The organism is Labrenzia sp. PO1 (assembly GCF_012273635.1).
Lineage (GTDB): Bacteria > Pseudomonadota > Alphaproteobacteria > Rhizobiales > Stappiaceae > Roseibium > Roseibium algicola.
On the sequence record NZ_JAAXCR010000004.1, the window covers coordinates 1 to 225,952 of the forward strand.

The following is a 225,952-nucleotide window of genomic DNA, read 5'->3' on the forward strand; positions in this document are numbered from 1 at the left end:
CTAGGACCAATTTTCTGGAATTAAGGTCACAAAACCCTGTCGCCAGCGACGTTGCCGCCGTCGATGAACCGGGTTATACGCAGACCAACCCAACCCGTCAACACCGGTTTTCGAAAAAAATCAAAAAAAGCGAAAAAACTTTCATCAAACGCAAAAAGTCGTAACTTTTCAGATACTTAATAGTTATCCACCTTTGCGCACAGCAGGCGAAACCACTATCCCCGAGCCTAGTCCACCAGCTGCCGCAATGAGCGCCATGCCTACGTTCCGGGCACCTTCCGCAGGGGTCTCCTTGCGTGTCAGCACTTCAAACAGGTGCACAGCCAGAATTGCGCCTGATGCGCCGATCGGATGCCCTCTTGCAAGTGCGCCGCCCATCCGGTTCAGACCTTCAGATTCAAGACCCAGGTGCGCTGCTGTCGCCATTGCCTGAACCGCATAGGCTTCCATGAGTTCTGTAGCAGCCAGCTCCGTCGCATCCATACCCAGTTCTGCGAACATGGCCTTCGCCACCTCTATCGGAACCAGAGCCGGTTCGGCGGGGTTACCGCCGGCACTTCGGCTCGCAAGTATTTTCAGGCCTGACTTCCGGCTCTCACTTGAATTCAAATGAAAGCGTTCTTGAAAGGCTCCCTCGGACATCAGCAATACGGCGGCAGCGCCGTCTGCTTCGCAGGCGATCGTTGCGGCACTGAGACCGGTTTCGTGATCGCCGTTCAGAAGCGGTGCCCTGAGGGCTGTCTTGAGCGACAGGTGTCTCGTGAACCCGTCCTCTTCCGGAAGTCTCCCTCCGGCATTGACCAGACGTCCGCGAAGATAGCCCCTTGCCGACCTCGCCTTGTCGTGTGAGGTGACAGCAAAGACCGCCTGATCTTCCCGCGATGTTCCCGTTTCAGCGGCAAGCCTGGCAGCTGCATCTGCAAGATCCGGGTCGCCGAATGGCGCGGGCGCGAAAGCAGGACGGTCGTAGGCAACGGGCGGTACTGCCGGATCGACAGGTCTGGTCATCCGGATCGGCGACCGGCTGAAGCTTTCCGCTCCTCCTGCCAGAACAATGTCCGCCGCACCTGCCTCGATCAATCTTGCGCCCATGACGATCGCATCAAGTCCCGAGCAGCACTGCGTATCGATGGTGAGAGCGGGAACCGTTTGAGGCAACCCGGCGCGAAGCGCGGCAAGGCGGGCCGGATTGCCGCCACCATAAAGAGCATTGCCCAGAAAGACGCAGTCGACCTCTTCTGGCTCTATTCCGGCGTCAACGACAAGCTGTGCAAGAACGGGTGCGGCAAGCTCGTCGGCCTGCAACAAGGCAAGTGCGCCACCGCGCGGGCAAACCGCCGTCCGCCGTGCTGCTGCGATCACTGCCTTGCGTGTCTGCGTCACCCGCTGCCTCCGGTTTTCGCCAAATCGGCCACGACCTTCCGAATATCCGGCTTGCCCCCTGGCGTCAGCGGCATCTTTGCCCTGATGTGAATATGCCTCGGCACCTTGCCGGGTGCGAGACGTTCGCGGCAATGGCGCAGCAAGATCTGCTCTGCACCCGCCAAAGGCGCACCCAGCTCAACCACCGCCTCCAGCCGGTGACCGCGCACCTGATCCGGTAACCCAGCGACGACTGCAAGGACAACGGAGGGATGTTCGGCCAAGACAGCCTCAACCTCTTCCGGATAAACATTCAGTCCGGAAGTGATGACCATGCGGTTTTCCCGTCCTGTCAGAAACAGGAAGCCTCGCTCATCGAGAAAACCGTGATCGCCGACGGTGAGCCAACCGTCCCGCCAGAGCGTGTCCGGCGATGTGCCGCTTATATAGTGCGAAAACAGCAGACCGCTCCGCACCCAGATCAGCCCGGCCCGGCCAGGGACAGCGGGGGACGAAGGGTCACCGATCACGATGTCGACCCCTTGCGCGGCACACCCGACCGAGCCTGCGGGGACATTGTCCTCAGGTGAGGACAGCGTGATGAAGCTGGTTTCCGAAGCCCCGTAGAATTCGAAAAGGCGTGCCTCGGGGAAAACCGACTTCAAGGCCTGCCGGTCGGCTTCACGCCATTTGGCCCCGCTCGCGAGAACCTGTTTCACCGCAGCGATGGGACCGCTGCGCCGGGCAGCCTCGGCCAGAAAGTGCAGCTGGGTCGGCGTTGCATAAAGGACAGAGCCTTCAGGGGCGCTGCCAAGTTCCCTCAGGACGACGCGCGGATCGAACCGCGGCGTGAGCACCACGTGTTGGCCGCAGGCGAGGCCGCAGACAGCGCCATAAAGGTGAAGTGAATGCGTGAGCTGCCCGGGCAGGACGACGCGGCTACCTTTCGAAATACCGAAGGCCTGTGCCGACAGCTTGAAGCTTTCGAGCCACGATCTGTGAGAGCGCACATAGCCCTTGGGAACACCGCTGGAACCGGAGGTGAAGCCTGCATAAAAGAGGTCGTCTTCGTCCGGCAGGATCTCAGGTGGAGTTTCCGGTGACCTTCGTGTTTCAGTGGAACCGGTATCAGCCGTCAACAACACCGGCAGGGACTGGTCATCGATGACGAGGTCTGGCCCGACCGCTTCCAGAACTGCTGATGCCTGGGCTGAAGGCCAGTCCGGGTCCATGACCGTGGCGACACGCCCGGTGCGGGCGCAGGCAAAGAAGCAGACGACCAGGTCCGCAGGGTCCCGAAGACGCAGAACCACATAGCTTGCATGGTCGGTCCGCTCACAAAGCACTGCCTCGATCCGGTTGATCCGGACTGCAAGCTCCTGCCAGGAGAGAGAATTCGGACCGCATGTGAGTGCGGCCCCAGTGGCTTTCTCACTGGCAAACCGGTCGAGACTGTCGCCGACAAAGGCCATGATGTGGCCTTGCTGGATCTACGGAATTAAGACCGGGACAACACGGCACCCGGCAGGCCGCGTGCGACGGTCTGAACGATGAGCGCCGTAAGTGCGACCTTGACCAGGTCACCGGGAATATAGATTGCGCTGCCAAGCGCGGCTTTCGGAAGGGAAAGTCCGGCCATGATGGCAACGCCCGGGATGCCGAAAGCGTAGACCACAAGAATGCCGCCGACCGCAGCCGCTATTGCCGAAGACACCAGAATGTTCAGCTCGCGGGTCGACTGCATGATCAAGCCGGCCACGAGAGCTCCGACCGGCCAGCCGATCAGAAAACCGACAGACGGACCCATGAAGACGCCAAGACCACCGCGGCCGCCGGACAGGAACGGCAAGCCCAGCGCGACGAGAAACAGGAATAGCAGCACGGCAAGCGCACCGCGGATGGGGCCGAGCATGACACCGGCCAGCATGACACCGAGGGTCTGCGCCGTGATCGGCACACCGCCGAGAAAGGCGATCGCCACCGGCGGAACCAGCCCCAGGGCGGCAATCAGCGCGGCATAGAAAGCAACGTGCACAAGAGACCTGTCAGCCATGATGAAATCGACCTTCTTCTCGTTAACAAGGGTGCTGCCGTTCAACCTCGCGCGGATCTTACCACATGAGGGTCAGGCAACGTCATCTGTGGGCGGGATATCCCAGTTTTTGGCCGAATGCCAGCCATATGGAGCTTCTTTTCGGTCATCTTGACAAGCCTTCCGAGCCGCCCCGCGCCTTCAATGCCTCGGCAACGTGATCCGACATGCTCAGGGACTGAATGGCGAAAGGCGCCAGCAGACGCCACGAATTTCGCGTGCCTGTTCGCGCCTGCCAGGCTTCGCGCAACTGACCGAAAACGACGAGCATGTAAGGCGCGAAGCGAAGCACCAGTGCAACGCCCAGCGCCGGTTTGCGAGGAGAGAAACCGAGGAACTCGAGCGGCCTGAACAGCGGCTGGACGGCATTCAGCATATCGTCCATGCGGGTGGTCACCGATACGAAATTTGCAGCCAGGATCATGATCGCAAGCCGCAGGATGATCGTAACCCCTTCCAGAAGACTTCCGGACACCCAGTGAAGCGCCAGCAGCACGGCAAGCAGAAACGACATTGCCCGCAGGAGCTTCAGTTGCGCCAGTCCCTCGCGCCCGAGGGAGGCATAACACAGGAGAACACCTGCAAGAGCCGGCAGCAGAACCCAAAATGATGTGTATCGCAGCAGCAGCAGGCTGGCGACGGCAACAGCCAGAAGCTTCAGGCCCGCGGGCATCCGGTGGGCCCAGCTGTTGCCCTGGAGATAGACCGACATCATAACTCGGCAACCTCCACATTCATGCCCTGCCGCGAGACGACGTCTTCCTGGAACGCCGCCCGAACCACATCCGGCGCGCCATCCATGCGCAAACGTCCGTCCTCCAGCCAGAGCAGTCTGTCGAAACCGTCGAACTGGCTGAGATCGTGACTGACGAGAACGATCTTCTGCGGCAGTGACAGGATTTTCTGGCGGATCCGCACTGTCGTCAGTGCATCGAGGCTGGCCATCGGCTCGTCCAGCACCAATAGGCGCGGCTCCATGACCAGAACCGCCAGGATGCAGACGAGCTGTTTCTGACCGCCGGAAAGTTCCGTGATCGGTTTGCCGGCCAGCCCCTCACAGCCATGCAGGGCGAGAAACGCCCGCGCGCGGCTGCGGCTTTCTTCCTTGCCGGACCCGAGTTGGGTGAGGCCAAAGGCGATCTCTTCTTCCACCGTGGGAAAAATGGCCTGATGATCCGGGTTCTGGAACACGAAGCCGACATGACGCGGCAACTCCAGTTCCGCCTCGGCGGAGGGGGCTCCAAAAAGCGTGAGGTCGCCGCTCGTCGGCGTACGCAACCCGTTCAACAGGCGTACAAGAGAGCTCTTGCCGGACCCGTTCAGGCCGATAATGCCGATCCGGTCTTCGGCAAGCTGCAAGGTGAGATCCTGCAGGATATGCTCTTTGCCGACACTCAGGCCAACCCGATCGAAGACCGCGTAAGGACTGGCGTCGGGATTACAGACACTGGGCCTGTCCTTGAGTTTCCTGCTTTTGGGCCAGAATGCCATGTCACCTCGTCGCGGACGGCACTCCTTGCAAGGGCCGGTCCTGTTTTGCGCGCAGCTTATCGGTCGGATCTGCCGGCTTGTCAAAGACTGACAGGTGCCTGGCAAAATCACACATTACCGCAAGGCCTTACCCTACCGGGCGGGTGAGATCGGGCAATTCGGCCAATTGGCCGATGGTGGATCTGATGCGCTGGAGGGCCCAGCGGAAGCGGTCGTCGGACTGTTCGGATCCGAAGGTCAGGCGCAGATAGGGCGCCGGCTGGTGGTCCTTCGCCTGAAAATACCGGGATGACAAAACCGAAATGCCCTGGTGTCCGAGCGCGTTCTGAAGCGCGTCGGGATCGACGGTTTCCGGCAGGCGCAGCCAGCCGAACACCTTGTTGACGTCGCTCTGCAGGAAATGCGGCGCGAGCAGGTCACGCGCCGCCAGGAACCTCGTGCGGTTTGCCTTGCGCTTCAGGCGCAGCGTCTTGAACAGATGTCCCTCACGCACCCAGCCGGCAATCAGTTCTGCCGTGATGGGGGAGGCCATCCAGGTGCTTTCACCAATCTTGTTGCGAATGCTGTCACCGAAAGGCCCGGGCACATGGACGAAGCCAATCCGGCTTCCGGGTGAACAGACCTTGGAGATACTGGCGATTGAGGCCGTGCGCTCCGGCGCCAGCGCACCGAAGGCGGGCAGGGCTTCCGGAAGAAAAGGCGTATAGGGATCGTCCTCGACAATCTTCAGGTCGAATTGCCGGGCAACCGCCACCAGATCCTGCCGTTCTTCGACAGACATGGTGTGGGTGGTCGGGTTCTGCATGTTCGGCATCAGGAACACGCCTTTGACACCATGCGTCTTCGCGGCCTGGGCAAGCGCTGCCGGATCCATGGCGCCGAAGCCGCCATCGGCCCGTATCAATGCGGGCAAAGGCACCGGCTTCAGGCCGATGCTGGCAAAGGAACTGAAGATCGACGGGTATGTGAACCGGTCGACGGCAACCGCATCGCCCGGGCGGAACAGGGCCTGGCAGGTGACCTGAATTCCGTGCTGCGCGCCACAGGTAACCGCGACCCGGTCCGGATCGGCTTCCAGACCGTAGTCCTTGAAGACGAGAGCCCCGGTTTCGCGATGCGCCTTGAGCCCTTCAGACGGTACGAACCCGTTCAACCGGTCGATCCCCACCGTGCGCGCCATCCGCGTCAGCCCGTCGGAAAGACTCGGGTTGAGATGCGGATAGGCAAAGTTTCGCGCCAGATCGCAGGTTTCCGGCTCGTCTTCCTTCGGGGCAAGGGGCGAAACCTTCTGGGTTTCAGAGGCAATGTAGGTGCCCCGTCCGGTTTCTCCCTTCACCAGCCTGCGCCGCTCGGCTTCGCCGTAGGCACGGGTGATGGTGCCGAGCGTCACGCCAAGCTGATAGGCAAGTTCACGCTGTGGCGGCAGCCTATCGCCCTGGGCAAGCGCCCCGGTCTTGATGTCGGCTTCCAACGCGTCGGCGATCGCCAGATAGATCGGGCCACCGGCCGCTTCGATGTTCGGGATCCACATTGTCATGAGAACAATGTTATCATTGACTGATACAATACCTCAAGACAATTAGTATCTCCGCTATTTTGTATCGATTGTATCGAAACACTCGATGCTGTGTCTGGAGATACCCATGGATTACGCCACGTTTCTCGCCTTCGCGGTGTTCGTCATCGTCATGACCGGGACACCCGGTCCGGGCAACCTGACCTTTCTGGCCATCGGCGCATCCGCAGGGTACCGCACCGCCTTTCCCGTGATTGTCGCCTCGCAGATCGGATCTTTGCCGCTCAAGCTCAGCGTTGCCTATGGCCTTGGCCATGTGATGGCCGGAGGCGGCACGGTGGTGACTGTCTTCAAGGTGCTGAGCATGGCCTATATGACCTATCTTGCCTGGCGGATCGTTTGTCTCAGCGTCAAGCCGAAGGGCGAGGTCGCGCTGCCCAGTTTCTGGGAAGGATTGCTGATACACCCGCTCAGCCCGAAAACCTGGGCCATGAACCTGGTTGCCTTTTCAACCTTCCTGGCCGGCAACGGGCTCGGGATCCACGAAAACGCGATGATCCTGGTGGCGGGCTTTACCCTTGGCGGGATGGTGTTTCATTCCCTTTGGGCCCTGGTTGGCGTGTCGATCCTCGCCCTGATCGGCGAAGGCCCGCTCATGCGAGCCATTACGGTGACCATGGCAATCGCCATGTTGGCGGCGACTGTTTGGGCACTGCTGATCTGAGGCTGCGTGTCAGTCAATAAACAAACGGGATGAAGTTGTGCGTGCGGGCTGCGTAGGCGTCGAATTGTGGGCCATATCTCCGCGAGAGATAGGCATCGAGCGCCGGGATATGAAAGACCACAAAGGAAACCGCCATGAATGCCGGCACGGCAAGCGCCGCAAGATTGTGGGTGAGCAGAGCCCAGCCTGTGAACAGCACCGTGTCGCCGAAATAGTTGATATGCATCGATGAGGCGAAGAGGCCCCCGGTGTAGCATTGCCCGTGATGGGCGGGATCACGTTTCCACCACTTGCGCTGCAGTTCCGACCAGCTGTTGAGAAACGAACCGCCGACCACCATTGCAAGCGCCACACCATCGAGAACAGAGAAGGGTACGGCGACCTGCCGAAAGGCACCGCTGCCGAGCAACAAAAAGCCTATTTCGAAGAAGGCGATGAAGGCTCCCAGTCCAAAGACCTCCGGAAAAGCCACCTTCCGGGCAAGCAGGTAGAACAGGGTCAACAGATGGCGGGCAAAATAGAGCAGAGTGCAGGCAAGCAGGAGCAGACCACGCTGCGGATCGGCGAGGGTGAGTTCCAACCCGAACCAGGCACCGACCCGTACCCATCCACCGCCCAGAAGAAGCCAGATGCTTAAGAGCACACAGATGAGGTGAAGTGCTGCGAAGACACATTTTTGCAGCAGGGACCTTTCGTGCTTGCGACTCACGCCTCCGGATTGCGCCATGAATACTCCTTCGATCCGACAGCTCGATTTTTGGAGCTTGTGGACCGTCAATTTATTTTCGTCCAACTGGACTAAAAAGAGATCTAGACGACGCACCATCAGGTGGTCAATATGTTTATCGACCAACTGGACGAAATAATGCCGAAACAGATCGATCACGAGGCCTACCGGCTGGAACTTGCGCGCAAGGCTGCGCCGCTTTTTTCCGAACTCGGCTACTCCGGCCTTGGCATGCGCCGCGTTGCGGAAGCCCTGGGATTGTCGAAAAGCGCGCTCTATCACTACTTTCCAAACAAGAAGAGCCTGTTCCTGGCCTGCACCGAAACAGTCATGGCGCAGATGACGTCAGAGGCCGGCGCGAATGATGCTTCACAGGTGCCCGCGTCAGCACTGGTTGACTTTGCTCGGAGCCTGGAGCCTGGATTTGCAGCCGAAATCTCGCTGCTGTTCGACTACCTGCGCGGCAAGACGGGGGAAGAAATCGCCAGTGACCCGGCAATGAAGCTCGCCAACGACCAGCTGCGCGGGCACGTTCAAAGCCTGGCGGGGAGCGAGGCGGCCGACAGCGTGCTGTGCCTTTTGATGGGCACCTTGCTGATGCGCCATTTCACCGGCGGCACACTGGATTATGAGACCATTCTGCCGGCGCTCAAGAAACTGACCTGACCGGAGGCACTGCGTGAAGCGAGACAGATCCAGCAGCATGCGTCTGCCGGATCTGCCCGACCGGCCACAGGGGAGACCGCGGCCGGGTGAAGGTCAGGCAACGGGTAAACTCTACCGCTGCAGGTCCTTCAGTTCCTTTTGCCAACGCGCCTCGAACGACGTTTCATGCGGGTTGGGGCCAAGCCCGATATCCCGGCGCAGCTCGTCCGGCAGATGAGCCACGTTCACACGCTTGCGGCCTCGGGTTGCCATCCTTGCGAACAGAGAACCGATAAGCGACCTGAATGAAAAGCCCAAGTCTTGCTGATGGGTCGCGCAGCCCGATTTCGTCTGGGAGAGCCTGAACACGTCTATAACTCCTGTTTCTTGTGAGTTACATATCGGCGGGTTTCGGTTGTCTTACCAACGAAAATTCAATAGACATGCATAAGGGAGACTTATGTATGTCAGTGAATTTGCCACCACTTTCCGCAATCCGGGCCTTTGAAGCTGCAAGCCGGCACCTGAGTTTTACCAAGGCCGGCGACGAGTTGGGCATGACCCAGGCGGCTGTCAGCTACCAGATCAAGATCCTGGAAGATCGTCTCGGCTTTCAACTGTTCACCCGCAAGGCCCGCAAGATCGAGCTGACCGACAATGGCGGGCAACTGGCGGCGCGGGTGGTGGATGCGTTCTCCTCGCTTCGCAGTGCCTTCGAGGATATTTCCGAAAAGAACGCCGGCCAACTTGTCGTCTCCAGCAACACCACGTTTGCGGTCAACTGGCTGTCAAACCGTCTGTTCGAGTTCCAGATGCAGAACCCGGACGTGGGCGTGCGCATCGTTCCCTATGGCCCGCATGCTGAACCGGAGTTCAACGAATCCGACGTCGTGATCTCCGCCTGCAAGGCCCCTCCGAAAAACTGGCTCGCCCATGAAATCGTGCGCGCGGACTTTACACCGATGCTGAGCCCGAAGCTTGCGGACACGATCGGCGGCGTCAAAAAGCCCGAGGACATTCTGAAATTGCCGCTGGTCGATCCGCAGGACCCGTGGTGGCAGATGTGGTTCGAGGCAGCGGGACTGCCGAATGTCGACCTGAGCGGTCACCCTAGCTCGCGCATGGGGTCACAGGCGCTCGAGGCCAACCGGGCGATCGCAGGACAGGGCGTCGCAATCCTGACCCCTTATTTCTGCAAGACCGCCCTTGAAAACGGCCAGTTGATCCAGCCGTTCAAGCTGACCTGCCATGCCGATGACGAAAGCTGGTACATGAGTTACCCGCCCGCCCTGCGCACCAGCCGCAAGGTCCGCCTGTTCCGCGACTGGGTTCATGCGGAACTGAAGCGCGACGGCATGCCTGTCACCGCGCCGATGGCAGTGGTTGCCTGAGGACACCCGGCCCCCAACCCAAGCTTCCGGATCATGAAAAAGCCCCGGCCATCCATCGGACGACCGGGGCCAATTGCTTTTCGGGCACCAAGGCTTGCCTTACGGCGTGAACACAATGGTCTTGTTGCCGACGATCATCACCCGATTTTCCAGGTGGTATTTGACGGCACGGGCCAGCACGCGGGATTCGATGTCGCGGCCACGGGCGACGAAATCGTCCGCGGAGAGCGCATGGCTTACCCGTTCGGCGTCCTGCTCGATGATCGGGCCTTCATCGAGATCCGGTGTCACATAGTGAGCGGTGGCCCCGATCATCTTGACGCCGCGAGCATGCGCCTGGTGATAGGGTTTTGCACCCTTGAAGCTCGGCAGGAAGGAGTGGTGGATGTTGATGATCTTGCCGAACAGACGCTTGGAAAGGCTGTCGGAAAGCACCTGCATGTAGCGGGCGAGAACCACCAGATCGGCTCCGGTTTCCTTGACCAGCTTCAGCAGTTTCTCTTCCTGCTCGGCCTTGTTTTCCTTGTTCACCGGCCAATGGTGGTACGGAATGCCTTCGTGCTCGGCCGTGCGCTGGCTGTCGGTGTGGTTGGAAACGATCGCGACCACTTCGGCATCCATCCAGCCGACGCGGATCTGGTAGAGAAGGTGCAACATGGCATGGTCGAATTTGGACACCATGACGATGACCTTCGGCCGTTTGGCCGTGTCGACCAGTTTGGCCTTCATGTCGAAACGGCTGATGACCGGGTCAAGCGCCCTCTGAACGCTTTCCAGGGTCACGCCTTCCGGAGCCAGAATGGCAATACGCAGGAAGAACTGGTTGGTTACCCGGTCCCAGAACTGGTCACTTTCGGCAATATTGGCGCCAAAATCTGCCAGTTCCGTCGTGACTGCCGCCACAATGCCAGGCTTGTCCGCGCAGGACAGCGTCAGAACGTAAAGGCTATCCGCCATGATTTTCCAGTCTCCAACCTTGAGGGCCGCAGCCCGCTGATTTTGCTTCGTGCCGGATGCCGGCCCGAACGATCAGGCAGGCATCAGACTGTGTTCCTTCAGGGCCGATACCAGATCGCTGACCCGGTCGGCATTGTCTATCGCGCGTTCTCCGGTCCTGTTCCACAGGCCGTTTTCAAAACCGATCCTGGCCTTGCCGCCTCGCTGGACCGCCTCCACCAGACACTCCGTCTCGCGGTGTCCGAAAGCGCAGGCCGCCCAGTCCAGCGACTGCCCCTTGCCGCGTTCCGCGAGCTTTTCCAGAAACGGCACCAGATCTTCCGGTGCGCTTTCCTGGTCTGCCGCATAGCGCCCCAGAACGAACAGCAGCTGATGGCTTTCCCCTGCCAGGGTGCCGGCTGCCGCCAGGTCGAAAAACCGGTCCAGATCATCCGCGCTGTAGACGATATGCTGGACCGCACATTCATGGTCGAACGCCCAGTGGTAAAAGGCTTTTGCCTGGTCTTCCCCGCCTTCCGGAACCATCTCCCGGATCGCGACGGAGACCGCATCCGGCTTGACCTCGTAGACCAGTTCGCGTTGCTCTTCCGGAGTGTATTTTCCAACAGCTTCCGTGGTGATTTGAACCTGCATTTGCGGCACCGCAACACGCATTTCCGACAAGAGTTCACGATAAAGCCCGGCGTCAAGCACATGGGCACCGGTAAGGTCGCGTACGTGGGCATGAAGCGCACCGGCTCCAGCCTCAAAACACGCCTTTGCCGCCACCACCGTTTCGGCGATGGTCATCGGCAGGGCGGAATGATCCGCCTTGGTCCGGCGGGCACCGTTGGGAGCCACCATGATCAATGACAAAGGCGACGGAACAAAAAGCGCACTCATGTTCAGAAGACCGCCTTGAACGCCTGGTTGAGCTTGTCGGTGATCTCTCCGATATGGCTGTCCTGGAGAATGAAAGGCGGCGCCAGCAGGATATGGTCGCCCCGCACCCCATCGATCGTCCCGCCCATCGGGTAGCAGATTAGACCGGCCTCGAATGCTGCCTTCTTGAGCGCCTTGTTGATGCCCCTCTTCGGATCAAACGGCGCCTTGCTGGCCCGGTCCTCGACGATTTCGATGCCCCGGAAAAGTCCGCGGCCGCGAATATCACCAACATGCGGGTGCTGACCGAAAGCATCGTTAAGTGCCGTCGTCAGTTTCTCGCCCATCGGCATCACCCGGTCGGCAACGCCGCCGGTCAGTTTCCTGAACACGGCGAGCGCGGCGGCGCAGGCGGTCGGATGGCCGATGTATGTGTGGCCATGCTGGAAAAAGCCCGATCCGGTCTCGATGGCTTCGTAAATGGCAGCGGTGCACAGCATGGCACCGACCGGCTGATAGCCGGCTCCGAGCCCTTTCGCGATGCATAGAATATCCGGCGCGACACCATCCTGCTCACAGGCGAACAGGGTGCCGGTGCGGCCCATGCCGCACATGACCTCGTCCAGGATCAGAAGCACGCCGTAATTATCGCAGATCTCCCGGATCCGCTTGAAATAACCTTCGACCGGCGGCAGGGCACCCGCCGTCGCACCGACAACCGGTTCGGCAACGAAAGCCATGACGTTTTCCGGCCCGAGCCGAAGGATTTCCGCTTCCAATTCGTTGGCGATCCGCTGACCGTAGTCGAAGGCGGTTTCCCCCTCGCGGCGGTCCCGATACTCGTAACAGGGGGCAATATGGGTGGTATCGATCATCAACGGTGCAAAAGGCTCCCGCCGCCACTGGTTGCCGCCGGTTGCCAGCGCACCAAGCGTGTTGCCGTGGTAGCTCTGCCTGCGGGCAATTACCCGGTGCCGTGACGCTTCACCTTTCTCCAGGAAGTACTGACGCGCCAGCTTCAGCGCCGCCTCCATGGCTTCCGATCCACCGGAGACGAAATAGACGCGGTCCAGATTGCCTGGTGCTTTCCCGATCAGGAGATCCGCCAGTTCCTCTGCAGGTTCGCTGGTGAAAAAGCCTGTATGGGCGAAGGCGATCCGGTCCACCTGGGCCTTGATGGCAGCGATCACATCCGGATCGCTGTGCCCGAGACAGGAGACCGCGGCGCCGCCGGATCCATCGAAATATTTCTTTCCGGACCGATCGAGAATGTAGCAACCGTCCCCTGTTACTGCGACGGGGAGATCGGCTTTGGTGTGGCGGGGAAAAACATGAGACATGGCAAACGCATCCGACAACTGACGGGACAGCCCACATTGGGTTGACGCATTTGTATCAGAAAACGTCAGTGCCTGAAACATTTGTTTCGAAGGCGCGTTAACCACGTTTTTCATTAGAATTTTAATAAAATTCAATCAGCCTGCGCGCGGGGGACGAGATTGTAATCAGTAACCGAAGGCCGCCCGTCATGCGTCAGCGCCTCACCGCCTGGATCGTATTCCTAGGATTGACTGTCACACTTGCCGGCTGCGGAACCGTCGCCGGTGTTACCGGCATGGGCTGGATGACCGCATCCCACAATTCCATCGACTATAACGACAGTTCCTGGTGCGTGCCGCGCAAGCTGAAGAAGGTTCTAAACCGGGTTGCATCCCGCTATGGCAAAGTGACTGTCAGCTCGACCAAGCGCTGGTGGCTTGAGAACTGGTGGAAGGGTGGCGCCAGGGATTCCTATCACCTCAACTGCCGGGCGGTCGATTTTTCGGTCCGTGGCAACCCGTCGTCCGTCATTGCCTTCTTGAAATCACAGCCGGAAGTTGGCGGATACAAGCACTATTCTTCCGGCCACTACCACATCGACACCGGCCCGCGCCGGACCTGGTAACCGCCTGGCAGGCAAAAGCCCGGCCCGGTATCTACCGGGCCTGATTGGCCAGTGGCGGCAAACGCTACTTCAGTTCGCCCAGTTCCAGTGCCATTTCCCAGGCGACAGGGTCAAAGCCGACGAAATTCTTGGTTTCGCCTGCCACGATCGGCCTTTTGATAACGGACGGGTTCTCGATCATCACGTCGAGCGCGCTCTTGGCGTCGACAACGCCGTCCTGTGTTGCTTCGTCCAGGCGCCGCCACGTGGTGCCGCGCTTGTTCAGGATAGACTCCCATCCGAATTCACCGACAAAGCCGGCCAGTCGATCGGCATCGACGCCATCCTTCTTGTAGTCGTGGAACTCATAAGGCACGCCGGCCTCTTCCAGAAACTTCCGCGCCTTCTTGACGGTGTCGCAGTTCTTGATGCCGTAGACCTTCATCGCCTCTTCCCGGTTGTTGGATGTCCGGCCCGGAATGTGCCGACTGACGCCCGGGATGCAAGGTCATAGCCGAAGAAAACCCGAAATTTTGCGAAATTTGACCTGACAGTGCTCGCATGCCGAGGAGTTTTCCACGTTGCGCGTGCCTTCACGGGCAGTTCACCGCATTTCCTTTTTGCCTCCTTGACCTCGGCTGCCCCCCGCGCTTCAAGTGGCAATTGACAGGGCAGACCGGCAGAAGGCCGGAACGGCCAGACCGGAGACTGAAAATACATGCAGGAAGAGGCCCCCGGCACAAGCCGGCCGAACAGGCCCGCGACGGCCGCCAAATCTTCTGAAAAGTCCGCTTCGGCGGCAAGACCGGGCAAGAAGTCCGACAGTGTCATGGTCGCCGGAGGGAACTGGCGTCAGCGGCTCCGACTGTGGAGCGGCCTGATCCTGTTCACATTCTGCCTCAGCCATTTTTCAAATCACGCCCTCGGCATCATTTCCTTCCAGGCCATGGACCAGGCCTCGGTCTGGCACTACTGGGTCTGGAGAAGCCCGCTTGGCGAAACTGTCCTCATCCTCGCCGCGCTGACCCATGTGCTGCTCGCCTTGTGGCGGACAAGCAAACGGCGAACGTTGAAGATGTCCCGTTGGGAGCTTCTGCAGCTCGCCCTCGGTCTTTACATTCCCTGGCTCCTGATACCGCATGTCACCACGACCATGGGCGTTGCCAAGGAGTTCGGCTTCCTGCCGCTCTACGAGCAGATGCTGACGCTGCTGTGGCCGAATGCGGCGGTCAATCAGTCTATTCTGCTGCTCATGGTGTGGACTCACGCCATGATCGGCCTGCACTTCTTCCTACGCCTTTATCCGGCTTACCAGAGGCTGAAGCCGCTGGCGGCCGGGTTTGCCTTTGCGATGCCGGTGCTTGCCATCTGGGGCTGGATTGAAGGTGCCCGCCGGCTGGCCCTCAGCCGTGACGTAACCCTCCGAATCACTCCGGACCAGCAATTGTGGGCCAGCGAGGTCGTCGTTCAGTTCCGTGCGGTTGTGTTCGGCCTGATTGCCGTCAGCCTGTTGGCCATCCTGATCCGTTACCTTCTCAGCCTGAAAGCGCGCAGCCTGACCGTGGTCTATCCAGGCGGACTGACGGTGAAGGCGCAACCGGGCGCAACGCTGCTGGAAATCAGCCGCATGAACGACATACCGATCGCATCGGTGTGCGGCGGGCGGGCGAGATGTTCCACCTGCCGGGTGAAAATTCTGGAGGGCGGCGAAACCTTGCCGAAACCAAGTGTTGCCGAAGCTGCGGTGCTGACACGGATCGGCGCGGGAAGCGACATTCGGCTGGCCTGCCAGGCGCGCCCGGAAAGCAACGTGGAAGTGCAGCCCCTTGTACCGGTCAAGGCCAGTGCAATTATCGGCGAACACCTGAAGGACGCCTATTACTGGGGCGTCGAGCAGGATGTGGTGGTCATGTTCGTGGACCTGCGCAATTTCACCGGCATCACCGAAAGCCAACTCGCCTATGACGTGGTTTATCTGCTCAACAGCTACCTGGACCAGGCCTCAGCCGCGATCCGGGAGGAGGGCGGCTATGTCGACAAGTTCATTGGTGACGGCATCATGGCAATCTTCGGCATGGACAGCAACGCGGAAACCGGCGCCCGGCAGGCTCTTGCCGCCTGTCGCCGTATCGAAAAGGTCATGAAATCGCTCGACAAGGAGAAGGGTCCGCAGTTTCGCGATCCGATCCGGCTCGGCATTGGCCTGCATCTGGGGCCGGCCATTCTCGGTCGCATCGGCGCCGCCGGAACAGCAGGCAAGCGCGGTGGGCTGACTGCGCTTGGCGACGTGGTCAACACCGCCAGCCGGCTGGAAACGGAGAACAAGAACCACGGCAGCTTCATGGTTGTTTCCAAAGCTGTTGTCGATGCGGCAAGCGCGCGGATCGACGGTGCCGAAGAGGCCGAGATCAAGGTGCGCGGCAAGGAAATCCCCTTGCAAATCCTTGCGGTGAAAAGCTTAGATGGTCTCCATCTCGCTGACGCCGTTCCCGCCTGAGACCCATCCTCCCTGTCACAAAACCTCTGGAGACCACGTGAGCCGGACCTACACGCCTCGGGAAATGCTGGAGAAACTGATCTCCTTCAACACCGTTTCGGATCGAAGCAACCTCGATCTGATCACCTTTGTCGAAGACTATCTCAGCCAATGGGGTGTCGCTTCAGGGCGGGCGCTGGATGAAACGGGTCAAAAGGCCGCTCTTTATGCCCGCATCGGTCCGGATATCAACGGCGGAACGGTCCTGTCCGCCCACACCGATGTCGTTCCGGTGGCGGGCCAGAACTGGTCTCACGATCCTTTTTCCGCCTGGGAGGAAAACGGCCGCCTCTACGGCCGTGGCGCGGCGGACATGAAAGGCTTCGCGGCAACTGTGCTTGCCAAGGTTCCGGATTTTCTGAATGCACCGCTCAGACGGCCCATCCATATCGCGCTGTCCTATGACGAGGAAACCGGCTGCGACGGGGCCAGGGTGCTGATCCCTGAAATGCTGGCAAACGGCCCGCGCCCTTCGGTGGTGATTGTGGGCGAACCGACCAGCATGAAGGTCGTCACGGGCCACAAGGGCATTACAGTACTGAAGACGCGCATCCAGGGGCATCCGGTCCATTCCAGCCAGTTGCACCGGGGTGTTTCGGCGATTTCGGTAGCGGCCAGGCTGATCGGATGGCTGGATGCCAGAACCGCGGAGAACCGGGCCAAGGCCGATCCGGACTGCCCGTTCGAACCGCCCTACACCACCTTGCATTGCGGTACCATTTCCGGCGGCCAGGCACACAACATCACGGCCCAGCACTGCGAATTCGTGACCGATATCCGGCTGCTGCCGGGTGAACACGCGAAGGACTGGGTCGCCGCCTACCGGGCCTTCATCGAAAATGAGGTTCTGCCGGGAATGAAAGCGATCTCGCCGGACTGCGCCATCGAGGTGAGAGAACTTGCCTATGTGCCCGGGCTGGGAGAGGAACAGGAAGGGTTGGCGGAAACGACCGCCAGGCGTCTGACCGGCGACAACAGCCGCAACGTCGTGGTCTATGCCACCGAAGGCGGGATCTTCCAGGATCACGGACTTTCGACCGTGGTTTGCGGTCCCGGTTCCATCGATCAGGCCCATCAGCCCGACGAATTTATCGAGCTTTCCGAACTCGACCGCTGCGCTGCCTTCCTCGACAAGCTGATTGACAGAATGTCGCAATTTGACAGCTAAACGGGTTTGAACACAGAGATTTACGATGTCATAGTCGTTTTTGACAACATGGCCGCATGGTCCTGGCAGGGGGGTGCGGCCGTGGAGCAAAGCCGAAACCGGAAAACGAGGGGACTATGAACAAAAGAAAAATTGTCATCGCCGCAGCGCTGTTTGCGGCGGGAACGGGGACTGCTGTTCATGCTGAAACGCTGAAATTTGCCTTTCAGGGTGCACTGAACGCGCTTGATCCCTACAGTCTCAACGAGACCTTCACCCTGTCGTCGCTCGGCAATACCTATGAAGGCCTGACGCGCCGTGGTCCGGACCTGGCCATTGAACCGGCCCTGGCCGAGAGCTGGGAAATCGTCGATCCGAACCGCTGGCGTTTCCACCTGCGCAAGGGCGTAAAGTTTCACAACGGCAGCGATTTTACTGCCGAAGACGTTGCCTTTTCCGTCGACCGCGTGCGCTCGGAAGGGTCTGACCTGACCACCCGCGTCCCGGCTGATGCCAAGGTTGAGATTGTTGACGACTACACGGTCGATTTCGTTCTCACCGGTCCGAACCCGATCCTGCATTACGAGTGGGACACGTTCTACATCATGGACAAGGAGTGGACGACGGAGAACGACGCGGTGAAAGTCACCTCGGCGTCCGACACTTCTGCGAACCATGCCGCGCTCAATGCAAATGGCACCGGACCGTTCAAGATCGTCAGCCATGAAGCCGGCGTGAAGACCGTCTATGAAAAATACGACGGCTGGTGGGACGAAGCCAAGCACAACATCGACACGGTGGAATTCACGCCGATCGGTTCCGATGCAACGCGCGTTGCCGCGCTGCTGTCCGGCGAGATGGACATGGTCTACCCGATCCCGGTGCAGGACATCAAACGCATCAACGACAATGCGGGAACCAAGGCGCTGACCGGCCCGGAACTGCGCACGATCTTCCTTGGCATGGACCAGATGCGCGACGAGCTGCTCTATTCCGACGTCAAGGGCAAGAACCCGCTCAAGGATGCCCGGGTGCGCAAGGCCTTCTACCAGGCGATCGACATCGAGGGGATCAAGAAGAAGGTCATGCGGGACCTGTCCAACCCGTCTGCCCTGATGGTTTCGCCGCTGCTGTTCTCCAAGTCGGCCGATTTCGAGCGTTATCCCTATGACCCGGAAGCCGCCAAGGCACTGCTGGCCGAAGCCGGCTATGCAGACGGCTTTTCCATCGGCATGGACTGCCCGAATGACCGGTACGTCAACGACGAGGCGATCTGCCAGGCGGTTGCCGCCATGCTGGCCCGTATCGGCGTGAAGGTGAACCTCAACGCCCAGCCAAAGGCGAAATACTTCGCCAAGATCCTTGCTTCCGGTGGTTACGACACGTCGTTCTACCTGCTTGGCTGGACCCCCGGATCCTTCGACAGCTGGAACGTTCTGGACAACCTGATGAACTGCCGCGACGAATCCGGCAAAGGTTCGCCGTTCAACAACGGTGGCTTCTGCGACGAGAAGATCGACCAGCTGACCGATGAAATCCTGGTCGAGATCGATCCGGAAAAGCGTGATGCCATGATTGCTGAAGCCTTCCGCATCAGCCACGAGAACGCCTACTACCTCCCGCTGCACCAGCAGAGCCTGGCATGGGGTGTTTCCGACAAGCTGGACCTTGTCCAGCGTGCCGACAACCAGTTCCAGTTCCGCTTCGTGACCAAGAACTGATCCTGAAGCACAGCAAATGACGCTCCCGGCAACTCCGCCGGGGGCGTATTTTCATGACTAAAGCATTCAAAGAGCCGAAATGATTGGATTTGCAACGCGCCGCATCGTGCAGGCGATGATTGTCATGCTGGTGGTCGCCCTTCTCGCGTTCACCATGTTCCGCTTTGTCGGCGATCCCATAAACCAGATGGTCGGCATCGAAACCTCGATCGAAGAACGGGAGGCCCTGCGCGAGCGCCTGGGTCTGAACGACCCGGTTCCGGTCCAGTTCTTCCGTTTCGTCACCAAGGCCGCGCAATTCGATTTCGGCACGTCCTACCAGTTCCGTCAGCCGGTTTCCGAGCTTTTCGCCAAGCGCATACCCGCCACGCTCGAACTCAGCTTCGCGTCTGCGGTGTTTGCGCTCGTTGTCGGCATTCCCATGGGCATCTACGCCGGGCTCAATCGGGAATCGCCCGTTTCCAAGCTGTTTCTGTCAGTTTCACTGATCGGCATCTCGCTGCCGACGTTCTTCATCGGGATTCTGCTGATCTTCCTGTTTTCCGTTACCCTGCAGTGGCTGCCGAGCTTCGGACGCGGCGAGACCGTGCAGATCGGATCCTGGTGGACGACCGGCTTTCTGACCATCTCCGGCCTGAAGGCGCTGATCCTGCCCTCCATCACGCTCGGCCTCTACCAGATGACCCTGATCATGCGGTTGATCCGGGCCGAGATGCTGGAAGTCATCCGGACCGATTACATCAAGTTCGCCCGGGCACGCGGTCTGCCGGACAGGCTGGTGAACTTCCGGCATGCCCTCAAGAACACGCTCGTTCCGGTCATCACCATCACCGGGCTGCAGCTTGGCGCGATCATCGCTTTCGCGACCATCACCGAGACCGTTTTCCAGTGGCCAGGCATGGGCCTGATGTTCCTGCAGGCCGTGCAGAACGTCGATATTCCGATCATGTCCGCCTATCTGCTGCTGACTGCCTTCCTGTTCGTGACGATCAATTTCATCGTCGACATCCTTTACTTCTTCATCGATCCGCGTCTGCGGGTCGGTCGGCCATAAGGGAGACCGACGCCATGCCTTTCGTCACCAACGAAGAAGCAAAATCCAGCGTTCAGGACAGGGCGGCACCGGTCAAGGAACCGGGGCGGATGGCCCGCGCTCTCGACAGCGACCTCTTTCATTCGTTCCTGAAATCGAAGGTCACCGTTGTCGCTGCCACCGGCACGGCAATCCTGTTCCTCCTTGCGTTCCTGGCGCCGTGGATCGCTCCACATGATCCGTTCGACCTGGCGTCGATTTCCATCATGGACGCCCGCGTTCCACCGGTCTGGATGGAATATGCCGATCCCCGCTTCCTCCTGGGAACGGACGATCAGGGCCGCGATATGCTCTCCGGTATCTTCTACGGCATGCGGATCTCGCTGATCGTTGGCTTCTGCTCTGTTGTCGTCGCCGCCTTCATCGGCATCTCGCTGGGGCTGGTCGCGGGCTACATGGGTGGGCGGGTAGATGCGATCATCATGCGGATTGCCGACGTTCAGCTGACGTTTCCGGCCATTCTGATCGCCCTTCTGATCGACGGTGTCGCGCATGGCATTTTCGGCGCGATCGACCGGGAGGTTTTCGCCTTCTACATTCTGATCGTGTCGCTGGCGCTGTCCTTCTGGGTGCAATATGCGCGCACGGTTCGCGGTTCCACCATGGTTGAGAAGAACAAGGAATATGTTCAGGCCGCCCGCGTGATCGGCATTCCCTCGGTCATCATCATGGTGCGCCATATCCTGCCGAACGTCACCGGACCGGTGCTGGTGATCGCGACCATCAACCTGGCACTTGCCATCGTGACCGAAGCGACGCTCTCGTTCCTGGGCGTCGGCATGCCGCCTACCCAGCCGTCCCTCGGCACATTGATCGCCATCGGCAACGATTTCCTCTATTCGGGGGAGTGGTGGATCGCGATCTTCCCGGGCCTTGCACTGGCCCTGCTGGTGCTGAACGTCAACCTTCTGGGCGACTGGCTGCGCGACGCCCTCAACCCGAAACTCAGGTGAGGCCGGTATGAGCGTTCTCGATATCAAGGACCTGAGGGTCGAGTTTCCGGGCCGAAAATCCGTCTTCGTCGCCGTCGATGACGTTACCTTGAGCGTCGATGCCGGCAAGGTTCTCGGCGTCGTCGGAGAATCGGGTGCAGGCAAGTCGACAGTCGGCAATGCGGTGATCGGGCTGCTGCAGGAACCCGGACACATAGCCGGCGGTGAAGTCTATCTTCACGGCAAGCGCATCGACCAATTGCCTTACAAGGAAAAGCGTCGTTTGCGCGGCCGAAAGATCGGCATGATTTTCCAGGATCCACTGACGTCTCTCGATCCGCTGCAGACGGTGGAAAGCCAGCTTGTGGAGACGATCCGCACCCATTTACCGCTCTCCGGATCGCAGGCCCGCCAGCGCGCGATCGAACTGATCGAGGCCGTGGGCATTCCAGATGCGCCCGAACGCATCAAGCAGTATCCGCATCAGTTTTCCGGCGGCATGCGCCAAAGGGTGGTCATCGCGCTTGCGCTGTGTGCGGAACCTGAACTGGTGATCGCGGACGAGCCGACAACCGCGCTCGACGTTTCCATCCAGGCGCAGATCCTTGAACTGATGAGGAAGCTGTGCCGGGAGCGTAACGTCGCCATGCTGGTGATCACCCATGACATGGGCGTGATTGCCGACATCACGGACCATGTGGCGGTGATGTACCACGGTGAACTGGTGGAATACGGCGAGACGACCCAGGTGCTGGGCGCTCCGGAACACCCCTACACCCAGAGCCTGATTTCCGCCGTGCCACGCCCTGATATCAAGGTCGAGCGGTTTCCCGTGGTCAACTACATCGAAAAAGCCGGCACGCCACAGAAGCAGATCGACATCGCCACACACTGGCTCGGCAAGGCACGCGACTATGAAAAAGTGTCCGGCCCGCTGGTCAAGGCAACGGACCTCGACATGCGGTTCGAGACCCGTGGCTCGATCTTCCCGTCCAAACGCAAATACTTCCAGGCGGTCAAGAAGGTCAGTTTCGACATCAACGAAGGCGAGACCTTCGGCCTCGTCGGCGAGAGCGGGTCGGGCAAATCGACCATCGCGCGCCTGATCACCGGCCTCTACCAGCCGACCGGAGGGTCGATCCTGTTCGGCAAGACCGAGCTGACGTCGCTCAAGAATCGCAAGGACGTTCTGGCGATGCGTCGCCAGATGCAGATGATCTTTCAGGATCCCTATTCCTCGCTGAACGCCCGCATGCGCGTCAGCGACATCATCGCGGAACCGATCAAGTTCCACCGTCTGGCGTCAAGCAATGCGGAAGTGCGCCAGATCGTCGATGACCTGCTCGATCATGTCGGTCTGGGCGCGGCGGCCGGCAGGAAATTTCCGCACGAGTTTTCCGGCGGTCAGCGCCAGCGCATCTCCATCGCACGGGCGCTCGCGACGCGGCCCAGGTTCCTGATCTGCGACGAGCCCACCTCGGCACTCGACGTGTCGATCCAGGCGCAGATCCTGAACCTATTGAAGGATCTTCAGGAAGAACTTGGGCTGACCATGCTGTTCATCAGCCACGATCTGGCCGTGATCCGGCAGATGTGCAACCGCATCGGCGTCATGCGCCATGGCGAGTTGTGCGAGGTGGCAGACTGCGACCAGCTCTTCGAAGCGCCGCAACACCCCTATACACGCGAACTCCTGAACCTGATGCCGTCACTGGAGTTGCTGTCGCGGGCAAACCTCGCAACGGCCTGAAGGAACCGGCGGCGTTGTCGCCGGCCTTCCCAAGTCTTTGAAGATGAGTCTTTTTTCGGATTCGGCCGAGTCGCTGACTTGACTCCAAGCCCCACCCCGATTCTCCGGTGACCGCAAAACGTTAGTCACAATCCAGTCCGAACCGGGCAGTTTTTGCCGCCCAGGGCGCCACTACGATCTGCACCCAAATAGATTCATTCTGATTTTCAGTCCGGACCCGATTGTTAACAGATGTTAACCATGTTTTTCCGGCGCACCCAAACGTAAAAGGGAGAGCCTTTCGGCTCTCCCATTAATATACCACACCCCGAAATAATCTTCGTCCAGAGGACTATTAAATACAGGCCCTCAATACTTGCAAGCCGTTTAAAAAATTACCCTTTTATACTACCCGCAATTCAGTTTCGCTCAAGTTCCACGCTGCACAAATGGTCAGCACCCATTCCGATGCACTGCGACTGGGACAGGCAACATGCTTACCGAACTGACTCTGCGGCATTGCCTGTCTCCGGCCGCTCCCGCATTTTCAGACGGTCCCCAGGGCGTGCCGTTTGTATCTCCAGTTGGCCCACGACCCGGTTCCAGCAGAAGAATTCCAGATACGAGAGCCGACCGGCTATGCCGAAAACATCATTGATTTCAGTTCTTTGGGCGTTTTTTCTTGTCATTGCCGTAGTGTGCCTTGTTCTGGCTCTGGCAACAGCAGGCGGAGAACCCTCTGACGCCGCAACGTCAGTTTTGGTTTTCGGTTCCTACAGCGCCTTAATTTTCAGCATGTTTTCCGCGATTTTTTCGCTTCTCGGCCTCTCTTTTTCGCTCAACACCTCTGTCGGCCGGCCCTTGACGCTTTTCACGGCGCTGGTCAGCACCGGATTGCTTGCCGTTTCGACCGGCCTCCTCCTGTCCGGTCCGACATCGCCCCAGTCCAATGCACCTGCCCTTGCCGCAGCTTTCCTGATGGTGCTGCGGGCGTTCGGTGTGGTTCTGCTGCCACCAAGGGGTGACCTCAGCGGAGTGCCACAAGCGGCATGGTCTGTCCTGTTGGCGCTGCTGGCTGCCGGTACCTGGTGGTGGGTCCTCGACAGGACCGAGGCCCCGGCCGCTCTTGCCGCCGCGCTGCTTCTTTCCTGGCCGCAACTGATCGACGGAATCAACGCATTCGCGGACAAGGTCTTTCACAAGGCAGCACTGGCGGCAGGCGCCCGTGACATTGCCCCCGGCGCCTTCACCAAGGTCGCTCATGCCCGCGATATCCTCATCGACAAGGCTGCCGTGATGTCAGGACCCAACCTGATGGTGACCAATGTCATGGCCTTCAACAACGAGCCGAAAACGCTCCTGGCCGTTGCCGCCTCCGCTGAGGCCGGATCATCCCATCCGGTCGCCCAGGCCCTGCGCGAACTGGCCAGCCAGTGGCAAGTCGCCCTCAAGATGCCGGACCGGTTCGAACCGACACCTGGTTTGGGTGTCGTTGCGCTGCTCGGCGGACAGACCGTGGTGATCGGCACGACGGACCTCCTGAAGCGCCTCAAGATCGACAGTTTTACCGCCGACGCCATTGCCCGGTCGCTGGAAGCAGACGGCAAGACGGTGCTGCGTGTCGCTGTCGGGGGACGCGTCGTGGGTGTTTTAGGTCTGGAAGGCACATTGCGTCAGGACGCCGGCGTTGCGGGGATGGCCCTGCGCAAAGAGGGCCTCGTGCCGTGGCTGTTTAGTGGTGACAGCCCCAACACACGCAGCGCGCTGGCGGGCATGCTTGGCCTAGAGCTGACCGACGATCCGAAGCCGGGAGAAACCGCGCCCGAGGCCGCCTCCCGCTGCTTTCCGGACATGCCCCCCCTTGTCCTGACCCTGTCGCAGGACCGTATGGCGCTGGAACTGCGCGAAGGCGCCACGCCCGGAAAGGACGGGACAGATGCAAGGCATTCCCCTCTTGCTGTCAGCGACACCGACGACATTGGAGCCTTCCCTGCCCTGAAGGCGCTGGCCATGCGCCGCAATCTGCTGGCCGTGCACGCCCGCCGGCTGCTGTCAGGTCTCTGGCTTTTCGCCGGCCTGTGCGGTGCCTTGACCCTTCTTCCGCTGTCGGCCGCACCCGTTCTTTTTGCTATCTGTCTTGCCGTCCTTTGGACATTTGCCCGGTTTTCCATTGCAGATACGCTGCACCGGAATTCATGACGGGCGTATTCTCAGATTGTGGAACCGAAATCGGGTTTCAGCGCCTTTACAGCCTCATGGAGCTGGTGTTTATCGGCTTTTGACACTTTGTGAGTGCATTGAGGGATGAGGCGACATGAGCGACACCAAAACACCGAAACTGCGGTCCGCCGCCTGGTTCGACAATCCCGACAATCCGGGCATGACCGCGCTCTATATCGAGCGTTACCTGAATTTCGGCATCACGCGTGAAGAGCTGCAGTCGGGCAAACCGATTATCGGCATCGCCCAGACCGGCTCTGACCTTTCACCCTGCAACCGCCACCATCTGGAGCTGGCAAAGCGTGTGCGCGAAGGTATTCGCGACGCCGGTGGTATTGCCTTCGAATTTCCGGTTCACCCGATCCAGGAGACCGGCAAGCGCCCGACCGCAACACTGGACCGGAACCTGGCCTATCTTGGTCTCGTCGAACTGCTGTATGGCTACCCCATCGACGGCGTGGTGCTGACAATCGGCTGTGACAAGACCACACCTGCCTGCCTGATGGCCGCCGCAACGGTGAATATTCCGGCCATCGCGCTGTCCGTCGGTCCAATGCTGAACGGCTGGTACAAGGGCGAGCGCACGGGCTCCGGCACCATCGTCTGGAAGGCCCGCCAGATGCTTGCCGCAGGCGAGATCGACTACAAGGGCTTCATGGACCTCGTCGCCTCCTCCGCGCCGTCCGTCGGTTTCTGCAACACCATGGGCACGGCAACGACTATGAACTCGCTGGCAGAAGCCCTGGGCATGCAGCTTCCGGGGGCGGCCGCCATTCCGGCGCCTTACCGTGAGCGCGGTGCAATTTCCTACGAGACCGGCAAACGCATTGTCGACATGGTGCGCGAGGATCTGAAACCCTCCGACATCATGACCCGCGAAGCGTTTGAAAACGCCATTGTCGTCAACTCGGCCATCGGCGGTTCGACCAATGCACCGATCCACCTGAACGGCATTGCCCGCCATCTGGGTGTTGAACTGGACAACGACGACTGGCAGGAGATCGGCCATGACGTGCCACTGCTGGTCAATCTGCAGCCGGCCGGAGAATATCTCGGCGAGGATTACTTCCACGCAGGCGGCGTGCCTGCTGTCGTCGCGGAGCTGATGCGAAACGGCAAGCTGCCGCATCCGGGCGCGCTCACCGTCAACGGCAAGGGCATCGGCGACAATTGCGACGGTGTCGTCACAGACCTGCCGGACGTCATCAAGCCCTTCAACAATCCGATGAAAGACAAGGCTGGTTTCATCAACTTGAAGGGCAACCTGTTCGACAGCGCCATCATGAAGACCAGCGTGATCTCGGAAGAGTTCCGCGACCGCTATCTCTCCAATCCGGACGATCCGGAAGCGTTTGAGGGTCGTGCCGTTGTGTTCGAAGGGCCGGAAGATTACCACGACAACATCGACAATCCGGACCTTGAGATCGATGAACACTGCATGCTGTTCATCCGGGGCACCGGCCCGATCGGTTATCCGGGCGGTGCCGAGGTGGTCAACATGCAGCCACCCGCAGCCCTGATCAAACGCGGGATTACATCCCTGCCCTGCATCGGCGACGGCCGTCAGTCGGGCACATCCGGTTCGCCGTCGATCCTGAACGCATCACCGGAAGCTGCCGCCATGGGTGGACTCGCGCTTTTGAAAAGCGGGGACCGTGTGCGCATCGATCTGAGGAAAGGCACTGCCGACATCCTGATTTCCGATGAGGAACTTGCGCAACGACGCACGGACCTGGAAGCGGCGGGCGGCTTCAAGATTGCGGAGAGCCAGACACCCTGGCAGGAGATCCAGCGCGCCATGATCGGGCAGTTCGACAAGGGCATGGTTCTGGAGCCGGCGGTTAAATACCAGGACGTCGCGCATACCAAGGGGCTGCCACGGGACAATCATTGATCTGACGATCCTGTCAGTTGGATTGCCTCTGGCACCGCGAAATGTTGAAATTCTCCGTCATTGCCGGACTTGATCCGGCAATCCATGCGATGATCACGGCGGCCGCGCTGCCGGTGAAACGAATTGGATCCCATGGTCAAGCCATGGGATGACGGAGCGTGTGGCGAAACGCTCCCGGCGGCGCATCTCTTTCGACACAGATTTCTACTTGACGATTACGTAAACGTCATGCTTCAAGAGGGCAAAGACGGGCTCCGGCCCAATTCAAACGGGAGAAAACGACATGTCCTTGGAACAGCTTACCGAAGGTGTCCGCGCAAAGGTTGCCGATGGCGGCATTGAAGAATCCGTCAAGTTCGATCTTGGGGAAACGGGTATCATCTTCTTGCAGGGCTCCAGCGTTTCCAACGAAGATGACGAGGCAGACTGCACCATCAAGATGTCCGCCGAAGACCTCGGTGACCTTCTCTCGGGTGATCTGAACCCGACGGCTGCCTTCATGGGCGGCAAGATGCAGGTGGAAGGTGACATGAGCGTTGCCATGAAACTCGGCAGCATCGTCTAAGCAAGCCTTTACAGCAGACCTTTTCAAGCCGGTCCCAACAGGGCCGGCTTTTTTTGTTCCACGATCTCCACTCCCACCTCCCCCATTCCCATCAGTCTCATCCTGAGGAGCCCGGTACAGCCGGGCGTCTCGAAGGATGGGCCACTTGTTTCGGAGTGTGCCGCCCATCCTTCGAGACAGGCCTTTGGCCTTCCTCAGGATGAGGTGGCGGGGATGAGGCCCGGTGAAGGACGTGAAGGCTCCCTCCCGGGTCCGGCAAACAAAAAAACGGCGGGCAAGGCCCGCCGTTCGAGTTTCTGGATGGTCCGGGTCGTTACCGGTTTGTGATGATTTCCGGTCCCATCAGGCTGTAGGGCAGCCAGGTGGACAGGGCCGGGACGTAGGTGACGAGGATGAGGAACAGGAGCAGGATGAGCACGAACGGCGCTGCCGCCTTGACCACCTGCACCAGACTCATCCCTGTTATCCCCGATGTGACGAACAGATTGAGCCCGATTGGCGGCGTGATCATGCCGATTTCCATGTTCACGACCATGATGATGCCGAGGTGAACCGGATCGACGCCAAGTTCCATGCCGATCGGGAAGACCACCGGCGCCACGATCAGAAGCAGGCCCGACGGTTCCATGAACTGACCACCAAGCAGCAGCAGCAGGTTGACTGCGATCAGGAAGGTGAACCAGTTGAAACCGGCTCCGACCATCCAGTCGGTGATTGCCTGCGGAATCCGCTCCGATGTCAGCACGTGGGCAAACAGCAGGGCGTTGACGATGATGAACATCAGCATGATGGTCGTCTTCGCCGCATCCACCATCACCTTCTTGGTGTCCTTGTGGAACATGGCCGGAAGAAACTTCCAGACGATCAGTCCGATATTCCGACCCCAGATCTTTGCGCCGATACCATAGATGGACGGCAGCTCGGCAGGGCTGACACGGCCACGCAGAAGCGGATAGCCAATCAGCGCAGCCAGCAGGACAATGGCACTGTCGATGCCGTAGAAACCCTGTCTGTCCGTGACCATGCCGGCGATGCTCGACCAGGCGAACATTGCAGCAAACCCGTAGGTGATGGTCTTGAAACCGGCCAGCCCCAGAGGGCCGTCCTGTTCCTGCACCCAGCGAATGCCACTGAGCGGGCCCATGTCGCGATAGACGAAGAGTGCCACCAGACAGGCGTAAACGGCCGCCACTGCCGCAGCTTCGGTCGGGGTGAATATACCGCCGTAGATGCCGCCCAGGATGATAACCATCAGGAACAGGCCGACGGCCGCTTCCATCATGGCATGCCAGATTTCCTTGAAGCCCGGCCACGGCTGGGCCGGCAGGTTCTTGACGCGTGCCATGACATAGATGGCGATCATCAGCATCAGACCGGCGATCAGCCCTGGAACCACACCGGCAAGGAACATGCGGCCAACGGAAACGTTGGTTGCAGCCGCATAGACCACCATGACGATGGAAGGCGGGATCAGGATGCCGAGCGTACCGGCATTGGCAATGACGCCCGCGGCAAACTCCTTCGTGTAGCCTGCCTGCCGCATGCCGGCGATGGCGATGGTACCGATCGCGACCACGGTTGCGGGCGACGAGCCTGACAGCGCAGCGAACAGCATGCAGGCGAAGACGCCGGCGATCGCCAGACCGCCCCGGATCGCACCGACGGACGCGATCGAGAAGCGGATGATGCGCTTGGCAACACCGCCCGTCGACATGAAGGCCGATGCCAGAATGAAGAAGGGAATCGCCAGGAGTGTGTAGTTCTGCGACGCCGTGAACAGCTGCAGCGCCACCGACGAGATGGAATCGTTGGAGAAGATGGCAATCGCCAGAACGCTGGACAAGCCGAGCGAAATGGAGATCGGAACGCCCAGGAACAAGAAGCCGAGGACGAGAATGAAGAGAATTGCTGCTTCCATTGCCCCGGCCTCAGTCCTTCAAGACGTCTTTGTTTTCAGCGACGAGGTCTTCCGCCTCATGCGCGGCGATCATCATCTCGCGCTCGCCGGTAATGATCTGCCAGGCCGCCTGGATGCAGCGAAACATGAACAGGAACAGGCCGATGGGCAGGATCAGATAGGCGATCCAGCGTTGAACACGCTCTTTCGTGCCGAAGGTTTCAATGATTGCGTCGGGATAGCGCAGATCGTCGAGACCGATGCCGATCTTGTACATCTTGGACCAGTAGTCGATCGCGCCGCCTCTGGTATCGAGACCGAAGATGTGCAGCCATTCCGACCAGAGCAGCGTCAGCGCATAGACAACGCCGCAGAGCGCACCGAAAACGGCAACAGCCCGGAACACCGGCTTGGGAAACAGGCGGATGACCGCATCAACGCCCAGATGCGAGCCGATTTTGACGCCATAGCTCATGCCGAACAGGATCAGCCAGGCGAACAGGATACGTGTGAATTCCAGGGCACCGGTCCAGCCGGAATTAAAGCCGTATCGCGCCACCACCTGGGTGAAGGATACGATGGTCATGGCGGCCAGGAGAAAGGCGAGTACACCTTCCTCGAAGCGCGTGACCCAATTGTCGACGCGTTGCATGCGTTTCCCCCGAATTGGCCTCTTGGTTATCAGCGTGTCCGCCGGCATGGTTGCGCGGGCGGCCGCGGGACCTTGGCAGAAGGGCCGGACGATCCGGCCCTTCCAGGAGTTGTTTCAGGTCAGCCTTAGCTGGCGTTGTTGGAAGCGACGGCGGAGTCGATCAGGTCCTTACCGATATCGCCTTCAAACTTGTCCCAAACCGGCTTCATGGCGCCAACCCATGCCTTGCGCTGCTCCGGGGTCAGTTCACGAATGGTGGAACCGGCATCCAGAACGTTCTGGCGGTTCTGGGCTTCAGCAGCTGCCACGTTACCGTTTGCGGTTGCAGTGACTTCTTCCACGATGGTCAGGAACTGGTCACGAACTTCCGGATCCAGGCTGTCCAGCCACTCGTCGGAAGTGACGAGCAGGTAAGCAAGCAGCTGGTGGTTGGTTTCGGTGATGCCGTCCTGCACTTCGAAGAACTTCTGGGTGTAGATGTTGGACCAGGAGTTTTCCTGACCGTCCACAACACCGGTCTGCAGTGCGCCGTAGACTTCCTTGAAGGCCAGCTTCTGAGCGTTGGCGCCCATGGCTTCGATCATGGCAACAGCCACGTCAGAGGTCTGCACGCGGAACTTCAGGCCTTTTGCATCGTCCGGAACCAGCAGCGGCTTGTTGGCGGAGAACTGCTTCAGGCCGGAGCTCCAGTAGCCGAGGCCCTGGAAACCGTAGTCGGTCATGGAGTTCAGGAGTTCCTTGCCGTTTTCACCGGTGGTGAAGCGCTCGACGGCGTCCAGATCCTGGAACAGGAACGGCAGGTCGAACAGGCGGAACTTCAGCGTGTAGGCTTCGAACTTGGAAAGCGACGGCGCAGCAAGCTGAACATCGCCGAGCAGAAGGGCTTCCATTACCTTGTCGTCGTCGAACAGCTGAGAGTTCGGGAACACCTGCATGCAGGCCTTGCCGTTCATCTCGTCGTTGACGCGTTCCGCCAGCAGCGTGGCAGCGTCGCCTTTCGGGTGGCCGGTTGCGGCAACCACGTGGCTGAACTTGATGACGATTTCACCGTCATTGCAATCGTCAGCCGCATAAGCGTTCGCAGACAGGGCCAGAGACGCCGCGGTAGCTGCGGCGAGAGCGAATTTTTTCATCGGATGTCCTCCCAGACATTTCAGTATGACGGCCATTCGGGCCGGACAGCGTGGTGGCTGGTCGGCACCCTATTGGCAAAGTCCGTGCCAAGTGCCGGAAGAGCAACAAAAAGCGCCGATTTCTGCAGGTTAACAAAAAGTTTCAAATGAACCTGGTCGGGAGAGACTTTCGTTTATGGGTCGAGTCAGACACATGGCATGAAACCGGATGTGTCGAAACCGACACATTTCCGGCCTGCTACATCATATTTTAAGCCGTAAAGCGCCGAATTATCAGTGCCAGATAGCGCCTGAAGAACGGTCGTGGCGCAGCTTGACCTTCAGGCGTGCCAGCTTGTCCGGATTGCGCATGTTGTAGATACGCTCCAGCCGCCCATCGGCGTCATAGGCGAACATCACGGCTGTCACGATCTCGTCGCCGTAGAACATGACGAGGCCACGTGTTCCGTTCAGATCCAGTATCTTGATCTGGCAGGGCTCCCAGAGGCGGCCAAGAATAAGAACCGCGTAGCGAGCGACCTCGTCCGCGCCTTCCAGGATCCGGCTCATGGCCGTTGCCTTGCCGCCACCATCGGACTGGAGTTGTACGGTTTCGGCGAGAAGGCCCGTCAGGTGGTCCGTGGATCCTGTTTCAATTGCGGTGAGAAAGGCAGACAGGATCCGGTCCTGATGATCGGCTGGAGGAACAAAACGGGAGGTCGGACCCTGCACATGTCTGCTTGCGCGGGACACCAACTGGCGGCAGGCCTGTTCGGTAACCCCCAGAGTTTCGGCAACTTCGTCATACGGCTTTGCGAAAATCTCGCGCAGCAGGTAGGCGGCGCGCTCCTTCGGGCTGAGGCGCTCCAGCAGCAGGAGGAACGCTGTCGTCAGGGATTGTGCCCTGTCCAGGTCGGTCTCCGGGTCCGAGCCACTTTCGAACTGAAGCGGTTCGGGGATCCACGGGCCGACATAGTCGACCCGTTTCCTGTGAGCGGCCTTGAGAGTGTCCAGGCAGCAATTGGTGCAGACCGTGGTGAGGAATGCTTCCGGATTCAGGATGCCGGCACGATCCGTGGATTGCCACTTCAGGTATGTGTCCTGCACCGCATCCTCGGCATCCGCCATGGAGCTGAGCATGCGATAGGCCAGCCCCATCAGCTTCGGGCGTACCGTCTCGAAAACATCGATGCCTGGAGCGTCACTCATGTCAGTGGTTCGATACCTGGACCCGGTTCCACAGATTGATCATCGCGACCGCGGCGGTGATCGCACTGATCTCGGCGTCATCGAAGTGGCGGCGCAATTCACCGCGCAATGCCTCATAGTTCGTATCGACCTGAAGACTGGTCAAGGCTTCCGTCCAGGCAAAGGCAGCCTTCTCCGCCGGCGTGTAGTCATCAACGTGCCGCCAGACCGTCAGGCGCTGCAAACGCTCCTGGGTCTCGCCCGCGTCGAGTGCTTCCTGGGTGTGCATCTTCACGCAATAGGCACACTGGTTGATCTGCGATGCACGCAGATCGATGAGATGCCGCAGTTTCGGCTCCAGCCCTGCCTTGCCGATCTCACCGCTGGCAGCGACGAAACGCTTCACGATATCGGGGACATTTTCGTAGTGATTGATGGCATTAGAGGTCGTCATTGGCGTGTCTTCCATTCAGGTTTCAGGGTGTGACACAGGGTTGACGACCGGACGCAGCGATTTGTGACACCGGCCCGAACTTTTTTTCGGCCATGCGTTTTGCCAACCCGCCCAGCGAGCCGGGACGGCAAGGAAATCAGGTCATTGTCAGACGGAAAGCGCTTCGTCCTTGCCGAGACCGTATTTGCGCATTTTCTCGTAAAGCGCCTTTCGCGAGAGCCCAAGGTTCTCGTAAGTGGGCTTGATGGCACCGTCGTTGCGCTTGAGTTCGGCGACGATCAACGCCCGTTCATATGTCGCGACCTGTTCGAACAAGGTGGATCCGGCCCCGCTGCTGGGCGCGTTGACCAGCTCGACACCGAGCACGAAACGGTCGGCGACATTGCGCAACTCGCGGACGTTGCCCGGCCAGTCCCGCGCCATCAGCTCGGCGAGGTATTCCTCGTTGATGTCCGGGATCTCGCGCCGGTAGCGTGCCCGGGCTTCCACCGCCAGATGCCGGAACAGGAGGGGGATATCCTCCAGCCGGTCGCGCAACGGTGGAATGGCAACATTGACGACATTGAGCCGGTAGAACAGGTCCAGCCGGAACCGGCCTTCCTTGCCGGCGGCCTCAAGGTCTTCCTTGGTGGCCGCAATGAAGCGCACATCCAGTTCGATCGCCTTGTTGGAGCCGAGCCGTTCGATTGTCCGGGTCTCGATCACGCGCAGCAGCTTGACCTGCAGTTCCAGCGGCATGGATTCGATTTCGTCCAGAAACACGGTGCCCCCATGGGCATGTTCCAGCTTGCCGATGCGCTGTCCGCTGGCACCGGTAAAGGCGCCCTTCTCGTGGCCGAAGAGTTCAGATTCGATGATTTCGGCAGGAAGCGCCCCGCAATTGAGGGCGACGAAAGGCTTTTCCTTGCGGGGTCCTTCGTCATGCAGTGCCCGGGCGACCACCTCCTTGCCGGAGCCGGTCTCCCCCAGGATCAGCACATCGGCATCGGTTGCCGCCAGGGCCGTGACATTGCGGCGAAGCAGTTCCATGGCGGCGGTGCGCCCCACGAGACGGCTTTCCAGGCCCGTTCGGTCTGCCAGTTCCTCGCGCAGCTTTCGGTTTTCCAGCACCAGCCGGCGCTTGTCGAGCGCGCGTTCCACCACGGAGGCAAGGCGCGAAACGGAAAAGGGCTTTTCCATGAAATCATAGGCACCGGCGCGCATGGCCTCGACCGCCAGAGGCACATCGCCATGGCCGGTGATCAGCACCACGGGCAGGGCGGGATCGATCTCGAAGGCCCGCTTCATGACCTGGAACCCGTCCGTCCCGGGCATGCGAATATCTGTAACAAGCACGCCGTAGAACCCGCGGTTGACCCGTTCCAGGGCTTCTTCCGGCTCGCCGGTCGCAAACACCGCCTGGCCGGACAACTCCAGCCCCTGGCTCAAGGAGCCGCGCAGGTCCGCTTCATCGTCAATCAGTAGGACGGTCGCCTGATCCATTAACGCCTATCTCATTTCATTCCGCTGCAAGGACATGCTCATCGGCCACCGGCAGGCGCATGGTGAACACCGCACCGCCACCGTCGCGATTCGCCGCCTTCAGCGATCCGGAAAAGTCATGAACGATCTTGTAGGCAATCGACAAGCCCAGCCCGAGCCCGGCGCCGACATCCTTGGTGGTGAAAAACGGGTCGAAGATCTGTGGCAGCACATCGGCATCGATGCCTGTGCCGTTGTCACTGACTGTCAGCACCGCTTCGCTGCCTTCCTGCCTCAGTTCCAGCCGCACTTCAGGCATGGCAAGCGATGCGGCGTTGCCGCTGACAGCATCCAGTGCGTTGGACAGGAGATTGATGACCACCTGCTCCAGGCGGATGCGCCCGCCCTTGACGATGATATCCTCTGTCGGCAGCGCCAGATCGAGACGCACCTTGCTCTGCTTGATATGTGGCTGCAAGAGAAGCGTTGCCTCGTCGATCACCTGGCGCAGGGACACCGGCTTGATGTCGGTGCCCGACTTGCGCGTGAAGCCTTTCAGCGTCTTGGCGATTTCGGCCATGCGGCTGACCATGCCTTCGATCCGCGAGAGATTGCCGAGCGCTTCGTCCGCACGCCCCCGCTCGATCAGCATGCCTGCCACTTCCGCATCGGAACGGATAGCTGCCAGTGGCTGGTTGTACTCGTGACTGAGAGCCGCAGACATCCGGCCGAGCGTTGCCAGCTTGGCTGCCTGCACGAGTTCGGCCTGGGCCAGACGCAAATCGGCTTCAGCCTGTTCGCGCTCACGCACTTCCTGTTCCAGAAGGACGTTGGTGCGGCGAAGATCCGCAGTCCGTGATTGCACACGGCGCTCCAGGCGCAGCGCGCTCGCCCGGTTGCGCCGTTCCTGGCGCACGAATTCTTCCCGCCTGACAATCAGGATGGCGATACCACCGGCGGCGATCACACAGACCAGAAGCGCGACCAGCATGGCCCAGCCGGATCGCTGGCGGGCATCCTCGATCGTCACAAGCGTTCTGACCTGCCAGCCGAGAACGGCCAAGTTCTCCGTCAATTGCAGGTAATAGTAGGGAGACGGCGTTGCCGGCAGCAGGACCTCGATGCGTTCCGCCACCGACATATCGGCGATATCCCGGCCGACAGAAAGCTCGTCCATCCGCTTGCCGCGCCATGCGGGAACATTGGTGACCACAATCCGGCCACTGCCATCCAGCGCGACCAGCGGTTCCTTGCTGAGTGCCCAGGCTTGCTCGACGTCTTCCAGACTGACCCGGACGGCAATCACGCCGACGATGGAGCTGCCCCGGCGCAACGGCGAGGCGAAGACATAGTTCGATGCGGCCTCTGGCGTACCGGGAATGAGCTGCCGGCCGAGCTGGCCCTGTAGGGCCTGTTCGAAGGCATGTCCGATGCGTTCCGCCCCGCCGAAGGAGCCCGTCGGCACACCACCCTGGCTGGAGACCACGACATTGCCTTGCCTGTCCATCAGCCAGATCTCTTCCGCGCCCGACATGCCGGCAGCGATCGCGGCGATGCCAGGGTCTCCAGACCTGCCGGTGCTCATCAGCAACTGACCGATATCCGGACCACGTGCCAACAGGGGCGACAGCAGGCGGAACTTGTCGAGAAGTCTTTCGAGAACGGCTGTCTGAACCGCAAGATTGGCCCGCGCACCGGTTTCCACCTCCGCAAGCGTGATCCGCAAGCTGGCAAGCCCGGTCAGCCACATCAGTGCGACCGTCGACAGGATCGCCGCCGCTCCGATACCGATCTTCAGCCTGCGCCAGGTCCGGCGCTTGGTCTTGCGCAACATCGCGTCAGTATAAACAAGCCGCGCGCCGCGTGAAGCGGGAGCCTTATCCAGCGAATTCCTCCCCGGTAGCCGTGTCCGACAGGGCCGGTGCACGCTGGCGCCGGTCGATGGCAACGCTCTTGATCAGAACCGTGACGTCCTTGCCTGTGTGGAGATCAAGGTCGGCAACGGACGCGCGGGTGATGCGGGCACGCAGCACCTGTCCGCTGACGGAGCAAAGGATTTCCGCATAGGGACCGCTTTCACTTGAAATACTGCGGATTGTCGCCGCGAAGGCATTGCGGATGGACAGGCCCTCAGGCGGCTTGACCGCCAGGGCAACGTCCCTGGCCCGGATGCGCAGGCGCACCGCATCGCCCGGCACGGCTGCCATATCCGGTATCTGCAGTGTGGCTCCGCCGATATCGACATCGGTCAGGCCCCAGTCCGGGTCACATCTGGTGACGGTACCTTCCAGCAGCGCACTGGCCTCGTGACGGCCGGTTGCCCGGCCCAGATCGGTCCGCGCGAGCATGTCGGCTACCGGTCCAAAGGCGGGCGTGCGTCCATCCGACAGGATCACGAGCGTGTTGGACAGGCGCGCCACCTCCTCGATGGAATGGCTGACATAGAGGATCGGGATTCCCGCCTCCACGCACAGACGGTCCAGATACGGAAGAATGTCGTTTCGCCGCGCCTGATCGAGATTGGCCAGCGGCTCGTCCATGATCAGGAGCCGCGGGTCCGACAGAAGCGCCCGCCCGATGGCCACCCGTTGCCTCTCGCCGCCAGAAAGAGTTCCGGGCTTTCGCTCCAGGAGCCCGCCCAACCCCAACAGATCGACCACTTCGGCCATGTCCCGGGTCCCAGGCCTGCGGCCCGCCCAGCGCGCATAGGTGAGGTTCGAGGCAACGCTAAGATGCGGAAACAGCCGGGCATCCTGAAAGACGTGACCGATCCTGCGTGCCTGCACCGAGAGGTTGATACTCTTGTTCGCGTCAAAGAGGGTCGTGCCGTTGACGGTGATATGTCCACTGAGCGGCTTGATCAGCCCGGCGATCATGTTGGTGAGAGTTGTCTTGCCGGCGCCCGACTGGCCGAAAAGCGATGTCACCCCGCCCCGGCTGTTGAACCGGGCTTCAAGATCGAGTTGACCGACACGGCCGGTGATGTCGACATCAAGCATGACCGCCCCCCATGCGCGCGCGCAATCGGCGCGCCAGTGCTTCCGAGGCGATCAGCGCCGCGAAGGCGACAAAGGCCGCAATCAGCGTCAGGCGGAAGGCAGCCAGTTCTCCACCAGGGGTCTGGGTGGCGGTATAGAGCGCCAGAGACAGGGTTCTTGTCTCCCCGGGAATGTTGGAGACGAAGGTTATGGTGGCACCGAATTCGCCCATGGCCTTTGCAAAACCCAGGATCGCGCCACCGAGAATGCCCGGCAGGGCAAGAGGCAGGGTGACCGTCAGAAAGGCGGTCAGGCGATGGGCACCGAGAGACTTGGCCGCTTCTTCCAGTTTCGGGTCCACGGCTTCGAAGGAAATTCGGATCGGCCTGACCATCAACGGAAAAGCCATCACACCGGCAGCAAGCGCTGCACCGGTCCAATTGAAGGCGAAGGTGACACCGAAGACACTGTCCAGAAACGATCCGACCGGCCCCTTGCGGCCAAAGGTCAGCAGCAGCACGTAGCCCGTGACCACCGGTGGCAAGACGAGCGGCAGATGCACAAGAGCATTGACGGCGCCGTGGCCGGTGAACCGGTAGCGGGCAAGCACGAAGGCCATCAGAACGGCAAGCGGCAGCGCGACAGCGAGGGCGGCAGAAGCGACCTTGAGGGTCAAGAGAAGGGCCTGCCATTCCCCGGGCTGGAGATTGAAAAAATCCACGTCTGCTCAGTCTTCTCGTTCCGATACGCGGCCGAATTTTCTCAGCCACCTGCCGTTATCGGTTAGAACACCGCAGGAACGCAAGATGTCGTTTGTCTTGAGCCTTCAATGCAAAGCAGCGTGCCTGGGGTCAACAGCCCCTTGTCCGGCTTGAGCATGTCTATTCCGATGGCCAGCGCCGGTGCGATCGGCTAGGGTCGCGTTCCCTCCTTGTTGCAGCCGATTCCAGGACACTGCATGACAATCTCGCTGAAGACCCAGGTCCCCGACATCGATACCTATTTGCGCCTGCGGGTCGATTCCGGGCTGAGCGGCTACGGCAGGGACGCGGCGGAAATCGGGCTGAAGAACAGCCTGTTTTGCGTGATGCTTTATGACGGCGATGAAGCGATCGGCATGGGGCGTCTCATTGGTGACGGCGGCTGTTTTGTCCAGGTGACGGATATCGCGGTTTTGCCCGCCTACCAGGGGCAGGGCCTTGGCAAGCGCATCATGGCAGCCCTGACTGCCCATATCGAAAGCGCATTCCCCCCCTCGACCTATGTCAGCCTGATTGCCGATGTTCCCGCCAATGCGCTTTATGCCCAATTCGGCTTTGAAGAAACCGCGCCGGTTTCCCTGGGTATGGCACGCCGGGCAGGTGTCAAAAACCCGGCCTGACAGACCGGCAGCGCAAAAATATATTCCCGCTCGCAAATCGGGTCGTTTGGGCGTTTTGCGCCGCCTAGGGTCTTCTCACAACCATTGAGGAGACAACACCATGTTTCAGATCGAGCCTCTTCCCGCCACCGAGTTTGCACATTTGAGCAGCCTGAGTGACACGGAACTCGCGCAGAAGGGCATTCAGGTGCACATTTCGGACGGCGCGTTTCCCTGCCGTGTGTCACTTGCCGATGCAGCCCCGGGTACCCGGGTTTACCTGCTCAATTTCGAACATCAACCTGGCGAAACACCCTACCGCTCCCGGCATGCGATCTTTGTCGCCGATGGCGCGAAGGAAAGCCACCCGGACCCGGACACGATCCCGGAAGTCGTGGCAAAGCGCCTGCTGTCGGCACGAGCCTTCAACCGGGCCCACGAGATGATCGACGCGGAAGTCGTTGAAGGCCGCGAGCTGGAAGGCGTCATCCGGACGTTCTTCGACAATCCGCAAGTCGACTATATTCACCTGCATTTTGCTCGCCGCGGCTGCTACGCGGCAAGGGTTTCACGCACCGCATGGACCTGATCAATAAAGCCTGAGCAAGCCTTCGGAGGTGGCTTCTTCCAGAAGCGCCTCCGGGGTCTGTTTCAGCTTGCCATGCCGGATCATCGCATCGCCGATGTCGCCCAGGTCATCAGCGTTGCGCCAGCTTTCCGGTTGCCAGATCTTCGAGCGGACCATGGCCTTCGGGCAATGCATGAATGCCCGGGTGATCTCCACTGCCAGCGCCATCGCCGGCTGTTTGCCCTCCACCTGCGTCCGCTCCAGCAACCAGGCATCCCGAACAATGCGGGCTCTGCCCGACACCCTCAAGGTCTCGCCCTTGCCCGGGATCAGGAAAATAAGACCGACGCGCGGGTCCTTCAGCAGATTGTGGTAGCTGTCGAGGCGGCGGTTTCCGGGACGGTCGGGGATCGCCAGCAATGTGTCGCTCAAGACGGTGACAAAACCGGCCGGGTCCCCCTTGGGACTCACATCGATCACGCCCTCCGGATCAACCGTCGCGATCAGGCAGAAGGGGGATCGTGCAATGAACTGCCTGCACAGGTCGTCCAGTGCCTTGATCTCCTTTACCCTCACCTTTTCGGGCGCGGTTCCGGCATGGGCTTCGAGCTGGTCAACCGTTGTTATCGGGTCGTTGAAATCTGAAAGTGTCGTGGGATCTTCCGGCATGGCAACCTCCCTGGATCTGCCTGCTGGCGCTATCACCATCAAACGGCGCTGCGAACGCAAAGACAAGGCGTTTCGCTGGAATCACGGTTTTTCCAAACTGGCGCCCCGATTCTGGCTAAACTGGATCTTACCTGAGCAACATCGCACCCATCATAAAGGGATCGCATTGCCGATTTAAACTTTAACGGTAGTCTTTGCGAAATACACCTCAAGGGAGATCCGGCCATGCCGACCGCAGCCAAACGCCGTGCCGCCTTCAAAGCTCTTCACGAAAAAGGGCGTGCTTTCCTGATGCCGAATCCCTTCGATATCGGTACAGCCCGCATTCTGGACGGGTTGCGGTTTGACGCATTGGCCACGTCCAGCGCCGGATATGCCTGGACGCAAGGCGTGAAGGATGCCGAAGGGCTGATCACGCGCGACGATGCGCTCGGACATGCCGCCGACATCATTGCCGCGACCAGCGTGCCGGTGAACGGTGACCTGGAGAACGGGTTCGGCGACAGCCCGGACGATGTGGTGGCAACGGTCAAGGGGGCGATCGAGGTCGGCCTCGCCGGCTGCTCAATCGAGGATTACACGACCGATCCGAAACATCCCTACTACGATCTGGAGCTGGCGGTGGAGCGGATCAAGGCGGCGGTGGATGCCAAGAACCGGCTGGCGCCGGATTTCGTTCTGACTGCCCGCAGTGAAGGGCCCGTCCAGACGCAGCATGAACTTGACGAGACGATCAAGCGCCTTAACGCCTTTGCAGAGGCGGGTGCCGATTGCGTCTATGCACCGGAGCTGAACGACAAGGAACAGATTGCCGCCGTTCTGGCCGCCGTGAAAGCGCCGATGAACGTCCTGGCCGGGCGCAAGAACTTCCACCTGACCCGCAAAGAACTGGGCGACATGGGCGTTACGCGTGTCTCCATCGGGGCAGGTCTGGCACGGCTTGCCTACCGCGCCTTCATTGCTGCTGCCGAAGACATGAAAGACGGTGGCACGTTCGGCTGTTTCGACAGGACCGAAACCATGCCGGAAGGAATTCCCGATTTCGAATCCTTCATGAAAACAAGGCCCTGATCCGTAATGGACGCCCAACAAGTTTCCGAAGGCTTTGACCTGGCGAACCCGGGTGATGCAGTCGCAATGACCGAACTCGCCCGGCGGGCCTATGCGCATTATATCCCGGTCATCAACGCCGTGCCCGTGCCAATGACCGCCGATTATGCCGCGCATATACGGCAGGACGACGTCTGGGTGCTCCGCTCCGGCAACTCTCTTGCCGCCAGCCTCGTTCTGATCCGGCATCCGGACCATCTCCTGATCGAAAGCATTGCCGTTGATCCGGAAGAGCAGGGCAAGGGCCGTGGCAGGCAGCTGCTCGACTGGGCGCGGCGGCGGGCAGCGGACATCGGGCTGAGCGAAATCCGGCTCTATACCAACGTGCTCATGACCGAAAACCGGGCCTGGTACCAGCGTGCGGGCTTCGCGGAAACCCATCAGGAACAGCGCGGCGACAAGCGGATCGTCCACATGCGGCTGACTTTGTGACCAAGCTGCTTGCCAACTCCGGGTGCGCTGGAAAGCATTGATCCGGGGCCAGGCAGAGCCCGGCCCCGGATGTCAGCAGCTACGTAAGCCTTGGCCTTCCAGACCCGCTACTCCAAGCCCCAGGTTTTCTGCTTCTTCTGCTTCATGACACTTCGAACCATCTTGCCGAATGCCCGGTCCTTGGACCTGCGCTCCGCCAGACTTGCAGAGTTGAAGGCTTCTTCCGCCTTCAGCTTTCGCCACCTGTTCAGCCGGCCAGGTTCCAAGGTGCCCTCCTCCAGCGCGGCCTGAACAGCGCAACCGGGCTCCGTCTCGTGCCGGCAGTCAGTGAAGCGGCAACGGGATGCCAGTTCGTTCAGATCCGAGAACAGATCATCGATCCCGGCTGCCACATCCGTCAGCTGCAGTTCACGCATGCCCGGTGTATCCAGCACCAGACAGCCGCCTGGAACCACGTGGAGTTGCCGGTGGGTCGTCGTGTGACGGCCCTTGGCATCGTCTTCGCGAATAGCCTGCGTGGCTATGTCCTCGGTGCCTGAAAGCGCGTTGGTAAGCGTCGACTTGCCGACGCCCGAAGAGCCAAGGAAGGCAACTGTTTTGCCCGGCTTGCACCAGGCCGCGAGTTTCAGGCCCGGCTCATCGCCGCGCGCGTCCAGCGTCACGACCGGAACCGAATTCGAAATCGTCCGAGCCAGATCGACATAGTTTTCCGGATCGCTCGCCAGATCCGACTTGGTCAGGACGATCACCGGATCGATACCCGCCTCGAAAGCAAGGGCGATGTACCGCTCCAGCCGGGCGATATTGAAGTCCTGATTGCAGGAAGACACCACGAACACCGTGTCGATGTTGGCTGCGATCAGCTGGATCTGTCGATCGGTTCCGGGTGCACGGCGCTTGAGCAGGCTCTGCCGCTCCAGCACCCGGCTTGATGGCGGATGAGCGCGGTCCAGCAGCAACCAGTCGCCTACCGTGGCGTTCCTGACAGGCAGGATCACTTCGTCAAGCCCTTCGCCGACCACGTGAAACGCGTTTCGATGGACCTCGACAACACGGACGGGCGGTGTTGCCGTCAGCTCGTCGGAGCTGATCTGTTGTGCAAAATAGGGCCGCCAGCCAAGTGAAAGAAGCCGTGAAGTGTTTTTGTCCGGCCCATCGTTTCCGGGGCGTGCGGGAAAAAAGTCGGAATAGTTCCGTACCATTGGATTGTCTCGTGAATTAAACACACGTCATCAGGCGCCCGCCAAGGCACCGGTTCATGTATTCAAGGCTCTCTGATCTTCAGAGAGCCTGCTCACGCAATCTCTGACATCCAATCTCCATGGGACGCACCTCGAAGGTGCCCGTTACAAGTAGTCGCAAAGACGCCCCGATACAAGCATCCCGCAGATGTGACCAGGCTTATTCCGGTCGCTCGCCGACATAGGCGGCCCGAGGCCGGATCTGTTCCGGCGCCGCATATTGCTCCAGTGCATGAGCGATCCATCCGGTCATGCGGGCAGCGCAGAAGATGATCTTGCCGGCGTCCTTCGGCAGGTCATAGGTCTTTTGTGTGGCCGCCAGGGCAAGATCGATGTTCGGCGCTTCGCCAAACAGGTCACGCGCAACCGTAATCAAACCCGGCAGACGCTGAACGAAGGGATGCGCGGGCTCGCTGCGGTAAAGCACGTCGAGCAGGCAAGCGGCGCGCGGATCCGGACCCCGGTAGATTGTGTGACCGAAGCCGGGCAGGGGCTCGCCCCGGCTCAACCGGTCCGAAAGCAGGGTTTCTATGTCGGTGTCCGGCCCGACATCGGACAGCCATGCCGTTGTCCTGTCGGATGCAGCACCGTGGCGCGGACCGGCAAAGGCCCCCAGACCGGAAATGAGCGCCGCGTGAAGGGGCGCCCGGGTGGAGGCAGCGCAGCGCGTCGCGAAGGCACTGGTGTTGAGCTCGTGATCGGCACACAGGATCAGCGCCGCCCGGATCACGTTCTTCGCCGAAGACGACACGCCGAAAGCGTTGGCAATCTGCGTGTGGATCGGCACGTCGACCGGATCTGCGTTGAGGAGAGCTGCAACCGCGTAGCGCAGCAGGGCAGCGCCTTTCACCTGCAGAAGCTTGGGTGCCTGGGTGTAGGCCGCCTTGTCCTGCAGCGGCCAGGCGGCAAGGGCGACCATCAGCCGGTCCAGCGGCGCAAGCCCTTCCGGCAGGTTGGGCGGGGGCAATGGAGCGCTTTCGGCAAACGGGTCTTCCTGCGACGCCCAGAGCAGGGTCGCCACGGTTTCAAGCGTGGAGGTTTGCGCCAGATCGACCGCCGGCCGGCCACGATAGACCGGACCGGCTTCCGAAATCAGCGTCAGTTCGGTTTCAAGCACCGGGTCGCCGGTCAAGGGCCGAGCACCGGAGTAGTCGTCGGCAGCCTTGCGGCCTTTCATGCGGCGCACATCCACCGCGTCGTAGCGGCGCTGCTTGCCCGGGCCGGCAACGGAATTGATCAGCCCCCGGCTGACGTAGGCGTAGAGAGTCGCGGGCTGAACACCAAGTTCGGCAGCGGCTTCTCGGGCGGACAGGTAGATCGGCTTGCTCATACATTGATTTTAATTATCAACATTGATCAATGCAATCTTCTCTTTCTATCTGACCGGGAAAGAAAAGGAGATAGCCATGACCGAAGCGCCGAACCCCGCCCGGATGACGCCGGACCCGATAGCCGGTTTGGAGGGCGTTGTTGCCGCCACCACCATGCTCAGCCATGTCGACGGCCAAAAGGGTGTCCTCATCCTCTATGGCCGCCACATCGAAGATCTGGCCGGCAAGCTGAGCTTCGAGGAGGCCGTCCGGCATCTGTGGCAGGATTTCCAGATGCCTGAGGCCTCGTCCCTGCGTGAGGCTTTCGGTGAAGCCCGGCGGGCCGCCTTTGCCGTCATGCCGGTTCTTGAAGCTGCCCCTTCCAGCCTCGGCGTTTATGAACGCATGCAGCTGGGCCTGGCTGCCTTACCGATGTCCACCGGCTTGCCCGACGCGATTGCGATCAGCGGCGCATTGCCCGTCTTTCTGGCTGCGTCTCACCGGATTGCCAGGGGACAGACGCCGATCGCACCGGACAGCACCCTGGAGACCGCAACCGATCTTCTGCGCATGCTGACGGGCGCGCTGCCACCTGCCGACCATGCCGCCGCGCTCAATCGCTATCTGGTGACAATCCTGGATCACGGGCTGAACGCTTCCACCTTCACGGCACGCGTGATCGGCTCGACCCAGGCGAACCTGAAACAGGCCGTTCTTGGTGCGATGGGCGCCCTCAGCGGGCCGCTGCATGGCGGCGCGCCAGGCCCTGTGCTGGACATGATCGATGCTATCGGCAGTCCGGAAAACGCAGCTGCCTGGATCGGCGAAGCCTTGGCACGCAAGGAGAGGTTGATGGGATTCGGTCACCGGATCTACAGGACAAGGGATCCGCGCGCGGACGTCCTGAAGGCAGGGCTGCGCCTGCTTGGGCCTGACAACCCGAAAGTGCGTCTGGCGGAGGAGATCGAACAGGCAGCGCTTGCCGCACTGAAAACTGCCAAGCCCGACCGCCCGCTGGAAACCAACGTGGAGTTCTATACCGCCGTCCTGCTGGACGCGATCGGCATCGACCGGACCCTGTTCACGCCGCTGTTTGCCGTCGGCCGGACACCGGGCTGGTGCGCCCATGTTCTGGAACAGCAGGAAACCGGCAAGTTGATCCGGCCATCGTCGCATTATGTGGGACCGAGCCCCGCATGACGGAGACCAGCTGAAAGCTTGTTACCGCGAGATACCCAGCCCGGAAGACGGATCATCCGCCTTCCGGGTTCGTGTGTTCAACCGGTAGACCATGTCGCGCACCCACATGTGCAGCGGTGCGCGGTGGTTGAGCGTGGTCCACACGAGGCTGATCGTCACCGACGTTTCCACCGGGCAGGGAACCACATGAAGTCCATCCGCAACTGATCTGGACAGCCGTTCCGGCACCGTGGCGACGAGGTTCGATCCCGCGACCAGACGCTCCAGCCCGGCCGGGCTCGGCACGCGCAGGGCGACTTTCAAGTCCTTGTTCATGCGCTCAAGCTCGATGATGTAGCGCGACCGCCATTGACCACCGTAGGTGACGAGCACATGGTCGAGATCCAGATAATCGTCCAGGCTCAGTGCCGCTCCGGCTTTCGGATGCTCCGGATCGAGCAGGCAGACGTAGCGATCCTGATAGAGGTCGCGCCTGTAGAAATGCGGGTCCGACCGTTCGAACGGACCAAGCAGGAGATCCGCCTCATTGCGCAGCAGGCGCTCGTGACCGATCCCCGACGCATCGATGATCTCCAGGTCCAGGTTGGGCGCTTCGCGCTTCAGAAAATGAACGATTTCCGGAATGATCAGCACGCGTTCATAGAAGTTGCAGGCGATAGTGAAGGTCTGCGCCGCCGTCTTCGGATCGAAATCCGGCGGAGCGACCAGTTGCCGGAACTCGGCCGTCAACCGTTTGGCCTGATGGACGATATCTTCGCAGCGTTGTGTCGGGTGGAGCCGACGAGCCTGGCGGACGAACAGCGGATCCTGAAACACGTCCCGCAGCTTGTTGATCGTGTAGCTGACCGCTGACTGATTGACGCCGAGTTCTTCCGCCGCACGCGTGAACGAACGGAGCTGGTGCACCCAGACCAAGACCTGCAGCGCCCGAAAATCGACTTCCAACGGATCGCCCGGCATCGGCAATTTCCCCCCGGATCCGGCAAGAACACTCGCCACGATTTGTAAAATCAAAAAATTCGATGACAACTATAAAGTCAATCGTATTGCCTGATTTTATTCTGCCCGCTTAACCTGCCGTCAGTGCCGGATTTGGGAGGAGAAGGCAGATGGCGGTCGCACCTGTCGACGAAACGCTGACGCTTGCGGACCTGACGCGCGACCCCTATCCGATCTACAAGCGGATGCGGGCCGAAACGCCGATCGTTCAGGTTCCGGCGGCAAACCGTATCTTTCTGACCAAGGCGAAACACACCAAGATGGTGAAGGACGATCCCGAGCTTTACAGTTCGGACGATCCTGTCACACCGATGCGGCGCGCCTTTCTGGCCCACACGCTGATGCGCAAGGACGGCGAGGAACACCGGCGCGAGCGCATGGCCATGCAGCCGGCTTTCTCGCCCAAGGTCATCAAGACAGACTGGGCCGATCTCTACCGCAAGATTGCCGCGGAGTATCTCGACCGGCTGCCACGAGGCGAAACGGTCGACCTTTTCACTGACCTTTGCGGACCGGTGGCGGCACGGATCCTCGCGCACATCCTGGGTCTCGACGAAGTCGGCGACGCCGACATGCAGCGCTGGTCGCAGGTGCTGATCGACGGCGCCGGCAATTTCGGCTTCGCGGATGAACCGTTTGCCCGGTCCGATGCGGCCAATGCCGAAATGGATGCCGTGTTCGACAGCCTGATTGCCCGGCATCTGGCAGAGCCCAACAACTCCGCGTTCTCCGTCATGCTGAATGCCCGAGACCCGATCCCCAGAAGCCAGATCTACGCCAACATCAAGATTGCCATCGGTGGCGGCATCAACGAGCCGCGCGATGCGCTGGCAACCATCATCTATGGCCTGCTGACCAATCCGGACCAGCTTGAGGAAGTGAAGCGGCAGGACGCCTGGGCGGATGCATTCGAGGAAGGTGTCCGCTGGGTCGCGCCGATCCAGGCGTCGTCTCGCCGGGCGACGCGGGATCTGGAAATCGACGGCATCGACATTCCCGAAGGCGTGACGCTGATGACCATCCAGGCCTCGGCCAATCGCGACGAGGATCTCTACGAAGACGGCGAATCCTTCAACGTCTTTCGAAAGAAAGCGCCGCATCAGGCCTTCGGCAGCGGCCCGCACCATTGTGCCGGCGCCCATATCTCGCGGCGGACTGTCGGGGAAATCATGCTGCCGATGCTGTTCGAACGGTTCCCCGGCATGAAGCTGGACAAGCCCGAAGACGTTGTTTGGAGCGGTTTCGGTTTCCGTGGGCCCCTGAACCTGCCCGTCAAACTGAGCTGACAAAAAGAAACCAACCGGGCCGGGTCAGAGCCGGCTGAAAGGAAAACCGCATGGTGCAGATCACCTTCGTCCAGCCGAACGGCAGCCGGAAGACCATAGAAGCGAGCGAAGGGGCGAGCGTCATGGAAACGGCTGTCAGCCATGGGGTCGACGGCATCTTTGCCGAATGCGGCGGCGCGATGATGTGCGCCACCTGCCATTGCTACGTGGACGAGGCGTGGAGCGACAAGACCGGCGCGCGCACGGACGGCGAGGAAATCATGCTGGAATGCGCGGCCGCCGACTTGCGCGAAACATCCCGCCTGTCCTGCCAGATCAGGCTGACCGGTGCGCTCGACGGACTGGTGGTGCATCTGCCGGACGAGCAGGCGTGAGGAAACGATTTCGAACAAGGGAGGAAACCATGTCGAAGTACCGGATGATGAGATCGGTGGCCGCAGGTGCGCTCACCGTGGGAGCGGTTGCCGTGGCCGCGCTTTCACTGAGCCTTACGGCGGGCCAGGCCGTGGCAGCGGAGGTCACGCTGCGGCTGCACCAGATGCTGCCGGCGCAAGCCAGTGTGCCGAAGAACATCCTTGAACCGTGGATGGCCAGGATCGAGGAAGAATCGGGCGGGCGGATCGAGTTCCAGCATTTCCCCGCCATGCAGCTTGGCGGCAAGCCGCCGGAACTGGTCGACCAGGCCATCGACGGCATCGCGGACATCGTCTGGACCTTGCCTGGCTATACGCCCGGCCGCTTTCCAAGGACGGAAGTCTTCGAACTGCCCTTCGTCATGACCAATGCCGAGGCCGTGTCGCGTGCCTTCTGGCAACTGGCGGAAGAAACCATGCTGGACCAGGACTTCAAGGACATGAAGGTTCTGGGGCTCTGGGTGCATGGACCCGGGCTGATCCACTCCAAGGACCCGATCGACTCGCTCGACGACCTGAACGGCGTGAAGCTGCGGGCCCCGACGCGGGTGACCAACGACATGTTCAGTTCACTCGGGGCAACACCTGTCGGCATGCCTGTACCGGCGGTTCCGGAAGCCCTGTCCAAGGGCGTTATCGATGCCACCGTTGTGCCGTGGGAGGTGACCGGCGCGCTCAAGATCAACGAACTCGTCAGCAACCACACGGACTTCGGTGACGATGCTCTTTACACGGCAACCTTCGTGCTGGGCATGAACCGGGCAGCCTATGACGGACTGCCCGACGACCTGAAGGCGATCATCGACAAGAACTCCGGTCTTGAACTGTCCGGATTCGCAGGTGGCCAGATGCAGCGGGACGATGCCAAACCTCGCGACGAAGCGATCGAGAAGGGGGCGACGATGATTGTCCTTCCACCGGAAGAAGTTGCCCGCTGGAAGGAAGCCTCGGCACCAACGATTGAAAAATGGGTGGCCGAAATGGACGAAAAAGGCATGGACGGCACAGGGCTTTACAATCGCGCCATCGAGCTGATCGAGGAGAACACCGGGAAATAGCCGGCCAGGGGTGGTGTGCGGCTCCCCCACAGGGCTGCGTGCCTTTAGGCTCGCTTCGCGGCTTGCCTTTTCGACGGCCGCGCGGCATGTGCCGGTTATTCAGGGCGTCCCGTGATCTGTGGTCACGGGACGCCCGATTTTATTTACGCTTTACTGATGGTCATCCCGCCATCTGCGCTTCGCGAACGGCGTATTCGATCTCCTGAACGAGGCCGTCCTCCAGACCAAGCCGGGCAGCGAGCATCTGCAGGTAGGCCTTTTCCGCCGGATGATCCGGATCGATGGCAAGACGCGACGCGGCGTATATTTCGGCCGCAGTCTCCTCACAGGTTGCACTGGCCACGACCTTGTCCAGATCAAGCGGCGAGCGCAATTCGTCCATCAGGAACGCCTTCGCCTCGCTGTCCAGTCCGGCCTCGTCGATCTTGTCGAAAATCCGGTCCTGTTCGTCGCGATCAATATGACCGTCGGCCTTTGCGGCGGAGATCATTGCCGTCAACAAAGCGATTGCGGCCTGATGTTCGCCGCCCGGATGCTCACACGGATCGAAGGCGGTGCCGCGCGGTCCTTCCAGCGGGATCGGATCATCGGCCGGATACTGTGGGCGCGGCGCGTTCTGCTGATTGGCCTTGTGGCCCTGGTATGCCTTGTAGGCAAGGCCGGCAACCAGTGCGAGGCCGCCGTAGGTGACTGCCTTCTTGCCGAGCTTGCGTCCGCTCTTGCTGCCAAGCATGAGACCGGCCAGGCTGCCGAGTGCCAGACCGCCACCCTGGGACGACAGAAAATCCTTGCCCTGGGACAGGAGATCACCGGATCCACCCTTGCGGGCAGTCCCGCGCTGGCCGGATTGACCACCGCCCTGGGTCCCCAGAAACTGATCCAGCAAGGATTTTGCGTCGAACATATTCGGCTCCTTAAAATTGCCGCGTGAAGCGGTTTAAATCACGGTTGCACTATCAAATGGGATTTTCTGCAAGGGACGCAAGTTTGCGTTACACTCGGTCACACTTCTCCAATCCACAATGCTTGTCTTACAGGCAACAACGAGAACAATCTTGAACTTCCTCGCCTCAGTCCGCAGTCTTTCCCTACGATGCTGCCTCATCGCCGGGACTTTGGGGAGCGGGAGTGCGCATGCCCTGTCGCTGAACGACGAGGCCGATACCTACCGCAAGATCTGGCAGGAGGATCTGCTGAGCGCCTATTCGCGCACGCTTGCCGATGCAGGCGAAAGCACGACCGGCAATCTTTATGCCTTCAACATCAAGGGCTGCTCGCGTGAAGACGCGCCCGGAAGCCTGCTGTACATCCATGCGATCCAGGACCGTGGCCAGCCGCGCGGCAGCGAGTTTCCGACCTATGTGTTCACCTCGGGAACAAGGCAGGACAAACCGGAACTCGCATTCAAGACCTTTGCGGGAAAACGGATCTATCTCTCCGACACGATCACCTGTGAACCGGAGCGATGTCTTCTCTCGGGCAAGACCGGGTTTTCCGATGTCTGCCTGGCGGACCCATACGGCAACCCGGCACCGGATCTCAAAGGCCTGCGCAAGGATTTCTGGACCGATCTCATGGGCTGGCTGGGGCTTTGAGCGGTCATTTCAGCGGCAGCAGATTGTCGTCCTTCAAGGTTTCCATGGCAATGGACGAGCGCACATGATGGACCGCCTCCTGAGGCAGTAGCTCGTCGTTGATGATGTGGCTGAGCGCCTTCAGGTCCGGCACCACGATCTTCAGCATGTAATCGACATCGCCGGTCAGCGTGTGGGCCTCCTGCACTTCCGGCATGGCGGTCACCATGTTGCGGAACTTGCGGGCGTTTTCCCTGGAATGCGCGCCAAGCGTCACGCCGACATAGGCCGTCACCATCAGACCCAGGGCTTCCGGATCCAGTGCCGCCCGATACCGGCGGATGATACCCGCTTCTTCCAGTTTCTGCCGCCGCCTGGAAACCTGGCTTGCGGACAGGCCGATCACGTCACCCAACTCGGCATTGGTGAGGGCGGCATTGTTCTGCAAGGCGGCAAGCAACTTCACATCAAAGCCATCCAGCGCAATGGTCATGCGTCACTCCGAAATATCCTGCATGTTTCGTGCATCATCTTACGCGAAAACACGTGGATTGCACACACACTGCGCGCCCTTCACGGCATTCTGGCTGCAATGACCCGTTTTACCGAGGAGGACTTTCATGGGACCGTTCCCGCACGACGCGCCGCCGGCACAGATCACGTCTGAAAATCCGGCAGGGACCGATGGCTTCGAATTTGTCGAATTCGCCCATCCGGAACCGGAAAAGCTGGACGAACTGTTCCGCAAGATGGGCTACCTCCCCGTTGCAAAGCACAAGAGCAAGAACATCACGCTCTATCGCCAGGGTGACGTCACATATGTGCTGAATGCCGAACCGGGCAGCTTCGGCATGAAGTTCGTGGACACGCACGGCCCGTGCGCGCCTGCCATGGCCTGGCGCGTCGTCGATGCGCAAAAGGCGTTCGAGCATGCGGTTGCCAAAGGCGCGACGCCTTATGAAGGCGACGACAAGACCCTGGACGTTCCGGCAATTGTCGGCATCGGCGGCTCGCTGCTTTATTTTGTGGATACCTACGGCGCCAAAGGCTCGGCCTATTCCAGGGAATTCAACTGGCTGGGCGAGTTCGACCCCAAGCCGCAGGGCGTCGGCTTCTACTATCTCGACCACCTCACCCACAACGTCTATCGCGGCAACATGGACAAGTGGTGGGACTTCTATCGCGACCTGTTCAACTTCAAGCAGATCCATTTCTTCGACATCGACGGGCGGATCACCGGTCTCGTCAGCCGCGCGATCACCAGCCCTTGCGGCAAGATCCGTATTCCGCTGAACGAATCCAAGGACGATACCAGCCAGATCGAGGAATACCTGAAGAAGTACAACGGCGAAGGCATCCAGCACATTGCTGTCGGCACGGACAACATCTACCAGAGCACGGACCTTCTGGCGGACAACGGCCTGAAATTCATGCCCGGCCCGCCGGAAACCTATTACGAGATGTCCCATGCCCGGGTGAACGGCCACGACGAGCCGATCGAGCGGATGAAGCGCCACGGCATCCTGATCGATGGTGAGGGTGTGATCGACGGCGGCATGACCAAGATCCTGCTGCAGATCTTCTCCAAGACCGTGATCGGCCCGATCTTCTTCGAGTTCATCCAGCGCAAGGGTGACGAAGGATTTGGCGAAGGCAATTTCCGCGCCCTGTTCGAATCGATCGAGGAAGACCAGATCCGCCGCGGCGTCATCAAGACTGAAGCAGCCGAATAATCCCACTTGCAGGTTGCTTCTGAAAGGCCGCTGTCCTTCGGGAAAGCGGCCTTTGTTTTGCCCTGCGGTCCAGATTTTTCTTTTTCCGATGCAGCAAAGCCCGGACCTGGCTCAGAACTTGATCTTGTTTGCACGGCCCGAAGGAGTGGCCGCCCTGCCAAGCGACATGCCCCGGGGGAGCACGAAAAGTCACGCCATTTCCGGGTGTTGCGCCTCGCTGACAGCGCGATCCGGGGTTTCAGCGGGTATCAATGGAAAAAAATCTTGAGCGTCCTTGGCCGGATTAATCCCGTCTTTTCAATACGATAACGACACCCTGAAGTAGAAACTTGAAAAATTTCACGTGAATCACGTTTTTCCAAGGAACGATTCCATGTGGAACGGGTTTTACATACAGAGGCTGCCGAGTAGGCCCTCTGTTGCATTGTCTAAGCACAAACTCTTTATACCTCCGCACCCCCATGCGGAGGTTTTTTTTGCCTTGGCGCGGGCGGTACGCGCGACCTCCGCATGCGGGTATTCCCTTTCGTACCGTCAGACATCAGACAGCGTTCATGTTCGCCATGACCGCCTTTGCACCGATTTGCTTCAGGAAGGCCTGCGGGTCGAACGCGACCTTGCGGTATTCATCGGCAATCCGGGCTTTTGCCTCCAGAAAGACCTCTTCGTTCTGCCATTCGACAAAGGTGACGAATTTTGCCATCCCCTCGCCGGAAGGCTGCTCAAGCACAAGGTTCTGGCGGCACCCTTCGATGTTCTGAAGCAGGCCGCGAATGACATTGAGCCGTTCCAGCAGAACGTCTCGTGCCTCGAGCGGCACTTCAAAGCGGTCGACGCGGTAGATAGGCCGGGATTCCGTGTCCGATTTCATGCCTTTTCTCCTTGGGATTTGAAAGGAGAGAAAGCTCTACAACCTCAACTTAAATTGAGGTCAAGCGGATATTCGAACTGGCTGGCGGGAAGGGCTGCTCAGCCCTTCACCTTCGCTTCCAGCACGTCCCAGACCATGCCAGCCACATCCGGTCCGCCGAGATTGCGGATGGCGCGGATGCCTGTGGGGGCGGTGACGTTGATTTCTGTCAGGTTGCCGTCGATGACATCGATCCCCACCAGGATCAGGCCCTTCTCCTTCAGCGAAGGCCCGAGGCGCGCACAGATCTCGCGTTCGCGCTCGGTCAGCTCACTGTCGGTCGGCGCACCGCCCCGCACCATGTTGGAGCGCAGGTCGCCCGCGGCCGGAACGCGGTTGACCGCACCGGCGAACTGGCCATCAACCAGCAGGATGCGCTTGTCGCCGTGCTTCACATTGGGCAGGAACTGCTGGATGACCCAGGGCTCGCGGAAGGTCGCGGCAAAGAAGTCGTAGAGCGAACCGTAGTTGAGGTCGTCCTGGGTGATGCGGAAGACGGCCGCGCCACCATGGCCGAACAGCGGTTTCATGACGATGTCGCCGTATTCCTTCCGGAACAGATCGATTTCCGACTTGTCCTTGGTGATCAGGGTCGGCGGCATCAGGTCGGCGAATTCGGTCACGAACAGCTTTTCCGGCGCGTTGCGAACGGCTGCAGGATCGTTGACCACCAGAGTGTCCGGATGGATCTTTTCCAGAATGTGGGTCGCGGCGATGTAGGAGAGGTCAAACGGCGGATCCTGGCGCATCAGCACCACGTCCATCTCGCGCATGTTGAACCGGCTCTTTTCACCCAATGTGAAGTGATCACCCTTCACATCGCGCACTTCGATCGGCTCCAGCGCGCAGAACACTTCGTCACCGCGCATCGCCAGACGGTCGGGCGTGTAGTGATAAAGTTCATGTCCGCGAGACTGTGCTTCCAGCATCATTGCGAAGGCGCTGTCGCCGGCAATGTTGATGGACGAAACATGGTCCATCTGGACCGCAACTTTCAAAGCCATGAGGCAACTCCCGGCGGGCGGCGCCGCTTGAGCGCCTTTGGGATTTTCAGAACGATTGGTCCAGATATGCGGTGCGCAGTCGGCTTTGTCCAGAGGGGGAGGTCAGAAGGATCCGAGTTCGGTTCCCGTCATTCCAGAGACCGGCAAATGAGGTGAAGTCTCTCGGCCATAGTCAGCGTCACCCCGGCGACCGACGGGAGACCCGGGGCCTGCTCGTTTCAAGAGCGCTCGCAAGGTGGCGCAAACATTCGGGACATTGAGACCACTGTGAGCAAGCGGGTCAGCGAGCAAGCCCCGGATCTGCGCTGCGCTTGTCCGGCGTGACGCCGAAGGTGAATTTTCTCGGCAGCCGAAAAATTGCGCCCCGAACTACTCCCAGGCCTGAAACGCATTCACGATCCGCTCGGGCAAGGCGCGGGGCCGGACGACGATAATATCGAAGCGCAGGGTGAAGAACCCGGCCTTGGGGTGTTCCGTGACGAAGATCTTCGCGGCACGCGAGATGCGCTTCTGGCTGGCGGGCGTGACGGCTTCCAGCGCCGCCTGCCGCGATTTGCGGGCCTTGACCTCGATGAAGGCGACTGTCTTGCGCCGCTTGGCGATGAGATCGATCTCGCCAGCCTTTGTCTTGTAGCGGCGTTTGAGAATGCGCCAGCCGGTGAGGCGCAGGTACCAGGCGGCAAGGGTTTCGGCAGAAAGGCCCAGGGCATGTGCCCGGCGGCGGCGATCGGTTTCTGCCGGTTGCCTTCCGGCTCCGCCGGGACGACGTGCCATCAGGCGTCGTCCGCCTTCAGTTCCAGCGCGCGCTTATAGACCTCGTTGCGGTCAAGCCCCGTCGCTTTTGAGATTTTCTTGGCCGCGGCACTGACCGGCATTTCGGTGAGTGCCTCACTCAGCAAGGCATCCAGATCGTCCACCTCGGCTTCCGGCTTGTCTTCCGGCGGACCGACGAGAATGACGATTTCACCCTTGACCTGCCGGCCCTCGAACCGGGTGCCCAGATCTTCCAGAGTGCCACGCTCGAAGGTTTCGAACCGCTTGGTCAGCTCGCGCGCGACGACGGCTTCGCGGCCGGGGCCGAGCAGTTCCGCCATCAGCGCCAGGGTCGCGGCGGTGCGGTGGGGCGATTCAAAGAAAATCAGCGTCGAAGGCACCTTGGCCAGCTCTTCCAGCCGCCGGGACTTCGGGCCTCCCTTTTGAGGCAGGAAGCCGGCGAAAAGCACCGTATCGCTCGGCAGACCCGCGGCGACAAGGCCAGCCAGCGGGGCCGACGCACCGGGGATCGGGATGACTTTATGCCCTTCTGCGACCACATCACGCACCAGCCGGTAGCCCGGGTCGGAAACCAGGGGCGTGCCAGCATCGGACACCAGCGCCACGGCGCGGCCTTCCGCCAGAGCTTCCAGGATCTTCGGCCGCTGCTTGTCGGCATTGTGTTCGTGATACGGGAGAAGCGGCGTTTTCAGCGAAAACCGCTGGGTGAGCGTTGCCGTGACCCGCGTATCCTCGCAAGCGATTACGCTTGCTGCAGCAAGCGTTTCCAGGGCCCTGACGGTAATATCGCCGAGGTTGCCGATCGGCGTGGAGACGATGTAGAGCGCGGGTTCCAGATTGGGTGCAGTGAAGACATTTTCGGAGAGGCTGTAGCGGTTCTTGTCCGCAGCCGGCCCGGCTGTTTCCTTGACCATGTCGCCTTTCCTCTTGTCCGCCGCGAATTGCAGCATCGGCCCCGTTTGCGCCCTTGCGCTAGCCTTTCAATACAACCGATGCAAGGCAAATCCACCGTTGATCGGGCCGATATGCCATTGAAAGGCCACTAAATCTTTACAGGCCTGTAGCGAATACGTAAGTCTTTCCCAAAGGGTGAACCAACAAATATGGCAAGTGCAAGACGGGGCGACATCGTGCAACAGCACAGACGTGTTTTCTTGAAAACGGCGCTGGCTGGAGCCAGCACGATGTTGCTGGGTGGCTGCATGGGGTCCACGCTCGGTTCTCTGCCGGGTGACCAGATCCAGCCAAGTGCCCAGCCGCAACCGACTGGTGAAATCATCGGCACGGGCGGGGTGCGCATCGGATTGCTGTTGCCATTGGCAAGCTCCGACGGCAATGCCTCCATCGGTACGGTTTTCAAGAACGCCGCCTCTCTGGCGCTGCAGAACTTCCCGAGCGCGGATGTGCAGTTGCTGGTGAAAGATACCGGCGGCACGTCCGAAGGCGGACGCGCGGCAGCGCAGGCTGCGATTTCGGAAGGCGCGGAACTGATCCTTGGCCCGGTGTTCTCACCAGCGGTATCCGGCGCTGCGCAGGCTGCGCGGGCAACCGGCGTTCCGGTCATTGCCTTCTCTACCGACACCTCCGTCGCATCCCGGGGCGTCTATCTGCTCAGCTTCCTGCCGGAAAGCGACGTGAAACGGGTCGTTGGCTATGCCAACAGCCAGAAGAGACATTCCTATACCGCCCTGATCCCCGAAGGCTCCTATGGTGCAATCGTCGAGGCGGCGTTCCGCCAGGAAGTCGGCCGCGGAGCAGGCAGGATCGCATCGATCCAGCGCTATTCCATGAACGGATCGGACACATCCGATCTTGTTGCCAAGACCACGGCGCTGAAATCGGTTCTGAACAATGCAGACGCCCTGTTCGTACCGGCCGGGGGCGGTGTGCCGGCAGTTGTCGTGCAGACCCTGGTCAGCCAGGGCGCCAATCTGGGCAATGTGAAATTGCTCGGGACCGGACAGTGGGACTCTCCCCAGGTCAAGAACAACCCGGTGCTTGCCGGTGCCTGGTTCGCCGGGCCGGAGGACAAGGGTTTCCTGGCCTTTGCCCAACGCTACCAGAGCATCTATGGCTCCGCACCGCCGCGCAATGCCAGCCTGGTCTATGACGGTGTCACGCTGGCCGCGGGCCTGATCCGCTCCGCCGGACAGCAGCGCTTCCAGCAGAACATCATCACCAACCGCGATGGCTTCATCGGCATTGACGGATTGTTCCGCTTCCAATCCAATGGCCTCAACCAGCGGGGCCTTGCCGTCTACCAGATCACCGGGCAGGGCACACAGGTGATTTCTCCGGCACCACGGGATTTCCGCACCGGATTCTGATCTTATCCGCCGACACCCTAGGAGTGCTGAGTTAAGATGCTGAGCGGCAAACAGATCGTCCTGATCATCAGCGGCGGTATCGCTGCCTACAAGTCCCTTGACCTGATCCGCAGGCTGAAGGAACGCGGCGCCCGGGTGATCCCGGTGATGACGAAAGGCGCGCAAGAATTCATCACGCCTCTGGCTGCCGGGGCTCTGGCCGCGGAAACCGTCTTCACCGACCTGTTCGACCGGCAGGCCGAGCACGACGTCGGCCACATCCGCCTGGCCCGCGACCACGACCTGATCCTGATAGCGCCTGCCACCGCCGATCTGATGGCCAAGATGGCCCACGGGATTGCCGACGATCTGGCGACAGCGGTTCTGCTGGCAACCGACAAGCCTGTTCTGGTTGCTCCTGCCATGAACCCGAAGATGTGGCAGCATGAGGCGACCAAGCGGAACCGGACGATACTCAAGGCGCGTGGAATTGCCTTTTGCGGCCCAGCATCCGGCGAAATGGCGGAAAGGGGCGAAGCCGGCACCGGCCGGATGAGCGAGCCGCTGGAGATCGTGGCAGCTGCCGAGGCCGTGCTGCGGGAAGAGGCGATCCGGGCCGGCAGTCTGCCGCTTGCCGGAAAACATGTTCTGATCACCTCAGGCCCGACCCATGAGCCGATCGACCCCGTCCGCTACATTGCCAACCGGTCTTCCGGCAAGCAGGGCCATGCGCTGGCCCGCGCCGCCTATGAAGCGGGCGCTCGGGTAACGCTGGTGTCCGGCCCGGTAACACTGCCGGACCCGGCCAATATCCACGTCATCCACGTGGAGTCCGCTTCCGCGATGCTAAAGGCGGTGGAAGGCAATCTGCCGGCGGATATCGCCATCATGGCCGCCGCCGTCGCCGACTGGCGTGTCGCAAGCGAGGGGGCCCAGAAGATCAAGAAGGATGGGACCGGCAAACCGCCCGCGCTGGAGCTGACGGAAAACCCGGACATTCTGGCGACTGTCGGTCATCATCCGGACCTGAGGCCAAAGTTGCTGATCGGCTTTGCCGCCGAGACGCAAAACCTGATCGACAATGCTCGTGGCAAGCTGGAACGCAAGAAGGCCGACTGGATCATCGCGAACGACGTCAGTCCGCAGACAGGCATCATGGGCGGCGACGCCAACACCATTCGCGTCGTCAGCCGTGACGGCGTCGAAGACTGGCCGGAAATGGACAAGGGTGAGGTAGCCCGCAGGATCATCGCCCGCGCAGCCGAGGCGCTCGGCTCGGACTGAGCTGAGCCAAACAATTTCACAAACCTACGCGATGAAGGGCTGGTGCTTCTGACCGGCAGCTTTCTGCCTTGTTTCACCGAAACCGTTCTGCAAGCCTGCGCCCCTGCCGGAGCAAGGGCGGTCGATGGGGCTGGTCAGGCTGCGAAGCGGAAGTAGCTCATGCTGATGGAACCGTACTCGTAGCTTCTATGGAGAAGCTGGGCCTTTGCATCCGTTCCGCCTGCGCCAAAGGCGAAGAACAGCGGCAGAAGGTGCTCGTCCGTCGGGTGGTTGCGGCGAAAGTTCGGAGCGCTCTGGATATCGTCGAAATATCCGATCGATCCGGACTTGAGGCCATCGTCCAGCCAGCGGTCGAAATCAGACGCCCACACAGGCGTTGGCGAGCCTTGCGGCCCGAATTCACGCAGGTTGTGCGTGGTGCTGCCGGACCCTGCCAGCAACACGCCCTTGTCCTTGAGCGGTGCCAGCGCCTGGCCGAGCGCATAGACGGATGCGGGCGTGCTGCCGTGCGGCAGCGACATCGCCACGACCGGAATGTCGGCATCCGGATAGGCAAGCGACAGCGGCACCCAGGCGCCGTGATCAAGCCCCCAGTGACTGTCGAGTTCCACATCGTGGCCGGCAGCTTCCAAAAGGCGTGCCGCTTCGTCGACGTGATCCACATCGGCCTTTGCGGGATAGGAGATCTCGTAGAGCGGGCGCGGGAAACCGCGGAAGTCATGATAGGTCCGCAGCGGTCCCGGCGCCGACAGTTTCAAACCGTCTGTTTCCCAATGCGCGGACAGGATCAGGATTGCCTTGGGGCGTGGCTGGCTTGCGGCAAAACTCTTCAGGAACCGGCTGGCAGCGGTGTCTTCAAGTGCCAGGGTTGGCGCACCGTGAGCAAAAAAGACGGGCGAAATACGGTTTGGTGTAGCCGTCATGGGACCACTCCTCGGGAGAATTGTTTCTACCCGAGAAGATAAGCTATTCGACCGGAAGGATTAGACCAGAAAGGGAAGAAGGCTCGTTCGACACATGTGAACAATCCCTGCCTTCGATTTCCACTGTTCAGTCATACCGCTTCCGCTTACGGGAGCGGTATGTGTCCTTGCTTGCCGGTATCAGGCGGGCTTCAGAACGCCTGGCCCAAACCCGCCCGAGTGGCCGTTACCTGTAACCCAGGTTGATCAGCTGAACGCGCCGGTTGATGGCGGCATCCGGCTTGGACGGATCGCGCAGCTGTTCCTCACCCAGGCCCACAGCGAACAGATAGTCGCCCGGTACGCGGAATGTGGTCACCAGTGCTTCACGCACCGCCTGCGCCCGTTTCAGCGAAAGTTCCAGGTTATATTCGCGTGCACCCTTTGCATCCGTGTGACCGACGATGAAGAAAGTCTGCCCCTGCAGATAAGGCGTGTGCAGGGCATCCGCGATAAGGCCAACGGTTTCATAGGATTCCGGGCGAATGCGCGCGCTGTCGAAATCGAACGTGATTTCCACGTTGAACTGGCGCAGAGAGGCCAGCTTGTCGGCAAGCGGCAAGGTGTTGGGAGCATTTGCACCCGGATATTTCTGGATATTTTCCAGCGCTGCTTTCTGCAGTTCATCGGCCGTAAGATCGACCTTCTGCTGGGCCCCCTGCAGGGAGTTGATGATCTCGTTGCGGCTCAGCTTGGTCTGGGCTGCAAGGCCCGAAGCGGACACGGCGAGAAAGGCGGCCGACAAACCGGCCAGAAGTATCTTGTTCATGAAAAATCTCCCGGTGCCGAGTTAGCGGTAGCCGGCCAGGTCAATGGCCGTGTTGCATTTTTCGCTGACGGAAGGCTGGGCCTTCAGCAGGCAGCGCAGAAGATGGCCCGCACCGGCCTTGACGCCCTTGCAATATTGCGCGGCATCGCGCTGGCACAGTTTGGGCGCTTCCGCCTGGGCCGCCAGCCGTGCCTGAATGAGTGAAGTCACGACCAGACGGTCGGCGTTACACTTTTCCGAAACCTTGGACTGATTCTGTTCAAGACACTGAGTGATGCCGTTGTTGGCCAGTGTCGCGGACTTGCAATAGGATTCGATGTCCTTGCCACAGCTGGCGGCCAGGATCTTGATGGCGTCGGCATAGCCGACGGTCTGGGCGAAGGCAGCCGGTGCGGCGACCAGCATCAACCCGGTGGTAAATGCAAAAATCAATCGTCTCATGTTGCCAATCTCCCAATCGCTGGCACGTTACGATGCGTCAGAGTGTTTCAGGTGAAGATTACGACTTCAAGTAGATATCTGATTTTTATGCGAAGTTTCGTGAATGTCCGCCAGCCTTGACACGGACCGGCGAATATCGTCACTCGCCAGCAACGCTCACTGCCGGACACTTTCAATGCCTGTTACCCTGGAACTGAAGCGACTGGAGCACGGTCGCGATCTGCCACTGCCCGCCTATCAGTCGGTGCTGGCCGCCGGACTTGACCTTCTGGCAGCCGTTGACGGCAAGATAACCCTTGCACCTGGTGCCCGTGCCCTGGTGCCAACTGGTCTTGCCATGGCTCTGCCCGCGGGTTTCGAGGCTCAGGTTCGCCCCCGGTCAGGCCTTGCCGCCAAACATGGCGTCACCGTCTTGAACACGCCGGGCACCATTGATGCCGACTACCGCGGCGAGGTGAAGGTGATCCTGATCAATCTCGGTGACGACCCCTTCGAGATTTCACGGGGAGACCGGATCGCCCAGATGGTGATTGCACCTGTTCTGCAGGCGGACATTGTCGAAGTCGAGGTTCTCTCGGAGACCGAGCGCGGGTCCGGCGGTTTCGGTTCGACTGGCCGCGCGTGATGTCCGAGCTGATCATATTCGATTGCGACGGCGTTCTGGTCGATACGGAACGCATGGCCAACGCCAACATGGCCGCGATCATCAGCGAGCTTGGCGTTCCGATGACCGGGCCGGATTGTCAGCGCAGGTTCATGGGACGGACACTGGAAGACGTCCAGTCCATGATCGAAGAGCTGACAGGTCAGGTGTTGCCTGCCGACTGGCCGGACCAGGTTCGGCTGCGCGATCTGGAGAGCTTCAAGGCGGGTGTTCCGGCGATCGAAGGCGTGGCCGGCGTGCTGGACGAACTCGACCGGCGCGACGTCGCCTATTGCGTCGGGTCTTCCGGCAAATATGAAAAGATGCGCACAACGCTCGGCAGTTCCGGTCTGCTGCCCCGGCTGGAAGGCCGGCTGTTTTCCGCACAGGACTGCGAGCGCGGCAAGCCCGCGCCGGATGTGTTCCTGCTGGCAGCACGCACCATGGGCCACGCCCCGGAAAACTGTACCGTAATCGAGGACAGCCTGCCCGGCGTTCTGGCAGCCCGGGCAGCGGGCATGGGCGTCTATGCCTTTGTCGAGGATCCCGCCTGCGACCGCGAGGCCATGCAGGGGGCCGGGGCCGTCCTGTTCGAGGCAATGGCGGATCTGCCGGACCTGCTCTTTTCCAAGACCTGAAGCTTTTCTGGAAAAAGGTTTTACCCGCAGGATCGCAAAGGTGCTTTCGGCCCCTTATAACTTGCCGAAACCCGTACTATCTTATCGCTCCGATAGTCGAACGATGCCGGCGGAAGAAGATCCGGCCAACTTGGGAGACCTGCCATGACGATCAAGACCAGTGGTCGCGGAAAAATCTATTCCTCCATCACCGAGACCATCGGCGATACACCGATCGTCCGGCTGGACCGGCTGGCCAAGGCGCACGGTGTCAAGGGCAACCTCCTGGCGAAGCTTGAGTTCTTCAACCCGATTTCCAGCGTCAAGGACCGGATCGGCGTTGCGATGATAGAAGCGATGGAGCAGGCTGGCCAGATCGTTCCGGGCAAGACCACGCTCGTCGAGCCGACCTCCGGCAACACAGGCATCGCGCTGGCATTTGTCGCTGCCGCCAAGGGCTACCGGCTTATCCTGGTAATGCCGGAGACCATGTCGGTGGAACGCCGCAAGATGTTCAAGATCCTGGGCGCCGAGCTGGAATTGACCGAAGGGCCAAAAGGCATGAAGGGCGCAATCGCCCGCGCCGAGGAACTGATCAGCGAAATCGACGGTGCGGTGATGCCGCAGCAGTTCGAAAACGCCGCCAACCCTGAAGTCCACCGCAACACCACCGCGGAAGAAATCTGGAACGATACCGAAGGCGGCGTTGACGTCTTCGTCTCCGGCATCGGCACCGGCGGCACCATCACCGGCGTTTCCCAGGTGCTGAAGGATCGCAAGCCGGGCCTTCATGTCGTTGCCGTCGAACCGGCCGACAGCCCCGTTCTTTCCGGCGGCCAGCCCGGTCCGCACAAGATCCAGGGCATTGGTGCCGGTTTCGTGCCGGGCGTGCTCGACACCTCCGTCTACGATGAAGTCCAGACCGTCGCCAACGAAGACGCCTTCGCCATGGCCCGGGAAGTGGCAAAGACCGAAGGCCTGCCGGTGGGCATTTCTTCCGGCGCCGCGCTCACCGCTGCCATCCGCGTCGGTCAGCGCGAAGGCATGGAAGGCAAGAACATCGTGGTGATCATTCCGTCCTTCGCAGAACGGTATCTTTCCACCGCTCTGTTCGACGGCCTCTGAGCATCCAGTCGCGAAATTTCACCCCGTCGGCCGGTTCACTCCGGCCGGCGGGGTTTTTCATGTCTTGCGGTGATGCAGAACCCTGCCGATGGTGTTCATGAGAACCTGTGCCGCAAGGGTGCTTGTGGAACCGGTCGGGTCATAGTCCGGCGCAACTTCCACCAGATCGATGCCGACGATGTCGCCCTGTCTTGCCAGACCGTCGAGCAGCTCCAGCACTTCATAATAAAGAAATCCGCCGTGGCTCGGCGTGCCCGTGCCCGGTGCGATGGACGGATCGAAAGCATCGATATCGAGCGTCAGGTAATAGCGCTTGCCGGCCGGTATCCGGGCCAGAAGCGCCTCGGTGCCGAGCTTGCGGGCCTGCCGCACGGACAGGATGTCGGAGCCCATCCTGCGGGCGTCCTCGTAGCCATCGCGCGAGGTGGAGGAGACGTTGCGAATGCCGATCTGCGTCAGGCCGGTGACATAAGGCTTTTCCGCCGCGCGGCGCATCGGGTTGCCATGGCCGTAGCGAACGCCATGACGTTCGTCGACGAAATCCAGATGCGCATCGATCTGGACGACGTGGATCGGGTCTTCGCCATCAAAGGCGTTGATGCAGGCAATGTTGACCGAATGATCGCCGCCCAGCACCACCGGCAAGGCACCGGCCTTAAGGATCTTGCGTACGCCGAATTCGATGCGTCTGTGGCTTTCAATCGTGTCCGTATGGACGATATCGGCATCACCCAGATCGACAATGCGGGTGGTTTCCGCCGGCAGGTAGGTGATGTCGTCCTCGAAATCATAAGCACCCGCATGGCCGAAGGAAAACAGCGTCGAGGCCTCCCGGATCGCACGCGGCCCCATACGCGCGCCCGAACGCCACTGGGTGCCAAAGTCGAACGGAGCCCCCATGACGGCAACATCCGCATCGATGGCGTCCCAATCCGGCTGATAGGGAAACTTGCCGAAGGTGCAGATGCCGACAAAGGGCAGGTTCAACCGCCCGCTTTCATAACCGTGTGAGGACATTCAAAGGCTCCTGTTGGGGACCGGCCAACTAGAGCATCATTGCGGAAGGGGGGAAAGGGCGGGGTTGAGGCAACCAAAAAACTACTGGCTCTGAACCTGGCTGAACTCCCTAAACCTGCTTTTCCATACGTGTCGCGGAGGAAAAACCGAACAGAAGTTCGAGAAACCCGGTCTTTTCTTCCCCAACCGCCTTGAACCCCGAGCGCTCGTAAAGAGCTTTTGCCCTTGGGTTCGTGTCGATCACATCCAGCCGCACACGGGTGAGCGAGCGCTGGCGTGCTTGTTCGCCAATGGCTTTCAGCAAGGTGCCGCCGATGCCGCGGCCGCGGGCGCTTTCGGCCACAAAGATGCCGTCCATCAGCAGGCAGTCCGGCTCGATCCTGCGCTCCAGAACTTCCAGTAGAAGTCCGCGCCAGAGGCCGCCGAACGTGCCGTAAACCGCCGTCATGTCGGCGAGGCTGCCGCCGACAAGAGCTCCGTCCCGGGTCTTGTAACCGGCAAGGCCTAACAGTCGTCCCTCCCGGTCGAGAGCGCTGATGGCAAAATCCGGGTTGAGGATGCGCTCGACAAGTCGAAGCGCTTTTTCTTCCGGGGCCAGTACCTTGCCGAGCTTGCCGGAAAAGGCTTGCCAGAACAGGCGGGCGGCAACCGGCCGCTGGTCTTCCGGGAAGCCGGGAGAAATGAAAATGTCGGATGACATGACAGGATCAGCGGATGAAGACCGCGGTCCCTGTGGCGCTGACCATCAGCATGGAGCCGTTCTGGCCTACGGTTTCGTAATCGAGATCGACGCCGATCACTGCATTGGCGCCCATTGCCTGGGCCTGCTGGCACATTTCGTCGATGGCGATCTTGCGCGCCTTGCCAAGCTCTTCCTCGTACGCACCGGAGCGGCCGCCGACAATGTCACGGATGCCGGCAAAGAAATCCTTGAAAATATTCGCGCCGAGGATCGCCTCGCCCGTCACCAGACCCTTGTAGTCCAGATCCTTGCCCTGAATGGTGTTGGTGGTGGTGACCAGCATGCATTGTCTCCCTTTTGAACCGATGTTCGAGACATGGGTTCGTCCTCGTGGTTTTGCAAGAAACGGCGTGAATGGCAGAGGTTAGCCGGCGACAAGTCCTGCCATCACCTTCAGCAAGGCCTCGCCCTCCTCTTCCGTTCCAATGGAAATGCGCAGCCAGTTGTCGATGCGGTCCTTGTTGAAGTGGCGCACCAGAATGCCCTCATCCCGGAGGCCTGTCAGAAGCTCCCGTGCTGCCCTTGTTTCATGCGAGACGAACAGGAAATTGGCTGCCGACGGCAGCACGTTGAACCCGAGAGAGCGCAGGCCTTCCGCCATCCGCTGCCGTTCCGTGATCACAAGGCGCCGGGTCTCCTCGAACCAGGCGGTGTCCTGCCAGGAGGCTTCTGCTCCCGCGAGTGCCAGGCGGTCGAGAGGGTAGGAATTAAAACTGTCCTTGATCCGCTGCAGCCCCTCGATCAGGTGCGGCTGACCAAGAGCAAATCCGACACGCAGACCCGCCAGGCCGCGTGACTTGGAAAAGGTCTGTACCACCAGAAGATTGTCGAACTCGGGAACCAGACGAGCGGCGCTCTCCGCGCCGAAATCGACATAGGCTTCGTCAACCAGCACCACCACATCCGGGTTTTGCTCAAGAACGCTTCGCACCGCTGCAAGATCAAGCGCAATGCCGGTCGGAGCGTTCGGATTGGCAAGCACGATGCCACCACACGGCCCACCCAGGCTGGCCGGATCAATCCGGAAATCATCATCGAGTGGCACAGAACGGTGGGAAATGCCGTAAAGCTCGCAATAAGTCTTGTAGAAGCTGTAGGTGATATCGGGGAACAGCAGCTTGTCCTTGCCACTGAAAAAGCCGTGAAAGGCATGGGCCAGGATTTCGTCCGAGCCGTTGCCTGCAAAAACGTGATCCACACCCAGACCGAAGCTTGCCCCGATCGTTGCCCGCAACGCACCGGCTGACGGATCGGGATAGAGCCTCAGGCTGTCTTCGGTAGCTGCGCGGATTGCCCCGAGCGCGATAGGCGACGGGCCATAGGGATGCTCGTTCGTATTCAGCTTGATGAAGCTGCGGTCCTTTGGCTGCTCACCCGGCGTATAAGGCACCAGCTTGCTGACTATGGGGCTCCAGAACCTGCTCATGGACCGTATCCTGACGGGAATTGCTGTGGTTTTTTTCGCACAATAGGCGCCAAACCGGTGCGGTAAAAGTGATTTTGACGTTGTTCTTTTCCGGCGTTGCCGAAGCTCTTATACGCGCTGAGACCGGTTCGTCTCGGGGCGGGAAAGGTTCAAGCCTTCGGTGGGGTAGGGAGACGCTGTTCCAGGGCCTCTCCGCACTCGTGAAATGGTAGGCCGCTTTCCAAGCAATTCTGTCACCAACCTCACGTCGTCTTCCCGGCCAAGCGAAGCGCGAGCCGGGATCGGGGAGGCACGAACGTTTCGATATGGACGCTAACCTGTTGCAGCCACGCGTTGGTGGTTCCCCGGTCCCGGATCTTCGCTGCGCTACGTCCGGGATGACGATGGTGAGGGTGTGGGTGAAGGTGTCGTGAAAAAGGAAAGAGCCGGCGGACATTTCCCCCGGCTCTTCCATTTGGTCAGGTCCTGTCCGCGTTTCCGGTCAGGACAGGTGATGCACCTGCTGCAGGCCGTAGACCGGGGTCGGCAGGCCTTCCATCCGCGCCTTCAGCTGTAGCGCCAGATACTGGGAGTAATGGCGCGACTGGTGCAGATTGCCACCGTGGAACCAGAGCGCTTCCTGCTGGGTCGGTTTCCACATGTTCCGCTGTTCGCCTTCCCAGGGGCCCGGGTCCTTGGTGGTGTCGGAACCAAGGCCCCAGACCTTGCCAACCCTGTCGGCCATGTCCTGGCCCATCAGGTCGGCAACCCAGCCGTTCATCGAACCGTAGCCGGTGGCATAGACGATCACGTCCGCTTCCAGTTTCGTGCCATCGTCCAGAATGACACCGTCTTCCACGATCTCGGTGACCTGGCCACGCTTCAGCTTGATCTCGCCGTCGATGATGAGCTGGCTGGCGCCGATATCAATGTAGTAGCCGGAGCCCCTGCGCAGGTATTTCAGGAAAAGGCCGCTTTCGTCGTCGCCCCAGTCCAGCCAGAACCCGGCTTTCTCCAGCCCTTCGTAGAAGTCCGCGTCCCGCTTCTTCATCTCGGCATAGGCGGGGATCTGGAACTCGTGCAGGATCCGGTAGGGCAGTGAGGCGAAGATCAGGTCCGCCTTTTCCGTCGTCACACCAGACCGGACCGCCTCTTCCGAGTAAAGCGCGCCGAGGCCTACGTCCATCAGGGTGTCGGAGCGTACGATATGGGTGGAGGACCGCTGCACCATGGTCACATCGACATCATTTTCCCAAAGCGCCGCGCAGATATCGTGCGCCGAATTGTTGGAGCCGACCACGACCGCCTTCTTGCCGCGATACTGATCCGGCCCCGGATGTCTGGACGAATGATGCTGGTCGCCCTTGAAGGTGTCCATGCCGGGAAATTTCGGAACGTTTGCCTTGCCCGACATGCCGGTTGCCATGACCAGCTGTTTCGGTTTCAGAACCACTTCCTCACCGTCACGATCCACGACGACTGTCCATTCCTTCTTTGCTTCGTCGTAAGTTGCGGATTTGGCAACGGTCCGGGACCAGTAGTTCAATTCCATGACCTTGGTGTACATTTCCAGCCAGTCGCCAATCTTGTCCTTGGGGCTGAAGATAGGCCAGTTTTCCGGGAACTTGATGTAGGGCAGGTGGTCGTACCAGACGGGATCATGCAGGCAGAGGGACTTGTAGCGGTTGCGCCAGCTGTCGCCGGGCCGGTCATTCTTTTCCACGATGATTGTGGGCACACCAAGCTGCCTCAGGCGCGCGCCGAGCGCGATGCCGCCCTGGCCGCCACCGATGATCAGGCAATAGGGCTGGGTCTTGTAACCGAGGTCCGCCAGTTCACGCTCGCGCTCCTCCTTCCAGCTGGTGCGGTGCTTGCTGGCGCCGTGCTTGGCCCCCAGCGGCCGGTTGAAGCCCTTCGGCTCCTCATGGCCCTTCAGCTCGGCCATGGTTGTCAGCAGGGTCCAGATCTTGCCGCCCTTCAGCCGGATCAGGCCGAAGCAGCGGGCCCGTTCGGTATCGAACTGAATCCAGGCCGTGACGACATCGCCCTCTTTCGTCGGTATTTCACCTTCCGCGATGCGCCAGTTGCTCGGCCCGGTGGAGGCCAGTTGCTTTTCCAGCATGTCGCGGACCTGATCCTTGCCCTCGACGGTCTTGATGTTCCAGGTAAAGGCAATCAGGTCCCGCCAGTAGCAATCGTCCAGGAACATGTCCGTTGCAGCGTCGATCTTGCCGTCTTCCAGCGCCTTGCCGAAAGTGTTGAGAAAAGTCTCGGTCTCGTGAACCAATGGTTTGTCGAGCATTCCAGTTCCTCCCTGTTTATGGAGGAAACAATGCAGAGCGCCCCTGCATTTTTCCATGGAACGCCCGTCAATTGATGACGTTAAGGGGCAGAAACTCCGTTTGCTGTTGCGCACGCAACAGGACGCAACAGATAGTCATGCACGCGGCTTGGGGTGTGGCTCCAGGCCGAGAGAGCGCATCCGCCGGAGCACCGTCGACCGATTGACGCCAAGCCTTCGGGCGACCTGCGACATGTTCCAGCCACAGGCGTCCAGAAGTGCTTCCAGATCCTGTTTCGGGTCGGTTTCGACGCGTCTGGACAGGGACGCCTGCGGCAGATCGGTAAGGTCGATCACATCGGTTTCTGCAAGCGCTGTCGCGACATCCAGCAAGGTCGCGAGTTCACGGATGTTGCCCGGCCAATGCCGGCCGCTGAGTTCGGCGCGTGCCGAAGGTGACAGGCGCAGGTCCCGCGGAGAGCGTCGCAGCAGACGATCGACCAGCCAGTCGAAATCCTGGCGATGCCGGAGCGGCGGGATCCGGATGAGAGACCCGGCAAGCCTGAAATAGAGTTCCGGCCGCAGTGCGCGGATGCTTGTGGAACCTGCCGGATCCTGCCGCGTGGTGGCGACCACGCGAAGGTCACTTCGATGTTCCAGCAAGGCAAGCAAGGCAGCCTGGCCCGCTACGTCAAGATCTTCGATCCCACGCAGGAACAGCGTTCCGGCTGCAGCATCAGACAAGGCGCCGACCTTTTCCGGTTTCAGAGCGGAACAGCAGAGCGTATGGAACGACCGGTCGGCCGGACCCAGAACATGGATGGCCCTTGCCAGATATTCCTTGCCCGTTCCGGTTTCGCCAGACAGCAGGATGGGAACCTGCGTTGGTGCGAGCCGGGCAACTTTCGACACCACCTGCGACAGCGTCGCATCCTGCCCGCAGATGCCGCGCAGCGGCGTGGGCAAGGTCCCGGAAACGGGGCTGCGTGCTATGCGAGCGGCTTGCGGAGCGATGGCATGACCGTATAACCCACCACCGTCGCGCCGGCGCAGAACCCGATCTTCCGCCGGGCGGCCTCGCATCAGGGATGGCAGATCATCGACATCCAGGTCCAGGTACATGTCGATCCGGCTTCCTATGAGGTCTGTGGAGCCGGTCGGGGCCAGACAGGCGAGCGCGCCGTGCGTCATTCCCGTTATCCGTCCGCTGTCGTCCAGGGCGATGGCGGCTTCCGGATCGACTTCCAGAAACTCCGGCGATGTCGAGAAGCGCAAGACCCATTCCTTGCGCGTGGTCGCCATCAGGTTGGCCATCTCGACCCGGCGGGTGGAAGCCTTCACCAGGTTCATCGCGAGGTTCTGGCTCGATTTCGGGCTTGGGGAGCGCAGGAGGGAAATATCCAGAACCGCCGCCAGCTTGCCGCAGGTGTCGTAGATGGGGGCCGCCGTGCAGGACAGCGGTGTATGCGACAGCCCGAAGTGATCGCTCTGGTGGATCGTGACAGCTTCCCCCGTCACGATGCAGGAGCCGACACCGCAGGTTCCCGCAAGATCCTCGGACCAGTCGGACCCGAGATAAAGGCCCGCCTGCCGGAGATCATCCTCGAACCGCGGATCGCCGAAGAAGTCGACGCACACACCCTTGGCATCGGCCAGCAGCAGCACGTAGTTGTGCCCGGCCACCTGCTTGAACAGGGTGCGCAGGCCGGAACGAGCCGTCGCGATCAACCGCTCGGACTGCTCCTGATGTTCGCGCAGTTGCTGCTCGGTGACGATATGTGCCGGTTCCGGACGCGCCGGATCCATGCCGTACGTCTGGACACAGCGCCGCCAGCTTTCCGACACCAGCCCATCCCTGCCGGTCTCGTACCCCTTCAATACGCGGTCGATTTCACTCACATGTTCAAGGTCGCGCATGTCATCCTCCCTTGACACAGCACTTCACGATAGCCTTTCGGGCAGGCTTTGCAAATTTTGCCGGCGCAATTCTGCGTTCGTAAAGCCTGTGCAGCGGGGAAGCCCGGCCAGGAATATCAGCCTGGCCAGGTCAGAAGCGTGTCCTTGTTGATGGTGAAATTCGCATTCGGCCTTCTGGCGTTGGCGGCAACGTTGAGATCGACAATGTTTTGGAAGGTGGACGTCGCCTCGATTTCCGTCATGCCATACTCGGTGAAGACCTCCGGACCGAAGATATTCTTTGCCAGAAGCGGGTTCGTGAGTGCCTGGGAGAAGGCGTCGGACCCGACCATGGCCAGAAGCAGGGGCGGCAGGGGGCGCGCCCGCATCTGGTCTTCTGCCAGCAGTCCGATGGGAAGATCGACCCGGTCGATGCCGCGCACGCCGTTCCAGTCGGGATAAAGCGCCTCCAGCTCTCCCGCCAGACCGGCGTCGCCTCCGGTCAGTTCCAGGAAACTGTCGTAGGGACGCAGCTTCCAGGAGGCGCGGTAGGCGTTGAAGGGGGCGAGCCGGAACCTGCGGGCAAATGCCAGCGTGCGCTCTTCCGCGCCTTGCAGGAAGAACGGGGTGTTGTGAAGGGTCAGCTTGCCTGCCCGCTGGCTCGCCGCCGCATCGATGACCGCCTCGACCCCGTGTTTTTCGATGATCGTGTTGTTGAAGCGGAAATTCTCGTTTTCCAGTACCTCGCCCTGGAACAGGAACCGATCCGGAACCATGGCATGCCAGCGGTAAAGCAGGTCGAATTCCAGCGAGATCCGGTTGGTGCGGTACCACAGGCGCTTGTCCGCATCGCCAGGCTCCACGAAGATCTTGAACGGCGAATTGGCAAGGTGGTTGATATAGTCCTCGATGATGACCTTGAGCAGCTTGACGATGTTTATGTTGCGGGCCGTTTCAAAGACGCGGTCCGGACCGAAGTGCGGGTTCCGTTTTCCGATCTCGCGCGCGAGACGATTGTGCTCGCGCAGGAAGATCGTGTTGAGCGCGCTGTAGAGGATCGTGGAATTGGCCCGTTCCAGGCCGGCCGCATAGTGGCATTTCCAGCGCTCCGGCGTGACGGCCCAATCCCCGATACCGGCCAGGAGTTCCCGAAGCTTTTTCGCCGCGCCCCATTCCGGATCGGCCCCCAGGAAGTTCGTTGCCCACATGGGCATGAAATGAATGCCGGCAAACTCGGCTTTGACTGCCAGATCCGGGCCCGCGAGCAGCGGCGGCAGCTCGCCGACGGGTGTCTGCCGGGACTTCAGAAAAGCGCCTTCCCGTAAAAACGAGGTCGTTTCCTCGCCAAGACCGTAGATCTGGCAAAGATCGATTTCGTGGTTCGAGGTGTTCAGCCGTTTGTTCAGCGGGTGAGTGCGCAGGAAACTGTCGGTGAACCACTGGGCAAAGAAGCAGAACAGCGTGCTGGTGTCGCTCTCGACCATCGCCTTGCGCCGGTAAAGTTCCGCCACCCTCGGCACTTCCGGCAGGGCATCGACAAAATCCTGATCAACGGGTGGCAGGTGCCGGCCGGTGTAGCGGCGGTCAACCAGACCCGGCCAGCTGGCGAAGGTGCTGGTGGTCTTTTCCGGATCCTTTGGGCCCGCAACCATTTCCAGATGCGTTTCCGGATCATGCGGTGTCCAGAGGGAGAGCGGGAGCGGACGACCGGGTGGCGCGTTCGAGATGCCGTTGATGACAAGACGGTTGATCACCCGGCTGAGCGGACCGCAACGCTTGACCAGCCGGACGAGGGCGGGAAAGGCCTCGGCCAGTTTCAGTGCTTGGCCGCCGATGAAACCGAGGATCCGCTTGTGGAGCGGCGGATCCCGCAGAACGTCCCTCTCGGAACGGGCGCCGAGCTGATCCAGAAACGGCACGAACACCAAGGCGTAGAGGATATGCGGCCAGACGTGGTGGTGCCAGACATCCTGCAGCACGAATATGAACACAAAGGCGACGACCACATTGCCGCCTATGAAGATCCAGTAACCGATGCGCAGCCTCCGGAACATGAGCCAGTTGGCATAGGCACCGGCCCCCAGCGCCAGCCCGAGGACCATGTGGATCGGATCGAAATCGTAGCGGAAGAATTCCTCGACGCCGCGATAGGCCATGATCGTCCCAACGAGCAGGCAGATGATGTCGAGAAACGTTCCCTTGAAGGATGCGCTAAGCCTCATGACCGCCCCGCATATTGCTTGGATTTGAGATATTCGATCAGTGCGGATTTCTCGCCGTCCGGAAGACCGGTGCCGTAAAGATGTCCACCATTGCCGTTGCCGGTCAGCTGCGTGTCGAACAGGAAGCCACTTTCGCAGGCAAAGCCGACGTCCACCGGATCGAAATCCGTGCAGCCGCGATAGAAGGTCGCCGGACGGTCTTCCGGCAGTGACAAAAGCGCCCGAAGCGTCGGCACGGAACCATTGTGGAGATAGGGCCCGCGTGCCCAGATGGCGTCCAGCGGCGTGTTGGCATAGCCGTCCGTTGCCCGGTAGTGCGAGAACCGCCAGGTGTACCCCTTGCCGATATCGCCGAAGCGGCTGACGAAGGCTTCGTCGAAGAGGTCAGATCGTGCCGGGTCTGTCTGAAGGTCCGAAAGCGGCGTGACCTGCCCGAAGCTCTCGCCTCCTGGGTCATGACACGTGCCGCAGCCTTCCCTTTCGTATATCGCGGCGCCGTCTGCTGCCATCTCAGCATTGACTGGCAAGGGGTAGGCCGGCGGCGGCAGGTCCCGCAGCCATTCCGCCTGGGCATCGATCAGCCCGCGTTGCAGCAGCCATTCTTTGGCGCCGCCGGCAAGGGCGGCGGAATAGTTGCGCTCGATCAGCGAATTGTTGTTGCCGTCCCAGTGGAACCAGCCGCCCTCGCGGATGCCCTGGTTCCAGACCGAGGGAAAGTCGACCGTTCCGACAGCCTCGTCCTTTTCCGGGCCATAGCCCCAGCGCGCGCGCCAGTTGTTGCCCGCGTCCGTGCGCCCGGGGCCATGCTGCGGTTTCACCTTCATCCAGCTGAAAGCGGTCGCCAGTCCATCGGCCTGGTCCTTGATGCCAGGCACCAGAATGGTGCGCACCAGAAGACGGTCGATTGGGCCCAGAGGTCTGCCGGCCTGCGCGGCGCTTTCGATCACCGCATCCGCCGTCAGCTTGTCACTGGCGGCAACGTAGCCAAGGAACAGGATGTAGGACTGGATATCGAGCTTTTCCGCAGGTGCACCCAGCAACAACATCGTGTTGCCGCCTGCGGTGACTTCCACGCTGTGGCAGGTGGCGCAATTGAAGCCGACCCTCGGCACACCGACGCGCCGGATGCTGAAGCCGATCGGAAGTTCCTGTCCCGGTTCCTCGATGAAGCCGAATGTGCGCCAGCCTTCGGGCAGCTCGTCCTTGAAAATTGCCGGCAGTTCGCGCCAGACCATATAGGGGAAACCGTCCCATTCGGCGCCGATGGAACCGTATTTGAATTCGGCGACCGGATTGTCAAAGGTCTGTGGCGGGCCCGGCTTGATGGTGAGGCGCTTGCCTTCCAGGACCAGGCAGGCGATCAGCAGCAGCGCCGCGACAATCGCCAACCAAAGCGGCATGCCGTCGTTTCTGGGCGATACGGAGGGTTGTTGCATCTTGTAGCTTTCCGGAATGCCGGCAAAGACGGGTGGAACAACGCCATTGACTTCATGCCGCTTGCAAGCGGCACTCTCATAGGCTTGTCGCCGGGCAAGGTTGATGGCGCCGACGGGCTCGTGCGCCGGCAGGCTGTTCCAGGGTGAAAAGGCGATGTTCTCCGCCAGTGGGGCGTGTTGATCGACGTCCTGCTGAAAGATCTCCAGCGTCGCCAGCTTTTCGTGACGCGCGCCCGGCGCCCCCGACCAGGCAATCGACGGATCATCAACCGGCTGCGCGGCCGGATCTATCTGAACATCGACGCCGAATTCAAAAGTGACCGGGCAACGGATCAGTGTTTCCCTCAGCGCGACGCCCAGTTGATCGCGTCCGGACCGGACCTCAGGCGGATCCACCGGCACCGGCCTTGGCGTTGCGGTATATTTCACCAGAAGATCGCCAAGCCGATAAGGCGTGGTGCTGAAGTATCGGCTTGCAAGCGGAGACACCGGGCGATGAGAGACAAAGGCCCGGATCCTGCCGAAGAGATAGAAGCCGGTGAACAGAAGCCGGGACAGGGGCTTCAGGCGGGCAAGACCGCGTTTCAGCAGCAGGGTGTTGATGTCGTCGTAGTCGCCGAGGTCACCGGTGAAAAAGGTTTCATGGTCGACGAGAATGAAGTCCTGCACCCTGCCGTCCGGGTTTTCAGCCGACAGCCACTCCCTGTCGATGCCCAGCACCTTGATGGCCATGCCGTGGGCATCCCGCTTCCGGTCATCCAGTTGGCGGCCGTTGGAAAACCGGACAAGGGCGTCATATGTGCCCGGAAAGGCGAAGAGACCGTGACGCAAGTCCTCCGGCACTTCGCCGATACTGAAGCGCGCGCGGACACAGCCGTGATGTTTCGGGTGCTGTGGGCGTCGCGCCAGACCGGGAACCGTGCAAATGGCCTCGGCATTGGTACGGGCGATGCTGTCGATCAGCCCCGCGTCTCCACCGGTTTCCGATTTGCCCGGCCGTGCCGGTTCTCTCGAGGCCATTCAGCCCGCCCTCTCGCGTTGGTGGGTCAAACGCATGGACCGGCTCTTCAACTGCCGATGCGTTTAATTACCTTACGTAAGGCTAGCTTTTATTTTCAGGGAAGGGAAGGTTTCCGGCCGTTGTCCGTCACGGTGGTGTGACGGCATCCTTTTGAAATACAACCTGATTTGGTCACCGGGTTGTATTTCTTCGTTCCGGCAATCATTTCTGCTCCGTGCCAGACGCTCGGGACGGCAAGGTGGCCCGGGTCAAAACTTTTGATCCGGGCCCTGTTGCCTCACAGGAGTTCAGTTGGAACTGAGGTCGACATCCGTTCCGTAGATCCGGGCGATGTCCCGAAGCATTGCGCGGGCTGCAAGAATGCCCTGCGACGTTGCCCAGACACCGTCATCGACCTTGTGGGCGTTTCCCGCCTTGACGACTTCCAGATTGGCCCAGAGAGGGTCTTTCAGCGTCTCGCCCTCCAGGGCCGTGCCCTCCCCATTGCCGGTGTCATATGTCAGGTAGAACATCCGGTCGGCTTCCATGTTCGGGATGCTTTCCTTGCCCACGGCAAGAGCCAGACCGTCCTGCGCCTGTACCTCGGGCCGCTTGAAACCGATGTCGTTCAGCACAACACCGGAGAAACTGTCATGGCGATAAACGTAAAGCTGGCCGGGCACGAAACGGACGACGGAAACCGTGTCGCCGGCATTCTCGCCGAGGGCGGCGCGCAACCGGGCAACGTCGGCCTCATAGGCGCTGACGAGCGCTTCGCCTTCCGCTTCCATGCCGACCGAGCTGGCATAGAGCTTCATGTTGTCCTTGAAATCCGTGGCATTGACCACGAACACCGTGGGCGCAATGGCGGAGAGCTGAGGATAGATTTCCTCGTGCCGCTTCTTGCTGCCGAGGATCAGATCCGGTTCGAGCATGGCCAGCCGTTCCAGGTTGACCGCAAGCTCCGTCCCCACAACTTCAACTCCGGCCATCCGGTCGCCCAGATGCGGGTACCAGGGATCGCCATACCAGGATGACGCAGCCCCAACAGGCGTCTTGCCCAGCATGAGAATTGCCTCGGTGCCTTCGTTGGTGAGAACGACAATCTTCTGCGGAGTGTCCGGCACCTCGGTGGTGCCCATGGCATGGGTAATCTCGGCAGCGGACAGGGCGCCGGGCAACAAGGTTGGCAACAGGGCTGCGCAAAAACAAAGGCTGGATAGAAAACGCAAGGGGTATCTCCGGCATTACAGGTTATCTGGCTTGCCGAACCCCGACTGGCTTGAGGAATTTTTTCCTGGAAATTGCCGTCTTTGTCAAATGAAGAAGATCAGGCCTGCAGGAACCGTCCGGGTGCAAGCTGGTCCAGTGTGATACCGCAGGCGGACAGATCACCCGGCAGGTCCCGACCGGCAACGAGGGCCGCCAGTGCCCTGCCCATCGCCGGGGATGTCAGAACCCCGCATCCGCCCTGGCCTGCGCTGACAAAATAACCCGGATGATCGGGAAATCCGCCGCAGACTGGGTTTCGGTCAGGCGCAAACGTCCGCAATCCTGCCCAGCTTGCGGATGGACGCGGCACGGCCAGCTCGGTGTCGATGCCGATATGATGGATCGCCTCTGCAAGGCGAAGATCATCTGCATAAACCTCTCCCGGAGAAACTGGATCAGCCTCTGCCGGTGACGCCGTGAAGCCGTGCGGCTGCGGATGGACGTACCAAGTGTAATCAGCCGTCGTGACATGTGGCCAGACACCGGCGTCCTGACGGTGAAGCGGAAACGTGAAGGCCGAACGGCGGAAGGCGTTGAGGCCAAGCGCCGGGACACCGGCAAGATCCGCAATCCGGTCCGCCCAGGCCCCGGTTGCATTGACCAGAACGGGCGCCGACACCGTCCGGTCTCCGGCCGTCACCTGCCATGTGTCGGCAATCCGCCGGATGGAAGTGACCTCCGCCTCGCAGACGAAGCGAGCGCCATTGGCAGCAGCCGCCTTGCGATAGGATTGCAGCAGCAGATCGACATCGATATCCATCGCATCCGCTTCGAAAACGCCCGCATGAACCCGTTCCGGCCGGAGGGCCGGAAACAGGGCCAAAGCCTCTTGTCTGCCGACAAACCGGCAGTCCGACCCGGCCTCCTGCAGCCTTGCCATCAGCCTGTCCAGAACAGGCCGATGCTCCTCACGCCCAACCGTCAGGCAGCCGCGGGGCACGACAAGCGTCTGCTCGCAAAATCCCGGCGGCGGCACCTGAAAGAACGCACGGCTTGCCGCGGCCAGTGCGCGCATTGTGTTGGCGGAAATGCCGGCCGTGAATTGCCCTGCCGTGCGGGCTGAAGACTGCGTTGCCAGTGCCGGCTCGCGCTCCAGAAGCGTTACTTGCGCAAACTCGGACAGAAAACAGGCCGCGCTCAGCCCGGCAACACCGCCGCCGATGATGATGACGTCTGCTGTCATTGCGTCAGACAATCCCTCGCGGTGTCACGATCAACGCTTTCACGCCGCCTTGCGGGACATGTCTTCGCCGCGATAACTCAAGGCCTCCGCCAGGTGAATGCGGCCAACCTGATCCGCACCGTCCAGATCGGCCAGCGTGCGGGCGAGTTTGAGGACGCGGTGATATCCGCGTGCACTCAGGGCAAGACGCTCGGCAACATCGCGCAGGAAAGCGAGCCCCTTGTCATCTGGCCGTGTCATGGTTTCGACAATCGATGCAGGTGCCTGGGCATTTGTGCGGCAGGCAAGGCCAAGTTCCAGGAAGCGTTCTGCCTGGATGCTGCGCGCTTCAGCGACCCGAGCGGCCACGACGGCGGACGGTTCGCTGGCCGCAGGGCCGATCAGGTCTGCCGCCGTTACGGCCGGAACATCGATCCTGACGTCGATCCGGTCAAGCAGCGGTCCGGATACCCGGGCCTGATAGTCGGTGACGCAGCGCTCGCCCCGGCGGCACTGGTGGCCCGGCTCGCCCGCATGGCCGCAGCGGCAGGGGTTCATGGCCGCCACAAGCTGGATGCGGGCCGGATAGGTAACCCGGTGGTTCGCGCGGGCAATCACTGCTTCGCCCGATTCCAGCGGCTGGCGCAGACTGTCGAGAACCTGCGGATTGAACTCGGGAAGCTCGTCGAGGAATAACACTCCGTTATGGGCGAGCGAGACCTCACCGGGCCGGGCGCGCATCCCGCCACCGACCAGGGCGGCCATGGAGGCGGAATGATGCGGCGCGCGGAAGGGACGTCGATCGGTCAATTTGCCTTCGGCCAGCTCGCCCGCGAGCGAGGCGATCATGGACACTTCCAGAAGCTCGCGCGGGGTCAGGGCCGGCAGGATGGACGGCAGGCGCTGCGCCAGCATGGATTTGCCGGAGCCGGGAGGACCGGTCATCAGCAGGTTGTGCCCGCCGGCAGCGGCGATCTCCAGCGCCCGTCTGGCGCTTTCCTGACCCTTGACCTCGGCAAGATCCGGCAGCACACCGGCATTGCCGCGCAGCCGGGCCACCGGCCGGGAGAGCACCTGTGTTCCCTTGAAGTGATTGGCAAGCTGGATCAGCGAGCGAGGCGCGAGAATGTCCATGTCTGCGTCGGCCCAGGCAGCCTCGCCGCCGCTGGCTTCCGGGCAGATGAGGCCCTTGCCGATGCCGTTGGCACCCATGGCGGCCGGCAGGACACCGGCAACAGGCGCAAGCGTGCCGTCGAGACCAAGCTCGCCCAGAACAACGTAGCTTTCCAGAAATTCAGCCGGTATGGCGCCGATGGCGGCCATAACGCCCAGCGCGATCGGCAGATCGTAATGCGAGCCTTCCTTGGGCAGGTCGGCAGGGGCGAGATTGACTGTGACGCGTTTGGCCGGCAGGGCCAGGCCTGAAGCGGCGAGCGCCGCGCGAACTCGTTCCCGACTTTCTGCAACGGCCTTGTCCGGCAGGCCGACGATGGTGAAGGCAACCATGCCCGGCCCGACATGCACCTGCACGTCTACCGGAACTGCCTCGATGCCCCGAAACGCGACCGTCGTGATCCGGCTGACCATATTCACCTCTACTTACAGATGCAGGTCAACGAAGCATATGTCGATAAAAGACGCAAGAACAAATATGGAACAGACGAGGTCTGCCCGGTCAGGAGACCAGCACGCGTAGCTTGCTTCCGCTGGCAACAGTGAAGTTGGCACGGGTCAGAACTGCATCGAGATAAGCGGGCACCTTAAAGTCTTCACTCGGCTGCAAACCGTTGGTTTCCAGCCAGTCGGACACAAGTTCAAGGAGTCGGTCCGGGTCTTTTTCATAGAGGGCCCGACACAGCTCCATGTCGAGCTTTGCCCCGGCGGTGTTGGCGGCGGTGAGTATCATCGATCCAATCGCATTCTGTTCATCAATCATAGCGTGCTGCCAACATGCTTGCAATTTCCGGGAAAGGCCAGCACATAGCGGTTATGTGGGCGTTGGCCACCATAACCCGCTGTTATGGTCTGACCCCTTCGGCCTGCCTTCCGGCCGCAACGCCCGCCAGGCCGCAGCACAGAAGCCCGGCTGCGAAGAAAAGCGCCGAATGGCCGACAACCGGAATGAGAAAGCCGCTCAGCACGGGCCCGACCCCCTGCCCCAGGGAAATCAGGAAGAAGGTAAAGCCGAACCCGATGGACGGTGCCTGCCGGAACAGCCTCATGCTCCACATGCCGAAAAGGGCGGTCATCACGATGAAACCGACGCCGAAACAGGCCGCTGACACGTAGATCCCGAGTCTTGTTTCCACCAGCAGGGGCAGAGTGCCGATTGCGGTCCCGACCAGAACCGCCAGGACACGATAGGCAGCCTGCAAACCCCAGCGATCGACAAGACCACCGGCGAAGCAGCCGGTAACGCCCGAAATGCCCAACACGATCCAGAACAGGATTGCGTCTCGAGGATTGCCCGTCAGCATGGTCAGGAGTTCGACGGCATAAGTCCAGTAGACGGCGGTGACGATGCCGAAAAGAAATGCCGCGACAAACAGTCCGCGCGCTGTCCGATCCATAAGGATCCAGACGGACACCCTGGGCCGGGCATGTTCCAGATGCACGCTGCGCCTGGGCAAGGTGGCTGCGTTCCAGATGGTTACACTGAAGGCGATAACCGCGAAAACCAGCCAGGCGAGCCGCCAGTCACCACCGGCGAAGAGTGCCAGCGGCCCGGCAAAGGCAACACCGAAACCGGTGCCGGAGTTGATCCAGGCATAGACGCTGTTCTGCCGGCTGAGTTCCGTATGACGCACGATGACATCGGAAAAGGGCGGATAGGAAAGGCCCGGGCTTGCTCCTGCAACGAAGACGCCAAGCGCCAGTATGAACGGCGTCTGTGCCAGGGCGATCATGGCCATGCCTGTTGTGGCCGCGAGGCCGCCAAGCAGGATCGGCAAGCGCGGTTCGAACACCGTCGACAACCAGGAACCGACGAAAGTCGCCGCCAGATAGCCCAGATAGGACAGACCGGCGATCAGGCCGACCGTTTCCGGCGACAGCGCGAATTCCTGACGGATTTCCGGCAGGAACAGGCCAAAACAATAACGTGCCAGTCCGTAGGTGACAGCGACGATGGCCAGGCCCGCGGCAGTAAGACCGCGGGTCTGTGCCAAGGTCATCTCAAACCCGGCGGGAGAGCTGGAAGTGAAGTGTCTGGTCATCCGTGTAGCTCTCGCCGAATATTTCGAAATGGCCACCCTCCTGCCGGTACGAGCGATACTGATCGCGCGTGAGTTTCAGGCAGAAGTTGGAAACATGCAAGTTTCTTCCGCTGATTGAATGCGCGAATTCTTCGGCCAGAATGGCCACTTGCGCACTCTGGCCATCTTCGAACACGACAGGCAGCAAAAAGAAGCGATTCAGCGTCGGCAAACTGCGGTCCACCGCCCGTTCGAACGCGATGCGCGAAAACCGCTGCATGGCCGGGTGGGCGTAAAAACCGGAGATCTTGTCGGTCTGTTCGATGGTGTAGAGCTGGCTTTCGGACAGCAGCAGGTCTCCTGGCCGGGTAATGTCCCGCAGCCAGCCGTTGACCACTGCCGGATCGTCATTGCCTTCCTGAAAACCGAGCATTGTCACGAGGGCGGGCGGCGCACCGTCTTCGATCATGTCTTCCAGGCGGCAGGCCTCGAAAGGCGCGGTGACAAACTCAAGCGGAGTGTCCGGCAGGATCCCCGCGAGGGCTGCCCGCATCGGCGCAGCCGACATCGGATTGATGTCGACGGCGATATAACGATCTATGATGACGCCCAGGCCCTGCAGTGTCTTGAGAATGAACCCGGTCTTGACCGGCTCCGGCCCCAGTTCGACATACACCAGCCGCTCACCTGCAAGCTCGGTTGCAATCCACCCGCAGCTTTCTTCCAGCGCCGCCCGAAAAGACCTGCCGTCTTCATGAATTCGGCCAAGCGTGTCCGATGCGATGCCGGTCTCGTTCAGCTGGCGCATCAGCTGAAACACCTCGTCCAGAGGACCGGTTGCGGTCTCCGAACTGCCTTCGTTTGTGTATTTCACCCGGTTGTCCTGGGTCAGGATCGTATCGAGACTGAATTCCGTGTGGCAGGCAATTGCCCTGTGAACTCTTTGTTGCAGCGAAAGGGGGCCGGTCGTCTGGTGATCTGGCCCATGCTCCGGCTGGCCATAGGAAAGCGCTAAAGTCATGGCGGATACCTGTTTTGACAAAAGAGACTCTCGGATTACGGGATTTTTTACCGACCCTTAAATTTATAATTGAAGCGCCCCATAATGGAACGTTATGCTTGTGTGGCGCTGGACCGGCGGAAAACCGCATAGGTCGTCTTGCGCTAAAACGGAGGCAGGGACATGACCATAGGCCGTTTTAATATCGAGTTGCTGGAAGCCTTTGTGGCTGTTGCAGAAGCAGGCAACGTCACACATGCGGGATCTCGGTTGAACCGCACACAACCCTGCGTCAGCACTCAGCTGCGGCGTCTGGAGGAACGGGTCGGCAAACCGCTGATCGAGCGCAGTGCCCGCACAATGAACCTCACGCCCGCCGGGCGTATCCTCTATCAGCACGCCACGGAAATCCTGCGCTCACACGAGGAAGCCAGGCTGCGCCTGTCTGCGCCGGAACTGACCGGCACGGTGCATGTCGGCCTGCCAGAATGGTATGCGACCGGCCAGCTGCAATCGATCTTCTGCAATTTCGTGCGCATTCACCCCAACGTGAAACTTGAGATGACGGTCGCCGACAGCGCCACACTGCACGAAATGCTGTCCAACAACGAAATCAACCTCGCAATAGCCCTCGTCTCGTCAACCAAGCAGATGCCGGTCGAGATTTTCGAGGAACCGCTGCACTGGGCGGTTGGCGACAACTGCCCGCTAACCGATCCGCTGCCATTGATCATGTTTCCCGAGCCCTGCCCGTTCCGGGAAATCTCCTTCGGTTCGCTCGCCCGCGCAGGACGGCAGTGGTACGAGCGCATCACCACCACCAGCGTTGCCGCCGCCCAGGTAGCCGTTCTGTCGGGTGCAGGCCTTTGCTGCCTGCCGTCGGGAGCCATTCTGGAAGGCTTCAAGATCCTGAAGGAGCAGGATGGTTTTCCGAAGCTTCCGGCAACACAGCTCGCGATCTACACCCAGTCGACAACGCAATCGCCCATCGTCGATTACCTGGAAGAGCATCTCAACGACCTCCTGCAGAACGCCATCGCGCCGCGCTCGGCGCTGGCGGGCAAGATACAGCCGGATTTGCGGGTGGTCTGACGGCCTGAAGCCTCAGGCCCGTTCTGCCAGGATTTCCAGCAGCTTCCTGTGCGCCTCGACCGGTTTGCGGTCGACGCGCCAGACAAGATAGGTGACGGTTTCGCCGAAAGGCGGCGGGAGCGGGGTCGTCGTCAACTGGTCGGCATTGCGAAAGCCCAGGACAGCGCTTTCCGGAGCAACCGTGAAGCCGAGACCGGCCTCCACACAGCCCAGAATTCCTTCCAGCGTGCCCATTTCCGTTACTTCCCTGTCGCTCTGGCCGATACTGCCGAGCCACGCCTGCGCCGCCGCCCTATAGCTGCAACCATGGCGAAAGGCCAACAGCGGGCCCTGCTCCGAAGTGGCCGGACCAATGGCGCAGACAAGCTGTTCGCTGAAGGCATGAACCGCCTGAAACCTGGCCTTGTCGACAGGCCCGGCGACAAAGGCGGCATCGATCTTCTGATCCCACACCTTTGACAGCAGGTCTGCGGTCGGGCCGGTCGTCAGGGAAAGCGGTGCTGCGCTTTTGTCCCTCAGACGCTTGAGAAGAGCGGGCAGGCGAACGGCCGCCGTTGTTTCCATGGAGCCGAGCCTGAGCGGCGCACCTGCCCCGGCAGCTTCCAGAAGATCGCGCTCGGCCGCCGCAAATTGTTGCAGAAGCACGATCGCGCGCGCATGAACCTGTTCACCGAATTCCGTCAGCCGGGCCCCGGCCTTGCTGCGCTGGAAGACCTTCTGGCCGAATTGTTCCTCAAGACGCCGAATACGGGAGGTGACGTTCGACTGCACGCAATTCAACGCCTGGGCAGCCCCCGAAAAGGAGCCTGTCTCGGCGACTGCCATCAGTGTTTTCAAAAGCACGATGTCCATACTATTCAAATTAGAGATATCAAATTCCTTCTTCAATCATTTTTCCTGAAATGATTTTCATGGCAGCGTGTCTGCATGAAACAGCTGCTCGACACGCCCTTTACCCGCCGCTTTGCCGTTTCCCATCCGGTCGTGCTGGCGCCGATGGACAGGATTTCGGACGGCCATCTGGCCGCTGAAGTCAGCCGCGCCGGTGGCTTCGGTATTATCGGCGCCGGTTACGGCGACCCGGACTGGATCGACGCTGCCTTCGATGCGGCCGGCGACCAGCGGGTCGGTCTTGGTGTCATCACCTGGAGTCTTCTGAAAAAACCGGCACTCGTGGATCGGATCCTCGACCGCAATCCGGCGGCCCTGTTCGTTTCCTTCGGTGACGCGCAGCCGATCGTAAAGGCCGCCAGGGAGCGCGGTATTCCCACAATCTGGCAGGTGCAACGACTGGACCAGGCCGAACAGGCCCTGAGGGCCGGAACGGACGTCCTCGTCGCCCAAGGCCAGGAAGGCGGCGGTCACGGCATGGACCGCGGCCTGTCCGCCCTTCTTCCTGCGGTTCGCGATGCCGCCGGCAAGGAGTCAATCGTGTTGGCGGCCGGCGGGCTTGCGGACGGGCGCGGACTGGCAGCAGCTCTCATGCTGGGCGCGGACGGTGTCATGATGGGAACCCGTTTCTGGGCAAGCGTCGAAGCGAACGGATCGGAGAAGGCCAAGGTTGCCCTGACCAAGGCGCACGGGGACGACACGGCCCGGTCCAGTGTGTTCGACGTTGCTCGCGGTCTTGACTGGCCGTCGCAATTCACAGGGCGGGTTGTTCAGAATGCGTTTTCCCGCCCCTGGCTGGAAGATCCTGCAGGTTTGTCCGGCGCGGCTCACAAGATCCAGAAAACCTATGAGGCTGCCGATCCGGACGACTATTCCGTTCGCGCCCTGATTGCCGGAGAATCCCTCGATCTTGTGAAAACCGTTCAACCGGCGGCAAGGATCGTGGAGAACACTGTTCGAGAGGCGGCAGCGCTTCTTGCTCGCGCGCCGGATTTCGTCATCGGGTGAATTCGCACCGCTTCCTCAAGACCTCCCTGTCACCCACTCCCGTCACTATCGCGGCCTTTTCCGTCTAGCCGGTGGTGCGGCAAATTGTATGCGGCTTGGGACACTCCTGAGGGTTTTGGCACCGGGACCTGATGTGGACTCCCGGAAACCCTGGGCTTTTGAGCTGCTGACGGAATTCACCAAGCGCCCGGTTCTTCGCGATGGCGACAACTGGTTACAAATTCTCGGCCAAACACCCTGCTGTTGCCTTTGACGCAGCGAGATCTTCGGCTTAGGCCTGTTGAAGCCGGTGGAGGAGGACCCGGCAACCGTCAAATCCGGTCTGAAACGGGCAGCAGCACCATGTCTTTCAAACGCATCATTTTCTGGGCGCATCTCGTCGTCGGGGTCGCCTTTGGTCTCGTTATCCTTCTGATGTCAGCCACCGGCGTGGTCCTGACCTACGAGCGCCAGATCATCTCCTACATGGAAAGCCGCGCAGTCGAAAAACCGGCCGATGCGCAGCTCCTCTCTGTCGATGAACTGGCAACTGCCGTTCTGGCCAACGGCGGCCAACCCGGCAATTCGCTGGTCCTGCCGAGGCAGGACGGCGCCCCGGCCACACTTTCGGTCAGCCGCCGCGAGAACCATTTGCTCAACCCTTATACCGGAGAGCGGATCGACAATGCCGCGGAGGGCACAAAATCCTTCTTTGGCACGGTGACCGCGCTGCACCGCTGGTTTGCCCTTACAGGTGAAAGCCGCAGCCTTGGGCGGGCCGTGACCGGTGCTGCCAATCTCGGCTTCCTGTTCATTCTGGTGTCCGGAATTTATCTCTGGTGGCCGAAGAAATGGACCTGGCGGATCGTCAAGCTGAACCTTCTCTTCCGCAGAAACCTGCCGACCGCGAAGGCACGCGACTACAACTGGCACCATGTGTTCGGCATCTGGTCGCTCGTACCGCTGTTTGCCGTTGTGGTCTCCGGCGTCGTCATTTCCTATCCCTGGGCCAGCAACATGGTGGCCGCCGTCTTCGGGCCGGTTTCGCCCGCAGCAACCGGCCAGGCTGCCAGTGAAGAACGCCAGGGTCAGAACCGCGCTCAGGGTGAAGCCGTCAGCCTGCAGGCCATTGCCGACACGCTGAAACAAGCCGAACCGGATTGGCAGACACTTTCGGTCAAATTGCCCAACGGACAGGCTGCACGTGTGGTGATGACCGTCGATACAGGCAACGGCACCCAGCTTTCCCGCCAGACGACCTATACGGTCTCCAGGGTTTCAGGCGAGGTGCTGGGCGTCAGCGGCGCTGAAGACCAGCCGGCAGGCCGGCGCGCCAGGGTCTTCCTGAGATTTCTGCACACCGGCGAGGTCTATGGCTTCATCGGTCAATCGCTCGCGGGACTTGCCTCGCTGGCGTCGGTGTTTCTCTTCTACACAGGCTTTGCGCTTGCCTATCGCCGGCTGATCCAGCCGCTGTTCCGGCGCCGTGCCCAGCAGGCCTGAGGCATGCTCTCTTGTCGGGACTGAACCACCCAGAGTAAATCGCGTTTTGTCAGCATCGCTTTTCGCAGTCTGAAATCAGAGATTTCAACGCAAAAAGCGATGCAGGATTTTTTAGGTTAAACGCGACGTGCTCTAGGGTGTGGACCCATAAATGAAGATGAAATGGTTTGAGGTGGATTGGTCTTCCTCAAGGCGCGGAAGCGCAGGAAATGTGGCTCATTTTCAAGCTTTTGCAACGCTGAGGAGGACCAATCCAGTCAAATCCGAAGGACATGAAAATGGCTTCACCTCGTGTCGTCAGTGTGCTTGACCGGGCAGAAAGCCCGCCCAGCGCACACTTCCTAACGCGATTTTGCCATTTCTCATGCCATTTCGTCTTCATTTATGGGTCCGCACCCTAATGCGCTTCGTCCCAATTGTCGGCGGCGCGGGCATCGACCTGAAGCGGCACGGAAAGTTTCAGCGCCGGATCGCAGGCATTTTCCATCACGTCCCTGATCACCGGAATGGTTGCTTCCACCTGCGCGTCCGGCACTTCGAAGATCAGTTCGTCATGCACCTGCAGCAGCATCTGCGCATCCAGCTTTGAGCCTTCCAGCCGGTTTTCCATGCGCACCATCGCCCGGCGCAGGATATCCGCGGCAGACCCCTGGATCGGGGCGTTGATGGCGGCGCGTTCATAGAAGGCGCGCATGTTCGGGTTCTTGGTGTTCACTTCCGGATAATGCGCCTTGCGGCCGAAGATCGTGGTCACGTAGCCGTTCGCATGAACCTGCTTCTTGGTCGCTTCCATGTAGTCCTTGATGCCCGGGAAACGCTCGAAATAGGTCTTGATATAGTCGCCCGCTTCGCCGCGCGAGATGCCGAGCTGGTTGGCGAGGCCGAATGCGGAAATGCCGTAGATGATGCCGAAGTTGATCGCCTTCGCCCGGCGGCGGACCATCGGGTCCATGCCTTCGATCGGCGTTCCGAACATTTCGCTTGCCGTCATGGCGTGAATGTCCAGCCCGTCGTCGAACGCCTTCTTCAACTGAGGAATATCGGCCATATGCGCCAGGACGCGCAGCTCGATCTGGCTGTAGTCGGCCGAGATCAGCTTGTGACCCTTTTCGGCGATGAAGGCCTTGCGGATCTTGCGGCCTTCCTCGGTCCGGACCGGAATGTTCTGCAGGTTCGGTTCCGACGAGGACAGACGCCCGGTGGTGGTTGCCGCCAGCGCGTAGGATGTGTGCACACGCCCCGTTTCCGGATTGATGTAACCGGGCAGGGCGTCGGTGTAGGTGGATTTCAGCTTGGAGAGCTGGCGCCAGGAGACGATCCGCGACGGCAGTTCGTGTCCTTCCGCGGCCAGATCTTCCAGAACCTGCGCCGAAGTCGACCAGGCGCCGGTCTTTGTCTTCTTGCCGCCGGGAAGACCCATCTTGCCGAACAGGATATCACCAAGCTGCTTGGGCGAACCGATGTTGAAGCTTTCACCGGCCAGCTCATAGATCTCGGCTTCCTTGCCCGCCATGCCTTGCGCGAATTCACCCGAAAGACGCGACAACATCTGCCGGTCGACGGAGATGCCGCGCTTTTCCATGCGCGCAAGCACCGGCACCATCGGCCGTTCCAGCGTCTCGTAGGCGGTTGCCATATGCTCGGAAGCCAGCCTCGGCTTCAGGATCAGCCAGAGACGAAGCGTCACATCGGCGTCTTCCGCCGCATAGGCGGTTGCCTTGTCGATGGCGACCTTGTCGAAGGTGATCATCGACTTGCCGGAGCCGCAGATTTCCTTGAACGGGATCGGCTTGTGATCGAGCCAGCGCTCGGACAGTTCGTCCATGCCGTTGCCGCCCTTGCCGGCATCGACCGTGTAGGAGAGCAGCATCGTGTCGTCGTATGGCGTGATGTCGACACCGTACCGTGTCATCACCAGCCAGTCGTACTTGAGGTTCTGCGCGATCTTGAGAACCGAACGGTCCTCCAGCATCGGCTTCAGCACTTCCAACGCGTCTTTCAGCGGGATCTGGCCTTCGACAAGACCGCCGCCGCCAAGAAGATCACCCTCGCCGTCGACGTGGCCAAGCGGCACATAACAGGCCTTGCCGGGCTCGCTGGACAGCGAAACACCGACAAGCTCTGCCTGCATGGCGTCCAGCGATGTCGTTTCGGTGTCGAAGGCGACGTAGCCCTTTTCAAAGGCCGCGTCGCACCATTCCTTCAAGCGGTCGAGGCTGGTGACGGTTTCATAGGCGCTGCTGTCGACCGGGATCGCCCGGATCGTCTGGGCGCGTGCATCGGCAACCGTCTGCGGTACCAGCAGGCCGGAATTGTCCGGGTCGGCGTCGCCCGGGTTTTTTGCAGCTTCCGAACCCGCGCTGTCACTGCCGGCTGCGCGCTCCATCATCCGGCCCTTGTGGTCCGGAATATCCCACCCCGGAACCTTGAGGTCCGATGCATCGACGGTATCCAGATCGGCACCGGTCACATCCGCAACGCGCCGGGTGAGGGTGGTGAACCCCATCGCCTTCAGGAAGCCGAGCGCCTTGGGTCCGTCAACATCGGTTACCGACAATTCGCCTACCGGCACCTTGACCGGCACATCCTGCTTGAGAGTGACGAGCTGCCTGGAAATTCGCGCCTGATCGGCAAATTCGATCAGGTTTTCCCGGCGCTTGTTCTGTTTGATCGTGTCTGCCTTGGCGAGCAGCGTTTCCAGATCGCCGAATTCGTTGATCAAAAGGGCCGCGGTCTTCAGCCCGATACCCGGCACGCCGGGCACGTTATCGACGCTGTCGCCCGCCAGCGATTGCACCTCGATGACCTTGTCGGGACCGACGCCGAATTTCTCGAACACCTCGGCTTCGCCGAAGGTCTTGTTCTTCATGGTGTCGATCATGCCCACCTTCGGGCCGATCAACTGCATCAGGTCCTTGTCGCCTGAAACGATGGTGACGCGCGCGCCCTGTTCGGCAGCCTCACGGGCATAGGTCGCAATCAGGTCGTCCGCCTCGAAGCCTTCCTGCTCGATGCAGTGAACCGAAAAGGCGCGTGTCGCTTCGCGGATAAGGCCGAACTGCGGCACCAGATCTTCCGGCGGGTCCGGCCGGTGTGCCTTGTATTCCGGATAAATCTCGTTCCGGAATGTCTGCGCGGAATGGTCGAAGATCACCGCGAAATGGGTGGGCTCGTCGCCTTCCTCCGGTGTCAGGCCTTCCTGCAGCAGCTTCCACAGCATGTTGCAGAAGCCAGAAACCGCCCCGACAGGAAGCCCGTCCGGCTTGCGCGTCAGCGGCGGAAGCGCGTGATAGGCGCGAAAAATGAACGTGGACCCGTCGACCAGGATGAGATGGTCATCGGCGGTGAGGGCGGAGGAGGTGCTTTGCGTCGACATGGCGCGGATCATGCCCGCAGCCTGTTCTGGAGAAAAGTCCTAAAGTTAAAAATTCCAAGCTTGCCGATCACTCAGCTGCCTGTGCCTGACGTTTCCCGCCAAAGGTTCCGCTGAGATAGGCCCAGGCGGGCCTGCGGAACAGGAACCAGCCGATGTTCGTGCGGCGGATCAGCCAGAACAGGATCATCGGACTGACCGACGCCACCAGCGTCACGATCAACGACGTTGTGCCGATATCAAGGATGCCCAGCTTCAGCAGAATCACCCGCGTCACGCCCATGGGGAAGAAGAAGGCGAGATAGATGACGATCGAGTTTTCGCCGAAATGCTGCAGGAAACCGAGCCGGCCCCATTTCACGATCAACGCGCTGGTAAGGATAATGGCACCCGCACCGGCCGCGCCAAGAACAAGGGCAATGACCGGCAGATGCGCCCAGCCGGCATAGACCAGCGTGCCGTTCACCAGGCCCCAGACCAGCAGACACACGAGACTGATCCCGATCCGCTCGCGCGCCCAGTCGGCCAGGGCGAAGATCTGCGGAGCAAAAACGAAGCCGGCATAGAAGAAAACGAAACGGGCCGCGAATTCATCCACCAGAAGCCAGCCGGTGTGGATCGGCGCGATCTGCAGAAGTGCGCCGACGGCCAGAACCAGTTGCCACGGCACACCCTTGTCGTGGGCGACCTTCGACACGACGAAGAAGACCGGCAACATGTAGATGAACCACAAGGTACCGAAGGGCTCGATGAAACTCAGGAAATAGAGTTCCACCGTTGCACGAACGCTGGTTTCCTCGATGAAGACGGGCGCCTTCACCAGAAACTGGATCGTCATCCACAGCACATAAAAGTAGGCAAAGTGGACGACCTTGCGATCAAGATAGAGTTTCCAGTCGCGGGTAATGACGTTCGACAGGAACAGGCCGGAGATCAGGAAAAAATCCGGCATGCGGAAGGGCGCTGCAAAGGCGACGACCACATGCATCCAGCCTGTCTGGCCAGCGGCGGCTTCCACGCCGAGCACCGAATGCATCATCACGACGAAGATGATGCAGATGCCCTTGGCGGTGTCCACCCAATCTACACGGCTGGCGCTCATTCTACCGCTGCCTGCTCCGCTTCAGTCCGGTTTCGGGTCCAATTCAGGGCAGACATAACCTTGACTGGTAAATTATACGCATACACCAGCAGTCACGTTTTAGTGAGCGTTTGGGAAATCAGGGCTTCGCGTTATCCGAGCCATCCTGCCAGGGGCTGAGCTTCGGCTGGCCGGAGCCACCACCCGTGCCGCTGTTTTTTTCGCTCCAGTCGCCTTCGTCCAGATCCACGACGCCGTCATCCGGCCGGCGCATACCACCGCCGCCATCGACGATAACGACGTTCGATCGGGCAATGATGAACCGCGCCAGCGCTTCGCGCACTGGCGGTATGAACAGGAGCAGGCCGATGGCATCCGTGACGAAACCCGGGATCAGCAGCAGAATGCTGGCAAGAACGATCATTGCACCCTGCATCACCTCGTTTCCGGGTGTGCGGCCGGCATCCAGCTCCGTTTGCATGCGCATCAGCAGTGACAGGCCCTGCTGGCGCAGCATCACTGTCCCGGCCAACGCGGTGATCACCGTCAGCAGGATTGTCGGGAACACACCGATCAAGCCTCCCACCCAGATGAACATCGCAATCTCGATCAGGGGCAGAAGAAGAATTGCGGCAATGATATAAAGTCCCACGGGAGCTCCATCGTCTGATAAGCTATTCGGACCTAAGGTAGACATTCACTCGCAAAAATGCGAGCAGGCAGTCACGAAATGGCTATGAATGCAAAGATTCAGTCTTGCTCTTGGGTCTGGATGCTGGTTCAAGGACCCCCTAAATAGGAAGCAGACAGGCCTTGCGTACGAGGCTGCGCTCACCTGGCAGTTAGAGCAGGCGGCTCTAGGGCCTCAAAAAGGGTAACCGGAAGTTACGATGAACGAGATTTTTGACCCGTTGAACCTCCTCCTGATGGGACTTGCGGTTTTCATTCTGTTCAGACTGCGATCGGTGCTGGGCAAACGCACCGGCAATGAGCGCCCGCCATTCGACCCCTATTCCAAGCCCGATCAGCCGCGTGAACGCAAAAACGGCAACGATCAGGACAATGTCATCCCGATGCCGAACCAGACCACGCTGGAGGCCGAGCCGGTCGAGGAGAGCGGTCGTGGTGGCGACGTCGTGATCGACAAGGTTGCCCCGGCGGGCTCCGCATTGAACAGCGCCCTGAAGCAGATCCTGTCCGTCGACCGCAGCTTCGAGCCGGAACCTTTCCTGGAAGGCGCACGCGCCGCCTACGAGATGATCGTGATGGCTTTTGCGGACGGCGACAAGAAAGCGCTGAAGAACCTTCTGTCCCGCGAAGTCTATGAAGGCTTCGTCACCGCAATCGACGATCGCGAAAAGCGTGGCGAGACCATCGAATCGACCTTTGTCGGCATCGACAAGGCAGAAATCGTCGAAGCTGCACTGAAGAATTCGACCGCCCAGGTAACCGTGAAGATCCACAGCCAGCTGATTTCCGCCACCCGCGACAAGGCCGGTGAAGTGGTCGACGGCGATCCGGCCAAGGTAAGCGAAGTGATCGACATCTGGACCTTCGCCCGGGACACCACGTCCCGCGATCCGAACTGGAAGCTGGTCGCGACCGAATCCGCAGAGTAATCACGATGCAGGGCAAGCGGAACACGCGGCCCCGGCCGGGCTTCCGGCTTGTCTCACTGCTAAAGGGCGCGGTTCTGGCCGCGCCGCTTTTCTTTTCAGGAGCTGCCTCAGCCATGGTACCAGGCCAACGGATCCCGGACCGGTTCGAGGCAATCTCCTTCTCCAGTCTGCCGGGCTGGCTGAACGACGATCATGCCGCCGCCCTTGCCGGTTTTCTGCGCCTGTGCCGCAAACCGGAAATCCTGAGCCAGGACACCGTTTTTCCCTCCATCGCCGCAGCAGATCTGCAAACGCTCTGTAACGACGCCGAAAAGGCCGCAAAGTCCGGTGATGAAGCACCGCGAGACTTTTTCGAAAGCCGGTTCACGCCGCATCGAATTGCCCAGAGCGGATTTGTGACGGGCTATTTCGAGCCGGAACTGGCCGCCTCGCGGGTCAGAACCGAGATATTCCGGTATCCCTTGCTCAAAAAACCGGAAGGCCTGGAGGCGATCACGCCGGAAAATCGGCCACAGGACTGGCCCGAGACGCTCAGCCATGGACGGCGGGTTGATGGACGCGTCACCGAAATGCCGGATCGGAGCGCCATCATGGATGGCAAGCTCGATCCGGAAAATCTCGAACTCGTCTGGCTTGCCGATCCGATCGACGCCTATTTCGTACATGTTCAGGGCTCGGCGAGGCTGCGTCTTGCGGACGGAAGCGCGATGCGGGTAGGTTATGCGGGCAAGACAGGCCACCCCTATACCGGCATTGGCCGGTTGCTGGTAACGCGCGGAGAAGGCACGCCGGAGGACTTCACGGCTGCCGGACTTCGTGCCTGGCTGGAAGCGCATCCCGAAGAGCGCGATCAGCTGTTCCGGCAAAACCGGTCTTTCATCTTCTTTCGGGAGGTCGACGAAATCGGCGTGAACGACGGGCCCGTCGGGGCCGCGGGCCTTCCCCTTGTGGCAGGCCGCAGCCTTGCGGTCGATCCGAGTTTCATTCCCTATGGGTCCATGGTTTTCGTCGCCTCCGCGCTGAAGGATCACGACAGCGACGACGGCCCTTTCCGGCGGCTGATGGTGGCAGATGACACCGGATCGGCAATCAAGGGCCCGGCGCGGGGCGATATCTTCGTCGGATCCGGGCAGACGGCAGGCGCTATTGCCGGAGAAATCCGCCACAAGGCCGACTTCACGATTCTGGTGCCGAACATCCGTCTTGGTCCCGCTGGTGTGGCGGCGGACTGAGAGATGGCAAGACGGGGCAAAAAAGGGACACTGTCGCCGGAAGACAGGGAACTGTGGGGCAAGGTTGCCAAAACCCTGACGCCGCTGCATCCGGACAGGGCTCAGGACCTCAAGGCCGAGCTTGAGAAAATCACCGAAGCCGAACCGGCGGCACCCGCAAAGGCGTTGAAAACCGCGACCGCGATCCAGGCTCCCGCTGCGGCCAAGGCACCGCCAACACCGCTGCCGCTGCATCAGCTGGAACACCGCTACCGCCGCAAGCTGGTTCGCGGCGTGAAGGCAATTGATGCGCGGATAGACCTGCACGGCCTGACCCAGCATCAGGCGCATGACCGGCTGCGCGGCTTTCTCTACCAGGCGCAGGCGAGAAGTCATAAGGTTGTGCTGGTAATCACGGGCAAGGGCAGCGGTGACGCACGCGCCTATATGGACGAGCGCGGCGTTTTGCGCAGAATGGTGCCCCAGTGGCTGTCGATGCCCGACTTGCGATCCGTGGTACTTGGCTACGAGGAAGCCCACGCGAACCACGGCGGCGGCGGCGCACTGTACGTTCGCATTCGAAAAAGAAGGTAGGGCCGTGACCCCACTTGGCGCAAAAATCCGGGAACTCAGGATAAAACGGGATGTGTCGCTGAAGGAAATGGCAGCGGCCTTGTCGGTATCCAGTGCCTATCTGTCCGCGCTGGAACATGGCAAGCGTGGCAAGCCAACCTGGTTTCTGGTGCAGCGAATCATCACCTATTTCAACGTCATCTGGGATGAAGCGGAAGAAATCCAGCGCCTGGCCGAACTGTCCGACCCTCGCGTCACCATCGACACGGCCGGCATGGACCCGAAGGCCACCGAACTTGCCAACCAGCTTGCGCTGAAGATCGGAGGCCTTTCCGAAGAGTCTCTTGCAGCCCTCCTGCACCAGCTCCGGGTTGCTGCCGTGAAGGACGGTGTGTGACGACGCATACCCTCGCCAGGTTCAAACCGTGGCATGGCGGTGCATTGCTGTTTCTGTACCGCTTGGAACGCAGCCTCTTAAAGGTCAGTTCAGGATTTACGTGTCCTTCAACCCCATCCTCTATATAACCTCCAGCAAACCTGCGCCTGCTGAACGGAACACTGGACCAGTATGAAACTCTCCCAGGAAGACCTTGCCGGACTGATCGATGCCGATGACCTGAGAAATCGCCTCACCGCGCTGACCGCCGGCAATGACGGCGACGGTTCGGACATGAAGACCCGCTCGGCTGTTCTTGCGATGCTGAAGCAGGTGGTGAAAGACGCTCGCGGCAAGGCCCAGGCGATGCTGGACGAGGACGGCGGCGGGCTGCTGTGCGCCGGGCGGCTGTCCTATATCCAGGACGAGCTGATCCGCGTGATCTACGATTTCGCCCTGCACCACGTCTACCGGATCAAGAACCCGTCCGCCGCGGAGCGCATGGCCATTGCCGCCGTTGGCGGTTACGGCCGCGGCACACTGGCGCCGGGGTCCGACATCGATCTTCTGTTCGTACTGCCCTACAAGCAGACCCCCTGGGGCGAGCAGGTGGTGGAATATATCCTCTACATGCTCTGGGACCTGGGCTTCAAGGTAGGCCACGCGACCCGCAATATCGATGAATGCATCCGCCTGTCCAAGGCGGACATGACCATCCGCACCGCCATTCTGGAAGCCCGCTACATCTGGGGCGACGAGGCCCTTTTCGAGGAACTCGTCCAGCGCTTCGACAAGGAAGTGGTCGAAGGCACCAGCTCGGAGTTCATCGCCGCCAAGCTGCTGGAACGCGATGACCGCCACAAGCGCCAGGGCGCCTCGCGCTACCTGGTCGAGCCGAACATCAAGGAAGGCAAGGGCGGTCTGCGCGATCTCAATACCCTGTTCTGGATCGCCAAGTACCATTACCGGGTCAACAGACAGTCGGAACTGGTCAAGAAAGGCGTTCTGACCCGCTCGGAATACGCGCGGTTCAAGAAGTCTGACGACTTCCTGTGGGCGGTCCGCTGCCATCTGCATTTCCTGACGGGACGGCCGGAAGAGCGCCTGTCCTTCGATGTCCAGCGCGAGATCGCGATCCGGCTCGGCTACACCCAGCACCCGGGCATGAAGGATGTCGAGCGTTTCATGAAGCACTACTTCCTGGTGGCCAAGGATGTCGGCGATCTGACCCGCATCATCTGCGCCGCGCTGGAGGAAGAGCACGTCAAGGAACCGCGCGGCAAGGGCCTGACCGGCATGATGCGCCGCCTGCGCGCAGGCCGCGTTTCGGCAACGGCCAAGCCCGTTGAAGGGGCGACCGGCTTCGTGGTGGAGAACAACCGCCTGAATGCGGTATCCGATACCGTGTTCGAAACCGATCCGACCAACCTCCTGCGGGTGTTCCAGATCGCGGACAAGCACGACTACAACATGCATCCGCAGCTGACCCGCCTGATGCGGCATTCGCTGAAGCTGGTCGATGGAAGCCTGCGCGCCGACCCTGAAGCGAACCGGCTTTTCCTGTCGATCCTGACCTCCCGGCACGCGCCGGAAAAGACCTTGCGCAAGATGAACGAAACCGGCGTGCTCGGCCGCTTCGTGCCCGAGTTCGGCAAGGTCGTGGCGATGATGCAGTTCAACATGTATCACCACTACACGGTCGACGAGCATCTGATCCGGTCCATCGGCGTGCTGGCCGATATCGAGCGCGGCAACTCCGGCGACGACCATCCGCTGGCAACAGACCTGATCCTGACGCTGCAGAACCGCAAGGTGCTGTTTGTCGCCATGTTCCTGCACGACATCGCCAAGGGCAGGCCGGAAGATCATTCGATCGCCGGCGCCCGGGTCGCGCGCAAGCTGTGCCCGCGTTTCGGACTGAACGACGCGGAAACCGAGACGGTTGCCTGGCTGATCGAGCATCACCTGGACATGAGCACCATTGCCCAGTCGCGCGACCTGTCGGACCGCAAGACGATCACGGATTTCGCCAACACGGTGCAGTCGCTCGAAAGGCTGAAACTGCTCCTGATCCTGACCGTGGCCGACATTCGCGCCGTCGGGCCCGGCGTCTTCAACGGCTGGAAAGGCCAGCTGCTGCGCACGCTCTACTATGCCACCGAACCCCATCTGTCCGGCGGCCACACGAAGATGTCGCATCGCCAGACCATCGACAAGGCCAAGGAAGAGCTCGGCAGCAAGCTGGAGCACTGGTCCGCCAAGGACCGCAATGCCTATTTGAACAGACATTATCCGGCCTACTGGCTGCGAACGGAGCCGGAGCGGCTGGTCTCCCATGCCGAACTTCTGCACAAGGCCGACAAGGACAAGAGGCAGCTCGCCTTCCAGGTCATCCCACGCGCCTTCGAGGGTGTGACCGAGCTGACGATCATGGCGCCAGACCATCCGCGCCTGCTGTCGATCATTGCCGGGGCCTGCTACACGACCGGTGCCAATATCGTTGACGCACAGATCGACACCACCACAGACGGCTATGCTCTGGACACGATCTTCATCGGTCGGGAACTGCCGGACGACGAAGACGAAAAGCGCCGCGGCGAGCGGATTGCCAAGCTGATCGAGACCACACTGCGCGGCGAAGAGCGGCTTCCGGAGCCCGTTTCCAAGAAGACCGGCGTCAAGGGCCGCATGAAGGCCTTCAAGGTGGCGAGCGAAGTGCTGGTCAACAACGCGCTGTCTGACGATTACACGGTGCTGGAGATTTCCGGTCTCGACCGGCCAGGCCTGCTCTACGACCTGACGCGCTCCATCGCGACGCTCAATCTGAACATCGGTTCGGCCCATATCTCGACCTTCGGCGAGAAAGTGGTCGACGTTTTCTACGTCACCGATCTCACCGGACAGAAAATTGCCAACATCGGGCGTCAGGAAATCATCCGTGAGCGCCTTGCCAATGCGGTCGACGGCCATGTGGAACTCGATCCGGCAGCTCCGGCAACCCGCAAGGTTCAGCGGCAGGCTTCATAAGTGCATACCTTCCTCTTCGGAGTCCTTCCGGCATGAGTCTCGTCCGCAATTTCGCAACCGTCGGCAGCGCGACCCTGCTGAGCCGCCTGCTCGGCTTCGTTCGCGACGTACTTCTGGCCGCCGTCGTCGGGGCCGGTCCGGTTGCCGATGCCTTTGTGGTGGCCTTCCGTCTGCCCAACCTGTTCCGCCGACTGTTCGCGGAAGGCGCCTTCAACTCCGCCTTCATCCCGCTGTTCGGGCGAACGGTCGAGGAAGAGGGCGATGCGGGCGCCAAGCGGTTCGCCGGGGAAATCGGCGCAGCGCTGCTGTTCTGCCTGCTGGTGCTGACTGCATTTGCACAAATCTTCATGCCGCTGGTGGTGTGGGCACTGGCACCGGGCTTCGTGGAAGACCCTACCAAGTACGATCTGACTGTGCTGATGTCGCGGATCGCGTTCCCCTATCTGATCTTCATGTCGATGCTTGCCTTCATCGGCGGCATTCTCAACACCTATCAGCGCTTCGCCGCCGCTGCCTTCGCACCGGTGATGCTGAACGTGGTGATGAGCGCCGTTCTGGGCGCAGTGCTCTATCTCGGCATCAAGGACGACACGTCGCTCGGGGTCATTCTGGCCATCGGCGTCACCGTTGGCGGGATCGTGCAGTTGATCGTCGTCCTCATCGACCTGAAGCGCCTCGGCTTCAAGATCCCCGTCTTCCGTCCGCGCTATACCAGGTCGGCCAAACGCCTGCTGATGCTTGGCATTCCGGGCGTCGTTGCCGGTGGCGTCACCCAGATCAACATTGCCGTCGGCCAGATCATCGCCTCCATGCAGGAAGGCGCCAATGCGCTGCTCTATTTCGCTGACCGGCTCTACCAGTTGCCGCTCGGGGTGATCGGCATCGCCATCGGCGTGGTGCTTTTACCCAGCCTGACACGCCAGCTGCGCGCCGGGCAGATGGGCGCTTACCAGCACAGCCTGAACCGCGCACTGGAGTTTTCTTTGGTGCTAACCCTGCCGGCCGCAGTTGCTCTGGCGGTCATACCGCAGGAAATCGTCTCGGTGCTGTTCCAGCGGGTGCGCTTCGATGCCGCCGCCGTGGAAGGCACGGCTGCAGCCCTGACGGCATTTGCCTTTGGCCTGCCCGCCTTTGTACTCAACAAGGTGTTTTCGCCCGGTTATTTCGCGCGGGAAGACACCAAGACGCCGATGATCTTTGCCGTTGTCGGCATGGTCGTGAATGTCGGCTTGTCGATCGCGCTGTTTCCCATGCTCCAGCATGTGGGCATCGCGCTGGCCACAACGCTGGCTGGCTGGGTGAACACCGGCCTCCTGATCATCGTTCTGTGGCGACGGGGCCATTTCCAGCCCGATTTCAAGCTGCTCCGACGGCTGTCGCTGGTGGTGCTCGCCAGCCTGCTGATGGGGGTCGCGGTGCATTTTGCTGCCATCTACATGGCCTCCTGGCTATCGGCGCCGTGGCTGGCGGTGCGTGCGGGCAGTCTCGTTCTGCTCGTGCTCGTCGGCATGGTCACCTTTGCCGTCTTCACCCAACTCAGCGGCGGATCCGACCTTGTCGGCATGCTGAAAGCGTTGAGACGGCGCAACACCTGACCGCGAAACGCCGGCGTACGCCGTTTCCAGCTTGCATGCATAACGGACCGGGCTTAAACCCGGCCCGCCCAAACATTCATAGCGCCCTTCCAACCGGCCGCACCATCAAAGGGATTTGAAATGGCGGAGTTCCAGCCCCGTGTCTTTTCCGGCGTCCAGCCGACAGGCAACCTGCATCTTGGCAACTACCTGGGCGCCGTTTCGCGCTGGGTTCCGTTGCAGGATCAGATGCCGACGATCTTCTGCGTCGTCGACAGCCATGCCATCACGGCAGGGTTTCCGGATCCGCACGAGCTTGCCCAGGCAACCCGTGAAGTGACCGCTGCCTATATGGCGGCCGGCATCGATCCGAAGAAATCGATCATCTTCAACCAGAGCCAGGTTCGCGAACACACCGAACTTGCCTGGATCTTCAACTGCGTGGCGCGCATGGGCTGGCTCAATCGCATGACCCAGTTCAAGGAAAAGGCCGGCAAGAACAAGGAAAACGCTTCCGTTGGCCTGTTCGCCTATCCGAACCTGATGGCTGCCGACATTCTGGCCTACCGCGCGACCCATGTTCCGGTCGGCGACGACCAGAAGCAGCACCTGGAACTGACCCGCGACATCGCCGCCAAGTTCAACAACGACTTTGCGGACCGGATCAAGGAACTGGATATCGGCATCGAGAACCCGACGCCGTCTCCGGAACTGCCGGAATATCTCTATTTCCCGATGACCGAGCCGATGATCGCCGGCCCGGCTACCCGGATCATGTCGCTGCGCGACGGCACCAAGAAGATGTCGAAGTCCGATCCGTCGGACCTGTCGCGCATCAACCTGACGGACGACGCGGACTCGATCTCCAAGAAGATCAAGAAAGCCAAGACCGATCCGGACGCGCTGCCGAGCGAAACCGGCGGCCTGGAAGGCCGTCCGGAAGCAGACAATCTGGTCGGCATCTATGCCGCCCTGAGCGGCGCGACCAAGGCCGACGTCCTGAAGGAATACGGCGGTCAGCAGTTCTCGGCCTTCAAGCCGGCCCTGTCCGACCTGGCGGTGGCGAAACTCTCGCCGATGACCGACGAAATGCGCCGCCTGATGGATGACAAGGCGCAGATCGATGCCATCCTGAAGGAAGGCGCCGAAAAGGCCTCGGCCATCGCCGAACCGGTGCTGAAGGACGTTCGCAAGATCATCGGTTTCCTCGACGTCCGGTAAACCGACGCGACAACAACCTGATCCTGAAAGCCCGGCAGGTTTCTGCCGGGTTTTTTGCTTGGGTAACCGCAATCCGCAACGTTCCACCTTACACCGTTGCGCCTTGCCCGGAAAAAAGCGGAGATCCGTCTCATACCCTTGCAGGTCGTCATCCCCGCACAGGCAGGGATCCAGTATCCAGCTGATTTGCGATCATTCGCTTCGGACGACACGGCATACTGGATCCCGGTCTTGCCGCGTTGCGTCAAACCGGGATGACAAATCATTGCAGCGCGTGGGAGCCGGTCCTGACGACAGCAAATGCTGAATCCCGCGCTTCGCTACGCATTGCCCGGGATGAAAAGGCAGGCCTTTTCCCCTTCCTCAATTCCGTCATCCCATGGCTCGACCATGGGATCCATGCCGATACGCTCCAAATCGGCGAAGTTTTGCGGTGGACGAAGGTCAGGGGATGGATTGCAGGGTCGATCCCTGCAATGACGAGCGAGCGGAGAGGGCGCGTCTGTTCGATGATCTAGCCATGCGGCCGGCAGGAACTTGCCAGCCGAGTCAGGCAGCAGGCTTGCTACCGCCGCCCGGTTCCGTGATCTACATTGTCAAACGCTATCCTTGCGCTCGATCACGAGCACTCTTGCCTCTCCGACGGGATGGGCCACATGGGCATCGCCGTCGTTGGCGAAGAAGATCTGTCCTTCGGTCAGGCGTTGAACCTTCTCGGTTCCGGCCTCGCGGTAGTGCATGTCGACAGTGCCCGACAGAACCACGAAGACTTCCGGACCGTCGTTGACGTGCCATTTGTAGGGCTTGTCCGTCCAGTGCAGGCGTACCGTGATGCCGTCCAGTTCACCGATCAGACGTGACCCCCAGGCTCTTTCCGCCGTAAAGCTGCTTGTATCGAGATGGAAATCCATGAAACTCTCCCGCTGCAAAATCACTCAAGGGTGCTATCGCGGACAGGCTCTCGTTTCTTCCGGCATTTTGACCGGTTCGGCCGGTCAATTGCCGGTGAACGCAGGCAGTTCGACACACAGGACAATGACAGAAGACCCATGGATTCAATCGACCGGACCTTGCTGCAACTGCTGGAAGCCGACAGCCGGACACCTGTGAAAACGCTGGCTGCCCATGTCGGCCTGGCCCGGTCGAGCGTTCAGGCCCGGGTCCGGAAGCTGGAAGAAACCGGCGTCATTCGCGCCTACACGATCCGGATCAGCGATCCGGAGCCGGCCGAAATCGAAGCCTATCTGTGGATCCGGACAGGCTCGGCGACCTGTGCGGCGATTGCGCCGGTGGTTTCGAAATTCGAGGAGGTTCTCCAGTGCCGCTCGATTTCCGGTGACAGGGACATGGTTCTGCTGGTGCGCGCCCGGACGCTGGAGAGCCTCGCCGAGCTTCGCAATCGTATTGCTGCCCTTGATGGAATTGCCAATGTCGAGACCCATCCGGTGCTGAAAGACTGGATATGAACGCGGCGCGAAATTCCCGATTTACTTTTTTTGTCAGGCAATGAAACGGTTTCTCAAAGTTTACAACGCACTCTCAAGGCAACAGGATCTTGTAGAGAGTAGTTATCTTGGTCAGTCAAAACAGCGAACGCGCCGTCAATGCCGCGCCAGAAGCCGATGACACGCAGGACAAATTCTTTGCCGAAGAGCAAAAGCTTGCCTCTGCGGACACCGTAACTACAGACGAATATTCTTCCAGCATCACGAAACCCCTCGACGAGGAGGACGTCGGTCCCGAAGTCGGCCCAGGCCGCCGGGCCACAGACGCGCCCGTCTCCGCGCCTGCCAAATCACTGCAGCATCTTGCCCTTGCGGGCATGATCATCGGCCTTGCCGCCGGTTTCATCATGGTTTCCAGCGACAGCCTGAACCGGTTTCTCGGTCTTGGCCTGACCTTCTTTGCCGGCGGGCTGGCTGTCTGGCGGCTGTTTGCCGACGACATGCAGCGCTCGGTGCAGGCGTTACAGGTGAAGGATGACAAGATCCGCCGCCTGATGGCACGCTGCGAGGAACTGGAAGACCGCGCCTGGGAACTTGGCGAATCCGACGAACGTCACGCCAGCATCCTGGCAACGCTTGGCGATGTCGTCGTCCGGCGCGACCAGGACGGCACCATCACCTATGTGAACTCTGCTGCAGACGATGTGTTCGGGCTCGGACATGCCTTGCAGCCGGGTGCAACCCTGCATCTGCCACTGCTTGAGGAAGTGGGCTTTGAAAGCGCCGTCACGCAGGCCCTGGACAAGACGACCCCGGGCATGGGCTTTCAGGATCTCCACATCGACACCGCACAGGGCCCGCGCTGGTTCTCACGTATCGACATTCCGGTGCGCGACACCACGACGGATCGCCAGCTGGTGCAGACCGTTCTGCGCGACGTGACCGAGCGGCGCCTGATCGAGGAAGAACTGCTGGCTGCCCGTCATTCCGCCGAAAGCTCCAACGAGGCGAAATCCCGCTTTCTCGCGACCGTCAGCCACGAGATCCGTACGCCGCTCAACGGCGTGCTCGGCATGGCCGCGCTCCTGCGCGACACCCGCCTGACCAAGGAACAGAGCGCCTATATCGAGGCGCTGGAAACCTCCGGCGAAACATTGCTGCTCCTGATCGATGAAGTGCTCGACTTTTCCAAGGTGGAGGCCGGCAAGCTCGACATTCAGGCTGCCCCGGTTCGGGTTGGCGCCCTGGTGGAAAGCGTCGTTGAACTGCTTGCTCCGAAAGCCCACGCCAAGTCGCTTGAAATCGGCTCCATGCTTGACCCGAACCTGCCGGAAGAGGTCACGCTGGACGCCACCCGTGTCCGCCAGATCCTCTACAATCTCATCGGCAACGGCATCAAGTTCACCGATGAGGGCGGCGTTGCCGTCGAACTGACAGGGCGCCCCAATCCGGACGGTGGCGGTTTTCTGGATATCGACGTGCGCGACAGTGGCATCGGCTTTGACGAACAGGAGGCCGAGCGGCTGTTTCAGGAGTTTGAGCAGGTCGACCATGGCCCGGCGCGCAAGTTCGGCGGCACCGGCCTCGGTCTGGCCATCGCCCAGCGGCTTGCCGGCCTGATGGGTGGCGAAATTGCCGCGCAGCCCTCCGAAGACGGCGGCGCGCAGTTCCGCGTGTCCTTGCCGATCCCCGAATCCCTCGTTGCCGACACGGATCCACGCCTGGCCAAGCTTGAGGGCCGCAGGATCGTGTTCGTCAGCACCAGCCAGATCGAATGCCCGTTGCTGGCCAGACGGCTGCAATATCACGCAGCCAATGTTTCCGTGCATGCACCGGGCAGTTCGGATCTCGATGCCGCGCTGGCCGAGGCCGATCTACTTGTTGTCGACAACGGTGCCCTGTCCGACAGCGGCGGCTGGCTGGCCTCTGCCCGCCTGACCGGATGCAAGGCTCCTGCCGTCGTTATGATCGCCCCGCCAGAACGCGAGCGCCTGGAACATCTGCGCGAAGCCGGCTATGCCGCCTATCTGATCCGCCCGGTGCGGATCGAGACCCTGGTCCAGATCTTTTCCGGCCTGCTGGACGACGACGGCATGGAACACGCCTGGGACGCAAGCGCGGAGCCCGTCAGCAACGGCTTCCTGCCGAACCGCTACAAGGTTCCGGCCCGGCCGCTGCGCCTGCTCGTGGCGGAAGACAACGATATCAACCGCCTTTTGAGCGAAGCCATGCTGCGCAAGCTCGGCCATGTGCCGGTGATGGTGATCGACGGCGAAAAGGCCGTCGAGGAAGCCGCCAGCGGCGCTTATGACGCAATCCTGATGGACCTGCACATGCCAGGCCTCGACGGATTCCAGGCCATTCGACAGATCCGGTCCGACGAACAGGCCGCCGGCCGGGCCAATGTACCGGTGCTGATCGTGACCGCCGATGTCATGAAGGATGCAAGGGACAAGGCGACCGAAGTGGGCGCTGCCGGCTATCTGACGAAACCGCTTTCCGTGGAAGCGATTTCCGACGCATTGGCCGAAATCAGCCGCGCCTGACGCAGCGAACTTTCCCTGTCGCGACAGCCGGAAGTGGAAACGCTTCCACTGGCGCTCGTAGAAATTCACAAAGCCGCAAGAGTGGGCTAAGCTTGCACGTGGAAAACACGGCGCAAAAAACCGAGTGTCATCCAGCTGTCGGAATAGTATGTTCTACGGCAGGCTTGAAGCACACTGACCGGGTTCGGACGTAATGTTCCGGCGAAGGTAATTCGGCAAGTGAAACAGACGAGAACCTGTGAAACCTGTCAGTGCGCCATAAGGAATACACGAGGGTGGAATGTCCATAATGCGCCAAGGGCTTTTTTCTCCCAGGAAACTGGTCAGGAAATTCACACCGGCAATGCGTCCGGACGCCAACCTCCCCAACGCGCAGCGCATCGGGCCAGCGCTGCAGACCCCGGTCAAGACCGGCGAAACGCTCGGCCGGATCGGATCCCTGGAAGTGCGGATGGCCCGCAACTCCAAGGAAGTTAAAAAGGCACAGCGCCTGCGCTATGACGTTTTCTACGAGGAAATGTCGGCCATTGCCGATGCGCATACGCTGGCAACCCGCCGTGATGCCGACCCCTTCGACGCCTATTGCGATCACCTGCTCGTGGTCGACCACGACTTGCAGAAGCGCAACAAGCTGGGCCGCCTGAAGCCTGAAATCGTCGGTACCTACCGGATCCTGCGCCAGGAAATCGCCGATCAGCATGCCGGTTTCTATACCGCCGCCGAATACGACATCCAGTCGCTGATCGACGCAAACCCGGGCAAGCGCTTCATGGAACTCGGCCGGTCCTGCGTTCTGAAGCCGTACCGCAACAAGAAGACCGTCGAGCTCCTGTGGCATGGCATCTGGTCCTATGTTCTGCGCCACAACATCGATGTCATGCTCGGCTGTGCCTCGATCGAAGGCACCAATCCGGATGCCATCGCCGGCCAGCTCGCCTTCCTGCATCACAATGCCCGTGCCCCGGAAGAATGGCGCGTGCGCGCGGTGGAAGACAGATACGTCGAAATGAACCGCATGCCGGCCGAGGAACTCAATTCCAAGGAAGCGCTGCGGGCCCTGCCCCCGCTTGTGAAGGGCTATCTGCGCCTCGGCGCGTTCATCGGCGACGGGGCGGTGATCGATCACCAGTTCGGCACGACGGATGTACTGATCATCATGCCGGTGTCCGAACTGAACACGCGCTACGTCAATTATTACGGCGCCGACGCAAGCCGCTATTCCAGCTAGCTCCGGCGATTGCTGCCAAGCTTTCCTTCGTCCTCCCGGCCAGGCTTGACCCCTAGCCGGGATCGCGGAGGCACAAGCCTTTGCATTTATCCTGCGTTTGAGCGGCTATCAGTTCCCGATGCTGCGGGTTTGCTCCTTTTGTGCGGGATGGTTATCGAGCTAGTGCGCGCCGCCTGTAGCTGAACATCCCGTCGTCTTGCCCGTGCAAAAGCCCGTAGCCTTAACGCCCCCTTAAATCGCCGCAATTTAAGCTCATCTCCGGGGAAACCGGCGTTTGCCGGATAACGCCAACCCTGGTTGGTACGGAGTTAGGGGACGAAGGATCAATGGCGCCTCGGGCGAAACGCCAGCCGCGTGTTGAACCGACATTCGGAGATTCAGGCAGCAGCCTGCTCGACCTGCGCTTGAGCCCGCAGGACCGTCCAGCTGCGCCTTCTTCCAAGTCGTCCGGCAAGGGCAAGACCCGCAAGGCGCCGGCCAAGAAAAAACCCGCTTCCTCCACCCGCAAGACGACCAAGAACGGCAACGGCAATGGCCGAGGCAACGGAAGGGGCGGTGGCCGGTCCGGCGCCAAGCGGCGCAAGGCCAAACGCAAGAACAGGTTCCAGGCACCGACTGCCTTCGGCCGCCTTCTCAAGCGCGGCTTCTACTGGAGCATGGTGCTTGGCATCTGGGGCACCATCGCCGTTGTCTGCCTGGTCGGCTATTACGCCGCCTTTCTGCCGCCGACCTCCGAATGGCAGGTTCCGGCGCGACCGCCAAACGTCAAGATTGTCGCCGCCAATGGCGAATTGCTGGCAAACCGCGGAGACACCGGCGGCGAGGCCGTGCGCCTGGAGCAATTGCCGCCCTATCTGCCCAATGCCGTCATCGCCATCGAGGACCGGCGCTTCCGCTCCCATTTCGGTGTCGACCCGGTCGGTCTTGCCCGCGCCGTCTACACCAACTTCACCTCCGGCCGCCTGCAGCAGGGCGGCTCGACGCTGACCCAGCAGCTTGCCAAGAACCTGTTCCTGGAACAGGACCGGACGATCAAGCGCAAGATCCAGGAACTGGTGCTCGCCTTCTGGCTGGAGGCCGAATATTCCAAGGACGAGATCCTGGAAATGTACCTGAACCGGGTCTATCTCGGCTCCGGCGCCTATGGCGTGGATGCAGCCGCCCGCAGGTACTTCGGCAAATCGGCACGGCTTTTGACCATTCCGGAAGCTGCCACCATCGCAGGCCTGCTCAAGGCACCCTCGCGCTATTCGCCCGCCCGTAATCCGGACCTTGCAGAAGACCGCGCCCAGCTTGTGCTCGCTGCCATGAACGAGGAAGGCTACATCACGGGCGATGAAGCCAAGAACGCCCTGGCCGCGCCCGCCAAGGTGGTGCGCCGCTACACCACCGCCAGCGAGAACTATGCCGCCGACTGGGTGATGGACGTGCTGCCGCATTTCATCGGCTCGATCGAAACCGACATCGTGGTCGACACCACCATCGACCCGAAGATGCAGCGGGCTGCCGAACAGGCGCTGCGCAACGCCTTGAAGGAAAACCGCGAGAAATACGGCGTCTCCCAGGGAGCTGTCGTGACACTGGACACCGCGGGCGCCGTGAAGGCGCTGGTTGGCGGAGCCGATTATTCCAAGAGCCAGTTCAACCGCGCAGCCTATGCCAAGCGGCAGCCGGGCTCGTCCTTCAAGCCGTTCGTCTATCTGGCCGCGCTTGAAAACGGCCTTTCGCCCCAGACCATCCGCCAGGACCAGCCGGTCCGGTTCGGCAACTGGTCACCCCAGAACTATTCCAAGGACTACTACGGCCCGGTGACGCTGACACGGGCGCTCAGCCTGTCGCTGAACACGGTGGCCGCGCAGCTGACCTACGAGGTTGGCGCGGGAACGGTTGCCGACACGGCAAAACGGCTGGGCGTCACCTCGGAAATGAAGAACAACCTGTCGATCGCGCTCGGCACCTCCGAAGTTACGCCGCTGGAAATCGCCGGTGCCTATGTGCCGTTCTCCAACGGAGGCTATGGCGTGCTCCCCCATGTGATCCGGCGGATCAAGACCGTGGACGGCAAGACGCTCTATTCCCGCTCCGGCGATGGACGCGGCCGCGTGATCGACCGCCGTCTGGTCGGCGAAATGAACATGATGATGTCGGAAACCCTGGTAACCGGCACGGGCCGCAAGGCACGGCTGGAAAGCGGGCGTCCCGCCGGGGGCAAGACCGGCACCAGCCAGGATTTCCGCGACGCCTGGTTCATCGGCTATACGGGCAATCTGACCACCGCCGTCTGGTTCGGCAATGACGACAACTCACCGACGCGCAAGGCGTCCGGCGGCGGGCTGCCCGCCACTGTCTGGAAAGAGGTGATGGATGCCTCCCACGAGGGCCTGCCGGTGGCAGACCTGCCCGGCGTGCCGGATGTACCGGCAACCGTCTCCGCCCCGCGCAAGCCCGGCCCGGTGGAAACCGTCGGTTCCGGCAGCGAACCGATACCGCCAGCCCCCATTGGCGGCGGCGGCGAAGGCAACGGCGAACGCCGCGGCCCGCTGAACTTGCTGCGCAATCTGTTTGGTGGCGGCTGATCCGGGCACTGCTGTTCACGGCTCACAAGGCCGCGTTTGAGGCTTCAGCCGGTGGAACTGCGCGTTCCGACCGTGTGTGTGCAGCCCATCCTTCGAGACAGGCTTTCAGCCTTCCTCGGGATGAGGTTCACTATGTTGATCTTCCCTGGCCTTCAACACACATCTTCCTCATCCTGAGGAAGGCCAGAGGCCTGTCTCGAAGGATGGGCCACTTGCTCCATTTCTCAGAAATACCTGCGACACATATCCGTTAATTCCACCTCAGCACTGATGGCTGTAGGTGAACACCAGCGTGTCGGTGGTGTAGCGGCCGGTGGGGCGGCACTGGTTGAAGACTTCACGGGTGCCGGTGACAGTGACCTGAAGCTGGTCGCCGCGCACCGGACCTTCGACGAAATATTCCAGCGGTGAACCCGGACAGTATTTGGAAAACACCCGGGCGGTGCCGGAATACCAGTTGCCGTTCTTGGCACCGCTGAAGAGCAGCGTGCCGCGCTGGACGCCGGCGTTGCGCAGGACCGGTTTCGGAACTTCATAGGACAGCCATCGCTGATTGCCCTGCGCCTGCAGCCGCATGAGCGAGCCATTGTGGTTCCAGCAGCTGTCGGCCATCGCCTGACCGGAGAATGTCAGTCCCGGCAGGGCAAGGCCCAGCAAGGCCAGCGCCACGACTTTGATCGGATATCTCAAGCTTTTCATGTTGCATCTCCCAACTTCCCCCGGGGAATCGAAGCAGATTCTCCCGTGTTTGCAACTGGTTTTGCCCGGCCGCCGCTTATCCTTTTGCCTCCAGAAGCCCCTGCAGGCCTTCGCGCACATAAGGCAGGTATGTTTCCCCTACCGGCGTTCCGGCGACGATGCGAAGTTCCAGGTGTGGCAGGGCAGGCAGCGAGGTGACTGTGGGCAGGTCGGCGGCATGGAACCCGGTGAGGGCCGGAGCCACGGCGATGCCGGCACGGACAGCCGCCTCGATGACGACAAGGCCGGACACGGTGGCCTTGGTCGTCCATTTCACGGAACTCGTGTCCAGCGCGGCAATGGCGGCATCGCGCATGGCGCATCTGTCGGCATAGACCGCAAGCGGCAGGGCATTTTGCGATGTTGAAAGCGACGCGCTGCCGAGCCAGACGAGCGGCACGCTGGCAACAAGGTCACCGGTCCGGCCCCGCTGGGGCGACACCACGATGACAAGATCGTACCGGGAGCCGAGACTTGCCAGAAGCATCTGCGAGGAGTGGGTTTCCAGATCGAGAGAGCAGGGCTCCGGGCCGTCTTCCAGCGCTCTCAAGACAGGCACGAGGCCATAGGCGGCGATGTCGTCCGTTGCGCCAATGCGCAGGTACGGCAGCACCGAAGCCCCGCGCGCGGCGGATATCGCCTCGCGGTGCCGGGCCAGCAGGCTGCAGGCATGGCTGTAGAAGGTCTGTCCTGCCGGCGTCATCTCGACCGAACGGGTGGAGCGGTTGAACAACTGAACACCGAGTTCGGCTTCCAGGCCCTTTATCTGCTGGCTGACGGCAGACTGAGTGCGCCCGACATCCTCGCCGGCGGCACGGAAACTCTGCCGGTCACAGACGGCGACGAAGGTACGCAGGACATGTTCATCCATTGAGTAATTTTTCTTTTCAATAAGTCCAGAACAATTAATTTCACAATAGGAGCAATGGTTGGCTATGTCCATTTGAGGAGACAAGCCATGACACACATCCAGACAAATGACGAAAAACGGGTCTGCTTCGATTTCGAGATCGATTTCTCGAACGGTGGCGGCATTCAGGGGCAGGGCTTCCGGCTCGACATTCCCGGAGAGACCATCTCGGACGACGAACTTGCAGACTACATTGTGCGCGACATGCGCCTGTTGATGGTCGGCGAAGTGCGTATCCTCAACAAGACGATCATTACCGAAGCGCACAAGCGCCAAGCGGCGGCGAAAGGCCGGACGGAGACCCGGCCTTGAAGGGACGAGACATTTTGCTCGCGCTCGTTGTGGTGTCGGTCTGGGGGTTCAATTTCGTGGTGATCAAGATCGGTCTGCAGGAACTGCCGCCAATCCTGTTTGCCGCATTGCGCTTTGCCCTGGCAGCTTTTCCGGCCGTCCTTTTCCTGAAGCGGCCGCGCACGTCGATGAGGCTGGTCGTCCTGTTCGGCCTGTTCATGTTCGCGCTGCAGTTCGGACTTCTGTTTGCCGGCATGCACCTTGGAATACCGGCAGGACTGGCCTCGCTTGTGCTGCAGGTTCATGTGTTCATCACGATAGCACTGGCCGTTGCCTTTCTGGGTGAAACGGCCAGTCCGGCGCAGATTGCCGGAGCCACGCTGGCGACCGCAGGCCTTGGCCTTGTGGCATTCAACCTGACGGGCAGCACAACACTGACCGGGCTTGGTCTGGTCGTTCTGGCCGCCTGTTCCTGGGCTATCGCCAATCTCGTTACCAAGCGCATCGGCACCGTTGATCTGCTGTCGCTGGTTGCCTGGGGCAGCCTTGTGGCCCCGCTGCCGCTGTTGCTGCTATCGGCCTTCGTCGAGGGTCTCGACGTCTACCGGCAGGTCTATGAAACCGTTTCGTGGCGGGGGCTGTTTGCTCTGTTCTACATCGTCTACCCGACGACCTTGCTGGGCTTTTCGGTGTGGAGCGGCCTTCTGGCAAGATATCCGGCGGCGACCGTGGCACCCTTCACCCTGCTGGTACCGATCGTAGGCATGCTCTCAGCCGCCCTTGTTCTGGGCGAACCTCTGGAGCCGTGGAAACTGGGCGCGGCAGCGCTGGTGGTATCGGGTCTTTGCGTCAACCTGTTCGGTTGGCAGTCTGCAGCGCGCCTGCGCCGGACGGGCGGCTAGAAATGCAATTTCAGCCGTATCCGTGCAGGCGAACCCCGTTCTGCTTCAGCCAGACACGAGCCTTCGGTGTTTGCGGGGCAAGCTGTTCGCACAGGCGCCAGAAGCGTGCCGAATGGTTCATTTCCTTCAGATGCGCCACCTCGTGGGCCGCGACATAATCGAGGATTTCCGTTGGTGCCAGAATGAGCCGCCAGGAAAAGGAAAGTCGTCCGTTGGAGGCGCAAGACCCCCAGCGGCTGGTGGTGTCGCGAATGCTTATGGCCGCGACCTTCTTGCCGATGGTTGCGGCGTGGAGTGTTGTGCGGGCCGAGAGGTCCGCCCGGGCCTGTTCCTTCAGCCAGGTGGTGACCTTGCGCGGGATGTGGTCTTCAGCCCCCGGCACGAACAGCGCCGGCAAACCGGCGTCGTTCCGGCCAAGGGTAATCAACCCGCGCAGCTTGCCGGTTGGCACGATGACGTGATCCTCACCGCGCAGGGGCACGATTTCCCCGGGCAGAAACGTGACGTGGTCCGCCCTGTCCTGCAGACGTTCTATCAGCCAGTCGATGTGCTGGCGCGCGAACCGCTCGGCACGGGCAAGATCGCCGCCCTTGGGGACGGTCAGCACCGGACCGGACCTGTCGGCCGGCAAACGCAGAAGATACCGCTGCGCGCGCGGATTGGCCTTGAGGCGGATGCGCACGGCACTGGCACCGGTCTGGATCTCGATATGGTCGGGCAGCGTTTTCTTGCTGGCGCGGAGAAACATCAAGGGCGAAGGTCCATCGAATCAGTTGTTCCGATTTTAGCGAATTTGCGAGCGATTTCGCGGCAATTCTAAAGGGGGGAAATTGATTGAGATTCCGGCTTTCTGAAGGCCGGCTGCAATTCTGGCTGTTCTGAAACGGACAAGAGCGGCGCCTTTTCAGGCGCCGCTCTTGGTCTGGCCGTCGGGGAACGGGTCCGGGAGGAGGAGACTTTACAGCGGTGTGGCTTCGTCGCCAGTGCTGCGGCCCCGATTGGCCATGAAGCGATCGAATTCTTCCTGATCGCGCGCGCGGCGCAATTCGCGGAGGAAATCATCGAACTCGGCGCGCATGGTGTCGAGCTTGGCACGCTCTTCTTCCAGTCGCTTCAGTTCGCGCTCGCGATAGTCGTCAAATGCGACGTTGCCCGTGCGGGCATAGGCAGTCGTATTCATCTGCTCGAAGGCTCCCTTCAGCGGGCTGCCCCGCCACTGATCTTTCGCATCGCGGAGCATGCCTTCAAAGCGGTCGCCCCACAAAATGTAGGCAAGCATGGCAAGGCCAAGCGGCCAGAATGCCACGAAACCCAGCACCATCAGGCCGATAGTTACCGGCGTCCAGGCAGGTTTGATCATGCAACTTTTGGCTGTTGTCATCGTCCTATCCATTTCAGACATCCACGACTTTCCAAGTGGGGACGATTGCAGGCTCCTTCAAGGATTCGTGACAGGGATCACAGAATTCCCACAACGAAAAACCCGGCCTGCAAAGTTGCAGACCAGGTCTAACTCATTGATTTATATGTGAAATGCGAAACGGATCAGTCGAATGGGCCGTCGATCACATGTTGCGCCGAATAGTTCGCCAGGAGCTTCTCGCGGTGCCATTCAGCCGCCATCGGCGCGTTGGCGTATTCGTGGAAGCAGGGCGTGCCGAGCGTGAAGTGAAGAAGTTTCGCGTCGGGGTTGGGGCCGAATTCATCCGGCAGCCAGTTCCATTCCTTCGGCAGCTCGCCGATGAGCTCGTCGTCCAGCCAGGTGAACCGGTGCAGCTGCGCGCCGGTGGCATTCATCACGAAGTCGGGCGTTACCACCTTGTTGGCCGGGTGACCGCAGTTCCACAACACCACGCTGGACCAGTTCTTGCGCGGGTAGTTCTCGTTCTTCGAGCCGAGATACTTGGTGGTCTGCCGGGTCTGGTAGTCGTGGTGGACACACATGACCGCCTTGCTCTCGTCGCGCATGGCGAACAGCTTGGCAATGTCGTCCCGCACGATCATGTCGCCATCCATGAACAGCGCCCAGCCGTTGTAGTTCATCAGGCTAGGGATCAGGAAGCGGGTGTAGATGAAGTGATTGGACCCGTCGGTATGGGTCTCGTTGTAGGTCTTCAAATTGTGCAGCGACAGCGGCGTAATCGCCAGCACGTCGCTCGAAAGCCGGGTCAGGCTGTTGGCGCAAACATGATAGGCAATCGCTTCACGCGGATCGAAACCAATAAAAATATTGAGCACTACTGAAACCTCCGGCCTCGCTGTCTGACCGGCACTTGTATTGGGCCGAAAGGCCAGAATCAATAGCAGCAGGCTGCCTGCCGCCAGAAACCGGACTTTTTGGGACAAGTTAAAGGCACGCGGCCAAAGGCACCCATGGTGGGTGCCTTCACCGATGCTTGTTTCAGCTCACCGTTTCGGAAAGCTGGCGAGCCTGCTCGATCCAGTTGTCCCGGGCGATACGGCCACGGAAATCCAGCTTGGTGTCCAGGGCCTCGATCTGCTCTTCCGTCAGGCCGGCGATTTGCCAGAAGTGGAAGATACCGGCTTCGTTGAGAGCCGATTCCAGTTTCGGGCCGACACCGCTGATCGATTTCAGATCATCCGCGGCACCGTCCGGCTTGGTCAGCAGAATGCTCTCCAGCGAATTGCCGCTGCTTTTTGCAGCCGGTTTGGCCTTGGCAGGCGCAGGCGCAGCTTTCACGACCGGTTCGGCCGCTGCTTTCGCAGCCGGTGCGGCAGCAGGCGCAGGAGCCGGGGCAGCGGCCTTGGCGACCGGTGCCCTGGCGGCAGGCTTGCGCAGGTCCGTACGGTTAGAGCGGATGAAATCCATGACCCGCGGCGCGATCTCGGACCGCCAGCGCGATCCGTTGAAAACGCCGTAGTGGCCGACATTCGGCTGCTCGTAATGCGCTTTCATGTCGTCGTCCAGACTGGTGCAGAGCTTATGCGCCGCCTTGGTCTGGCCCCGGCCGGTGATGTCGTCCTTCTCGCCTTCAACGGTCAGAAGGGCCGTGCGGGTAATCTTGCCGCAATCGACCAGACGGCCATTGTGCATCATGGTGCCGTTCGGCAGCGCGTGCTCGATAAACACCGTTTCGACGGTCTGCAGATAGAATTCGGCCGTCAGGTCCATGACGGCGAGATATTCGTCATAGAAGTCGCGGTGTTTTTCGGCGTTGTCGCCGTCGCCTTCCACCAGATGCTGGAAGAAGTCCCGATGCGCGGTCACGTGACGGTCAAGGTTCATGCTCATGAACCCGGAAAGCTGCAGGAAGCCCGGATAAACGTCCCGCATGAAACCCGGATGCGGGAAGGGAACCTTCATGACAACGTTGTTCTTGAACCAATCGATACCCTTGGAAACCGCCAGGTCGTTGACCGCCGTCGGCGCCACGCGGGTGTCGATCGGTCCGCCCATCAGCGTCATCGTGGAGGGTACATAGGGGTCTTCGCGGTCTTCCATGACAGCGACGGCTGCCAGCACCGGCACGGACGGCTGACACACGCCCAGAATGTGCGTGTCCGGCCCGAGGAAGTGCAGCATCGAGATGATATAATCGATATAATCATCAAGATCGAACTTGCCTTCCTGCACCGGAACCATACGGGCATCGATCCAGTCGGTGATGTAGACATCCGCATTCGGCATCAGCGCTTCCACCGTGCCGCGCAGCAGCGTGGCGTAGTGGCCGGACATCGGCGCGACGATCAGGATCTTCGGATCGTTGCGGTGCGTCGTGACCCCGCGTTCGAAGTGGATCAGGTCGCAGAACGGACGGCTCCAGACGCTGACTTCACGTACAGGAACGCGCACACCGCTTACGGTGGTTTCCTTGAGACCGAACTCCGGCTTGCCGTAGCGGCGCGTCGTGCGTTCAAGCACCTCGCAGCCGGCAGCGATCGAACGGCCATAGCTGGTATGAGTCAGCGGATTCAGCGGGTTCTGGAAGTAGAGCCGGGTCATGTCGGCCAAAGCTCTGAAGGGCGCCATCGCGGCGTGGTTCAGTTCGTAAAGGTGGTAAAACGGCAAAGACGTCTCTCCTTTGCTGAACCAATTGGTGCCGGCCCCATTGGCATTGTTCGTAAACATTTTTTTCGGCCCGTCTCTTCTTACACCATCTATTGCATTGCAACAGGATAGCTATGCCTGTTGCAGCCCGCAATACTTCTAATTGGTATGTGAATACGCGCCTAAGTGCTCAGGATCGCGGCGAAAGACATTTTCGCACCAAATCACTGTGCAATGCAAAAGACCCAATAGAACATTTAAATCAATTTGGTAGCATTATATTAACGGCGTTCCAGAACGGCTCAGGCGGCCAGATCTGCGACCACCGCATCGAGCACGAAAAAACCTTCACGGGTTGCGCGAATGCGGTTTTCCCCGATTTCTTCCACCATGCCATGCTCGATCAAGGCTGCCAGACGAAGCGGATCGATGGAGCGGCTCGCATAACGCTCGTAGCGTTTCAGGTCGATCCCCTCGGTCAGCCGTAGTCCCATGAGCAGGAATTCGTCGCCCTGCTCCTCTTCGGAAAGACCGGCGTTTTCGGTCAATGCATGACCGTGGCTTTCGACATTTTCCAGCCAGGTTTCAGGATGGCGCTCGGTCGCGGTCGCAAGCTTGCTGACACCCACCGTGATGCGCCCATGGGCACCGGGCCCGACGCCGACATAATCGCCGTAGCGCCAGTAGACGAGGTTATGCCGGCATTCGGCGCCCGGACGGGCGTGGTTGGAGACTTCATAGGCGGGCAGACCGGCAGCAGCGGTCACATCCTGCGTCAATTCATAGAATTCGGCACCGTGATCCTGATCCGGCATCTTCAGCTTGCCGGCGTGAAACAGCGTATGGAAGGGCGTGCCTTCCTCGATCGTGAGCTGGTAGAGCGACAGGTGATCGGCGGCGAGCGCGATGGCCTCGTTCAGTTCCTGTTCCCAACCGGCCAGTGTCTGACCCGGCCGGGCATAGATAAGGTCGAACGACAGGCGCGGGAAGGTTGCCCGCGCGGTTTCGATGGCGGTGCGGGCCGTGCGCGCATCATGCAGGCGGCCAAGCAGTCTCAGATCCGTATCGATGAGCGACTGCACGCCCAGCGAGACCCGGTTGACACCTGCTGCCCGGTAACCGCGAAAGCGCTCGGCCTCGACCGACGAAGGATTGGCCTCCAGCGAAATCTCAACATTTTCGTCCATCGACCAGCGATCGGAAACCGCCTTCAGGATACGGTCGACCGTCGCCGGTTCCATGAGCGAAGGCGTGCCGCCGCCCAGGAACACGGACTGAACCGTCCTGCCCTTCGTCAAATCGGCGAAATGAGAGAGTTCCCGTTCGAAAGCGGCAGCGAAACGGGCCTGGTCGACCGGCTGGTGACGGACATGGGAGTTGAAGTCGCAATAAGGGCATTTGGCTGCGCAGAACGGCCAATGAATATAAATGCCGAAGCCTCCTTCGGCTGCCCCCACACCTGTCACGTCTTTTTATCCTTCCAGGCAGCCGGCAGAAAAGAGCTGGAATGCCCGCGCCCTGTGTGAAAGGGCGGATCCGTCCTTCGACCAGCCGTGTTTTTCTTCCGAGGTCATTTCGCCGAAGGTCCGCTCATGGCCATCCGGCTGGAAAACCGGGTCGTAGCCGAAGCCCTGCGTACCGCGCGGCGGCCAGACGATCTGTCCCTCGACCTCGCCGCGGAAGAACTCTTCGCTGCCGTCCGGCCAGGCCAGGCACAACACGGCAACAAAAGATCCCCGGCGCTTGTCGTCCGTCGTTGCGCCAAGGGTCTGAAGCTTTTCCTCGATCGTGCGCATGGCCATCGCGAAGTCCTTGTCCGGACCTGCCCAGCGCGCTGAATAGGTGCCCGGATCGCCGTTCAGTGCCGCAACGCAGAAGCCGCTGTCATCAGCCAGGGCCGGCAAGCGGGAAGCCTTGGCCGCCGCATGGGCCTTGATGGCTGCGTTTTCCTCGAACGTGACACCTGTCTCGTCCGGTTCCGGCAGGTCCAGCTCTCCGGCGGAGATCACTTCGAAACCATAAGGCTGAAGCAGTTCGTTGATCTCGCGGATCTTGCCCTTGTTGTGGCTTGCGACAACCAGTTTGCCCGGTTCCAGCTTGCGATGGCTCATGGTTTGCGCCCTTAGAGAATGGCCATTTTCTGAAGATCGACCAGCTTGCCGATGCCCAGCTTGGCCAGGCCCATGAGCTTGCCGAATTCTTCTTCGGAGAACGGTGCACCCTCGGCCGTTCCCTGGATTTCGACGATGCCGCCGGACCCGGTCAGAACGAAGTTGGCGTCGGTCTCGGCGGTGCTGTCCTCGGCGTAGTCGAGGTCGAGCACCGGAGCACCTTCGTAGATGCCGCAGGAAATGGCGGCAATGTGATCCTTCAGGACCTCGCCGGAGACCATGTCACGGGCCTTCATCCACTCGATGCAGTCGCGCAGGGCAACCCAGGCACCGGTGATGGACGCCGTGCGGGTGCCGCCATCGGCCTGGATGACGTCACAGTCCACGGTGATCTGGTTTTCGCCGAGGGCTTCCAGATTGACGACGGCGCGCAGAGACCGGCCGATGAGACGCTGGATTTCCTGCGTCCGGCCGGATTGCTTGCCGGCACTGGCTTCGCGGCGCATGCGGTCGCCCGTGGCGCGCGGCAGCATGCCGTATTCAGCCGTCACCCAGCCGCGGTTCTGTCCGCGCAACCAGGGCGGAACCCGCTCTTCCAGGCTGGCGGTGCACAAAACGTGGGTGTCGCCGAACTTGACGAGGCAGGACCCCTCGGCATGTTTGGAGACCCCGCGCTCCAGTGTGACCGCACGGAGTTCATCGGCTGCGCGTTTGGACGGACGCATGCATATCCCTTTCGACTTTCGTTCCGGAAAAACCGCCGTTTCTCCAGTGTATTCGTTGGGGCCTTGTAGACCCCAACTTCCTTCGCCGTAAAGGCCTTGCGTTGTGATACTTCACGCAAGCCCCCTTTTGCGCCTATATCTTTTTGATGAAAGCCCGGTCGACCCCGGTGAGTGGTCACATTCGGAGAACAAGCCTTGAGCCTCAGCGACCTCGACAAGAGATCCCGTGAAATCTTCCGTTCGATCGTGGAAACCTATCTGGAGACCGGCGAACCCGTCGGGTCCCGGAACGTTTCGCGCAAGCTCGGCATTTCGCTGTCCCCTGCCTCGATCCGCAACGTGATGTCTGATCTGGAACATATGGGCCTGCTGCATTCGCCGCATACCAGCGCAGGCCGGCTGCCGACCGAAATCGGGCTTCGGTTCTTCGTCGATGCCCTTCTGGAAGTGGGCGACCTGACCCAGGACGAGCGCCGGGCGATCGATGCCCAGGTACGGGCGTCGCAAAAGGCGAATTCGGCCGAGCAGGTACTGACGGAAGCCAGTCAGATGCTGTCCGGCCTGTCCATGGGCGCCGGCGTTGTCTTGACCCACAAGTCGGACATGCGGCTGAAACATATCGAATTCGTGCGCATCGAACCGCTGAAGGCCCTGGCGATCCTCGTCAGTGAAGACGGGTCCGTCGAGAACCGCGTTGTCGATCTGCCGGGTGACCTGCCGTCCTCGGCTCTGGTGGAGGCCAGCAACTACCTGAATGCCCAGATCAAGGGCAGAACCCTGTCGGAAATCCGCTCCGAACTGGAAAAGGTCCGCGATGCGGACCAGGCCGAACTGGATCTCTTGAGCCAGAAGGTCATTGATGCGGGTCTTGCGGTCTGGGGCGGGGAAAGCGCCACCGATCCGGGCACGCTGATCGTGCGGGGCCGGTCCAATCTCCTGACCGATCTGGACGCCGTTGAGGATCTGGAGCGCATTCGCCTGCTGTTCGATGATCTTGAAAGCAAGAAGGATCTTATCCAGTTGCTGGGTCTTGCCGAACAGGGCGACGGGGTGCGCATTTTCATCGGCTCGGAGAACAACCTGTTCTCGCTGTCCGGATCCTCCCTGGTGGTGTCGCCCTACAGGGACAGCAACCAGCGTATCGTCGGTGTTCTCGGTGTCATCGGACCAACCCGGCTGAATTATGCAAGGGTGATCCCGATGGTCGACTACACCGCCCGGCTGGTGAGCCGGATACTCGGATAAACCTGCCGGAGACCGGATTTCCCGAGCGGGTACGGGCTTGACCTGCCGCCGCCGCCACCCCCATGTGTACCCGAGACCAGCCAGACAGGACCTGACATGCTTTCGCCCGCCGAACTGGAACGCTACGCCCGCCACATCGTGCTGCAGGAGATCGGCGGTGCCGGCCAGCAGAAGCTGAAAAATGCACGCGTGCTGGTGATCGGTGCCGGTGGCCTCGGCGCGCCGGTGCTGCAATATCTGGCAGCCGCCGGTGTCGGCACGCTGGGCGTTGCCGACGACGACACGGTGTCTCTTTCCAACCTGCAGCGGCAGGTGATCCACGATACCGACCAGCTGGGTGAGCCCAAGGTTGCCAGTGCGGCCGAAGCGATTGCGCGACTGAACCCCAATGTGAAGGTCGAGCCGCACCCCACCCGCCTTGCCGGCCACAATGCCATGCAGCTCGTTTCCCGTTACGACCTCGTGGTGGACGGGTCGGACAATTTCGACACCCGCTACCTGGTGTCCGATGCCTGTTTTTTTGCGCAAAAACCGCTGGTGACGGCCGCCGTTGGCCAGTTCGACGGCTCGTTGACCACCTTGAAGCCCTTTGAAACCGGCCCGGACGGCACGGCCAACCCGACCTACCGTTGCCTCTTCCCGCAAAAGCCGCGCGACGGCCTGCTGCCGACCTGCGCCCAGGCCGGCATTCTGGGTGCGCTGACGGGCATCATTGGCGCCATGCAGGCCATGGAAGTGCTGAAGGAGCTGACCGGAACGGGCGAGGGGCTGGTTGGACGGATGATCCTCTTCGACGCCAGAACCGTGCGCATGGAAACCATTCGCTACAAGCGTTCCGCGAAGAACCCTCTCAACGGCGACACTCCGAAAACCTGGGCGGAGCTACTGGAGGAGGCGTGACACGAGATTGCCCTCCCGCAGGGAGTGAGAAACCTGCTGTTGGCCGCTTCCCTCAAGTCTGACCGGACAGTCTTCCGGGCAAACAAAAACCCGCCCCGGTTTCCCGGCACGGGTTCTGTAAAACTGTGGTCTGACTGACCTTAGTTCGGCTTCTGCTCAGTCGCCTGCTGGGCAGCGGCCTGCTGGGCCATGTTCTGGCGGTAGAGCTGAGCGAAATCGATCGGGTCGAGCATCAGCGGCGGGAAGCCGCCGTTGCGGGTCGCTTCGGAAAGGATGTTGCGGGCGAACGGGAAGATCATGCGCGGGCACTCGATCATCACGAACGGATGCATGTGCTCTTTCGGCACGCCGGTGATCTTGAACAGGCCTGCGTAGACCAGCTCGACGTTGAACATCACCATGTCCGGGCGCTCGGCCTTGGCGGTCAGGGTCAGGACGACTTCAAACTGGTCGTCACCGATCTGCTGGGCACCGACGTTGACGTTGATATCGAGCTTCGGCTGGTCGCCCTGTGCCAGGGAGCGCGGCGCATTCGGGTTTTCGAAAGACAGGTCCTTGATGTACTGGCCAAGGATGTGCATGCCCGGCGCTGCTGCGCTCTCCGCCTGCGGCTGCGCGCCGCCGTCATTGGTGTCGGTCATCATCTCATTCCGTTGCGCGGTGCTGATCTGAAATGAAGAGCTATTAAATCCCTCCGGCTGGCCGCCGGCCCGCGTGATCCGGACAGCCGTGTTAGCGGGTGGCTACCACTTACGCCTTGTCGGCACAAGAGCCCCGGCCTTGCCAGCCGCCGGAATCCGCTTCAAAAGAGGGAAGTTGCCGTTCTCCAAGAAGTCCAGATGCACGAACAACCGACATCCAATATCACCCTGCCGCACCGGCGCCTGAAACTCGACACGCTGGTGCGCCTGCGCTGGCTTGCCGTGGGCGGCCAGTCCGCAGCGCTCCTGGTCGTGCATGTCGGTCTGGGCTATCCGACGCCGGCCGGACCTGCCTTTGCCATGGTGGCCCTGTCCGCCTGGCTCAACATCTTCCTGAAGATCCGCTGGCCCTCGGCCATGCGCCTGTCGGAACGCGCCGCAGCCCTGCAGCTTGCCTATGACATCCTGCAGATGAGCGGCCTTCTGTTCCTGACCGGCGGTCTGGGCAATCCATTCGCGTTCCTGCTGATGGCGCCGGTGATGGTGTCCGCGACGGGCCTGTCAGCCCGTTACACGGTGATCCTCGGTATTCTGGCCACGGTTTGCGCCAGCCTGGTAGCGGTTTTCCACCTGCCTCTGCCATGGCCGGTGGGCGACGACTTCTCGCTTCCGATCGTCTATTCGGTCGGCATCTGGACCGCACTCGTCTCCACGCTCGGCTTCATGGCGATCTATGCGTTCCGGGTGGCCGAAGAGGCCCGCCAGATGGCGGACGCGCTTGCGGCAACCGAACTCGTGCTTGCCCGTGAGCAGCATCTCAACGCGCTTGACGGGCTGGCAACCGCGGCCGCGCATGAGCTCGGCACACCGCTTGCCACCATCTACCTGGTGGCCAAGGAACTGACGGACGAATTCGAGGCGAGCGACCCCAGGGCCGAGGACGTGGACCTGATCCGCTCACAGGCCGAGCGCTGCCGGTCCATCCTGCGTCAGCTCACGAGCCTGTCGAGCGAGGAAGACCGGACCTACCAGCGCATGCCGGTGTCGCAACTGCTGGAAGATGTGGTCGACCCTCACAGGGGCACGGGCGTTGCGATCCACTCTACCGGGTCCGGAACCGGCGCCGAGCCGGTGGGTACACGAAACGCGGCAATCCGTTACGGACTTGGCAACCTGCTGGAAAATGCCGTCGACTTCGCCAAGACCCGCGTCGATGTGTCCGCCAGTTGGGACGAAACGACACTCTCGATTTCCATCAAGGACGACGGCCCCGGTTTTTCGGTCGAAATTCTTGGCAAGATCGGCGACCCCTACGTTTCCGTGCGCGGCGGAAAGTCGCCGCAACGCGGCACCGGCGGAGGGCTTGGTCTTGGCATCTTCATTGCCAAAACCCTGCTGGAACGCACGGGTGCCAAGCTGCATCTGGAAAATTCGGCCCCACCCCAGACAGGGGCTCACATCCGCGTAAGCTGGCCGCGCAAGGTGTTTGAACAGGACGGCAGAGTGGACGAAACGGCTTTTTCACCCCATAACGGCAATAAAGCGCAAACAATGCATGCTGTGCCCGTGAATCCATCCGGGGTGCAGGAGAAGACGCAAGAATAAGACCGGTAGAGCCAAATGACGGACCAGACACCTGCCCTGAACAGTTCGGAGGACATGACCCTCCTGATCGTTGACGACGACAAGCCGTTTCAGCAGCGCCTCGCACGCGCCATGGAAAAACGCGGCTTTACGACGGAAACAGCCGACAGTGTTCAGGACGCAGCCGGCAAGATTGCCCAGAACGCCCCGGCCTTCGCCATTGTCGACATGCGGCTTGAAGACGGTAACGGTCTTGATGTCATCGAACAGCTTCGCCAGCGCCGTCCGGATGCCCGCGCCATCGTGCTGACCGGATACGGCAACATTGCCACAGCGGTCACGGCGGTCAAACTGGGGGCTATCGACTATCTCGCAAAGCCCGCCGATCCGGACGATATCGTTGCCGCGCTTGCGCGCAAGCCGGAAGACAAGGCGCAGCCGCCGGAAAACCCGATGTCGGCCGACCGGGTCCGCTGGGAGCATATCCAGCGGGTGTACGAGCTTTGCGACCGCAACGTTTCGGAGACCGCGCGCCGGCTGAACATGCACCGCCGAACCCTGCAAAGGATCCTGGCAAAGCGCGCGCCGCGCTGAGAAAGCCGGGGCTTCCCGCCATTGCGGGCTTGCCCTTAGACTGCCACTTTGCCTAAGTATTCCCAAACGGTGCCAACCTGCGCTCCCACGGAGATCGCTTATGCGGCTTGATGCTGCCCATGCTCTTGTTACCCCCGCGCTGAAATCCGGCCTGCTGGCCGCGTGCAGCGTGGTTCTTATGATGTCGGCTTTGCCTGCACAGGCTCAATCGGTTCCCGAAACCGTGCGCATCAACGTGGAACCGCCGCAACCCGGCATCCGGTCCATCACCGTGAACAAGAAATACCGGCCGATCATCAGCCGCGACGACAAGGGTGTGGTCATCGACACGATGGGCAGCGACAACAAGTTGCCGCCCTGTGACGTCAAGCTTGAGGTCACTCTGGAAAACAGCCGCGTCCTGCATCGGGATGCCAGCTTCTGCTCCGGCGGCACGCTTGTGGTCGACGTCTCGAACGACGGCAAGCCGGGCGCGGTCGCCCGCATCGTCGGCACAACTTCCGGAACGGCCGCCGGCCCGGTTTCCAATGCTCCGGCGGCAACACAGTCTTCCCAGCAGGATCGACCTGCCGAAGGACAGCAGACCGCTTCCAACTCCAACGGATCATCGACCCCATCCGTTGAGGAAATCAAACCGCCTGCCGAAGGGGGCGGGCTGAAGCCGCTCGACCAGGTCGATACCCCGATTTCCGCACCCGGCACCGAAACGGCCTCCCTGCCTGATGACATCGATACGGTAACCGGTGACGGTTATCCGGGTGCCGCCAATTCCGAACCGGTTCTGGTGAGCCCGAACGAGGCGCGCGAGTGGCTGGCCGAACCGGGTACGCAGCCCGGAACACCATCGCTGCTTCAGCACGCCGTAGCGCAAACCGACGACCGGGATTTCCGGGCCGATTGCACCACCCAGTCCGGGTTTGCCAAGATCACGTTCCAGCAGGCTCCCGCCGGGCTTCTGGAAGGCATGCCACAGGCCGTGCGCATTTCCGCAGGCGAATTCGACAGCGTCTACAATGCTTTCGGTTCTTCCAGCGCCAATGAAGCCGGCATATCGCTGCCCGAAGTCAACATTGAAATGACCGACCCGCTGTGGGAGGCCATGATCAAGCAGTCTGCCCTGTCGATTGCGGTCGAAGGCCTGCCTGCACACGAAGTTTCCCTGAAAGGCAGCGCCAACCCGGTGCGCCTGTTCGTTGCCACCTGCGCCCAGCCTCAGCAGATCGTTTCGGACGATGCCTACGGCAGCGGTGCGGAAGAAGCGAACTCGGATCTTTCCTGCTCCGAGGCCGGCCGGGTGCGGTCGGTCGAAGCCGTCCGGCCTGGTCAGATCGTGTTCCGAAACGCCAGCCGTCAGCCCATCGAGGTGAGCTGGGTGGATTACCGCGGTGGCGAGCGGCCCTACGCGCGCCTTGAACCGGGGCAGATCCTGGAACAACAGACCTATGTTTCCCACGCCTGGACCGTGCGCGGCTCCAGTGGCGAATGCCGGGGCATTTACGTCACCAAGACCCCGTACAGGGAAGTCGTGATCAACGGACCCGCGAACTTCGGTGCCCCCGGTAACAACGGCTTTGGTAACAACGGGTTCGGCAACAACGGCTTCGACAACAATGGCGGTAGCTGGGGTGCCCCCAACGGTGGCGGTTTCGACGGTCAGCCCGGCAACGATTTCCCGTCCGGCCCCGTCCCCCCGGGATCCATCGAAGGCTCAAACCAGCCGAATTTCCAGCAACAGCAGACGGCTCGGGCCAATGTGGCCGACTACCTTTGCACCGCCGGCATAGATCTGAATGTCGTGTTTTCGCCGGACATGCAGTCCGCAACCGTTGCCGAAATGGGCTATGGCGCGGTCACCCTGCAGAGACAGGGCAGCGCCAACACGTTCTATTACGAATCCCAGGGGCATGTGCTGAAGGGTCAGGTTCAAAATGCCACCTGGTCCCGTCCCGGATTGCGGGACGTGTTCTGCGCCCGCAGATAAATTTCAGACACACTTGTAAAAAACGACAGGTTTAATACTTGGTAGAAATCCGGACTGTCTGACAGTTTTCGGGGCCCTAATCGTTTTAACGGCATAAATCTTCTGTCTTCTTAAGCATTTGGTCAATCATTAAGAGGAAACCTTGTCGGACAGAGTTCGATAGGAATCACTTAACCATGTCCTTCGCCCGTTGGCCCATTACCTGGAAGATCAGCCTCCCGATCGCAACCATCCTGCTGTTTACAGCCGCGATCTGCGTGGTGAGCCTCAACAGCCTCTATTCGGCGATGTTCGCCGAACGTCTCAAGAAGATCGAGGAAATTTCCGATAGCGCGGTTTCAATCGCCGCCTATTACCACGGCCTGGAAAAAAGCGGGCAGATGAGCCGCGAGGAAGCGCAGACCGCAGCCCGCGCCGCCATCGGTGCCATCCGGTTCGAAGGCGACAACTATGTCTTCGCCTATGACTACCAGGGCATGAACCTGATCCACCCGAACGCCAAGCTGGTCGGCACCAACATGATTGGTTTTTCCGACCAGACGGGTGTCAAGATCGTTGCCGAACTGATCAAGGATGCCAAGGCCGGCGGCGGATCGCTGCTTTACTACTGGCCGCGCGCGAACGGCGAGGTTCCGGTTGAAAAATACGGCTGGGGATCCGGCTTCGAGCCGTGGGGCTGGATGGTCGGCACGGGGGTTTATGTTGACGACCTCGACGAAGCCTACTGGAGTGCTGCCACCGCGATCATCGCCCTGGCCCTGGTCGGCGCCCTGATCGCCATCGGTATCGCTGTTGTTGCTGTTCGCAACACGGTCCGCCCGCTGCGCGCGCTGACCGACAACATGAGCCTCCTGGCAGAAGGCAACACCAGCATCACGATCGACGGTACCGACCGCGGCGACGAGATCGGCCAGATGGCAAGCGCCATGGAAGTTTTCGTCCGGAACGAAGCTGCACGGCGCGAGCTTGAAGAGCAGCAGAATTCCAGCCAGGAAGACGCTGCCCGCAAGGGAGCCGAAATCCAGCAGCTCAGCGGCGACTTCGATCGTCAGATCATGGAAATGCTCAACATCATCGACAGCTCCGTGCAGAACCTGCAGGCTGCTTCCGCCGACATGACCGGTGTAGCGGCACAGACGACGGAACAGAGCGGCCGCGTTTCCAACGCCTCCTCCCAGGCAGCCCACAACGTTGAAACCGTTGCGGCGGCGGCCGAAGAACTGTCGGCCTCGGTCAACGAAATCCGCCGTCAGGTCCAGTCTTCCAGCGAGATTGCGGCCCGCGCTGCCGGAGAAGCCCAGGCAACCAACCAGCGCATGCATGGCCTTTCCGAAAGCGCCAGCCGCATCGGCGAGGTCGTGAACCTGATCCAGGCGATTGCCGAACAGACCAACCTCCTGGCGCTTAACGCGACCATCGAGGCGGCACGCGCAGGCGAAGCCGGCAGGGGATTTGCGGTCGTTGCGGCGGAAGTCAAGGAGCTGGCCACCCAGACTTCCAAGGCGACCGAGGAAATTTCCAGCCAGATCACGGCGATCCAGGATGAAACCGGTCATGCGGCCAGTGCCATCTCCTCGGTTACCGAGATCATCAACAACATGAACGAAATCGCCTCGTCCATTGCCTCTTCCGTGGAAGAGCAGGGCGTCGCGACGCAGGAAATCGCCAGCAACGCGACTGAAGCCTCGCGCAGCACGGTTGAAGTGACCACGAACATCGAGACCGTTGCAGCGGCTGCCGAAAACACCCGCGACACCGCGGAAAAGGTCGATAGCTCGGCCCAGCAGCTGAAGGAAAACGCCTCGATGCTGCGCAATCAGGTCGGCACCTTCCTGCAGGAAGTCCGCAAGCGCTCCGTGGCCTAAGGTCCGGACACCAGACGCAAAAAGCCCGCAGTCCCTCAAAGACTGCGGGCTTTTTCGTGTCTGCTTCCAAGTGGTATGTCAGCCAGGCGGGGTCGTCAGAAGGCCTTCTCCAAGAACCTTGAAAGCGTCGATCACCTTCTTCAGGTCCGCTTGCGGGTCATCGCTTGCCGCAATCCAGAGCGCTGCATTGAAGGCAGCGCCGTTCAGAAGCCGCGCAGCGGCTTCCGCGTCGACGGGTTTTACCAGGCCTTCGGCGATCAGACGTTCAAGCGCACTTGTCGTTGTCTGCAGGCAAACATTCTGGCTCGGCCACTGTGACGGATCGCCAAGTACGGATGGTCCGTCCAGCAGCACGATACGCTGTACTTCCGGCTTCAGAGCCATCTCGATATAGGCGATGCCTTCTGCCATGAGCGACTCCCATTCGCTTCCGCCAAGCCGGCTGGCGGCTTCCTTGGCTTCGGCTGCAATTTCGCCATCGAGCTGATTGACCACCGCCTGCAGAAGGCCCTTCTTGTCTCCGAAATTGTGATAAAGCGCGCCGCGCGTCAGGCCGACAGAAGCGGTCAGTTCATCCATGGACGCAGCCGCGTAGCCCTGTTCGGCAAAGGCTTTTCGCCCTGCCGCTATCAGCTTTGCCCGCGTTTCCTCCATCATTTCGGCTCGTTTTCCAGGCGCCATCCTTACCTCGCAAATTCGCATACGCTGCGTATGCCAATTGACATACGGCGCGTATGTGAGTTATTCACATACGCAGCGTATCTCAATAAGCGCTCCCCGTTAAGCCCGGTTTCACACCGAAGCTCCAACCCTGAAAGGACTGAACATGACCAAGAGCCAACCCGTTTTCCCGGAGGGCCGTCACGCCCTTTATGACACGCATAAATATTCGGCTGCTCTTCGCTCCGGCGACCTTCTTTTTGTATCCGGTCAGGTCGGCAGCCGCGCAGATGGCACGCCTGAACCAAACTACGAAGATCAAGTGCGCCTGGCCTTTGAAAACCTGCAAGCCGTACTCAAAGCGGCCGGCTGCGGACTGGACGATATCGTCGACGTCACGACCTTCCACACGGACCCGGAAAACCAGTTCGAGAGCCTGATGAAGGTGAAGGACGAGGTTTTCGAAGAAGCGCCTTATCCGAACTGGGCGGCTGTCGGCGTCAACTGGCTGGCCGGTTTCGATTTTGAAATCAAGGTCATCGCACGAATTCCCGACGGCGCCTGACACCTTTTCGGCAGACCTGCCTTCCGGTTTCATCGAGCCTGAAGGCAGGCCGGACCGAAACCAACTCTTCAACGGTTGCAAGCAGCGAAGTGGCACACCACGTGCGGATGGCGCTGGGAGACGGACACTGACCTTCTCCAGCGCATGTCTGCCGATGCATGTTCAATGGAGACCAGGTTATGAACGACACCACGAATTGGCACCTTTCCGAAGAAATCCGGACATCTGCCGGTGTCGTCATGGCGGGCCGGGCGGGTGAAGGGCCGTCGCTGGTGCTCGCACACGGCTGGCCGTGGTCGTCCTGGTCCTGGCATCGGCTCATTCCGGAACTCTCCAGGAAGTTCCGCGTCCACTGGTACGACATGCCTGGATACGGCCAGTCGGCAAAGTCAGCTGACCAACGCACATCTCTCGACATTCAGGGCAAGGTCTTTGCCGAAATGCTCGATCATTGGCAACTCGAACGGCCATCGGTCGTAGCCCATGACTTTGGCGGGGCAACAACGTTGCGGGCGCATCTTCTGCACGGCTGCGATTTCGACAAATACGTCTTGATGAACGTCGTTGCCCTCAGTCCCTGGGGGTCGGAGTTCTTCGATCACGTCGGCCGCCATGTGGAAGCCTTTGTCGGGCTCCCGCCGCATATCCACCGCGCGGTTGTCGATGCCTATATCGGCGGCGCCCTTGTCAACGAAATCGGGGCCGAGGCCCGCGCGGCACTGGCTGACCCCTGGCTGAGCGAAGAAGGCCGCGGCAGCTTCTATCGCCAGTTCGCCCAGGCAGACGAAGCCTATACCAACGAGATCGAACCGCTTTACGGCGACATCCGGTGCCCGGTGAAGATCCTTTGGGGAGAGGACGATCCGTGGATCCCGATCGACCGGGGCCGGGCTCTGCACGCCGCCATTCCGCAGTCGACATTCGAAACGCTGCCGAACGCCGGCCACCTGCCGCAACTCGAGGTACCGGATCTTGTTCTGGCCAAGCTGGGTGCCTTCCTCTGAGGGACAGGCGTCAGCTGCAGTTCAGATCTTGCGCAGGGCGACCTTGGCAATCTTGTGACTGGAATCCTTGGTCAGGATCAGGTCGGCGCGAGGCCGCGTCGGCAGGATGTTTTCGCGCAGGTTGACCAGGTTGATGTCGTTCCAGATGCGATTGGCGGTCGTGACGGCTTCCTGATCCGTGATCCGCGAATACTTATGGAAATAGGATCCCGGATCGCGGAAGGCTGTCTCGCGCAGGCGCATGAAGCGGTCGACATACCAGTTCAGCAGCAGGGTTTCATCGGCATCGATATAGACCGAGAAGTCGAAGAAATCCGAAACGAACGGCACAGCCCGCCCGTCCTTGGGCAATTCGCGCGTCTGCAGCACGTTGAGGCCTTCGACAATCAGAATATCGGGCCGGTCGACCGTCACCGTGTGGCCGGGCATGACATCGTAGTAGAAGTGCGAATAAACCGGTGCCCGGACGAACCGCTTGCCTGCCTTGATGTCCGACAGGAATTTCAGCAGACGTGGCCTGTCGAAACTTTCCGGAAAGCCCTTCTTGGACATCAGCCCTTCGGCTTCCAGCACCGCGTTTGGATACAGGAACCCGTCGGTTGTGATCAGGTCGACCTTGGGGCTGGCCGGCCAGCGGGCCAGAAGCTCACGCAGCACGCGCGAAGTGGTCGACTTGCCGACCGACACCGACCCGGCAACACCGATGATGAACGGCGTCTTGCCGTCGCGGGTGCCGAGGAAGTTCTGCGTTGCCTGAAAGATGCTGATGGTTGCTTCGGCATAGAAGGCAAGCAGACGGGAGAGCGGCAGGTAGATTGTCTCGACCTGCTCGATCGAGACCGGCGCATTGAGGCCCTGCAACTGGGCCACCTCATGCGCATCCAGCGTCATGGGCGTGTCCGCACGCAGTCTTGCCCACTCGCGCTCGGTGAACACCTGGTAGGGGGACAGATCCATGTCCAGGGCCGTGGCGACTTTCTGATCCATTACTTCGCAGTTCCTGCTGCGCGGCTGAACGCCGGATCCGGTACAGAGCCTGCAGGCCCTGGATTATTCCTGAGGCCGGGACGCCTTTTCTTCCAGTCCGGTCTGTCCCGTACGGCTCGCAAGCTCCTTCATAACATCCCCGAGGGGGACATTGGAGACATTGAGAACCACCAACAAGTGATAAAGCACATCGGCGGCCTCGGCCGTCAATTCCTGCCGGTCCTTCTGAACGGCGGCAATCGCCGCCTCAACCGCTTCTTCCCCCAGCTTCTGGGCGCATTTGGCAACGCCCTTGTTGACGAGCTTGCGCGTATAGGACTTGTCGTCCGCGCTATTCGCACGTGCAGCAATAATGGCGTCCAGATCTTCCAAAGTGAAGTCGGTCATTCGGCTAGTTCCCTTGAGGCCGTTTCAGGCGTCGAGGCGCATCGGTACGCCGGCGTCGTTCATGTAGTGCTTGGCTTCCTGAATGGTGTATTCGCCAAAGTGGAAGATCGAGGCGGCCAGCACCGCAGTGGCATGGCCATCACGGATGCCTTCCACCATGTGGTCCAGGTTGCCGACACCGCCCGAGGCGATCACCGGCACCGGCACCGCATCGGCAATCGCCCGGGTGAGGGCGATATTGTAGCCGGACTTGGTGCCATCCCGGTCCATGGACGTGACCAGCAGTTCACCGGCGCCCAGTTCGACAACCTTCCTGGCGAACTCAACAGCATCGATGCCGGTGGCATTGCGGCCGCCATGGGTGAAGATCTCGAATTTTTCCGGTTCGCCCGGAGCGTTGACCTGCTTGGCATCGATGGAAACGACGATGCATTGCGCGCCGAATTTTTCCGCCGCCTCGCGCACGAAATCCGGATTGGTAACGGCCGCCGTGTTGATCGACACCTTGTCGGCTCCGGCAATCAGCAGCTTGCGAATGTCTTCCACCGTGCGCACGCCGCCACCGACGGTAACCGGCATGAAACAGGCCTCGGCGGTGCGCCGGACAACGTCGTAGATCGTGTCCCTGCCCTCGTGACTGGCGGTGATGTCGAGAAAGCAGAGCTCGTCCGCCCCGGCCGCATCATAGGCCTTGGCGGCTTCCACCGGATCACCGGCATCGACCAGATCCACGAAGTTGACGCCCTTGACGACACGGCCGTCCTTGACGTCGAGACAGGGAATGACACGGGCTTTCAAGGTCATGATGCTTTGCTCCGCGCGGCCAGGATCAATTCCATGGCTTCTTTCGGATCGAGACGGCCGTCGTAGAGCGCACGGCCCGAGATTGCCCCTTCCAGGATGGCGCAGTCCGGCTCCAGCAGGCGGTGAATGTCGTCGATCGACGCAAGGCCGCCCGAGGCAATGACCGGAATGGAGACGGCGCGGGCAAGGTCCAGCGTCGAGGGAATATTGAGGCCTTTCAGGACGCCGTCGCGATCGATATCGGTGTAGATGATCGCCGCAACGCCTGCATCCTCGAACTGCCTGGCAAGATCGACGGCGGTAAGTTCGGACGTTTCCGCCCAGCCCTCGACGGCGACATAACCGCCCTTGGCATCTATGCCGACGGCGACCTTGCCGGGGAACTTGCGGCAGGCTTCCTTCACCAGGTCCGGATCGCGCACGGCAACAGTGCCCAGGATGACGCGGCTGATGCCCTTGTCCAGCCAGGTTTCGATATGTTCCAGCGTCCTGATCCCGCCACCCAGCTGCACCGGGTTCTTCGTTGCCCCCAGAATGGCATCGACAGCCGCGCCGTTGACGCTCTCGCCGGCGAACGCGCCGTTGAGATCGACCACATGGAGCCATTCGAAGCCCTGATCCTCGAACGCCCGGGCTTGCGCGCCCGGGTTGTCGTTGAACACGGTTGCCTGGTCCATGTCGCCCAGTTTCAGGCGAACGCACTGGCCATCCTTCAGATCGATGGCGGGAAAGAGGATCATGTCGCTTTAAATTCCTTCAACGATGACGATTTCGCCATCGGCTACCTTCTGGCGGATTTTCACCGCTTCCTGATATTCCGGCGAATTATAGCAATCAACCGCGTGCTGGAAGCTCGGAAATTCGATGATGACGTTGCGCGCCCGGCCCGGGCCTTCAATGGCATCGGTCTTGCCGCCGCGGGCAAGGAAATTGGCGCCGAACCGCTCGAAAGCGGGCTTTGCCGTTTCCACGTATGCCGGATATCCGTCGGCGTCATGCACGTCGACACGGGCGATCCAGTAACCTTTGCTCATGTTGGCCTCCCAGGCGCTTTAAGATTAAGGGGTCCAGTCCAGGAAATTGGCGATCAGCTCCAGACCGAGCCGCTGGCTTTTTTCCGGGTGGAACTGGGTGCCGATCATGTTGTCCTTCGCCACCATGGCGGTGAAGGTGCCGGCATAGTCGAACGTTGCCAGGCGGTCTTCCGCCCTGGCGCAGGCAAAGTGGAACGAGTGCACGAAATAGGCGTGAAGGCCATCCGGTCCCGTTTCCAGCCCCTTGAAAACCGGGTGGCTTTCCGGACGGACCTCAATGGTGTTCCAGCCCATGTGGGGGATTTTCAGCGTCTTGTCTGCCGGTTCCATGGCTGTAACGTCGCCTTCGACCCAGCCAAGACCTTCAACGGTCTCGAATTCCAGGCCGCGGCTTGCCATCAGCTGCATGCCGACGCAGATACCGAAGAACGGCTTGCCGTCCTTGCGAACGACCTGTTCCAGCGCCTCGGGCATGCCTTCGACAGCCCACAGGCCGCGCTTGCAGTCGGCAAAGGCGCCGACACCCGGCAGCACGACACGGTCGGCCTTCAGTACCCTTTCGGGGTCGGACGTCACGATAACGTCGGGCGTGTGGGCGTGGGCGCGGGCCGCGCGCTCAAACGCCTTTTCGGCCGAGCGCAGGTTGCCCGAGCCGTAGTCGATAATCGCAATTGTCATTGACGGGTCTCCGGACCGAGGGTCAGGCCCACCACCTGCTCGCTACCGATCCTCGGGATGATCGGTTGGGAGGCGGGGCGCTGTTGCCGGTCGATTTGAGGTCTGGGCGGCGACACTCGGTCAGCCGCCTTGTGGAGAAATCGGAGTTCGGCTTCGCTCTTGTTGTGCGCGTCGACGATGCCGACAACGCGCCAGCCCTTGCGTTCAAGCGACCAGCGGCGCAGCGCCTGGGCCTCGAGGCCGAACAGGATTGAGGTGAAGAGGGCAACGACGGCCATGGCTTCCTGACTGACGGACAGCGCCAGCAACTCGATCACCAGCGTCGCGGCGAGATAGCCAAGCAGCACCAGCCACATGCGGTTGACCAGCAGCCAGATGACGGCAAACAGGAACGCAAGTGTCGAGAAGCCGTCCGGAACGAAGGCGAGCCTGTCGGTCTGGCGAGGATCGCCAGCCACGTCTTCGAATTCTGGCGGAGCCATCACAACATATGTGCTCATGCGCCGTTTCCTGCCCTAGCTGCCGAGCTGGCCCTTGGTGGTCGGAATGCGGTCTGCCTGCCGCGGATCGATCTCCACCGCCTTGCGCAAGGAGCGCGCAACCGCCTTGAAGCAAGTTTCGGCGATGTGATGGCAATTGGAGCCATAAAGGTTGGCAATATGAAGGGTAATCCCGGAATTCATCGCAAATGCCCGGAAAAACTCCTCGAACAGCTCCGTGTCGAATTCACCGATCTTGTCCCGGTCGAAGGTGACGTCCCAGACCAGGAAGGGACGGCCGGACACATCCAGCGCGCAGCGGGTCAGCGCTTCATCCATGGCAAGATGGGTATCGGCATAACGGGTGATGCCCGCCATGTCGCCCAGCGCTTCGGAAATTGCCTGGCCCAGCGCAATGCCGGTATCCTCGACCGTGTGGTGAAAGTCGATATGAGTGTCGCCATCGGCACGGGCCTTGATGTCGATCAGCGAATGTCGCGACAATTGCTCCAGCATATGGTCGAAGAACCCGACGCCGGTCTGGACGTCGTATGCGCCCGTGCCGTCCAGGTTGATCTCGACCGCGATGCGGGTTTCCTTGGTGTCGCGCGATACACTCGCTGTGCGCATGTGCTGATGCCCCGTGGGTAATGGGAAAGAAGAACCGCGGTGTTGTAGCAGCCTGAACCGTCTAAGAAAATAGCGGTTTCATAGTGAAAGGGTTCTGTGGCCGGACTATCTTGCAGACTGGCAAATCGGCATTCGTCTGTCGCCGCGTTCCTGAAATCCATTTTGGGGGAAATCCATCATGTACAAAAAAGCCATTTCAGAAGGCGGGATTGCCGTCGTTACCGGTGCTGCCAGCGGCGTCGGACTGGCCGCTGCCACCCGCTTCGCCCAGGCAGGACTAGGCGTCATTCTTGCCGATCTGCCCGGTCCGGCCCTTGAAGAGGCAACGGAAAAGGTGCGTGCCGCCGGTACGGTCGGTGTCGATATTTTCGCGGTTCCGACCGATGTCGGTGACATGGCGCAGGTGGAAGCCCTGGCCGAGAAGGCTTTTCAGACCGGGCCCGTCGCGGTCCTGATGAACAACGCCGGCATCAGCCTGCCGACCTCTGCCTGGGAGGACTTCGACAATTGGGTCCGCCTGATGGACATCAATTTCTACGGCGTCCTGCGCGGTGTCCATGCCTTCACGCCCCGCCTGATCGAGGCTGCCCGCCCGGCGGTCATCGTCAACACCGGATCGAAGCAGGGCATCACGACACCTCCGGGAAACCCCGGCTACAACACCACCAAGGCAGCCGTGAAAGTGCTCAGCGAACAGCTTGCCCATGAACTGCGGCAGGCCGGTGCGCCCATTTCGGTGCATCTGTTCGTGCCTGGGTTCACCTACACGGGCATGACCGCAAGCCACTTTCCGGAGAAGCCGGACGCGGCCTGGACCAGCGAGCAGACCGTCGATCACTTCATCGAACGGATGTCAGCGGGCGATTTCTACATCCTGTGCCCGGACAATGACGTCGACAGCACCAGGGACAATCGCCGGGCAGAATGGGCCATCGGCGATATCATTGAAAACCGGCCGCCGCTGTCGCGCTGGCATGACGACTACAAGGATGCCTTTGCGGAATTCGAGCGCACAGGCAAGGCGTAGTTCTGGGTAGTTCTGGCGCTGGGCGATCCTTGGTGCTATGCACTGGCACCTGCCCCAAAATCCGAGGATCTGCCCATGCCGACCAGCCCTTTCTCCCCGAAAACCGCTCTGGATCGCCTGATGCTGCCTGTCGACGTGCCGACGGTTGCCGAGGCCGAGAAGCTGGTAAAGCAGACTGAAGGCAAGGTCGGTGTCTACAAGATCGGCATGGAACTCCAGTTTGCCGGCGGGTTGGAATTCGCCCGTGACCTGGCGCGTGACGGCAAGAAGATCTTTCTGGACGTCAAGCTGCACGATATCGACAACACCATCGAAAAGGCCGTACGCAATGTCGCCAAGATGGGCATGACCTTCATGACCCTGCATGGCTACCCGAAAACCATGCGCGCTGCCGTGAAAGGCCTGCGGGAAGAGGGTAATCCCGATCTGTGCCTGCTTGGGGTGACGGTGCTGACCTCCATGGACGAGCAGGACCTGGTCGATGCAGGGTATCGCGGCCCGATTGGCGATGTGGTGGAAGCGCGGGCGAAGGACGCCCGTGTGGCTGGCATGGGCGGCATCGTCTGCGCCGCCACCGAAGCCACAAAAATGCGCACCATCCTTGGAGACGAGCTTGTGATCGTCACCCCCGGCATCCGCCCTGCCGGCAGCGACGCCGGAGACCAGCGCCGGGTGATGACCCCGGCGGACGCGATTCAGGCTGGTAGCGACTACCTGGTGGTCGGCCGCCCGATCAGCCGGGCCGAAGATCCGGGTGCGGCGGCCGATGCCGTGGTTGCCGAAATAGAAGAGGCGCTGAACATGCCGCCGCTAGTCGATAACACCGGTAACCGGAAAGCCGCATCCTTCGGCAACTTTTCGATATGACGCGGTAAATCCGCTCAGGGAAGCGGTATAGATGAGGCCGCTCGGTCCGACGATATCGATCTGCCCGTTCCTTTGCATCGCCTGCAGGACGCGCTGAGCGTCCTCGATCGGGAAATAGGTCTGGGCGACGGCGAAACCGTCTTCATCGAAATAGGCTTGGACCGTTGCCTGCGCGCTGTCGCCGTCATCAAAGACGAAATTGACCTTCTGGTCATTCTGAAGAACCGTCGCATGGCCGCGGACGGCACGTTCCGTCAGCTGGACACCGGGGAAGAAGTCCGGCGGCAATGCATCGCTGTTGGACGTCGCAAAGCCTACTGTGGGCAGGCCGTCGCCGCCGGTCCACATGGTGCAGTTGATACGAAAGTCTTCGCCCGTATCAAACGACTGAATCTCTACATTCCAGTCCTTGTAGGAAAAATACTGTTCCTTGGCCTGAACAGCGGAAGCGGCAAGCAGGCCGAGTCCGAGGCCGGTCAAAATTCTGAATGTCATCAAAAGGTCCCCGAAAAGGTAGGATGACGCCAACTCAACACCGAAAACCTTAAAATACGTGACTGATGTCAGGCGTTTTTTGGCATTACCCTTGTCGGGTCCCACTTCTTACCCTGAACCACGCGGGCCGGGTTCCGCCATGCTTGCCCGGGATGACACAAGTGCTTGCCGGAACCGTTTCTTTCCCTCGAGAGCAGGGGGTAGAGGCCGATTGACCAAGGCCAGAAAAAACCACCGCCGAAGCGGTGGTCCAGTTTGCTACAATCACGTGATCTCAGGTCACGCTGCCTGGTTGTCTCCATTGGCCGCAGACCGGAGAACCATGCCGTAGAGGTCACGCGGGTCGTCCGGATCAGCCAGCAGGTCGAGCTTCTCGAAGTGACCGGTTCTGGGCAGAAGATCGCGGACGTAGCGCAGGGCGGCAAAGTCCTCGATGGCAAAGCCGACGCTGTCGAACAGCGTAATCTGGTCCTGCGAAGTGCGGCCTTCGGCCTTGCCGGCGTAGACCTGCCAGAGTTCGGTAACCGGATGATCGCGGTCGAGCTGCTGGAATTCACCTTCGATATGAGTCTGGTCCGGGAACTCGACAAAGATATCGGACCGCAGCAGGATATCGCGATGCAGCTCGGTCTTGCCCGGGCAGTCGCCGCCGACCGCGTTGATGTGAACGCCGGTGCCGACCATGTTGTCAGTCAGGATCGTCGCCGATTTCTTGTCCGCGGTTACGGTGGTGATGATCTGCGCGCCTTCGATCGCATCTTCCGGCGTCTTGCAAATGGTCACGTTCAGGCCGGAATTGGCGAGGTTGCGGGCAAGGCGCAAGCTGGCGGCGCTATCAATGTCGTAGGCGCGGATGTCGGTGATCCCGAGCATGTCCTTGAACGCCAGGCACTGGAAGTCGGACTGCGCGCCATTGCCGATGATCGCCATCGTGGTGGACCCCTTGGGTGCCAGGTATTTGGCGGCAAGTGCCGAATTGGCTGCCGTGCGCAAGGCCGTCAGGATGGTCATCTCGGTGAACAGCACCGGATAGCCGGTCGTCAGGTTCGACAGAACACCGAAGCCGGTAACAGTCTGCAGACCATCACGGGTGTTGCCGGGATGACCGTTGACATACTTGAAGCCGAAGGTCTTGCCGTCACTGGTCGGCATCAGCTCGATGACACCCTGAGGCGCATGCGCCGGAATACGCGGTTTCTTGTCGAAGCTTTCCCATCGCAGGAAATCCTGCTCGATATATTCGGCGATGCCACGCATGAAGGTTTCAACGCCAATCGCGCGGACATTGCGCATCATGTTGTCGACACTGACGAAGGGCACATAGGCCAGATCCGACGGCAGGAGATTGATGGGGCTGTTTGACATTGTTCGGTCCTCTAGAAGCTTCTTGTCGGCCGGTCGAAGACCCGGCGGCCAAACAGGCTGCCGGTCAGTTCGACCATCAGACGCGCAGTTTTTCCGCGTTCGTCCAGGAAGGGATTGAGCTCGACCAGGTCGAGAGAGGTGACGAGACCACTGTCATGCAGCATCTCCATCACCAGATGGGCTTCGCGGAAGGTCGCGCCGCCCGGAACGGTGGTGCCGACGGCCGGGGCGATTGACGGATCCAGAAAATCGACATCCAGGCTGACATGCAGAAGGCCGTTTTCGGCCCTTACGCGCTCCAGAAACGGCTTCAGAAGAGTGCCGATGCCTTCCTCGTCGATCCGGCGCATGTCGCTGACACCGACGCCGTGGCTGACCAGCAGGTTGCGCTCGGCATCATCGATCGAGCGAACGCCGAGGATCTCGACATTCTGCGGTTTCAGGGTGTGTTTCAGCGGACTGCCGAGCAGATCGTCAAATCCGGGCAGGCCGCACAGAAACGCGAGCGGCGTACCGTGAAGGTTGCCGCTGGCGGTGCTGTCCAGCGTATGAAAATCCGAATGCGCATCGAGCCAAAGCACGAACAGCGGGCGCCCGAGTGCGGCTGCCGCCCTTGCCTGACCCGAAACGGTGCCCGCCGCCATGGCGTGATCACCCCCAAGATAGATCGGAAAACCGGGGCCTTCGCCAAGTTCCGCCGCCTTCTGGTGGAGCGCCCGGGTCCAGGCAACATAGGCGCGGTAATTCCGCAGTATCCTGTTGGGAGGGGTGAGGCTGCCAACCTCCGCCGGGCTCAGATTTCCGTGGTCGACGACCGAATGGCCGAGTTCCTGTAGCGTCTCCTGCAGGCCGGCGGTTCGATAGGCGTCCGGTCCCATGAGGCAGCCGCGCTGACCGGCGCCTTCATCCACCGGAGCTCCAACCAGCACAATCTGTTTCTCAACGACGTTCACGTCCTGCTCCGCCCCCAAAATTCAACTGTCAAAAGTGTGCTGAAACGCCGCGGCGGAGTAAATCCGGACACTTGATCAAAAGAGCAGCCAGATTTATCATTTTGATAAGCTCAATTTATCGGAATGAAAAAATGGACGATCTGGATCTTCGATTGATCTCGCTTCTGCGCCATGACGGGCGAAGGTCAGTGTCCGAATTGGCAGGTGATCTGAAGGTCTCACGCGCCACCGTGCGCTCTCGCATGGAGAAGCTGGTCGACACGGGAGAAATCCTGGGATTTACCGCCGTCCTGCGCGACGACTGGCGCGACCTGCCGATCCGCGCGGTGACGCTGGTGGTCGTAGACGGCCACAACACCGAACCGGTGATCCGCTCGCTCAGCGCCATGACGGAGGTTCGCGCGATCCATTCCACAAACGGCAAGTGGGATCTGGTACTGGACGTCGCCACACGCGATCTTGCTGCCTTTGACGATGCTCTCAATCGCATTCGCCTGATCGAGGGTATTACCGGCACGGAGACGAGCCTGCTTCTGACCACCCGCAAGGGACCGGCGGTTTCGGCCAGCGAATTCAAGGATGTTCTGGGGTAGGAACGCCAGTCCCGGTTTCTGTGCAGTCATTCCGGCCGAGTGAAGCGGAAACTGGTACCAAAGCGCCAAGGATCATGAGACGGATCGCAAATCGGGTCGATCCCCTGTTGTTCGCCGACTAAGATCGGAGCAGACTTCAAGTTCAGCATGAAGAAACCACCATGACCAAAGCGCTCGACCTTACCAGCCTGACGTCCGAACCGACCCCGATCTCCATCGGCGAGGAGGCTGCACAGCACTACGACGTCGTTCGCCGCACCTTGAAGCGGATCACCGAAGACTGGCGCGAGCAGCCCACGCTGGACCAGCTGGCCAGGGAAGCCGGTCTTCAACCCATCCAGCTGCAACGTGTGTTTTCGCGCTGGGCCGGACTGACGCCGAAGCAGTTCCTGCAGGCAATCACGCTGGATCACGCCAAGGCGCTGCTGCGCGAGTCCGCCAGTGTTCTCGACGCCACCTACGAGGTGGGCCTGTCCGGATCCGGCCGGCTGCACGACCTTTTCGTCACCCATGAAGCCATGACGCCTGGCGATTACCGCAATCGTGGCGCAGGTCTTTCAATTGCCTACGGCTTTCATCCTTCCCCTTTCGGCCAGGTTCTGGTGATGGCCACCGACAAGGGTTTGGCCGGTCTGGGATTTGCCGATCCGGGCGAGGAAACCTCTGCCCTGGAAGACATGTGCGAGCGCTGGCCCGCAGCCGTTTTCGTCCAGGATCAGGATGCGACGGCGCAATTTGCCCGGCGCGTCTTCGATCCGAAAAAGTGGCAAGAGGATCAACCGCTCAACATCGTTATGATTGGTACCGATTTTGAAATCAGGGTCTGGCAAACCCTGCTGAAGATCCCGATGGGCAAGGCCACCACCTATTCCGACATTGCTGCCTGCCTCGGCAACCCGAAGGCATCCCGCGCTGTCGGCACCGCAGTCGGCCGCAACCCGCTCTCCTTCGTCGTCCCCTGCCACAGGGTGCTCGCAAAAGGCGGCAAACTCGGCGGCTACCACTGGGGCCTCACCCGCAAACGCGCCATCCTCGGCTGGGAAAGCGGCTTGTCCGGGCCGGTTCTGGAGTGTGTTTGAGGGGGGGCAAAATGAACCCACCGTCCGTCATTCCGGACAAGCGCAGCATCGATGCGCGCAGATCCGGAATCCAGACATCAGCATGAGCGAAGCGAAACCCGCTTGAAAGAAGAAGCGGCCGCGCCTTAGGCGCGAAAAGCATCTGGATTCCGGATCTGCGTTCGGCTTGCCTCACTTGTCCGGAATGACAGCTGGAGACCCTAAAACACCGGCCCTTTCGGCATCGGATAGTTGCCGGTGATTTCCCAGCCGAATGCGGCGATGCGTTCGGCGGCCATGGGCGTGACGTCTCCGGTGATCAGGAAGTCGACGCCCGTTGGCGGGAAGGGCAAGGTGCCGAGGCCTTCGTGCATGGCGGAGAAGGTCTGCGCCACGGTCTGGGTCCAGGCCACATGATCGAAAGGCATGACGATGGCGGCGATGCCGTCACGGCGCAGGGCGACGGGGATGCCGGACACCAGCTTGATGTCCCCCAGCGGCGAAACCGTGCTGTTGTAGGTTTCCATGAGAACGACACGACGAAGCTGGAAATAGGCAAGATCCCGGCTGTCGGCATCAGCCGCCTTTTCGGCAATCAGGTAAAGGTCCTTCACACTGGACATTGCCTGCATCTGATAGGCGATCGCGGCCTTTTCCGAAGCCGTGTAGAACGGATTGCCCATGAGCTTGGCGTTCGTCACCTCCGGCACGCCCACGGCGCGCAGAACGCTGGAGGTGCGTTCCTGCAGCTCGGTTGGCGTGCTGTCGACGATGAGATTGCGGAAATTGTCTGCCTGCCGCGCGGCATTTACGATGATACCGCCCGGCAGGAGGCTGGTAATTGCGCTCACCGTCCAGTTGCCTGCCGTGGTCACGCTGGCGGTTTCGTCGAGCTTTTCCGATAGCGGCCGGTAGAACGTATAGGGGTCGACGCCCACATCGACCGCAAGTTCGCGCCGGGCCTTGGCCTGGCCGGTGATCGACTTGGCAAGTTCGGCCGGAGATCCGCCCTTGCCGCTGACAGCGGCCTCGACGCCCTTGGTGAGGCGGCCGAACATGCGGCCGACACCGGAAACGGTGTTCTTTGCGGTTCCCACAGGGTCGGTCACCGTGCTTTCGACGAACTCGACCGGCTTCATGGCCGCCTGCTTGAGGCCGTCAACGAAGCTGGCGTCGTTTTTCAGACTGTCGAGGGCAATCAGCACCTGGATTTCGTGCAGGCGCAGCTTGAGCATGCCGTCGCCTTCGATCTGCTCGACGCCGAGATCGGTCTGAACCTGATAAATCCGCAGGAAACCGTCGCCGCGCACCGGCGAGAGAACCGCATAGCCGGGGCCGAGTTCCTTGCCGTCGAGAAGTGTGGCCGGATCCTGCTCCGGTGGCGTCTCATATTGTTCGGTGAGCGCGTTTGCAGGCACGCTCAAGAGCAGAGCGCCCAGGAAAGCGCCTGCAAGCTTTGGGCGACAGGTTTCAAAACCGAACATTCAGGGCCTCCTCGGGCAGAGGCCGGTGACGCCTCAGACCGGCGCCAGACCGCTGCGCGCCAGAACTTCACCAGCCAGATAGAGCGACCCGCAAATCAGGATCCGGGGTGGCTCGCCATCTTTTGCCGCACAAGCTGCCACATCTGCCAGCGCTGCGTCCAGTGATTGAAACGGTGTCGCTTCAAGTCCCGCACAGCGGGCAAGATCGGCCAGGTCTTCCGGCTCCCTTGCGGTGGGTGTCGTGGTGATCGGCACGGTGCCGACGTGGCGTGCCAGTCCGTGGAACGGACGGAAGAATCCGACGGGATCCTTTGTCGTCAGCATGCCGGACACGAGGTAAAGCGGCCGGGGTGAGCGCTCTTCCTGTTCGCCCATGAACTGGGCGATCGAAATGCCCGCGCCGGGATTGTGGCCACCATCGACCCAGACTTCCGACCCTTCCGGGCACAGGTCATGCAACGGTCCGCTGGTGATCGGCTGCAGCCGTCCGGGCCAGTTGACCGTTTTCAGGCCGTGGGCAATCGTATCGCCATCCGGCAACATGCCCGCCGCCTTCAACGCCGCAATGGCGACAGCCGCATTGGAGAACTGGTGACGGCCACCAAGCACGGGCACAGGCAGGTCGATCAATTCGTCCTCGTCCTGAAAAGCCATGCGGCCCTGGTCTTCCTGGGCTGCGAAATCCTGCCCGAACACTTCGATCGGCGCCTTGTTGCGCGCTGCCTGACGCGCAATCGTTGCCATGGCGCTGTCTTCCTGCGCAGCGCAGATGACCGGCACGCCCGGCTTGATGATACCGGCCTTTTCGGCAGCGATCACCGACAGGTCGTCACCCAGAAACTTCTCGTGGTCCATCGAAACCTGGGTGATCACCGTGGCAAGCGGCCGGTCGATCACGTTGGTCGCGTCAAGACGGCCTCCGAGACCGACTTCAAGCAGCAGCACATCTGCGGGATTTTCCGCGAACAGGAGCAAGGCAGCAGCGGTGGTGATCTCGAAAAAGGTGATTTCCTCACCGCCATTGGCTTCTTCGCAGCGGTGCAGGGCCTCATAGAGGACCGGATCGGAGACGAATTTGCCATCCGAGCCGAGCCGAATGCGCTCGTTGAAGGAAACCAGGTGCGGCGAGGTGTAGACGTGGCAGCGTTTTCCGGAAGCTTCCAGGATCGCCCGCATGGTGGCGGTAACCGAGCCCTTGCCGTTGGTACCGGCGACGTGAATCACCGGCGGCAGGCGCTGTTCGGGATGCCCGAGCGCTTCCAGCAGGCGATACATGCGACCGAGCGAGAGATCTATCTCCTTCGGATGCAGCGCCAGCAAACGGTCCAGAATTTTCGTGATTTGATCCAAGGCGCCCTCCGCAGGGTCCCTTTTTCCCGGTTGCGTTTGACTAACGCCTTTACGGGAAGGCCGCCCGCGAAACAAGCGGACAGCCCGGAAATGTCGTGTCAGGCCGCTTTCGCGACGTATTCGTGTAACGAAGCCACCTAGCTGGCAGCTTCCGCGCCCTTGGCAGGCTCCGCAGCCGTTTCGGCAGGCTTGGCTTCGGCTTCCGGTGCCGGCTCCTTCGGCGCTTCAAGCTTCGGCAGTTCGACTTCCCGCTTCATCAGGATACCGCAGATGCGTGCCAGTGTTTCCTTCATCTTCTGGCGCGGCACCACCATGTCGATCATGCCGTGGTCGAGAAGATATTCGGCAGTCTGGAAATCGTCCGGCAACTTTTCGCGCACGGTCTGTTCGATCACGCGGCGGCCTGCGAAGCCGATCTGGGCGCCCGGTTCGGCAATGTGCACGTCGCCAAGCATGGCGTAGGAGGCCGAGACGCCGCCCGTGGTCGGGTTGGTCAAGACGACGATATAGGGCAGTCCCGCTTCGCGCAGCATCTGCACACCGACCGTGGTGCGCGGCATCTGCATCAACGACAGAATGCCTTCCTGCATGCGTGCACCACCGGAAGCGGCAAACATGACGAAAGGCGTCTTGTCATCGACCGCTTTCAGCATGCCGGCAAGGATCGCTTCACCCGCGGCCATGCCGAGCGAGCCGGCGATGAAATCGAAGTTCTGCACGGCAATGGTCAACGGCATGCCGTTGACCTGGCCCTGGGCCACGATCACGGCTTCGTCTTCGCCGGATTTGGTGCGGGCTTCCTTCAGGCGGTCGGTGTAGCGCTTGCTGTCGCGGAACTTGTGCGGATCGGCATGTACTTCCGGGGTATCGACCTCGGTGTATTTGCCGCCGTCAAACAAAGCCTCAACGCGTTTGCGCGCCGGGATGCGCATGTGATGACCGGAATTCGGGATCACCCAGAGATTGGCTTCCAGATCCCGGTGAAACACCATTTCACCGGTTTCCGGACACTTGATCCAAAGGTTTTCCGGAACTTCGCGCTTTTTCCAAAGATCACGGATCTTGGGGCGTACGATAGAATTGATCCAGTTCACGTCAAACGCGTCCCGCTACTCGAGTTACCATTGGACGGAGATATGGGGTCCGTCCGAAATCCTTCAATTCAGACCAGCCGATGGCTGACCAGTCAGGCTGTTCTTGACCGGGCGCATCCGGAGGCCAGGTCGGACACCAGGTCGACGACGGTCTGAACGGTTTTGTCAGTCGCCTTGCCGGCCTCATCGAGGCTGTCACGGATGGCATTGACCAGAACCGACCCGACCACGACACCGTCGGCATCCTTGCCGATTTCCGCTGCCTGGTCTGCGGTCTTCACGCCGAAACCGACGGCAACCGGCAGGTCCGTGTGGCCCTTGATCCGCTTGACCGCGGTGGTCACCCGACCGGTATCGGCGATATTGGCGCCGGTAATGCCGGTCACGGAGACGTAATAAACGAAACCGGAGGTGTTGGCCAGAACGGCAGGCAGACGCTTGTCGTCAGTGGTGGGTGTTGCCAGGCGAATGAAATTGAGACCTGCTTCCAGGGCCGGAATGCAAAGTTCGTCATCTGCTTCTGCCGGAATATCGACAATGATGAAGCCGTCGACACCAGCGTCCTTGGCTACCTGCACGAAAACCTTCGGGTCCCGCACGTAGATCGGATTGTAATACCCCATCAGGATGATCGGCGTATCCTGGTCCTGCTTGCGGAATTCACGAACCATGTCCAGGGTCTTGTCCATGGTGTGCCCCGCAGCCAGCGCACGCTGGTTGCCAAGCTGAATCGGGATGCCTTCGGCCATCGGGTCGGAAAACGGCATGCCGAGTTCGATAACGTCGGCACCTGCTGCCGGAAGGGCGTTCAGGAGGGCTTGCGAGGTCTGCAGATCCGGATCGCCTGCAGTGATAAAGGTGACCAAGGCCGGCCGGCCGGCATCCGCACAGGCTTTAAAACGGCGGTCGATACGCGTATCCGTCATTCACTGCTACCCTTTTTCGCGCCATCCGGGACCCTCCGGGGCGTTTCCGTTTCAGCGATGTACGGGGGCAGTGCGTGCAATGTCAATTGTCTCATGCAGATTCGGAGCGTTGAAACAGGCTCCGAACCCAGACCGGTCAGCGGCTTGGGTAGTCGATCAGGCCGATAGCGCGCAGGGCGGCGTCCGCCCGGTAGACATGTTCGCTGCCCATGGGCTTCGCCCGGCCGGAGCGCGTGAACGGGTTTCCGGCACCGCGAAACACGGTGGCGAGGGGCGCTGCCGATGGCGCGCTGATATGGAGGGCCTGCAAGGTGCTCATCTCAAAAACCAAAAAAGATTGATGCCGCGATCCGGAATCGCAACCGGGCCGCACCTTATGGCTTTTTTGCAGTGCAGCAAGCTCTGGAAGCGCAGGTCAGACCCGCGAAAAATGCATGGCTGATAGGCGAAATGTGCACAAATTGCGCCTAGAAAAATGCACTGCGTGCACCTATTGTAGAGCGAACCACTGAGCCACCAAACAAATAAGGAGCTGAAAATGGCCCATTCCCTGTTCGAACCCGCTCCTCAGCCTTTCACTGAAAAGCTGTGGCGCCGGATGAGGGATTTTCACCTGGGTTTTGCCCAGCGCAAGGGTGTTGCCGAAGTTTCTTCCGAGCAATCAGACCCGGCGCTGGCACAACAGGCGACCGGTCTGGACGCCCGGGGCCGCCAGCAGTTGCTGGAAGCCATGTTGACGGCAAAACCCATAGCCGTGCCACCGCGCGCTGCTTACAAACGCAGTGCCTGACTGGCTGCAGCCTTAGCGCCGTTTGAAATGACGGGCGAAGGCGCGGCTGGTGATTTCGCTGCGTTCCAGACCGAGATCGGCAAGCTGGGCGTCGTTCAGGTGGTTCATGCGTGCGATTTCGCCGGCAACCTTGCGGGAAGCGCGAAAGTCGCGGACGAAGCCGGTCAGAAGATCGAAAGCCATTTCGGGGTTTCCTCAAGCGGCCGGCAATAGCGCCGACCCTGTTTCATTCGCGGCTGATTTAGTCTTTCCCGGCGGATTCACAACGCACAAGTTTGCATTGCAGCATTTCCAAACTGGCGGGGCTGGTTAACCGGCGTTAGGGGCCGGTGGTAAGCCGCGTTGTCATCGCGGTCAAAGCGCAACGTCGGCCTTATCCAAAACCCGCATTGATGACCAGCAGGCTCCAGGTCTTTCCTTTGGCGGAGGGGATGACACTCCGGAGCGGCCAAAAGAAAAACCGCGCACCTTTCGATACGCGGTTTTCCAGGGTTCCGTTCGAAGCGGGCTGTCAGAGATCGAAGCCCAGCATCTGGCCAACGGCAAAGACGTCCTTGTCGCCCCGGCCGCACAGGTTCATGACGATGATCTGGTCCTTGTCCATTTGCGGGGCCAGTTTCACGACATGGGCCAGCGCGTGGGCCGGCTCCAGCGCCGGGATGATGCCTTCAACACGTGTGAGCATCTGGAAAGCTTCCAAGGCCTCGTCGTCCATGACCGGGACATAGTCCACGCGGCCGATTTCCTTCAACCAGGAATGCTCCGGCCCAATGCCCGGATAATCGAGACCGGCAGAGATGGAGTGACCTTCCAGGATCTGGCCGTCGTCGTCCTGCAGCAGGTAGGTGCGGTTGCCGTGCAGAACGCCCGGCTTGCCTGCGGTCAGGGATGCGCAGTGTTCTTCCCCCTGCAAGCCGCGGCCACCAGCTTCGACGCCGTAAATCTTGACGTCCTTGTCGTCCAGGAACGGATGGAACAGGCCAATGGCATTGGAACCACCACCGACGGCGGCAACCAGCGCATCCGGCAGCCGGCCTTCGGCTTCCATCATCTGTTCGCGCAGTTCCTTGCCGATCACCGACTGGAAGTCGCGCACCATTTCCGGATAGGGATGTGGGCCCGCGGCGGTACCGATCAGGTAGTAGGTGTCCTCGACGTTGGTCACCCAGTCGCGCAGCGCCTCGTTCATGGCGTCCTTCAAGGTGCCCGCACCGGCGGTCACCGGCACGATTTCCGCGCCCAGAAGTTTCATGCGGAAGACGTTCGGCTTCTGCCGTTCCACGTCTGTCTTGCCCATGTAGACAACGCAGGGCAGGCCGAAGCGGGCACAGACTGTCGCTGTCGCAACACCGTGCTGACCGGCGCCGGTTTCCGCGATGATGCGGGTCTTGCCCATGCGCTTGGCGAGCAGGATCTGACCGACGCAGTTGTTGATCTTGTGCGATCCGGTGTGGTTCAGCTCATCACGCTTGAAGTAGATCTTGGCACCGCCGAGTTCCTTCGTCAGACGCTCGGCAAAATAAAGCGGCGACGGACGGCCGGTGTAGTGCTTGTTCAGCGTCTCGATCTCGGCCTTGAAAGCCAGATCGTTCTTGGCGTCCTTGTAGTGCTGTTCCAGGTCCAGGATCAGCGGCATCAGCGTTTCAGCAACATAGCGGCCGCCAAAAATACCGAAATGCCCGCGATCGTCCGGACCGGTCCGGATGCTGTTAGCCATATCGTTCACGCGTTTACTCCTTCACCCGGGGTTCAGCCCGGAACCTTGACGCCCTTGGCCGCCGCCAAGAATGCGCGAATGAGACCACTGTCCTTGACGCCCTTTTCCCGCTCGACGCCGGAGGAAACATCCACCTCGCTGACGCCGCTCAAACGGATCGCCTCGGCGACGTTCTCCGGATCAAGTCCTCCGGAAAGCATGAAGGGCTTCTTCAGGTCAAGGTCTTTCAGGATCGTCCAGTCGTAGGAAACGCCGTTACCGCCAGGCAGTTCGGACCCTTTCGGCGGCTTGGCATCGAACAGGAGACGATCTGCCACAACAGCATAATAGTGCGCCTGCTCCAGATCTGAACGGTCGGAAATCGAAATCGCCTTCATGACCTTGGTGCCCTGCATCACCTTGGCCGCTGCCAGGGCTTCCGGAGCTTCCTCGCCATGAAACTGGAATGTATCGGGTTTCACCAGCTCGTTGATACGCGACAGGCCGTCGAGATCCATGTTGACGGTTACCGCCACGATCTCTGCCCGGCCGCGCGCCATATCGGCCAGCCGGCAAGCCTGGCTGAGCGACACATGACGCGGGCTCTTCGGGAAGAACATCAACCCGACCATATCCGCACCGGCATCCAGCGCCGCCGCCATGGTGTCCTCGGTCGAAAGACCGCAGATTTTGACTTTAATATCCGACATGGTTTCGAGGTATCGCCGTTGGGGCAGGGTTTGTCAAAAAAGATTAGCTGTCGCGAAGCGAAAAGGCGCAATTACACGCCATCGCACCCCTGTCGAGTGACTTGCGGTTTGAGTACGACGAGACACCGGACTTTGGATTTCCATGTGTTGCAGCAGCGCTTCGGGGCTCCCCGATCCCGGATCTTCGCTACGCTGCGTCCGGGATGACGACCGAGAGATCAAGGTAGTTGTTACTGATTTAGAACCAGATACAGATCCTGCCAGTCCGGGTTCATCTCCTCGATCAGATCGAATTTCCATTGCCGGCGCCAACGCTTGATCTGTTTTTCGCGGGTAATCGCAGCCCCGGTCTCTTCGTGCTGTTCGTACCAGACCAGGGATTTCGTACCGTATCGGTTGGAAAAACCCTCAATCAGACCTTCGCGGTGCTCGTAAATCCGGCGGGTCAAGTCCGTCGTCACGCCGGTGTAAAGGGTTTCGAACGGGCGCGAGGCAAGGATGTAGACCCAGGCGGTCAAGCGATGGTCACTCCGGGTTTCGAGAGGTTTGGGGTGGCTCCCCGATCCCGGGTCGCGCTTTGCTTGCCCGGGATGACGACTGAAAGGTTTTACCAGACCTATCTTCGTCATCCCGGACGCAGCGCAGCGGAGATCCGGGATCGGAGCGCCCCTAATTCAGCGGAATAATCACCACCTCACGTCACATTGAACGCCGCGATGGCGGCCATGTTGACGATGTCGCTGTCCTTCGCACCCAGGGGAACGATCTGGATCGACTTGTCGAAGCCGACGAGCAGCGGGCCGATGACCGTGGCGCCGCCCAGTTCCTGCAACATCTTGGTGGAGATGGATGCCGAGTGGAACGCCGGCATGACCAGAACGTTGGCCGGACCGGACAGGCGGCAGAACGGATAGGCGGCCATTCGGTCCATGTTGAGCGCGATGTCCGCGGCCATTTCGCCGTCGAATTCGAAATCGACCCGGCGGCGTTCGAGGATCTTGACCGCCTCGATGACCTTTTCCGAGCGTTCGCCCTTTGGATGGCCGAAGGTGGAATAGGCCAGCATGGCAACACGCGGTTCGTAGCCGAACTTGCGTGCGACATGCGCCGCTTCCTCGGCGATGTCCGCCAGTTCTTCCGATGTCGGCATGTCGATCACCGCCGTATCGGCGATCAATACGGTACGGCCGCGGGCGAGTGCCAGCGACACGCCGATGACCCGGTGACCGGGCTTCGGATCGATGGTGGCCTTCACCGTATCGAGGGCGACGGAGTAGTTCCGGGTCAAACCAGTCACCATGGCATCGGCGTCGCCGCGCGCGACCATGATCGCACCCCAGTAGTTGCGGTCGTTGTTGACCATGCGCTGGCAGTCGCGCAGCAGGTAGCCCCGGCGCTGCAGGCGGCCGTAGAGATACTGCGCGTAGTCGCTGTTGCGGTTGGAAAGCCGCGCGTTCTGGATGGAAATGCCCGGCCGGTCGATGTCGATGCCGGCGCGTTCGGCCATGGATTTGATCTCGTCCTCGCGGCCGATCAGGATGGCCTCACCCAGGCCCTGCGACACGAAGCTTGTCGCTGCGCGGATGACCGGTTCTTCCTCGCCCTCGGCGAAGACGACCCGCTTGGGCTGCTGGCGCACCTTGGAGAAGATCCGCTGCAAGGTGCCGGCGACAGGATCGCGGCGGGCGGAGAGCTGGTGCTTGTAGGCCTCCATATCGACAATCGGCTTGCGGGCGACGCCGGACTCCATCGCTGCCTGGGCGACCGCGGGCGGAATGGTGTGGATCAGGCGCGGATCGAAGGGCACCGGAATGATGTATTCCGGACCGAACTTCGGCCGGTTGCCCCGATAGGCCGCGGCCACTTCGTCCGGCACTTCCTCACGCGCCAGTTCCGCCAGTGCGTGAGCGCAGGCAACTTTCATGGCGTCGTTGATCGTGGTGGCCTGAACATCAAGCGCGCCGCGGAAAATATAGGGAAAGCCCAGCACGTTGTTGACCTGGTTCGGATAGTCCGAACGCCCGGTCGCGACAATTGCATCGTCGCGCACTTCCGCCGCCTCTTCCGGCGTGATTTCCGGGTCCGGGTTGGCCATGGCGAAAATGATCGGGTTCGGTGCCATGACCCGCAGCATGTCGGGCGTCAGCGCGCCCTTTGCAGAAACGCCGAAGAAGACATCCGCGCCCTTGAGGGCGTCATAGAGCGAGCGTGCCTTGGTTTCGACCGCATGGGCGGACTTCCATTGGTTCATGCCCTCTTCGCGGCCCTTGTAGATGACACCCTTGGTGTCGCACAAAGTGACGTTCTCGTTCGGAATGCCCATTGCCTTCACGAGTTCGATGCAGGCAATGCCGGCCGCGCCCGCGCCATTGCAGACCACCTTGGTGTCCTTCATGTCGCGACCAGTCAGGTGAAGGGCGTTGATGAGACCCGCCGCCGCGATGATGGCCGTGCCATGCTGGTCGTCATGGAAGACGGGAATGTTCATCAGTTCGCGCAGGCGCTGTTCGATGATGAAACAGTCCGGCGCCTTGATGTCCTCCAGGTTGATCCCGCCGAAGGAAGGACCGAGATAGCGGACCGCATTGATGAATTCATCGACCTCTTCGGTATCGACTTCCAGATCGATGGAATCGACGTCGGCAAAGCGCTTGAACAGGACAGACTTGCCTTCCATCACCGGCTTTGAGGCAAGCGCGCCCAGATTGCCGAGGCCCAGAATGGCCGTGCCGTTGGAAATCACCGCAACCATGTTGCCCTTGGTGGTGTAGTCGTAGGCACGGCTGGGGTCTTCCGCGATCGACCGCACCGGCACCGCCACGCCGGGCGAATAGGCCAGCGACAGGTCGCGCTGGGTCGCCATCGGTTTGGTGGGCGCAATTTCCAGCTTCCCGGGGCGGCCTTCCTGGTGGAATTGCAGCGCTTCCTGGTCGGTGAAGCTGACATTGGTCTTGGTCGGTTTCTTGTCGGCGGACATGGTTTGGGCGTTTCCTCTTGCGCGCTCTCTTTACGGGGCGGGAGCACGACCTTATCCCCTGGAAAATGAAGCCTCAAGCCAAGATGGAATAGGCCCTTGGTGGAATGGTCCGCTCAGTTTGCTAGGTATCAGGCATGAGTGGACAGAGCGCGCAAGAAATCACCCCGGCGGACAGCAAGGTCACGCCAATGATGGCCCAGTTCCTGGAGATCAAGGCTGCCAATCCGGACAGCCTTCTGTTCTACCGGATGGGCGATTTCTACGAACTGTTTTTCGAAGACGCCGAGGTTGCCTCCGCCGCGCTCGGCATCACGCTGACCAAGCGTGGCAAGCACCAGGGTGCCGACATTCCGATGTGCGGCGTGCCGGTGCATGCAGCCGACGACTATCTCAACAAGCTGATTGCCAAGGGGCACCGGGTATCGGTCTGCGAACAGACGGAAGATCCGGCCGAGGCCAAGAAACGCGGCTCCAAATCCGTCGTCCGGCGCGATGTCGTGCGTCTCGTCACCCCCGGAACGCTGACGGAAGAACGCCTGCTGGATGCCGGTGCCAACAACTACCTGATGGCGCTGACCCGGTTGAAGGGCGGCTCGCTGGACGGCAGCGCGGTCTATGGTCTTGCCTGGATCGACATGTCCACCGGTTCCTTCCAGGTGTCGGAAACCGATCATCAGCGCCTTGCCGCCGACCTTGCCCAGGTTTCCCCGCGCGAACTGATCCTGTCGGACAATCTGCTGCAGGAAAGCGAGTTGCGCCTGACCGCCGAACAGGCGGGCGGTGCGCTGTCACCGGTGCCGCGTGCCTTTTTCGACAGTTCCACCGCCACGGACCGGCTTGCGCATTACTTTGGTGTGAAGACCCTCGACGGCTTCGGCACCTTCAGCCGGGCGGAACTTTCCGCCGCCGCCGGCATTCTTGCCTACATCGAGAAGACCCAGCTCGGCGAACGCCCTCCGCTGGATCCGCCCGTGCGCGAGGCCGGCGCCGGGCGCATGCTGATCGATCCGGCAACCCGGGCCAATCTCGAGCTGTCCCGCACGCTTTCGGGCGAAAAGCAGGGCTCGCTGCTGGCGACGATCGACCGGACAGTGACAGGCGGCGGCTCGCGCCTGCTCGCCAGCCGCCTGGCCGGACCGCTGGTCAATGTCGATGCGATCCAGCACAGGCTCGACGGCGTTGCCTTCTTTCTTGAAAACGAAATCATGCGCGAAGGTCTGCGCCAGACACTGAAAGGTGCCCCGGACATGGCCCGGGCCCTGTCGCGAATCGCGCTCAACCGCGGCGGGCCGCGCGATATCCTGTCGGTTGCGCAGGGGCTTGAGGCCGCGCGGGCAGTGCTCGACCAGACCAGTGCGACGGCGGGAACGATCCCGGCGGAAATCGCTGCTGCGCGCGCCAGTCTGGAACAGGCTCCGCACCATCTCGGCAGCGAATTGACGACGGCGCTGAAAGAAGAGCCGCCGCTTCTGAAACGCGACGGCGGTTTCATCGCCACCGGTTACAACGCCGATCTGGACGAACTGCGCTCCCTGCGCGACGAAAGCCGAAAGGTCATCGCGAAGCTTCAGGCAGACTATTCGGAAGAACTCGGCCTGAGGTCGCTGAAGATCAAGCACAACAATGTGCTCGGCTGGTTCATCGAGGCGCCTTCCGCGCAGACGGAAAAGCTGACCGCAGATCCCGGTCGGTTCATCCACCGCCAGACCATGGCCGGCGCCATGCGCTTCACCACCACGGAGCTTGCGGATCTGGAATCGAAGATCGCCAGTGCCGGCGAACGCTCGCTTGCCATCGAGCTGGAAATCTTCGACCGGCTTGCCAAGGCGATCATCGACGCAGGGGAAGCAATCAAGGCCGCCGCCCACGGCCTCAGCATTCTGGATGTTTCGGCCGCGCTTGCGAAGCTTGCCCAGGAAGAAAGTTATGTCCGGCCCGTGGTCGATGACAGCCGCGCTTTCGACATCAAGGGTGGACGTCATCCGGTGGTCGAAAAGGCGCTGAAGAAGTCCGGCGGCGACAGTTTTGTTGCCAATGATGCCAATCTCGGTCCGGAAGCGGACGAGGATATCGGCCATATCTGGCTGATTACCGGTCCGAACATGGCCGGTAAATCGACTTTCCTGCGCCAGAACGCACTGATTGCCGTGATGGCCCAGATGGGCGGATATGTGCCGGCAGCAGCAGCCCATATCGGCGTGGTCGACAGGTTGTTCTCCCGCGTCGGCGCGGCAGATGATCTTGCGCGTGGCCGATCCACCTTCATGGTGGAGATGGTCGAGACCGCTGCAATCCTCAATCAGGCTGGTGACCGCTCACTCGTGATCCTGGACGAAATCGGCCGTGGCACTGCGACGTTCGACGGCCTGTCCATTGCCTGGGCGACGATCGAACATCTTCACGAGGTCAACAGGTCCCGTGCACTGTTTGCGACCCACTACCACGAACTGACTGCCCTTTCCGCCAAGCTGGCCCGGCTTTCAAATGCCACCGTCTCGGTGAAGGAATGGAAGGGCGACGTTATCTTCCTGCACGAGATCGTTCCCGGTGCGGCCGACCGGTCCTACGGCATTCAGGTGGCCAAGCTGGCGGGTCTGCCGGTATCCGTCGTCGAACGCTCCAAGCAGGTGCTTAGCCAGCTGGAAGAGCAGGACCGCCGCTCGCCGGCTGAGAGCCTGATCGACGAACTGCCGCTTTTCGCAAGCCTGACCGCGCCTGCGCCCAGCGCTCCGGCAGGGTTTGCGGAACCCGATCCTGTCTCGGTCGCTCTTGAGGCAATCAATCCGGATGACATGACCCCGCGCGAAGCGCTGGAAGCGCTGTACCGGCTGAAGACATTGCGGATGACCCCGGACGACTAGTTGTCAGGTTCGAATTGTGCCGCATGATTTGAGTCGCGGTGGCTTTAGGGATTGTCTGGTTTTCGAAACTTTCCGAAATGGGCTGCGCAATCGGCAGACGCGCGTTCGGCAAAAAAAGCGGTGACGGGGCGATACAACCCAGTTAGGTTGTAATTCTTGCTTATTTCACTTTTCCGGCGATCGTCATGTTGTCCCTCCTGCAACTGCCCCGACAGGCATTGCTGATTCTGCTTCTTCAATTCACCAACAGCCTCGGCGTTTCGGCGCTGGTGCCGCTGATGAGTTTTTTCATTGTGGAAGGGCTGGGCGCCGAACCCTGGCAGGTGGGGCTTTACTCCGGTCTGGTGATGCCGCTGACGCTGGCCGTCAATCGATGGGCAGGCGAACGGCTGGACAACCGTTTTCCGGTCAAGAGCCTGCTGGTCGTCTCTGTTGTCGCCTATATCACGCTCGCCGCACTGCTGACCCAGATCAGCAGTCTGGTGATGCTGCTCGTCCTGATCGCCCCCCTTATGAGCCTTTCCAACATGGGCGCGGGCGTCGTCTTTACCTTCGGCCGCCTTTTTGCCGAACAGGAGGGCATGGACGTTGCCAGGGTCAATTCCTGGCTGCGCATGATGGTTTCACTTGCGTGGATGATCGGGCCGGCAGTCTCCTTTTCGGTGGTTGCAGCCTTCGGCTTCGCCGCCGCCTTCCTGTGCGCCTTTGCGATCGGCATTGTCTACCTGATGCTCTGGTACATTGTCGTTCCGGCGGACTTCAGGTCAGCACGAGAGCGTTCCAAGACAAACGGCAAGGCGCCGATCAACTGGGGTCTTCAGATTGCCGGGCTGACCTGCCTTGGCTTTGTCATCACCAATTCGCTGTTCGTCTCGGCGATGCCGCTGTTCTTCGTGCAGGAAACACATCTGCCCGGTGCAACGCCAGGCCTGGCACTGTCGGTCAAATGCCTGCTGGAAGTCTTTGTCATCTTCGGCTCGGTTCGCCTTGCCGAGCGCATCGGCATTCGCCAGGTGCTGATGCTGGCAGCATGCCTTGCCGCGGTCAGCATGGTGCTGTTTGCCCAGGTGACCGCACTCTGGCAGGTACTGGCCATCGCGGTACTGGAAGGGACTTATTATGGCCTGTTTGCCGGTGTCGCGATCAGCTTCGTGCAGAGCTTCGCACCGGACCGGCCGGGCCGGGCAACGGCGGTTTACATGAACAGCCTGTTCCTCGGTGGCATGATCGGCAGCATTTCGATGGGTTTCATCGCCAGTGCGGCCAGCTTTCAGACCGTGCTTTACACCGCAGCGCTTTCGGCAACCGCGGCCCTGGCGGTCCTGCTTGCAACGCTCAAGGTCCAACCCAAAGTCATTGAAGAAGGAGCCTAGACACCGCCTGACTTGGCGACGGACAATGCATTGGCCATGGCACCGGCAAAACTCGTTCTGTCATCGGGATTCAGGAAATTGCCGAGATCGACCTGTTCACCCCGGCTGAGGAGGGTCACCTTGACGACCCCTTCGTCCTCGATCCGGTCGACCGTCAGGCGGACCCAGAAGGGATTGAAACGGTATTCCTGGTATTTCTTGCCCGGACCAACCTTGCGGATCGCAATCTCGTGCCGCGAGACAACCACTTCCTCGAAAGTTCGTGCGGAGTGGTAGTTCATCCGAAAGGCAAACCAGAGCAGCGCGATATCAAGTCCGAAGAACCCGAAAACCGGCCAGGCGCCGATACGCAGAAACAGAATACCGGCGATGAAACTGACACCGCCGAAGAAGCACATCAGAACCAGGAATCCGTTTGGCCCCAGAGACCGGTGAGGGGTCAGAACGGCAGTGAAAAACGGCCGGTCCTGATCCGGCAATTCGCCATCCTGCAGGGGTTTCGGATTGTTCTCGCTCATGAGGCATGATTATAGAGAGAAGATGACGCAAGCAAAGAGCCCTTCCAAGACTGCGGCAGCACGCCGGCCCGCAAAATCCAAACAGACTCGGAGAAAAGCACCCTCCGTGGACAACCCCGGCAAGGTGCTGAAACGGTCCCGCTATACGAAAGCGGAAACCTTTGCGATCTTCCAGCGCTTCCATGCCGACAACCCGGAACCGAAGGGCGAACTGGATTATGTCAATGCTTTCACGCTTCTGGTTGCCGTGGTGCTGTCGGCCCAGGCAACCGACGTTGGTGTGAACCGGGCAACAAGACACCTGTTCCAGATTGCCGACACACCGGAAAAGATGGTGGCGCTCGGGGAGGACCGGGTGCGGGAGGAAATAAAGACGATCGGCCTTTACAAGAACAAGGCCAAGAACGTCATCCTGTTGTCCGAGCAGCTGATCCGCGACCATGGCGGCGAGGTTCCGGAAGACCGCGAAGCGCTGGAAGCGCTGCCCGGTGTCGGCCGGAAGACCGCAAATGTGGTTCTGAACATCTTCTTCGGCCACCCGACCATTGCCGTCGACACGCATCTGTTTCGCCTGGGCAACCGCATAGGCATTGCCCCCGGCAAGACGCCTCTCGACGTGGAAAAAGCCATGGAGAAGGTCGTGCCGGTGGAATTTGCGCTCCATGCCCACCACTGGCTCATCCTGCATGGCCGGTACATCTGCAAGGCGCGCAAACCGGAGTGCCGGCGCTGTGTGATTTACGATCTGTGCCGGAGCACGGAGAAAGAACTTTTTTATGCGGTGCCGGATATTGCCCTGCGCACCAAAGCCCTTATTGAAAAGGAAACAGTTGCGTGAGTTTCCCGCTTGGACCATTTCCCGTGAGCGAGAGGCTTCGCTTCCGCTTGCCTTCCAGCAATGATGCCGCTTTTTACCACCAGCTCATGAATGAGCCGGATTACATCCGATTTATCGCCGACCACGGTATCAAGACCGAGGAAGACGCGGCCAACTACATCAAGAACAAGACGCTGGCGCGCTTTGCCGCCCATGGAGTCGGGCTTTGGATCCTGGATCTGAAACCATCGCTGACACCGGTTGGTGTGTGCGGTCTGGTGGTGCGCAAGGAACTGAAGTACCCGGACCTTGGCTTTGCCTTTCTGGAAGACCACCGCGGAAAGGGGTTCGGGCGCGAGGCCGGGCAGAGCGTGCTGGACTTCGTTACCCGGGAACTTAAGCTGCGCACGCTGTGCGCGATCACGCATCCGGAAAACGTCCGCTCCGCCAACCTCCTGAAGAAACTTGGCTTCGAGCCGGATGGCCAGCGGCATCTGGCGGAGATCGGGACGACCTCCAACTATTACGAATGGAAATTGCGTTATGTGGAAAGCGGTCTGGCCTGAGGGCCGCCGCAATCAATCGCGACGATCAGCGTTTCTCGCGAACGCGTACGACCACGTCGACACGAACGATTTCCATGCCTTCGGGTGCTTTCGGCAGAGCGCCGATGCCTACACCTTCGCCCGGAATGTCGATCACCCGGTTTTCGCCTTCGATGAAGAAGTGATGGTGGTCGGACACATTGGTGTCGAAGTAGGTCTTGTTGCCGTCGATCGCGACTTCGCGCAGCAGACCGGCTTCGGTGAACTGGTGCAGCGTGTTGTAGACCGTGGCGAGAGAGACCGGCACATCGGCGTCGACCGCCTCTTCATGAAGCAGCTCGGCCGAGATGTGGCGATCGCCCCGGGAGTACAGAATTTCTGCAAGCGAGACACGCTGGCGCGTCGGCCGAAGGCCTGCAGACCGCAGCATGTCGGTCACATTCTTCTTGTCGCCGGTTTCATGCACCACAAGTGTTGTCATTCCGATCCGATCCAGGTCCAGGGTCGCTTCTTGAAACGGCGCAAATATGTACCGCGCAAACGTTGCGCCGGGCCGTTTTCACTAACATTGGCCTATATCTGCCATTTCTTGTACCCAAGATGCAAGTTTTAAACGTAAAGGGCAACCTGAGCGGAAATCAGGGCGCAACTGCGGCGCGTTCGGATGGTTCGTGCAAGCGCTGACCAAACAGCCGCAAGCCGGTGTCCCGGAGCCGGATGCGCAGATTACGTCGAATACGCACAAAACTTGGCGAAACGCCCGAAAAAACCGAGTAACTTCGCGCAAGTGACATCTTTCGGTCATGGTTCCCCTGTGTTAGGAAGGCGCCTCAAACGAACCGAAAACAAACCGAACCTGCCCTGGGAATTTCTCTGGCAGGAGACAAAACACGGATCCCGAATGACCGATCGCCGCTCCAGCTACGATTATGAAGCACTTCTCGCCTGCGGCCGCGGCGAGCTGTTTGGCCCGGGCAATGCCCAGCTGCCTCTTCCCCCGATGCTGATGTTCGACCGGATCACGGAACTTTCCGAAACCGGCGGTGAATTCGACAAGGGGTTCGCTCGCGCCGAGTTCGACATCAAGCCGGATCTCTGGTTCTTCCCGTGCCATTTCCAGGGAAATCCGGTGATGCCGGGCTGCCTTGGTCTCGACGCCCTGTGGCAGCTGACCGGTTTCTTCCTTGGCTGGCTGGGCCTTGAAGGCAAGGGCATGGCCCTGTCGACCGGTGAAGTGAAGTTCAAGGGCATGGTTACGCCGGACGTGAAGCTGGTGGAATACGGTGTCGACTTCAAGCGGGTCATGAAGGGTCGCCTGGTTCTCGGCATTGCCGACGGCTGGTTGAAGGCGGACGGTGAACAGATTTACAAGGCGACCGATTTGCGCGTCGGCCTGGCAAAGACCTGACACCCGTTCGCAGGATCAATTGATGGCACCGGCGCTTCTTTTTCATTGGGGGCGCCGGTTTGCATATTATGTATGTGCCTGCAGGCTCTCGACACACCCCCTGAGAGCTGTGGTGCAGTCAAGACAATAGGAGACCGCAATGAGACGCGTTGTCGTCACCGGCATGGGTATCGTGTCGTCCATCGGAGCAAACACCGAAGAAGTGCTGTCCAGCCTTCGAGAAGGCAAGTCCGGCATCAGCTTCGCTCCGGATTACGCGGAACACGGCTTCAGAAGCCAGGTACACGGCATGCCGAATGTCGATATCGCTTCGCTCATCGACAAGCGCCAGCTGCGCTTCATGGGCGACGGTGCCGCCTATAACTACATCTCCATGCAGCAGGCGATTGCCGACAGCGGTCTGGAAGAAACCGACATCTCCAACCCGCGCACCGGCCTGATCATGGGTTCCGGTGGTCCGTCGACCAAGAACCTGTTCCAGGCGCACCAGATCGTGCTGGAAAAAGGGTCGCCCAAGCGCATGGGCCCGTTCATGGTGACCCGCGGCATGAGCTCCACCAACTCTGCCTGCCTGGCGACACCGTTCAAGATCAAGGGCATCAACTATTCCATCACGTCGGCCTGCTCCACTTCGGCGCATTGCATCGGTGCAGCTACCGAACAGATCCAGTTCGGCAAGCAGGACGTGATGTTTGCCGGTGGCGGTGAGGAACTCGACTGGACCCTGTCCTGCCTGTTCGACGCCATGGGCGCCATGTCCTCCAAGTACAACGACACCCCTCAGACCGCATCGCGGGCCTATGACGCGACCCGCGACGGCTTCGTGATTGCCGGTGGTGGCGGTGTGGTGGTTCTGGAAGAACTGGAACACGCCAAGGCGCGCGGCGCGAAAATCTATGCCGAGGTTACCGGCTACGCAGCCAACTCCGACGGCTACGACATGGTGGCGCCTTCCGGTGAAGGCGGCGAGCGCTGCATGCGCCTTGCCACCTCGACCCTGGGCGACCGCAAGGTAAACTACATCAACAGCCACGGCACTTCGACGCCCGTCGGCGATATCGGCGAAATCGAAGCGATCCGCCGCGTGTTCGGTGAAAACCAGCCGCCGGTGTCTTCGACCAAATCGCTCACCGGCCATAGCCTGGGTGCGACCGGCGTTCAGGAAGCCATTTACTGCCTGCTGATGCTGCAGAACGACTTCATGACCGCGTCCGCCAACATCAACGAGCTGGATCCGGCCCTGAAGCCGGGCGAGATCGTGACCGAGCGCGTGGACAATGCAGGCCTCGACACGGTTCTTTCCAACAGCTTCGGCTTTGGCGGCACCAACGCGTCGCTCGCGCTGTCGCGCTTTCACGGCTGAGGAGTTTTGAATGTCTGATCTGATGAAGGGCAAACGCGGCCTGATCATGGGCGTTGCCAACGACCACTCCATTGCCTGGGGTATTGCCAAGACGCTCGCCGATCACGGTGCCGAACTTGCCTTCACCTATCAGGGAGAGGCTTTCGGCCGCCGTACCAAGCCGCTGGCGGATTCCGTCGGTTCCAAGATCCTTGTGCCGTGCGACGTGGAAGACATTGCATCGGTCGACAGCGTGTTCGACACGCTGAAGGAAGAGTGGGGCAGCATCGACTTCCTGGTGCATGCGATCGCCTTTTCCGACAAGACGGAACTGCGCGGGAAATACGCCGACACCACGCGGGAGAATTTCTCCCGCACCATGCTGATCTCCTGTTTCTCCTTCACCGAGATCGCCAAGCGGGCTGCCGCTCTGATGACCAATGGCGGTTCCATGGTGACGCTGACCTATGGTGGTTCCACCAAGGTCATGCCGAACTACAACGTGATGGGCGTTGCCAAGGCCGCTCTGGAATCTTCCGTCCGTTACCTGGCGGTGGACTACGGTGAGCAGAACATCCGCGTGAACGCGATCTCCGCAGGCCCGGTTCGGACCCTTGCAGGATCCGGCGTTTCCGATGCCCGCCTGATGTTCAACTTCCAGAAGCGCAATTCTCCGCTCTGCCGGACCGTTTCCCTGGACGAAATCGGCGGAACCGGCCTCTATCTCCTGTCGGATCTTTCCGGTGGCGTGACCGGCGAAGTGCACTTTGTCGACAGTGGCTACAACATCATGTCGATGCCGCGTCTGGAAGAGCTCAAGGTTCAGGAAGTTCAGGCCGACTGAGGCCCGTCCAACAATCCGAACATGCAAAAGGCGGCCGTTGGCCGCCTTTTTTGTTCGAGAATTTCCGTTCCTTTTTCCTCAGGATGAGGGATCAGGAAACCCAGGCAATCGAGGGAGGGGGACGTCAGTCTCCGATCAGCTCGTCCGGATAGACACCGAACAGGCGGGTCTGATCCAGCCAGCCGTCATAATTCTCGCCGTTGACCCGGCACCAGCCTCCGGCACATTCGGAAACCGTCGTCAGCACGAAGGGATCCAGTTCGGCAACGATATCGGCGTCGGAGCGGGAGCGGGAGCGCAGCGGTGTGCGGTCGCTTTTTTCCCATGGGGTGACGAGAGCCGTGCGGCGGCTGGACAGCAGCGAGCGGAACACCCAGCCCTGCTTGCCTTCCCAATCGCGAATGCGGCGCCAGTTCTCGAATTCACCGACGATTTCCACGGGCAAACCGGACTGCACGAAGGTCCATGCGATATCATGTTCGCGCGAAGGCCCGATGCGCACATTGACCCGGTCGGACTTCAGACTGACAAATCTCGGCACCGGCAGGCCGCTGGCGCCGGTCGTGGTGCCCTGGGCCTGCGAAGCGACCGAAGTTGCGAGCAGACCGCACAGCAATGTCATCACAGTGAGGAAGATCCGGGTAGCCTGGAACGAGCGAGCCATATTGTCCGGTTGTCCAATTGTTATTGATCTTTGATTTGAGGCAAATCTCTACCGAAAAATTTGCGCGAAAACCAGCTTGGTCGTTTTGGCCGGTTGGCGATCCGCGGCGATTGAAACCGATCCCTTGTTTCTGCCGGACCATCTGGTAAGGAAAAGGGGTGGTCTCATCCGCTCGCGCAACGCGCAGCGTCAAAGTGGTACCGTTGAGGTTAACAAGTCCTCAACGAAGCGCGAAAGGCAATTGGTATGGCGAAAAAGAAGCCTGTCGTTGTGGTGACCCGGAAGCTTCCGGACGTGGTCGAAACACGGATGCGTGAGCTTTTCGAGACGCGTCTCAATGATAATGACAGGCCCTTCAGCCAGGCGGAACTGGTGGAAGCGGTGCGAACCGCCGATGTTCTGGTGCCGACCGTTACCGACCGGATCGACTCATCTGTCCTCTCGCAGGCTGGTGAAAACCTGAAGCTCATCGCAAATTTCGGTAATGGTGTCGACAACATCGATGTCGTGAGTGCCAACAACCGGGGAATCAATGTCACCAACACGCCTGGCGTGCTGACCGAAGACACCGCGGACATGACCATGGCGCTGATCCTGGCCGTGCCGCGTCGACTTGCCACAGGCATCAAGGCGCTGGAAGCCGGCGACTGGGCCGGCTGGTCGCCAACCTGGATGCTTGGACACCGGATCTGGGGAAAACGCCTGGGTATCATCGGCATGGGCCGTATTGGCCAGGCCGTCGCACGCCGTGCCAAGGCCTTCGGCATGTCGATCCACTATCACAACCGCCGCCGCCTTGCCGAAAGTGTCGAGGAAGAGCTTGAGGCAACCTACTGGGACAGCCTTGACCAGATGCTGGCGCGCATGGATGTCGTCTCCATCCACTGCCCGCACACGCCGGGAACGTTCCACCTTCTGTCCGCCCGACGCCTGAAGCTTCTGAAAAAGGATGCCTACGTCGTGAACACCGCCCGTGGCGAGGTGATCGACGAAAACGCCCTGATCCGGATGCTCGAGAGCGGTGAGCTTGCCGGCGCCGGTCTGGACGTGTTCGAGCACGAACCCGCGGTCAATCCGAAGCTGGCCAAGCTGGAAAGCGTTCTGCTGCTGCCGCACATGGGGTCGGCCACCATCGAGGGCCGTATCGAAATGGGCGAGAAGGTCATCATCAACATCAAGACCTTCATGGACGGACACCGCCCGCCGGATCGTGTTCTGCCGTCGATGCTTTGACCCGTTTGCGAGTCTCATGTCTTGGCTGATCGTTTCATCGGCAGCGCGGTTGCCGTGCCGGCCAGTCTCGACTGGCTGAGGGCGACCGAAACCGGCCGTATCTGGCTCGACAAGCTGCCGGTGCTGCTTGAAACCGCGTGCGAACACTTCGGACTTTCAGAAATTGGGAGCCCGTTTTCTGGCGGTAATGTATCTCTCGTCGTTCCGGCAAGACACGACGGTGAGGATGTTGTCCTCAAACTGCAGTTTCCCGATCACGAATGCCGCCACGAAGCAGAGGCACTGGGGCGCTGGAACGGCAAGGGTGCTGTTCGGCTTTTGAAGCATGCGCCGGAACTGGGCGCACTGCTGCTGGAGCGCTGCAGGCCGGGACAGTTTCTGGCCGACGACACCGAAACGGACCGGATTGGCGTTGTTGCCGGGTTGCTGCGTCTCCTGACGATCCCCGCCGGTGATCCGTTTACCCGCCTCAACGATGAAGCCGCACGGTGGCGGGATAGCCTCGACCATAACTGGATGGCTGCCGGGAAGCCTTGCGAGCAATACCTGGTGGACGCTGCGCGCAAGGCCTTGCAGGACCTTTGTCTTGAGAAAGAGACGGAACAGGTCCTGCTCCACCAGGACCTGCACGGACACAACATTCTGTCCTCTGAAAGAGATACCTGGCTTGCCATCGACCCGAAGTCTCTCGCCGGCGATCCTGCCTTTGCGCTAAGCCCGATCGTCAGGAGCTTCGAATTCGGACATTCGAAAGCCGAAGCGCGTTACCGCCTGGACCGACTGTCGGAAGAACTGGAGCTTGACCGGGAGCGGGCAAGATATTGGACCATCGGCCAGACCATGGCCTGGGCATTCAGCAGCAGCTATGCCGAACGGCACTTTGAAACAGTGCGCTGGTTGCTGGCGGACAATTGATCCACCAAATCCGTTTAAGAGGTCTTTCGAGCCTCAGCCGTTGTATTTTGACCAGATCGCGCTGTCGCCCATGCCTTCGATGAAGGCCTTGTGGGCTTCAAGTTCGCTTTCCTGCAGGAGGCGCTGCAACGGCGAGGGACGCTGGCGGGCGTTAAAGGTGCCGAGTTCGCCAGGTTCGAAGCTGGAGCCTGCAGAAGAGGTTTCTTCCTCGTCCGTCATCAGGCCAAGGGCCGTCTGGCGGCCGCCGATAAGCTCCAGATAGACTTCGGCCAGGATTTCCGCATCCAGAAGAGCGCCGTGCTTGATGCGCTTGGAGTTGTCGATGCCATAGCGAGAACACAGCGCATCCAGCGAATTCGGCCCCGATGGGTGCTTGCGGCGGGCAAGATCCAGCGTATCGAGCACCTGGGTATTCGGAATTGTGCGCCGTCCGGCCCGTTCCAGCTCCATGTTGATGAAGCCCATGTCGAAAGCCGCGTTGTGGATCACCAGCGTGGCATCGCCAACGAACTCCAGAAACTCATCCGCAACGTGCTCGAACAAGGGCTTGTCGGACAGGAACTCCGCCGACAGGCCATGAACCCGGAAAGCTTCTTCCGGCATGTCGCGCAGCGGGTTGATGTAGACATGATAGGAATTGCCCGTCGCGATGTGGTTGATCAACTCCACACCGCCGATTTCCACCAGCCGATCGCCTCCGCGCGGGTTCAGGCCTGTTGTTTCCGTATCGAACGAGATCTCGCGCATTTTTCCGCCTTTTGCCTATGGATTCACTGTGCAGCTTGCAGGGTGAGTGGCAAGAGTTGCGCGCGGTTTTCCCCGGTGTTCTGGGGTTCTGGCGTTTGATCCCAGTGCCCCCGTGCCTGTTCCCTCCAACACTTCATTCAGAGGAGCCCGGCATTGCCGGGTGTCTCGAAGGATGGGTCACTGGTTTCGGAGTATGCCACCCATCGTTCGAGACGGGCCTTACAGGCCTTCCTCAGGATGAGGGAGAAGTTGAAAAGACCTTCGGTGCAAGAGGAGATCAGAGAGACGTCACCCTGCCGCGGCCAATGCCTTCAGGATCGCTCTCACCTGCCGCTTGGCCGCTTCCATGCCCCGGCCGGTATCGACCAGGAAATGCGCGCGGCGGCGTTTTTCGGCGTCTGGCAACTGCTTGGCGAGGATCGCCTCGAACCTGTCTTCGCTCATGCCAGGCCGGGACAGGACACGGTCTCGCTGAACCTGTGCATCGGCGGTGACAACAACGACGACATCCACACGGGCCTCACCGCCGGTTTCGAACAGCAGCGGAATATCCAGCATGACGATACGCCGGTGGTCCGCCCGGGCGCGTTGCAGAAAGAGTTGCTCTTCCTCACGAACCAGGGGGTGAACGATGGCTTCGAGCTTTTTCATGGCTTCGGGTTTGCCGAGCACATGCGGAGAGAGCAGCGTACGGTCGACCTTGCCGTCCGACACCGTGCCGGGAAACGCCGCCTCGATCAGCGGCGCGGCCCGGCCCGAATAGAGCGCGTGGACCGTGGCATCGGCATCGTGCACGGGAACACCTTCGGCTGCGAACATTTTTGCCGTTGTCGATTTGCCCATGCCGATGGAGCCGGTGAGGCCGATCCGGATCACGCAGTTACTCCAAGGTCTGCGAGTATAAGGTTGCGCAGGGTGTCGTCCACTTCCGGCCGAACCCCGAACCAGCGTTCGAAAGCCGGTACGGCCTGATGCAGCAGCATGCCAAGGCCGTCCACAGTCTGGTTGCCCCGCGCCTTCGCGCTGCGCAGCAGGTCGGTTTCAAGTGGTGCATAGACTGCGTCAGTGACGATTGCCGTCTTCGGCAAGGGTGACAGATCGATTTCCAGAGGTGCCTTGCCGGCCATGCCGAGCGAAGTGGTGTTCACCAGAAGATCAGCTTCTTCAAGCACTGTCCCCAGGTTGTCCCATTCATGGGCAATTGTTCCGGAACCAAACATATCCGCAATAGCTTTTGCTTTTTCGAATGTCCGGTTGACGATATGCACTCTTGTGAATTTCCGCGAGAGCAATGCCCACACAACGGCACGTGCGGCTCCGCCTGCCCCCAGGACCACGGCAGATTCACGTGAAACGTCCCACCCGGGGGCGAGCTGATCAAGATTGCCGAGAAAGCCGAGACCATCCGTATTGGCCCCGCACAGCCGGCCGCTGTCGTCCAGCCAGATCGTGTTGGCAGCCCCCATGGATTTTGCCGCATCATCCAGCCAGTCGCAGGCCGCGGCAGCCACTTCCTTGTTCGGAACAGTGACATTTGCGCCGGACAGACCCGCGTCGGCAAAGTTCCGGTAGAAGTCCTCGGCAGTTTCCGGCGGAACGTCGACCCGGCCATATTCTCCGGCAATGCCATGCTTCTTCAACCAGTATCCATGCACCAGCGGAGAGCGGGAATGTGTGACTGGATGGCCTGTGATGGCCGCTTTTTTCACGGATCCGCTCATGTTTCGATCACCTTCAGGCTGCGCAACTCTGCCAGAAGAGGCAAAAGCGGCAGGCCAAGAATGGTGAAATAGTCGCCATCTATCTTTTCAAAAAGCTGTACGCCGAGACTTTCCAACTGATAGGCGCCGACGCTGGAAAGCACGTCCTCACCGGCCGCAGCCAGATAATGGCCAATGAAGGCCGGGCTCAGTTCGCGCATAGTCAGCCGTGCCGTGGAAACGTGGCGCCAGATTGCTTCGCCATCCTTTGAAATCACCACGGCGGAATGCAGTTCGTGGGTCTTGCCGGAAAAGGCGAGCAGTTGCCGGCGCGCAGCTTCCATGTCCTCCGGTTTTGTGCGTCTTTCACCTTCGAACGCCAGAATCTGATCGGCACCGATGACAAGATCACCGGCGCGGCGGTCACTGACGTCATTCGCCTTGGCTTCCGCCAGAACGCTTGCCAGGTCTTCCGGAGGAAAGCCTGCTTCCAGGAGCGGGGCTTCGACAACACGTTCGTCGACATCGGCCGGGTCGACCTCGATGTCGAGCCCGGCGTTTTTCAGAAGATCAGCGCGGATCCTGCTTCCGCTTGCCAAGACAAGTGCCATTTCCATCCCTTTTTTTGGTTATCCGGCGCGCCCGGTTTGTCCTCCGCCTTCCTGCCCTGATTTGAATTCCTTGAAAAGGGTCAGGATCTCCGCAGCTGTCTCCTCGACAGAACGACGCGTGACATCAATCAACGGCCAGCCATGTTCCGTGCAGAGCCTGCGGGTCATGTTGATCTCCTGGGAGATCTCCTTCCGGTCAACATACGTGTCGTTATAGCCTTCCGAATTCAATGACAGCACACGGTTGCGGCGGATTTGCTGAATGCGTTCGGCAGAAGCGATCAGACCGACAATCATCGGCTGCTTGAGTTTCTTCACATGTTCGGGCAGGGCAATGCCCGGGACCAGCGGAACGTTTGCAGCCTTGATGCCCCGGTTGGCCAGATAGATGCAGGTTGGCGTCTTGGATGTGCGCGAAATGCCGATCAGCACGATATCGGCGGATTCCAAATCGTCCCAGATCTGACCGTCATCATGCAACATGGTGTAGTTGAGCGCTTCCATCCGGCGAAAATATTCCGCATCCAGTTCATGCTGTCCGCCGACCCGGTGGGTTTGGGTGACATTGAGATAGGACTGGAAGACCGCGAAGACCGGATCCAGGATATTGACGAAGGGCACACCCAGCTCGCGGCACTTCAGTTCCAGCCGGCCGGCGATTTCCACATCGACCAGGGTATAGAGGACGATGCCGGGTGCCTTTTCGATTTCAGTGATTACCCGGTCGAGCTGCTTCTGGGAGCGCACCAACGGATAGACATGCTCGATTTCCTGCACGTTCTCGTACTGAACCGTTGCCGCACGGGCCACTGTCATCAGCGTTTCGCCGGTGGAGTCGGACACGAGATGGAGATGGAAGTAGTGTCTCGACTTGTTCACGTTGTCATCCCCAGGCCTGTTGATGATTTGGGTAAGATGTCTGCCACCCAGTGCCTAGCACGAAGTTTATGCCCGCTCAGCCGAATTTATTAACAATGCTTAAACGAGCGGAAACTGATGCCGAAACGGTTGTGCATGGATGTGGATTCACAAAGGTGCTGTGACATATCGACAGATTGTCCACCGCCGCCCAATTCCTTAACGAAACGTAAACAAGCGGACAAGTGATTGTAATTCAATTCGTAATCCTGTTATCGACTCCTGGGGAGGAAATCTGCTTAACAAGTAGCGGATTTTTTCCCGCCGAGAAAATCAGGCTGATGGATTGTGGATAGAAAATGATCCCGGTAATCCACGCACAAATAGAAAAAACAGATTCAAAATAAGAATCTTTATTGATTTGAAATGTGGGAAAGGCGACATCATGAAATCCCAAGACAGGTCCGTGATGCGGGTACTCTCCGGAGAGAAGCTCTGGCCGCCTCCCATCTGGATGATGCGTCAGGCCGGACGCTATCTTCCCGAATATCGCGAAGTGCGTTCGAAGGCGGCAAACTTTCTGGAGTTCTGCTATTCGCCCGACCTTGCAACAGAGGTCACTCTCCAGCCGATCCGCCGGTATGGTTTTGATGCAAGCATTCTGTTTTCAGACATCTTCGTCGTACCGGACGCCATCGGGTACCCGGTTCGTTTTGAAGAAGGACGTGGTCCTGTTCTGGAACCGCTGTCTTCCGATCTTCTGGATCGTCTGGAACAGGATCGTGCCGAGGATCATCTCAAACCGGTCATAGAGACGGTTTCCCGCCTGCGGGCGGAGCTGCCAGAGGAAACGACGCTGCTGGGCTTCTGTGGCGCTCCCTGGACGGTTGCCTGCTACTCCGTTGCCGGTCACACCACCCAGGACCAGGTTGCCGCCCGTGTGGGCGCCTATCGCGATCCTGACCTGATGCAGCGTTTCGTCGATCAGCTCGTCACGGCCTCGATCCGCTATCTCATCCGACAGCTGGATGCGGGCGCGGATGCGGTCCAGATTTTCGATACCTGGGCGGGTGTTCTGGATGAAGCCGGTTTCAAGCGCTGGTCGATCGAACCGACACGCCGGATCGCTGACGGTGTTCGGGCCGTGCGGCCGGATGCAAAGATCATCGGTTTCCCGAAAGCTTCCTCGGCTCGGATGATGGCATTCGTGGAAGGTACGGGTGTGGATGCGGTCGGTTTCGACTGGACGGCTCCAGACCAGGTTGCGCTCGACATTCAGAAGAAGGTCCCGATCCAGGGCAATCTGGATCCGATGCGGCTGGTGGCCGGCGGCAAGGCGCTGGAAGAGGGCGTAGCCCATATCCTGAACACCTTCGACAAGGGTCCGCTGGTCTTCAACCTGGGGCATGGTGTGACGCCGGACGCGGATCCGGAAAACGTTGCCCGCATGGTCGAGCTGGTCAGGAAGGGATAAGCGCATGGATCTCTTTCTCTGGATCAAGGCGCTCCACGTCATCTCGATCATCGCGTGGATGGCCGGCATGCTCTATCTGCCGCGGCTGTTCGTCTACCATGCGGCCACGGAAATCGGATCGGAACAGTCCGAGACCTTCAAGATCATGGAACGGCGGCTGCTCAAGGCCATCATCAATCCGGCCATGATCGCCTCCTGGGGGTTTGGCCTGTGGCTCGCCTGGGAACTTCAGGCCTGGCAGGACGGGTGGTTCCACGCCAAGTTCACGTTTGTCCTGATCATGTCCGGTGTTCACGGCCATCTCAGCAGCTGTGTGAAGAAATTCGCCCGCGACGAGAACAAAAGGTCGCAGCGTTACTACCGGATACTAAACGAAGTTCCGACTGTCCTGATGATCGGGATCGTCATCTTCGTCATCGTCAAACCGTTTTAAGCGGCACAAAACAGGCAATAGAGACAGCCGCAGACATGCGGCCGTCATTTTCACCTTTCGAATTCTAAGTGTGGCCTAAAAAACCGGCAGAATTCCGGGCTTGCGCTTTATTGCAAATCAACGTATCTTTCGCGCATCTTCATACGGCACAGTGTTCGTTTTCAATCGCTCCGCAGTCGCCGTACAATCTGGACACGCCTAAAAGTCTCTCAGATATCTTCTGGCCGACCCATCCATCCGGCGCAGAACGACCTTTCCAAACCTAAATCCATAACAACACAAAAAAAGACCCCAACTCGATGCGGGAAATGAAACTCAAAGACCTAAAAGAAAAAACACCGACAGAGCTGCTCCAAACTGCTGAGGAGCTTGAAGTCGAAAACGCCAGCACCATGCGCAAGCAGGAGCTGATGTTCGCCATCCTGAAGAACCTAGCTGCTCAGGATGTGGAGATTATCGGCGAAGGCGTCGTTGAAGTCCTTCAGGACGGCTTCGGCTTTCTCCGGTCTCCGGATGCGAACTATCTGCCGGGCCCGGACGACATTTACGTCTCGCCCTCGCAGATCCGCCGCTTTTCGCTGCGGACAGGGGACACCGTTGAAGGCCAGATCCGCAGCCCCAAAGAGGGCGAACGGTATTTTGCCCTTCTCAAAGTCAACACCATCAATTTCGAGGATCCGGAAAAGGCCCGGCACAAGGTTCACTTCGACAACCTGACGCCGCTTTATCCGGATGAACGTTTCCGGATGGAGATCGAAGATCCGACCATCAAGGATCTCTCCTCCCGCGTTATCGACCTGGTAGCGCCCCTCGGCAAAGGCCAGCGTGCGCTGATCACCGCGCCGCCGCGCACAGGTAAAACGGTGTTCCTGCAGAACATCGCGAAGTCCATCACCACCAATCATCCGGAATGCTATCTGATCGTTCTTCTGATCGATGAACGTCCGGAAGAAGTGACCGACATGCAGCGTACGGTCGACGGCGAAGTGGTTTCCTCCACGTTCGACGAACCGGCCGCCCGCCACGTGCAGGTTGCCGAAATGGTGATCGAGAAGGCCAAGCGCCTGACCGAACATGGCCGGGACGTCGTCATCCTGCTGGACTCCATCACGCGTCTGGGACGTGCGTACAACACCGTCGTTCCGTCTTCAGGCAAGGTCCTGACCGGTGGTGTGGATGCCAACGCCCTGCAGCGGCCGAAGCGCTTCTTCGGTGCGGCCCGAAACATTGAAGAGGGTGGCTCGCTGACGATCATCGCGACCGCACTAATCGATACCGGCAGCCGCATGGACGAAGTCATCTTCGAAGAGTTCAAGGGCACGGGTAACTCCGAAATCATCCTGGACCGCAAGATCTCCGACAAGCGTGTTTACCCGGCGATCGATATCCAGCGCTCCGGTACGCGTAAGGAAGAGCTTCTGGTACCGGCCGAACGTCTCAAGAAGACCTTCGTGCTGCGCCGGATCCTGAACCCGATGGGGACGGTGGATGCGATCGAGTTCCTGCTCGACAAGCTCAAGCAGACCAAGTCGAACGACGATTTCTTCGACAGCATGAACACTTGATCCCAAACGGATCGGGTTCTATTCAAAGGCGCGGCCCGCGAGGGTTCGCGCCTTTACTTTTTGTTAAGAAATAAACACCCCGCCACCGTGTTTCACGTGAATCCTGCCTTTTGTTGAATCGGACCCGTTCTGATGCCTGAAGCTTCGTTCCTGCTAGAGACTGACCGGCTCCTGCTTCGTCCATGGAAGGATGAAGACCTGGACCCATTTGCCAGGCTCTGTGCCGACCCCGAGGTGATGAGATTTTTCCCTGAGGTGCTGACGCGGGAGAAGTCAGACTTGCTGGTTGCGCGGTGCCGGGAAAAGACGGTGAAGGACGGTTTCAGCATGGCGCCGATTGAAATAAAGGAGACGGGAGAATTTCTCGGCTTTGTCGGTTTGAACGTTCCGTCCTATGCGGCGCCCCTGCCATTCGAGCCATGTGTCGAAATCGGCTGGCGCCTGAAGCGGACTGCCTGGGGGAAGGGCTATGCAGGCGAGGCTGCGCGGGAGTGGCTTCGATTCGGTTTTGAAACCATCGGTCTTGAAGAGATCGTGGCTTTCACAATCCCGGACAATCTGCCGTCGCAAAGGGTCATGGAAAAGATCGGCATGACACGTGACAGGGATGGGAACTTTCTACACCCCAGTCTTCCGGAAGGTCATCCGATCGCAAAGCATGTGCTCTATCGCCTCAAGAAGACGGATTGGATGTCCGGCCCGAAGCAAGTCTGACTTCTGTTCCGGTGTGTTGATCAGATTCACGTGAAACAGACCTGCATCGCCTAAAGTTCAGACAATGAGAAACACCTTCAAGATTGAAACCGAACGGTTGGTGCTGCGCTGTTGGGCGGAAGCGCATATTGACCCCTGTGTGCAACTTTGCGCGGACCAAGTGGTGATGCGGTACTTTCCCGATGTGCTGACCCGTGATCGGATCTTGAAGCTGATCGGGATGTTTAGGGACTGTTTTGAAAAGCACGGTGTTTTTTACGCACCGATTGAACTGAAGGCGTCAGGCGAGTTCATCGGCTTTGCCGGACTTGATGTGCACGATGAAGAGGCGCTGCCGATTGGTGGCTGTGTCGATATCGGTTGGAGGCTCAAGCGGTCAGCATGGGGCCGGGGGTTTGCTAGCGAAGCTGCTCGCGCCTGGCTTCGATTCGGCTTTGAAACCATTGGCTACGAAGAGATTGTTGCCTTCACTGTGCCTGACAACATTCCTTCGCAGAAGGTCATGACACGAATTGGCATGACGCACGATGAGAGGGGTGACTTTCAGCACCCGAAGCTTCCAGAGGGACACGCTTTCAAGCGGCACGTGCTCTACAAGATGACGAGTGACGATTGGCAAATAGGGACTGGGTAAGGGTTTATCCGCGCCGGAGATAAACCCGAGCAAAGATTCACGTGAAACAGAAACAGGTTCATGCTGGGGTCGGAATTTGTTTCACGTGAATCCGTCACGTTGAATCGGCTCCGATCCGACAGACGAAGTTTTCACCTGAGGTGAGTGTTTCTTTCTCACATTTCTTGCATGCCAAATTCGAACCCGATGTCACGCCTGATTGCAGTGGCTGGACCAGAGGACGACGGAGAAATCCCGGAAGCGGTGTTTCACGTGAATCCCCTGTTTTGAATCGGCTCCGAACTCATCGCCTACTGTTGTGTTCAGGAGCTTAACCGCCTCCACTTACATCGTGTAACGACAAGGGTGAAAGACCTCGATCTTCAGGCTTCGAACAGATTGTGAGGTTGTGACGTAGTCTCCCCAAATGAAATGCGATTCCCTCATTCAGTGTGTTTCCGTCTTGGACTCGATTTGAAGGGGGAGCAGGAACTGCCGGAGACTTGGTACACTCTGGCCGAAGCTGTGTGTGTGAGGCACGAGAACCGCGCCTGAGAGGAAAACCGCTCCTGTTCAGGACAGGTATTTTTCTGACAATTGATTCACGTGAAACAGATTGCCGTCTCGCCAGCAACTTCGATTCGGCGGCGGAATGGCGAGGCTTGTTCTTTTCCGCGGTGACGAGAGTTGATAAAGAGGCGGTCCACGACCCGACCACGAACCGGAAGGCACCATGGCTGACACGATCTTTGCGCTCTCCAGTGGAGCAGTGCCTTCGGGCGTTGCGGTGATCCGTGTGTCTGGTCCAGGTACGAGGGAGATCGTTGAGACGGTGGCTGGCAAGGTGCCACAGCCGCGGAAGACGATGCTGGCAAAGCTCCGGGATCCGGAAACGAAGGACGTTCTCGACGAGGCCCTGGTACTCTACTTTGAAGGACCTTCCAGCTTCACGGGAGAGGACGTTGCCGAGTTCCAATGCCATGGTGGACGTGCCGTGGTCTCAAGCCTTCTGTCCGTACTTTCCCGGTTTTCGAATTGCCGTCCTGCCGAGGCAGGGGAGTTCACGCGCCGCGCATTCGATCGTGGCCGTATGGATCTGACGGAAGTCGAGGGCCTGGCAGATCTCATCGCTGCAGAGACCGAGAGCCAGCGCAAGCAGGCAGTCCGTCAAATGGGTGGAGCCCTCGGCAAGCTCTATGACGACTGGAGAAAGCGTCTCATCCATATGCGCGCAATGATCGAGGCAGACTTCGATTTTGCCGATGAAGAGGATGTTCCTGGCAGCGTGGCCGATGAAGTCTGGGCGGAAGCAACCCTGCTCCATGGTGAGATTGCAGAGCACCTTGAGAAATCCCGCAGCGGCGAGCGTCTACGGTCCGGCTTGCAGGTGGTGCTGATGGGGGCACCCAATGCCGGCAAGTCCAGTCTCCTGAATGCCATCGCAGGACGGGAGGTCGCCATCGTCACGGAAGAAGCCGGAACGACCCGGGACGTGATCGAGGTTCATCTGGATCTTTCAGGGTATCCCGTGACGCTTGTCGATACCGCCGGCCTCCGGAAGACGGAGGGTGTGGTTGAGAAGGAAGGCATACGCCGGGCGGAGGAACGGGGCCGGGGAGCGGATCTCATCCTGTGGGCGGTGGAGCCTGGTGGGGTGGAACAGGACGATGTCATCGCCGGCCTTCCGGAAGACCTTCGCCGTAGCGTGCCTGTCTGGACCGTTCGAACGAAGGCTGATCTTGAGACTCTTCCGGAACAAGACTCTTCCGGAACGATCCAGGAAATTGCTTGTTCCAGCAAAAGCGCTGAAGGTATGAACCCACTTTTTTCCCGGCTTACCCGTTTTGCCGAGGAAACGATATCTGTCGGCGAAGCACCACTGGCCACCCGGGAACGGCACCGTCACTATCTCAAGGATTGTCTGTCCGGCCTGAGAGCTGCCGTGGATATGGTGCACCTGCCGGCGGAATTGCGCGCGGAAGACCTTCGCAGGGCTGCGGATGCTCTCGGGCGGATCACCGGGAGGATCGATGTCGAGGATTTGCTTGATGTGATCTTCCGGGATTTCTGTATCGGCAAGTGACCTGTTTCACGTGAATCATCTCAGGTGAACTGCGGATCGATTCTCTACCGGAACATGTTTCACGTGAATCATTTTCTCTGCCTTGGGTGCAAAATGACCAGCGCCACCAGACGATCTGTCTGCTGACCTGAATTCCGCTTTGACCTACAGCTGCGTCACACGTATAAGTCTCGGCGAACAAGTGCCGGTTTGCGCGGCCTGTGATAGTCTGGCCTAGGCTGGAGAAAGATCCCGAAAACCGAACCGGAAAAACCCGGACCCGAGGCTCTGCTGTCGGGTTTCGTGAGCGGTAGAGACTATGAACGAACTGGACCTGACATTCGATGTGGTGGTGATTGGTGGTGGTCATGCCGGCTGTGAAGCTGCAGCGGCATCGGCACGTGCTGGCGCCGCGACTGCTCTGGTCACGCATCGCTTCGATACCATCGGTGTGATGTCCTGTAACCCGGCTATTGGTGGTCTGGGGAAGGGGCACCTCGTTCGCGAGATCGATGCGCTTGATGGATTGATGGGGCGTGTTGCCGACAAGGGCGGGATACAGTTCCGCATGCTTAATCGGCGCAAGGGACCGGCGGTGCGTGGTCCGCGCGCGCAGGCAGATCGCAAGCTCTACCGGGAAGCGATGCAGCGTGAGATTGCCGCTGTCGAAGGTCTGAGCGTCGTTGAAGGTGAAGCCCACAAGATCCGGTTTGCGGGTGACAGCGAGAAGCGTTCTGTTTCGGGTATCGAACTGGCCGATGGCCGGGTGATCAACTGCCGCGCCATCGTGCTGACGAGCGGTACATTTCTCCGGGGCCTCATTCATATCGGCGACAAGAAGATACCCGCGGGACGCTCCGGCGAAGCGCCGGCACTCGGGCTGTCTGAATCGCTGGAGGAAATCGGCTTCGATCTTGGGCGTCTCAAGACAGGTACGCCCGCACGGCTGGACGGCCGGACGATCCACTGGGACAGGCTGGAAGAGCAGCCGGGCGATGACGACCCGATTCCGTTTTCTACTCTGACGGACAGGATCGAGACACCTCAGATCCCGTGCCACATCACACGCACGACGCCCGAGACCCATCGCATCATTCGTGAGAACCTTTCTCGCTCTGCTATGTATTCAGGCGAGATCAAGGGGCGGGGGCCACGCTATTGTCCGTCCATCGAAGACAAGATCGTTCGCTTCGGCGACAGGGACGGGCACCAGATTTTCCTGGAGCCGGAAGGACTGGACGATCACACCGTCTATCCGAACGGCATTTCCACATCGTTGCCGGAAGATGCGCAGATAGCGTTTCTGAAGACCATTCCGGGTCTGGAAGATGTGGTGGTGCTGCAGCCGGGTTACGCGATCGAATATGACCATGTCGACCCGCGCGAGCTGCGTCCGACACTGGAAGCCAAGCGGTGCTCTGGTCTTTACCTGGCCGGCCAGATCAACGGTACGACCGGGTATGAGGAAGCTGGGGCACAGGGTCTTGTGGCCGGGCTCAACGCCGCTCTGAAGGCTGCCGGCAAGGCGCCGTTCGTGGTTGACCGGTCCGAGGGATATATCGGTGTCATGATCGATGACCTGATCACCAGGGGCATCACCGAACCCTATCGGATGTTCACGTCGCGAGCAGAGTACCGGTTGTCCCTGCGGGCGGATAATGCGGACCAGCGCCTGACCCCTTTGGGTATCGCTATTGGGTGTGTGTCCACCACACGTAGAGAAGCCTTTGAAGACAAGATGGCCAGGATCGCCACTGCGCGGGAACTTCTGACGAGACTGACCGTGACGCCTTCCGAAGCTCAGAAGAAGGGCCTGCCTGTAAACCAGGACGGCATTCGCCGGTCTGCCTTCGATCTGCTGTCCTATCCCAATGTCACCTTCGAGGGCCTCACTGACATCTGGCCCGAACTGAAGGATATTGATCCGGCGATCGCTGAGCAGGTTGCGACAGATGCGCTTTATGCCGTTTACCTCGATCGTCAGATGGCAGATATCGAAGCCTTGAAACGCGATGAAGCCTTGTCGATCCCGGATGGTTTCGACTACGAAGCGATCATTGGTCTTTCCAATGAAGTGCGCCAGAAACTGATCGACATTCGTCCGGCCACTCTTGGCCAGGCTTCTCGCATGGATGGCATGACACCCGCCGCGCTCACGCTGATCCTGTCGCATCTGAAGCGCCAGAGCCAGAAAGGGGCTGCCTGATGGGCCGCCCGGTGATGTTGAATACCTCTGGACAGGTTGTGCATAAGTTTGGGGATGTTTCACGTGAAACGTTGGATAGACTCCAGATTTACGTCGACCTCGTTCTGAAATGGCAGCCTGCGCAAAACCTCATTGCACCGTCGACCATCCCGGATATCTGGACCCGTCACGTGGCGGATAGCCTGCAAACCCAGTGGTGTTATCCGGAAGCGCGGACCTGGGTTGACATCGGCAGCGGCGGCGGGTTTCCCGGTGTGGTGACCGCAATCCTGCTCGCCGATGAGCCGGACGCACATGTGCACATGATCGAGAGCAACCAGCGCAAGGTGGCATTTCTCAGAACGGCCTTGAGGGAGACAGGGTCCAAGGGGACAGTGCATCCTGGCCGGATCGAATCGGTTGCGAAAGATTGGAAGCATGGTCAGGTGGACGCTGTTTCTGCGCGCGCTTTGGCGTCGCTGGATCTGCTTTTTCAGCTTTCAGAGCCGTTTACGGCAGCCGGCGCAAAGGCTGTTTTCCACAAAGGTCAGGATTTTCAGCGAGAAGTTAACGAAGCTACTGCCCGTTGGCAGTTCGACATGATAGAAAAAGACAGTCTTGTTGATCCAATGAGCCGGATGCTTCTTTTCTCGAATATTTCAGCCCGGCCGGAGTAGCCAGGAAGGTGTTGTAGCAATGAGCATGCTTCCCGAAATGCCGCGCGTTCTCGCGCTAGCGAATCAGAAGGGCGGGGTGGGCAAAACCACGACCGCCATTAACCTCGGCACGGCGCTTGCGGCGATTGGCGAAAAAGTTCTGGTGATTGACCTTGACCCGCAGGGTAACGCTTCAACGGGTCTGGGTATCGAGCATCGCGACCGTGGTCTGTCGACATATGAAGTTCTGAGCGGCGACTGCTCCCTTGCAGAGGCCGTTCGCGAAACGGCGGTGCAGCGTCTTTGGGTGGCGCCGTCCACAATGGATCTGCTGGGCCTCGAGCTGGAAATCGCCTCCACGGGTGACCGGGCGTTCCGCCTGCGCAGTGCCATCGAAAACCTGACCCATTCGCGTCTGTTCCAGGAGATCGGCTTTACCTATGTGCTTGTCGACTGTCCGCCGTCACTGAACCTGCTGACGATCAATGCCTTGTCTGCGTCGCACTCCATCCTGGTGCCGCTGCAATGCGAGTTCTTCGCGCTTGAAGGTCTCAGCCAGTTGCTCAGCACGGTTGAGCAGGTCAAGAACGCGCTTAATCCTGAACTCAGCATCCATGGCATCGTTCTGACCATGTATGACAGCCGCAACAACCTCTCCAGCCAGGTGGTCGCCGATGTGCGCGAAACCATGGGTGATGCGGTTTACGAAACGATCATTCCGCGCAACGTTCGTATTTCGGAAGCTCCGTCCTATGGTAAGCCGGCGCTGCTTTACGATTTGAAATGCGCCGGCAGCCAGGCCTATCTGCGGCTTGCTTCTGAAATCATCCAGCGTGAGCGCGAACTGCGACGCGTCGCGGCATAAAGCCCGATCGATTCGGCTCCGTTTTGGCGAGCCTTGATGCATGGCGGCGAAGAGGCACAGTCGCCATGCTATATCCTATTGAAATATAAAAAGAAAAAGGTGCGGTATGGCGGAAAGAGACGTCAAGAACAAGCGTTTGGGCCGTGGTTTGGCGGCGCTGATCGGGGATTCGGCTCCCGAAGCGGCCGCACCGCCGGAAAAGATCATTCGCGACTCCCGCAGGGTGCCGATCGAACATCTGGAGCCCAACCCGCGCAACCCGCGCAAAACCTTCACCGAGAAAGACCTGGCAGATCTTTCCGAGTCCCTGAAGGCAAAAGGCATCGTCCAGCCGATCCTGGTACGTCCGGCAGCAGGGAAGGCCAATCGTTTCGAGATCATCGCCGGCGAGCGCCGCTGGCGGGCCGCACAGCGGGCCGGGCTGCACGAAGCACCGATCATCATTCGGGACGTTACCGATCAGGAAGCGCTTGAGCTCGCCATTATCGAGAACGTCCAGCGTGCCGATCTCAACCCGATCGAAGAAGCGATGGGCTATGAGCAGCTCACCGCCGAGTTTAGCTACAGCCAGGGCGAACTCGCCAAGGTGATCGGCAAGAGCCGTAGCCACGTGGCCAACACCATGCGACTGCTGAAGCTGCCGAATTCGGTAAAGGACTATCTGCACGAAGGCCTGCTCACGGCCGGTCATGCCCGGGCGCTGATCACAATCGAGGACCCGAGCGCACTTGCCGATCTGATCGTCGAAAAAGGCCTCAGCGTCCGCGAGACCGAAAAGATCGCCCAGGACCCGGATGCTCTCGCCAAACTGATGGGCCAGAAGACCCCGACCGAGAAGGCCCCGAAGGACGCCGACACCAAGGCTCTGGAAAAGCGCCTCACCGACACGCTCGGTCTGAAAGTCACCGTCGGCCACAAGCCGGGCAAGGAATCGGGTGACCTGAAAATCAAGTACACGTCGCTGGAACAGCTCGACGAGATCTGCAAGAAGCTGGGCGTTGAGACGCGCTAAGATATTGAATTTATTTTAAATTTTAGAGCCGGAGCGATTATTGCTCCGGCTTTTTTGTTTTGATTTTGCCAGCCTGTAATCCCAACATCCCTCATCCTGAGGACTGTCATCAGGCCCGTCTCGCAGAATGGCCCACATGTCCCGGTGGTTGCCGTCCATCCTTCGAGACAGCGCTTGCGCGCTTCCTCAGGATGAGGGAGGCGTGTGAGTGAACGCCAAGAATACAGGGAGACTCAGGGAGAGGAGCAGGTAAGCTCGTTAGCGCCGCTGTTGTCGCGCTCTGGCGGCTCTGCCGAGCTTCAGGAGGGCTTCGGAGAGGACGGGTACACCAAGGGCATCGTTGAGGCGGGAAATGCGTGTAGCCTCGCTCAGAATGTCCATGGCGCGTTCCAGATCCGTCAGGGACCAGATCCGCAGCTGCTGGGTGAATTTCGGCTTGCGGGAGAAGAAGATAGGCGGTCGCTGTCCATCGACGACGGCCTGGGCGTTTTTGCCCTGTTCGATATCGATTCGCATCCGGTGCAAATGTTGAAAATGCTTCAATGTCTGGTTGGCGATCACCGAGGCCTTGGAGCCGGCTTCCGCGAGCCGTTCCAGCCCGTGGTCCAGCAAGGCAAGGTCTCCCGATGCTGCAGCATCAATCAGCTCCGACATTTCGAAGGCGGATGCATCGCCGATGATAGCCTCGACATCCTCGCTGTCGATCCGGCCCTTGTTGAGGGCATAGAGGCAGAGTTTTTTCAGCTCACCGCGGCTGGCCATGCGATCACCGCCCAGCAGGCTGTGCAGTGCTGCCCGGGCTTCCCGGGTAACCGAAAGACCGGCCTCGCGGGTTTCCTCGTCGATCAACTGGTCGATGCCCCGGTCATTGTCGGCATAACAAGGCAGCGCAACGGCGCGTTTGTGCGGTTCGATCAGCTTTCTGAGGCCGACGCCCTTCTTGATGTCACCGCCCTCAAGGACCACCAGCGTCTGCCAGTCGTCCAGCTTCAGAACGGGTTCGACTGCAGGATTGAGATTGCGGGAGGAAGCATCCTTCACCCAGACGATCCTGCGGCCACCAAAAAGAGGAACGGTCAGAACTTCGTCGATCAGCCGATTCGGATCCGAACCGAGATCAGACGCATCAAGCTTGACCAGATTGAACGGATCGCTTTCGCCTTCGGAGGCCTTGTTGACGAGGCGGGTGGCGCGTTCCGATACAAGTCCGGTATCCGGACCGAAGATCAGGACAACGCCGCCAGCCTCCGGGGGATTGGCGACGAAACGGTCAATCTCCGCGGCTTTGAGGACGGTCACGGCCGTTTGCCTCCGGGGTCAGTGTTACGACTGGCTGGCGAAATAGCCGGCAATCCGGGCTGCGATATCGTCAGCAACTGCCTTGGCAACACGTTCCTGAGCATCACGATAGGCACGGGTGTTGGCAAAACGCTGGTTGGAGAAGTCGTATGAAGCGGATTTGAACGCCCGGCCGGTCATCAGGGTCTCGTCGGTCGCCAGATCGCTCAGGACGAAGGTCGAGTTCATCGTGGTCGTGTAGGCGGAAGGCACGTCGGAGAACTGTTCGACACCGACTTCCGAGCTGCCGATGTCCATCAATACCTTGAGACGATATTTCTTGGCACCAGAGCCGGCCCCACGTTCGAACCGGTAGGTCAGCTCGTTGTAGAGAACACGCGATGCATCGTCGTTGGCGTACTGGCTGGAGATGGATTCCAGGTCGATCGCCGCAAGTTCCGCCGCTACGGGAGAGGGCTGGGAACCGAAGTCGCCCGTGCTGCTGCCGTAAAGCGGGCGGACCTGACATCCGCCCAGAGCCATGGCAGCTGCCAGTCCGGCGCAAAGGGCAGCGCGCCGCAACGCGCCGCTGCTCTGGAAGAGGTTGTTAAACAACGACATTCACGATCCTTTGCGGTACCACGATAATCTTCTTCGGCGCCTTGCCTTCAAGAGCCTTCTTGACTGCGTCGAGGGCCAAGGTAGCCGCTTCGACCTCGTCTTTGGAAGCCTCTTTTGCAATCGTCAGTTCACCGCGTTTCTTTCCGTTGATCTGGATCGGGTAGGTGACGGTGTCGTCGGACAGCAGGGCCTCGTCGGCCTGCGGCCAGCTTGCTTCCGAAATCAGATTGTCATGGCCGAGTGCAGACCAGCATTCTTCTGCCAGGTGCGGCATCATCGGAGCCATCATCTGCACGAGGTAGTCGGCTGCTTCACGTACGGCATATTCGGTGCCGGCATCGGCTTCGCCCTCGTTGAAGACCTTGCTGATGGTGTTGACCAGCTCATAGAGGCGGGCCACGGCCCGGTTGAAGCCGAGGCCTTCCAGATCGGCGGAAACGGCCGCCAGGGTCTTGTGGCTGGCCCGGCGCAGATCAAGCGCCTTGCCGTCGACTTCCGGTGCCTTGCCGCCACGAGGTTCGATCTTCTCGGCAATGTCGCCAATCAGGCGCCAGACGCGCTGGACAAAACGCCAGGCACCTTGCACGCCGTCCTCGGTCCAGATCACGTCCCGCTCCGGCGGGCTGTCGGACAGCATGAACCAGCGGGCGGTATCGGCGCCGTAGGTGTCGATGATGTCGGTCGGATCGACAGTGTTCTTCTTCGACTTCGACATCTTCTCGATGGAGCCGATGGCCACATCCTTACCGGTTTCGACAAGAACCGCGCGGCGCTTGCCGTCGACATCCTCGATACGGATTTCGGACGGGGCAATCCAGCGCCCGTTCGCACCTTCGCCGACGCGATAGGTCTCGTGGGTGACCATGCCCTGTGTAAACAGGCCCTTGAACGGCTCCTTCAGATCAAGCGCACCGACCTTCTGCATCGCCCGCGTGAAGAAACGGGAATAGAGCAGGTGCAGGATGGCATGCTCGATACCGCCGATATACTGGTCCACCGGCAGCCAGCCGTTGGCGGCTTCCGGGTCGGTCGGCTGATCGCAGTCCGGCGCCGTGAAGCGGGCGAAGTACCAGGAACTGTCCACGAAGGTGTCCATGGTGTCGGATTCGCGGCGGGCAGGCTTGCCGCATTTCGGGCAGGACGTGTTGCGCCAGGTCGGGTGACGGTCGAGCGGATTACCGGGCTTGTCGAAGTTGATGTCGTCCGGCAGCTGGACCGGCAGGTTCTCGTCCTTCTCCGGTACCACACCGCAATCGTCGCAATGAATGACCGGGATCGGGCAGCCCCAGTAGCGCTGACGCGAAATGCCCCAGTCGCGCAGGCGGTAATTCACCTGGCGTTCTGCCTGGGATGCGCCGTCGACGGTGATCTCTTCCAGCTTCTTCGCCACTGCTTCCTTGGCGTCCGGAATGGAAAGGCCGTTGAGGAAGTCGGAGTTGAAGATGGTGCCGTCGTCGGTGAAAGCCTCGTCGGCTACATCAAAGGTTGCCGGATCGGCATCCTTCGGCAGCACGACGGGCGTGACAGGCAGGCCGTATTTGCGGGCGAAGTCCAGGTCGCGCTGGTCATGTGCCGGGCAGGCAAAGATGGCGCCGGTGCCATAGTCCATCAGGATGAAGTTGGCGACATATACCGGCAGCTCGATGGAGGCATCCAGCGGGTGCTTGACGCGCAGACCGGTATCGAGGCCTTTTTTCTCTGCCTTTTCAATTGCTTCTTCGGATGTACCGACCCGGCGGCACTCTTCGATGAAGGCTTTCAGCTCCGGATTGCTTTCCGCCAGCTTGGTCGAGATCGGATGATCCGGCGACAGGCCCATGAAGGACGCACCGAACAGCGTGTCCGGACGGGTGGTGAAGATTTCCAGCGTCTTGTCGCCGGTGGGCGCAGCCTCGGTGAACTCGAAGCGCACACGCAGGCCTTCGGAGCGGCCGATCCAGTTCTTCTGCATCAGGCGCACCTTGTCCGGCCAGCGGTCGAGCGTGTCGATCGCCTCCAGCAGGTCTTCCGAGTAATCGGAAATCTTGAAGAACCATTGGGTCAACTCGCGCTGCTCAACCAGAGCGCCGGAGCGCCAGCCGCGACCGTCGATTACCTGTTCGTTGGCCAGAACCGTCATGTCGACCGGGTCCCAGTTGACCTTGGCGTTCTTGCGGTAGACGAGGCCGGCCTCCAGGAACTTCAGGAAAAGCCGCTGCTGCTGGGTGTAATAGGCGACGTCGCAAGTCGCGAATTCCCGGCTCCAGTCCAGCGACAGGCCCATGATCTTGAGCTGGTCGCGCATGGTAGCGATGTTTTCGTAGGTCCAGTCCTTGGGATGAACCTTGTTCTGCATGGCCGCGTTTTCCGCCGGCATGCCGAAAGCGTCCCAGCCCATTGGATGCAGGACGTTGAAGCCCTTGGCGCGCTTGTAACGGGCAACAACATCGCCCATGGCGTAGTTGCGCACATGGCCCATGTGGATGCGGCCGGACGGATAGGGGAACATTTCAAGGACATAGTATTTGTCGCGGGGATCGTCGTTGTGGGTGACGAAGACGTCCTTGTCGTTCCAGACCTTTTGCCAGCGCGCTTCGACTTCGCGCGCATTGTACCGTTCCGTTGCCATCAAATGTGCCGTTTGTTCTTGCCGCCGGATCCGGCGGATTTCCTGAAAGATTGACTGCCGGACTGTCACCAGAAATCGCGTCCGGGGTCAACATGTGAGAAGAGATTGATCTTGCAGATGCCTGTTTATTTCGCAACGCCGCATTCGTAAAGCTATCGGATGGCCGCTTCCGGCGTTGTTTCGGGATCAGGCGGGCTTGAAGCTTCCCAGATTTCCAACAGGCGCCGCCCGTCCGGGTGTTTCCTGCTGAACATGGGATACATGGGCACTTCCAGGAAGGTGGGGGAGTGAACGAGCAGGCTTGCTTCGTCACCCAGGAACACGGCCTTCCGGATCATGCCGACTTCCGTGCTCTCCATATAGACATCGGCCCGTTCGTGCAGAAGCATCGACCAGGCAAGCTGTTCCGTCGACACATATTCAACAGTGACACCCGCAGCCTCCAGCATGTCTTCATACCAGTAGTTTCTGACCGCAACCACGGAGAGCCCTTCCTTGCGAAGATCATCGAAGCTCAGTGGCCCGATGCCGTCCGGAAACCGGTCTTTCTTGTAAAAATGTACGTAGGTTGCCAGTCCGACGGGTCGTTCGGGAAAATAGAATTCCTCGCTTCGTTCATCCGTGTAGGACCAGGAAAAGGTTGCGGCGTAAGTCCCGTTCCTGACCATCTGGTACGATCGCTGCCAGGGCAGAAAGTCGAATTTCGCCTGATGCCCGGCTTGTTCGATTACCCGCCTGACGATCTGGGTGTGGCTTCCGAAGCCCGGTGACTTCGCGCCAATAAAAGGCGGCCATTCGCCAACCGCGAACGTGAAGGTTTCACTCCGCGATGCAGGAACGTACAGAAAGCAGAACAACATCAGTATGCAGATAAATGAACCGAGTTGCCTCACACCGGGCCCTCCATCTTCATTTGATGCAAGCGGCGAGACACTATCGGCAAACCTCTAGGAAAAGGTGAACCTGATTGAATACCTGGCGTGAAAATTCACCGGCTGTGCAGTCACGCCAGGTTGCTTGAGTCTTTGCAAAGACCACTTGAGATCAAGGGGCGACCGGGCCTATGAGAAGGAACGCGCGATCCGGCAGAGCACCTGACAATTTGAAGGACCAACTGATGACCTCCGCAGCAGACCGACTGGCAAACGTCCAGGCAGATATCAGAAGTGCCGAAGCCGAGTTTGGCAGGCCGGAAGGGTCGGTAACGTTGATTGCGGTCTCCAAGACCTTCGAAGCGGACGAGATCCGCCCGGTGCTTGAGGCAGGTCAGCAGGTTTTCGGCGAAAACAGGGTGCAGGAAGCCATGCACAAGTGGCCGGGGCTTCGTGAGGAGTTTGAAGGTATTGAATTGCATCTGATCGGCCCGCTGCAATCCAACAAGGCCAAGGAAGCGGTCGCGACCTTTGATGTCGTCCATACGGTTGACCGGCCGAAAATCGCAAGGGCACTGAAAGCCGAGATGGAAAAGCAGGGCAGGGATCTGCCGTGTTTCATTCAGGTAAACACGGGTGAAGAGCCCCAGAAGGCAGGCATCGCACCGAAGGATGTCGATGCCTTCGTGAAAGAGTGCAAGGAAGATGTCGGGCTCAACATTGTCGGCCTGATGTGCATTCCGCCGGTCGACGAAGCACCGGGCGAACATTTCGCGCTTCTGGAAAAAATCGCCGCCCGCAATGGTCTTGAGCAGCTTTCCATGGGCATGTCTTCCGACTATCCGGTCGCGGTCGGCTTTGGGGCCACGCATGTGCGTGTCGGATCCGCCATCTTCGGCTCGCGCGACTACACCTGATCAGAGCCTGCCGTTTCACGGAACGGCAATCAGACCGGGACTGGTATTGCTTCGGTTTGCAGGACTGGTCGCGAACCGAAGCATGGATAGCCGTTTCAACCAGTTTGTTTCGAATTTATAAATAAAATCAAATAGATATTCAGGCTGGTTTTTCCAGCGGAAGCCCCAGAACTGCCTAAAATCATTAAAAATGACGGTAGTTTGACCGACCTGTGGCTGATCTCCATGGCGGAACACAACATTGCCGCGAAGGTTTCAAAGAGCTGCCCTTTGCCGGTCGCGATCGGCCCGCAGTGTTTGTCTCGTTCCGGTTCGACGGGTCGCAGGGGCCTGGCGAACGGACGGAACGACAGGTGAGCCCAAAGCCGAATGGCACACGGGACACCTGACAAGACCCAAACCATTGGAGGTCATATCATGTCCAAACGTCTTACTGCTGCTCTTCTGATCGGTGCCTTTACCGCGTCTTCCGCAGCTCTTGCCCAGGGCATGTCGTTCGAGGCGGTGGATCTCGATCAGGACGGTTATGTCAGCTTCGAGGAAATCGCGGCAGCCGTCCCGACCCTTTCCGAAGATGCATTCAACGCGGCTGACAGCAATCAGGACAGCCTTCTGGATCCGGAAGAGTTCTCCTCCGTCCAGCCGTAACCGGGCTTCGGGCAATCAAACCCCCCGTCGGCTGCGTCAGCAGCCAGATTGCCCGAACAAGACCACCGTCGGTAAGGTCACGCCGGCGGTGGTTTTCCGTTTTGAAGGGACTTTCGAACTTTACTCGAACAATTGAGCCAACCCGGTCGGGTCAGGCTTCAGTCCAGCCAGAAATCCGGCGTCAGGAGCAGGATACCTGCCAGGATTTCCAGTCGACCGAGGATCATCTGAACCGCCAGAAACCATTTGGCGAGATCCGGTAGGGACTGGAACGTACCGGACGGACCAATGGTATCGCCAACGCCAGGACCAACATTCGCAAGGGCTGTGATGGAGGCGCTGAGCGCCGTCTCGAGATCAAGACCGAGCATCATGTAGATCAGCGAGAACGCCGCAAAAGCGCCTGCATAAAGAACGGCGAAGACAAGCACACCTTCCAGAACCGGATTTGACACGGCCCGGCCCTGGTATTTCGGCTCGACCACCCGGTGTGGCCGGATCATCCGTCGGAACAGGCCCTGGATGTAACTGCCCAGAATTGCGATCCGGAACATCTTGAAGCCTCCGGACGTGGATCCGCTGCAGCCGCCGAAGAACGTCAGCACGAAGAAAATCGCGATCACGGGCGGACCGAACTGCAGGTAGTCGTTGGCGGCATAGCCGGTGGTGGTGATAACCGAAACCACGTTGAAGACCGCGAATGTGAACATCTGGAACGGCGTGTCATGTCCGATGAACCGCTCGAACAGGAACACGCTGATCGAAGCTGCGGCGACAATGGCAAGCAGCAGCATGATCTGGACGTCTTTTACCCAATGCCGTCGCTCGATACTCCGGATCAGATAGAGGAACGGCACGGCGGATCCCAGCATGAACACCGAGGCGACCCAGTAAACAGCGAGGCCGTCGAATTGGCCGAAGGACTGGTCGGACGTGGAGAAGCCTCCTGTCGAGACGGTGGTCATGGAATGGATCACCGCTTCGAAAAAGGTCATTCCACACAGAAGGTAGAGCGTGGCGCAGGCAATCGACAGTCCGGCATAAAGGGCCAGCAGCCGGTAGACGAATGGGCCGACATGACCATAGGGCTTGCTGGTATTTTCAGACGATTCCAGCGCGAAGAGCTGGCTGCCACCAACGCGCAAGCCCGGCAGAAGCCAGATCCCGATGGCAACCACGCCAATGCCGCCAACCCATTGCAGCAGCGCCCGCCACAGCAAAATGCCCGGCGGCAGAGTGTCGAGACCCGTCAGGATTGTCGAACCGGTTGTGGTCAGGCCGGAGGCGGTCTCGAAGAAGGCGTCGGTGAAACTGATGCCGAGGCCGCTGAAGTAGAAGGGTACAGCGCCGGCAAAGGAGAAGGTGAACCAGGCGGCGTTGACGAACAGGATCGCTTCGCGAAAGTGGCTCGGCGGCTGTTCTCCCTGGAAAGCCATGGTCATGAGCAAGCCCGCGGTTCCAAGAACCAGGGCCGATACCAGAAAGACCTGCCAGTCCGAGTTTCTGGAGAACACATCCGCGATACCCGGAACGATCATCAGAACTGAAATCAGGATGAGCAATCGTCCGATTGGCAAAGCAATGGCGCGATAATTCATAGACTGGACGTCCGCAACGGTCGGCTGTCAGGACAGCAGGCGTGTGTGTCAAAAGACTGTCGTTATCTGCCTGTGCACCGCAAAAAGCAAGGCCAACGGAATTTGAGCCTGCCAATCGCCTGGAATGACCGGCAGGCTGGTTGGTCTGCGGGCGATCGGCAAAACTGCTTCTAAAACACACCTATGCGCCAGTTCATGTTGACCGGACCGGGAGGCTTTGCCAGAGTGATTTCATAAATTTGGGAGGAAAACATGAAAGTACTTTCCTGGGCGCTTGGCGCGGCAATGGCGCTTGGCCTGGCAGCCGGTTCGGCACAAGCAGCAGACACAACCTTGCGCATTTCGCTGCAATTGCCTCTGACGAGCCACCTCGGCCAGAATCTGCAGCTCTTCAAGGAAGAAGTAGAGAAAAACTCCAACGGCGACATTGCCGTGGAGATCTACGATTCCGCTCAGCTCTACAAGGACAACGAAGTTCCGGCAGCCGTCGGAAGCGGGTCCATCGAAATGGGCGTTGCGTCGCTGACGCGTTATGTCGGCGACATTCCTGCCGTCGACGTCTTCTATCAGCCGTTCCTGTTCGACACGGAAGAAAAGGTTCGTGCGGCCGTAGCCAAGGGATCTCCGGTGCGCGGACCGCTGGATGAGGCAATCGCGGAAACCGGTTCCACCGTTCTGTGGTGGCAGGCTTATGGCGGCTCCATCATGCTGTCCAATGGCGGACCGCTGAAAACCCCGGAAGATCTGAAAGGCAAGAAGGTTCGCGTCTTCGGCAAGACGCTTGGCGATTTTGTCACGGTTGCCGGCGGTGCGCCGACGCTGATTTCCGGTTCCGAACAGTATCTGGCCTACCAGCGCGGCACCGTGGACATCGGCATGACCGGCGTTTCCGGAGTGAAATCCCGCAAGCTCTGGGAAGTCATGGACACGATCACCGTGACCAACAATGCGGATATCGAGTTCATCGTCGTGGTGAACACCGATTTCTGGAACGGCCTGCCGGATGAGCACAAGAAGATCATCGAGGCTGCTGCCCTCAAGGCGGAAGCCGATGTGCGGGATCGGATGTCCCAGATCGAAGCTGAAGCTTACGAGATTTCGGAGCAGAACGGCATGACCATCTACACGCCGACCGCAGAAGAAATGACCGCCTGGAAAAGCGTAAGCCAGCCGGTCTACGACAACTTCGTCGAAAAAGCGGGCCCTCTCGGCAAGCAAGTTCTCGAAGCCGCTCAGAAATTCTGACGGCCCGCGGATCCTGAACGACGGAAGCGGCCGCGGCCATGCTGGTCGCTTCCAGTCACGGATGCCGGAGTTCCGGTGTCTTTTCGCGGCCTTGCCGATTGCTCGATCGACAGATGGTTTCATGAAAGCCTTCTATTTTCTTCTTCAGGCCTTTGCCTGGATCGCCGCGCTGCTGTTCGTCGCCGTGGGCTGCATGCTCACGTATGAAGTTCTGGCCCGGTATCTTTTCGTTGCACCGACCATCTGGGCGTCGGAGTTGTCTCAGCTGTGCCTGATCTGGGGCACCATGCTTGCCATGCCATGGCTGTTGAAAGCCGGTCGGCACATTGCGGTTGATGCGCTGACAGACCAGCTAAGCCTGGGCTGGCGCCGCGCCTGCCATGTGGTTGCCATGGGCTTTGTTGCGGTGTTCAGCATCCTGGTCGCCTGGAAAGGCGGCGGGATCTTCTACGATTCCTTCGAGCGAGGCCGCACCTCGGGCTCCATGCTGGACCTTCCCATGTGGATCTCCGAACTGTCCGTTCCGGTCGGGTTTGCGCTTCTGTTCGTGCAGGCCCTCATTGAGCTGGGCCAAAAGCCCAAGTCGGGCGATCATGAAGCGGTGGTGATGGAATGACGACAGTTCTCATTCTCGCTTCGCTGTTCACCTTGTTGCTGATCCGCGTGCCGGTGGCGTTCGCGCTGGGCGGTCTCGGCCTTGGAATGCTCATTCTCGGTGGTTTCTCGCCGCTGATGGCGCCCCAAGCGATCCTGTCGACGCTGGATGGCTTCATTCTTCTGGCGGTACCGCTGTTCCTGCTGATGTCCAACATCCTGCTGAAAGGCGGGGTCGGGCGGGATCTCTTTGCCGCCGTTCATGCCTGGGTCGGTCACTGGCCGGGTGGACTGGCCGTCGCGACCATCCTGTCCTGCGCCATTTTCGCAGCCATTTCCGGATCGTCGGTGGCAACGGCCGCCACCATCGGAACAGTTGCGATCCCGGAAATGATCCAGCGCGGCTACGAGCGGAAATTTGTCTACGGCCTGCTTGCCGCAGGTGGCACACTCGGCATTCTGATCCCGCCGTCGATCCCGATGATCGTCTATGGCTTCGTTACCGAACAATCGGTGATCGCGCTGTTCCTGGCAGGTGTTGGCCCGGGCCTTATGCTTGTGGTGTTCTTCATCGTTTTTTCCATGGTCTATGCCCGCTGGTTCGGCGGCTACACGCCGGAGCCGGCGTCAAGCTGGGACGAGCGCATGCGGGCAACTGTGCGGGCATTTCCCTCGATCCTGTTGGCGCTTGTTGTTATCGGCGCCATCTACAGCGGCGCGGCGACACCGACGGAAGCTGCAGCCATCGGCTTTGCCGTGGCGCTTCTGATTACCGGGCCCATCCTGCGTACGCTTACCTGGCAAGGTCTGAAGGAAGCCGCGTTCGACGCCATGGTGACGACCGTTGCCATCGTCTTGATCATCGCCGGGGCCAAGGTGTTCGGCAAGGCGATCACGCTTTACCGGATCCCGCAGGATATCTCGGTCTTCATCGGCCAGACCATCGATACGCCGCTCGCATTCATCATCGTGGTGTCGATCGTGCTTCTGATCATGGGGCTGGTGTTCGAGGCGCTGTCCATGGTGTTGATCATGACGCCCGTGCTGCTGCCGGCAGCCATGGCATTGGGCTTCGATCCGATCTGGTTCGGCGTCTATATGGTCGTCATGGTGGAATGCGCCCTGATCACACCGCCGGTCGGGCTCAATCTCTATGTCATCCAGTCGGTCGCGCGATCGAAACTGTCCGACGTCTCCCGTGGCGTGCTGCCATTCCTGGTGATCATGTTGATTTCGGTCGCGATCCTGTATGTCTGGACCGATCTCGCGCTCTATCTGCCATTCAAGTTCTGAGGTTTTTGTCATGCCGTCACCGGCAGCTACCCTTCGCGCGCTGCTGGAGCAGCCGAAACTTCACGTCATGCCTTGCTGTTATGATGCCTTGTCCGCCAAGCTGATCGAGCAGGCAGGGTTCGATCTCACCTTCATGTCCGGCTTTGCCGCCTCCGCATCGCGGATCGGGCAGCCGGATCTGGGGCTGATGTCCTATGGCGAAGTGCTCGATCAGGCGCGCAACATCACCGATGCGGTCCGGATTCCGCTGCTGGCGGATGGCGACACAGGTTACGGAAATGCCATGAACGTGCGCCGGACCGTGACCGGCATGGCCAAGGCAGGCGCTGCAGCCGTGATGATCGAGGACCAGGTGGCTCCGAAACGCTGCGGTCACACACCGGGCAAGGCGGTCGTTTCCCGCGAGGAAGCCTTTGACCGGATCCGGGCGGCGCAGGATGCCCAGGAGGCAGGGGCTGATATCCTGATCCTTGCCCGGACCGATGCCCGTCATGAGCACGGCCTTGCCGAGGCAATTGCCCGGGCGGCAAAGTTCAAGGAACTCGGCGCTGATATCCTGTTTGTCGAGGCGCCCAAGACGGTTGCCGAAATGCAGGAAATCTGCCGGGAACTGCCGGGCCCGAAGATGGCCAACATCGTGGAAGGCGGCGAAACTCCCGACCTTTCGCATGAAGAGCTTCGGGACATCGGTTACGCCATTGCCGCCTATCCTCTGACCCTGATGGCCAGCGCCATGAAGGCAATGGTCGCGACGTTGCAGCAGCTGAAGAGCGACCAGGACCGCACGCCGGATCTCATGGACTTCAAGGAGCTGCGGGACCGGATCGGCTTCAACGACTATTATGAGGTTTCGGCCAAATACGAGACGTCCAAGCGGGATTGATGCCGCCGGACTGTCCGGAACCCGGTCGCTCTGCCGAACTGCAAAATACGCCAACCCGTGCTACTCGGCGTTGGATTTATTGCAGATGGAATGTTAGACCCTGCGCGACTCAGAAGCTGTAACGGAAATCTTGAATGCAGGGCGAAAGACGCCGAAGACCTTCGCTGTCGCTGCCGATCCTGCGGACATCGCGCGACCAGCACCGGGACGGCACACTGACGCTCGGCAATTTGCTGTTGGCGCTGGGCGAGACGTCGTTCGGCTGGGCGATTGTGCTGTTTTCCCTGCTGACGCTTCTGCCGTTGCCTCCCGGCTCCTCGCTCGTCACTGGTCTGCCGGTGCTCGTCACCACGTTCCAGATGGTGCTCGGCTTTCCGCATGTGAAACTGCCCAGGCCGCTTGCACGCCTGTCGCTCAATCACAACAAGCTGCGGCGAACGATGGTGCGCCTGCGTCCCGTCACAATGCGGCTGGAGCGCGTGCTGGCCCACCGGTACGAAGGTCTGTTTGCGCGAAAACATGAGCGCTTGCTCGGGCTTGCGTTGTTCGTCATTGCGTTCACATTGTTTCTACCAGTGCCGCTCAGCGGCTGGTTTCCGGCGGTCGCGCTGTTCATCGCCGGCGTCGGCATTGTCGAGCGCGACGGACTGGTCGTCATCTTCGGTCTGTTGCTGGGTCTGGCCGCGGTGCTGCTCACCATCGCCATCCTGACGTCGATTGCGATTAGCACCCAAGCGTTCATGGCCTGAACCGAAAACCAGATGTTCGACAAGACGAAACGGCATGGATCCCATGGTCAAGCCACGGGATGACGGTGTAGAGACAGAAAACCGGATCAAGGAAAACGGGAATTTCCGCCGCTTCCTTGACTCTTGCCCGGGTTTCGGGCATATCCCCGCGAACTCCATATGAGTGATTGAAATTTCGATCCGCCGACCGGGACCCGCAAAGGTGTAAAGAGTTCCCGGAGGTTAACATCCGACAGCGCGTTGCGCCCTCGGGTGTCAAACTGCTTTGCGCGGATTGATCCGGTTGGAAATGACCGGCGGTTGCCCATATGGTTCGGGAGACTTCCCGAAACCGAGACTATTCAAGGACTACTGATGTTTGAAAGCCTGTCCGATCGATTAAGCGGTATTTTCGACAAGCTCACCGGCCGCGGTGCGCTGTCGGAAAACGACGTCAACGAGGCGCTGCGCGAAATCCGCCGCGCGCTGATCGAGGCCGACGTTGCGCTGCCGATCGTACGTTCCTTCACTGACAAGGTGCGCAACCGCGCCGTCGGTGCCGAGGTGGTCAAGTCCGTGACCCCGGGCCAGATGGTCGTGAAGATCGTTCATGACCAGCTGGTCGAGATGCTCGGTGAAGAAGCCCATCCGATCGACCTGAACGCTCCTGCACCGGTGGCGATCATGATGGTCGGTCTGCAGGGCTCCGGTAAAACCACCACCACGGCCAAGATTGCCCGTCGCCTGACCCAGCGCGACAAGCGCAAGGTGCTGATGGCATCGCTCGACACCCGCCGTCCGGCTGCCCAGGAGCAGCTGAAGGTTCTGGGTGAGCAGAACGACATCGATACGCTGCCGATCGTTGCCGGCCAGGGCCCGGTCGAAATCGCCAAGCGGGCCATGTCCGCCGCCAAGCTCGGCGGTTATGACGTGGTCATGCTCGACACCGCCGGCCGTATTCACATCGACGAGCCGCTGATGGTTGAAATGGCAGAGGTGAAAGCCGCTGCCCAGCCGCATGAAATCCTGCTGGTGGCGGATAGCCTGACCGGTCAGGACGCCGTCAACCTGGCGCAGAGTTTCGATGAACGCGTCGGCATCACCGGTATCGCCCTGACCCGTATGGACGGCGACGGCCGCGGCGGTGCGGCGCTCTCCATGCAGGCGGTTACCGGCAAGCCGGTCAAGCTGATCGGTACCGGCGAAAAATCAGACGCACTTGAAGACTTCCACCCGCGCCGGATCGCAGACCGCATCCTCGGCATGGGCGACATCGTCTCGCTGGTGGAAAAGGCTGCAGAAGCCATCGACGCGGAACAGGCCGCGAAAATGGCGAAGAAGATGCAGAAGGGTCACTTCGACCTGGAAGATCTCGCCGAGCAGCTGCGCCAGATGGAAAAGCTGGGCGGCATGTCCGGCATGATGGGCATGTTGCCGGGCATCGGCAAGATGAAGAAGCAGATCGAGGCTTCGAACATCGACGACAAGATGTTCAAGCGCCAGGTCGCCATCATCGAATCGATGACACCGGCCGAGCGCCAGAAGCCCGAACTGCTCAAGGCCAGCCGCAAGAAGCGTATTGCAGCCGGGTCGGGCATGGATGTTGCCGACGTCAACAAGCTTCTGAAAATGCACCGCCAGATGGCGGACATGATGAAGAAGATGGGCAAGGGCAAAGGCATGCTGGGCAAGCTGATGGGTGGCCTCGGCGGCGGCGGAATGCCGGATGTCGATCCCAAGCAGCTTGAGGAAATGGCCAAGTCCGGCCAGTTGCCGGGTGGCATGGAAATGCCGAAAGGCCTGCCCGGCGGGTTGGGCGGCGGTCTGCCGCCAGGCATGGGCATGCCGGGTCTTCCAGGCCTTGGCGGTCCGAAACTCCCCGGGTTTCCGGGTATGGGCAAGGGCAAGAAACGATGAGCGAAGCGGAGAACAAGCTGGGTGAAAGCCCCGCCTTGAGCGAACTGAAGGCTCTTCGGGCGTCCATCGACAACATTGATGCGGCTCTTGTTCACATGCTCGCCGAACGGTTCAAGTGCACCCAGAAAGTGGGTGTGCTGAAAGCCACCAACGACCTGCCGCCGGCTGATCCGGCGCGGGAGAAAATTCAGATCGAACGGCTGCGCCAGCTTGCGGGCGACGCCAATCTCGATCCTGACTTTGCCGAGAAATTCCTGAACTTCATCGTCAAGGAAGTGATCCGGCACCACGAAGCCATTGCCGCTGAAGCCGGCAACTGAACAAACTGGAGACATAAAAATGGCTACGAAAATTCGCCTGGCACGTGGCGGTTCCAAGAAGCGCCCGTATTACCGCATCGTTGTTGCTGACATCCGCTCCCCGCGCGATGGCCGTTTCATCGAAAAGGTCGGTTCCTACGACCCGATGCTGCCGAAGGATTCCGAAAACCGCGTGACCCTGAACGTCGAGCGTATTCAGCATTGGCTGGACAGCGGCGCAAAGCCGACCGACCGCGTTCACCGCTTCCTGGATGCTGCCGGCCTCTTGAAGCGTGAGCCGCGCAACAACCCGAAGAAAGCCGAGCTGGGCGCAAAGGCGAAGGAACGCGTTGAAGCCAAGCGTCAGGCTGAAGAAGAAGCAGCTGCTGCTGCCGCTGAAGCTGCTGCCGCTCCGGCAGAAGAAGCAGCTGCCGAATAAGCAGATGCGCCAAGCCGCACCGGAAGACATTGGCCAGGGAGCCTTTTGAGATGACGTCCAAGGACGATCAGAAGGTACTGATGGCCAAGATCGGTGCGGCGCATGGCATTCGCGGGGAAGTGCGGGTCAAACCTTACGGCGATGACCCGCTTTCCTTTGCCGACTACGGCATTCTGACCACCCGGGACGGCAAACGTTCCTTCGAGGTGGAACGGGCGCGGGTGCAGAAGACGGTGGTGATCACCAAGTTCAAGGGGATCGCGGACCGCAACCAGGCGGAAGAGCTGAACGGTGTCGATCTCTTTATCGACCGTGACCAGCTGCCCGAACCTGAAGACGACGAATTCTACTATTCCGACCTGACCGGCCTCGATGTGCTCGACCAGACTGGCGAGACACTCGGGAAGATCATTGCGGTGCAGGATTTCGGAGCCGGCGATCTGCTGGAAGTCCGGCCAAAACGCGGCCGCAGCTTCTATGTTCCGTTCACGAAGGAATTCGTGCCGGAGATCGACCTGGAGAACGGCCGGGTCAGCGCTTCACTGCCGGAGGATTACTTCTCCGAAGGAGCTCCTGAGCCTTCTGAAGACGAGCCGGACAGGTAACGCGTTGGCACGGGCTGCAAGCCCATCTTGCGTAGGTTGAGCTCTTCGCGCTCCTCCGCGGGAACGTCCTGGCGAACAGCCTGCCGAACCTCGGAACGCTTCAGCGCAATCAGTGCGACGACCAGTGCAACCCCGATTCCGTTGGCGAAGGCATCCTGCAACGACATTTCGTGGTGGGGAATGAAGCCCTGCACCACTTCACCCGCGAGACCCATGCCGAAGGCGACGACGGCGGAAATGCGCAGCCGGCAGCAGAACAGCGCATGGATCGACAGGGTCAGAAGTGCGAAAAAGCCGATATGGATGACCTTGTCATAGGGGTGGCCGACGCCGGTGTTGAACACAAGGCCGGCCAGCACGCCGAAGGTCATCAAGGCGAACAGGGGCAGCACGCGGCTCAGGGAAATGTCGAGATAGTGGCGGTCGACATGCACCTGAATGAAACGGGGAAGCTTGAAACGCAGGACTGGAAATTTTGCCACGGCAATAAACCCGATTGAAACGCTCTTGCCACTTTATACTGCGAGCCTTAATCAGAGCTTTCTTTCCGGCGGCTACCCTGAAGAATTCGACAGGTTTTTAGGAAAGCGGTAAACGGCTCGTTAACCAATGGGCGGTTTTGGACCCGGGCATACCGGCCAATCAGCAGAACTGACAGGCGTAATGACGTTCAAGGCAACCATTCTGACGCTCTACCCGGACATGTTTCCAGGGCCCCTGGGCCACAGCCTTTCGGGCCGGGCGCTGGACAAGGGGCTTTGGCAGCTGGAAACCAGCCAGATCCGTGACTTTGCGACGGACAAGCACCGCTCCGTTGACGATACGCCGGCCGGTGGCGGTGCCGGTATGGTGCTCAGGGCCGATATCCTGGCCAGGGCCATTGATGCGGCGGCCCCCGCTGACGACCCGCGCCCGCGGCTCCTGATGAGCCCGCGCGGGACGCCCTTTACCCAGGACCGTGCGCATGAACTTGCCGAAGGCCCTGGCGCAGTCATCGTCTGTGGTCGGTTTGAGGGGGTCGACCAGCGGGTGATCGACGCGCGCGGTCTGGAGGAAGTCTCCGTCGGCGACTACATCCTGTCCGGCGGCGAAATCGGCGCGCTGACCATGCTGGACGCTGTTGTCCGGCTTATCCCTGGCGTCATGGGCAACATGGACAGTGCGGAAACCGAAAGCTTCGAGGGTGGCCTGCTGGAACACCCGCAATACACGCGGCCGGCCGAGTTCGAAGGCCTGACCATTCCCGAGGTTCTGACCTCGGGCAATCACCGGAAGATCCACGAGTGGCGCATGGCCGAAGCCGAGCGCCTGACACGCGAGCGGCGGCCGGATCTCTGGGATGCGTACATGGCGGATGAAGACGACGTGGATTGAAGAATCCGCATGACAGTGGCGCAAATTTCCTGTATACGCGCGCCGAAGCTGGGTGAAGTTGTGTCTTTTCCTTGGAAAGACCTGCGTCCTGAACCGGACCAAAAGGACCGGAAAATCAGGAAAGTCCAGCCGACAAGCAACATGGCCCAAAGTCGGTGAACCCGTTTCCGGCCAAAACCGGAAAACGCTCTGACCGCTTTGTAATTCAAAAGGGAAATATGCCATGAACATCATCGAGCAGCTCAATGCTGAGGAAATGGCGAAAATCGAAGAGCAGCGCAAGCTGCCGGAATTTTCTCCTGGTGACACCGTTCGCGTCAACGTGAAGGTCACCGAAGGTACGCGTACCCGTACCCAGGCTTACGAAGGCGTCTGCATCGCCCGTTCCGGCGGCGGCATCAACGAGAGCTTCACGGTTCGCAAGATTTCTTACGGCGAAGGCGTCGAGCGCGTTTTCCCGGTCTACTCCCCGATGCTGGAAGGCGTTGAAGTGGTTCGCCGCGGTAAGGTCCGTCGCGCGAAGCTCTACTACCTGCGCGACCGTCGCGGCAAGTCTGCCCGTATCGTCGAAAACACCAATGCTCGTTCCAAGCGCCTCAACGAAGAAGTGCGTGCGGAAGTGGCTGCTGCCAAGGCAGCTGCTGCAGAAGCCAAGGCCGCTGCCAAGGAAGCTGCAGAGAACGCAGCCGAATAAGCCGGCCCGTCAAAACGTTTCGAAAAGGCGGTCCTTCGGGCCGCCTTTTTTGCATTTGCGCCAAACCCCGGCGCAGCCCGATGCAAATCCGGGGTTTTGCGCCCCGTTCTTCCTGCGCCGGTCAATCTGAGTTGAATTCAGCTCAACTCGGAACGCTTGACCTTCAGGCGGCGCTGCGTCATTCACTAGCTACGATAAACGAGGATAGACCCTTGCGGCTGGACGCGCCGCGACGGGCATCACCGGGCATTTCGCAAACTTTAGACCGTTTGACCGTTTGCTCGGATGGACCGAGGAGAGACCCATGGCCAACGCACGGACGCTTTACGACAAGATCTGGGACGACCACGTGGTCGACATGCAGCCGGACGGGACCGGTCTGCTCTACATCGATCGCCACCTGGTGCATGAAGTTACCAGTCCGCAGGCATTCGAAGGCCTGCGCATGGCCGGCCGCCAGGTGCGCCAGCCGGAGAAGACGCTTGCCGTGGTCGACCACAACGTTCCGACCACCGACCGCCGTCACGGCATCGATGATCCGGAATCGGCCCTGCAGGTCGACACGCTGGCCAAGAACGCGGCGGAATTCGGCATCGAATATTATTCCGAACTCGACATGCGTCAGGGCGTCGTTCACATCGTGGGTCCCGAGCAAGGCTTCACCCTGCCCGGCATGACCATTGTGTGCGGCGACAGCCACACCTCCACCCATGGCGCTTTCGGCTCCCTCGCCCACGGTATCGGCACATCCGAAGTGGAACACGTTCTGGCCACCCAGACGCTGATCCAGAAGAAAGCCAAGAACATGCTGGTGAAGGTCGACGGCAAGATCCCTGCCGGCGTCACCGCGAAAGACATCGTTCTGGCCATCATCGGCAAGATCGGTACCGCAGGCGGCACCGGCTACGTGATCGAGTATGCCGGCGAAGCAATCCGTGCCCTGTCGATGGAAGGCCGCATGACGGTCTGCAACATGTCCATCGAGGCTGGTGCACGCGCAGGCCTGATCGCACCGGACGAAATCACCTACAAGTACATCGAAGGCCGCCCCAAGGCGCCCAAGGGCGAAGCCTGGGACATGGCTCTCGGCTACTGGAAGACCCTGCATTCGGATGCGGACGCCTATTTCGACAAGGTCATCGAACTGGACGCCGCCAACCTGCCGCCGATCGTTTCCTGGGGCTCGTCTCCGGAAGACGTCATCTCGGTGGAAGGTGTCGTGCCGGATCCGGCCGAAATCGCTGATGAAAACCGCCGCGAGTCCAAGAAGCGCGCCCTGGAATACATGGGCCTGCAGCCGGGCACCAAGATCACCGACATCAAGATCGACCGCGCCTTCATCGGTTCGTGCACCAACGGCCGCATTGAAGACCTGCGTGCTGCGGCTGCCGTCATCGGCAATCACAAGGTGGCAGCAGGCGTCAGCGCCATGGTTGTCCCGGGCTCTGGTCTGGTGAAGGAACAGGCCGAGGAAGAAGGTCTGGACGTCATCTTCAAGGAAGCAGGCTTTGAATGGCGTGAGCCGGGCTGCTCCATGTGCCTTGCCATGAATGCGGACAAGCTGAAGCCGGGCGAGCGCTGTGCGTCGACGTCCAACCGCAACTTCGAAGGCCGTCAGGGTCACAAGGGCCGGACCCATCTGGTTTCGCCGGCCATGGCGGCAGCGGCGGCAATCGCCGGCCATTTTGTCGATATCCGCGAGTGGACGACGAATTGATTCGACCGCATTTCGGTTCGTGAGAAAGGGCGCCGCAAGGCGCCCTTTTTGCTTCTCCCCGTAAAACAGTCACAATGACGCAGGGGATTTTGCTTTTGCGTAAATAATTCATGTAGTTAAGAAAAATCCTTTGCCGGGTCTGATCTGGCGACAACTGCACTCAGAAATGATTTTCCCGGGCTTCACAAGACTGTCACCTCGGCACTACAATACTCCCGTCACAAAAGGACTGTTCCGCTGTCCGATTGACCGGATAACGGACATTCCGACAGGTCAACGCGCTGTCAGTTGGCACCTGATTGCTGGAAGTTGATCCAACGTAAGTCGTTAGAGCAACGCATCCGCGTGTGGATTCGGCATGCTCTGGGAATGAGGAGCGGAAGGTGACGATAGCGGTTTCGTCGGGCGCCCATCCGGCGTTGGTGCTCAATGCGGATTACCGGCCTTTGAGCTACTACCCCCTGTCGCTGTGGAGTTGGCAGGATACCATCAAGGCTGTGTTCCTGGACCGGGTGAACATCGTTGCCGAATACGATGCGGCGGTTCGAAGTCCGAGCTTCGAGTTCCGATTACCCAGTGTGGTCTCTCTCAAGACCTTCGTGAAACCCAGCCGATACCCTGCCTTTACCCGATTTAACGTCTTTCTCCGCGACAAATTCCAGTGTCAGTACTGCGGCTCCAAGGATGAGCTGACCTTCGACCACCTTGTGCCGCGTTCCAAGGGTGGTCTGACGACCTGGGACAATGTCATCACCGCCTGTTCCCCCTGCAATCTGCGCAAGTCCAACAAGTCGTGCCAGCAACTGAACATGTGGCCGATGCACATGCCGTTCCAGCCGACCATCCAGGACCTGCACAACAACGGCCGCGGTTTCCCGCCCAACTATCTGCACGATAGCTGGCTGGATTTCCTCTACTGGGATACCGAGCTGGAACCGTAGTCTCCGGTTCGTATTGCGAGCCTTCAGGCGGGGTCATCAAAAGCCCTTGTGACGGCGCCAAAGCGTCTGCGTCGGAGCGCCTATTCCACGTTGCAGGCAACTGGCAGTTGACATCCAGTGGATGTATTTATGCCGTTGAATATTTGATTTTAACGAGGCTTTAACCTCGTTCCCAAAGTTCATTCACTGTTTTTTCTTAAAGTGTGTAGTAGCTGTCTTTATCTCCCTTGAGGCGGCGCCATACATGTCTCTTCTTTTCTGGAATTTCAAAATAAACAGACGATTTCTCACGCAACGTGAAGGGGCCGTTTTGCCCATCTTTGCGTTGATGGTGATTTTTCTGATTGTCGTCATGGGCGCAGCCGTGGACGTTTCGCGCACGGTCAACGCCCGCGAAAAGCTGTCTTATGCGATCGATGCAGCCGCACTGTCCGTGGCGGCGGATCTGTCGACATCGCTCATGACGGATGAACAGATCAAGCAGGCGCTGACGGATTCCTTCAAGTCCAACCTGGACGGTGCCGAGTTTCTGGCCGAAGCCATCAAGAACCTGACCTTTGTGGTCGATGCGGAAAATGGAACCATTAAGGTCTCCTCGACGGCCAGCCTGCAGAATTACTTCATCGATTTCGGTGGCTACATGATGAAGAACCTGGGTCCGGAGACCTTTGCCTTCGGAACCAGTTCACAGGTCTCCTATTCCAAGTTCAATGTGGAGCTGGCCCTTGTGGTGGACGTCACCGGCTCGATGTCCTCAAGCGACATGAACACGCTGCGCGATGCCTCGACGGCGGTGGTCAACATCCTGCTGCCCGAGGACGTGGAAGAAGACGATGCCAAGGTGCGCATTTCACTGGTTCCCTACAGCCAGGGCGTCAACCTCGGCACCTATGCAAAAAAGGTGAAGGGCGGCGATTTCTACAGCGTCAGCGGCAACTGCGTCACGGAACGTCAGGATTATTCCACCTATGAGGTCATGCTCACGGACGATCCCTATAACTACTACAAGAAGGCCAGCCCTCCTCCGGCACAGACCTTTTTTGGCGGGGGCAGCAGCAGTTGCTCCTCCACGTCCAAGCTGGTGCCGTTGACCAAGAGCCGCTCCACGTTGCTGCCGGCGATTTCCGCTCTCAACAACACTGGCGGTACGGCGGGTCAGACCGGGGTTGCCTGGGGCTGGTACAGCCTGTCGCCGAACTACGCCAACGTATGGCCTGCGGACAGCGCGCCTGCGGCCTATTCAGACGGCGATACGCTCAAGTTCGCGATCATCATGACTGACGGCGACAACAACCGGTATTACCAATATATCGAACAGGAGGAGCAGTGCGGCTGGGTCAAGAAAAACGGCAAGTCGACCTGGCAATGCAGCACAGTGGCCGTGAACGCCTGGCGGGAAACAGGTGAAAGCGAAAGCTACAACAACACCTCTTCCGTCCGCTCACGAGACATCTGTGCGGCCATGAAAGCTGCCAACATCCAGGTTTTCGGAGTTTACTTCGGAACCAGCAATACATCCGCAGGGGCAAAAAACATGCAGTCCTGCGCAAGCCAGGGAAACTATTATCAGGCTGCATCGTCCGATGAACTCATAGGAGCGTTCGCAAACATCGCGCGGAAGATCCAGTCGATCTACCTGTCCAAATAAGAACCGCCGGACGACCGGCCAGCGAAAAGCGTCAGTCTTGATTCTTTCCGATTGGTTTACCAAACGGAAACAACCCCCTATTTTCTACATTCCGTTTAAGGAATTAGGTACTTTTCTAGAGTAACTGTCTCACAAAATGACGAGGCAGTAATGCAGTATTTGAAGCGTCTCATTTGCCGACCCCTGCTTGCAGAGTTTACCGGCGACCGCAAAGCATCCATTTTGCCAATTTTCGGTATGCTGGTGATCCTGATCGTCGTGATCGCGGGGATTACCATCGACGTGTCCCGAACGGTGAATGCGCGCGAAAAACTGTCCTTTGCGATTGATGCCGCGGCACTTTCGGTCGCGGCGGACCTGTCGACCAGCGTCATGAGCGACGACCAGATCAAGCAGGCTCTGGCGGATTCCTTCAAGGCCAACCTGGCCGACGTCGAATTCCTGGACGAGGCAATCGACAATCTCGACTTCGTCGTCGATCCGGACAACGGCACCATCAAGGTAACGTCCACGGCCTCTCTCAAGAACTACTTCATCGACATGGGCGGTTATGGCAAGAGTGCCCTCGGCCCGGAAACATTCAGCTTCGGAACGAGCTCACAGGTCACCTACTCACGCTTTGACGTCGAACTGGCCCTCGTCGTCGACGTTACCGGGTCCATGCGCAACGACATGGATACGCTGCGGGATGCCTCCGAAGGCCTGGTGAACATCTTGATCCCGGATGGAACCGAAGAATCCGAAAGCAAGGTCCGTATTTCGCTGGTGCCATACAGCCAGGGGGTCAACCTGGGAGCTTACGCTTCCAAGGTGAAGGGTGGCCTCTTCGGCTATGCCGACAGCAGCAAATGCGTGACGGAACGCCAGGATTACGACGACGGCGAAGATCTTTACGAAGTTCGCTACACCGACAAGACCTACAATTACTACGACAAGACCGATCCGCCGCCGAAGGCCGTGTTTTACGGCGGTGGCAGCAACAATTGTTCCAGCACGTCGAAGATGATCCCGCTGACATCCGACCGGGACGAGTTGCTCGATGCGATCGCCGACCTGGATGATAACGGCGGTACGGCAGGCCAGACCGGTGTGGTCTGGGGCTGGAACAGCATCTCGCCGAACTATTCGGACGTCTGGCCTCTTGCAAGCAAGCCGGAGCCTTATGACAACGAGGATGTTCTCAAGTTCGCGATCATCATGACCGACGGGGATAACAACCGGTACTACGAATACATCGGCGAACGGGAAGAATGCGACTGGGTTTATTCCAGACGACATGGCTGGCAGTACAAGTGTGAGACGGTTACGGTCAATCAGTGGCAGGAACGCAGCGAAAGCGAAAGCTACAGCAACAATTCCTCAACGGCTCAGCGTGCGCTTTGCCAGGCCATGAAGGACGAAGGAATTTCGATCTTCGGTGTCTATTTCGGCACCAGCAACACCTCGGCCGGGTCGAGAAACATGCAGTCCTGCGCCAGCACGGGCAATTTCTATAAGGCGACGAGTTCGGACGAGCTGATCAACGCCTTTGCCAATATCGCCAAGAAGATCCAGCAGATCTACGTTTCGAGGTAACTGAACCCTTCCGGGATCGGATCGACAAAACTGAAAAAAGGCTCGCCGGGTGGCGAGCCTTTTTGCATTTCATAGTCCGGAGTGTGCCGGTCAGCCGCGGTTCTGGCGGTTGTCGATCAGGTCGTCGACGACGGTCGGATCGGCCAGGGTCGAGGTGTCGCCCAGGCTGTCGAAGCTGTCTTCGGCGATCTTGCGCAGGATACGGCGCATGATCTTGCCCGACCGGGTCTTCGGCAGGCCGGGTGCGAACTGGATCAGGTCCGGAGAGGCAATCGGCCCGATTTCCGAGCGGACATGCTTGACCAGTTCCTTCTTCAGGTCGTCGCTCGGCTCTTCGCCTTCCATCAGCGTGACATAGGCATAGATGCCCTGTCCCTTGATGTCGTGCGGATAGCCGACCACAGCGGCCTCGGAAACCTTCGGATGCGCCACAAGTGCGCTCTCGACTTCCGCCGTGCCCATGCGGTGACCGGAAACGTTGATGACGTCATCAACGCGGCCGGTGATCCAGTAGTAGCCGTCCTCGTCACGGCGGCAGCCGTCACCAGTGAAATAGAGGCCCTTGTAGGTGGCAAAATAGGTTTGGACGAAGCGCTCATGGTCGCCATAGACCGTGCGCATCTGGCCCGGCCAGCTGTCCTTGATGACAAGGTTGCCTTCCGTTGCCCCTTCCAGGAACTTGCCTTCCGCGTCGACGATCGCCGGCTGGACGCCGAAGAACGGACGGGTGGCAGAACCTGGCTTCAGGTCGGTTGCGCCCGGCAGCGGCGTGATCAGGATGCCGCCGGTTTCGGTCTGCCACCAGGTGTCGACAATCGGGCAGCGCTTGTCGCCAACCACATTGTAGTACCAGGTCCAGGCTTCCGGATTGATCGGCTCGCCCACGGACCCCAGAAGACGCAGGGACTTGCGCGAGGTTTTGGTGACGTGTTCGTCGCCGGCGCCCATCAGGGCGCGGATCGCGGTGGGTGCCGTGTAGAAGATGTTGACGTTGTGCTTGTCGCACACTTCCCAGAAGCGGCCCGGACCGGGATAGGTCGGAACACCTTCGAACATCAGCGTGGTGGCGCCGTTGGCAAGCGGGCCGTAGACGATGTAGCTGTGACCGGTGACCCAGCCCACATCGGCCGTGCACCAGTAGACGTCGCCTTCGTGATAATCGAAGACATATTCATGGGTCATGGAAGCGTAAACCAGGTAGCCGCCGGTGGTGTGCATCACACCCTTGGGCTTGCCGGTCGACCCGGAGGTGTAGAGGATGAAGAGCGGATCTTCCGCGTTCATTTCCGCCGGTGCGCAATGGTCGGACACACGGTCCGCCTCGTCGTGGTACCAGACGTCTCGTCCGGCCTGCATGGCAATGTCGCCGCCGGTACGCTTGACCACGATGACGCTCTTTACCGGCGCTTTTTCAGCAGCCTTGTCGACATTGGCCTTCAACGGCACCTTGCGACCACCGCGCAAGCCCTCGTCTGCCGTGATCACGCATTCAGAGGCGCAATCCTCGATACGCTGGGCAAGGCTGTCCGGTGAAAATCCGCCGAAGACGATGGAATGCACAGCACCGATGCGGGCGCAGGCGAGCATTGCATAAGCTGCTTCCGGAATCATCGGCAGATAGATGGTGACGCGGTCGCCCTTTTTGACGCCCTGGCCGTGCAGCACGTTGGCGAACTTGTTCACCTCGCGGTGCAGTTCCTTGTAGGTGATGACCTTGTGCTCGTTGGGGTCGTCGCCTTCCCAGATGATCGCGGGCTGGTCGCCGCGCTTTTCCAGGTGGCGGTCAACGCAGTTGGCCGAAACGTTGAGTGTGCCGTCCTCGAACCATTTGATCGAAACATTGTGATAGTCGTAGGAAGTGTTCTTCACCTTGGTGAAAGGCTTGATCCAGTCCACCCGTTTGCCGTGCTCACCCCAGAAGCCGTCGGGGTCTTCCACGGAACGCTGATACATTTCCTGATATTTGGCATTGTCGACATGCGCCCGCGCGGCAACCTCCGCGGGAACGGGAAATACGGACTCAGTCATGTGAAACCTCCCAGAAACCACAATTGGACCTGCGGTAAGCGAGTTCTCCCTTCCGCGGCCTTGTTTTGCCGGGGCCATTATGCGTATGGCCCCTCAAAGCGTCCAGAACCTAGACTTGGTACTTTAGTCGGCGAGTCTTTGGTCTATGGCAAGGCCTAAGACCTTCAATCTCGTACGGATTTACGCGTATTTCCCGGCGATCACGTCAGCTCAGCCATCCGATCACGATACCCTGGACAAGCAGTACCCCGAGCCAGTGACCGCCGTCGATCAGCGTCAGGTTCCAGGACAGCCCTTGAAAGCGGTGGTTGACGATCTGCGTGGTCATGACGATGCCGACCCAGATCATCAGCGCGGAGATGATGCCGTTCCTGATATCGGTTCCACCGGTGTGATAGATCACGCCCGCAAAGACGAATGCCATGATGATCTGGCAGAAAAAAGCCGTTGCAAAGACAACCGGGTTTGGCCTCGTCTGCTCCTTGGTCAGACCGGCGGCGTTCATCCAGGCCTTGCCGAGGATGCCGTACCAGAGCGCGCCGAACAGGAAAGACACAATGGCGGCCGCAGCAACTGCAATCAGGTTGATACCGTCGAACATCATTGCAGGTCTCCCAACGTCATTTTTTCCTTGGCAATTCTGTCTACTTGCGACTTTTATCACACTTCGGGATTGCAAGTGTCTCTAAATTCGGCCCGTCTCGCCTATCTCCTTTCCGGATAAGGCTTTTTCGAAAATTCATTACAGGAGCCCAAGGTTTCATGCTCTTTTCAAAGCGACCTGTGTTTCGACTTATGGGAGCCGCCCTCATCGGCGGCACGATGTTCATGTCCCCCGCAGGGGCACAGACGGACACACCTTCTGATCTTTTGTTCGTCCTGGATTCTTCCAATTCCATGTGGGGCCAGATCGACGGTACCGCGAAAGCGGAAATTGCCCGGTCTGCCTTCGAAGGCTTTGTTGCCGGTCTTCCGGATGGAACCAGGGCTGGTGTGATGGCCTATGGTCACCGCCGCAAGGCGGATTGCGGCGATGTGGAAACGCTGGTGCCGGTGAGTGAGCTGGACCGCTCCAAACTGGTGCAAAGCGTCAAGGCGCTCACGCCGCGCGGCAAGACGCCGATTACCGAAACACTTCGGCAGGCGGCGGAACTTCTGGCGCAGAACGACCGCCCGGGACGGCTGATCCTGATCTCAGATGGTATCGAGACCTGCGGCGGGGATCCTTGCGCCCTCGCCGAGGCACTTGCCAAGTCCGGTGTCGATTTCAAGGCCCATGTCATCGGTTTCGACATCGCTTCAAAGGCGGATCAGGCCAAGATCGCCTGTATTGCGCATCTGACAGGCGGCACTTACTGGAACGCCAAGGACGCCGACGGCCTGACCGAAGCGCTGAAGGAAAGCGTCGCCGCGGTTGAGGAAAAAGCGCCGCTGCCTGTGACAGTCCTGACAGCGGCGGACAAGGAAAGCGGCCAGCCTGTTTCAGGCCCCGTGCAATGGACAGTGGCAACCGTCGACGACGAGACCGTGGTGGCGTCCGGCATGACAGGTGGCAGCGTCGAGGTCGAGCTCGAGCCGGGATCCTACGTCGTCAGTGCAGAACTTGGTGAAAAGGCAGGCGGTGCATCGCTTGAGGTGTCCGACAAGGGCGGACAGCAGACTGTTCTTCTCGACGGCAATCTTCCCGAGGCGCGTGTCACGCCCGCCTCCCCTGAAGCGCCCGCAACCTCGCTGCTGGAAGTTGCCTTTGAAGGCCCGGGCCTGGATGGTGATTTCCTGCGTGTCGTCACCCCGGACGGAAACAGGCTCGAACGGGATCTCTGGGTGTATGTGCGCGACGGTAATCCCGCCAAACTGGCCCTGCCAACCCAGCCGGGCGACTATGAAATCGTCTATGTCTGGGCCGATAGCGGTGAACGTGTTCTGGCCAAGGCACCGATCAAAGTGACCGAAGTTCAGGCAATCCTGACCTACGCCCCCGAAGTTGCCGCCGGTCAGCCGGTGGAGATTGCCTTTGAAGGTCCGAACGGACCGGAGGACTGGATCGGGATCGTTCCGAAGGACGGCACGGTTGACGATTACCAGGGCCGCTGGAAAGGCACTGCCGATGGGTCTCCCGTCACCCTTCAGGCACCGAGCGAAGCCGGCACTTATGACGTCATCTATGTCACCGGCATCGACCAGACGATCCTGACGCGCCAACCGCTAACCGTTGGCGAAAGTGCAGCAACGCTTCAGGCCGACAGCACGGTTGAGGCGGCCGGCAGACTGAACGTGACTTGGAGCGGCCCGAAGGCGCCCGACGACTGGATCGGCCTCGCGCCGGTCGGCTCCGACCCTTCGGCCTATGTGACCTACGAACGTCCGGATGGGGACAGTGTTTCGATCATCGCGCCGTTGGCTCGGGGCGATTACGAGCTGCGTTACATTCTCTCGACGTCCGACGGATCGAAGATCCTGGCCAGCCAACCGTTGAAGATCACGGATCCGAAGGTGACGCTGGAAGGCCCGTCCGAAGTTCCGGCTGCCAGCTATGTCAGCGTAAAGGCGAGCGGCCCGGCCAACAGCAGCAACTTCATCGGTTTTGCCGAACCGTCTCAGGATGCCTGGAGTACGGCGCCGGGCGCCTGGGAGATTGCGGACAACATCTCCAACGGCGTTGTGGAGGTGCGGACACCGGAAGAGCCGGGCACTTACGAGCTGCGCTTCGTGCTGTCCGCAGGTGACGCGGAAATCGTTGCGCGGCAGACCGTGACGGTGAAATAGCGCGACCGGTCATCAACGAAAATCGGAGCCCGCCGCTGAAAAGTTGCGGGCTTCTCTCTGTTCGGAGCTACTGTTTCAGCCAGACGGAAAGCTGTCCGCAAGGCTCGAAACCGAGTTGCCGATAGACCGGTAGCACGCTTGCATCATTTTCGTAGGTGCAAATCGACCGGTTCGGAAACGGTTCCAGAAGATCATGCAGAGCACTGTAGAGCCAGGTCTTGCGGCAGAAGACGTTTGAAAGGCCAAGGATATCCTTGCCGTCAAGCTTCGGACCGGTGTTGAAGACCGCCCCTGCCTTCACCTTGCCGTCCTTGATGATGGCGGCGAAATCGATGGTTTTGCGTTCCAGCAGTCTGGACGGGAAAACGGCATGGAGGCTTTCGTTCTCGTTCCAGCCGGCCAGCCACTTCTTCAGGCTTTCCGATGTCGCCACCTTGTGCCAATCGGAGCTGATCGGGGCACGTTTGGCACTTGGCGGCGGACGAAACAGCCAGGTGCCGGTAAAAAGTCTCTGAAAGCCGTAAGGTGCCAGATCCAGACTGTCGAAACTGTCCTTTACCCCGGCCCCCTTCGGCAAATCGGGCAGCGCGGCATAAAAATCCGCTCCCTGCTTCGGCGACAGGGTGACGATGTTCGGATAGAGCGGCAGGGCCTTGTCCCTAGCGCACCAGAACCCTGCATGAAATTCGGTTTTCGCACCTGCGGTTTTCAGGACCGCATCGCACCAGAGCGCATTGTTATGCGCGCAGGCATCCTGTCTGCCAGCGATCATTCGGCCATCAACATCGAAGATTTAAGCGTTCAGCCCACCCTTTTGGACGATGAAGTCTACCACGGATTCGACACCCTCTCCCGCCTTTGTATTGGCGAAAACAAAGGGTCGTTCCTTGCGCATCTTCTTTGCATCCCGGTCCATGACCTCCAGATTGACGCCGACATAGGGCGCAAGGTCTGTCTTGTTGATGATCAGGAGATCGGAGCGCGTGATGCCCGGCCCGCCCTTGCGCGGAATTTCCTCGCCGGCGGCAACATCGATCACGTAGATCGTCAGGTCGGCGAGCTCTGGTGAAAAGGTTGCGGCGAGGTTGTCACCGCCGGATTCGATCAGGATCAGGTCGAGATCCGGGATGCTTTTGGTCAGGTCCGCCACCGCTGCCAGATTGATGGAGGCGTCTTCACGGATTGCCGTATGCGGGCAGCCGCCGGTCTCGACACCGCGAATGCGGTCACTGGTCAAGGCCTGCGAGCGGATCAGGGCTTCGGCGTCCTCGCTTGTGTAGATGTCATTGGTGATGACGGCGAGCGAGTAGCGGTCGCGCATGGCCTTGCACAGCTTGTCGGTCAGCGTGGTCTTGCCGGAACCGACGGGACCGCCGATGCCGACGCGCAAGGGACCATTTTGGGAAGTCATGAACGGAACAACCTCGAATACTGGGTTTCATGTGCCATGGAGGCGATATCTGCAAGGAAGGTGGAGGTGCCGAGATCGTCAAGACCTGCCGCCTCGGCCTCTTCTGCAATTTCGAAGATCACCGGTTCCAGACCTGCCAGCACCTTCTGGCCGTCGCTCTGGCCAAGCGGCACCACCCGCACGGCAACGGAAATCAGATTGGCCGCGAAAGCATGCAGGAAACAGTGAAGCGCGGCATCCACCGGCAAGCCGTGAGCCGCAGCTGCCAGTCCCAGCACTACCGGGTAAGGCCAGGAGGTGTTTTCCTCGCCCGCGAATTCGTGAAACAGGCGTGCGGCCTCGGTGCCCGCTTCCGGCATCCAGCTGTTGCACACGGCTCTGAAAAAGGCGCTGCCCTGGGCACTGGATTCCAGATGCCGCTCCCTGGAGGGTTGCAGGGCCAGCCCCAGGTCACGCAGCTCGTCAACGGTCGCTCGTTCTCCCGCAAGAGCGGCCCGGTAGGTTTCCTTCAGCAGGATGGCGTCGCTTCGTCCAGCGCCGAAGCGGAGGATTTCACGCAGCCAGACGCCAAGTTCCGCCGCACTTGCCACCCCGCCCTGCTCGATCACCTGTTCCAGCCCGTGGCTGTAAGTAAAGGCGCCAATCGGAAAGGCCGGTGAGAGAAAGGCCTGTAGCCGGTAGAGCGCCTGCGGTGACAGGGGCAGTCGCGGAGCTGAGGGCTCAGTCATGGGAATGTCCGGAATCGTGGTCGTGCCCGTGCCCGTGGCTGTGTCCATGATGATGGTCGTGGGAATGCCCTTGACCATGATCGTGCCCGTGGGTGCGACCATGGCCGTAGGCGCCGCCTTCCGGATCGAAGGGCGCGGATAGCCTGGTCAGCCGGCCGCCGAGCTTTTCCACCATATCTTCAATCACGTGGTCCCGCCGGATCCGCAGGGTGTTGCCCATAAGCTGCGTCGGCAGGTGCCTGTTGCCCAGGTGCCAGGCGATCTTCACCAGGTGGGCGGTGTCGTCGGCGTGAATTTCGACCACTTCCTCAGGTTCTGCGAGAACTTCGACAATCCGACCGTCTTCAAGTTCCAGCCCGTCGCCATGGCGCAAATGGATCGCCATCGGTTCATCCAGCAGGAAGGTCAACCCGGCTGCGCCTGTCAGGACTGCCCTGCGCCGATACCGGTCTTCCCGGTCAAGCGTGACCCGGTCGGTGACATCGCCGGTCCAAGTTTCGGCCTTGTGGATTTTCGCAACGCGGATCATGCGGCTTCCATCACCTTTGCCATCATGGCCTGGAAAGCGGGACGCTCCCTGAGGCGTTTGAAATAATCGTAGACCGGCCCTTCTTTGGGCAGGTCGAATTTGGCGGCCAGTGCCCAGCCGGAGCAGTGCCCGACGATGATGTCGGCAATGGTGAAGGTTTCGCCCATGGCATAGGGGCCGTCACCGATCAGCGTTTCCAGCGTTTTCAGGCCTTGCTCGAATTCGAGCCGGCAGACGTCCTTGACCGCCGGAACACGGACATCTTCGGGATGGATGAAGGTGTTCTTCGCAGCGGTCCAGAGCGCGCCTTCCAGCACATCGACACCGAACTGGGTGATGCTGTCCTGACGGGCGCGATCAAGAGTTCCGGCAGGAAAGGTAAACCGGCCGTGCTTGTCGGCCAGATAGGTACAGATTGCGACGGAATCGGTGATGACGGCGTCACCGTCGACCAGCACGGGCACCTTGCCGCTTGGATTGAGCGCCTTGACGGTATCCGACTGCGGCAGAGCCGGGTCAACCTCGTAAGGCTCGCCCAGTTCCTCAAGCAGCCACATTACCCGCATGGCGCGGGTCCGCGGAAATCCGACGATCTTATACATGCCTTTCCTCTCCCGAACGCGTTCTTGCGGAGCTTAGAACAGGAAGTAGCGCTGGGCCATCGGCAACACTTCGGCAGGTTCGCAGGTCAGCAGTTCGCCGTCGGCGCGCACCTCGTAGGTTTCCGGATGCACTTCGATCTTTGGCATCATGTTGTTGTGAATCATCGACTTTTTGGAGATTCCACCACGGGTGTTCTTGACCGGAAGTACCAGGCTGTCGAGACCTGCCTTGTGCTTGACGCCGGTGTCATAGGCCGCCTGGGACACGAAGGTGACACGGCTGTGCGTCAGCATCTTGCCGTAGGAGGCGAACATCGGCCGGTAATGCACCGGCTGCGGTGTCGGGATGGACCCGTTCGGATCGCCCATCGGAGCGGTCGCGATGGAGCCGAGCTTCAGCACCAGCGCCGGCTTGATACCGAAAAATTTCGGGTCCCAGAGCACGAGGTCGGCCAGCTTGCCGACTTCAACCGAGCCGATGTACTCGTCCAGGCCATGAGCGATGGCCGGGTTGATGGTGGTCTTGGCCATGTAGCGCTTGACCCGGAAGTTGTCGTTCTCGCCGGTTTCATCCGAAAGGCGGCCGCGTTGCACCTTCATCTTGTGCGCGGTCTGCATGGTGCGGATGATGATTTCGCCGACGCGGCCCATGGCCTGGCTGTCGGAGGAGATGATCGAGAACGCACCCATGTCATGAAGAATGTCTTCCGCCGCAATGGTTTCCTTGCGGATGCGGCTTTCGGCAAAAGCAACGTCCTCCGGAATGTCCTTGTGCAGGTGGTGACAGACCATGAGCATGTCGAGATGCTCTTCCAGCGTGTTGACCGTGTAAGGCCGTGTCGGGTTGGTGGACGACGGAATGACGTTGGGTTCGCCAACCACCTTGATGATGTCCGGTGCGTGGCCGCCGCCGGCGCCTTCGGTGTGGAAGGCGTGGATGGTGCGGTTCTTGAACGCAGCGGTGGTGTTCTCGACAAAACCGGACTCGTTCAAGGTGTCGGTGTGGATCATCACCTGGACGTCGTATTCATCGGCAACCGACAGGCAGTTGTCGATGGTTGCCGGTGTGGAGCCCCAGTCTTCGTGGATCTTGAGGGCAGCAGCCCCTGCCATCACCTGCTCTTCCAGCGCGGCAGGCAGGGAGGCGTTGCCCTTGCCGGCGAAGATAAGGTTCATCGGAAAGCTGTCGGCAGCCTGAAGCATCCGGGTGATATGCCACGGGCCGGGTGTACAGGTGGTCGCGTTGGTGCCCGTTGCCGGACCGGTGCCACCGCCGATCATGGTGGTCACGCCGGAGCACAGGGCTTCATCGATCTGCTGCGGGCAGATGTAGTGGATATGGGCGTCGATCGAACCTGCGGTGAGGATCTTGCCCTCCCCGGCAATCGCTTCCGTGCCGGGACCGACGATGATGTCGACACCGTTCTGGACATCCGGGTTGCCGGCCTTGCCGATGCCGACGATCCGGCCGTCCTTCAGCCCGACATCGGCCTTGACGATACCCCAGTGGTCGATGATGAGCACATTGGTGATGACCGTGTCGACGGCGCCGGCGGAACGGGGTGCCTGGGACTGGCCCATGCCGTCGCGGATAACCTTGCCACCACCGAACTTCACCTCGTCGCCATAGGTGGTGAAATCCTTTTCCACCTCGATGATGAGATCGGTATCCGCAAGGCGCAGCCTGTCGCCGGTTGTCGGTCCAAACATGTCCGCATAAGCGGCGCGGGGCATCTTGTAGGCCATATCTAGTCTCCAATCGGCGATCAGAAATCGGTGTGTTTAATTCGCGTAGTCCTCAACCGTCGCATCCAGATCCTCTGTGCGTTTCATGGTGAGGACGATCAGGCAGTTCCGGTACAGTTCGTTGCCGCGTGTGCCGCCCCTGAAGGGGAAGCTGTAGGCGGTGCAATCCTTGTCGGCGTAGGTTTTCCAGGCGGCCTGGGCATCATCGAGGCTGGCGGGGGCGCCCTTCAGCTCCTCCGGCAATTCCGCATCGATCTCGACCAGCCTTGTTCGCAGCCGGTCAAAGGCCTCCTTCATGCGCGTGTCAGCGTCTTCCAGGGCCTTGTCGGCACAAAAGCTGCGTTCGGCTTCGGTCAGCGGATAGCCGCAGTCGATGTTGTCGTTGACCTTCTCTTCCTCAGCAACCGCCGTGCCGGCGGTGGCCAGAAACAGGGCTAAAGCAGGAAGGGTCACACCGCGCACAGGCATCAATTCCCCAGACCTTCACTGAGTTGTCTCAGCTCGTCGATGCGGTTGCGGGTCAGATCTGCGCGGCAGCCGTAGACCAGCATGGGTTCCATGGTTCCGCCGCGGGCCAGAAAGCCGTAGGCGTCGCAGGCCTTGTCACGATAGGGGATCCAGGCACGCTGGGCTTCGCGCAATGTTTCGACCGCCCCTTTCAGCCCTTCCGGCAAATAAGCGTCGGTTTCGGTCATCTTTTCCATTGCGGATCTGTAGACCGCGTTCAGTTCCGCATCCGCCTTCAGCCAGTCGATGTTGGCACACTGGGTCATCTCCGACTGCGTCATGGCATTTTCGCAGTTGGGTGTTTCCTGCGCGGCGACAGGTCCGGCGAGCAGAAGACCGAGCCCGATCAGCGAAAACGAAAGAGATGATGCGGATCTGATCACAATTCGCCCATGACCTTCTGGTTGAAGCCGTAGACCGTGCGGCTGCCGCGATAAGGCACCAGCGTCACGGATCTGGATTGGCCGGGCTCGAAGCGCACGGCTGTGCCTGCCGGAATATCCAGGCGCATGCCGCGGGTCTTTTCCCGGTCGAAAGACAGGCCTTCATTGGTTTCGAAGAAGTGATAGTGGCTGCCGACCTGGATCGGCCGGTCACCCGTGTTGGCGACTTCCACCGTCACGGTCTCAAGGCCTGTGTTCAGTTCGATCTCGCCTTCGGCGGGAAACAGTTCTCCGGGGATCATGCTCGTCTCCTTGGAAATTGCGGTCAGCGGATCGGTTCGTGCACGGTCACGAGCTTGGTGCCGTCAGGAAAGGTCGCCTCGACCTGAACATCGTGAATCATCTCGGACACACCTTCCATCACCTGGTCGCGTGTCAGTACCTTGGCGCCCGCGGACATCAGGTCGGCAACGGTGCGCCCGTCACGGGCCCCCTCGACAACAAAATCGGTGATCAGGGCGACGGCTTCCGGATGGTTCAGCTTCACGCCCCGTTCCAGGCGGCGGCGGGCAACCATCGCGGCCATGGAAATGAGCAACTTGTCCTTTTCGCGGGGCGTCAGGTTCATGAAAGAAAGTCCTCCAAATCAGCAATACCAGACGCGCGGCAGCGCCGTCATTCGGTATCCGGTGAGAAACGACATCAGGGCCGTGCGCAAGCCGCGGCCATCATTGGACACAAACCGGGTTATCAGCAAGCCGTTCCAGGCGCTGGCGGCCGCCTGGGCGGTTCCATCCGGCAATGTTTCGATCAGCTCTCTTGCCCTGGCGAGCCGGTCTTCGGCATCGGCGGAGCAATCGACAAAGGTTGCCGCGGCCAGGGCGCCGGCAGCCGTAGCCGGGCCGGTCAGCGCGTCGGCCGGGTCGCCATCCAGCCGGATGTCGTCGGCAAACACCAGCTTCCCGTCCCGGCGGATGCGCCAGCTGTCGCGGTAGAATACGGACTTGACCTGCTCGCCCATCGCCTTTCGGCCAAGGACGAAGGATTCGACCATCATCAGCCTTGCGTCACCTTCCAGGTCCGCCTGCAGCGTGCGGCGAAGGCGCGAGGCGTTGAAAAGGATGGTTTCCTGGGGCAGCCATTCCAGGGTCGCACCGGGTCCGACCGTGAAATGCCCGCTCACCTGGGCGGTGCCGCCCGGGCTGCGGTAGGCACGTTCGGCCGTCTGGCTGGTCACAATTACGTGTACACCGGCGTCAGCGCCGACTTCATAGTCGAGCTGGTCACCTCCGGTGAGACCACCGGCGGTGTTGATGAGAACGGCTGTTGCAGGGGTATCATAGACCTTCGGCAGGCGAACCTTGGCCGACCCGCTCTGATACAGATCGGTCAGACGGGTTTTGCCATCCGGCGCCGAAAAACGCACCTTGCCGATGCCTTTCACGCGCTGCAGAACTACGGCTTTCCCGCCCGTTTCTGATGCCAGACCAGCATCATACATTGCTTGACCGCCCCCCCTGCGGGCTCATTCAGTCATTGTTATTTTTCACATCTGTTCAAATTGGTCCAGACCGTCGCCGGGCCGCAATGGGCAATATGCCCTCGGCAATCTTAGCAAGAGCCGGGCCAAGGCCGGCAAGTGGAAAGGCAAGACGACACCGGCGAAAAAAGTCCCTGTTTCCCGCAGCTTATCAATGCCTGCTCGCAAAAGTTGCTCAAAAATAAGGCAATTGCAAGAAAGATTGGCGTGGAGTGGATTTGAGGAAGGGGTTGCTCTCGCGCCGATGTTCCGGTTTTTTAAGAAGACAGCAGCTATTCATACTGCCATTGCCCAATTGCGACGTGTCATCCGCTGGATGACGAGCGAGGGAAACCGTGTTTTTGAGCCCGATTGGCCGCCTGACTTCCGTTTGTCTGACCGTAACCGCTCTTGTGATGAGTCTGGCCATGAGCCAGGCACGGGCGGATATAGGTGCCTATGTCCTGATCGACGCGAGTTCCGGCGCGGTGATCGAGCAGGAAAACGCCACGCGCAAGTGGTACCCGGCCTCACTCACCAAGCTCATGACGGCCTATGTCACCTTCAAGGCGATCCGCGAAGGCCGCGCCTCGCTCGACAGCGCGGTGGTGCAGTCCAAGAACTCCGCGGCCGAACCACCCAGCAAGATGGGGTTCAAGGTCGGGACGCGGTTCACTGTCGACACGGCGCTGAAGATCATTCTGATCAAGTCGGCCAACGATGTTGCAGTAGCGCTCGGCGAGTCGATCGCGGGATCTGAAGCCGGCTTCATCGCCATGATGAATGCGGAAGCTCAGCGCCTGGGAATGTCCAATACCCGGTTCTACAATCCGCATGGTCTGCCAGACAACCGGCAGGTGACCACGGCGCGGGACCTTGCCATTCTGGCCCTGGCGCTGCGCCGGGACTTTCCGGAATCCCGAAACTACTATGACCACCCGGGGATCCGCTTCGGCAAGAAGACCCTGCGGTCGGCCAATCGGGAATTCCTGCTGCGCGTGCCCGGCGCCAATGGCATGAAGACCGGCTACATCTGCAATTCCGGGTACAATGTTGCCGCCTCCGCGACGCGCGGCAACAAGACCTTGATTGCGATTATCCTTGGCGCGGGTTCCGGTCTGGAGCGCACCGCCTTTGCACGCCAGCTTTTTGACGAAGGGTTCCGCAAGCGCGGCGGCCGTAGCATCACGAGCCTTTCGGGCACCAGCGGCAATCCGCCGGCCGACGGTTATTGCCGGCGCAACAAGAGTCCGGGTCCCAAGGGCTACATGGCCCGGTTCGACATGGAAAAGGAAAAGCAGGGCGGGTTCCTGTTCTTCGCCAAGGCCAACAAGTCCGATGAGGACAAGCTCGACGACAGCGGTTTCAAGCTGTCCAACGGCAAACCGGACTGGGCAAAGATCCTTGACCGTACGCTCGGACCTCGCCGGATTGCCTACCGTCCGCTGGATGTCGGCCTTGGCAACCCGAAAGGGTCGCCTTCCGTCAGCCCGGGCACCGTTCCCGCCGGTGCCTCCAGTGAAGCGGTCGCAGCCATCGCGGGAGAGGATATAGCCGCGGAAGACGTACCGCTGCCGGTCGCCAATCCCGTGCGGCGGGCAGAAAACGAAATCCGGGCGAAGATGCAGCTGACGGCCAATGCCAAAACCGCAGGCGCAATTCCGCAGGGTGGCGATACCGTGTCACGCCCGGGAGCCGCGGTTGAACTTTCGAAATCTTCACCCGGATCGATCTTCCGCAAGGGTCTGGATTTCACCGTTCCGGTTCCTTCCCCAAGTCCTCGCAAGTAATTCGATTTCCAGATCTTTGACGGTGCCGATGATGTAGCGTTGCGGTTAACGGAGTTAACCTTTTATTTACGCTACTCCTTAACACTGCAGTAAGCATTTTTCTGGCAAAGGCGTGCTCCCTGCCGGACCTCTAAATGCCACTGCGGCACAGAATATGCCGGTACAACAGGTCGAGAGATCGCATGATGATTGAACCGAGATCCACCGCCACCATCAAGGCTCTGGCCAGCCTTGCGGAACTTTCCGCCAATCAACTGGAGGAAGGGGTTTCGGTCGACCATGTGATCGCCACCTTGCGAAAGGCGGCGGAGGCTGTCCGGCTCGTGGTTGATGTCGAGGCGGAAGAGGAACTCGACGACTTCGAGTTCGAAGCCGACAGCGACACAGACGTGGAAGCCGAACTGGAAGCGTCTGAAGCGGACATCGTCCAGGATCTGACTCCGATGGATCTGTCCGAGGATGAAGCCGACAGGAAAATTGTCGCCCTCGACAAGAAGGACGCCGAAGCGGCCTCCGAAGAAGAAGACATCATCCTCAACGCGGGGTGATTCGGCGTCAGCCGGACGTTTTTCCAACTGAACAAGCCGACGTGGCGGGACCAGCATTTGCGCTGACCCGCCTTTCTGCCTATGTGTCTGCGGAAAGTCCGCCGGGTCCGATCAAGGACCGGCGAATGCATCTGGAGAGATACCATGGCCTCGCCGACATCGGTTGCCGAAGGACAAAAACCCAAGGGTCCGAAGCCCCCCATTCCCCTGTCAGTCCTGACCGGGTTTCTGGGGTCAGGCAAGACAACGCTCCTCAATCGGATCCTGAAGGACCCGTCGATGGCGGACACAGCGGTCATCATCAATGAATTCGGCGAGATCGGGCTCGATCATCTGTTTGTCGATCAGGCCGGCGACGGCATCGTCGAGCTTGCCTCCGGTTGCCTGTGCTGCACCATTCGCGGCGATCTTGTCACGACGCTCGAAAACCTGTTGCGCCGACTGGATAACGGCCGCATGGACAGGCTCAACCGGGTGATCATCGAGACGACGGGTCTGGCGGATCCGGCGCCCATCCTGCACACGGTCATGCTGCATCCCTATCTGGTGATGCGCTACCGGCTCGACAGCGTGATCACGCTTGTGGACGCGGTCAACGGTTTGTCGACCCTCGACAATCACGAGGAAGCGCGCAAGCAGGCCGCTGTTGCCGACCGGCTGGTCTTCACCAAGACCGATCTCGTTCAAGACGAAGAGGCGCGGGCCTCTTTCGACGCCCTCAAGCAGCGTTTGCAACAGCTCAATCCCGGCGCTCGCCGGCTGGACGCCCAGGCGGATGATGCAACTGTGGAAAATCTTTTCAACGCCGGTCTTTATGATCCCAAGAGCAAGATCCCGGACGTGGCTGCCTGGCTGAACGCGGAAGCCTATGAAGACCAGCAGCATGACCACCATCACGGTCACGATCATGCACATGGCCATTCACACGGGCATCACCACGGCCACGACCATACCCATGCTCATGACGTGAACCGGCATAGCGATGCCATCCGGGCCTTTACCCTGTCGACTGATCGACCGGTGCCGGCCTCCGCGCTGGAAATGTTTCTCGATCTGCTGCGTTCGGCGCACGGACCGAAACTGCTTCGGGTCAAGGGCATCGTGCAACTGGCTGAAGATCCTGAACGGCCCGTGGTGATCCACGGTGTCCAGCACGTCTTCCATCCGCCAGCAACACTGGAAGCCTGGCCGGATCAGGACCGGCGAACCCGCATGGTGTTCATCACCAAGGACCTGCCGGAAGGGTTCGTCAGGCGCATGTTCGAGGCCTTTTCGGGCGCCTTGCTGCCCGATACGCCGGATCACCAGGCCCTGACGGACAATCCGTTGGCGGTGTCGGGTTTCACCAGTCCGGTGAGGTAGGCGGCAGGTCCGCAATACCCCGGCGCTCTCCAATGGGATCTCTCATCCTGAGGAGCCGCGAAGCGGCGTCTCGAAGGATGGGCGGCACCCAAAGTAACAAGTGGCCCATCCTTCGAGACGGGCCTTAAGGCCCTCCTCAGGATGAGGCTCTGAAATTTTGAGTAGCAGCCAGCGGTGACTGCACCATCGTCTTGGGGAGTCAGTCCTTCTTGCGCAGGCGGATCAGTCCTTCCTGGGCGGTCGAGGCGATCAGGACCCCGTCCCTGGTAAACAGAGATCCGCGGTTTATACCGCGTGAGCCGGAAGATGAGGTGCTGTCGGTGGCGTAAAGCAGCCAGTCGTCGGCGCGGAAAGGACGGTGAAACCACATGGCATGGTCCAGGCTGGCGGCCTGGATCTTCGGGCTGAAGACGGACGTGCCATGGGGAAACAGCGAGGTGTCCAGCAACGTCATGTCGGAAGCATAGGCGAGGACACACTGGTGCATGCGTTCGTCGTCCGGCAGTGGGCCTGTCGCCCGGACCCAGACATACTGCTGCGGTGGCAGGGGCTTCTTGCTGAAATAATGGGTCATGTCGACCGGGCGCATCTCGATCGGCCGCTCGCGTTCCCAGTAGCGGCGGATGTTTTCCGGGGCCATCGACAGGAATTTTTCCTTCAGTTCCTGTTCGCTGGGCAGATCTTCAGGTGTCGGAACGTCCGGCATGTCGATCTGGTGCTCCAGCCCCTCTTCATGCACCTGGAAGGAGGCGGACATGGAAAAGATCGCTTCGCCGTGCTGGATCGCGACAACGCGCCGGGTAGTGAAGCTGCCACCGTCGCGGATGCGGTCGACTTCGTAGATGATGGGGACTGACGGATCGCCGGGTCTCAGGAAGTAGCCATGCAGGGAATGGACGTGACGGTCTTCCACCACGGTGCGCGAGGCGGCAACCAGCGCCTGGCCGATCACCTGCCCGCCAAATACGCGTTGCCAGCCGACCTGCGGGCTGCGACCACGGAACAGGTTGCGTTCCAGCGGTTCCAGGTCGAGAATCTGGAGAAGATTATCAATGGCCGTGTTCATCGGCGCGATCCCTGTTAGATAGACGGCAGGTGATTTGGTTCGAGGCTTGGAGCCCCGGCACCGCACTCTTGGACGGCAGTTGACGTTAAAGTCAAGATGCCTTTAGGGAAACCGAAGGCAAGGAGAAGAAGACGATGGCGAGGAAAAAAAGCGTCCCGGACATGTTCGATGTCGTGATCGCAGGCGGCGGCTATGTCGGCCTGTCTCTGGCGGTGGCGTTGAAGCAGGGCGATGCCGGCCTCACCTGTGCCGTGGTCGATCCCAAGCCGATGGAAGACCTCCACAAGGATCCTCGCGCCTCAGCCATCGCGGCAGCTGCCTCACGCATGCTGTCGCAACTCGGCATCTGGCAGAAGATTGCGGGCGAGGCCCAGCCGATCAACGAAATGATCGTCACCGACAGCAAGCTTCGCGATGCGGTTCGCCCGGTCTTCCTGACGTTCGGCGGCGAGGCGACGGAGGGCGAACCCTTCGCCCACATGATGCCGAACGGCGTGATGATGCCGGCGCTCTACAAGGCGGCCAAGGCGCTTGGCGTGAGTTTTTTCGCACCGGGCACCGCGGAAACCTTTCGCACTCATCCAGACCACGTCGAACTGGCGCTGGAAGACGGGGCCCTTCTGAAAAGCCGGCTGCTCGTTGCAGCCGACGGCGTGCGCTCCCGCCTGCGCGACCTTGCCGGTATCCGGACGGTCAACTGGGACTACGGCCAGTCCGGCATCGTCACAACAGTGAAGCATGAACGGCCTCACAACGGCCGTGCGGAAGAACATTTCCTGCCTGCCGGGCCATTTGCCATCCTGCCCTTGCCGGGCAACCGGTCGTCGCTGGTCTGGACGGAAAAGACAGCAGACGCCGACCGGCTTGTGCGGTCTGACGACTTTACTTTCGAACTGGAACTGGAACGCCGTTTCGGACATCACCTCGGCACACTGGAGCTGGACGGTCCGCGCCGGGCCTATCCGCTCGGGCTGAAGCTGGCGCGTGATTTCGTCAAGCCGCGCTTCGCCCTGATCGGTGATGCCGCCCATGGCATTCATCCGATTGCGGGCCAGGGGCTCAATCTGGGCTTCAAGGATGTCGCGGCACTGGCCGAAGTGCTGGTGGATGCCCGTCGTCTGGGGCAGGATCTCGGCGGATTCGACGTTCTGGAACGCTACCAGCGCTGGCGCCGATTCGACACGTTCCAGATGGGCGTTGTCACCGACGTACTGAACCGCCTGTTTTCCAATGACAATGACGTGTTGCGCGCCATGCGCGATTTCGGACTTGGTATTGTGGACAGGATGCCGGGCCTGAAAACGCAGTTCATCAAGGAAGCTGCCGGTTTTGCGGGGCCGGTGCCGAAATTGCTTTCCGGCGAACCTATCTGATAGGAGTTGGATCGGACCGTCTTCCACTCCGCAGGATTTCCATTTGATGATTGCCAATCCGGAGAGTTTTTCCGCGCACCGGTCGATCCTGATTACGGGCTGTTCCTCCGGCATCGGCCTTTCGGCAGCCCACATCATGCGCGGGCGCAACTGGCGTGTTTTTCCGACTGCGCGGAGCCAGGCGGATGTTGACGGGTTGAGCGATCTTGGTTTCGAAGCCTTCCGCCTGGATTATGAGGATCCGGACAGCATCGAGGCGACGGCAAGCGAAGTTCTGCAGCGGACCGATGGTGCGTTGAGCGCGGTGTTCAACAATGGCGCCTATGCGGTTCCTGGTGCGCTGGAAGACCTGCCGACGGAAGCCCTGCGGTCGCTTTTCGAGGCGAACTTCATCGGCTGGCATGATCTTACCCGCCGGTTGGTGCCTTCAATGCGCGCCAACGGTTCCGGGCGGATCGTGCAGTGTTCCTCCGTACTGGGGTTTGTGGCACTGAAGTACCGCGGAGCCTACACCGCTTCCAAATTCGCGCTTGAAGCCTATTCGGACACGCTTCGCCAGGAACTGAAAGGTACCGGCATTCACGTCAGCCTGATCGAACCCGGTCCTATCGATACCCGGTTCACGCAAAACGCACTGGCGAATTTTCAGCGCTGGATCGGCGAGGATGGTCTGCAGGCGTCACGGCATCGTAAGACCTACGAAAAGCGCCGCATCCGGATGGAGGCGGGAGAGCCCGGGCCGTTCAAACTGCCGCCGGAGGCCGTGGTCAAACGGCTGGTGCATGCGGTGGAAGCAAATCGGCCGAAAGCGCGCTATCATGTAACAATTCCGACCACCGTCATGACGGTGGCCAAACGGGTGCTGCCGACCAGTCTGCTCGACCGGTTCTGCATCTGGGCTGCCGACGGCGAGGAATAGCTGCCTGCCGACAGGTGGCTGCGCCGGACAGTGGTGAAACAAGGAAAACGAAATGGCAGATCTGATCAACTTTCTCATTCCCGTCGGCCTCGCCGCGGTTGCACTCGTGTTGCTGCTCGGCATCTGGAACATGTTCCGTCACGGGCCGGCTAACCGCTCGCAGCTCCTGATGCGCTGGCGTGTCGGCCTTCAGTTTCTGGTGATTGTCCTGGTCATGGGCGGTCTCTACTTTTTCGGAACCGGCCACTAAGACAAGATAACCGGACACTACTGGAGGAACTGGGGGCACAATGGTTGTTCTGAACAAGATCTACACGAAGACGGGTGACGACGGCACGACCGCGCTGGGTTCCGGAGAACGGCGCCGAAAGAGCGACCTCAGGATCGAGGCATACGGGACCGTCGACGAGACCAACTCCGTGGTTGGTCTGATTCGCCTTCAGACCGGGCAGTCTGCGCCGGAGGTCGACCAGTCGCTCGGCAGGATCCAGAACGACCTGTTCGACCTGGGGGCCGATCTTGCAACACCGGAAACGGGTGAGGACCTTGGGTACGAGCCGCTTCGGATCACCGACGCCCAGGTCACGGCGATCGAACAGGCGATTGACGTCCTCAATGCGGAGCTCAAGCCGCTGCGTTCCTTCGTGCTGCCGGGTGGCAGTCCTGCCGCTGCCTACCTGCATCTGGCCCGCACGGTCTCACGCCGGGCAGAACGTCTGATGGTGGAACTGGCAGCCCGCGAGCAGATCAATCCCGCTGCCGTGCGCTACATGAACCGCCTGTCGGACTATTTCTTCGTTGCCTCGCGGTACCTGAATGAAAAGGGTGAGCAGGACGTTCTTTGGGTGCCTGGACAGAACCGTTAGGTCAGTTCCCCTTGCCGGAGGCCTGGCGCTGAATGTTCATTCCCCTTCACGATCACAATCGGCTGGTCCATGTTCCCCGCCCCTTTGTGAATCTTTTCCTGATTGCCGCCAACATCCTGATCTTTCTTCTGTATCAGGGTGCAGGGTCCCAGCAGGCGGTGGCCGCGTCCTCCTATTCCTTCGGCCTTATCCCGGTTGTCCTGTTCGATATCCGGGATCTGTCGCCGGAGCTGCAGATGCTGCCCGACTGGATGTCAGTAGTCACCTATGCCTTCCTTCATGGCGGCTACATGCACCTCATCGGCAACATGCTGTTCCTGTGGGTGTTCGGCGATAATGTCGAGGATGCCATGGGGCACCTGCGATACCTGGTCTTCTATCTGCTGTGTGCGATAGCCGGCGGGTTGGCCTATGCCTCCATCGACGTCAATTCAGATGTGCCGTTGATCGGGGCGTCCGGCGCCGTTTCAGGCGTTGTTGCCGCCTATCTGATGCTGCACCCGCGGGTGAAGGTGTGGGTGCTGGCACTGGGCCGGATACCCTTGCGCCTTTCCGCCGGATGGTTGCTCGGCGGCTGGATCCTATACCAGATCGTCAATGCCGTGATTGCGTCCGACAGCGATGTCGCCTGGATCGCGCATATCGGCGGCATGGCGGCGGGGGCCGTGCTGATCGTGTTTTTCCGGCGCAGAGGTGTGCCCCTGTTCGACCGAAACATCGCCTAGGCACAGTTTTCAAAAAGAATGCGAACCGGTCAGGAAACTAGGCTGCTTTCCAGACAGCATCGGCAGTGCGGCAAGCGACTCCCCGGCGGCTGATCATTCGACCGTCAGCCAGCTTGATCCGTTCGCGGTAGGAGCGGCAGAAGTCGCCGGACGTATTTTTCCAGGTTTTCAGAGGCGTAATTGTGCCGCTCGCCCCACTCGACGGGTTTTTCCAGCTCCGGTCTTTGCCGGAAACAGACTTCTCCAGCGCAGCTTGAAGCGTGGTTTCAGCCCGGTATTTGTCCGATGCTTGCAGTTTTGAAGCCGGTTTGCGGGTTTCCGCCGCGGCGGGTTCCTGCAGGGAGACAAGCGTGTCCTGCACTGACACTACGGAACAGCCTGTGAGGATATTTGCCAAAAAAAACAGAAAAAACGTCCCTTTCGGAACGTGAAACCCACGAAAAATCAAGTCCGATCCCGCCTCTTGGATCTATTGCCAGCCGTTGGAGATAGCCTCCCGTTCTTCCCGCGCGCTGAGGGACCCACCAGAAGGCTCGCTGTCACCATTAAACTGACGCCCGCCAAAGATGCGATCTAAAAAACCGCCTGAACCGGACTTTTGTGTGGCAGAGCTAAAAGAAGTTCGTTCTGACGAACCGCCAGACGACGAACCGCCGGATGACGATCCACCCGACGAAGAGCGGGAGGAGGAAGGAGAAGAGGAGCCTCCGCTGCGACCGGAGTTGCCTTTGCTTTCCGAGCTTCTGCCGGCCGATTTGTTTCCTGCCGAACTGTTACCGGTGGAGCTTTTTCCGCTCGAACTGTTACCAGTTGAGTCGCCGCCGCCCGAACGGCTGCCACCTGTGTCGCCGCCACCGGAACTGCTGCCACCGGTGCTGTCACCGCCGGAACTCTTGCTGCCGCTGTCACCACCGGAACTCTTGCTTCCGCTGTCGCCGCCGCGGTCTCCACGTTCGCTGCGGCCTCCACGGTCACCGCGTTCGCTGCGACTGCCGCGATCACCATGCGAATCTGCGGCCGCGGCAATGCTGTCCTTCATGTCGAACAAGGGGCTGAAGTAGACAAGAGAGAACATCATTGCCGCAGCTGCAACACCCGGCAGTATGCGAAACATCGCAGAGAGGCGGTCTTGCAATGTAATCTGGCGGGCGCGTTTCATCTGATGCGATTCAATTCGTAATAAGGGGTTTTTGGCGGTCGACGAGAGCGGTTTTACGACCTTCGCACGCATAACACCTGGGCAATCTTTGTTCTTCCCGAAGATAGTCTAAAAAAAGTCGGGATCAAAAGGTCTCCTTACGTGTTGTCTCGCTGAGAGCGGTTTTGCGGAGAACTCCTTGCCTGAAGATACGTTAAAGACGGAGATGATCCGTCTGCTCCCGAAGCTGAGGAGTTTTGCTTTAAGGCTGTGCCGGAATCCGGATCAGGCAGACGATCTGGTGCAGATGACATGCGAACG

The 225,952-nt window shown here is 60.3% G+C and carries 219 protein-coding genes (1 of these 219 cut by a window edge); 104 read left to right on the top strand and 115 right to left on the bottom strand.

All coding sequences use genetic code 11. The features are described from left to right. Positions 1-183: 183 nt before the first annotated feature. The 6 genes from HCG46_RS20060 to HCG46_RS20085 form a co-directional block, all read right to left on the bottom strand. Positions 184-1,383 carry a thiolase family protein gene (locus HCG46_RS20060; RefSeq protein ID WP_168687226.1) on the bottom strand — a complete coding sequence of 400 codons (1,200 nt, stop codon included), beginning with the start codon at positions 1,381-1,383 and terminating at the stop codon, positions 184-186. Continuing rightward, on the bottom strand, positions 1,380-2,834 hold the full coding sequence (locus HCG46_RS20065) for an AMP-binding protein (RefSeq protein WP_168687227.1): 1,455 nt from the start codon (positions 2,832-2,834) through the stop codon (positions 1,380-1,382). Before HCG46_RS20065 ends, HCG46_RS20060 begins: the two co-directional genes overlap by 4 nt. Before the next feature lie 26 nt (positions 2,835-2,860). Then, positions 2,861-3,415 carry a BioY family transporter gene (locus HCG46_RS20070; protein WP_031269905.1) on the bottom strand — a complete coding sequence of 185 codons (555 nt, stop codon included), beginning with the start codon at positions 3,413-3,415 and terminating at the stop codon, positions 2,861-2,863. 145 nt (positions 3,416-3,560) lie between these two features. Then, positions 3,561-4,166, bottom strand: a complete 606-nt coding sequence (locus tag HCG46_RS20075) for an energy-coupling factor transporter transmembrane protein EcfT (RefSeq protein ID WP_329611863.1) — start codon at positions 4,164-4,166, stop codon at positions 3,561-3,563. Then, positions 4,166-4,945: an ABC transporter ATP-binding protein gene (locus HCG46_RS20080; RefSeq protein ID WP_168687228.1), complete on the bottom strand. Its 780-nt coding sequence runs from the start codon at positions 4,943-4,945 to the stop codon at positions 4,166-4,168. The genes HCG46_RS20075 and HCG46_RS20080 overlap by 1 nt, the downstream gene beginning before the upstream one ends. Positions 4,946-5,072: 127 nt before the next feature. After that, positions 5,073-6,482, bottom strand: a complete 1,410-nt coding sequence (locus tag HCG46_RS20085) for a PLP-dependent aminotransferase family protein (protein ID WP_209009551.1) — start codon at positions 6,480-6,482, stop codon at positions 5,073-5,075. Between the two features lie 106 nt (positions 6,483-6,588). Here HCG46_RS20085 and HCG46_RS20090 point away from each other — a divergent pair, with 106 nt between their 5' ends. Beyond that, positions 6,589-7,185, top strand: coding sequence for a LysE family translocator (locus HCG46_RS20090; protein ID WP_023002287.1), 597 nt, complete (start codon positions 6,589-6,591; stop codon positions 7,183-7,185). 13 nt (positions 7,186-7,198) lie between these two features. On the opposite strand, the gene HCG46_RS20095 is transcribed toward HCG46_RS20090, so the two are convergent. Further along, positions 7,199-8,071, bottom strand: coding sequence for a DUF1295 domain-containing protein (locus tag HCG46_RS20095; RefSeq protein ID WP_209009552.1), 873 nt, complete (start codon positions 8,069-8,071; stop codon positions 7,199-7,201). On the opposite strand from HCG46_RS20095, the gene HCG46_RS20100 reads away from it, so the two are divergent. Next, positions 8,051-8,578 carry a TetR/AcrR family transcriptional regulator gene (locus HCG46_RS20100; RefSeq protein WP_055660585.1) on the top strand — a complete coding sequence of 176 codons (528 nt, stop codon included), beginning with the start codon at positions 8,051-8,053 and terminating at the stop codon, positions 8,576-8,578. The two genes, HCG46_RS20095 and HCG46_RS20100, sit on opposite strands and share 21 nt — an antisense overlap. A gap of 111 nt (positions 8,579-8,689) precedes the next feature. Here the strand turns inward: HCG46_RS20100 and HCG46_RS20105 are convergent, their stop codons facing one another. Continuing rightward, the gene (locus HCG46_RS20105) at positions 8,690-8,926 is read right to left on the bottom strand and encodes a hypothetical protein (protein ID WP_168687229.1); all 237 of its coding nucleotides are present in this window, start codon (positions 8,924-8,926) and stop codon (positions 8,690-8,692) included. Positions 8,927-9,021: 95 nt separating this feature from the next. Between HCG46_RS20105 and HCG46_RS20110 the strand changes: the two genes are divergently transcribed. After that, entirely contained in the window at positions 9,022-9,948 is a 927-nt protein-coding gene (locus tag HCG46_RS20110; protein WP_023002291.1) for a LysR family transcriptional regulator, read from the top strand. 99 nt (positions 9,949-10,047) lie between these two features. Here HCG46_RS20110 and purU read toward each other — a convergent pair whose 3' ends face one another. The 3 genes from purU to HCG46_RS20125 form a co-directional block, all read right to left on the bottom strand. Further along, positions 10,048-10,905: a formyltetrahydrofolate deformylase gene (purU, locus tag HCG46_RS20115; protein WP_023002292.1), complete on the bottom strand. Its 858-nt coding sequence runs from the start codon at positions 10,903-10,905 to the stop codon at positions 10,048-10,050. A gap of 72 nt (positions 10,906-10,977) precedes the next feature. After that, entirely contained in the window at positions 10,978-11,787 is an 810-nt protein-coding gene (locus HCG46_RS20120; protein WP_168687230.1) for a 3-keto-5-aminohexanoate cleavage protein, read from the bottom strand. Between the two features lie 2 nt (positions 11,788-11,789). Continuing rightward, a complete protein-coding gene (locus HCG46_RS20125) occupies positions 11,790-13,106 on the bottom strand; it encodes an aspartate aminotransferase family protein (RefSeq protein WP_168687231.1) in 1,317 nt (438 codons plus the stop codon). Between the two features lie 188 nt (positions 13,107-13,294). On the opposite strand from HCG46_RS20125, the gene HCG46_RS20130 reads away from it, so the two are divergent. Continuing rightward, on the top strand, positions 13,295-13,711 hold the full coding sequence (locus tag HCG46_RS20130) for a D-Ala-D-Ala carboxypeptidase family metallohydrolase (RefSeq protein ID WP_023002295.1): 417 nt from the start codon (positions 13,295-13,297) through the stop codon (positions 13,709-13,711). 64 nt (positions 13,712-13,775) lie between these two features. Here the strand turns inward: HCG46_RS20130 and HCG46_RS20135 are convergent, their stop codons facing one another. Continuing rightward, positions 13,776-14,135 (bottom strand): ArsC family reductase, encoded by a 360-nt coding sequence (locus tag HCG46_RS20135; RefSeq protein ID WP_062485737.1) that lies wholly within the window; start codon positions 14,133-14,135, stop codon positions 13,776-13,778. Between the two features lie 273 nt (positions 14,136-14,408). Between HCG46_RS20135 and HCG46_RS20140 the strand changes: the two genes are divergently transcribed. The 9 genes from HCG46_RS20140 (at position 14,409) to HCG46_RS20180 (ending at position 27,527) form a co-directional block, all read left to right on the top strand. Continuing rightward, a complete protein-coding gene (locus HCG46_RS20140) occupies positions 14,409-16,187 on the top strand; it encodes an adenylate/guanylate cyclase domain-containing protein (RefSeq protein WP_168687232.1) in 1,779 nt (592 codons plus the stop codon). A gap of 37 nt (positions 16,188-16,224) precedes the next feature. Beyond that, entirely contained in the window at positions 16,225-17,394 is a 1,170-nt protein-coding gene (gene argE, locus HCG46_RS20145; protein ID WP_353621829.1) for an acetylornithine deacetylase, read from the top strand. Positions 17,395-17,510: 116 nt separating this feature from the next. Next, entirely contained in the window at positions 17,511-19,094 is a 1,584-nt protein-coding gene (locus HCG46_RS20150; protein ID WP_031269916.1) for an ABC transporter substrate-binding protein, read from the top strand. Positions 19,095-19,173: 79 nt separating this feature from the next. Beyond that, positions 19,174-20,148 (top strand): ABC transporter permease, encoded by a 975-nt coding sequence (locus tag HCG46_RS20155; RefSeq protein WP_023002301.1) that lies wholly within the window; start codon positions 19,174-19,176, stop codon positions 20,146-20,148. A gap of 14 nt (positions 20,149-20,162) precedes the next feature. Beyond that, positions 20,163-21,140 carry an ABC transporter permease gene (locus HCG46_RS20160; protein ID WP_023002302.1) on the top strand — a complete coding sequence of 326 codons (978 nt, stop codon included), beginning with the start codon at positions 20,163-20,165 and terminating at the stop codon, positions 21,138-21,140. Positions 21,141-21,147: 7 nt separating this feature from the next. Beyond that, positions 21,148-22,869 carry an ABC transporter ATP-binding protein gene (locus HCG46_RS20165; protein WP_077291308.1) on the top strand — a complete coding sequence of 574 codons (1,722 nt, stop codon included), beginning with the start codon at positions 21,148-21,150 and terminating at the stop codon, positions 22,867-22,869. Between the two features lie 774 nt (positions 22,870-23,643). After that, a complete protein-coding gene (locus HCG46_RS20170) occupies positions 23,644-25,047 on the top strand; it encodes an HAD family hydrolase (protein WP_168687233.1) in 1,404 nt (467 codons plus the stop codon). A gap of 115 nt (positions 25,048-25,162) precedes the next feature. Further along, positions 25,163-26,962, top strand: a complete 1,800-nt coding sequence (locus HCG46_RS20175) for an IlvD/Edd family dehydratase (RefSeq protein WP_023002305.1) — start codon at positions 25,163-25,165, stop codon at positions 26,960-26,962. Between the two features lie 283 nt (positions 26,963-27,245). Next, entirely contained in the window at positions 27,246-27,527 is a 282-nt protein-coding gene (locus HCG46_RS20180; RefSeq protein WP_023002307.1) for an SCP2 sterol-binding domain-containing protein, read from the top strand. 313 nt (positions 27,528-27,840) lie between these two features. On the opposite strand, the gene HCG46_RS20185 is transcribed toward HCG46_RS20180, so the two are convergent. The 9 genes from HCG46_RS20185 to modB all read right to left on the bottom strand — a co-directional run bounded on the left by HCG46_RS20185 (position 27,841) and on the right by modB (position 37,990). Beyond that, positions 27,841-29,445: a TRAP transporter large permease gene (locus HCG46_RS20185; RefSeq protein WP_023002308.1), complete on the bottom strand. Its 1,605-nt coding sequence runs from the start codon at positions 29,443-29,445 to the stop codon at positions 27,841-27,843. 10 nt (positions 29,446-29,455) lie between these two features. Further along, on the bottom strand, positions 29,456-30,076 hold the full coding sequence (locus HCG46_RS20190) for a TRAP transporter small permease (protein ID WP_023002309.1): 621 nt from the start codon (positions 30,074-30,076) through the stop codon (positions 29,456-29,458). Positions 30,077-30,201: 125 nt separating this feature from the next. Further along, on the bottom strand, positions 30,202-31,209 hold the full coding sequence (locus HCG46_RS20195; protein WP_023002310.1) for a DctP family TRAP transporter solute-binding subunit: 1,008 nt from the start codon (positions 31,207-31,209) through the stop codon (positions 30,202-30,204). Positions 31,210-31,482: 273 nt separating this feature from the next. Continuing rightward, on the bottom strand, positions 31,483-32,397 hold the full coding sequence (sigJ, locus tag HCG46_RS20200; RefSeq protein WP_023002311.1) for an RNA polymerase sigma factor SigJ: 915 nt from the start codon (positions 32,395-32,397) through the stop codon (positions 31,483-31,485). Between the two features lies 1 nt (position 32,398). Continuing rightward, positions 32,399-32,830, bottom strand: a complete 432-nt coding sequence (locus HCG46_RS20205) for a carboxymuconolactone decarboxylase family protein (protein ID WP_031269919.1) — start codon at positions 32,828-32,830, stop codon at positions 32,399-32,401. Positions 32,831-32,977: 147 nt separating this feature from the next. Then, positions 32,978-34,312: a sigma-54 dependent transcriptional regulator gene (locus tag HCG46_RS20210; RefSeq protein WP_023002313.1), complete on the bottom strand. Its 1,335-nt coding sequence runs from the start codon at positions 34,310-34,312 to the stop codon at positions 32,978-32,980. A 16-nt stretch (positions 34,313-34,328) separates the two neighbouring features. Then, positions 34,329-36,125, bottom strand: a complete 1,797-nt coding sequence (locus tag HCG46_RS20215; protein ID WP_168687234.1) for an ATP-binding protein — start codon at positions 36,123-36,125, stop codon at positions 34,329-34,331. A gap of 43 nt (positions 36,126-36,168) precedes the next feature. After that, entirely contained in the window at positions 36,169-37,290 is a 1,122-nt protein-coding gene (gene modC / locus HCG46_RS20220; protein WP_168687235.1) for a molybdenum ABC transporter ATP-binding protein, read from the bottom strand. Continuing rightward, complete coding sequence (gene modB / locus HCG46_RS20225; RefSeq protein ID WP_055660401.1) at positions 37,283-37,990, bottom strand: molybdate ABC transporter permease subunit; 708 nt, start codon at positions 37,988-37,990, stop codon at positions 37,283-37,285. The genes modC and modB overlap by 8 nt, the downstream gene beginning before the upstream one ends. Positions 37,991-38,227: 237 nt before the next feature. Between modB and HCG46_RS20230 the strand changes: the two genes are divergently transcribed. Then, the gene (locus HCG46_RS20230; protein ID WP_023002317.1) at positions 38,228-38,650 is read left to right on the top strand and encodes a GNAT family N-acetyltransferase; all 423 of its coding nucleotides are present in this window, start codon (positions 38,228-38,230) and stop codon (positions 38,648-38,650) included. Between the two features lie 100 nt (positions 38,651-38,750). Beyond that, positions 38,751-39,218, top strand: a complete 468-nt coding sequence (locus tag HCG46_RS20235) for a DUF1203 domain-containing protein (protein ID WP_055660398.1) — start codon at positions 38,751-38,753, stop codon at positions 39,216-39,218. Here the strand turns inward: HCG46_RS20235 and HCG46_RS20240 are convergent, their stop codons facing one another. After that, positions 39,219-39,866: an MSMEG_1061 family FMN-dependent PPOX-type flavoprotein gene (locus HCG46_RS20240; RefSeq protein WP_209009555.1), complete on the bottom strand. Its 648-nt coding sequence runs from the start codon at positions 39,864-39,866 to the stop codon at positions 39,219-39,221. Between HCG46_RS20240 and HCG46_RS20245 the strand changes: the two genes are divergently transcribed. Genes HCG46_RS20245 through HCG46_RS20255 form a run of 3 tightly spaced genes read left to right on the top strand, consistent with a single transcriptional unit; the run spans position 39,865 to position 41,408 of the window. Beyond that, a complete protein-coding gene (locus HCG46_RS20245; RefSeq protein WP_168687225.1) occupies positions 39,865-40,044 on the top strand; it encodes a hypothetical protein in 180 nt (59 codons plus the stop codon). The two genes, HCG46_RS20240 and HCG46_RS20245, sit on opposite strands and share 2 nt — an antisense overlap. Before the next feature lie 47 nt (positions 40,045-40,091). Beyond that, a complete protein-coding gene (locus HCG46_RS20250) occupies positions 40,092-40,937 on the top strand; it encodes an isocitrate lyase/phosphoenolpyruvate mutase family protein (protein WP_168687237.1) in 846 nt (281 codons plus the stop codon). A gap of 6 nt (positions 40,938-40,943) precedes the next feature. Continuing rightward, complete coding sequence (locus HCG46_RS20255; protein WP_168687238.1) at positions 40,944-41,408, top strand: GNAT family N-acetyltransferase; 465 nt, start codon at positions 40,944-40,946, stop codon at positions 41,406-41,408. Positions 41,409-41,515: 107 nt separating this feature from the next. On the opposite strand, the gene rsgA is transcribed toward HCG46_RS20255, so the two are convergent. Both rsgA and HCG46_RS20265 read right to left on the bottom strand, forming a co-directional pair. Continuing rightward, positions 41,516-42,610, bottom strand: coding sequence for a ribosome small subunit-dependent GTPase A (gene rsgA, locus HCG46_RS20260; RefSeq protein WP_168687239.1), 1,095 nt, complete (start codon positions 42,608-42,610; stop codon positions 41,516-41,518). A 199-nt stretch (positions 42,611-42,809) separates the two neighbouring features. Beyond that, on the bottom strand, positions 42,810-43,979 hold the full coding sequence (locus tag HCG46_RS20265) for a citrate/2-methylcitrate synthase (protein WP_075284145.1): 1,170 nt from the start codon (positions 43,977-43,979) through the stop codon (positions 42,810-42,812). 76 nt (positions 43,980-44,055) lie between these two features. On the opposite strand from HCG46_RS20265, the gene HCG46_RS20270 reads away from it, so the two are divergent. Then, entirely contained in the window at positions 44,056-45,159 is a 1,104-nt protein-coding gene (locus HCG46_RS20270) for a citrate synthase/methylcitrate synthase (protein WP_168687240.1), read from the top strand. A gap of 21 nt (positions 45,160-45,180) precedes the next feature. Here HCG46_RS20270 and HCG46_RS20275 read toward each other — a convergent pair whose 3' ends face one another. Beyond that, positions 45,181-46,119 carry a LysR family transcriptional regulator gene (locus HCG46_RS20275; RefSeq protein ID WP_168687241.1) on the bottom strand — a complete coding sequence of 313 codons (939 nt, stop codon included), beginning with the start codon at positions 46,117-46,119 and terminating at the stop codon, positions 45,181-45,183. 149 nt (positions 46,120-46,268) lie between these two features. On the opposite strand from HCG46_RS20275, the gene HCG46_RS20280 reads away from it, so the two are divergent. Genes HCG46_RS20280 through HCG46_RS20290 form a run of 3 tightly spaced genes read left to right on the top strand, consistent with a single transcriptional unit; the run spans position 46,269 to position 48,915 of the window. Beyond that, positions 46,269-47,444, top strand: coding sequence for a cytochrome P450 (locus HCG46_RS20280; RefSeq protein WP_168687242.1), 1,176 nt, complete (start codon positions 46,269-46,271; stop codon positions 47,442-47,444). A 50-nt stretch (positions 47,445-47,494) separates the two neighbouring features. Further along, positions 47,495-47,818: a 2Fe-2S iron-sulfur cluster-binding protein gene (locus HCG46_RS20285; RefSeq protein WP_152505005.1), complete on the top strand. Its 324-nt coding sequence runs from the start codon at positions 47,495-47,497 to the stop codon at positions 47,816-47,818. Between the two features lie 29 nt (positions 47,819-47,847). Then, positions 47,848-48,915, top strand: coding sequence for a TRAP transporter substrate-binding protein (locus HCG46_RS20290; protein ID WP_235814946.1), 1,068 nt, complete (start codon positions 47,848-47,850; stop codon positions 48,913-48,915). 160 nt (positions 48,916-49,075) lie between these two features. Here HCG46_RS20290 and HCG46_RS20295 read toward each other — a convergent pair whose 3' ends face one another. Next, positions 49,076-49,819 carry a tellurite resistance TerB family protein gene (locus HCG46_RS20295; protein WP_168687243.1) on the bottom strand — a complete coding sequence of 248 codons (744 nt, stop codon included), beginning with the start codon at positions 49,817-49,819 and terminating at the stop codon, positions 49,076-49,078. A gap of 151 nt (positions 49,820-49,970) precedes the next feature. Between HCG46_RS20295 and HCG46_RS20300 the strand changes: the two genes are divergently transcribed. Further along, a complete protein-coding gene (locus HCG46_RS20300; RefSeq protein ID WP_145903837.1) occupies positions 49,971-50,510 on the top strand; it encodes a hypothetical protein in 540 nt (179 codons plus the stop codon). A 4-nt stretch (positions 50,511-50,514) separates the two neighbouring features. On the opposite strand, the gene HCG46_RS20305 is transcribed toward HCG46_RS20300, so the two are convergent. Further along, entirely contained in the window at positions 50,515-50,982 is a 468-nt protein-coding gene (locus HCG46_RS20305) for an Lrp/AsnC family transcriptional regulator (RefSeq protein WP_023002331.1), read from the bottom strand. Positions 50,983-51,109: 127 nt separating this feature from the next. On the opposite strand from HCG46_RS20305, the gene hppD reads away from it, so the two are divergent. Continuing rightward, on the top strand, positions 51,110-52,222 hold the full coding sequence (gene hppD / locus HCG46_RS20310) for a 4-hydroxyphenylpyruvate dioxygenase (RefSeq protein WP_023002332.1): 1,113 nt from the start codon (positions 51,110-51,112) through the stop codon (positions 52,220-52,222). Positions 52,223-52,763: 541 nt separating this feature from the next. Here hppD and HCG46_RS20315 read toward each other — a convergent pair. From HCG46_RS20315 to rsmI, 4 genes are all read right to left on the bottom strand, one after another. Continuing rightward, positions 52,764-53,093, bottom strand: coding sequence for a hypothetical protein (locus HCG46_RS20315; protein ID WP_023002333.1), 330 nt, complete (start codon positions 53,091-53,093; stop codon positions 52,764-52,766). Positions 53,094-53,191: 98 nt separating this feature from the next. Next, positions 53,192-54,136 (bottom strand): glutathione synthase, encoded by a 945-nt coding sequence (gshB, locus tag HCG46_RS20320; protein WP_023002334.1) that lies wholly within the window; start codon positions 54,134-54,136, stop codon positions 53,192-53,194. A gap of 369 nt (positions 54,137-54,505) precedes the next feature. After that, the gene (locus tag HCG46_RS20325; RefSeq protein ID WP_023002335.1) at positions 54,506-54,910 is read right to left on the bottom strand and encodes a YraN family protein; all 405 of its coding nucleotides are present in this window, start codon (positions 54,908-54,910) and stop codon (positions 54,506-54,508) included. Next, positions 54,910-55,824 carry a 16S rRNA (cytidine(1402)-2'-O)-methyltransferase gene (rsmI, locus tag HCG46_RS20330; protein WP_168687244.1) on the bottom strand — a complete coding sequence of 305 codons (915 nt, stop codon included), beginning with the start codon at positions 55,822-55,824 and terminating at the stop codon, positions 54,910-54,912. The genes HCG46_RS20325 and rsmI overlap by 1 nt, the downstream gene beginning before the upstream one ends. 189 nt (positions 55,825-56,013) lie before the next feature. On the opposite strand from rsmI, the gene HCG46_RS20335 reads away from it, so the two are divergent. Next, positions 56,014-57,237: a penicillin-binding protein activator gene (locus HCG46_RS20335; RefSeq protein WP_023014453.1), complete on the top strand. Its 1,224-nt coding sequence runs from the start codon at positions 56,014-56,016 to the stop codon at positions 57,235-57,237. 36 nt (positions 57,238-57,273) lie between these two features. Continuing rightward, positions 57,274-58,500: a bifunctional phosphopantothenoylcysteine decarboxylase/phosphopantothenate--cysteine ligase CoaBC gene (gene coaBC / locus HCG46_RS20340; protein WP_023002338.1), complete on the top strand. Its 1,227-nt coding sequence runs from the start codon at positions 57,274-57,276 to the stop codon at positions 58,498-58,500. Positions 58,501-58,634: 134 nt separating this feature from the next. Here the strand turns inward: coaBC and HCG46_RS20345 are convergent, their stop codons facing one another. The 3 genes from HCG46_RS20345 to HCG46_RS20355 all read right to left on the bottom strand — a co-directional run bounded on the left by HCG46_RS20345 (position 58,635) and on the right by HCG46_RS20355 (position 60,672). Further along, positions 58,635-59,423: a class III extradiol ring-cleavage dioxygenase gene (locus HCG46_RS20345; RefSeq protein WP_023002340.1), complete on the bottom strand. Its 789-nt coding sequence runs from the start codon at positions 59,421-59,423 to the stop codon at positions 58,635-58,637. 226 nt (positions 59,424-59,649) lie between these two features. Then, the gene (locus tag HCG46_RS20350; RefSeq protein ID WP_023002341.1) at positions 59,650-60,231 is read right to left on the bottom strand and encodes an OmpA family protein; all 582 of its coding nucleotides are present in this window, start codon (positions 60,229-60,231) and stop codon (positions 59,650-59,652) included. 21 nt (positions 60,232-60,252) lie between these two features. Further along, on the bottom strand, positions 60,253-60,672 hold the full coding sequence (locus HCG46_RS20355) for a hypothetical protein (protein ID WP_208992429.1): 420 nt from the start codon (positions 60,670-60,672) through the stop codon (positions 60,253-60,255). 175 nt (positions 60,673-60,847) lie between these two features. Between HCG46_RS20355 and dut the strand changes: the two genes are divergently transcribed. From dut to cysK, 3 genes are all read left to right on the top strand, one after another. Next, positions 60,848-61,297 (top strand): dUTP diphosphatase, encoded by a 450-nt coding sequence (dut, locus tag HCG46_RS20360; RefSeq protein ID WP_023002343.1) that lies wholly within the window; start codon positions 60,848-60,850, stop codon positions 61,295-61,297. Further along, positions 61,297-61,953: an HAD family hydrolase gene (locus HCG46_RS20365; RefSeq protein WP_205838620.1), complete on the top strand. Its 657-nt coding sequence runs from the start codon at positions 61,297-61,299 to the stop codon at positions 61,951-61,953. Before dut ends, HCG46_RS20365 begins: the two co-directional genes overlap by 1 nt. 144 nt (positions 61,954-62,097) lie before the next feature. After that, on the top strand, positions 62,098-63,057 hold the full coding sequence (cysK, locus tag HCG46_RS20370) for a cysteine synthase A (RefSeq protein WP_075284154.1): 960 nt from the start codon (positions 62,098-62,100) through the stop codon (positions 63,055-63,057). A gap of 57 nt (positions 63,058-63,114) precedes the next feature. Here the strand turns inward: cysK and HCG46_RS20375 are convergent, their stop codons facing one another. The 14 genes from HCG46_RS20375 to HCG46_RS20440 form a co-directional block, all read right to left on the bottom strand. Beyond that, positions 63,115-64,074 (bottom strand): agmatinase, encoded by a 960-nt coding sequence (locus HCG46_RS20375; protein ID WP_168687245.1) that lies wholly within the window; start codon positions 64,072-64,074, stop codon positions 63,115-63,117. Between the two features lie 109 nt (positions 64,075-64,183). Beyond that, the gene (locus HCG46_RS20380) at positions 64,184-64,774 is read right to left on the bottom strand and encodes a GNAT family N-acetyltransferase (protein WP_168687246.1); all 591 of its coding nucleotides are present in this window, start codon (positions 64,772-64,774) and stop codon (positions 64,184-64,186) included. Between the two features lie 7 nt (positions 64,775-64,781). After that, a complete protein-coding gene (locus HCG46_RS20385; protein ID WP_023002348.1) occupies positions 64,782-65,099 on the bottom strand; it encodes a heavy metal-binding domain-containing protein in 318 nt (105 codons plus the stop codon). Positions 65,100-65,180: 81 nt separating this feature from the next. Continuing rightward, a complete protein-coding gene (gene hisC / locus HCG46_RS20390; protein ID WP_168687247.1) occupies positions 65,181-66,242 on the bottom strand; it encodes a histidinol-phosphate transaminase in 1,062 nt (353 codons plus the stop codon). Between the two features lie 481 nt (positions 66,243-66,723). After that, entirely contained in the window at positions 66,724-68,523 is a 1,800-nt protein-coding gene (locus HCG46_RS20395; RefSeq protein WP_168687248.1) for an NAD(P)/FAD-dependent oxidoreductase, read from the bottom strand. Positions 68,524-68,658: 135 nt separating this feature from the next. Continuing rightward, positions 68,659-70,419, bottom strand: a complete 1,761-nt coding sequence (locus HCG46_RS20400; RefSeq protein WP_168687249.1) for a sigma-54-dependent Fis family transcriptional regulator — start codon at positions 70,417-70,419, stop codon at positions 68,659-68,661. A gap of 116 nt (positions 70,420-70,535) precedes the next feature. Then, positions 70,536-72,620 (bottom strand): peroxidase family protein, encoded by a 2,085-nt coding sequence (locus HCG46_RS20405; protein ID WP_168687250.1) that lies wholly within the window; start codon positions 72,618-72,620, stop codon positions 70,536-70,538. Further along, positions 72,617-75,076, bottom strand: a complete 2,460-nt coding sequence (locus tag HCG46_RS20410) for a hypothetical protein (protein WP_168687251.1) — start codon at positions 75,074-75,076, stop codon at positions 72,617-72,619. Before HCG46_RS20410 ends, HCG46_RS20405 begins: the two co-directional genes overlap by 4 nt. Positions 75,077-75,364: 288 nt before the next feature. Continuing rightward, complete coding sequence (locus HCG46_RS20415; protein WP_286185464.1) at positions 75,365-76,288, bottom strand: iron-siderophore ABC transporter substrate-binding protein; 924 nt, start codon at positions 76,286-76,288, stop codon at positions 75,365-75,367. Positions 76,289-76,386: 98 nt separating this feature from the next. Further along, on the bottom strand, positions 76,387-77,511 hold the full coding sequence (locus HCG46_RS20420; protein ID WP_168687252.1) for an FAD-binding oxidoreductase: 1,125 nt from the start codon (positions 77,509-77,511) through the stop codon (positions 76,387-76,389). 39 nt (positions 77,512-77,550) lie between these two features. Beyond that, positions 77,551-79,077 (bottom strand): YifB family Mg chelatase-like AAA ATPase, encoded by a 1,527-nt coding sequence (locus HCG46_RS20425; protein WP_168687253.1) that lies wholly within the window; start codon positions 79,075-79,077, stop codon positions 77,551-77,553. A gap of 88 nt (positions 79,078-79,165) precedes the next feature. Further along, positions 79,166-79,426 carry a hypothetical protein gene (locus HCG46_RS20430; protein ID WP_023002373.1) on the bottom strand — a complete coding sequence of 87 codons (261 nt, stop codon included), beginning with the start codon at positions 79,424-79,426 and terminating at the stop codon, positions 79,166-79,168. An 82-nt stretch (positions 79,427-79,508) separates the two neighbouring features. Then, entirely contained in the window at positions 79,509-80,657 is a 1,149-nt protein-coding gene (locus HCG46_RS20435) for an MFS transporter (protein ID WP_168687254.1), read from the bottom strand. Between the two features lie 7 nt (positions 80,658-80,664). Continuing rightward, positions 80,665-81,705 (bottom strand): hypothetical protein, encoded by a 1,041-nt coding sequence (locus HCG46_RS20440; protein WP_168687255.1) that lies wholly within the window; start codon positions 81,703-81,705, stop codon positions 80,665-80,667. Positions 81,706-81,867: 162 nt separating this feature from the next. On the opposite strand from HCG46_RS20440, the gene HCG46_RS20445 reads away from it, so the two are divergent. Continuing rightward, complete coding sequence (locus HCG46_RS20445) at positions 81,868-82,776, top strand: LysR family transcriptional regulator (protein ID WP_023002376.1); 909 nt, start codon at positions 81,868-81,870, stop codon at positions 82,774-82,776. A gap of 12 nt (positions 82,777-82,788) precedes the next feature. Here HCG46_RS20445 and HCG46_RS20450 read toward each other — a convergent pair whose 3' ends face one another. Continuing rightward, positions 82,789-83,628, bottom strand: a complete 840-nt coding sequence (locus tag HCG46_RS20450) for a LysR family transcriptional regulator (RefSeq protein WP_228870532.1) — start codon at positions 83,626-83,628, stop codon at positions 82,789-82,791. 75 nt (positions 83,629-83,703) lie between these two features. Here HCG46_RS20450 and HCG46_RS20455 point away from each other — a divergent pair, with 75 nt between their 5' ends. Both HCG46_RS20455 and HCG46_RS20460 read left to right on the top strand, forming a co-directional pair. Beyond that, positions 83,704-84,675, top strand: coding sequence for a nitronate monooxygenase (locus HCG46_RS20455; protein ID WP_209009556.1), 972 nt, complete (start codon positions 83,704-83,706; stop codon positions 84,673-84,675). Positions 84,676-85,017: 342 nt separating this feature from the next. After that, positions 85,018-86,157, top strand: a complete 1,140-nt coding sequence (locus HCG46_RS20460) for a PepSY-associated TM helix domain-containing protein (protein ID WP_168687257.1) — start codon at positions 85,018-85,020, stop codon at positions 86,155-86,157. 397 nt (positions 86,158-86,554) lie between these two features. Here the strand turns inward: HCG46_RS20460 and polA are convergent, their stop codons facing one another. The 3 genes from polA to HCG46_RS20475 form a co-directional block, all read right to left on the bottom strand. Beyond that, entirely contained in the window at positions 86,555-89,545 is a 2,991-nt protein-coding gene (gene polA / locus HCG46_RS20465) for a DNA polymerase I (protein ID WP_168687258.1), read from the bottom strand. A gap of 55 nt (positions 89,546-89,600) precedes the next feature. Beyond that, a complete protein-coding gene (locus tag HCG46_RS20470) occupies positions 89,601-90,632 on the bottom strand; it encodes an acyltransferase family protein (protein ID WP_168687259.1) in 1,032 nt (343 codons plus the stop codon). A 118-nt stretch (positions 90,633-90,750) separates the two neighbouring features. Next, entirely contained in the window at positions 90,751-91,263 is a 513-nt protein-coding gene (locus HCG46_RS20475) for an FxsA family protein (RefSeq protein ID WP_075283209.1), read from the bottom strand. Between the two features lie 238 nt (positions 91,264-91,501). On the opposite strand from HCG46_RS20475, the gene HCG46_RS20480 reads away from it, so the two are divergent. The 7 genes from HCG46_RS20480 to trpS all read left to right on the top strand — a co-directional run bounded on the left by HCG46_RS20480 (position 91,502) and on the right by trpS (position 100,212). Continuing rightward, a complete protein-coding gene (locus tag HCG46_RS20480) occupies positions 91,502-92,230 on the top strand; it encodes a Tim44/TimA family putative adaptor protein (protein WP_023002384.1) in 729 nt (242 codons plus the stop codon). Positions 92,231-92,343: 113 nt separating this feature from the next. Then, complete coding sequence (locus HCG46_RS20485; protein WP_209009558.1) at positions 92,344-93,462, top strand: MltA domain-containing protein; 1,119 nt, start codon at positions 92,344-92,346, stop codon at positions 93,460-93,462. A 3-nt stretch (positions 93,463-93,465) separates the two neighbouring features. Beyond that, entirely contained in the window at positions 93,466-94,035 is a 570-nt protein-coding gene (locus HCG46_RS20490) for a Smr/MutS family protein (protein ID WP_168687261.1), read from the top strand. 4 nt (positions 94,036-94,039) lie between these two features. After that, positions 94,040-94,411: a helix-turn-helix transcriptional regulator gene (locus tag HCG46_RS20495; RefSeq protein WP_023002387.1), complete on the top strand. Its 372-nt coding sequence runs from the start codon at positions 94,040-94,042 to the stop codon at positions 94,409-94,411. Between the two features lie 171 nt (positions 94,412-94,582). Then, entirely contained in the window at positions 94,583-97,417 is a 2,835-nt protein-coding gene (locus tag HCG46_RS20500) for a [protein-PII] uridylyltransferase (protein ID WP_023002388.1), read from the top strand. A 32-nt stretch (positions 97,418-97,449) separates the two neighbouring features. Next, positions 97,450-99,012 (top strand): murein biosynthesis integral membrane protein MurJ, encoded by a 1,563-nt coding sequence (gene murJ, locus HCG46_RS20505; RefSeq protein ID WP_168687262.1) that lies wholly within the window; start codon positions 97,450-97,452, stop codon positions 99,010-99,012. Positions 99,013-99,132: 120 nt separating this feature from the next. Then, positions 99,133-100,212: a tryptophan--tRNA ligase gene (gene trpS, locus HCG46_RS20510; protein ID WP_023002390.1), complete on the top strand. Its 1,080-nt coding sequence runs from the start codon at positions 99,133-99,135 to the stop codon at positions 100,210-100,212. Between the two features lie 596 nt (positions 100,213-100,808). Here trpS and HCG46_RS20515 read toward each other — a convergent pair. Then, positions 100,809-101,123 carry a cupin gene (locus tag HCG46_RS20515; protein WP_168687263.1) on the bottom strand — a complete coding sequence of 105 codons (315 nt, stop codon included), beginning with the start codon at positions 101,121-101,123 and terminating at the stop codon, positions 100,809-100,811. Between the two features lie 138 nt (positions 101,124-101,261). Between HCG46_RS20515 and HCG46_RS20520 the strand changes: the two genes are divergently transcribed. The 4 genes from HCG46_RS20520 to HCG46_RS20535 all read left to right on the top strand — a co-directional run bounded on the left by HCG46_RS20520 (position 101,262) and on the right by HCG46_RS20535 (position 108,007). Beyond that, positions 101,262-101,678, top strand: a complete 417-nt coding sequence (locus HCG46_RS20520; RefSeq protein ID WP_158514149.1) for an Lrp/AsnC family transcriptional regulator — start codon at positions 101,262-101,264, stop codon at positions 101,676-101,678. Between the two features lie 107 nt (positions 101,679-101,785). Continuing rightward, positions 101,786-104,203, top strand: coding sequence for an ATP-binding protein (locus tag HCG46_RS20525; protein WP_168687264.1), 2,418 nt, complete (start codon positions 101,786-101,788; stop codon positions 104,201-104,203). Positions 104,204-104,492: 289 nt separating this feature from the next. Then, on the top strand, positions 104,493-105,431 hold the full coding sequence (locus tag HCG46_RS20530) for a GNAT family N-acetyltransferase (protein WP_168687536.1): 939 nt from the start codon (positions 104,493-104,495) through the stop codon (positions 105,429-105,431). A 326-nt stretch (positions 105,432-105,757) separates the two neighbouring features. Then, positions 105,758-108,007: a PBP1A family penicillin-binding protein gene (locus HCG46_RS20535; RefSeq protein WP_168687265.1), complete on the top strand. Its 2,250-nt coding sequence runs from the start codon at positions 105,758-105,760 to the stop codon at positions 108,005-108,007. 261 nt (positions 108,008-108,268) lie between these two features. On the opposite strand, the gene HCG46_RS20540 is transcribed toward HCG46_RS20535, so the two are convergent. Both HCG46_RS20540 and HCG46_RS20545 read right to left on the bottom strand, forming a co-directional pair. Continuing rightward, positions 108,269-108,706: a hypothetical protein gene (locus HCG46_RS20540; protein ID WP_077291341.1), complete on the bottom strand. Its 438-nt coding sequence runs from the start codon at positions 108,704-108,706 to the stop codon at positions 108,269-108,271. A 76-nt stretch (positions 108,707-108,782) separates the two neighbouring features. Next, the gene (locus HCG46_RS20545; RefSeq protein WP_168687266.1) at positions 108,783-109,616 is read right to left on the bottom strand and encodes a LysR family transcriptional regulator; all 834 of its coding nucleotides are present in this window, start codon (positions 109,614-109,616) and stop codon (positions 108,783-108,785) included. 87 nt (positions 109,617-109,703) lie between these two features. On the opposite strand from HCG46_RS20545, the gene HCG46_RS20550 reads away from it, so the two are divergent. Together HCG46_RS20550 and HCG46_RS20555 are read left to right on the top strand one after the other, a co-directional pair. Next, complete coding sequence (locus HCG46_RS20550) at positions 109,704-109,967, top strand: cyclase (RefSeq protein ID WP_152505035.1); 264 nt, start codon at positions 109,704-109,706, stop codon at positions 109,965-109,967. Further along, positions 109,964-110,848 (top strand): EamA family transporter, encoded by an 885-nt coding sequence (locus tag HCG46_RS20555; RefSeq protein ID WP_168687267.1) that lies wholly within the window; start codon positions 109,964-109,966, stop codon positions 110,846-110,848. Before HCG46_RS20550 ends, HCG46_RS20555 begins: the two co-directional genes overlap by 4 nt. 10 nt (positions 110,849-110,858) lie before the next feature. On the opposite strand, the gene HCG46_RS20560 is transcribed toward HCG46_RS20555, so the two are convergent. The 7 genes from HCG46_RS20560 to rph all read right to left on the bottom strand — a co-directional run bounded on the left by HCG46_RS20560 (position 110,859) and on the right by rph (position 117,693). Further along, positions 110,859-111,596 (bottom strand): SprT family zinc-dependent metalloprotease, encoded by a 738-nt coding sequence (locus tag HCG46_RS20560; RefSeq protein ID WP_023002400.1) that lies wholly within the window; start codon positions 111,594-111,596, stop codon positions 110,859-110,861. Positions 111,597-111,806: 210 nt separating this feature from the next. Further along, positions 111,807-112,229, bottom strand: a complete 423-nt coding sequence (locus HCG46_RS20565) for a DUF2852 domain-containing protein (protein ID WP_023002401.1) — start codon at positions 112,227-112,229, stop codon at positions 111,807-111,809. A gap of 164 nt (positions 112,230-112,393) precedes the next feature. Beyond that, the gene (locus HCG46_RS20570) at positions 112,394-113,086 is read right to left on the bottom strand and encodes a glycosyltransferase (protein WP_055660566.1); all 693 of its coding nucleotides are present in this window, start codon (positions 113,084-113,086) and stop codon (positions 112,394-112,396) included. A 163-nt stretch (positions 113,087-113,249) separates the two neighbouring features. After that, positions 113,250-114,878, bottom strand: coding sequence for a polyhydroxyalkanoate depolymerase (phaZ, locus tag HCG46_RS20575; RefSeq protein WP_168687268.1), 1,629 nt, complete (start codon positions 114,876-114,878; stop codon positions 113,250-113,252). Positions 114,879-115,159: 281 nt separating this feature from the next. Then, positions 115,160-116,314 (bottom strand): radical SAM family heme chaperone HemW, encoded by a 1,155-nt coding sequence (gene hemW, locus HCG46_RS20580; protein ID WP_168687537.1) that lies wholly within the window; start codon positions 116,312-116,314, stop codon positions 115,160-115,162. A gap of 15 nt (positions 116,315-116,329) precedes the next feature. Beyond that, positions 116,330-116,968, bottom strand: coding sequence for an RdgB/HAM1 family non-canonical purine NTP pyrophosphatase (gene rdgB, locus HCG46_RS20585; protein ID WP_168687269.1), 639 nt, complete (start codon positions 116,966-116,968; stop codon positions 116,330-116,332). Positions 116,969-116,979: 11 nt separating this feature from the next. Next, positions 116,980-117,693 carry a ribonuclease PH gene (gene rph, locus HCG46_RS20590; protein ID WP_023002406.1) on the bottom strand — a complete coding sequence of 238 codons (714 nt, stop codon included), beginning with the start codon at positions 117,691-117,693 and terminating at the stop codon, positions 116,980-116,982. Between the two features lie 171 nt (positions 117,694-117,864). Here rph and hrcA point away from each other — a divergent pair, with 171 nt between their 5' ends. Together hrcA and moeB are read left to right on the top strand one after the other, a co-directional pair. Further along, positions 117,865-118,938 (top strand): heat-inducible transcriptional repressor HrcA, encoded by a 1,074-nt coding sequence (hrcA, locus tag HCG46_RS20595; RefSeq protein ID WP_031269953.1) that lies wholly within the window; start codon positions 117,865-117,867, stop codon positions 118,936-118,938. A 96-nt stretch (positions 118,939-119,034) separates the two neighbouring features. Continuing rightward, a complete protein-coding gene (gene moeB / locus HCG46_RS20600) occupies positions 119,035-119,838 on the top strand; it encodes a molybdopterin-synthase adenylyltransferase MoeB (RefSeq protein WP_055660309.1) in 804 nt (267 codons plus the stop codon). A gap of 140 nt (positions 119,839-119,978) precedes the next feature. Here moeB and secB read toward each other — a convergent pair whose 3' ends face one another. Continuing rightward, positions 119,979-120,479 carry a protein-export chaperone SecB gene (gene secB / locus HCG46_RS20605; RefSeq protein WP_031269955.1) on the bottom strand — a complete coding sequence of 167 codons (501 nt, stop codon included), beginning with the start codon at positions 120,477-120,479 and terminating at the stop codon, positions 119,979-119,981. A 198-nt stretch (positions 120,480-120,677) separates the two neighbouring features. Here secB and HCG46_RS20610 point away from each other — a divergent pair, with 198 nt between their 5' ends. The 4 genes from HCG46_RS20610 to HCG46_RS20625 all read left to right on the top strand — a co-directional run bounded on the left by HCG46_RS20610 (position 120,678) and on the right by HCG46_RS20625 (position 126,503). Then, a complete protein-coding gene (locus HCG46_RS20610; RefSeq protein ID WP_023002410.1) occupies positions 120,678-122,084 on the top strand; it encodes an ActS/PrrB/RegB family redox-sensitive histidine kinase in 1,407 nt (468 codons plus the stop codon). 15 nt (positions 122,085-122,099) lie between these two features. After that, positions 122,100-122,657 carry an ActR/PrrA/RegA family redox response regulator transcription factor gene (locus HCG46_RS20615; RefSeq protein WP_031269958.1) on the top strand — a complete coding sequence of 186 codons (558 nt, stop codon included), beginning with the start codon at positions 122,100-122,102 and terminating at the stop codon, positions 122,655-122,657. A gap of 100 nt (positions 122,658-122,757) precedes the next feature. After that, positions 122,758-124,638, top strand: a complete 1,881-nt coding sequence (locus HCG46_RS20620; RefSeq protein WP_168687270.1) for a hypothetical protein — start codon at positions 122,758-122,760, stop codon at positions 124,636-124,638. Positions 124,639-124,814: 176 nt separating this feature from the next. Continuing rightward, positions 124,815-126,503, top strand: a complete 1,689-nt coding sequence (locus HCG46_RS20625; protein ID WP_168687271.1) for a cache domain-containing protein — start codon at positions 124,815-124,817, stop codon at positions 126,501-126,503. A gap of 78 nt (positions 126,504-126,581) precedes the next feature. Here the strand turns inward: HCG46_RS20625 and HCG46_RS20630 are convergent, their stop codons facing one another. Continuing rightward, a complete protein-coding gene (locus HCG46_RS20630; protein ID WP_139314177.1) occupies positions 126,582-127,160 on the bottom strand; it encodes a TetR/AcrR family transcriptional regulator in 579 nt (192 codons plus the stop codon). Between the two features lie 169 nt (positions 127,161-127,329). Between HCG46_RS20630 and HCG46_RS20635 the strand changes: the two genes are divergently transcribed. Together HCG46_RS20635 and HCG46_RS20640 are read left to right on the top strand one after the other, a co-directional pair. Then, on the top strand, positions 127,330-127,728 hold the full coding sequence (locus tag HCG46_RS20635) for a RidA family protein (protein ID WP_168687272.1): 399 nt from the start codon (positions 127,330-127,332) through the stop codon (positions 127,726-127,728). 179 nt (positions 127,729-127,907) lie between these two features. Continuing rightward, positions 127,908-128,732: an alpha/beta hydrolase gene (locus tag HCG46_RS20640; RefSeq protein ID WP_168687273.1), complete on the top strand. Its 825-nt coding sequence runs from the start codon at positions 127,908-127,910 to the stop codon at positions 128,730-128,732. 21 nt (positions 128,733-128,753) lie between these two features. On the opposite strand, the gene coaA is transcribed toward HCG46_RS20640, so the two are convergent. From coaA to hisB, 8 genes are all read right to left on the bottom strand, one after another. Next, complete coding sequence (gene coaA / locus HCG46_RS20645; protein ID WP_023002417.1) at positions 128,754-129,719, bottom strand: type I pantothenate kinase; 966 nt, start codon at positions 129,717-129,719, stop codon at positions 128,754-128,756. Positions 129,720-129,782: 63 nt separating this feature from the next. Continuing rightward, positions 129,783-130,106: a phosphoribosyl-ATP diphosphatase gene (locus HCG46_RS20650; RefSeq protein ID WP_023002418.1), complete on the bottom strand. Its 324-nt coding sequence runs from the start codon at positions 130,104-130,106 to the stop codon at positions 129,783-129,785. Positions 130,107-130,130: 24 nt separating this feature from the next. Further along, on the bottom strand, positions 130,131-130,910 hold the full coding sequence (gene hisF / locus HCG46_RS20655) for an imidazole glycerol phosphate synthase subunit HisF (RefSeq protein ID WP_023002419.1): 780 nt from the start codon (positions 130,908-130,910) through the stop codon (positions 130,131-130,133). Further along, complete coding sequence (gene hisA / locus HCG46_RS20660; protein ID WP_023002420.1) at positions 130,907-131,650, bottom strand: 1-(5-phosphoribosyl)-5-[(5-phosphoribosylamino)methylideneamino]imidazole-4-carboxamide isomerase; 744 nt, start codon at positions 131,648-131,650, stop codon at positions 130,907-130,909. The genes hisF and hisA overlap by 4 nt, the downstream gene beginning before the upstream one ends. 6 nt (positions 131,651-131,656) lie before the next feature. Continuing rightward, positions 131,657-131,944, bottom strand: a complete 288-nt coding sequence (locus HCG46_RS20665) for a DUF1330 domain-containing protein (RefSeq protein WP_023002421.1) — start codon at positions 131,942-131,944, stop codon at positions 131,657-131,659. A gap of 24 nt (positions 131,945-131,968) precedes the next feature. Next, positions 131,969-132,622 carry an imidazole glycerol phosphate synthase subunit HisH gene (hisH, locus tag HCG46_RS20670; RefSeq protein ID WP_023002422.1) on the bottom strand — a complete coding sequence of 218 codons (654 nt, stop codon included), beginning with the start codon at positions 132,620-132,622 and terminating at the stop codon, positions 131,969-131,971. After that, positions 132,619-133,122 (bottom strand): DUF2628 domain-containing protein, encoded by a 504-nt coding sequence (locus HCG46_RS20675; protein ID WP_031269963.1) that lies wholly within the window; start codon positions 133,120-133,122, stop codon positions 132,619-132,621. The genes hisH and HCG46_RS20675 overlap by 4 nt, the downstream gene beginning before the upstream one ends. 15 nt (positions 133,123-133,137) lie before the next feature. Continuing rightward, the gene (hisB, locus tag HCG46_RS20680; protein WP_023002424.1) at positions 133,138-133,731 is read right to left on the bottom strand and encodes an imidazoleglycerol-phosphate dehydratase HisB; all 594 of its coding nucleotides are present in this window, start codon (positions 133,729-133,731) and stop codon (positions 133,138-133,140) included. A gap of 178 nt (positions 133,732-133,909) precedes the next feature. Here hisB and HCG46_RS20685 point away from each other — a divergent pair, with 178 nt between their 5' ends. Both HCG46_RS20685 and pyrF read left to right on the top strand, forming a co-directional pair. Beyond that, positions 133,910-134,758 (top strand): SDR family NAD(P)-dependent oxidoreductase, encoded by an 849-nt coding sequence (locus tag HCG46_RS20685; protein WP_075283227.1) that lies wholly within the window; start codon positions 133,910-133,912, stop codon positions 134,756-134,758. A gap of 75 nt (positions 134,759-134,833) precedes the next feature. Then, entirely contained in the window at positions 134,834-135,625 is a 792-nt protein-coding gene (gene pyrF, locus HCG46_RS20690) for an orotidine-5'-phosphate decarboxylase (RefSeq protein ID WP_168687274.1), read from the top strand. Here pyrF and HCG46_RS20695 read toward each other — a convergent pair. The 3 genes from HCG46_RS20695 to rocF form a co-directional block, all read right to left on the bottom strand. Continuing rightward, a complete protein-coding gene (locus HCG46_RS20695) occupies positions 135,569-136,120 on the bottom strand; it encodes a hypothetical protein (protein ID WP_139314178.1) in 552 nt (183 codons plus the stop codon). The genes pyrF and HCG46_RS20695 overlap by 57 nt on opposite strands. Positions 136,121-136,399: 279 nt before the next feature. Beyond that, positions 136,400-137,485, bottom strand: coding sequence for an ornithine cyclodeaminase (locus HCG46_RS20700; RefSeq protein ID WP_062485961.1), 1,086 nt, complete (start codon positions 137,483-137,485; stop codon positions 136,400-136,402). Between the two features lie 11 nt (positions 137,486-137,496). Continuing rightward, entirely contained in the window at positions 137,497-138,438 is a 942-nt protein-coding gene (rocF, locus tag HCG46_RS20705; RefSeq protein ID WP_168687275.1) for an arginase, read from the bottom strand. A 131-nt stretch (positions 138,439-138,569) separates the two neighbouring features. On the opposite strand from rocF, the gene HCG46_RS20710 reads away from it, so the two are divergent. Beyond that, the gene (locus HCG46_RS20710; protein WP_023002430.1) at positions 138,570-139,031 is read left to right on the top strand and encodes an Lrp/AsnC family transcriptional regulator; all 462 of its coding nucleotides are present in this window, start codon (positions 138,570-138,572) and stop codon (positions 139,029-139,031) included. Between the two features lie 161 nt (positions 139,032-139,192). Beyond that, positions 139,193-140,110, top strand: a complete 918-nt coding sequence (locus HCG46_RS20715; protein ID WP_075283231.1) for a bifunctional helix-turn-helix domain-containing protein/methylated-DNA--[protein]-cysteine S-methyltransferase — start codon at positions 139,193-139,195, stop codon at positions 140,108-140,110. 200 nt (positions 140,111-140,310) lie between these two features. Here HCG46_RS20715 and HCG46_RS20720 read toward each other — a convergent pair whose 3' ends face one another. From HCG46_RS20720 to HCG46_RS20740, 5 genes are all read right to left on the bottom strand, one after another. Beyond that, positions 140,311-141,573 carry a hypothetical protein gene (locus HCG46_RS20720; protein ID WP_168687276.1) on the bottom strand — a complete coding sequence of 421 codons (1,263 nt, stop codon included), beginning with the start codon at positions 141,571-141,573 and terminating at the stop codon, positions 140,311-140,313. Positions 141,574-141,606: 33 nt separating this feature from the next. Beyond that, on the bottom strand, positions 141,607-142,923 hold the full coding sequence (locus HCG46_RS20725; protein WP_031269969.1) for a folylpolyglutamate synthase/dihydrofolate synthase family protein: 1,317 nt from the start codon (positions 142,921-142,923) through the stop codon (positions 141,607-141,609). A 137-nt stretch (positions 142,924-143,060) separates the two neighbouring features. Continuing rightward, positions 143,061-144,017 carry an acetyl-CoA carboxylase, carboxyltransferase subunit beta gene (gene accD / locus HCG46_RS20730; protein ID WP_168687277.1) on the bottom strand — a complete coding sequence of 319 codons (957 nt, stop codon included), beginning with the start codon at positions 144,015-144,017 and terminating at the stop codon, positions 143,061-143,063. A gap of 92 nt (positions 144,018-144,109) precedes the next feature. After that, complete coding sequence (gene trpA, locus HCG46_RS20735; protein WP_023002436.1) at positions 144,110-144,943, bottom strand: tryptophan synthase subunit alpha; 834 nt, start codon at positions 144,941-144,943, stop codon at positions 144,110-144,112. A 136-nt stretch (positions 144,944-145,079) separates the two neighbouring features. Then, a complete protein-coding gene (locus tag HCG46_RS20740; protein ID WP_168687278.1) occupies positions 145,080-145,274 on the bottom strand; it encodes a hypothetical protein in 195 nt (64 codons plus the stop codon). 207 nt (positions 145,275-145,481) lie between these two features. On the opposite strand from HCG46_RS20740, the gene HCG46_RS20745 reads away from it, so the two are divergent. After that, positions 145,482-145,733, top strand: a complete 252-nt coding sequence (locus tag HCG46_RS20745; protein ID WP_152508984.1) for a hypothetical protein — start codon at positions 145,482-145,484, stop codon at positions 145,731-145,733. Between the two features lie 12 nt (positions 145,734-145,745). Here HCG46_RS20745 and HCG46_RS20750 read toward each other — a convergent pair whose 3' ends face one another. The 5 genes from HCG46_RS20750 to HCG46_RS20770 all read right to left on the bottom strand — a co-directional run bounded on the left by HCG46_RS20750 (position 145,746) and on the right by HCG46_RS20770 (position 151,116). Then, positions 145,746-145,916, bottom strand: a complete 171-nt coding sequence (locus HCG46_RS20750; protein ID WP_023002439.1) for a DUF1127 domain-containing protein — start codon at positions 145,914-145,916, stop codon at positions 145,746-145,748. A 328-nt stretch (positions 145,917-146,244) separates the two neighbouring features. Further along, complete coding sequence (gene trpB / locus HCG46_RS20755) at positions 146,245-147,450, bottom strand: tryptophan synthase subunit beta (protein WP_168687538.1); 1,206 nt, start codon at positions 147,448-147,450, stop codon at positions 146,245-146,247. A 32-nt stretch (positions 147,451-147,482) separates the two neighbouring features. Next, on the bottom strand, positions 147,483-148,139 hold the full coding sequence (locus HCG46_RS20760; RefSeq protein WP_023002441.1) for a phosphoribosylanthranilate isomerase: 657 nt from the start codon (positions 148,137-148,139) through the stop codon (positions 147,483-147,485). A 230-nt stretch (positions 148,140-148,369) separates the two neighbouring features. Further along, a complete protein-coding gene (locus HCG46_RS20765; protein ID WP_168687279.1) occupies positions 148,370-148,657 on the bottom strand; it encodes a GIY-YIG nuclease family protein in 288 nt (95 codons plus the stop codon). A 176-nt stretch (positions 148,658-148,833) separates the two neighbouring features. Beyond that, positions 148,834-151,116 carry an NADP-dependent malic enzyme gene (locus tag HCG46_RS20770; protein WP_023002443.1) on the bottom strand — a complete coding sequence of 761 codons (2,283 nt, stop codon included), beginning with the start codon at positions 151,114-151,116 and terminating at the stop codon, positions 148,834-148,836. A gap of 134 nt (positions 151,117-151,250) precedes the next feature. Here HCG46_RS20770 and mutS point away from each other — a divergent pair, with 134 nt between their 5' ends. After that, the gene (gene mutS / locus HCG46_RS20775) at positions 151,251-153,977 is read left to right on the top strand and encodes a DNA mismatch repair protein MutS (protein ID WP_168687280.1); all 2,727 of its coding nucleotides are present in this window, start codon (positions 151,251-151,253) and stop codon (positions 153,975-153,977) included. Between the two features lie 185 nt (positions 153,978-154,162). Beyond that, on the top strand, positions 154,163-155,350 hold the full coding sequence (locus tag HCG46_RS20780; RefSeq protein ID WP_152508989.1) for an MFS transporter: 1,188 nt from the start codon (positions 154,163-154,165) through the stop codon (positions 155,348-155,350). On the opposite strand, the gene HCG46_RS20785 is transcribed toward HCG46_RS20780, so the two are convergent. Further along, positions 155,347-155,868 carry a DUF2244 domain-containing protein gene (locus HCG46_RS20785; RefSeq protein ID WP_055660267.1) on the bottom strand — a complete coding sequence of 174 codons (522 nt, stop codon included), beginning with the start codon at positions 155,866-155,868 and terminating at the stop codon, positions 155,347-155,349. The genes HCG46_RS20780 and HCG46_RS20785 overlap by 4 nt on opposite strands. Before the next feature lie 22 nt (positions 155,869-155,890). Here HCG46_RS20785 and nth point away from each other — a divergent pair, with 22 nt between their 5' ends. Further along, positions 155,891-156,706: an endonuclease III gene (gene nth, locus HCG46_RS20790; protein WP_168687281.1), complete on the top strand. Its 816-nt coding sequence runs from the start codon at positions 155,891-155,893 to the stop codon at positions 156,704-156,706. A 23-nt stretch (positions 156,707-156,729) separates the two neighbouring features. Further along, positions 156,730-157,251 carry a GNAT family N-acetyltransferase gene (locus HCG46_RS20795; protein WP_161633274.1) on the top strand — a complete coding sequence of 174 codons (522 nt, stop codon included), beginning with the start codon at positions 156,730-156,732 and terminating at the stop codon, positions 157,249-157,251. 25 nt (positions 157,252-157,276) lie between these two features. On the opposite strand, the gene irrA is transcribed toward HCG46_RS20795, so the two are convergent. Next, positions 157,277-157,711: an iron response transcriptional regulator IrrA gene (irrA, locus tag HCG46_RS20800; protein WP_023002449.1), complete on the bottom strand. Its 435-nt coding sequence runs from the start codon at positions 157,709-157,711 to the stop codon at positions 157,277-157,279. 420 nt (positions 157,712-158,131) lie between these two features. Between irrA and fabA the strand changes: the two genes are divergently transcribed. From fabA to fabI, 3 genes are all read left to right on the top strand, one after another. Further along, a complete protein-coding gene (fabA, locus tag HCG46_RS20805) occupies positions 158,132-158,638 on the top strand; it encodes a 3-hydroxyacyl-[acyl-carrier-protein] dehydratase FabA (protein ID WP_023002450.1) in 507 nt (168 codons plus the stop codon). A gap of 139 nt (positions 158,639-158,777) precedes the next feature. Beyond that, positions 158,778-160,001 (top strand): beta-ketoacyl-ACP synthase I, encoded by a 1,224-nt coding sequence (gene fabB / locus HCG46_RS20810; protein ID WP_031269976.1) that lies wholly within the window; start codon positions 158,778-158,780, stop codon positions 159,999-160,001. A gap of 10 nt (positions 160,002-160,011) precedes the next feature. Continuing rightward, on the top strand, positions 160,012-160,824 hold the full coding sequence (fabI, locus tag HCG46_RS20815) for an enoyl-ACP reductase FabI (protein ID WP_023002452.1): 813 nt from the start codon (positions 160,012-160,014) through the stop codon (positions 160,822-160,824). A gap of 124 nt (positions 160,825-160,948) precedes the next feature. On the opposite strand, the gene HCG46_RS20820 is transcribed toward fabI, so the two are convergent. Further along, positions 160,949-161,446 (bottom strand): SH3 domain-containing protein, encoded by a 498-nt coding sequence (locus HCG46_RS20820; RefSeq protein WP_031269978.1) that lies wholly within the window; start codon positions 161,444-161,446, stop codon positions 160,949-160,951. Between the two features lie 288 nt (positions 161,447-161,734). Here HCG46_RS20820 and HCG46_RS20825 point away from each other — a divergent pair, with 288 nt between their 5' ends. Together HCG46_RS20825 and HCG46_RS20830 are read left to right on the top strand one after the other, a co-directional pair. Then, positions 161,735-162,721, top strand: coding sequence for a D-glycerate dehydrogenase (locus HCG46_RS20825; protein WP_023002454.1), 987 nt, complete (start codon positions 161,735-161,737; stop codon positions 162,719-162,721). A 21-nt stretch (positions 162,722-162,742) separates the two neighbouring features. Further along, the gene (locus HCG46_RS20830; protein ID WP_168687282.1) at positions 162,743-163,636 is read left to right on the top strand and encodes an aminoglycoside phosphotransferase family protein; all 894 of its coding nucleotides are present in this window, start codon (positions 162,743-162,745) and stop codon (positions 163,634-163,636) included. Between the two features lie 33 nt (positions 163,637-163,669). On the opposite strand, the gene dnaQ is transcribed toward HCG46_RS20830, so the two are convergent. The 5 genes from dnaQ to HCG46_RS20855 all read right to left on the bottom strand — a co-directional run bounded on the left by dnaQ (position 163,670) and on the right by HCG46_RS20855 (position 167,573). After that, the gene (gene dnaQ, locus HCG46_RS20835) at positions 163,670-164,383 is read right to left on the bottom strand and encodes a DNA polymerase III subunit epsilon (RefSeq protein WP_023002456.1); all 714 of its coding nucleotides are present in this window, start codon (positions 164,381-164,383) and stop codon (positions 163,670-163,672) included. Positions 164,384-164,671: 288 nt separating this feature from the next. Next, positions 164,672-165,259, bottom strand: coding sequence for a dephospho-CoA kinase (coaE, locus tag HCG46_RS20840; RefSeq protein ID WP_168687283.1), 588 nt, complete (start codon positions 165,257-165,259; stop codon positions 164,672-164,674). Next, positions 165,256-166,104: a shikimate dehydrogenase gene (locus tag HCG46_RS20845; RefSeq protein WP_189640157.1), complete on the bottom strand. Its 849-nt coding sequence runs from the start codon at positions 166,102-166,104 to the stop codon at positions 165,256-165,258. The genes coaE and HCG46_RS20845 overlap by 4 nt, the downstream gene beginning before the upstream one ends. After that, complete coding sequence (locus tag HCG46_RS20850; protein WP_062486005.1) at positions 166,101-166,700, bottom strand: Maf-like protein; 600 nt, start codon at positions 166,698-166,700, stop codon at positions 166,101-166,103. The genes HCG46_RS20845 and HCG46_RS20850 overlap by 4 nt, the downstream gene beginning before the upstream one ends. 12 nt (positions 166,701-166,712) lie before the next feature. Further along, a complete protein-coding gene (locus tag HCG46_RS20855) occupies positions 166,713-167,573 on the bottom strand; it encodes a pyruvate, water dikinase regulatory protein (RefSeq protein ID WP_168687284.1) in 861 nt (286 codons plus the stop codon). A 424-nt stretch (positions 167,574-167,997) separates the two neighbouring features. On the opposite strand from HCG46_RS20855, the gene hemE reads away from it, so the two are divergent. The 10 genes from hemE to HCG46_RS20905 all read left to right on the top strand — a co-directional run bounded on the left by hemE (position 167,998) and on the right by HCG46_RS20905 (position 179,131). Further along, positions 167,998-169,026, top strand: coding sequence for a uroporphyrinogen decarboxylase (gene hemE / locus HCG46_RS20860; protein ID WP_168687285.1), 1,029 nt, complete (start codon positions 167,998-168,000; stop codon positions 169,024-169,026). Between the two features lie 4 nt (positions 169,027-169,030). Next, positions 169,031-169,459, top strand: coding sequence for a protoporphyrinogen oxidase HemJ (gene hemJ, locus HCG46_RS20865; RefSeq protein WP_023002462.1), 429 nt, complete (start codon positions 169,031-169,033; stop codon positions 169,457-169,459). 299 nt (positions 169,460-169,758) lie between these two features. After that, positions 169,759-171,024: a transcription termination factor Rho gene (rho, locus tag HCG46_RS20870; protein ID WP_023002463.1), complete on the top strand. Its 1,266-nt coding sequence runs from the start codon at positions 169,759-169,761 to the stop codon at positions 171,022-171,024. A 132-nt stretch (positions 171,025-171,156) separates the two neighbouring features. Further along, complete coding sequence (locus HCG46_RS20875; protein WP_168687286.1) at positions 171,157-171,738, top strand: GNAT family N-acetyltransferase; 582 nt, start codon at positions 171,157-171,159, stop codon at positions 171,736-171,738. Positions 171,739-171,802: 64 nt separating this feature from the next. After that, positions 171,803-172,372, top strand: coding sequence for a GNAT family N-acetyltransferase (locus HCG46_RS20880; RefSeq protein WP_168687287.1), 570 nt, complete (start codon positions 171,803-171,805; stop codon positions 172,370-172,372). A gap of 712 nt (positions 172,373-173,084) precedes the next feature. Further along, on the top strand, positions 173,085-174,434 hold the full coding sequence (mnmE, locus tag HCG46_RS20885) for a tRNA uridine-5-carboxymethylaminomethyl(34) synthesis GTPase MnmE (protein WP_168687288.1): 1,350 nt from the start codon (positions 173,085-173,087) through the stop codon (positions 174,432-174,434). Positions 174,435-174,732: 298 nt separating this feature from the next. After that, positions 174,733-176,619 carry a tRNA uridine-5-carboxymethylaminomethyl(34) synthesis enzyme MnmG gene (gene mnmG / locus HCG46_RS20890; protein ID WP_168687289.1) on the top strand — a complete coding sequence of 629 codons (1,887 nt, stop codon included), beginning with the start codon at positions 174,733-174,735 and terminating at the stop codon, positions 176,617-176,619. A gap of 14 nt (positions 176,620-176,633) precedes the next feature. Further along, positions 176,634-177,275, top strand: a complete 642-nt coding sequence (gene rsmG / locus HCG46_RS20895) for a 16S rRNA (guanine(527)-N(7))-methyltransferase RsmG (RefSeq protein WP_031269986.1) — start codon at positions 176,634-176,636, stop codon at positions 177,273-177,275. A gap of 19 nt (positions 177,276-177,294) precedes the next feature. Next, positions 177,295-178,119 (top strand): ParA family protein, encoded by an 825-nt coding sequence (locus tag HCG46_RS20900; RefSeq protein WP_023002468.1) that lies wholly within the window; start codon positions 177,295-177,297, stop codon positions 178,117-178,119. A gap of 106 nt (positions 178,120-178,225) precedes the next feature. Then, positions 178,226-179,131, top strand: a complete 906-nt coding sequence (locus HCG46_RS20905; protein ID WP_055660242.1) for a ParB/RepB/Spo0J family partition protein — start codon at positions 178,226-178,228, stop codon at positions 179,129-179,131. Positions 179,132-179,389: 258 nt separating this feature from the next. Here HCG46_RS20905 and holA read toward each other — a convergent pair whose 3' ends face one another. The 4 genes from holA to HCG46_RS20925 all read right to left on the bottom strand — a co-directional run bounded on the left by holA (position 179,390) and on the right by HCG46_RS20925 (position 184,495). Beyond that, on the bottom strand, positions 179,390-180,430 hold the full coding sequence (gene holA / locus HCG46_RS20910; protein WP_055660240.1) for a DNA polymerase III subunit delta: 1,041 nt from the start codon (positions 180,428-180,430) through the stop codon (positions 179,390-179,392). Positions 180,431-180,454: 24 nt separating this feature from the next. Continuing rightward, on the bottom strand, positions 180,455-181,030 hold the full coding sequence (locus tag HCG46_RS20915; RefSeq protein ID WP_031269989.1) for a hypothetical protein: 576 nt from the start codon (positions 181,028-181,030) through the stop codon (positions 180,455-180,457). Continuing rightward, entirely contained in the window at positions 181,017-183,638 is a 2,622-nt protein-coding gene (leuS, locus tag HCG46_RS20920; protein WP_168687290.1) for a leucine--tRNA ligase, read from the bottom strand. Before leuS ends, HCG46_RS20915 begins: the two co-directional genes overlap by 14 nt. A gap of 152 nt (positions 183,639-183,790) precedes the next feature. After that, positions 183,791-184,495 carry a transporter substrate-binding domain-containing protein gene (locus HCG46_RS20925; protein WP_168687291.1) on the bottom strand — a complete coding sequence of 235 codons (705 nt, stop codon included), beginning with the start codon at positions 184,493-184,495 and terminating at the stop codon, positions 183,791-183,793. Positions 184,496-184,755: 260 nt separating this feature from the next. Here HCG46_RS20925 and HCG46_RS20930 point away from each other — a divergent pair, with 260 nt between their 5' ends. Both HCG46_RS20930 and HCG46_RS20935 read left to right on the top strand, forming a co-directional pair. Further along, positions 184,756-185,427, top strand: a complete 672-nt coding sequence (locus HCG46_RS20930; RefSeq protein ID WP_168687292.1) for a YggS family pyridoxal phosphate-dependent enzyme — start codon at positions 184,756-184,758, stop codon at positions 185,425-185,427. 417 nt (positions 185,428-185,844) lie between these two features. Continuing rightward, complete coding sequence (locus HCG46_RS20935; RefSeq protein ID WP_023002475.1) at positions 185,845-186,075, top strand: hypothetical protein; 231 nt, start codon at positions 185,845-185,847, stop codon at positions 186,073-186,075. A gap of 158 nt (positions 186,076-186,233) precedes the next feature. Here the strand turns inward: HCG46_RS20935 and HCG46_RS20940 are convergent, their stop codons facing one another. Next, the gene (locus HCG46_RS20940) at positions 186,234-187,673 is read right to left on the bottom strand and encodes a TrkH family potassium uptake protein (RefSeq protein WP_209009562.1); all 1,440 of its coding nucleotides are present in this window, start codon (positions 187,671-187,673) and stop codon (positions 186,234-186,236) included. 252 nt (positions 187,674-187,925) lie between these two features. Between HCG46_RS20940 and dctP the strand changes: the two genes are divergently transcribed. The 9 genes from dctP (at position 187,926) to rimM (ending at position 195,676) form a co-directional block, all read left to right on the top strand. After that, complete coding sequence (dctP, locus tag HCG46_RS20945) at positions 187,926-188,918, top strand: TRAP transporter substrate-binding protein DctP (protein ID WP_023002477.1); 993 nt, start codon at positions 187,926-187,928, stop codon at positions 188,916-188,918. Between the two features lie 121 nt (positions 188,919-189,039). Continuing rightward, a complete protein-coding gene (locus HCG46_RS20950; RefSeq protein ID WP_168687293.1) occupies positions 189,040-189,534 on the top strand; it encodes a TRAP transporter small permease in 495 nt (164 codons plus the stop codon). Further along, entirely contained in the window at positions 189,531-190,805 is a 1,275-nt protein-coding gene (locus HCG46_RS20955; protein ID WP_023002479.1) for a TRAP transporter large permease, read from the top strand. Before HCG46_RS20950 ends, HCG46_RS20955 begins: the two co-directional genes overlap by 4 nt. 10 nt (positions 190,806-190,815) lie before the next feature. Then, positions 190,816-191,688 (top strand): isocitrate lyase/PEP mutase family protein, encoded by an 873-nt coding sequence (locus HCG46_RS20960; RefSeq protein WP_168687294.1) that lies wholly within the window; start codon positions 190,816-190,818, stop codon positions 191,686-191,688. A 134-nt stretch (positions 191,689-191,822) separates the two neighbouring features. Continuing rightward, positions 191,823-192,437, top strand: a complete 615-nt coding sequence (locus HCG46_RS20965) for an exopolysaccharide biosynthesis protein (RefSeq protein WP_023002481.1) — start codon at positions 191,823-191,825, stop codon at positions 192,435-192,437. A gap of 354 nt (positions 192,438-192,791) precedes the next feature. Continuing rightward, positions 192,792-194,333, top strand: coding sequence for a signal recognition particle protein (gene ffh / locus HCG46_RS20970; RefSeq protein ID WP_023002482.1), 1,542 nt, complete (start codon positions 192,792-192,794; stop codon positions 194,331-194,333). Continuing rightward, entirely contained in the window at positions 194,330-194,653 is a 324-nt protein-coding gene (locus HCG46_RS20975) for a chorismate mutase (RefSeq protein ID WP_055660229.1), read from the top strand. The genes ffh and HCG46_RS20975 overlap by 4 nt, the downstream gene beginning before the upstream one ends. A 19-nt stretch (positions 194,654-194,672) precedes the next feature. Further along, complete coding sequence (gene rpsP, locus HCG46_RS20980) at positions 194,673-195,071, top strand: 30S ribosomal protein S16 (RefSeq protein WP_023014459.1); 399 nt, start codon at positions 194,673-194,675, stop codon at positions 195,069-195,071. Between the two features lie 50 nt (positions 195,072-195,121). Next, positions 195,122-195,676 (top strand): ribosome maturation factor RimM, encoded by a 555-nt coding sequence (gene rimM, locus HCG46_RS20985; protein WP_168687295.1) that lies wholly within the window; start codon positions 195,122-195,124, stop codon positions 195,674-195,676. On the opposite strand, the gene HCG46_RS20990 is transcribed toward rimM, so the two are convergent. Next, positions 195,625-196,158, bottom strand: coding sequence for an antibiotic resistance protein VanZ (locus HCG46_RS20990; RefSeq protein WP_075282740.1), 534 nt, complete (start codon positions 196,156-196,158; stop codon positions 195,625-195,627). The genes rimM and HCG46_RS20990 overlap by 52 nt on opposite strands. 181 nt (positions 196,159-196,339) lie before the next feature. Between HCG46_RS20990 and trmD the strand changes: the two genes are divergently transcribed. The 6 genes from trmD to HCG46_RS21020 all read left to right on the top strand — a co-directional run bounded on the left by trmD (position 196,340) and on the right by HCG46_RS21020 (position 203,625). Continuing rightward, positions 196,340-197,050, top strand: a complete 711-nt coding sequence (gene trmD, locus HCG46_RS20995; RefSeq protein WP_168687296.1) for a tRNA (guanosine(37)-N1)-methyltransferase TrmD — start codon at positions 196,340-196,342, stop codon at positions 197,048-197,050. Positions 197,051-197,273: 223 nt separating this feature from the next. Next, the gene (gene rplS / locus HCG46_RS21000; RefSeq protein ID WP_023002488.1) at positions 197,274-197,744 is read left to right on the top strand and encodes a 50S ribosomal protein L19; all 471 of its coding nucleotides are present in this window, start codon (positions 197,274-197,276) and stop codon (positions 197,742-197,744) included. Between the two features lie 304 nt (positions 197,745-198,048). Beyond that, positions 198,049-199,461: a 3-isopropylmalate dehydratase large subunit gene (gene leuC / locus HCG46_RS21005; RefSeq protein WP_023002489.1), complete on the top strand. Its 1,413-nt coding sequence runs from the start codon at positions 198,049-198,051 to the stop codon at positions 199,459-199,461. A gap of 383 nt (positions 199,462-199,844) precedes the next feature. Then, entirely contained in the window at positions 199,845-200,402 is a 558-nt protein-coding gene (locus HCG46_RS21010; protein ID WP_006936861.1) for an HNH endonuclease, read from the top strand. Positions 200,403-200,712: 310 nt separating this feature from the next. Continuing rightward, positions 200,713-202,050, top strand: coding sequence for a TadE/TadG family type IV pilus assembly protein (locus HCG46_RS21015; protein WP_209009563.1), 1,338 nt, complete (start codon positions 200,713-200,715; stop codon positions 202,048-202,050). Positions 202,051-202,200: 150 nt separating this feature from the next. Then, complete coding sequence (locus HCG46_RS21020; protein ID WP_205838622.1) at positions 202,201-203,625, top strand: TadE/TadG family type IV pilus assembly protein; 1,425 nt, start codon at positions 202,201-202,203, stop codon at positions 203,623-203,625. Positions 203,626-203,715: 90 nt separating this feature from the next. Here HCG46_RS21020 and acs read toward each other — a convergent pair whose 3' ends face one another. Together acs and HCG46_RS21030 are read right to left on the bottom strand one after the other, a co-directional pair. Then, the gene (gene acs, locus HCG46_RS21025; RefSeq protein WP_023002493.1) at positions 203,716-205,653 is read right to left on the bottom strand and encodes an acetate--CoA ligase; all 1,938 of its coding nucleotides are present in this window, start codon (positions 205,651-205,653) and stop codon (positions 203,716-203,718) included. A 205-nt stretch (positions 205,654-205,858) separates the two neighbouring features. Next, positions 205,859-206,257, bottom strand: coding sequence for a DUF1761 domain-containing protein (locus HCG46_RS21030; protein WP_023002494.1), 399 nt, complete (start codon positions 206,255-206,257; stop codon positions 205,859-205,861). Positions 206,258-206,415: 158 nt separating this feature from the next. Here HCG46_RS21030 and HCG46_RS21035 point away from each other — a divergent pair, with 158 nt between their 5' ends. Then, positions 206,416-208,419 carry a VWA domain-containing protein gene (locus tag HCG46_RS21035; RefSeq protein ID WP_168687298.1) on the top strand — a complete coding sequence of 668 codons (2,004 nt, stop codon included), beginning with the start codon at positions 206,416-206,418 and terminating at the stop codon, positions 208,417-208,419. 67 nt (positions 208,420-208,486) lie between these two features. Here HCG46_RS21035 and HCG46_RS21040 read toward each other — a convergent pair whose 3' ends face one another. The 11 genes from HCG46_RS21040 to HCG46_RS21090 are packed head-to-tail and all read right to left on the bottom strand — an operon-like array spanning position 208,487 to position 215,826. Then, the gene (locus HCG46_RS21040; RefSeq protein WP_168687299.1) at positions 208,487-209,191 is read right to left on the bottom strand and encodes a hypothetical protein; all 705 of its coding nucleotides are present in this window, start codon (positions 209,189-209,191) and stop codon (positions 208,487-208,489) included. Between the two features lie 21 nt (positions 209,192-209,212). Continuing rightward, a complete protein-coding gene (gene ureG / locus HCG46_RS21045) occupies positions 209,213-209,830 on the bottom strand; it encodes an urease accessory protein UreG (RefSeq protein ID WP_168687300.1) in 618 nt (205 codons plus the stop codon). Then, entirely contained in the window at positions 209,827-210,660 is an 834-nt protein-coding gene (locus HCG46_RS21050) for an urease accessory protein UreF (RefSeq protein ID WP_286185469.1), read from the bottom strand. Before HCG46_RS21050 ends, ureG begins: the two co-directional genes overlap by 4 nt. Continuing rightward, the gene (locus HCG46_RS21055; RefSeq protein WP_168687301.1) at positions 210,551-211,087 is read right to left on the bottom strand and encodes an urease accessory protein UreE; all 537 of its coding nucleotides are present in this window, start codon (positions 211,085-211,087) and stop codon (positions 210,551-210,553) included. Before HCG46_RS21055 ends, HCG46_RS21050 begins: the two co-directional genes overlap by 110 nt. Beyond that, a complete protein-coding gene (locus HCG46_RS21060; protein WP_075282732.1) occupies positions 211,084-211,689 on the bottom strand; it encodes a glutathione S-transferase family protein in 606 nt (201 codons plus the stop codon). Before HCG46_RS21060 ends, HCG46_RS21055 begins: the two co-directional genes overlap by 4 nt. Positions 211,690-211,722: 33 nt before the next feature. Continuing rightward, positions 211,723-213,435 carry an urease subunit alpha gene (gene ureC / locus HCG46_RS21065; protein WP_023002501.1) on the bottom strand — a complete coding sequence of 571 codons (1,713 nt, stop codon included), beginning with the start codon at positions 213,433-213,435 and terminating at the stop codon, positions 211,723-211,725. A gap of 36 nt (positions 213,436-213,471) precedes the next feature. Then, positions 213,472-213,903 carry a lysozyme inhibitor LprI family protein gene (locus HCG46_RS21070; RefSeq protein ID WP_168687302.1) on the bottom strand — a complete coding sequence of 144 codons (432 nt, stop codon included), beginning with the start codon at positions 213,901-213,903 and terminating at the stop codon, positions 213,472-213,474. Beyond that, a complete protein-coding gene (locus HCG46_RS21075; protein WP_055660200.1) occupies positions 213,903-214,325 on the bottom strand; it encodes a lysozyme inhibitor LprI family protein in 423 nt (140 codons plus the stop codon). Before HCG46_RS21075 ends, HCG46_RS21070 begins: the two co-directional genes overlap by 1 nt. After that, a complete protein-coding gene (locus HCG46_RS21080; RefSeq protein ID WP_023002504.1) occupies positions 214,322-214,627 on the bottom strand; it encodes an urease subunit beta in 306 nt (101 codons plus the stop codon). Before HCG46_RS21080 ends, HCG46_RS21075 begins: the two co-directional genes overlap by 4 nt. Before the next feature lie 23 nt (positions 214,628-214,650). Then, positions 214,651-214,953, bottom strand: coding sequence for an urease subunit gamma (locus HCG46_RS21085; RefSeq protein ID WP_006936842.1), 303 nt, complete (start codon positions 214,951-214,953; stop codon positions 214,651-214,653). 18 nt (positions 214,954-214,971) lie between these two features. Continuing rightward, positions 214,972-215,826, bottom strand: a complete 855-nt coding sequence (locus tag HCG46_RS21090; protein ID WP_023002505.1) for an urease accessory protein UreD — start codon at positions 215,824-215,826, stop codon at positions 214,972-214,974. A 446-nt stretch (positions 215,827-216,272) separates the two neighbouring features. Here HCG46_RS21090 and HCG46_RS21095 point away from each other — a divergent pair, with 446 nt between their 5' ends. The 3 genes from HCG46_RS21095 to HCG46_RS21105 all read left to right on the top strand — a co-directional run bounded on the left by HCG46_RS21095 (position 216,273) and on the right by HCG46_RS21105 (position 219,544). After that, positions 216,273-217,634, top strand: a complete 1,362-nt coding sequence (locus HCG46_RS21095) for a D-alanyl-D-alanine carboxypeptidase family protein (RefSeq protein ID WP_209009564.1) — start codon at positions 216,273-216,275, stop codon at positions 217,632-217,634. Between the two features lie 185 nt (positions 217,635-217,819). Further along, positions 217,820-218,182: a hypothetical protein gene (locus HCG46_RS21100; protein ID WP_209009565.1), complete on the top strand. Its 363-nt coding sequence runs from the start codon at positions 217,820-217,822 to the stop codon at positions 218,180-218,182. A 144-nt stretch (positions 218,183-218,326) separates the two neighbouring features. Further along, positions 218,327-219,544 (top strand): GTP-binding protein, encoded by a 1,218-nt coding sequence (locus HCG46_RS21105; protein WP_168687303.1) that lies wholly within the window; start codon positions 218,327-218,329, stop codon positions 219,542-219,544. 199 nt (positions 219,545-219,743) lie between these two features. Here HCG46_RS21105 and tesB read toward each other — a convergent pair whose 3' ends face one another. Continuing rightward, a complete protein-coding gene (gene tesB / locus HCG46_RS21110) occupies positions 219,744-220,610 on the bottom strand; it encodes an acyl-CoA thioesterase II (RefSeq protein ID WP_023002509.1) in 867 nt (288 codons plus the stop codon). Positions 220,611-220,744: 134 nt separating this feature from the next. On the opposite strand from tesB, the gene HCG46_RS21115 reads away from it, so the two are divergent. The 5 genes from HCG46_RS21115 to HCG46_RS21135 are packed head-to-tail and all read left to right on the top strand — an operon-like array spanning position 220,745 to position 224,493. Next, the gene (locus tag HCG46_RS21115; RefSeq protein WP_023002510.1) at positions 220,745-221,983 is read left to right on the top strand and encodes a ubiquinone biosynthesis hydroxylase; all 1,239 of its coding nucleotides are present in this window, start codon (positions 220,745-220,747) and stop codon (positions 221,981-221,983) included. Positions 221,984-222,029: 46 nt separating this feature from the next. Next, positions 222,030-222,902 carry an SDR family NAD(P)-dependent oxidoreductase gene (locus tag HCG46_RS21120; protein WP_168687304.1) on the top strand — a complete coding sequence of 291 codons (873 nt, stop codon included), beginning with the start codon at positions 222,030-222,032 and terminating at the stop codon, positions 222,900-222,902. Positions 222,903-222,954: 52 nt separating this feature from the next. Continuing rightward, entirely contained in the window at positions 222,955-223,152 is a 198-nt protein-coding gene (locus tag HCG46_RS21125; protein ID WP_023002512.1) for a twin transmembrane helix small protein, read from the top strand. A gap of 40 nt (positions 223,153-223,192) precedes the next feature. Continuing rightward, on the top strand, positions 223,193-223,768 hold the full coding sequence (locus HCG46_RS21130) for a cob(I)yrinic acid a,c-diamide adenosyltransferase (protein WP_023002513.1): 576 nt from the start codon (positions 223,193-223,195) through the stop codon (positions 223,766-223,768). Positions 223,769-223,800: 32 nt separating this feature from the next. Continuing rightward, positions 223,801-224,493 carry a rhomboid family intramembrane serine protease gene (locus HCG46_RS21135; protein WP_023002514.1) on the top strand — a complete coding sequence of 231 codons (693 nt, stop codon included), beginning with the start codon at positions 223,801-223,803 and terminating at the stop codon, positions 224,491-224,493. A 37-nt stretch (positions 224,494-224,530) separates the two neighbouring features. On the opposite strand, the gene HCG46_RS21140 is transcribed toward HCG46_RS21135, so the two are convergent. Further along, positions 224,531-224,860, bottom strand: coding sequence for an RT0821/Lpp0805 family surface protein (locus tag HCG46_RS21140; RefSeq protein WP_209009566.1), 330 nt, complete (start codon positions 224,858-224,860; stop codon positions 224,531-224,533). A 102-nt stretch (positions 224,861-224,962) separates the two neighbouring features. Beyond that, positions 224,963-225,724 (bottom strand): hypothetical protein, encoded by a 762-nt coding sequence (locus HCG46_RS21145; RefSeq protein ID WP_139314143.1) that lies wholly within the window; start codon positions 225,722-225,724, stop codon positions 224,963-224,965. Between the two features lie 133 nt (positions 225,725-225,857). Between HCG46_RS21145 and HCG46_RS21150 the strand changes: the two genes are divergently transcribed. Further along, a protein-coding gene (locus tag HCG46_RS21150) for an RNA polymerase sigma factor (RefSeq protein ID WP_023002517.1) crosses the window boundary here: on the top strand, positions 225,858-225,952 show its start. 418 nt of this gene lie beyond the right edge of the window; only the first 95 of its 513 coding nucleotides appear in the window; it begins with the start codon at positions 225,858-225,860; the stop codon falls past the right edge of the window.

What these genes read in the sequence shown, in the direction of transcription:
- HCG46_RS20065 (WP_168687227.1), bottom strand. Translation starts at nt 2,834, where the DNA reads ATGGCCTTTGTCGGCGACAGTCTCGACCGGTTTGCCAGTGAGAAAGCC.
- HCG46_RS20070 (WP_031269905.1), bottom strand. Translation starts at nt 3,415, where the DNA reads ATGGCTGACAGGTCTCTTGTGCACGTTGCTTTCTATGCCGCGCTGATT.
- HCG46_RS20075 (WP_329611863.1), bottom strand. Translation starts at nt 4,166, where the DNA reads ATGTCGGTCTATCTCCAGGGCAACAGCTGGGCCCACCGGATGCCCGCG.
- HCG46_RS20080 (WP_168687228.1), bottom strand. Translation starts at nt 4,945, where the DNA reads ATGGCATTCTGGCCCAAAAGCAGGAAACTCAAGGACAGGCCCAGTGTC.
- HCG46_RS20085 (WP_209009551.1), bottom strand. Translation starts at nt 6,482, where the DNA reads ATGACAATGTGGATCCCGAACATCGAAGCGGCCGGTGGCCCGATCTAT.
- HCG46_RS20090 (WP_023002287.1), top strand. Translation starts at nt 6,589, where the DNA reads ATGGATTACGCCACGTTTCTCGCCTTCGCGGTGTTCGTCATCGTCATG.
- HCG46_RS20100 (WP_055660585.1), top strand. Translation starts at nt 8,051, where the DNA reads ATGCCGAAACAGATCGATCACGAGGCCTACCGGCTGGAACTTGCGCGC.
- HCG46_RS20110 (WP_023002291.1), top strand. Translation starts at nt 9,022, where the DNA reads ATGTCAGTGAATTTGCCACCACTTTCCGCAATCCGGGCCTTTGAAGCT.
- purU (WP_023002292.1), bottom strand. Translation starts at nt 10,905, where the DNA reads ATGGCGGATAGCCTTTACGTTCTGACGCTGTCCTGCGCGGACAAGCCT.
- HCG46_RS20120 (WP_168687230.1), bottom strand. Translation starts at nt 11,787, where the DNA reads ATGAGTGCGCTTTTTGTTCCGTCGCCTTTGTCATTGATCATGGTGGCT.
- HCG46_RS20125 (WP_168687231.1), bottom strand. Translation starts at nt 13,106, where the DNA reads ATGTCTCATGTTTTTCCCCGCCACACCAAAGCCGATCTCCCCGTCGCA.
- HCG46_RS20130 (WP_023002295.1), top strand. Translation starts at nt 13,295, where the DNA reads ATGCGTCAGCGCCTCACCGCCTGGATCGTATTCCTAGGATTGACTGTC.
- HCG46_RS20135 (WP_062485737.1), bottom strand. Translation starts at nt 14,135, where the DNA reads ATGAAGGTCTACGGCATCAAGAACTGCGACACCGTCAAGAAGGCGCGG.
- HCG46_RS20140 (WP_168687232.1), top strand. Translation starts at nt 14,409, where the DNA reads ATGCAGGAAGAGGCCCCCGGCACAAGCCGGCCGAACAGGCCCGCGACG.
- HCG46_RS20150 (WP_031269916.1), top strand. Translation starts at nt 17,511, where the DNA reads ATGAACAAAAGAAAAATTGTCATCGCCGCAGCGCTGTTTGCGGCGGGA.
- HCG46_RS20155 (WP_023002301.1), top strand. Translation starts at nt 19,174, where the DNA reads ATGATTGGATTTGCAACGCGCCGCATCGTGCAGGCGATGATTGTCATG.
- HCG46_RS20160 (WP_023002302.1), top strand. Translation starts at nt 20,163, where the DNA reads ATGCCTTTCGTCACCAACGAAGAAGCAAAATCCAGCGTTCAGGACAGG.
- HCG46_RS20165 (WP_077291308.1), top strand. Translation starts at nt 21,148, where the DNA reads ATGAGCGTTCTCGATATCAAGGACCTGAGGGTCGAGTTTCCGGGCCGA.
- HCG46_RS20170 (WP_168687233.1), top strand. Translation starts at nt 23,644, where the DNA reads ATGTTTTCCGCGATTTTTTCGCTTCTCGGCCTCTCTTTTTCGCTCAAC.
- HCG46_RS20175 (WP_023002305.1), top strand. Translation starts at nt 25,163, where the DNA reads ATGAGCGACACCAAAACACCGAAACTGCGGTCCGCCGCCTGGTTCGAC.
- HCG46_RS20180 (WP_023002307.1), top strand. Translation starts at nt 27,246, where the DNA reads ATGTCCTTGGAACAGCTTACCGAAGGTGTCCGCGCAAAGGTTGCCGAT.
- HCG46_RS20185 (WP_023002308.1), bottom strand. Translation starts at nt 29,445, where the DNA reads ATGGAAGCAGCAATTCTCTTCATTCTCGTCCTCGGCTTCTTGTTCCTG.
- HCG46_RS20190 (WP_023002309.1), bottom strand. Translation starts at nt 30,076, where the DNA reads ATGCAACGCGTCGACAATTGGGTCACGCGCTTCGAGGAAGGTGTACTC.
- HCG46_RS20195 (WP_023002310.1), bottom strand. Translation starts at nt 31,209, where the DNA reads ATGAAAAAATTCGCTCTCGCCGCAGCTACCGCGGCGTCTCTGGCCCTG.
- sigJ (WP_023002311.1), bottom strand. Translation starts at nt 32,397, where the DNA reads ATGAGTGACGCTCCAGGCATCGATGTTTTCGAGACGGTACGCCCGAAG.
- HCG46_RS20205 (WP_031269919.1), bottom strand. Translation starts at nt 32,830, where the DNA reads ATGACGACCTCTAATGCCATCAATCACTACGAAAATGTCCCCGATATC.
- HCG46_RS20210 (WP_023002313.1), bottom strand. Translation starts at nt 34,312, where the DNA reads ATGGATCAGGCGACCGTCCTACTGATTGACGATGAAGCGGACCTGCGC.
- HCG46_RS20215 (WP_168687234.1), bottom strand. Translation starts at nt 36,125, where the DNA reads ATGTTGCGCAAGACCAAGCGCCGGACCTGGCGCAGGCTGAAGATCGGT.
- modC (WP_168687235.1), bottom strand. Translation starts at nt 37,290, where the DNA reads ATGCTTGATGTCGACATCACCGGCCGTGTCGGTCAACTCGATCTTGAA.
- HCG46_RS20230 (WP_023002317.1), top strand. Translation starts at nt 38,228, where the DNA reads ATGACAATCTCGCTGAAGACCCAGGTCCCCGACATCGATACCTATTTG.
- HCG46_RS20235 (WP_055660398.1), top strand. Translation starts at nt 38,751, where the DNA reads ATGTTTCAGATCGAGCCTCTTCCCGCCACCGAGTTTGCACATTTGAGC.
- HCG46_RS20245 (WP_168687225.1), top strand. Translation starts at nt 39,865, where the DNA reads ATGGCAACCTCCCTGGATCTGCCTGCTGGCGCTATCACCATCAAACGG.
- HCG46_RS20240 (WP_209009555.1), bottom strand. Translation starts at nt 39,866, where the DNA reads ATGCCGGAAGATCCCACGACACTTTCAGATTTCAACGACCCGATAACA.
- HCG46_RS20250 (WP_168687237.1), top strand. Translation starts at nt 40,092, where the DNA reads ATGCCGACCGCAGCCAAACGCCGTGCCGCCTTCAAAGCTCTTCACGAA.
- HCG46_RS20255 (WP_168687238.1), top strand. Translation starts at nt 40,944, where the DNA reads ATGGACGCCCAACAAGTTTCCGAAGGCTTTGACCTGGCGAACCCGGGT.
- rsgA (WP_168687239.1), bottom strand. Translation starts at nt 42,610, where the DNA reads ATGGTACGGAACTATTCCGACTTTTTTCCCGCACGCCCCGGAAACGAT.
- HCG46_RS20265 (WP_075284145.1), bottom strand. Translation starts at nt 43,979, where the DNA reads ATGAGCAAGCCGATCTACCTGTCCGCCCGAGAAGCCGCTGCCGAACTT.
- HCG46_RS20270 (WP_168687240.1), top strand. Translation starts at nt 44,056, where the DNA reads ATGACCGAAGCGCCGAACCCCGCCCGGATGACGCCGGACCCGATAGCC.
- HCG46_RS20275 (WP_168687241.1), bottom strand. Translation starts at nt 46,119, where the DNA reads ATGCCGGGCGATCCGTTGGAAGTCGATTTTCGGGCGCTGCAGGTCTTG.
- HCG46_RS20280 (WP_168687242.1), top strand. Translation starts at nt 46,269, where the DNA reads ATGGCGGTCGCACCTGTCGACGAAACGCTGACGCTTGCGGACCTGACG.
- HCG46_RS20285 (WP_152505005.1), top strand. Translation starts at nt 47,495, where the DNA reads ATGGTGCAGATCACCTTCGTCCAGCCGAACGGCAGCCGGAAGACCATA.
- HCG46_RS20290 (WP_235814946.1), top strand. Translation starts at nt 47,848, where the DNA reads ATGTCGAAGTACCGGATGATGAGATCGGTGGCCGCAGGTGCGCTCACC.
- HCG46_RS20295 (WP_168687243.1), bottom strand. Translation starts at nt 49,819, where the DNA reads ATGTTCGACGCAAAATCCTTGCTGGATCAGTTTCTGGGGACCCAGGGC.
- HCG46_RS20305 (WP_023002331.1), bottom strand. Translation starts at nt 50,982, where the DNA reads ATGACCATTGCGCTGGATGGCTTTGATGTGAAGTTGCTTGCCGCCTTG.
- hppD (WP_023002332.1), top strand. Translation starts at nt 51,110, where the DNA reads ATGGGACCGTTCCCGCACGACGCGCCGCCGGCACAGATCACGTCTGAA.
- HCG46_RS20315 (WP_023002333.1), bottom strand. Translation starts at nt 53,093, where the DNA reads ATGAAATCGGACACGGAATCCCGGCCTATCTACCGCGTCGACCGCTTT.
- gshB (WP_023002334.1), bottom strand. Translation starts at nt 54,136, where the DNA reads ATGGCTTTGAAAGTTGCGGTCCAGATGGACCATGTTTCGTCCATCAAC.
- HCG46_RS20325 (WP_023002335.1), bottom strand. Translation starts at nt 54,910, where the DNA reads ATGGCACGTCGTCCCGGCGGAGCCGGAAGGCAACCGGCAGAAACCGAT.
- rsmI (WP_168687244.1), bottom strand. Translation starts at nt 55,824, where the DNA reads ATGGTCAAGGAAACAGCCGGGCCGGCTGCGGACAAGAACCGCTACAGC.
- HCG46_RS20335 (WP_023014453.1), top strand. Translation starts at nt 56,014, where the DNA reads ATGGCAAGTGCAAGACGGGGCGACATCGTGCAACAGCACAGACGTGTT.
- coaBC (WP_023002338.1), top strand. Translation starts at nt 57,274, where the DNA reads ATGCTGAGCGGCAAACAGATCGTCCTGATCATCAGCGGCGGTATCGCT.
- HCG46_RS20345 (WP_023002340.1), bottom strand. Translation starts at nt 59,423, where the DNA reads ATGACGGCTACACCAAACCGTATTTCGCCCGTCTTTTTTGCTCACGGT.
- HCG46_RS20350 (WP_023002341.1), bottom strand. Translation starts at nt 60,231, where the DNA reads ATGAACAAGATACTTCTGGCCGGTTTGTCGGCCGCCTTTCTCGCCGTG.
- HCG46_RS20355 (WP_208992429.1), bottom strand. Translation starts at nt 60,672, where the DNA reads ATGAGACGATTGATTTTTGCATTTACCACCGGGTTGATGCTGGTCGCC.
- dut (WP_023002343.1), top strand. Translation starts at nt 60,848, where the DNA reads ATGCCTGTTACCCTGGAACTGAAGCGACTGGAGCACGGTCGCGATCTG.
- HCG46_RS20365 (WP_205838620.1), top strand. Translation starts at nt 61,297, where the DNA reads ATGTCCGAGCTGATCATATTCGATTGCGACGGCGTTCTGGTCGATACG.
- cysK (WP_075284154.1), top strand. Translation starts at nt 62,098, where the DNA reads ATGACGATCAAGACCAGTGGTCGCGGAAAAATCTATTCCTCCATCACC.
- HCG46_RS20375 (WP_168687245.1), bottom strand. Translation starts at nt 64,074, where the DNA reads ATGTCCTCACACGGTTATGAAAGCGGGCGGTTGAACCTGCCCTTTGTC.
- HCG46_RS20380 (WP_168687246.1), bottom strand. Translation starts at nt 64,774, where the DNA reads ATGTCATCCGACATTTTCATTTCTCCCGGCTTCCCGGAAGACCAGCGG.
- HCG46_RS20385 (WP_023002348.1), bottom strand. Translation starts at nt 65,099, where the DNA reads ATGCTGGTCACCACCACCAACACCATTCAGGGCAAGGATCTGGACTAC.
- hisC (WP_168687247.1), bottom strand. Translation starts at nt 66,242, where the DNA reads ATGAGCAGGTTCTGGAGCCCCATAGTCAGCAAGCTGGTGCCTTATACG.
- HCG46_RS20395 (WP_168687248.1), bottom strand. Translation starts at nt 68,523, where the DNA reads ATGCTCGACAAACCATTGGTTCACGAGACCGAGACTTTTCTCAACACT.
- HCG46_RS20400 (WP_168687249.1), bottom strand. Translation starts at nt 70,419, where the DNA reads ATGCGCGACCTTGAACATGTGAGTGAAATCGACCGCGTATTGAAGGGG.
- HCG46_RS20405 (WP_168687250.1), bottom strand. Translation starts at nt 72,620, where the DNA reads ATGAGGCTTAGCGCATCCTTCAAGGGAACGTTTCTCGACATCATCTGC.
- HCG46_RS20410 (WP_168687251.1), bottom strand. Translation starts at nt 75,076, where the DNA reads ATGGCCTCGAGAGAACCGGCACGGCCGGGCAAATCGGAAACCGGTGGA.
- HCG46_RS20420 (WP_168687252.1), bottom strand. Translation starts at nt 77,511, where the DNA reads ATGACAGCAGACGTCATCATCATCGGCGGCGGTGTTGCCGGGCTGAGC.
- HCG46_RS20425 (WP_168687253.1), bottom strand. Translation starts at nt 79,077, where the DNA reads ATGGTCAGCCGGATCACGACGGTCGCGTTTCGGGGCATCGAGGCAGTT.
- HCG46_RS20430 (WP_023002373.1), bottom strand. Translation starts at nt 79,426, where the DNA reads ATGATTGATGAACAGAATGCGATTGGATCGATGATACTCACCGCCGCC.
- HCG46_RS20440 (WP_168687255.1), bottom strand. Translation starts at nt 81,705, where the DNA reads ATGACTTTAGCGCTTTCCTATGGCCAGCCGGAGCATGGGCCAGATCAC.
- HCG46_RS20445 (WP_023002376.1), top strand. Translation starts at nt 81,868, where the DNA reads ATGACCATAGGCCGTTTTAATATCGAGTTGCTGGAAGCCTTTGTGGCT.
- HCG46_RS20450 (WP_228870532.1), bottom strand. Translation starts at nt 83,628, where the DNA reads ATGGACATCGTGCTTTTGAAAACACTGATGGCAGTCGCCGAGACAGGC.
- HCG46_RS20455 (WP_209009556.1), top strand. Translation starts at nt 83,704, where the DNA reads ATGAAACAGCTGCTCGACACGCCCTTTACCCGCCGCTTTGCCGTTTCC.
- HCG46_RS20460 (WP_168687257.1), top strand. Translation starts at nt 85,018, where the DNA reads ATGTCTTTCAAACGCATCATTTTCTGGGCGCATCTCGTCGTCGGGGTC.
- polA (WP_168687258.1), bottom strand. Translation starts at nt 89,545, where the DNA reads ATGATCCGCGCCATGTCGACGCAAAGCACCTCCTCCGCCCTCACCGCC.
- HCG46_RS20470 (WP_168687259.1), bottom strand. Translation starts at nt 90,632, where the DNA reads ATGAGCGCCAGCCGTGTAGATTGGGTGGACACCGCCAAGGGCATCTGC.
- HCG46_RS20480 (WP_023002384.1), top strand. Translation starts at nt 91,502, where the DNA reads ATGAACGAGATTTTTGACCCGTTGAACCTCCTCCTGATGGGACTTGCG.
- HCG46_RS20485 (WP_209009558.1), top strand. Translation starts at nt 92,344, where the DNA reads ATGGTACCAGGCCAACGGATCCCGGACCGGTTCGAGGCAATCTCCTTC.
- HCG46_RS20490 (WP_168687261.1), top strand. Translation starts at nt 93,466, where the DNA reads ATGGCAAGACGGGGCAAAAAAGGGACACTGTCGCCGGAAGACAGGGAA.
- HCG46_RS20500 (WP_023002388.1), top strand. Translation starts at nt 94,583, where the DNA reads ATGAAACTCTCCCAGGAAGACCTTGCCGGACTGATCGATGCCGATGAC.
- murJ (WP_168687262.1), top strand. Translation starts at nt 97,450, where the DNA reads ATGAGTCTCGTCCGCAATTTCGCAACCGTCGGCAGCGCGACCCTGCTG.
- trpS (WP_023002390.1), top strand. Translation starts at nt 99,133, where the DNA reads ATGGCGGAGTTCCAGCCCCGTGTCTTTTCCGGCGTCCAGCCGACAGGC.
- HCG46_RS20515 (WP_168687263.1), bottom strand. Translation starts at nt 101,123, where the DNA reads ATGGATTTCCATCTCGATACAAGCAGCTTTACGGCGGAAAGAGCCTGG.
- HCG46_RS20520 (WP_158514149.1), top strand. Translation starts at nt 101,262, where the DNA reads ATGGATTCAATCGACCGGACCTTGCTGCAACTGCTGGAAGCCGACAGC.
- HCG46_RS20530 (WP_168687536.1), top strand. Translation starts at nt 104,493, where the DNA reads ATGCGCCAAGGGCTTTTTTCTCCCAGGAAACTGGTCAGGAAATTCACA.
- HCG46_RS20535 (WP_168687265.1), top strand. Translation starts at nt 105,758, where the DNA reads ATGGCGCCTCGGGCGAAACGCCAGCCGCGTGTTGAACCGACATTCGGA.
- HCG46_RS20540 (WP_077291341.1), bottom strand. Translation starts at nt 108,706, where the DNA reads ATGAAAAGCTTGAGATATCCGATCAAAGTCGTGGCGCTGGCCTTGCTG.
- HCG46_RS20545 (WP_168687266.1), bottom strand. Translation starts at nt 109,616, where the DNA reads ATGGATGAACATGTCCTGCGTACCTTCGTCGCCGTCTGTGACCGGCAG.
- HCG46_RS20550 (WP_152505035.1), top strand. Translation starts at nt 109,704, where the DNA reads ATGACACACATCCAGACAAATGACGAAAAACGGGTCTGCTTCGATTTC.
- HCG46_RS20560 (WP_023002400.1), bottom strand. Translation starts at nt 111,596, where the DNA reads ATGTTTCTCCGCGCCAGCAAGAAAACGCTGCCCGACCATATCGAGATC.
- HCG46_RS20565 (WP_023002401.1), bottom strand. Translation starts at nt 112,229, where the DNA reads ATGACAACAGCCAAAAGTTGCATGATCAAACCTGCCTGGACGCCGGTA.
- rdgB (WP_168687269.1), bottom strand. Translation starts at nt 116,968, where the DNA reads ATGAGCCATCGCAAGCTGGAACCGGGCAAACTGGTTGTCGCAAGCCAC.
- rph (WP_023002406.1), bottom strand. Translation starts at nt 117,693, where the DNA reads ATGCGTCCGTCCAAACGCGCAGCCGATGAACTCCGTGCGGTCACACTG.
- moeB (WP_055660309.1), top strand. Translation starts at nt 119,035, where the DNA reads ATGCTTTCGCCCGCCGAACTGGAACGCTACGCCCGCCACATCGTGCTG.
- secB (WP_031269955.1), bottom strand. Translation starts at nt 120,479, where the DNA reads ATGACCGACACCAATGACGGCGGCGCGCAGCCGCAGGCGGAGAGCGCA.
- HCG46_RS20610 (WP_023002410.1), top strand. Translation starts at nt 120,678, where the DNA reads ATGCACGAACAACCGACATCCAATATCACCCTGCCGCACCGGCGCCTG.
- HCG46_RS20615 (WP_031269958.1), top strand. Translation starts at nt 122,100, where the DNA reads ATGACGGACCAGACACCTGCCCTGAACAGTTCGGAGGACATGACCCTC.
- HCG46_RS20620 (WP_168687270.1), top strand. Translation starts at nt 122,758, where the DNA reads ATGCGGCTTGATGCTGCCCATGCTCTTGTTACCCCCGCGCTGAAATCC.
- HCG46_RS20625 (WP_168687271.1), top strand. Translation starts at nt 124,815, where the DNA reads ATGTCCTTCGCCCGTTGGCCCATTACCTGGAAGATCAGCCTCCCGATC.
- HCG46_RS20630 (WP_139314177.1), bottom strand. Translation starts at nt 127,160, where the DNA reads ATGATGGAGGAAACGCGGGCAAAGCTGATAGCGGCAGGGCGAAAAGCC.
- HCG46_RS20635 (WP_168687272.1), top strand. Translation starts at nt 127,330, where the DNA reads ATGACCAAGAGCCAACCCGTTTTCCCGGAGGGCCGTCACGCCCTTTAT.
- HCG46_RS20640 (WP_168687273.1), top strand. Translation starts at nt 127,908, where the DNA reads ATGAACGACACCACGAATTGGCACCTTTCCGAAGAAATCCGGACATCT.
- coaA (WP_023002417.1), bottom strand. Translation starts at nt 129,719, where the DNA reads ATGGATCAGAAAGTCGCCACGGCCCTGGACATGGATCTGTCCCCCTAC.
- HCG46_RS20650 (WP_023002418.1), bottom strand. Translation starts at nt 130,106, where the DNA reads ATGACCGACTTCACTTTGGAAGATCTGGACGCCATTATTGCTGCACGT.
- hisF (WP_023002419.1), bottom strand. Translation starts at nt 130,910, where the DNA reads ATGACCTTGAAAGCCCGTGTCATTCCCTGTCTCGACGTCAAGGACGGC.
- hisA (WP_023002420.1), bottom strand. Translation starts at nt 131,650, where the DNA reads ATGATCCTCTTTCCCGCCATCGATCTGAAGGATGGCCAGTGCGTTCGC.
- HCG46_RS20665 (WP_023002421.1), bottom strand. Translation starts at nt 131,944, where the DNA reads ATGAGCAAAGGTTACTGGATCGCCCGTGTCGACGTGCATGACGCCGAC.
- hisH (WP_023002422.1), bottom strand. Translation starts at nt 132,622, where the DNA reads ATGACAATTGCGATTATCGACTACGGCTCGGGCAACCTGCGCTCGGCC.
- HCG46_RS20675 (WP_031269963.1), bottom strand. Translation starts at nt 133,122, where the DNA reads ATGAGCACATATGTTGTGATGGCTCCGCCAGAATTCGAAGACGTGGCT.
- hisB (WP_023002424.1), bottom strand. Translation starts at nt 133,731, where the DNA reads ATGCGCACAGCGAGTGTATCGCGCGACACCAAGGAAACCCGCATCGCG.
- HCG46_RS20685 (WP_075283227.1), top strand. Translation starts at nt 133,910, where the DNA reads ATGTACAAAAAAGCCATTTCAGAAGGCGGGATTGCCGTCGTTACCGGT.
- pyrF (WP_168687274.1), top strand. Translation starts at nt 134,834, where the DNA reads ATGCCGACCAGCCCTTTCTCCCCGAAAACCGCTCTGGATCGCCTGATG.
- HCG46_RS20695 (WP_139314178.1), bottom strand. Translation starts at nt 136,120, where the DNA reads ATGACATTCAGAATTTTGACCGGCCTCGGACTCGGCCTGCTTGCCGCT.
- HCG46_RS20700 (WP_062485961.1), bottom strand. Translation starts at nt 137,485, where the DNA reads ATGTCAAACAGCCCCATCAATCTCCTGCCGTCGGATCTGGCCTATGTG.
- HCG46_RS20710 (WP_023002430.1), top strand. Translation starts at nt 138,570, where the DNA reads ATGGACGATCTGGATCTTCGATTGATCTCGCTTCTGCGCCATGACGGG.
- HCG46_RS20715 (WP_075283231.1), top strand. Translation starts at nt 139,193, where the DNA reads ATGACCAAAGCGCTCGACCTTACCAGCCTGACGTCCGAACCGACCCCG.
- HCG46_RS20720 (WP_168687276.1), bottom strand. Translation starts at nt 141,573, where the DNA reads ATGTTCGGTTTTGAAACCTGTCGCCCAAAGCTTGCAGGCGCTTTCCTG.
- trpA (WP_023002436.1), bottom strand. Translation starts at nt 144,943, where the DNA reads ATGACGGATACGCGTATCGACCGCCGTTTTAAAGCCTGTGCGGATGCC.
- HCG46_RS20745 (WP_152508984.1), top strand. Translation starts at nt 145,482, where the DNA reads ATGGCCCATTCCCTGTTCGAACCCGCTCCTCAGCCTTTCACTGAAAAG.
- HCG46_RS20750 (WP_023002439.1), bottom strand. Translation starts at nt 145,916, where the DNA reads ATGGCTTTCGATCTTCTGACCGGCTTCGTCCGCGACTTTCGCGCTTCC.
- trpB (WP_168687538.1), bottom strand. Translation starts at nt 147,450, where the DNA reads ATGGCTAACAGCATCCGGACCGGTCCGGACGATCGCGGGCATTTCGGT.
- HCG46_RS20760 (WP_023002441.1), bottom strand. Translation starts at nt 148,139, where the DNA reads ATGTCGGATATTAAAGTCAAAATCTGCGGTCTTTCGACCGAGGACACC.
- HCG46_RS20770 (WP_023002443.1), bottom strand. Translation starts at nt 151,116, where the DNA reads ATGTCCGCCGACAAGAAACCGACCAAGACCAATGTCAGCTTCACCGAC.
- mutS (WP_168687280.1), top strand. Translation starts at nt 151,251, where the DNA reads ATGAGTGGACAGAGCGCGCAAGAAATCACCCCGGCGGACAGCAAGGTC.
- HCG46_RS20780 (WP_152508989.1), top strand. Translation starts at nt 154,163, where the DNA reads ATGTTGTCCCTCCTGCAACTGCCCCGACAGGCATTGCTGATTCTGCTT.
- HCG46_RS20785 (WP_055660267.1), bottom strand. Translation starts at nt 155,868, where the DNA reads ATGAGCGAGAACAATCCGAAACCCCTGCAGGATGGCGAATTGCCGGAT.
- nth (WP_168687281.1), top strand. Translation starts at nt 155,891, where the DNA reads ATGACGCAAGCAAAGAGCCCTTCCAAGACTGCGGCAGCACGCCGGCCC.
- irrA (WP_023002449.1), bottom strand. Translation starts at nt 157,711, where the DNA reads ATGACAACACTTGTGGTGCATGAAACCGGCGACAAGAAGAATGTGACC.
- fabA (WP_023002450.1), top strand. Translation starts at nt 158,132, where the DNA reads ATGACCGATCGCCGCTCCAGCTACGATTATGAAGCACTTCTCGCCTGC.
- fabB (WP_031269976.1), top strand. Translation starts at nt 158,778, where the DNA reads ATGAGACGCGTTGTCGTCACCGGCATGGGTATCGTGTCGTCCATCGGA.
- fabI (WP_023002452.1), top strand. Translation starts at nt 160,012, where the DNA reads ATGTCTGATCTGATGAAGGGCAAACGCGGCCTGATCATGGGCGTTGCC.
- HCG46_RS20820 (WP_031269978.1), bottom strand. Translation starts at nt 161,446, where the DNA reads ATGACATTGCTGTGCGGTCTGCTCGCAACTTCGGTCGCTTCGCAGGCC.
- HCG46_RS20825 (WP_023002454.1), top strand. Translation starts at nt 161,735, where the DNA reads ATGGCGAAAAAGAAGCCTGTCGTTGTGGTGACCCGGAAGCTTCCGGAC.
- dnaQ (WP_023002456.1), bottom strand. Translation starts at nt 164,383, where the DNA reads ATGCGCGAGATCTCGTTCGATACGGAAACAACAGGCCTGAACCCGCGC.
- HCG46_RS20845 (WP_189640157.1), bottom strand. Translation starts at nt 166,104, where the DNA reads ATGAGCGGATCCGTGAAAAAAGCGGCCATCACAGGCCATCCAGTCACA.
- HCG46_RS20850 (WP_062486005.1), bottom strand. Translation starts at nt 166,700, where the DNA reads ATGGAAATGGCACTTGTCTTGGCAAGCGGAAGCAGGATCCGCGCTGAT.
- hemE (WP_168687285.1), top strand. Translation starts at nt 167,998, where the DNA reads ATGAAATCCCAAGACAGGTCCGTGATGCGGGTACTCTCCGGAGAGAAG.
- hemJ (WP_023002462.1), top strand. Translation starts at nt 169,031, where the DNA reads ATGGATCTCTTTCTCTGGATCAAGGCGCTCCACGTCATCTCGATCATC.
- rho (WP_023002463.1), top strand. Translation starts at nt 169,759, where the DNA reads ATGCGGGAAATGAAACTCAAAGACCTAAAAGAAAAAACACCGACAGAG.
- HCG46_RS20875 (WP_168687286.1), top strand. Translation starts at nt 171,157, where the DNA reads ATGCCTGAAGCTTCGTTCCTGCTAGAGACTGACCGGCTCCTGCTTCGT.
- HCG46_RS20880 (WP_168687287.1), top strand. Translation starts at nt 171,803, where the DNA reads ATGAGAAACACCTTCAAGATTGAAACCGAACGGTTGGTGCTGCGCTGT.
- mnmE (WP_168687288.1), top strand. Translation starts at nt 173,085, where the DNA reads ATGGCTGACACGATCTTTGCGCTCTCCAGTGGAGCAGTGCCTTCGGGC.
- mnmG (WP_168687289.1), top strand. Translation starts at nt 174,733, where the DNA reads ATGAACGAACTGGACCTGACATTCGATGTGGTGGTGATTGGTGGTGGT.
- rsmG (WP_031269986.1), top strand. Translation starts at nt 176,634, where the DNA reads ATGTTGAATACCTCTGGACAGGTTGTGCATAAGTTTGGGGATGTTTCA.
- HCG46_RS20900 (WP_023002468.1), top strand. Translation starts at nt 177,295, where the DNA reads ATGAGCATGCTTCCCGAAATGCCGCGCGTTCTCGCGCTAGCGAATCAG.
- HCG46_RS20905 (WP_055660242.1), top strand. Translation starts at nt 178,226, where the DNA reads ATGGCGGAAAGAGACGTCAAGAACAAGCGTTTGGGCCGTGGTTTGGCG.
- HCG46_RS20915 (WP_031269989.1), bottom strand. Translation starts at nt 181,030, where the DNA reads ATGTCGTTGTTTAACAACCTCTTCCAGAGCAGCGGCGCGTTGCGGCGC.
- leuS (WP_168687290.1), bottom strand. Translation starts at nt 183,638, where the DNA reads ATGGCAACGGAACGGTACAATGCGCGCGAAGTCGAAGCGCGCTGGCAA.
- HCG46_RS20930 (WP_168687292.1), top strand. Translation starts at nt 184,756, where the DNA reads ATGACCTCCGCAGCAGACCGACTGGCAAACGTCCAGGCAGATATCAGA.
- HCG46_RS20935 (WP_023002475.1), top strand. Translation starts at nt 185,845, where the DNA reads ATGTCCAAACGTCTTACTGCTGCTCTTCTGATCGGTGCCTTTACCGCG.
- HCG46_RS20940 (WP_209009562.1), bottom strand. Translation starts at nt 187,673, where the DNA reads ATGAATTATCGCGCCATTGCTTTGCCAATCGGACGATTGCTCATCCTG.
- dctP (WP_023002477.1), top strand. Translation starts at nt 187,926, where the DNA reads ATGAAAGTACTTTCCTGGGCGCTTGGCGCGGCAATGGCGCTTGGCCTG.
- HCG46_RS20950 (WP_168687293.1), top strand. Translation starts at nt 189,040, where the DNA reads ATGAAAGCCTTCTATTTTCTTCTTCAGGCCTTTGCCTGGATCGCCGCG.
- HCG46_RS20955 (WP_023002479.1), top strand. Translation starts at nt 189,531, where the DNA reads ATGACGACAGTTCTCATTCTCGCTTCGCTGTTCACCTTGTTGCTGATC.
- HCG46_RS20960 (WP_168687294.1), top strand. Translation starts at nt 190,816, where the DNA reads ATGCCGTCACCGGCAGCTACCCTTCGCGCGCTGCTGGAGCAGCCGAAA.
- HCG46_RS20965 (WP_023002481.1), top strand. Translation starts at nt 191,823, where the DNA reads ATGCAGGGCGAAAGACGCCGAAGACCTTCGCTGTCGCTGCCGATCCTG.
- ffh (WP_023002482.1), top strand. Translation starts at nt 192,792, where the DNA reads ATGTTTGAAAGCCTGTCCGATCGATTAAGCGGTATTTTCGACAAGCTC.
- HCG46_RS20975 (WP_055660229.1), top strand. Translation starts at nt 194,330, where the DNA reads ATGAGCGAAGCGGAGAACAAGCTGGGTGAAAGCCCCGCCTTGAGCGAA.
- rpsP (WP_023014459.1), top strand. Translation starts at nt 194,673, where the DNA reads ATGGCTACGAAAATTCGCCTGGCACGTGGCGGTTCCAAGAAGCGCCCG.
- rimM (WP_168687295.1), top strand. Translation starts at nt 195,122, where the DNA reads ATGACGTCCAAGGACGATCAGAAGGTACTGATGGCCAAGATCGGTGCG.
- trmD (WP_168687296.1), top strand. Translation starts at nt 196,340, where the DNA reads ATGACGTTCAAGGCAACCATTCTGACGCTCTACCCGGACATGTTTCCA.
- rplS (WP_023002488.1), top strand. Translation starts at nt 197,274, where the DNA reads ATGAACATCATCGAGCAGCTCAATGCTGAGGAAATGGCGAAAATCGAA.
- leuC (WP_023002489.1), top strand. Translation starts at nt 198,049, where the DNA reads ATGGCCAACGCACGGACGCTTTACGACAAGATCTGGGACGACCACGTG.
- HCG46_RS21020 (WP_205838622.1), top strand. Translation starts at nt 202,201, where the DNA reads ATGCAGTATTTGAAGCGTCTCATTTGCCGACCCCTGCTTGCAGAGTTT.
- acs (WP_023002493.1), bottom strand. Translation starts at nt 205,653, where the DNA reads ATGACTGAGTCCGTATTTCCCGTTCCCGCGGAGGTTGCCGCGCGGGCG.
- HCG46_RS21030 (WP_023002494.1), bottom strand. Translation starts at nt 206,257, where the DNA reads ATGATGTTCGACGGTATCAACCTGATTGCAGTTGCTGCGGCCGCCATT.
- HCG46_RS21035 (WP_168687298.1), top strand. Translation starts at nt 206,416, where the DNA reads ATGCTCTTTTCAAAGCGACCTGTGTTTCGACTTATGGGAGCCGCCCTC.
- HCG46_RS21040 (WP_168687299.1), bottom strand. Translation starts at nt 209,191, where the DNA reads ATGATCGCTGGCAGACAGGATGCCTGCGCGCATAACAATGCGCTCTGG.
- ureG (WP_168687300.1), bottom strand. Translation starts at nt 209,830, where the DNA reads ATGACTTCCCAAAATGGTCCCTTGCGCGTCGGCATCGGCGGTCCCGTC.
- HCG46_RS21050 (WP_286185469.1), bottom strand. Translation starts at nt 210,660, where the DNA reads ATGGTCGCACCCACGGGCACGATCATGGTCAAGGGCATTCCCACGACC.
- HCG46_RS21055 (WP_168687301.1), bottom strand. Translation starts at nt 211,087, where the DNA reads ATGATCCGCGTTGCGAAAATCCACAAGGCCGAAACTTGGACCGGCGAT.
- HCG46_RS21060 (WP_075282732.1), bottom strand. Translation starts at nt 211,689, where the DNA reads ATGTATAAGATCGTCGGATTTCCGCGGACCCGCGCCATGCGGGTAATG.
- ureC (WP_023002501.1), bottom strand. Translation starts at nt 213,435, where the DNA reads ATGGCCTACAAGATGCCCCGCGCCGCTTATGCGGACATGTTTGGACCG.
- HCG46_RS21070 (WP_168687302.1), bottom strand. Translation starts at nt 213,903, where the DNA reads ATGCCTGTGCGCGGTGTGACCCTTCCTGCTTTAGCCCTGTTTCTGGCC.
- HCG46_RS21080 (WP_023002504.1), bottom strand. Translation starts at nt 214,627, where the DNA reads ATGATCCCCGGAGAACTGTTTCCCGCCGAAGGCGAGATCGAACTGAAC.
- HCG46_RS21085 (WP_006936842.1), bottom strand. Translation starts at nt 214,953, where the DNA reads ATGAACCTGACGCCCCGCGAAAAGGACAAGTTGCTCATTTCCATGGCC.
- HCG46_RS21090 (WP_023002505.1), bottom strand. Translation starts at nt 215,826, where the DNA reads ATGTATGATGCTGGTCTGGCATCAGAAACGGGCGGGAAAGCCGTAGTT.
- HCG46_RS21095 (WP_209009564.1), top strand. Translation starts at nt 216,273, where the DNA reads ATGAGCCAGGCACGGGCGGATATAGGTGCCTATGTCCTGATCGACGCG.
- HCG46_RS21100 (WP_209009565.1), top strand. Translation starts at nt 217,820, where the DNA reads ATGATTGAACCGAGATCCACCGCCACCATCAAGGCTCTGGCCAGCCTT.
- HCG46_RS21105 (WP_168687303.1), top strand. Translation starts at nt 218,327, where the DNA reads ATGGCCTCGCCGACATCGGTTGCCGAAGGACAAAAACCCAAGGGTCCG.
- tesB (WP_023002509.1), bottom strand. Translation starts at nt 220,610, where the DNA reads ATGAACACGGCCATTGATAATCTTCTCCAGATTCTCGACCTGGAACCG.
- HCG46_RS21115 (WP_023002510.1), top strand. Translation starts at nt 220,745, where the DNA reads ATGGCGAGGAAAAAAAGCGTCCCGGACATGTTCGATGTCGTGATCGCA.
- HCG46_RS21120 (WP_168687304.1), top strand. Translation starts at nt 222,030, where the DNA reads ATGATTGCCAATCCGGAGAGTTTTTCCGCGCACCGGTCGATCCTGATT.
- HCG46_RS21125 (WP_023002512.1), top strand. Translation starts at nt 222,955, where the DNA reads ATGGCAGATCTGATCAACTTTCTCATTCCCGTCGGCCTCGCCGCGGTT.
- HCG46_RS21130 (WP_023002513.1), top strand. Translation starts at nt 223,193, where the DNA reads ATGGTTGTTCTGAACAAGATCTACACGAAGACGGGTGACGACGGCACG.
- HCG46_RS21135 (WP_023002514.1), top strand. Translation starts at nt 223,801, where the DNA reads ATGTTCATTCCCCTTCACGATCACAATCGGCTGGTCCATGTTCCCCGC.
- HCG46_RS21145 (WP_139314143.1), bottom strand. Translation starts at nt 225,724, where the DNA reads ATGCGTGCGAAGGTCGTAAAACCGCTCTCGTCGACCGCCAAAAACCCC.